This window comes from Bacillus sp. J41TS8 (assembly GCF_018333035.1).
Lineage (GTDB): Bacteria > Bacillota > Bacilli > Bacillales > Bacillaceae > Bacillus > Bacillus paralicheniformis.
The window spans coordinates 1-226,546 of record NZ_BORF01000005.1; the positions used below are offsets into that span (position 1 = coordinate 1).

The following is a 226,546-nucleotide window of genomic DNA, read 5'->3' on the forward strand; positions in this document are numbered from 1 at the left end:
TGCGCTGGACAACCCTACGGGGTAAGAAAAAATTGTCCATGCAGGCGATGCTTGTTTTCGCTGCCATGAATCTCAAAAAGCTGGCGAATTGGACCTGGAAAGGTCCTCATCGCCAGCTTTTTCGTCGGAAAAATAGAACAAAATGGACAAAAATAGGTCGGATCATAGAAATCCGACCTATTTTGTCAACGGTCTGAAAGAACGCTTGTACAAGCGTTCTTTTTTTATTGCAAAAACGCCAGCCGGCACATTCTCCGGTTTGAAAAGCGGAGAATCCGGGAAGATGGGAACGGAGCACGACCAAGCCGCTGAAAAAGGACCGCCGGCGGGAGGAAAGAACCAATATGAAAGATGAACAAAAAATATTAAATATACAATTGAATTAATTTTTATTCATGTTATAATGTTAAATAATTTCACAAAGACCAAGAAGGTGAACTTGTTTTGAAAATAGGTATTATAGGTGCTACTGGCTATGGAGGGGCAGAGATTATGAGGATTATGAAGTTGCACCCTTATGCAGATGAATGCATATTGTATTCATCGAGTGATGAGGGAGCCCGCTATGATGCCGCATACCCGCACCTTATGAAACTGACAGATCAACACCTGCAACCGATCGAAGTAAAGAAAATTTCGAACGAAATCGATTTTTTATTTATGGCTGCGCCTCCGGGGGTATCCAGCCGGCTGACGCCACAGTTTGATGCATATGACATACCGATCATTGACCTGTCCGGCGATCTCAGGCTGCAGAACCCGAGCGTCTATGAAAAATGGTATAAAAGGGAAGCCGCGCCTGAACACGTGCTTCAAAAAGCGGTATACGGACTGTCTGAGCTGAATCGGGAAGACATTAAAACGGCGCAGTACATAGCCAATCCAGGTTGTTTCCCGACAGCGGTTCTTCTCGGCTTGGCGCCGCTCGTCAAAAGCGGCAGCATCAACGAATCTTTTGTCATCATCGATGCGAAAACAGGGGTATCGGGAGCAGGCAGAAAGGCGTCGATGGGCACTCACTTTTCAGAGATCAATGACAATTTCAAAATATATAAGGTAAACGAACACCAGCATACGCCTGAAATCGAGCAGATTGTTAAACAATGGGACTCCGCATTTAAACCGATCACATTCAGCACGCATTTAGTTCCGATGACAAGGGGCATTATGGCGACCATCTACACAGAACTGAAAGACAGCATGGATGCCGAGCAGCTCCAACTTATTTTTTCAAAATTTTATAAAGATTCATACTTTGTCAGAGTGAGAGAACCCGGTTCGTTCCCTGCAACTAAAGAGGTGTACGGCAGCAATTTTTGCGATATCGGCGTTACCGTTGATGAACGGACGAACAGAGTGACAATTGTGTCAGTGATCGATAACTTGATGAAGGGAGCAGCGGGTCAGGCTGTTCAAAACTTCAACATTATGAATGGCTGGAGCGAAACCGCCGGGCTTGAATTTACGCCAATTTATCCATAAGACGGGAGAGAACAAACATATGATTCAGGTGAGTCAAGACAGCATAAAAAAAACAGACGGAAATGTCGCTTCGCCTAAAGGCTATTTGGCAAAAGGGGTTCACTGCGGCCTCCGCTATTCAAAAAAGGATCTTGGAATTATCATCAGCTCAAGACCGGCGGTGAGCGCCGCCGTTTATACGCAAAGCCACTTTCAGGCTGCGCCGATCAAGGTGACGCAGGAAAGTCTCAAAAAAAGCGCGCATCTGCAAGCCGTCATCGTCAACAGCGCAAATGCCAACGCATGTACGGGAGAGCAGGGCTTAAAAGATGCATATGAGATGCGCCGCCAAAGCGCTGATATGCTTGGGATCGAGCCGGAACTGGTGGCCGTGTCCTCAACCGGCGTCATCGGCGAATACCTCAATATGGAGAGCATTACAAAAGGCATCAGCCTTCTCGCCGAGACTGAGCCTGCCGAAGGCGATTTCGAAGAAGCGATCTTAACGACAGACACGGTGATCAAACAAACGTGCTATGAACTGACGATCGGCGGTCAAAGAGTGACGATTGGCGGAGCAGCCAAAGGGTCGGGAATGATCCACCCGAATATGGCGACGATGCTCGGCTTTGTCACAACAGATGCATGCATCGAAGAAAGCGCGCTGCAAAGGGCATTAAGGGAAATTACGGACGTTTCATTCAACCAGATCACAGTCGACGGCGACACATCGACTAACGATATGGTGCTCGTCATGGCGAACGGATGCGCCGGAAATGAGCGCCTCCATGAAGAACACGAAGATTGGCCGGTTTTCAAAAAAGGCCTGCAGCTTGCCTGCACAGACCTCGCCAAACAAATCGCGAGAGACGGGGAAGGGGCGACAAAGCTGATCGAGGTTGAAGTGAACGGTGCGAAAAGCAATCTTGAAGCGCAAATCATCGCCAAAAAAATCGTCGGCTCAAACCTTGTAAAAACCGCGGTTTACGGAACGGATGCGAACTGGGGCAGAATCATTGTCGCGATCGGAGACAGCATGGCTGCTGTGACACCGGAGAAGGTAGAAATCTACCTGGGCGGCCAATGCCTTTTTAAAAATAACGAACCGCAGCCGTTTTCAGAAGAGCTGGCCAAAACATATTTAGAAAACAGCGAAGTGAAAATCGAGGTTCGCTTGCAGGAAGGTGACGGAAAGGGTACGGCTTGGGGCTGCGATTTAACTTATGAATACGTCAAAATCAATGCAAGCTATCGGACGTAAAAAGGGGATCACAATGGATAAAACAATCGTTTTTAAATGCGGCGGAAGCGTCATCCGCGAACTATCGGACGAATTTTTTCAAAATCTGAAAGAGCTGACCGAAAGCGGCTGGAAAATCGCACTCGTCCACGGGGGCGGGCCCGATATTACAAAGATGCTGAAGAAACTCAATATTCGAAGCGAATTCGTCAACGGACAGCGCAAGACGACAAAAGCGGTTCTTGAAGTCGCTGAAATGGTCTTATCCGGTTCGATCAACAAATTTTTCGTTGCCGAGCTGACAAAGCACGGCCTTCCGGCTGTCGGAGTATCAGGAAAAGACGGGGGACTGCTCCTTGCCGACTATTTAAATGAAAAAGAATACGGTCAGGTCGGGCGCATTAAAAAAGTAAACGGCCGAATGGCCGAAGCGCTCATGGAAAAAGGCTTTATTCCGGTTATCGCCCCCCTCTCGATGACGGATGGCTGTGAGACTTTGAATGTGAACGCCGATTTGGCGGCGTCGGCTGTTGCGGCAGCCTTGCACGCTGACAAATTAATGTTTGTGACAGACGTTAAAGGGATTATGAAAAACGAAGAAATGCTGAAAGAGCTGACGCCGGCAGACATCGAAAGCCTGATTGCTGAAGGCGTGATCTCGGGAGGCATGATACCAAAAGTGCATTCTGCAAAAGAAGCCCTCACAGATGAAGTGGATGAAGTGATGATCGTGAGCGGAAAAGGATCTTTCCTCACGAAAGACGATTTCATCGGCACGAAAATCATTAAACAAAAGGAGGCCGTATCGTGAGTCATTTATTTCAGACGTACAGCCGCTGGAATATCAATATTAAAAAAGCGAAAGGCACGATCGTTCAGGATGAGAAGGGGAACGCTTATCTTGATTTCGTCCAGGGAATCGCGGTCTGCAATCTCGGGCATTGCCCCGATTCAGTGACAGCTGCTGTCAAAAAACAGCTTGATGATGTCTGGCATGTTTCCAATCTGTTTCAAAATGAGCTTCAAGAAAAGGTTGCACAGCTTCTTGCCAAAAACAGTGCAGGCGATCTCGTCTTCTTTTGCAACAGCGGGGCGGAAGCGAATGAAGGGGCGGTAAAGCTCGCCCGAAAACATACACAAAAAACAAAAATCATAACGTTTCAGCAATCGTTCCACGGACGCACGTATGCGGGAATGGCCGCAACCGGACAGGAAAAGATCAAGCTCGGATTCGGACCGATGCTTGAAGGATTCCACTACTTACCTTACAACGAGCCGAAAGCATTTGCCGAATTGCAGGATGAAAAAGATATCGCGGCAGTGATGCTCGAGCCGATTCAAGGCGAAGGCGGCGTCATCCCTGCGAGCAGGGAATTTCTGCAGAGCGTTCAAGATTTTTGCCGCGATAAGCAGGCTCTCCTTATCGTCGACGAAGTTCAAACAGGAATTGGACGCACCGGTAAAGCTTTCGGATATGAATACGAAGGGCTGTCACCTGATATCATCACCGTCGCGAAAGGACTGGGCAGCGGTTTTCCGGTCGGAGCCGTGATCGGGAAAAAAGAGCTTTCAGAAGCGTTCTCTCCGGGTTCCCACGGCTCGACATTCGGAGGGAACATGCTGGCGATGGCTGCGGCAAACGCCACGTTGGAGACCATTTTTGAAAGCAGCTTTCTTGAAGAAGTGAGCGCCAAAGGAGCTTTTTTGCATCAACAGCTGAAAGAAAAGCTTCAATTTCCGCTTGTAAAAGATATCCGCGGGAAAGGGCTGATCGCCGGAATCGAGTGCAAGGAACCTGTACAGCCGCTGATCGAAGCGCTTCAAAAGGAAGGTTTGCTCGTTCTTCCCGCGGGTCCGAACGTCATCAGACTTCTGCCGCCATTGACGGTTGCGAAAAGTGAAATCAAAGCGGCCGTGGAAAAACTGAAAGCTGTCATGGCAGATCATTCAGCTGTAAAACAGTAATTTTTTTTCGATATGTAAGTATAAAAATTCATGAATATCATTATTTATTCATCAAAGGTGGGCATAAGATGGAAGGATATTTAGTTCTTGAAGATGGTACATCCTTCAGCGGTGAACTGGACGGTCTTGACGGCTGCACCGGTGAAGTCGTCTTTTTTACGGGCATGACCGGCTATCAGGAGGTTTTGACAGACCCTTCTTATAAAGGCCAGATTATTGTCTTTACGTACCCGCTGATTGGCAACTACGGAATAAACGAAAGCGATGATGAAAGCAAACGGCCTCAGGTGAAAGGGGTTGTCGTCTATGAAGCGTGCGACAGGTTTTCCCATCATCAGGCGACAGAAAGCCTTCGGGAATACTTGGCGAAGTGGGATGTTCCGCTTTTATCGCACGTGGACACAAGAGCGGTTGTTCAGCATATCAGGGCAAAGGGGACGCTGAATGCCAGACTGACGAAACAAAAGGACGGCATTCCGGCTCCGCGCCAGCTGGAAAACTATGCGGCACAGGTTGCCGGACAAAACGAAAACGGCGCCTTTAGGGAAGGCAATACGCATATTGCGGTGATCGATTTCGGCTATAAAAAGTCGATCGCTTCATCGCTTGCAAACCGGGGCTGCAAAGTAACGGTCGTTCCCTATCAAGAGATGGACGGCATTTCAAAGCTGAATCCGGACGGGATCGTCCTTTCAAACGGGCCGGGCGATCCGAAAGCGATCCTTCCATATATGGATGCACTCCGGGATATCATCTCTTCCTATCCGACTCTCGGCATCTGTCTCGGGCACCAGCTGATCGCGCTCGCATTCGGAAGCGACACGTATAAGCTTCCGTTCGGCCACAGGGGAGCCAATCATCCGGTCATGGACAAAGAGACCGGACGCGTGTTCATGACAAGCCAAAACCACAGCTATGTCGTCGATCGGGACACCATCAGCGAAAATGAATTTTCCGTCAGATTTTATCATGTCAACGACGGTTCAGTAGAAGGGCTGATGCATAAAACACTGCCTGTCATATCCGTTCAGTTTCATCCGGAAGCCCATCCGGGACCGGCTGAAAGCGAGTGGATATTCGGCGAATATTTGCAGAAATTGAACGAAGCAAGGAGAGAGATCGCCCATGCCTAAAGATCAAACCATCAAAAGCATTCTCGTTATCGGGTCGGGGCCGATTATCATCGGGCAGGCCGCTGAATTCGACTACTCCGGAACCCAGGGCTGCATGGCGCTGAAAAGCGAAGGCTACCGGGTGATTCTTGTCAACAGCAACCCGGCGACCATCATGACCGATGAATCTTTTGCAGATGAAATCTATTTTGAGCCCTTGACAGTGGAAAGCCTCACACAAATCATCAAGCGCGAAAAACCGGACGGACTGCTCGCCAATCTGGGCGGACAGACAGCGCTGAATTTGGCCGTCGAGCTCGAAAAGGCCGGCATTCTTAAAACATACGGGGTAAAGCTGCTTGGAACATCTGTTGATACGATCGAAAAGGGCGAAGACAGGGAAAAGTTCCGCGCCTTGATGAAGGAGCTGAACGAACCTGTGCCGGATTCAGAAATTGTTGACAATCAAGATGATGCGCTTCGTTTTGCGCTCTCAATCGGTTTTCCGATTATCGTGCGGCCGGCCTATACATTGGGCGGAAAAGGAGGCGGCATCGCGGCGACGAAAGAGGAGTTCCTGCCTTTAATCGAAAGCGCCCTCCTCGCAAGCCCGATTCACCAATGTCTTGTCGAAAAAAGCATTGCCGGTTTTAAAGAAATCGAATACGAAGTCATGCGTGACAGAAACAATACATGCATTACCGTCTGCAATATGGAAAACATCGATCCGGTCGGCGTCCATACGGGGGATTCGATCGTTGTCGCCCCGTCGCAGACATTAACGGATGCGGATTATCAAATGCTTCGTTCTGCCAGCTTAAAGATCATTTCCGCGCTCGATGTCGTCGGCGGCTGCAACATTCAATTCGCCCTGGACCCGGAAAGCAAAAATTATTATGTCATCGAGGTGAATCCGAGAGTAAGCCGTTCATCGGCGCTCGCCTCAAAAGCGACCGGCTATCCGATCGCAAAAATGGCGGCTAAACTGGCTGTCGGCTACACGCTTGCCGAGCTGAAAAATCCGCTCACAGATTCGACATACGCCAGCTTCGAGCCTGCTCTTGACTATGTCGTCGTCAAATTTCCGCGCTGGCCGTTCGACAAATTCAAACAAGCCGACCGTAAGCTCGGCACGAAAATGAAAGCGACGGGAGAAGTCATGGCGATTGACCGCAATCTTGAAGCGGCCCTGCAAAAAGCGGTCGCATCCCTTGAGCTGAAAACGTCAGGAACCCATTTGCCCGAACTTGGCGGCGCATCTTCAGAAGTGTTGTGGAAGCTGCTTGAGACTCCTGATGACCGCCGTTTCTTTGCGGTCATGGAGCTGCTGAGCAGGGGGGCTTCCATCAGCGAGATACACGAGAAAACGAAAATCGATAACTATTTCCTTCATGTGTTTTCTAATATCATTCAGCTGGAAAACATGTTGATGGAACAGGGAGACGCGCTGTCCGTCAGCCTTTTGAAAAAGGTAAAAGAAAAGGGATTTACCGACTTTACGATCGCTTCCCTCACCGGAAAGACGGAAGAAGAAGTGCGCGCGTTCCGCAAGAAAATGGGCATAGCCGCATCCTTTAAAATCGTCGATACATGCGCAGCTGAATTTGATGCGAAGACAAACTATTTTTACTCGACGTATTTTGGGAAAAGCGACGGAGACATCTCTCAAAAAACGAAAAAGCGCGCCCTGATCATCGGTTCCGGCCCGATACGGATCGGCCAGGGAGTCGAGTTTGACTACAGCGCCGTGCACGGCGTCATGACGCTGAAAAACCTCGGGTTTGAAACGATCATGCTGAACAACAACCCGGAAACCGTCAGCACGGATTATGAAATGGCAGACCGCCTGTACTTTGAACCGATTACACCCGAGCATATTCTCAATGTCGCTGAAGCGGAAGATATCGATTTTGCGATTGTTCAATTCGGCGGCCAATCCGCCATCAATGTGGCTGAAGCGATTGAAAAAGCGGGCATCACCCTGCTTGGGACATCATCGGAAACCCTTGACATACTTGAAGACCGTGATCAATTTTATCAGCTTCTTGACGAGCTCGGCATTTCTCATGCTAAAGGAGAAACGGCTTCATCAAAAGCGGAAGCGGTGCAGAAAGCAAACGAAATCGGCTATCCTGTGCTGATCAGGCCGTCATATGTGATCGGCGGCATGGGCATGATGATCGTTCACTCCGAAGCAGAGCTCAGAGAGCTGCTGGGCGGAGCGTCGCAAATGCCTTACCCGATTCTGATCGATCAATACGTATCGGGAAAAGAGTTTGAAATCGACCTTGTCAGCGATGGCGACGATCTCTACATCCCGACTTATATCGAGCATATTGAAAAAGCGGGCGTGCATTCAGGTGACAGCTACGCGATTTTGCCGGGGCCTTCGGTCACTCCGGAGATGAAAAGCGCCGCGCGGGATGCTTCCGCAAAAATCGTCCGCAAGCTCGGATTTAAAGGTATTATGAACATTCAATTTATAGCGGACGCGGATGAACTGCTCATCCTTGAAGTCAATCCGAGGGCGAGCCGGACGGTTCCGGTTGTCAGCAAGGTGATGGGGGTTCCGATGATCCCGCTTGCGGCGCAGCTGTTGGCCGGTTCGTCACTCAAAGAGTTGAACCCTGCCGCCAAAAACTCACGCGGCGTTGCCGTGAAGTTTCCGGTCTTTTCATCGCACGCTATTCAGGATGTCGATTTGAAGCTTGGACCGGAAATGAAATCGACCGGAGAAGGCATGTATGTCGGCTTCAATCCGGAAAGCGCCCTGAAGAAAATCTTTGCGGGAATCTGGCAAACGAAAGGCTGCATTTACATGGAAGGGGCCGGCGAGCTTCGTTCTCTCGCAGAACAGGCGGGTTTCACCGTACAGTCGGACGATTTTCCAGGCTGGATCAAACGGAAAGACAAAGCGCTGCACATCCATTTAGCCGAATCAAAAGAGGCGAGCAAGCAGCGAATGGAAGCCGTCACCCACGGTGTGGCGGTGATGACAGAGGAAGAGACGGTGCGGGCATTTTTGACGAGCGGGCATGGAACGACTAAAGCCGTGTCGCTTAAAGATTTATATAAAAAGGAAGTGGAGACATGTCTACTGTAAACATCGGGGCGACCCGGGAAATCAATCTGACGGGTAAGGATTTTTTAAGCCTGAAAGACTTTTCAAAAGAAGAGATCGTTTATTTGCTGAAAGAGGCAGCAGCGATGAAGCAAAATAAAATTCAAGACATCTTTAAAGGAAAAACATTGGCGATGATCTTTGAAAAGTCGTCGACGAGAACGCGCGTATCGTTTGAAGCCGGAATGGCGCAGCTCGGCGGAAACGCCCTGTTTTTAAGCAGTAAAGACATGCAGCTGGGCAGAGGGGAAACGATCGCAGATACCGCGAAAGTGCTTTCGGGTTATGTCGACGCGATTATGATCCGCACATTCGAACACGAAAAAGTCGAAGAGCTTGCCAAGCACGCCGAGATTCCCGTGATCAACGGATTGACCGATCTTTTTCATCCGTGTCAGGCGCTTAGTGACCTCTTGACGATTCAAGAGACGAAAGGAACATTAAAAGGGCTGAAAGCCGTTTATGTTGGAGACGGAAACAATGTCGCGCATTCGCTGTTAATCGGCTGTGCGAAAGTGGGATGCGACATTACGGTTGCTTCGCCTGAAGGGTATGAGCCGAATCAGGAAGTGGTAAGACTGGCCGAGGGATTCGCCGAAGAGTCCGGAGCGGCCGTCACAATCACAAATGACCCCGTGTCAGCCGTTCAACAAGCGGATGTCATCTATTCTGATGTGTTTACAAGCATGGGCCAAGAGAAAGAAGCCGAAGAACGGATGAATATCTTTGCTCCTTATCAGGTCAACAGAGCGCTTGTCTCCCATGCCAAACCGGATTACGTCTTTCTGCACTGCCTTCCTGCCCACAGGGAAGAAGAGGTCACCGCAGAGATCATCGACGGCCCGAATTCAGCGGTATTCCAGCAGGCTGAAAACCGCCTGCACGTCCAAAAAGCTTTATTAAAAGCACTGTTATCTTAAATAAAAAACAGCTGATCACAATTGATCAGCTGTTTTTTTAGGCGAATATCAAAACGGCGATGCCGATGACAAAGCAGTAAATCGAGAAATAAACCAAGTTTCCTTTCGCCATAATATTCATGAACCAGCGCAATGAAAAGTATGTAGCGATAATCGATGCGATGAACGCAAACAAATAAGGAAGGAAAAGCTCCCCTAAACGCGGATCATGAAAAATATCGGTAATGCTTAAAATGGTCCCGCCAAGACTGACCGGTATGTACAGTAAAAATGAAAACCTGAGCGCGGTTTCAGATTTGAGGCCGAGCGCCATCGCAGGGACGATCGTCGCTCCCGAACGGCTGATGCCGGGAACAAGTGCAACCATTTGCGACAAGCCGATGATCACGGCGTCTCTCAGTCTGATTTCGCCGTCGTTTTTGCGGCCGCGCAAATTGCGAATGAGAAACAATGCCAGACCCGTGATCAGCAAAGTAACCGCGGTGATCCGGACGCCGTCTTTAAAGAAAGCCGAAATCTCATCATCAAATAAAACACCGATGACACCGGCAGGAATCGTGGCGATGATCAGATAGATGATAAACCTGAAGTCCGCTTTTCCTTTTTCATTTTTTGATGTGACATAAGACAGTCCGTTTACCGCCAGCCTGAAAATATCGTTTTTATAGACGAGCAATACGGCAATTAAAGAACCGGCATTCATTAAAAGCTCAAAACTGAAGCCTTCAATGTTCAAGCCTAAAAAGTGCTGTGCCAGCACCAAGTGGCCGCTTGAAGAAACAGGAATCGGCTCTGTGAGTCCCTGAAGCAACCCTAAAAGGATATACTTGATCAACATTAAAAAATCCATGATACTCCTCCGTTTCCCACAAGTTGTGACGCCCTTTTAAAAGACGGAATGAACGGGCGGTTCGTTTTAATTTTCGGAACACTTTTCTCATTAAACTATACAAAGCAAACAGATGTAAAGATAAAATCGACATGTTTTTTGGGAGAGTGGGGCAATCTAATAATAAAAGGGAGTGAAGCAAATGGGACAGCAGCGTCAATTCCGGCCGGGCCAAAAAGCGCCCAATAATGGAGTGTATGTGGAGATCGGCGAAACGGGAAGCATGGTTCAGAACCCTCAACAAATCAAATTGAGCGCCGGCGAGTTCTTCCCTGAAACCTCCAACCATAACCGGCTCTGGACATATAAAAGAAAGCCTTAAAAAAACAGCCGTCGGACGGCTGTCTGTCTAAAGCAAAAAACCCCGCTTTCAAAAGCCGGGGTTTTAATGTTGACTTGCATCCTGTTTAACAGGCATAATTTCTCCAAGAACAATAACGGCTGCGGTGATGATAAAGCCCATAATGACACTGGTTTGAAGGTCATACCCAGCACCGTTCATGGCGCCGACAATATAGCAGGCCATCTGCGTCAAAAGAAATGTCCAGAAAAAAGCGACCACAAATCGCACGTTTCCCACCTCGTCCTTCTCATTCAATTCTAAAACTTATCATACCATATACATAGCCAGCTGGAAAAGACATTTTAGTGAACAAGACAGGGCTTTCAACTCTGTTTTCAGAAATATCAGAAAGGGTATTTCATTAAAGTTTACTTTTCATCATGAAGACTGGGACTTTTCCTTATTCGTTTGCTGCACGTACGACATAAAATAATGAGCAGATTACGGCAGGAAGGAGGCAGGCAAGTGATGAAAATAACCGAACGTTTTTTTCAAATGGATTCAGAATGGAACGTGGTTCATCTTCCGTACAAGCCGAACGGTTTTCTGGTGTTCATTTTCGGCGACCGGAACCATTTTGTCGGGGAAGATTCGAGCTTCTGGCTTCAGCATTACGGAAGAAATCAGCTTCTAACGAGCCTGAGAAACAAAGGCTATACCCTGGTAAACAGCAATTTGTTCGGCAGGCACTGGGGCTCCGAAAAAGCGGTTGCATACGCCAAACAGCTGATTCATTACGTGTTCAAACAAGAGATTTTAAATGAAAAAATTCATCTATTGGCGGAAGGCACAGGGGCCCTCATTGCAGATGAGCTCCTTCGCTCGATCCCGAACCAAATACGTTCTGCAGCGATGGTTAATCCTTGCCTCGATCTTCAGGCTCATCATAAACGAGAAAAAGAAAACAAGTTTTTCTACAAACAGTTTATTAAAGAAATTGCCGAAAGCTACGGAATTACGGAGCGGGAGGCAGCCGATTATCCGTTCAAAAGCATATCCCCTTATCACAATCTCGTACCCGTTCATATTTGGCAAAGACTGAACGGCTCACCGTATCCGTATATGATCCATGCCAAAACGTTTGAGGAGCGCCAGCTTAAAGGCCGTCACAGCGTGGGGCTTACCCTGCACCTGTCCGAACATCCTCAGCGCATTCATTCAGCAATCGCGAACTTTTTCAAAACGCATGAAAAAGTCTTATAGAGAATAGAATAATAGCAGCCCGAAAATGATGAAAAGGGCTGTTTTTTGCTTGGTAAAAAAAGCTGAAACGAAAGGTGGTCCATCGAATGAAGCCGGCACTTGTATATGGAGCAGATGAGTTCTTCGGCCTTTCATTTTGTGAACATCTACTTGAAGAGGGTGTTGACATAGATGTAAAGCTGGAACAGACAAGCGACGAAAAAAAGCTGATGTATCTCGAAGAGCGGCTGATGTGGCTGGGAAGAAACGAGCATTTCCGTCTCATCGAAAAAGAGCTTGAAGCCCCGTACGAACAAGTCTTCATCCAATACACAGGCTCAGTGCCGGAAGAAGCGCTGGCTGCAGGCGTTGAAAACAAGCCTGTTATTCTGTTTGTCTACCAGGAACAATTCGAAGATGATTTACGCGCCGGCATGGAGGAAAAGGGTGTTGAACTGATCGTGCTTCCGGATCTGTTCGGTCCGTGGGACGTCAGGGCAGAGGATAAACAAAACAGGGACGGAGCGCTTTTTGTGAACGACGCGGCCGCACAAGCCGCTGCCTGTGCTGTTGAAAAAGATTTTTCAGATTTGCAGTTTGTACAGAAGACGCCATACGATAAAGCCGATGAGATCATTGAAGAATGGATCAGACAAATGTCTACATTTTTCGACAAAAAATAAGAAAGATCTTCCTAATTTACACTTGAAAGGATACAATAAAGATAGATTTGAATTGCTGTTTTTTCGAAAGGGAGTTGAACATGGCATGGTGTACAGGCTTGTCGCGATTTTTTTCATTCTCCTGGCGCTAAGCGGCTGCGGACAATCGCCGCTGAAAGGGAAAATTGAAAAAGTCGGTTTGCTTGTCCCTGATACGATAAATGACCAAGTATGGGGAACCAAAGGATATAAAGGATTATTAAGAATACAATCCGTCTACAATGTCGACGTCTATTATAAAGAGGGAATCGATAATGACGCTGCCATTAAAATGGCTGTAGAAGATTTTCACAAAAAAGGCGTCAACCTCATCTACGGGCACGGAAGCGAATATGAAAAAGCCTTTAATGAGATATGCAAAGATTATCCTGATATTCATTTTGTTTTAATGAACTCGAAAGCCGACCACCAAAATGTGACAAGCATATCGCTTGAAGGAGAAGCGATGGGGTTCTTCGGCGGAATGACGGCGGCCCATCAGTCAAAAACAAAGAAAATCGGCGTGCTCGCAACGTATAAATGGCAGCCTGAAGTAGAAGGATTTTCCGAAGGGGCTAAATACCTCGATCCGGACATTGAGGTGATGACAGAATATGTCGGCCAGTGGGACGACAGCGAAAATGCCGTCAAACTGTATGAAAAAATGAAGAAGGCAGGCGCGGATGTTGTGTATCCGGCCGGAGACGGGTATAATGTCCCTGTCATTGAACAAATCAAAAAGGACGGGCTGTACGCTATCGGCTATGTAAGCGACCAGTCGGAATTGGGTGAGAATGTCGTTTTGACAAGCACTATGCAGCATGTAGATGACGCTTATGAACTCACCGCCGACGAGTTTAATAAAGGAACGCTTAAAGGCGGCAAGCGCTCATTTGACATTCAAGACGGCGTCATCGAAATGGGAGAATTCAGCCCTGTTGTCGATCAGTCATTTCAAGAAAAGATGAATCGGCTGATTGACGAATACAAAAAAACAAACAAACTGCCAAACGAACATTGAGGTGATCAAGATGCACGAAAAATCAATGGAATTTTTGCAAATTGCCATGAAGTACGTTCCGGAAGCGAAAGCAGAGATGGAGAAAGCGGGAATCGAACTTTCCCCGGAAATGCTTGAGCCATTCATGAACTTGTTTACGAAAGTGATGGCCGAGGCTTACGAGCTCGGTAAAGCGGAAGCCGGTTCAGACGCCTGACTTAAACGCCCGCAAACGCTTAAAAAGCCACTTTTCAGAAGAAGTGGCTTTTTTATATGGAAATCTTATTTTTCAAAGCGCTGACCATTGAGCCGATTTCTTTAAACACAGGCTTCAGCTCATCGAGCGAATCCATAATTTCTCCAACCTGATTCAACACGTGCATATAATCGGCTTCTTGGGATACTTCAGCGTCTTCGGCGGTTTCCGCTTCCGCATCCGTCTCCGTCTCTTCATGCCTGCCGGGTGCGTTTGCGCCAAACATCATTTTTGTGAAAAAATCGTCGTTCGCCACTCTTCATCCCTCCTTTTTCATATATATCACTACTATATGAATGTTTTGGTCTGCTAGATTAGACGAATATATTGCCAACTAAAAAAAAATAGGGTAGGATTAGTACCAGATACTAATAATAACTCATAACATTAGTTGGAAAAAATCATGAATAAAGGAGTCTTTCCTATGAAAGCTGGAATTATTGGAATCGGCCGGTACATCCCTGAAAAGGTGCTGACCAATTTCGACTTGGAAAAAATGGTTGAAACTTCTGACGAGTGGATTCGTACAAGAACAGGCATAGAAGAAAGAAGAATCGCAGCTGAAGATGAGAAAACATCCGACATGGCTGTGGCCGCCGCTAGAAGAGCGATGGAAGACGCAAACATCGAGGCGGAAGATCTTGATATGATTCTCGTCGCCACCGTTACTCCTGACCAGGCATTCCCGACAGTGTCCTGCATGATTCAAGAAAAGCTCGGTGCATTCAATGCCTGTGCAATGGATATCAGCGCAGCGTGCGCCGGTTTTATGTACGGTTTAGTCACTGGAAAACAGTTTATCGAAGCCGGGACGTATAAGCATGTGCTTGTCATCGGAGTTGAAAAGCTTTCAGGCATTACGGACTGGGATGACCGCAATACCGCTGTTCTGTTCGGAGACGGAGCGGGCGCCGCAGTTGTCGGGCCTGTCAGCGACGATAAAGGGATTTTGTCTTTTGAGCTCGGTGCAGACGGCAGAGGCGGAAAGCACTTGTACTTGGATGAAAAAGATCATACAATCATGAATGGCAGAGAAGTGTTCAAGTTTGCGGTCCGCCAAATGGGTGAATCCAGTGTGAATGTCATTGAAAAAGCCGGATTATCCAAAGAGGATGTCGACTTTTTGGTGCCGCATCAAGCCAACATCCGGATCATGGAAGCGGCGCGCGAACGTTTGGAGCTTCCAGTCGAAAAAATGTCTAAAACGGTTCATAAATACGGAAACACATCAGCTGCTTCTATTCCGATTTCTCTTGTGGAAGAGCTTGAAGCTGGTAAAATAAAAGACGGTGACGTCATTGTGATGGTCGGCTTCGGCGGAGGTTTGACATGGGGAGCCATCGCCATGCGCTGGGGCCGCTAAAAGAAAGGTGAGGTGCAACTTATGAATAGTAAAAGAGTAGTCATTACCGGATTAGGAGCTTTATCACCTCTTGGTAATGACGTCAAAACGAGCTGGAACAACGCGGTTAACGGGGTATCCGGAATCGGCCCGATTACAAGGGTGAACGCGGACGAGTATCCAGCTAAAGTAGCTGCGGAACTGAAAGATTTTAAGATAGAAGATTACATGGATAAAAAAGACGCAAGGAAAATGGACCGCTTCACACAATATGCCGTTGTGTCGGCGAAAATGGCCGTGGAAGACGCGGGGCTCGACATTAACGAGAGCAACGCAGACCGGGTCGGCGTCTGGGTCGGTTCTGGGATCGGCGGCCTTGAAACGCTTGAACAGCAGTTCGAAACATTTTTAACAAAAGGACCGCGGCGCGTCAGCCCGTTCTTTGTACCGATGATGATTCCTGACATGGCGACCGGCCAGATTTCGATTTCTCTCGGTGCAAAAGGGGTCAACTCTTGTACGGTGACGGCTTGCGCGACGGGTACGAACTCAATCGGCGACGCCTTTAAAGTCATTCAGCGCGGCGATGCAGATGTCATGATCTCCGGCGGAACGGAAGCCCCGCTTACAAGAATGTCGTTTGCCGGCTTTTCCGCCAATAAAGCGCTCTCCACTAATCCGGATCCGAAAACGGCAAGCCGCCCGTTTGACAAAAACCGCGACGGCTTCGTCATGGGAGAAGGAGCGGGAATCGTCGTTCTTGAGGAGCTTGAGCACGCGTTAAACCGCGGAGCGACAATCTACGCGGAAGTGGTCGGCTACGGATCAACGGGAGACGCCTATCATATCACGGCTCCTGCGCCAAATGGGGAAGGCGGCGTCAGAGCCATGAAAGAAGCGATCAAAGATGCGGGTCTGTCTCCTGATAGCATTGATTATATCAATGCGCACGGAACAAGCACGCCGTACAATGATAAATTTGAAACGATCGCCATTAAAGAAGTGTTCGGAGAGCATGCCTACAAGCTTGCCGTCAGCTCGACAAAATCGATGACAGGGCACTTGCTCGGGGCTGCCGGAGGCATCGAAGCGATTTTCTCCGTCCTTGCCATTAAGGAAGGCATCATTCCTCCGACAATCAATATCGAAACGCCTGATGAAGATTGCGATCTGGACTATGTACCGGATCAAGCCCGCCGCCAGGACGTAAATGTTGTGCTCAGCAACTCGCTCGGTTTCGGCGGACACAACGCAACGCTGATTTTCAAAAAATATGAATAACCGCAATAAAAACGGCTGCCATTTTAGATGGTGGCCGTTTTTATTTTGTCATCCTCTTTCCGCAGACTTAAAAGTATTTGCAGTCTAAAAAGACTAAGATGTTTATAGTTTTTCATAATTTGAAAATATGGGCGTTCAGATAGGAACCAGGGGGCGATTTTTAACCAAGGTATCTTCAGTAAAAAATTTCAATTTACAGATATTGAGTTGAAAAAAACGACCATTTTATGTAATATATTTAATGTAAGTAAAAAAATAACATAGGAGTGATTTTATGGGAGTTGTTGCAAATAATTGCAGAACTTCAAAAGTTCCTGCAATGAAATCAAAGGCTGAGGCATTGGCAGTTAGGGCGCAAGAATCTCTGGTAGAAGTTTATCTGGGGGCAATTGAGTTTGATAGAGCAGGTGAATATTATTTTGCAGGTGACAAAGTGAAGGCCATTGCTGCAATTAAAGAAGGTTTTAAAAAATTAAAACACGCAAGATACCTTCTAGTTGATGTTCAACACAGAGAACTTGAAATGCATCCTCACAATACTAAAAAATTTGAAACAAAATATGAAGAGATCATGTATGATGAGAAAGAAATGAAGGAAATCTTTAGAATAAGAGTTCGTGGAATTCAAAATGTCATACAATGCATCGATCATTTAACATATATTAACGCAGAAGAAAAGGCTGTAGAAGCATTAGAAAACAATGATTTCAATTCACTGTATAATTCGGTTTCTAATTCGGCAAGAGAGTTAATTACAGCTGCTTTGCAACATAATATGAATGTCATTCAACAGTCTAAATATACACACGAGACGTCAGATGTCATTAAAACGCTTTTCCCCGAAGAAGCAAAATCAATAGCCAATTAAATTTACTTAAGAGTAACATCTTGTGGCCCAAGTCGGAAAACCTGTTTCAACGACAAGCTTTTTTTGGGTCTAACTTTTAGTGACTTTATCACCCTGTTCAAACAATCCTGAAATCACCATAAGTCATTATTTAAACGGCGGCTATCATTTTAGATGGTAGCCGCTTTTTGGTGTTTGCATAAAATACGTTTGAAAAGGAGTGATTATGGTGAGTATCGAAAAAACAAATGAATGGATGAAGAAGGCTTCATCAATGAAAGAGTTAGCCGAGCGCCTCCTGCACTATTTCAAAGGATCTTCCAAATCAGCAAGTAGATCATTGATCGAACACCTTCAAGCACATGGAATGTTTCGCTTTTGGCCGGATGCTCTGCAGACCATGGCGTCACTTGAAAAAAACGATATATTTCAAGCGGTAGAGCAGGAAGAAAGGATTTTGCAAATGAGATGGAATGGGCCGGATGTTCCGATTTTCATCCTGCCGGTCGATGAAAGAAACCGCAAAATCCGCGTCGAATTCGGCTCGAAATCAGGCCTTGCGTTCAGCGACAAATTATTTTTGTTTTTATCGGCCGATCTTCCCCGTTCATCGATTTCTGCGATCATGACACACGAATATAATCACGTTTGCCGGTTAGAAAATATGCCGAAAGAAGAAAAAAAGATGACGCTGCTTGATACAATCATTCTCGAAGGCATCGCGGAATATGCCGTTTTCGAACGGTTGGGGGAAGCCGAAACAGCTGCATGGACGTCATATTACTCCGAAAAACAGCTTCGTCATTTTCAGGATCGGTTCGTAAAGCCTCATTTCGAGCTGCGCCGACATGATAGCCGACTATTCTCCAATATTTTATTTGGAAAAGGGCATTACCCCGACATGCTCGGATATGCTGTCGGTTACAGTATTGTAAAAAAATATTTATCGGCTCGAAATTTGAAGGTTGCCGACATTTTATCCTTCCCGTCAGAAGACTTTATAAAGCTATCGCTTTAAAATACTAAAATTATGGGATTAAATTAATATTATTACAAAAAATAAAAAAACTCCTTGCTTTTGTAATGATTATGTAATAATATACAACTATAAAATTTTAAGATAATTCAGTCATATTAAGAAAATTCTAAAAAAGTAATATATTAGTTTTTCGTAATATTTAACTTCTGGTCTATGGAAGGGGAATCTGGATGAGCGCATTGCTGGAAGTCAATGACTTAAAAACTTATTTTTTCAGAAAAAAACAGCCGATACCCGCAGTGGACGGCGTCGATTTTTCAATCAAAAAAGGAGAAACCGTGGCGCTGGTCGGTGAATCGGGATCCGGTAAAAGCATCACGTCTCTGTCAATCATGGGACTCGTCGAGGGCTCGGGCGGAAAGATCATGAACGGTTCCATCAAGCTCGAAGGACGGGATCTCGTTACATACAAAGAACAAGATTTATGCAAGATCCGCGGAAATGAAATCTCGATGATTTTTCAGGAGCCGATGACCTCGCTCAATCCGGTTTTGACGATCGGCGAACAAATCACAGAGGTGCTGATCTATCATAAAAAGCTATCGAAAAAAGAAGCTGCCAAAAAAGCGGTAGAATTATTAAAGCTTGTCGGATTTTCGAGGGCAGGCGAGCTGATGAAAGAATATCCGCACCGCCTGTCGGGCGGCATGAGGCAGAGGGTGATGATCGCCATTGCCTTAAGCTGCAATCCGAAGCTGCTCATCGCGGATGAACCGACTACAGCGCTTGACGTCACCATTCAAGCGCAAGTGCTGGAACTGATGAAAGACCTATGCGACAAATTCGATACCTCCATACTTCTCATTACCCACGATCTCGGCGTTGTGTCCGAAATTGCGGACCGCGTGATCGTCATGTATTGCGGACAAGTTGTTGAAAATGCCACAGTAGATGAACTATTCGATGAACCCCTGCATCCCTACACAAAAGGACTGTTAAACTCCATCCCTGTTATTGAAGGCTCCATTGAAAAATTAACAGCCATTAAAGGAAATGTGCCGACGCCTGACAACCTTCCGGCCGGCTGCCGGTTTGCTCCGAGGTGTCCAAGTGCGGGCGACAAATGCTGGGGCGCGCAGCCGGACTTGAAGACGCGTCCGGACGGCCGGTCTGTCAGATGTTTTTTATATGAGGAGGGAGAATAAGGGATGACTTCATCAGCTGAACGATTACAGCCCGGACAGGAAATGAACCCGCAAGAATCCCTTCTGGAGCTGAAAGATGTCAAAAAGTACTTTCCGATCCGCTCAGGGATATTTCAGAAAAAAATCGGCGACGTCAAAGCGGTGGACGGCATCAGCTTTTCGCTTAAACGCGGCGAAACGCTCGGCATTGTCGGTGAATCGGGCTGCGGAAAGTCGACCGCCGGACGGACGATGATCCGCCTTTATAAACCGACGGCAGGACAGATCTTTTACAAAGGCCGCGACATTTCAAGTTTGTCGGAAGAAGCGTTGAGAAAGAGTGTCCGCAAAAACATCCAGATGGTTTTCCAAGATCCGTTTGCCTCACTGAACCCGAGAAAAACGCTGCGTTCCATCATCAAAGAACCCTTCAACACGCATCATATGTACAATTTCAAAGAGCGCAACGAAAAAGCCGAAGAGCTTTTGGCTAAGGTCGGGCTGCACCCGTCGTTTGCGAACCGCTATCCCCACGAATTTTCCGGAGGGCAGCGCCAGCGGATCGGAATCGCGCGGGCGCTGGCTTTAAATCCGGAGCTTATTATCGCCGATGAACCGGTATCCGCATTGGACGTGTCAATCCAGGCTCAAGTGATCAACCTGATGGAAGAGCTTCAGGAAGAATTCAATCTGACATATTTGTTCATTTCCCATGACTTGAGCGTCGTCCGCCATATCAGCGACAGGGTCGGCGTCATGTATCTCGGCAAAATGATGGAGCTGACAGACAAGCATGAGCTGTACGGCAACCCGCTTCATCCATACACGCAGGCGCTTCTGTCCGCCGTTCCCGTCACTAGGAAGAAAGGCGGAACAAAGCGGGAGCGAATCGTTTTAAAAGGCGAGCTGCCGAGTCCCGCCAACCCTCCGAAAGGCTGTGTCTTTCATACGAGGTGTCCGGCCGCAAAAGCGATTTGCGCGGAAGTCGAACCTGCTTTCAAGGAAGTGAAAACAAACCATTTCGTGGCATGTCACCTTTACGAATAAAGGGGAAGGCCGTCACATATTAAATCCTTGAGAGGGGGAATGTCTTCTTTAAAAAACGGGGGTCAATCGGGTGGAAAGAAGGACAACAGTTTAATAAGGGGGAATTCATAAAATGAATAAACGCAAAACAGGATTTTCAATTTTAAGCTTGCTGCTGATCTTATCGATTTTTCTAACGGCCTGCAACAGCGGCGAAGTCGGAGGGGATGAAAAAGAAGGCAAATCTGACGGGAAGCCGCAGCAGGGCGGAGATCTGATTGCTGGATCCACAGGTGAACCGACGCTGTTTAATTCACTGTATTCAACTGATACAGCAAGTTCAGATATTGAAAGACTGATCTACAACACTTTGTTAGACGTTAATGAGAAACTTGAAGTGGAAAACCAACTCGCTGATGAAGTAAAGGAATCGGAGGATGGGTTAACATTCGATGTGAAGCTAAAAGAAGGTGTCAAGTTTCACGACGGTGAAGAAATGACAGCCGACGATGTCGTTTTTACTTACAGCATTCCGATGAGTGATGAATACGTTGGAGAACGCGGCTCAAACTTTAAAATGATAGAGTCTGTCACGAAAAAAGGTAAATATGAAGTGCAGTTTAAATTAAAGAAGCAGGATCCGTATTTTTACAATGTTACACTTGCCAGTTACGGTATTCTGCCTAAGCACATTTTAAAAGATGTCCCAATCAGCAAACTCGGTGAACACGAATTCAATCGAAAGAATCCGATTGGAACAGGACCGTTTAAATTTAAAGAATGGAAAGAAGGACAATATGTAAAGGTTGAGGCTTTTGATGATTATTATGCCGGGCGTCCTCATTTAGATTCGATCACGTATAAAATTATTCCGGATTCAAATGCAGCGCTGTCACAGCTGCAAGCTGGAGATGTCGATTACTTGGTCGTTACACCAGGACCAGACTATAAAACGGCCGAGAAATTTAACAATGTGAAGATGGAAACCGATTTAGGTTTGAATTATACGTATATCGGCTGGAACGAAAGAAATGAGCTGTTTAAGGATAAAAAGGTTCGCCAAGCGCTGACACATGCGCTTGACCGCCAGGCGCTCGTTGACCAAGTTCTAGATGGAGATGGGGAAATCGCGAACATCCCGGAAAGCCCGCTTTCATGGAACTATCCGGATAACAAAGATAAGTTTAAAACGTTTGAATACGATCCAGAGAAAGCAAAAAAACTGCTCAAAGAAGCTGGATGGACAGACTCAGATGGTGATGGGATTTTAGATAAGGACGGCAAAAAGTTTTCTTTCGTTATTAAAACGAACCAAGGAAACAAAACACGTGAAGACCTCGCGGTTGTTGTTCAGCAACAATTAAAAGAAATTGGTATTCAAGCAAAACCGCAGATTGTTGAATGGAGTGCTTTAATTGAACAAATGAATCCGCCGAATTGGGATTTTGATGCGATGATCATGGGCTGGAGCCTTGCTACGTTCCCTGATCAGAGCAACATTTTCCATTCGAAAGAAGCTGAAAAAGGACTAAACTATGTTTGGTATCAAAATAAAAAGCTTGATAAATTGCTGGATGAAGCTAAAACGTTGAAGGATCGTGAAGAATATAAAAAGGCGTATGAAGATATTTACGAAATTCTGGCGGAAGATCAGCCATATACATTCTTGTATTATACGAACTACCATAGAGCGATGCCAAAAAATATGAAAGGTTACGTCTTCCATCCGAAAGAAGATTTCTATAAAGCCGAAGACTGGTGGCTGGATCAAAAATAACAGAATCCCTTGAGGGAAGTGTAGCTTGCAGCTTCCTTCCCTTCATTCTTAATGACTTTTAAAAAAGGGGATAAAAAATGATTACATATATCATTCGAAGGACGCTCATGTCGATTCCAATATTATTTGGCATTACGATTTTGTCATTTGCGATTATGAAAGCAGCGCCGGGAGATCCAATGGCATTGATGATGGATCCGACCATCAGCGCGGGAGACCGCGAAAAATTCATTGAAAAATACGGGTTGGATGAACCTGAACACGTTCAATATTTAAAGTGGCTCGGAAATATGGTTCAAGGCGACTTCGGTACTTCAATCGTTAGAAAAGGAACGCCAGTGACCGATTTGATTATGGCGAGACTGCCGAATACGTTATTGTTAATGCTCGTTTCAACCATTTTGGCTCTCCTCATATCGATCCCGCTTGGAGTGCTTTCAGCTAGGCGGCCATATTCTAAATTGGATTATGGCATCACATTCACATCATTTATCGGTCTTGCCGTCCCAAATTTTTGGCTTGGACTGATTCTAATCATGTTTCTTGCTGTCAATTTAGGATGGTTTCCAACCGGGGGCGTCATGACTCTGAATGCTGATTTTAGTTTATGGGATCGCATTCATCATTTAATTTTGCCTGCATTCGTCCTGGCGACCGCAGATATGGCGGGACTCACCCGCTACACGAGATCGAGCATGCTTGATGTGCTCAGGCAAGACTACATGCGGACGGCGAGGGCAAAGGGTTTTAAAGAAAATCGCGTCGTGTACAAGCACGGGCTTCGAAATGGTTTGCTTCCGGTTATTACGATCTTTGGTTTGATGATTCCTTCTTTCATCGGCGGAGCTGTCGTTACTGAACAGATTTTCAGTTGGCCAGGACTTGGAAAGCTGTTTGTCGACTCTGCTTTCCAGAGGGACTATCCTGTCATTATGGCAATGACAGTTATTTCAGCCACACTTGTTGTCATTGGGAATTTAGTTGCGGATATTCTTTATGCAATGGTCGATCCGCGGATTGAGTATTAATGAAGGAGGGAATTGATTCATGACACAGCCAAATCCATCGACACCTTCGCCGGAGATCACATTGCAGGAAAATGTCGCCCCAAAGCCCGAGACAATGACAAAAATCTTTTTTGAAAAGTTTTATAAAAACAAGCTGGCGGTAATTGGAGGAGTTTTATTATTTATTATTATCCTATCAGCGATTTTTGCTCCGGTGATCGCTCCATACCCGCCAGAACAGCAAAACCTTCTGAATAAGCTAAAACCGCCAAGTGGTGAACATCTAATGGGAACAGACAAGTTTGGCCGAGATATTTTCAGCCGTTTACTTTATGGGGCTCGGGTTTCTTTACTTGTAGGCTTTGCCTCTGTACTTGGATCGATTACGATAGGTACGGTGGTCGGCGCAATCGCCGGCTACTTTGGCGGAATAATCGACGCTATTATGATGAGGCTGGTGGATATTGTGTTATCCATACCCGACATCTTTCTGTTAATCACGCTGGTCACCATCTTCCAGCCGGGCATAGATAAACTGATTTTAATATTCGCCTTAACGAGATGGACGACGACGGCGCGCCTCGTCCGGAGCGAGTTTTTGTCCTTGAGGTCGAGGGAGTTCGTCTTGGCGGCGAAAACGATCGGCACAAGAAATTACAAAATTATTTTTTCTCACATCCTTCCGAATGCGATGGGGCCGATTATCGTTGCCGCGACGCTTTCCGTCGGTACCGTAATCCTTGCGGAATCGGCATTAAGCTATCTTGGATTCGGGGTTCAGCCGCCGATGGCAAGCTGGGGCAATATGCTTCAGGATGCACAGAACTTTACGATCATGATCCAGGCGTGGTGGTATCCGCTGTTCCCGGGCCTGATGATCCTGTTCACTGTGCTGTGCTTTAACTTCTTAGGCGACGGACTCCGCGATGCGCTTGATCCGAAGAATATTAAATGATCTGTGCAGCGTATTTTAGGGGCAATATATTAACAAAATGGAAGGTTCATAAATTTAGCTTTCAATGAATCTATGTGGTGGACATTGAACGAATGTTTCCTGTTAGTCGATAAAGAACACTTTCATAAATGAGGTACCAAAGGTAATCATCATTCGTAAATCTTTGGTATCTCACTTTGTTCAAACAGAAGCAGGTCTTCCAACTCCTGAAGATCTTTTGGAACTGTTAGATGAACAAATGGGTGCTGTAGCAAAAAAATAAATCGCTTTGTTAAATGAATAGAGGTTTTAACGATGTTAAGCGTATTGAAAAATAAAAACTTTTTATTTTTGATATTAGGGCGTTTGGTAACCAATATTGGGGACAGTATGTATACAGTTGCGGCAATGTGGCTTGTGTTTGATTTATCAAAAAGTACATTTTATTCCGGATTAGCTGGTTTTTTGACGATGTTCCCAACTGTTTTGCAATTTTTAACAGGTCCGATTGTTGATAAAGTCAGATTAAATAAAGTTTTGGTTTGGAGTCAACTCATCCAAGCTATTTTGGTGTTGATTATTCCGCTTTTTTATTTCATTGGATATTTGAACATTTGGATCATCATGATGATTATGCCTCTTATCGTATTCATTGAGCAATTTACTTATCCTGCGCAATCTGCCGCACTGCCTAAAATAATCAAAAGTCAAGATCTAGTTAAAGCAAACTCACTTATGTCATTTTCATATCAAGGTACAGATATTATATTTACTGGTATTGCAGGTATTGTGATTGCTTCGGCAGGAGCTATAAGCATATACTTAGTTGACTCTTTCACTTTTTTGTTAGCGGCGCTGTTTTTTAAGTGCGTAAAATTAGAACAAAAAAATGAGATAGAACATAAGCCCCGATTCCACTTCAAAAAAGTCATACACAATTATACAACGGATATAAAAGAGGGATTTACACTCATTCGTCATTCCCTCATTCCAAAAATCCTCTTGGGCTCGATGATTTCTAACTTCATGCTTAGTGCGACGATTGTGATTTTGCCAAGCTTCTCTTCGATTAGAGGAGGAGAAGAATACTATGGATATTATTTGGCTTCCATGTCATGCGGTTTACTGTTAGGTTCAATATTCGCAACAGTGTTTGGCCGATTCGCGATAGGATCACTTACGATATACGGATTTTTCATTTCAGGGGTTTTATGGAGTATTTCGGCGATCGCCACCTCTTCATACATATCGATTATTTTATTTGGTTTGTCTCAAATATCCATCGGCGTGACAAACGTCATTTTCATGTCCATTTTGCAAAGCATACTGCCGGAAGAGTTTATAGGGAGAGTTTTTTCTTTTATCGCAAGTTTGACAAGCATAGCAGCTCCTTTTGGATCTTTGCTGGGAGGGTTTACCGCGTCATTGATCGGCAGCGATAAGGTTTTCTTTATAGGAGGAATTGCCATGCTGTTTGTATCTGTTTATTGGGTGTTTCAGTCTTCTTTAAGATCAATTCCTTCATCAGAAAAAATAAACGCTAAAGAATACAGCTTTTTTACAAACGTGTTGAATAAATAATGTGTGAATTGCTTCATTCAGTCATCATGATTTTGCCCATTGTCTGGACTCCGCGATACGCTTGATCCGAAGAATATGAAATAAAAAGCTGAGGGATTGCCGCCCTTGGCTTTTTTTTAACGGCGATTGCCATAATCTCATCCGCTTGGAATAAATTCCTGCCCCCTTGCCTATACTGTGGACAACAGTTTTTATTAAAAGTGAGGGGTTAGAAATGTTGTTTCTTCATGATGTGTGGGTGAATTGGTTTGAGGGAGAAGAAAATGGCTACAACGTCTGCCACTTTCATGAATGGCGGAAGGAAGACAGTGTTGAATTGCTTGACCAGGTGCCTTTGTTAAGGGTGTCGTCCGTTTTGTTTCACTACATAGAAAATGATTTGTCAGAGCTTCCGGCCGAATTATTGAACGAGGTTCATCAAAAAGCGTATATTCGTAAAAATCATGAGCGGACACAGCTTGATCATTGTTTCGTCGTAACGGACGGCATTGGTATTCTCGCGGTCGATACGGCCGGTTACACAATACCGGTAAGAAAAAGCCGCCTCATTCCGAGACAGGAGCAGCTCGTTTATGAAATGGTGAAGGACGTTGAAGCGGAAACTTACGAGTTTGCACCAGAGAAGCTGCAATCTTCCAAAGAATACCACATTTTATCTTTATCACCGGAGCATGTCAGAGGATTAACGAGAAAAGAACGCCAGCTCAAACAGCTGCTGTTCATGGCGCTCGATCAGCTCAAAGGGCTCCAAAATCGGGCCGAGATCGCTTATTGGTACACCGAATGGAATCCGTATATGTATGAACAGATCAAGCGCATGACATTTGAAGAAATCTGGGACATGCTTTTCAATGAGACGATCGACGGATGGTCAGACAAACACAGGGACTTTTGTGAAAATTTGATTAAAGGACAGCCGTTTTTTGAAAAGCTTTGGGAAATTGAGAATGAGTCTAAAGTCAACTAAATTAAGAATCAAGACTGCCGGAAGTACGGCGGTCTTTTTATTTGTAAAAGCGAAAATTCTATATTGAAAAATAAAAAATATGAGCTGTCTTTCTGACAAAGCGGTCAATGAAGGACTGGAGACATGTGTTTTGAATCATTTATTATAGAAATATCGTGATCCGGAGGCAAGTGAATGCGGAGCTGCGGCTGTTCTCTATGAAAAACACCTTCCGATTATCGTACAATCGGAAGGTGTTTTTGGATCAGCGTCTTTTTCGGCCGAGTCCCATCGCGTTTTCCATTTTTTTTAGCATCTTGTTTGCTGTTTGATTTGCGCGTTCGGCGCCTTCGTCCAAAATCCGGTCCAGCTCTTCAGATTCGATCAATTCGTGGTAACGGTCTTGAATCGGTTTCAGCGCGCCGATGACGACTTCGGCAAGGTCTGATTTAAATTCGCCGTAGCCTTTGCCTTCGTATTTTGCTTCAAGCTCTTCGATTGAGGCTTGTCCGAGAATCGAATAGATCGTCAGAAGGTTGGATACACCGGGTTTGTTTTCTTTATCATATTTGACGATTCCGTCGGAATCCGTGACAGCGCTTTTGATTTTTTTCTCAAGCTGTTTTGGTTCGTCGAGCAGGGTGATGAACGCTTTTTGGTTCGGATCTGATTTGCTCATCTTTTTGAGCGGGTCGGCAAGTGACATAATGCGGGCGCCGACCTTCGGTATTTTAACCTCCGGAACCGTAAAAATGTCATTATATTTCTTATTGAAACGCTCCGCCAAGTTCCGGGTTAATTCAAGATGCTGCTTCTGATCTTCTCCGACAGGGACGACGTCTGTTCCATAAAGCAGAATGTCCGCAGCCATTAATGGAGGATATGTCAAAAGCCCGGAGACGACAGCTTCTTTTCCGGCTGATTTATCTTTGTACTGCGTCATGCGCTCAAGCTCGCCGATGTAGGCGACACACTGAAGCATCCATCCCGCCTGGGCGTGTGCAGGCACTTCCGATTGGATAAACAGCGTCGCTTTTTTCGGATCGAGGCCGATCGCCAAATACAGCGCGGCAAGGTTCCGGATGTTCTTTCTCAGCGCGAGCCGGTCCTGCGGTACTGTGATCGCGTGCTGATCGACGATGCAGAAGTAACAGTTGTAGTCATCCTGCAAGTCGACAAACTGCTTCATCGCTCCGATATAGTTGCCGAGGGTGACAGAGCCGCTCGGCTGGATACCGGAAAAAATCGTTTTTTTCATGTGAATCCCTCTTTCCATTTCAAAATAAAAAGGCCCATTCTTCCCTTAAAAGAAAAGGGACGAATGAACCGTGGTGCCACCCTGATTATTTCATTATGGTCAAAATGAAATCGCTTTAGACGTTTGTAACGGAGTCTTCTCCGGCTGAGCCTACTTATCCGTGTTCGGTCAGCTGCTCCGAAGCCCATTCCACATTCGCCATTATCCGCTCCCAGCACCGCGGACTCTCTTTAAATGGGAAGAAATGTGTACTCTTCTTCTTCATCGCATGTTATTCATAATTTTATTATATATAAATTTTAAATGAAAGTCGACAGCCTTGGGGAAAAGAAAACGAATACCGGGGTGAATAAAGTTGGCGCGGCGGCATCTGGTTCGATATAAAGAATGGTTAATGTTATACGTGTAAAACGTTTTAACCTGTAAAACATAAACTTTCCTTTTAATGTGGTTACGCTTTAAAACAGAGAAGTGTATTTGTACATTTGGCAGAAAACCTGACAATCATAAATAGTTTGAATAAAAAAATAATTGAAAATTAATATTGCAATAAATTATTCTATTAATTATAATGAATTTGTTCACCTCGGTGTTACAGGTTTCTTACATAACAAATATTCAGAAAAGACGAAACAGAGGAAAAAGTATGGCAAGTGGGCCTATTACTTTTTTATGATAAATCTGAATGTTCAGGAGTAAGGAACTAAAAAAACAAGAAATTGGGGGGGTTTCTCTTTGAAGAAGCGTTTGTCATTTATCAGTTTAATGCTCATTTTCACACTCGTCCTCAGCGCCTGCGGCTTCGGCTCAAGCTCCGGTGACGGCGGTAAAAAAGACAGCAAAGGGAAAGACACATTAAATGTCAACATTAAAACAGAACCGTTTTCACTACATCCGGGACTCGCAAACGATTCGGTGTCTGCAAACGTGCTTCGTCAGACTTTTGAAGGATTGACGACAATCGGTAAAGATGGAAAGCCGGTTGAAGCGGTAGCCGAAAAAATCGAAGTCAGCGACGACCAAAAAACATACACATTCACGCTCCGCGACGCGAAATGGTCAAATGGAGATCCTGTAACAGCAGAGGATTTTGAATACGCATGGAAATGGGCGCTCGACCCTAAAAACGAATCGCAATATGCGTATCAGCTTTACTACTTAAAAGGCGGAGAAGCAGCGAACACCGGCAAAGGGAAAATTGAAGATGTCGGCGTTAAAGCTGTTAATGATAAGACTTTGAAAGTCGAGCTTGAAAAACCGACACCGTATTTTACTGAACTGACAGCATTCTACACATATATGCCAGTCAATAAAAAGGTAGCAGAGAAGAATGCGAAATGGTACACAAACGCAGATGAGAACTACGTATCTAACGGACCTTTCAAAATGGCGAAATGGAAGCACAGCGGAAACATCGTACTGGAGAAAAACGACCAGTACTGGGATAAAGACGCTGTTAAGCTGAAGAAAATCAATATGGCGATGGTCAACGATCCGAACACTGGTCTGAACATGTACAAAAAAGGCGAGCTAGACTTTGTAGGACAGCCGCTTGACCAGATTTCAACGGATGCGATTCCAAGCCTGAAAAAAGAAGGCCTGAACATTGATCCGTTCGCAGCGGTTTATCTGTACAAATTCAACACTGAAGCAGCACCGCTGAACAATGTCAACATCCGTAAAGCCCTGACATACGCGATCAACCGCGAAGCGATCGTCAAAAATATCACGCAAGCGGAACAGCTGCCTGCGATGGGATTAGTGCCGCCGGCAGTCCACGGCTTTGAGTCCAACAAAGGCTATTTTAAAGACCATGATGTTGATAAAGCGAAAGAATACTTGGAAAAAGGCTTGAAAGAGCTCGGTTTGAAAAAAGCGTCAGACCTTCCGAAAATCACGCTTTCCTTCAACACGGATGAAGCGCACCAAAAAATCGCTCAAGCCGTTCAGGAAATGTGGAACAAGGATCTGGGCGTAGATGTGGAATTAGGCAATGAAGAATGGAACGTATACATCGATAAGCTCCATTCCGGAAACTATCAAATCGGCCGTTTAGGCTGGACTGCTGACTTTAACGACGGGATGAACTTCCTTGAAACATACCGCGACAAAGAAGGCGGAAACAATGATACGAACTGGGAAAACGCGAAGTATAAAGAGCTGTTGAAAAAATCATCAACAGAAACTGATTCAGCGAAACGCATTGAGCTGATGAAAGAAGCGGAAAGCATCATCATGGATGAGCTGCCGGTCGCGCCGATCTACTTCTACACAATGCCGTATCTTCATGATGAAAGCTTAAAAGACTTTGTTCTGACAGGTACCGGTGAGATCTATTTCAAAACCGCGCATTTTGAATAAAATTGCATGAAAGTATATGGGGCTTAGACTTTCCCCCCATATACTTTTATTTATGAAAAGAAGTTAATAGACTGAATATTCGGAGGTGTGTAAAATTGATTAAATTTTTAGGCCGTCGTCTTGTTTATATGTTAATTTCTCTCTGGGTTATCGTCACAGCTACCTTCTTCCTGATGAGAGCGATACCGGGCGGACCCTTTTCAGGCGAGAGGAAACTTCCCCCTGCAATTGAAGCCAGTCTCAATTCCTACTATGGTTTAGACCAGCCTCTTTTTAAACAATATCTCGATTATTTAGTATCGGTAGCAAAGTGGGATTTCGGGCCGTCATTTAAATATAAGGGACAAACTGTGAACGACTTGATCAGCTCAGGTTTTCCGATTTCTTTTACACTTGGATTGGAAGCGATTTGCCTTGCGCTCGCTTTCGGCGTATTGTTCGGCGTGATCGCCGCGCTGAAGCGAAACAAGTGGCAGGACTACACAGCGATGATCATTGCGGTTGTCGGGATCTCTGTTCCGAACTTCATCATGGCTGCACTTCTTCAATACGTGCTGGCAATGAAGCTGGGCATGTTCCCTGTCGCACAATGGGAGTCATGGGGACATACTGTGCTTCCTGCCATCGCAGTCGCCTCGATGCCGATGGCGTTTATTGCCCGTTTGACGCGTTCAAGCATGCTTGAAGTGCTGAGCAGCGACTATATCCGCACGGCACGTGCAAAAGGTTTGAGCACACCGGCCGTTACGTTTAAGCATGCGATACGAAATGCCATCATGCCGGTTGTTACATATATGGGGCCAATGGCGGCGTCCATTTTGACAGGAACGTTTGTCGTCGAAAAAGTATTCGGTATACCGGGACTCGGCATGCACTTTGTCACCAGCATTACGAACCGAGACTACACGGTGATCATGGGTGTTACCGTCTTCTTCGGGGCAATCTTGCTGCTTTGCGTCTTGATTGTCGATCTTTTATACGGCTTAATTGATCCGCGCATTAAACTGTTTGGCGCTAAGAAAGGGGAGTAATAGGATGCAGCAAATACCAAAAGACATGTTTGAACCTGCAGCTGTTGACCATAGCGAAGCCGAAAAGATCTCAAAGAAAAACCTTTCATTTTGGACAGACGTATTCTTGAGATTTAAAGAAAACAAGCTGGCGCTGTTTGGACTGGTGGTTCTGATCCTGATCGCTCTGATGGCTATCTTCGCGCCGGTATTCTCAAGCTTTCAATATGAAGAAACGGATTTAACGAATGTGAACCAGCCGCCGAGCGGCGAGCACTGGTTTGGGACAGATGACCTTGGAAGGGACGTATTCGTTCGTACATGGGTCGGCGCACGCATCTCGCTGACAATCGGACTGGCTGCCGCGCTGATCGACGTTTTGATCGGTGTGATATGGGGTGCGGTATCAGGCATCAGAGGCGGACGTACTGACGAAATTATGATGAGAATTGCAGATGTTTTATGGGCGATTCCTTCCTTATTAATGACGATCCTGCTGCTCGTAGTGATGGGAAAAGGCTTGATCACGATGATCGTCGCGATGGTTATTACGGGATGGATCAACATGGCGAGAATCGTCCGTGGACAAGTACTCCAGCTCAAAAATCAGGAGTTTGTGCTCGCCTCAAGAACTTTGGGAGCGAAAAACTCGCGCATCATCAGAAAGCACTTGCTGCCCAACATCATGAGCCCGATCTTGGTCACCATGACATTAACCGTGCCTACGGCTATTTTCTATGAAGCGTTTTTAAGCTACCTCGGCCTCGGGGTTCCACAGCCGCTTGCAAGCTGGGGAACGATGGCTACAGACGGTGTGCAGGGACTGGAATATTACCCATGGCGCCTGTTCTTCCCGGCTACTTTTATCTGTCTGACCATGTTTGCATTCAACGTTATCGGCGACGGACTGCGCGACGCTTTAGATCCGAAGCTGCGTAAATAAAGGAGTGAGAAAGATGAAACACTTACTTGAAGTGAAAGATTTAGCCATTTCTTTTAAAACATACGCCGGAGAAGTACAGGCGATCCGCGGCGTCAACTTTCATGTTGACAAAGGAGAGACGCTTGCGATCGTCGGAGAATCCGGATCAGGCAAAAGCGTCACTTCGCAGGCGATTATGAAACTGATTCCGATGCCGCCGGGCTATTTTAAAAACGGACAAATTTTATTTGACGGACAAGATCTGGTTCCGAAAACGGAAAAACAAATGCAGTCAATCAGGGGAAAAGAGATCGGCATGATCTTTCAGGATCCGATGACTTCTTTGAACCCGACGATGAAAGTCGGCCGTCAAATCACAGAAGTGCTGTTTAAGCATGAAAAGATCTCAAAAGAAGAGGCCAATAAGCGGGCGGTAGAGCTTCTCAGCCTGGTCGGAATTCCGATGCCTGAACGCCGCGTCAACCAGTATCCGCACGAATTCAGCGGCGGGATGCGGCAGCGCGTCGTCATCGCGATGGCGCTTGCGGCCAATCCAAAGCTTTTAATCGCGGACGAACCGACGACAGCTCTTGATGTGACGATTCAGGCGCAGATTTTAGAGCTGATGAAAGAATTGCAGAAAAAGATCGAGACATCCATCATTTTTATTACGCACGATCTCGGCGTTGTCGCGAATGTCGCAGACAGAGTCGCCGTCATGTACGCGGGACAAATTGTGGAGATCGGTACGGTCGACGAGATTTTCTACAACCCGAAGCATCCGTATACATGGGGGCTGTTGGCATCAATGCCGAGCCTTGACAACGACGGTGATGAAGAATTAATGGCGATACCGGGGTCTCCGCCTGATTTGACCAATCCGCCGAAGGGCGATGCTTTTGCATTAAGAAGCCCTTACGCAATGAAAATCGATTTTGAACAAGAACCGCCGATGTTTAAAATATCTGATACACACTATGTGAAGTCATGGCTTTTGCACCCGGACGCTCCAAAAGTTGAGCCGCCGGCGGCTGTCAAAAGCAAGATGAAGGAGTTTAAAAATCAGTATGAAAAACCGGTTGAAGTGAAAGAAGGTGAATGATGTGGCAGAAAAACTGCTCGAAATCAAGAATTTAAAACAGCACTTTTCAACGCCGAAAGGGATTGTGAAAGCTGTTGACGGAATCTCTTTTGACATTTACAAAGGAGAAACGCTCGGTCTTGTCGGTGAATCCGGCTGCGGAAAGTCGACGACCGGCCGTTCGATCATTCGTTTGTATCAAGCGACTTCCGGAGAAGTCTTGTTTAAGGGAAAGAATGTCCACGACAAAAAGTCTGCCAAGGACCTTCTTGAATTCAACCGGAAGATGCAGATGATTTTTCAGGACCCATATGCTTCCTTGAACCCGCGGATGACGGTTGCCGACATCATCGCAGAAGGAATTGACATCCACGGTTTGGCCAAAACGAAAAAAGAGCGGCTTGAGCGCGTTCATGAACTCCTCAAACTCGTCGGCTTAAATAAAGAGCACGCGAACCGCTATCCGCACGAATTTTCCGGCGGACAGCGCCAGCGGATCGGAATCGCAAGGGCGCTTGCGGTCGAGCCGGAATTCATCATTGCCGATGAACCGATCTCCGCTCTGGACGTGTCCATTCAGGCGCAAGTCGTCAATTTAATGAAGGATTTGCAAAAGGAAAGAGGGCTTACATACCTTTTCATCGCTCACGATCTGTCGATGGTCAAATATATCAGCGACAGGATCGGCGTCATGTATTTTGGGAAGCTTGTTGAATTGGCGCCGGCGGATGAACTGTATGAAAATCCGCTTCATCCGTATACACAATCATTGCTTTCCGCCATTCCGCTCCCTGATCCGGATTATGAGCGCACGCGCGTGCGGAAGACGTATGATCCAAGCGTCCACCAGCTGAAAGGCGACGAACAGATGGAGCTTCGCGAAGTAAAGCCCGGCCATTTCGTCATGTGTACAGAGGAAGAATTTAAAGCCTATCAATCCAAATAAACGAAGCAGGAAGACAGCCGTCACAAGGCTGTCTTTTTTTTATGCCGAACAACCGCCGGCAATTTTTCGAGAAAAAATTTGAAACCTTCGCGGGAGACAACCGTCTTAGTATATGTAGGTAACATGCTCAGCTTCACTGAAGCTCCTTTCTAAAAAGATTTTGTTTAAACTAAAAAGAAAGCGGGTATATCTAAAGTGTGAAATTAGAACATCCATAAGGAGCAAATCAATGAACTGGTATGAGAAGCTTAGCGAGTATTTCCCAATTGAAGAAATGAAATCAAAAGAGCACATGGAAGCATTGTTAAAGGAACAAAACGATATTTACCATAAAGAAGAAGGCCGTCATCATGTGTTGATGTACGCCGAATTCGACTCTTTTATTTTCATCGACTATTTATTCGTTTCTAAAGACGCGCGAGGACAGGGGCTTGGTTCCAAGCTGATTGAGAAGCTGAAAAAGAAAAACAAACCGATCCTCCTCGAAGTCGAGCCCGTGGATGAAGATGATGCCGATACGGCGAAACGTCTTAAATTTTATCAAAAGGAAAACTTTAAACACGCTGAGTCGATTGGTTACCGTCGCCGGTCACTCGCAACCGGCAAAGTGAACAAAATGGAGATTTTGTATTGGTCTCCAAAATCAAACACAGAGAAAGAAGTATTTGACGCGATGAAAGAAACGTACGAAAAAATCCATACATACAAAGATGAGAAGTGGTATGGAGAATCTTATGAAGATGTGGATGACGTCCTTACGATTGTTGACGATCATAAACAAAAAAACATTTTCGATGAATTGAGCTAAATGAGAATAACAGATGGCATAAAAAAGCAAAAGTCGCTGGATTGTCAAAAAATTTCTGTTACAGACTGTTCACACTTACTTTTTTATAGTATAATACTCAATAAAGATTACTTTTTTAGATTTATTTCAATTTAAGAATACGCTAATTTCATTCTACTTTTTAAGGAGTGAAGCAATATGGTTACATTATATACATCCCCAAGCTGCACGTCTTGCAGAAAGGCGCGCGCATGGTTAGAAGAACATGATATTCCGTATACGGAAAGAAATATTTTTTCAGAGCCTTTATCAATTGATGAAATAAAAGAGATTTTACGAATGACGGAGGACGGAACAGACGAAATTATTTCAACCCGTTCCAAAGTGTTCCAAAAACTGAACGTCAACCTTGAAACAATGCCGCTTCAAGAGCTGTACCAGCTCATCAATGAACATCCGGGCCTTTTGCGCCGTCCGATCATCATTGACGAAAAGCGCCTGCAGGTTGGATACAACGAAGACGAAATCCGCCGCTTCCTGCCGCGCAAAGTGCGCACATTCCAGCTTCGTGAAGCGCAGCGTCTCGCAAACTAAAAGAAGGCTGAATTTTTCAGCCTTCTTTTTTTAATGCTTTTCACTCGTCTGTTCATAATAAATACTGGCTAGAATCACAAAAATCACCGTCAGGACGGGCAGCAGCATTTCGAGGGTGCTATGCTGCGCCATAAAGGAAGACAACTCCTGCTCCCTGACGATCATTTCGCCGCCGGTATAAGCGAGCAGTCCGCTTCCCGCGTATATGAAGAGCGGAAACTTTGCAAGGGCCGCTTGAATCAGCCTGCTGCCCCAAATGATGACCGGGACGGAGACCATCAAGCCGACAACGACTAGCATCAGGCGTCCGTGAGAAGCTCCAGCGACCGCAATCACATTATCGAGCGACATGAACAAATCGGCAATCACGATGATACGGATCGCCTTAAATAAAGATGTCCCGCCTTTGACATGCTGGGCATCTTTTTTCTCAATCAAAAGCTGATATCCTAAGTACAACAGGAAGATTCCTCCGATAAATTGCAGATAAGGAACCGCGAGCAGGTACACTGCTGCCATTGTTAGCGCGATTCTCATCATGATGGCGATCAATGTGCCGATGATGATCGCTTTTTGTCTTTGCCGTGGAGGCAAATGACGGCTTGCCATTGCAATCACAACAGCGTTGTCGCCGCCAAGTATGAGATCGATTCCGATGATCACAAGGAACGACATCAGTACATCGTGTTCCATCAACTGGCACCTCGCTTTGCCTTTGCATCGGGACTTGCCTAAAAGGCACCCGCTTCTACAGCTGCTGCTTGTACAACTAATATATGAAGCAGGCCGGAAAATATGTTAGCTTGGCTTTGGAGGCGTTTTTATTTCTTTTCCGCCTTTTTTATCATAAAATAGAAAATAAAGATTGATTATGGATAAGGTTAAGAAGTGGACGTAATGGGTAAAGTGTAGTAAAGTACAATTAATTGGGAGCTTAGTTATCCCTTCAACATCTTACAAAGAAGGGAAGGTTGGCAAATGGAAATCGAAAGAATAAACGAACATACGGTTAAGTTTTATATTTCCTACGGTGATATCGAAGACCGCGGGTTTGACAGAGAAGAAATTTGGTACAATCGAGAACGCAGTGAAGAGCTTTTTTGGGAAATGATGGACGAAGTGCACGAAGAAGAAGAGTTTGCCGTTGAAGGCCCCCTTTGGATTCAAGTGCAGGCCCTTGATAAGGGATTGGAAATCATTGTGACAAGAGCTCAGCTGTCCAAAGACGGACAAAAGCTGGAACTGCCGATTCCTGAAGATAAAAAACAGCATGTAGCAGAAGAAAGCCTTGATGCTTTGCTTGACGACTTTCAAAAAGAAGAGCAGGCAGAAGAGCAGAAACTGCAGTTTGTTTTAAAGTTTGACGATTTTGAGGATTTAATCTCACTGTCAAAAATGTCTATCAGCGGCTGCAAAACGACATTGTACTCTCACGAGAACCGCTATTATTTATTCGTGGATTTCAGTGAACTGCCCGATGAAGAGGTGGAAAACCAGCTGAGCATTCTGCTGGAGTATGCCTCAGAATCAAAGACGACGATTCATATGCTGAAAGAGTATGGAACACTGATTGCAGCGGATCATGCTCTTCATACAATAAAAAAGCACTTCGCATAAAAAAGCCGGTTTCTTTTGAAGCCGGCTTTAACTTTCTGGAACAAATATAACAAAGAGCTTCAATTCTCCACAACTTCCCTCCTCCCGTTCTACATCTTTCAAACGGCTCACCACTTTCAAAAGAAAACGATCATTTCGGCCCAAACCGAATAGGGTCAATCTGATCTATACACTTCCAGTTTCATTGATTAAGATGGATTGGTGTTATGACAAATTTTGAAAGGTGAGATTGATTTGATGCGAAAAAGTTTAAAATGGATCATGGCTGTCTTTATTGGTTTAACATGTTTTTGTGCCGCTTATTCTCAAACAGCCATGGCAGCCGTACATTCCAAGACTCCGGATATTCTCGGAACAACGGGTAAAAACAATTTGAATCAGGCCTATAAAAAATACTTTGATACAAAAGGCGATGGTAAAGGCGGATCGCTGTTTCATTATATGAAGGACGGTTCAGCTTACATCGCTTCGACGACGGACGATAACCTGGGAAATGGCTACTACAGCGTCAAAACAGAGGGTATGAGTTACGGGATGATGATTACGCTGCAAATGAATGATGAGTATAAGTTCCAAAAGCTGTGGGATTTCGTCCGTAAATATATGCGCCATTCCGACAGAAGCGACAGTTTGTACGGCTACCATAGCTGGCATATGAAAACGAACGGCTCAGACGTGCAAACCATTGATCAGAATGTTGCATCTGACGGCGAGGTCTGGTTTGCGGCAGCGCTCATGATGGCATCTGGCCGCTGGGGAGATAAAAAATACCCGTACGATTACAAAGAGCGGGCTCAAGACATGCTTGACGCTTTGGCCGGTGATGGAGAATACGCCAACACAGGTAAGGAATCGCGAGTGTTTATTAAAAACAGCAAGGATCAGCGCTATGCGATGGTTCGATTCGGCCCTTATGTCAATTGGACGGACCCATCCTACCACGTTCCTGCTTTTTTCGAGTTGTTCGCTAAAAGCGCCAGAAGCAGCCAGCAGTATTTTTGGAAAGATGCAGCAAACAAATCTCGAACATACTTGTCAGAAACAACGTTTAAAAGCGTGTTAAATAACGGATCAACCGTCACCAATGCGGCCACAGGGCTGTTTCCCGATGAAGCCGGCTTTGACGGCGTAAGCGATGCGGCTCATTCCTCAACGGAAACAGACCGAAATTTCAGCTATGATGCTTGGCGGACGGTGTCTCATATCGCTATGGATCATACACTTTGGTCCTCGGCAGATAACGCATATCGCGCCAGCGAGCAAAAAGCGGTTAACAAGTTCTTGACGTTTATGAAACGGGAAAACTACGGGAGAACGGCCCATGAATATACGCTGAATGGGACGGCCGTCAAAAAAGGAAGCCCGGTTGGCCTGATCGCCGCCAATGCGGGCGGCGCGACTGCAGCAAGCGATGCATCATTAAGGACGGGATTTGCCAATGCGTTTAACAGCACATATATTCCAGAAGATTATTACGGATCATGTCTTTACATGCTGAACAGCCTTGTGGCAAACGGCAAATTTGCGATGTACCTTCCTTAAAAAATGTAATATCAAATTGAAAGACTGACCCTTCTCTGCGGAGAGGGGTTTTTAATTGGTCAGAAGTTGATCCCGTAATTATCCTTTAACAAAAATTACATCTCTATTTGAGGAAGATTTTTGTGAACTTTATGAACAAAAAGAATATTATGCAGTTAAACTGTGCACGAAAAGTCGGGGAAGCTATAATGAAAGCGATTACAATGAAGGGGGAGCACAACATGACAAAGAGGGGTAGATGTTACGGCTTTACAATTTTGCTTGTGTTTGCGCTGATTTTGGGAGGATGCGGCGGAAACACGGCTTCAAATAAAGCCGCGAACGAAAAAGACTTTAAACCTTCGAAAGCAATTGAGGTCGTTGCGCCTGCCGGAGCCGGCGGGGGATGGGATACAACGGCCAGAACGATCTCGAAAATTTTAGGTGAAGAAAAATTGATTGAAAAGATGGCTGTCGTCAATAAACCGGGCGGCGGGGGAGCGTCGGGATGGTCGTATGTCCACCGCAAAAAAGGTGATAACCATACGTTGTTTGTTACATCTCCGCCGATTTTGTTCGTGCCTTTAAACGGACAATCCCAGTACGGTCACAATGATTTTACGCCGATCGCAAGCGTGATTGCCGACTACGGAGCGTTTGTCGTTCATAAAGATTCGCCTTATCAGTCGATGACAGATCTTGTGGATGCGCTGAAAAAAGATCCGAAAAAAGCCTCTATTGTAGGGACGTCTTCTCCGGGAAGCATGGACCACATGCAATTTGTCAGCGCTGTTCAAAAGGCTGGCGTTGATGCGAAAGAGCTGAAATACATTACGGCGCAAGACGGCGCCGGGATGAGCATGCTGCTCGGTAAAAAAGCCGACGTCTACTCGACGGGTGTCGGTGAAGCGGCCGAACAGGCGCGCGCCGGAAAAGTCAGAGTGCTGGCCATCACCGCTCCCGAACGCATGAAAGGAGATACGGTCAAAGATTTTCCGACCTTAAAAGAGCAGGGAATCGATGATGAATTTACGGTCTGGAGAGGATTTATGGGACCTCCGGGAATGAGCGAGTCCGCCGTAAAATATTATGAAGAAAAAATCAAAGAGATGATGGAAAAAGACAGCTGGAAATCGATTCGGGACAGCTATGGATGGACGGATAAGTTTATGGGCCATCAAGAATTCAAAGACTATCTTGACGCTCAATATAAAGAAATGGAAGCGCTCCTTGATGATATCGGATTAGGTGGCAAATAAAATGGTCTCCGCGCGGTTGCCGGTATGGGAAAGCGACTTAAAAGCTTTGCCCGGCACAGCCGGCGACCGGCAAGCTGAAATCGAGAAAGGCTGGTGTAAACCATGAGAATCACAAACCGGGCCGTTTCTGTCATCATTTTGGCTGTGGCAGCCATTTACCTGGCGTTCAGCTTTAATTTAGACAGCTATCCGTACGCGGTGATCGATGCGGACGTGCTGCCGAAAAGTTTAGGCATATTGCTTCTCATTTTGGGTGTATTTCTGTTTTTTGAAAAAGATCAAAAAGATACAACGGTGAAAAAGCTGTTTCAGCTGAAGAAAAAAGACGTCAAGGTCATGATGCTCTGTGTTGCTTCTCTGTTGATCTACATTTCGATTTTGGAATTCATCGGATTTTTGCTTTCTACGGTAATGCTGCTGATCGTTTTGCCCGCGGTGTTGGGATATCGAAATTGGACAACGGCTGCGCTCGTTTCACTGATTTTCAGCGGCACAATTTATTTTTCATTCAACTATGTGCTCAACATCATGCTTCCGCAGGGGGTTATGCCTTTTTAATCGAACATAAGGAGGAAAGTGCATGTTAGATAGTATATTATACGGATTTCAGGTGGCGCTGACTCCGCAGAATATCATGTTCGCTTTTATCGGGGTGCTGATCGGGACGGTTATCGGGATGCTGCCCGGGCTTGGGCCGATCACTGCGATTGCCATTATGATCCCGTTAAGTTACGGAATGGACCCGGCCTCCGCGTTAATTTTGATGGCGGGTGTCTATTACGGAGCGGTCTTTGGCGGTTCGACGTCATCGATTCTGTTAAATGCCCCCGGAGTAGCGGGCACTGTCGCAACATCGTTTGACGGCTATCCGATGGCAAAGCAGGGGAAAGCGGGAAAAGCCCTTGCCATCGCTGCAATTTGCTCCTTTGCAGGCGGAACGATCACCGTAGTTGCGCTGATGCTCGTCGCACCGACAATGGCAAACATTGCGGTGACATTTGGACCGACAGAATATTTTGCATTGATGATGCTCGGCTTGGTGGCAATTTCAAGCCTTTCCGAAGGATCGACAGTCAAGGCGCTGATTTCTGCGACATTGGGCTTTATGACCGCTACCATCGGGATTGATCCGCAGACGGGGACCGAACGGTTTACATTCGGTGCGGCAAGCCTTCTGGAAGGCATCGATTTTCTGATCGTGGCTCTCGGTTTGTTTGCACTTGCTGAAGTTGCGTTCTTGATCAAGACGCGGAACAAGCCGATGACGGAAGGAGCGTCTCAGGTCGGCAGCCTGAAGGTGACGAAAAGCGAAATGAAAGAGATTTCGGGACCGATCGCAAGGCATTCGGTCATCGGATTTTTGCTCGGCATCCTGCCCGGTGCAGGGGCGACAATTGCATCATTTATTTCTTATATTACAGAGAAGAGAATCTCAAAACATCCTGAAACGTTTGGCAAGGGAAATATCAAAGGGGTCGCAGCACCTGAGACTTCGAACAATGCGGCAACGAGCGGCGCATTCGTACCCCTTCTGACACTCGGGATTCCCGGATCAGGAACAACGGCCGTCCTGCTCGGCGCCCTTTTGGTCGTCGGCGTTCAGCCGGGACCGCTCATGCTGACGGATCATCCCGACGTGTTCTGGGGCGTGATCGCAAGCATGTATATCGGCAATTTATTTCTGCTGATTTTAAATTTGCCGTTAATTCCTTTCTTGTCAAAAATTCTTCTGATTCCGAAGCAGCTTTTAATTTCGCTCATATTTGTTTTCTGCCTGATCGGCGTCTATGCTGTGACATTTAATGTCGTACATCTTTATATTCTGGTGTTCTTCGGAATCCTCGGGTATTTTATGAGAGTGCTGTCTTTTCCGGCGGCTCCGTTTATTTTAGCTTTTATTCTCGGAAGTTTGATGGAAGAATCGTTTAGACAAGCGATGACGCTGTCATCAGGAAGCCTGTCCGTGTTTTTTGAAAGTCCCGTCACAATCGGTTTATTGATTACGGCTCTTTTGTCGCTCATCGTACCGCCGATTTCCCGGGCAATGAAGAACAAAAATAAAAAGTCGATCGATTTGGAAGGCTGAGCTTTTGATGTCCGGAACGCTACGTTTCCGGACTTTCATTTTTCACAGGCTTGTAGCGGCGTTCGGGACGTCCGACGGTTCCATAGAAAAGTTCTGTTTTTACATGCTTTTCCGCAGCTAAAAATTCTAAATAGCGCCTTGCGGTCGTCCGGCTGACACCGATGGTGCGCCCGAGGTTTTCGGCGGTGATGCCATCGCTGTTTTCGCTTTTGTTTAAAACGCCGGCTACTTTTTTCAGCGTCAGGCCGTCGATTCCTTTCGGATAATCGGCTTCAGCGGTTTGTTTTTCTTTCATGATGCTTCGCCTTTTTGCCATCAAGCTGTCAACGTCTGTCTGATCGATTGAAGACATTTCATTTACCTTGAGCCGGTAGGACCGATAGTTTAACAGCGTTTCTTTCAGCCTGGAAAACATAATCGGCTTGATCAAATAATCGACGGCTCCCGCGCGAATCGCCTGTTCGACATACTCAACTTCTTTCGCCGCCGTAATCATCATGACGTCTGTATGTCTGAGCTTTTGTCTGATCAGCCAGAGAAGCTCCATGCCTGAGCCGTCCGGCAGAAAAATGTCGAGCAGGACAAGGTCGGGCTTCACGTCCGGAAGCAAATCCTTTGCATCTTGAAAATTTTCTGCGATTCCAATAACAGAAAATCCTTCAATTTTGCTGATCAGTTTTTGATGTATGTCAGCGTTCCTGATGTCATCCTCCACGATAAACACTTGTAATGCTTTCATAGGTCAGTCCCCCAGCGTTTCTCTATTTTGGTATCACGACAGTAAACAATGCTCCGCCAAGGTCGCTTTTATCCGCTTTGATTTGTCCGTTTAACGCATTGACGGCTTCTTTGACTAAAAAGAGGCCGAGACCGCGGTGATTAGCCGCTTTTGTCGAATAAAACTTTTGAAAGATCCGCTCCTGTTCCCCCTCGGGAATACCGTCTCCCGAGTCTTCGACTTCAATTAAGATGTGATCTCCCCCGTCTGACAAGAAGACAAGGATGCTGCGGTCTTTTTTGTGGGAAACGGCGTCAAAAGCATTCTCAATCAAATTTCCTAAAATCGTAATGAATTTGCCTTTGTCCATTTCGTCCGGCAAAGCGTCCAATTTTGAGCTTTCATCGATTTCCAGGTTGATGTGCAGCTCTTTTGCACGGTTGACCTTTCCCAGCAGCAACCCGGAAAGAAGCGGATCAGGAATCGAATGGATGAGAAATCGCAGCATTTCCTGATGGCTTTTGTTCTCTTTTTGGATCAATTCGAGCGCTTCAGAATAGCTTTCCAGCTGGATCAGTCCCGCGATTGTGTTCAGCTTGTTTGAATATTCGTGGGTCTGGGCTCTCAGACCTTCCGCGTATTGCGAAGTTTGCGCCAGCTTTTTGGAGAGTTCGTCAATGTCCGTCTTTCTCCTGAAGCTTGCAACGGCCCCGCGGATTTTTTCGTTTTCGAAAATCGGCACTCTGTTGACGATTAATTCTTCATTTCCGATCGTTAATTCCTGATCTTTTTGCGCCGTTTTCGTTTTCATCACTTCGGGGAGCAGCGTATCTGGAAGAAGCTCGGAAATCGGTTTGCCGAGCCACTGATCTTCGCTTTCGACGCGAAGGAGCTCACACGCTTTTCTATTCAAGAGCGTGATTTCTTCATGTTTGTTGATGGCGATCAAGGCCTCGTGCACAGATTCTGTAATCGCCTGTTTTTCAGTATATAATTGATTAATTTCATAAGGTTCAAGACCGAAAATGGACTTTTTGACATTGCGGGAAATATAGACGGCTCCCAAAACCCCCATCAGCACGACAAATCCTAATAAAAATATTAATTTTGTCTGATATTGAGAGACGATATCCTGAATATTTTCTTTTAAAAAACCGACTGAGATGATTCCGACGATTTTGCCGTTTTCATTAAGGATCGGGGCTTTGCCCCTGATGGCTGGGCCAAGCGTGCCGACGGCTTCCGAAATATATGCTTCCCCTTTTTCAAGAGCGCGCTGATTGTCTCCGCCGACCATCGGTTTGCCGATTTTTCCCGGGTCCGGATGAGCATAGCGAATCGCATCCGCCGAGCCGATCACAATGTATTGCGCACCGGACTGCTTTCTCGCGTTTTCTGCAATTGGCTGAAGGATTCGGGACGGATCGTCCGTTTCAAAGGCTTCCTGGACGGAAGGCATCTGGGCGAGCGTTTTCGCCATATCGAGCGCTCTGGCTTGAATTTGTGTTTTTAACGAATTTTCTAAAATGATTAAATAGAGGCCGCTCATAACAGAAAGCAAGATGAATAGCAGGGTGAGAATCAGCAATGTAAGCTTGGTGGTCAGCTTCCGTTTGATGTCAAAAACTCCTTTTCTAAAAATTTCGAGTTCTATAATACTACTTTATATAAAATCAGCCTGAATTTGAAGCGTTTTCAAAAAAAGGAAAGCTTCCGCGCATGTTGAATACTTGATCAAACAGGAAGGAGAGAGACAATATGTTCAGTGCAATGATCGATCAAGAAGAGATCATCTGTCTTGCCGACGGATACAAAACCGAAGATCTCAAGCGATTGAGAAAACGACATTTATTTTACTGTCCGGTTTGCCGGTGTGAACTCGACCTGAAAGTCGGTGCCGTCAAGCTCCCACACTTCGCTCATAAGCCGGGTGCAGCATGTCCGGTGCCTCATGAACCGGAGAGCTCCTATCACCTGAAAGGAAAACGGCTGTTGTACGAATGGCTCGGCAGACAAGGCTTCCGCCCGGTGCTTGAACCGTATTTGCAAGAGATCAGACAAAGGCCCGATTTGCTTCTGGAACACGAGACCCGCCAGGTTGCGGTTGAATTTCAATGTGCGAATCTAGATGCGGCAGCGTACCGAAAAAGAACGGACGGCTTTCTCAAACTGGGAATCGCGCCGTTGTGGATTCTGGGCGGTAACCGGGTAAGACGCTTGGCGAGGAGTTTTTTTCAGCTTTCAGGGTTTCACTGGCAGTTCGCTCAGAAAAGGGATAAGCCTCCTAAGCTCCTGTTTTTTTGCCCCGAACAAAAGGCTTTCATCATCCTCGAACACTTGATTCCCTTTCAAACAAACAAAACATCCGCATCCTTGCGTTTTCTCCCACTTGCTGAAGCAGGCTGGCATGATTTAACCGCATGGGAAAACTGTTCGCCTCTCCAGCTTAAAGGTTGGAAAGAAAACATCCGCAGCTTTCGAATGTCGACCGTGCGTTTTTTATCAAAAGAAGCGAAGCAGATAGCCGCGCTCTTTTATGAAAAGTTCCGGCTCCCGCTCCCGTTTTTCCCCTCAGAAGTCTTTCTCCCGGTGCCGTCAGGCTATATTTTTGCCCACCCGGTTTATGTGTGGCAAGGGCACCTTTTCTTATTTATAACGAAGCATGATACGTTTCGCCTGCAGTCTGCGGTTCATTATATGGACTGGCTCGTCAAGGGTAAAAGGCTGAAGCTGAGATGGAGCGGGCAGCAAACGGCTGCTGATGCCGTTTGTGAATACATTTGTTTTTTGCATAAAAAAGGATTTTTAGAGAGGAAAGAGGAATTTTATTATTCCGCGGGTCCTGTTGCTCCGGAGCCGCGGCTGGAGGCGCTGTTAAAAAGGGATGAACATTATTTTTCCGAATGATTATCAAGCCTTTCGTTCAACCTAAAGAAAGGAAGGTGGTGTCCGGACTGTTTCAGATCAAAAGATATGTATTTTATTTTTTAACGGCGGGATTTTGCGTCTTTTTTTTCGCATATGATTTGACAAAAGACGGTGAAAAAACAGAAGATAAACACAATACAAGTTTATTGGACAACAATGGACTTGGAGTAAAGAAAGCGAGGGGATTGACAGTGGCTGAAGAAAAAAAATCGAAGAAACTGCCTTCAAGAGAAGAGGTGAAGCAAGAAGACACGTGGAGACTTGAGGATATCTTCCCGTCAGATGATGCTTGGAGCGAGGAATTTCAAGCCGTTAAAGAACTGCTGCCCAAGCTTTCCGAATTCAAGGGCAGGCTCGGCCATTCCGCCGATGATCTATATGAAGCGCTGACTTATCAGGATAAGGTGATGGAGCGTCTCGGGAAGCTGTATACTTACGCTCACATGCGCTATGATCAGGATACTGGAAATTCTTTTTACCAAGGTCTCAATGATAAAGCGGCCAACCTCTATACCCAGGCAGCGAGCGCAACGGCCTACATGGTGCCGGAAATACTATCGATTCAGGAAGAAAAGCTTCAGCAGTTCCTGCTGGAAAAAGAGGAGTTAAAGCTTTACTCGCATGCTCTCGAAGAAATCAATAAAGAGCGTCCTCACGTACTGAGCGAGGAGGAGGAAGGAATTTTGGCCGAAGCGTCTGATGTTCTTTCATCTTCTTCCAACACGTTCGGCATGCTGAATAACGCTGATATGGAATTTCCGGAGATCACCGATGAAAATGGAGAAAAGGTACAGCTCACACACGGCAATTATGTCACCTTTTTGGAAAGCGAGAACCGCGATGTCCGCCGCGCGGCATTCAAGGCGGTTTACGAAACATACGGCCGCTTTAAAAACACGCTCGCTTCCACGCTCAGCGGAGCTGTGAAAAAAGACAACTTTTATGCGAAGGTTAAACATTATAAATCGGCGCGGGAAGCTGCTTTGTCGCGAAACAGCATTCCTGAAGAAGTCTATGACAATCTTGTCAGCACGATCAACAAGCATCTCCCGCTTCTTCACCGCTATGTTGAGCTTAGAAAAAAAGTGCTTGAGCTTGATGAGGTACACATGTATGACCTGTATACTCCGCTGGTAAAGGACTCTGGAATGAAAGTTACCTACGAGCAGGCAAAGGACTATATGCTAAAAGGTTTGACGCCTTTAGGGGAAGAATATTCATCCATTCTGAAAGAAGGCTTGAACAACCGCTGGGTCGATGTGTATGAAAACAAAGGAAAACGCAGCGGCGCTTATTCTTCAGGAACTTACGGAACCAATCCGTATATTTTGATGAACTGGCAGGACAACGTCAATAATTTGTTTACGCTCGTCCATGAATTCGGCCATTCCGTGCACAGCTACTATACGAGAAAATATCAGCCTTACCCGTACGGAAACTACAGCATTTTCGTAGCCGAAGTAGCTTCTACGACGAATGAAGCACTTTTGGGAGAATACTTGCTGAATACAATCGACGATGAAAAACAGCGGCTCTACATTTTGAATCATATGCTTGAAGGCTTCAAAGGAACGGTTTTCAGACAAACGATGTTTGCCGAATTTGAACATGAGATCCATAGCAAAGCCCAGGAAGGGGAACCGCTGACACCTGAGCTGTTAACGAGCATCTACTATGATTTGAATAAGAAATATTTCGGTGACAATATTGAGATTGATAAGGAAATCGGTCTTGAGTGGTCAAGAATACCGCATTTCTATTACAATTATTATGTGTATCAGTATGCGACAGGCTTCAGTGCAGCTCAGGCACTCAGTCAGCAGATTTTAAAAGAAGGCAAATCGGCTGTTGACCGCTATATTGAGTTCTTGAAAGCGGGTAGCTCGGATTATCCGATTGAAGTGCTGAAAAAAGCCGGTGTTGATATGACATCTTCGGAGCCGATCGAAGCTGCGTGCAAAAAGTTTGAAGAGCAGCTGAACGAAATGGAAGAACTTTTGCAAAAAGTCAATCATTCATAATAGGCGAGTATATAGAAGAGGCTGCCGGTCATACCGGCAGCCTTGTTCGCGATGAGGTCAAAAACCTTTAAATGTTTTGCGGTGGTTGAGGCGGCTGAGCGTAAAAAGGATTGATATAAATAAGAGAGGGGACGTAATATAAAGGGGAAACATATTCATCAAACCTAAAATATTCAAGACGAAAAAAAATAATATTGATGCAAGTCCTAAAATGATCTGAAGCATAAAAACCCTCCTAAGGACTGATAAAATTTCACAGGGGGAGACGAGGCGCAAAAAGGCAGCAAAACCGGGCGCCAGTTCGCATAAATCGCGGTATGGCAACGTGCGGCGGGCTCGTTTTCTTTATTACTTTGATCATATGATGGACATCTATTTTTTATGTTTTTGTGACAAAAATGTGAAAACTAATGAAATCAGTTGTCAAAACTCGACATGATTTGATATTATAAAGATGTGAAATTGATCACAAACAAACATTTACCCCTTTGTTTGACCGTGAAAAATTTCTCCCATCCCCTTTGTTGTCGTTAAGACATAATTAGAAACCGCGCTTATCCCGGCGCGGTTTCTTACTGCTTCAAAAAGGAACATAAGTTCGTTTTGGCGCGAAAAAAAACACGGGAGAAACCCGTGCTATTTTTCGCATTGATAAAGCGGTCCGGCATCATGATGTCCGTTTATATAGCGCCAGAACATGCCGTGTTTCGCTTCCACTCTTTCGACTTTGCGGGCGAACGCGAGCTTTTTCATTTCCCGTTCCACCTCTTCCAGCGTCCAGTCGTAAACGACGGCAATTTCTTTGTCGGCTACAAATTGAAAGTATTCGATAAAAAGTTCGAGCGGAGGTGTTTGTGAAGGCTTCGGCTCATCGCCGAGCATCTCAAACAATACTTCTTCGTAAATCTCGTATGAATAATTTCCGGTTACTTTTAAGCCTTCTCCTTCGCGGAGACTGTTAAAAAACGTAAGAGTCGGGACAGATGCCACTTCCATTTCGGCAGCGATTTTCAAATCGCATTGCAGGGCTTTCACGGCGCTCTGCGAATGAAGATCCCTTTTAAATTCCTCCAGATCGAGCTGTGTATGCTCTGCGATCGCCAGCAGCACCTGTTCTTCGGTGATATCCTGCCGATTGAGAAACAGGCTTTCCTGCATGCATCTCAAAAACTGCAGCCCTGCTTTTCTGCCTTGCAGTTCCGCCGCTTTTAAAGCGAGTGAAGCGAGGTATGGTGCGGAGAGCACTTTGTCATGCAGGAGCGTCCCGTCACAAGACATGCCTGATCTGCATGCGATCTTTTCCCATGCCTCTGCGAGGCGGTGCTTTTTACGTTTCTGAACGTTCAGCGCTGTGATGCTGCATGCGGCGATGATCCTTAGTGTGAAAAAACGGCCGTAGCGGATTTTCAACTTTTTGATCGCCGGCTCCAAAGCCCAGCATTCGGGAGACAAAGGGTCGACAAACATATAAATTTCCATCGGTTTTTGCGGATGTCCATGGCAATGGGAGAAAAATTGGTCACGCTGATTTAGTGTCAATGTGAACCATCCTCCATTTTAGGCTGATTTACCATATGTCTGGCTGTCAATGTCAGCCTTTCAAAAAGAAATTCCCTTATTTCGCCCTTTAAACCGACATGATCCATTGCCTCTTTCATACACGAAAGCCATGCGTCCGCCCGTTCCGGTGTGATTGGAAACGGCAGGTGCCGCGCCCTCAGCATCGGGTGTCCGTGTTCTTCTGTATAAAGCGGCGGACCGCCTAAATATTGCGTTAAAAATTGCTTCTGTTTTCTTGCCGTTTCCGTTAAGTCGTCCGGAAAAATCGGGTAGAGCAGCGGATGCCGCTTTACACGCTCATAAAAAGTATCAACAAGTTGCGATAGAAGCTCTTCTCCAATCGCTTCATAAGGTGCGTTAAACGATTGTCCCATGTTGACTACTCCTTTTAATATGGCTAATAGGAAAATATACCGATTCCTATCGCAAAAAAATATTTATCTTGTGCATCATTTATTATTTCACGATTGTATATACTTATTTTAGCAACCTCGTTCCATTTCTACAAACAAACCGACTTCTGCCTGCGGGCGAAAATCGCTGATTTTGTTTCAAATATCATATCATATTCGCTTCTTAAATGTGTATTTTTAATACCGGGAGGATCAAAGAGGAAGTAAATGCGGACAAAAAAAGCCGGAAAGCATCCTTTCCGGCTCAGCGTGTCGACAAACCCTCGCATTCGTTGTCAGGCCTGCGCGTCGGTGCTCACGAATTCCAACATTCGCTCCGCTCCGATGCTCGGCCTTCCTAGACTGCAAGGGTTTTCAATCACGCTGAAAGGATGACAAAATCCCAAAACTAAAAGTCGTTTTGGGATTTTGTCAACAATCTGAGCCGGAAAGCGTCCTTTCCGGCTTAAGCATAGTAATTTGAGGTGATTCTTTTTACATAATTTTGCGTTTCTTTAAAAGGGGGAATGCCTCCGTATTTTTGGACATTTCCCGGTCCGGCATTGTAGGCCGCTAATGCGAGGTTCACATTCCCGCTGTATTTATCGAGCATCTGCTTTAAGTATTTTGTTCCGCCTTCTATATTTTGTACGGGGTCAAAAGCGTTATTCACGCCAAGCGCTTTCGCCGTTGACGGCATGAGCTGCATCAGGCCCATGGCGCCGGCCGGGCTGACCGCTTTTTCCTGGTAGCGCGATTCCTGCTTGACGACGGCATGAATCAGCTTCTCATCGACTCCGTATTTTTCTGCGGCGTTTTTGATGATCTGGTCAATGCTCTGATTTTGGCCGCCGAAAGAGACGGGTTTCGCTGCGGCAGATGGGACGGCCGCAATTGCCGCAGGCTTTTCGGCTGTCAGCGGCGCCTGGAGCTGAGACCCTGTCGACACGGCCGGAACAACCGCGGGCTGTGAAGACTCCAAACCGCCGACATTGCTTAAATATTGGTTTAAAATCGAGCTGAAATCAAAACCAGCATCTTCGGGACCGCTGTCTGAAGCCGGATAAAACGACCGTATCGCCTGGAGTTCCAAGAGGGCGGCCAAATGGTTGACGTTCATTGTTTTCCCACCTTATTGATCTTTAAGTTTTTGTTCATAAAATCGGACGATTTTATTTTTGGTTTCACGCTCAGGGATGCCGAACGATTTCAGCAGTTCAGAGAAATCCCGTTTTCCGCGTTCATAGTCTGTCACTTCGAATTCAACTTCAAAGTCTTCTACCATTAAGTATCGGCTGTGATCCAAAACAATTAAGCCCTGCGGCAATTTTTTTTCTGCACGGCTTGTTGCAAGCGTTCCGAAAAGGATGAGCTCGTCCGGTTGAATGCCGAGGCGCTTCAGGCGATCGTATACCGGTCCATGCGGAATCGTGAACGTTTCAAATTCGGGATTCCCGGTCAGCTCCTGGTGGGTTTCCATCAGACCTACAGGTGCCGGCTCTTTTAATGTCAGTACATATCGCTGCTGTTTTTCGCGAATTCTTAAAGCCGCTCCTTTTTCTTTTAAAGAAAAGGAGGACGTATCGTAATAATGGTTTTTTTGTATAACAAATTGCTCGGAAGTAAATTGATAATATGATTTGATTTTCTCAAATTCTTTTTTTGTCAGCATATTTTTAAATTCGATTTCAAGTTCCTGGCTCATTCTTTAATTTTTTCATCCTCTCAGCTGGTAAAATTGCATTTTCCTTATTATCTCTTGAGAAGGAACGTTTATCAATATTGAAGCTGATATGATAAAATGAATCTGTACTTTTATTGTAAAGGAGAGCATTATGCAGAACAGAATTGAGATTACAGAAGCCAATCTGCGAAACGACCGGCTGGTGTTGACCAGCGAAATCAATGACGGAGCGGAGCGGAAACCGGCCGGACGCATGCTGACAGACTCCGATCATTTTGCATTTGTATACATACTTGAACAGGACGATTCCTTTGAATACGTCATTTTAAACGAAGGCATCTGGTCCGATCTTAAAGCGGCCCTCGACGCCAATCTTCCTGTGTTTTTACATATCGGAAACACGGAGCTGGAGCTTAACGGGTTCCATGATGAGCTCGGATATTTAATAGAGAATATTAAAGATAATGCAAATTATGGCGAAGAAATGGAAGAGAGAGTGAAACGGATATTCCTCTAGAAAAAAAGGCGATGAAATTGGGGGAAGGTTTATGGACGAAAAACAATGGGAGCAATTTTTAGCGCCGTACCGGCAGGCTGTTGAAGAGCTGAAAGTGAAGCTGAAAGGGATCCGGACCCTTTACGAATACGAGGAGGAACATTCGCCGATCGAATTCGTGACAGGGCGGGTGAAGCCTGTTCCGAGTATTCTTGAGAAGGCCAAGCGGAAAAACATTCCTCTGCACAACATTGAAAGCATGCAAGATATTGCCGGGCTCAGAATCATGTGCCAATTTTTTGAGGATATTCGCATTGTCGTCGATATGCTTCTGGCGAGAAAGGACTTCACGGTCGTGGATAAGCGCGACTATATCGCGGAACATAAAGAGAGCGGCTACCGCTCCTACCACCTCGTCGTGCTGTACCCTTTGCAGACAATCAACGGGGAAAAACAGATTTTGGTTGAAATTCAAATCCGGACGCTGGCGATGAATTTTTGGGCGACAATCGAACATTCTTTAAATTATAAATACAGCGGCAACATTCCGGAAAAAGTAAAATTAAGGCTTCAAAGAGCTTCTGAAGCAGCATCAAGGCTCGATATGGAAATGTCCGAGATCAGGGGCGAGATTCAGGAGGCTCACGTGGCATTTTCACGCAAGAAAAAGGATGAGGATGACGGTTAGGGGAAAGGAGATGGAATGATGAAGTTTGCGGTATCGTCCAAAGGAAATGATGTTTCCGATTCATTAAAAAGCAAAATTCAAACATATCTGCTCGACTTCGGTCTTGAATGCGATGAAGAAGAGCCGGATATCGTCATTTCCGTCGGCGGTGACGGAACGCTTTTATACGCATTTCACAAATACAGCGGCCGCCTCGACAAAACGGCCTTTGTCGGGGTTCATACAGGACATCTCGGCTTTTATGCCGACTGGGTGCCGACCGAGATTGAAAAACTCGTAATCGCGATTGCGAAAACGCCGTATCAAATTGTTGAATATCCGGTTTTGGAAGTTATCGTCCGCTACAATGACGGCAGCGATGAAGCGAGATATTTGGCGCTGAACGAATGTACGATCAAGAGCATCGAAGGGACGCTTGTGACAGATGTCGAAATTAAAGGGGAACTTTTCGAAACGTTCCGCGGCGACGGCCTTTGCTTATCGACCCCATCGGGAAGCACGGCATATAACAAGGCGCTCGGCGGTGCGATTATTCATCCGTCCATCAGAGCGGTCCAGCTGGCTGAAATGGCGTCGATCAACAACCGGGTGTTTCGCACGGTCGGATCGCCGCTCATTCTGCCTGAGCACCACACTTGTTTAATTAAACCGATTAATGATGTGACGTTTCAAGTCGCGATTGACCATTTGACATTGCTGCATAAAGACGTCAAGTCAATTCAATGCCGCGTCGCAAACGAAAATATCAGGTTTGCCCGCTTTCGGCCGTTTCCGTTTTGGAAAAGGGTCCAGGATTCCTTTATCGGAAAAGGAGAATAGGAAGGTTTGCTGTGAGCGATTTTTTGATGAAACAGATCATAACAGAAGAGGACAGCGGGGTTCTTTTGAAAGAATACGTCCAGCGACTGGGCATTTCAAAAAGGATGCTGACGGACATCAAATTCGGCGGCGGGGATCTTTTGGTAAACGGCGGGCATGTAACGGTCAGATACGTTCTTCAAAAAGGGGACGAGCTCGTCATACAGTTCCCTCCGGAAAAAATGAGCGAATCTTTGCGCCCGGAAGAAATTCCGCTTGATATTTTGTTCGAAGATGACCATGTCCTCGTATTAAATAAACAGCCATGCCTGTCGTCGATTCCCTCGCGCGAGCATCCATCAGGCAGCTTGGCGAACGGTCTGATTCATTATTACCAGCGGACGGGCGTCCGCGCGACCGTTCACCTGGTGAGCAGGCTTGACCGCGACACATCGGGTGTCATGCTTGTAGCCAAGCACCGCTTCGCCCACTCGCTTTTATCGGGACTGCAAAAAAAGGGAGCCGTCAAACGGCAATATCGGGCGGTCGTCCACGGTTTGATCGCAGAAGAGCAGGGAACGATCGATGCGCCAATCGGCAGAAAATCATCGAGCATCATCGAGCGTGCGGTGATCCCCGACGGGCAAAAAGCGGTGACGCATTTTTGGGTGAACAGGCGCTTCAGCGGTATGACGGATGTCTCCATCCGTCTGGAAACCGGGAGAACCCATCAGATCCGAGTTCACATGAGTCATATCGGATATCCTTTGTGCGGTGATACGCTGTACGGAGGAACCCGCGGCTTCATCAATCGGCAGGCGCTCCACAGTGAGACGCTGACGTTTTTTCATCCCTTCACAATGGAAGAGCTGACGTTTCAAGCGCCGGTTCCGCATGATATGAGTCAGTTGATAGAGAGCTGAATTAAGCTCTCTTTTTTTATGGCTCCATACGGAATCTTGACTCATCATAAGGCAATGAAGAGGGGACAGATTCGGTTGTCAGTTCGGGGTATCTGAAAGCGGTCAGCCTGTTGCCGAATACACAACCGGTATCGATATTGATCGTATGATGTATCATTCGCGGACGTTTGACAGGAGTGTGGCCGTACACCACCCACGGATCGCCTTTGTAATGAGCGGCCCAGTCCCGCCTGACCGGCCGTCCGTCAGGCAGCGTTTCTCCTGTAATATCTCCGTATAGCACAAACTGTTTTACTTTTCCGACAGGCTTTTTGCCGATGTCTTCCGCTTTGATGCCGGCATGTGCGACGACAAGTTCGCCGTTATGCAGGATCTCATAAAGCGGGGCGTTTTCATAAAGGCGCATGAAAAGGTCTCTGATATCCTTCTGTTTATGTTTCGGAAGGTTTCTGTATTCCGCCGCCGTCGTCTCCAGCCCGTGCTGCAGCTTCACCGGATTGCCTTTGAAAAAACGGTACAGCTTATTGCAGTGATTGCCGGGCACATATCGCACAGCTCCTTCTTCAACGGCCCGTCCTACAAATTCAACGACCTCCAGCGATTTTGGCCCTCTGTCTGTTAAATCCCCGAGAAAGACAAGTGTTCTGTTTTCCGGATGAACGGGAAACCCCGATGACAGCGAGTAACCGAGCTTTTCAATCAGCGCAATCATTTCGTCATAGCACCCGTGAATATCGCCGATTACATCATATTTCATGCGTTTTCTGCCTCCTGTCTGCGTATGTATATACATTGCCCAGTCCATATATAAATCAAGCTTCAGCGACTTTCACCGGAGAAAATCAGGCATATTACTTTTTTTTCTGAGCGAGCATTGTTAAAATCGATTTTTACACCTGTGAGAAAAGAGTTCAGACGGTTCTTTTCCCACATGAAAATGTCTAAAAAGATGTCCCTTTTATTTTTAAAAAAGGGAACGCTAATCATACCCGGAAACCGGTTTTAGAGGAGGTACCAGTTTATGGAGCACACATCTGTCTCATCTTTAGTTGTCGTACTGATTATCGCATTTTTAACGCCCATCCTGCTGCACCGTTTCAGGTTAAGCATACCGGTGGTTGTCGCTGAAATTATCATGGGTCTTATTATCGGAAAAAGCGGGTTCGATCTGGTCGCCCAGCACGATACATGGCTCGAAACTTTATCGATGCTCGGATTTATCTTTTTAATGTTTTTAAGCGGGCTTGAAATCGATTTTTCCGCATTTGAAAAAGGAAAGAAAAAGCAGCTGCTTCCAAGCGGAAAGGAAGCGCCGAATACATTTAAAACGGCTTCGGTCATCTTTATTGCCGTCTTTATTTTATCGCTCGGCCTTTCTTACAGCTTTGTCATGGCAGGATTTATTGACAACGCCTTTTTAATGACGCTGATCATTTCGACAATTTCGCTCGGGGTTGTCGTTCCGACGCTGAAAGAAGAGCGTCTCATGAAGACAAATATCGGCCAGATTATTTTGCTTGTCGCCGTCATTGCCGATCTTGTCACGATGATTCTGCTTGCAGTGTTCGCCTCAATCTACGGGGACGAAAACAGCAATATGTGGCTGCTGATGATCTTATTTGCCGCCGGCGTCGTTTTATACCTGTTCGGAAGGATATTTAAAAAGCGGCCTTTTGTCGAAGTGCTGTCAAAAGGAACGATCCAGATCGGCACAAGGGCGATATTTACGCTGATCATCGTACTTGTGGCGCTGTCCGAGTCGCTCGGTGCAGAAAACATACTTGGCGCGTTTTTGGCCGGGGTGCTTGTTTCGCTGCTTTCGCCGAACAAGGAGCTCGTTCAGCAGCTCGATTCATTCGGATACGGATTCCTCATCCCGATCTTCTTTGTGATGACAGGCGTCAAATTGGACATTTGGTCACTGTTTGGCAATCCGAAAATTTTAGTGATGATCCCGCTTCTGTTTGTGGCTCTGTTAATCAGCAAAGTCGTTCCGGTGCTGTTTTTGAAAAAGTGGTATGACATGAAAACCGTGCTGGCTTCCGGTTTTCTCCTGACTTCCACGCTTTCTTTGGTGATCGCGGCGACAACGATCGGCGAGCGCATCGGCGTGATTGACGCGCAGATGTCCGGCGCGCTGATTCTGGTCGCTGTCATTACATGCATCATCACACCGACCGGCTTTAAAAAATTAATGCCGAAAACGGAAAGCGAAAAAGAGAAAAAGACGATCACCTTTATCGGCGCAAATCAAATGACGCTGCCAGTCACGCTCGAACTTTCTCCGGAAGATTATCACGTCAGAATCCTGCATGTCCGGCAGGAAAAAAAGGAAGAAAATCTGGCGGACCCGGTGTTTGATGTTGAAGTTTTGCCTGATTATGAATACGAGACGCTTCAATCATTCGGCGTTTTCCAAACGGATATACTCGTCGTGGCCACTGGCAGCGAAGAGCGCAATACAGGGATCGCACTTTTTGCGAAGGAGCAGAAAGTCGCGAGAATTATCGCCAGCGCAGATTCTCCAGACGCCGAATCCAGACTGAAAGATAACGGAATTGATACATTCTCTATTCTGCTTTCTACAAAAACGCTGCTGCGCGCGCTTATCGAGGCGCCTGGCGTTATGAAACTCCTGACGAACCAGGATGCGTCGCTGTATCAGATCAATATGAGCAATGAGCGATTTGACGGTGTTCTGTTAAGGGAGTTTCCGTTTACGGGAGATGTTATCTTCGTCCGAATTTTCCGCGGGGTGGACAGCATCGTGCCCCACGGGGATACAAGGCTGCAATTGGGTGACAGGCTGATCGCCACCGGTTCGCGCGAATATATTGCGGAATTGAGAAAAACGCTTGGAGACTGATGCTTGACCATTTTGCAATTCGTGATAAGATAAAAGTATAAACTGAATGAACAAGAAATGTTTTCCACTAGGGGAGTCCTTGATAAGGGCTGAGATAAAAGTGTGACTTTTAGACCCTCATAACCTGAACAGGTTCAAACCTGCGTAGGGAAGTGGCACGGTATTTGAGTATGTATTTATGCAAATTCCAAACCACTTTCCTTGCGGGAAAGTGGTTTTTTTATGTTCAGAATCGAAGGAGGAGCCTCGAAATGAAGTTTTCAGAAGAATGCCGAAACAGCGCTGCAAAATGGTGGGAAGGCAGTTTTGTCCATCCGTTTATTCAAGGGATTGGAGACGGCACACTTCCGGTTGATCGATTTAAATACTATGTCATGCAGGATTCCTACTATTTGACCCACTTTGCCAAAGTCCAATCCTTTGGTGCGGCATATGCTCGCGATTTATATACGACAAGCCGGATGGCTGAACACGCGAAAGGCACATATGAAGCCGAGATGTCGCTCCATAGGAAATTCACCGATCTATTGGGAATCACAAAGGAAGAACTGGAGTCGTTTCAGCCGTCGCCGACAGCGTATGCGTACACATCGCATATGTACCGTTCTGTCGTGAGCGGCAGTTTTGCGGAAATACTGGCCGCTTTGCTTCCTTGCTATTGGCTCTATTATGACGTCGGTGAGACGTTAAAAACGTGCAGGCCTGACAGCGCGGTTTATCAGGAATGGATCGCGACATACGGAGGCGACTGGTTTAAAGAACTTGTGACAGAACAGATCAACCGCTTCGATGAGCTGGCTGAAAACGCCGATGAGAAAACGCGCGCGAAGATGAAGGAGAACTTCGTCATCTCCAGCTTCTACGAATACAGCTTCTGGGATATGGCCTACCAAAAAGAAAGCTGGTCAAAAAGCGGGGTGGATCAGCTTGCATCTGCACGCGATCACCGATGACAAGCACTCTGTGGAAGAGCTTGCTGCAAAAATCATCTCGATTCAAAATGCCGTTGACTTTATCCATATCAGGGAAAGATCAAAAAAAGTAAGTGAAATATCAAGTTTAATCGACCGCCTTGCCGAAGAAGGGGTTGATAAGCGGAAACTGATCATCAACGACAGGGTGGATATCGCTTTGTTTCATCACATTCACCGGGTTCAGCTGCCTTCACACGGCTTTTCCGTCAAAAGTGTGAGGAGCCGTTTTCCGCATTTGAAAATCGGAAAGTCCGTCCATTCGCCAGAAGAAGCGGTTCAGGCTGAAACTGAAGGTGCAGATTATGTGCTGTTCGGCCACATTTTTGAAACGGACTGTAAAAAGGGCCGGAAAGGAAGAGGAGCTCTCAGTCTGGCTGAAGTGAAGGCGGCTGTCCGCATTCCGGTCATTGCGATCGGGGGTATTACCGAACAACGACTGGCGGAAGTCAAAATGGCAGACGGCATCGCCGTGATGTCGGGGATCTTTTCTCATGACAGACCGGATGAGGCGGCCGCGCGGCTTGCCTGTCTCGCGAAGGGAGATTCATATGAGAAAGCGCTATGATACGATCGTGATCGGCGGAGGCATCATCGGGACATCCATCGCTTACCATCTTGCGAAAGCGGGGAAAAAAACGGCCGTGTTTGAAAGCGGAGAAGTCGGCAAAAAAGCGACGAGCGCGGCGGCGGGCATGCTCGGCGCCCATGCGGAATGCGATAAACCCGGTACCTTTTTCGAATTTGCCAGAGCCAGCCAAAAAGCCTATCAGCGGCTGACGGGCGAATTGAAAGACTTAAGCGGCATCGATATCAGAAAGCATGACGGAGGGATATTAAAGCTGGCATTTTCAGAAAGCGACCGCGAACACCTGATGCAAATGGCTGCACTGGATTCAGTGGAATGGCTTGAAGCCGCTGAAGTATATGAGCTGGAACCGCATGCCGGAAAAGGGATTCTCGGCGCTAATTTCATTCGGGACGACATCCATGTCGAACCGGCCGCAGTGTGCAGGGCATTTGCCAGGGGGGCCCGGATTCTCGGTGCCGAGGTCTTCGAGTTTACCCCCGTTTTATCGATCGAATCTGAAGCGGGGGCCGTCCGCGTCACTGCTGCTTCATGCACCGCGGAGGCGGAGCACGTTGTCATTGCAAGCGGTGTGTGGAGCGGTGCTTTCTTTAAACAGATCGGCATAGACAAAAGCTTTTATCCTGTCAAAGGGGAGTGCCTGTCTGTGTGGAATGACGGCATCCCTTTGACGAGGACGCTTTACCATGATCATTGCTACATCGTTCCGCGCCATAGCGGAAAGCTTGTCGTCGGCGCGACAATGAAGCCCGGGGATTGGAATGAACAGCCGGAACTTGGCGGAATCGAGGAGTTGATCCGAAAGGCCAAGTCGATGCTCCCTGACATTGAATCCATGAACATCGACCAATGCTGGGCCGGATTGCGCCCGGAAACAGGGGATGGCAATCCATATATCGGCAGACACCCTGAAAATGACCGGATATTGTTTGCTGCCGGACATTTCAGAAACGGCATCCTCCTGGCACCTGCAACCGGTGAGATGATAGCTGACATGATCCTCGGCAATCCGGTCAAAACAGAGTGGGCCGAGGCGTTTAAAGCGGAGCGAAAGGAGGCTGTGCACAGGTGAACATTCAGCTCAACGGCCGGAAAATAGAGTGGAGAGATGACGGCGGCACGATTTACGATTTGCTCGCATCCTACAGTTTGGAAAATCGTGTTGTCGTTGTTGAAAGAAACAGGCAGATTATCGGAAAAGACCAATATCAAACAGTCAAACTGGAAGAACACGATGTCATCGAAATCGTTCATTTTGTCGGAGGGGGATAAACCGTTATGTTAAAAATCGCAGATCGTCAATTCTCATCAAGATTATTGCTCGGCACAGGGAAGTATCCGTCATTTGAAATTCAAAAAGAGGCTGTCAGTGCATCTGAATCGGAGATCCTGACCTTTGCCGTCAGACGGATGAATATTTTTGAAGAGTCTCAGCCTAATTTTTTGGAGCAGCTTGATTTAAGCCGTTATACGCTTTTGCCGAATACGGCCGGAGCAAAAACGGCTGAGGAAGCCGTCCGGATCGCCAAGCTTGCTAAAGCGAGCGGTCTTTGCGACATGATCAAAGTCGAAGTGATCGGCTGTGACCGTTCGCTTCTGCCTGACCCGGTAGAAACGCTGAAGGCGTCAGAAGCCTTGCTTGAAGAAGGCTTCATTGTGCTGCCGTATACATCGGACGATGTCGTCCTTGCGAGAAAGCTTGAAGAGCTCGGCGTACACGCCATTATGCCCGGGGCCTCTCCAATCGGTTCGGGACAGGGAATCGTCAATCCGCTTAACCTGTCGTTCATCATTGAACAGGCTAAGGTTCCCGTAATCGTGGATGCCGGAATCGGTTCTCCGAAAGATGCGGCATACGCAATGGAACTCGGCGCTGACGGAGTGCTTTTGAACACGGCAGTGAGCGGGGCGAAAGATCCGGTCCAAATGGCGAAGGCTATGAAACTCGCCGTTGAAGCAGGCAGACTCGGATACCTTGCCGGACGAATTCCGGAAAAGAACTACGGCATCGCCAGCAGTCCTGAAGAAGGGAAGTTGACGATTTGACTGGCAGGTATTCAAGACAGGAGCTTTTTCACCCGATCGGACCGGACGGCCAGGAAAAATTAAGTCGCGCCCGCGTCCTGGTGATCGGTGCGGGGGCATTGGGCGCGGCCAGCGCAGAAATGCTGGTGAGGGCCGGAGTCGGTTCGCTGACGATTGCCGACAGGGATTATGTGGAATGGAGCAATCTCCAGCGCCAGCAGCTCTATACGGAACAGGATGTGGTTGATCATATGCCAAAGGCAGCCGCTGCCGAAAAAAGGCTGCGCCTGATCAACAGCTCTGTTCAAGTGACCGGCATTGTAGCAGATGTTACCGCGGAAAAAGCGCTCGAGCTTGCGGAGAAAGCGTCCCTGATCGTCGATGCGACCGATAATTTTGAAACGCGGCTGATCATGAACGATGCGGCGGTCAAGTTAGGCATCCCTTTTCTGTACGGCGCGTGTGTCGCAAGCTATGGCATCACATATACCGTCATTCCGGGGAAAACGCCGTGCCTTCACTGTCTTTTGGGGCATTTGCCCGCGAATACCATGACGTGCGACACAGCAGGGGTGATCGGTCCGGTTGTTCAGCAGGTTGCCGCTTACCAGGTAACAGATGCCCTGAAGCTGCTGACAGGGCATGAACCGTCAGGAATGCTTCGCTCATTTGATATTTGGACAAATGAGCGCTCTGAAGTCCGGGCTGACGCGCTTAAACATGGCTCGTGTCCGACGTGCGGAAAAGGCGAGTTTCCGTTTCTTTCAGCTGAAAACGAAACAAAAGCAGCCGTTCTTTGCGGCAGACAAACGGTTCAGATCAGGCCGGCCGCGGAACAGCCGCCGGAGCTGGAGCCGCTTGCCGCCAGATTAAAAAAAGCCGGTTTGGATGTGACGGGAAATCCTTATTTATTATCTTGCCGTACGGAGGATTTTAAGTTCGTGATTTTTCGGGACGGACGCGCTTTGATTCACGGAACGAACGATATCAATCGCGCGAAAACGATATATCACAGGTGGATTGGCTAAAGGCCGAAGGGAGTGCAAACATCATGAGCATATACAAAGCATTAACAATCGCCGGGTCGGATTCAGGAGGCGGCGCCGGCATTCAAGCCGACATTAAAACATTTCAGGAGCTTGGCGTCTTTGGCATGACGGCTTTGACAGCGGTCACTGCGCAAAATACAACAGGGGTTCACGGCGTCTACCCGCTATCTCCGGAAGCACTCGGCACGCAGATTGATGCAGTGGCGGAAGATTTAAAACCTGACGCCGTGAAAACAGGGATGCTGTGGAGCGCGGAGATGATTGAGGTCATTGCTGAAAAAATTGCAACATACGAGCTTAAACGTGTGATTGTCGATCCTGTCATGATCGCCAAAGGCGGCGCTTCACTATTGAATGAGGAAGCAGTTGAAACATTGAAACGGCACTTGCTTCCGCTTGCTTATGCGGTAACGCCGAACATACCCGAAGCCGAAGTGCTGACAGGGAGAAGCATTCAAACAATGGAAGACCGCAAAAAAGCGGCTCGTGAATTGCATGAAATGGGCGTCCGCAACATTATCATCAAGGGAGGGCATCAGCCCGAGGATGGCAAAGTAACCGATCTCCTCTTCGATGGAGAGGTGTTCACGGAAAAAACGAACACCTATATTAAGACGAAAAATACCCATGGAACAGGCTGCACATTTGCCGCCGCTCTTACCGCGCAAACAGCGAAAGGAAACGGCATTCAAGGAGCTTTCAGCATCGCTGAGGCTTTCGTCCACGAAGCGGTTGCACACAGCCTTGATTTCGGAGCCGGCCACGGACCGACCAACCATTTTGCATATCAAAAGATATCCAATGCAGGGTTGGAACTGTAGTCCCGCAATAAAAATGAATTAATATCGCGGCAGACATCAAAAACGGTCTCTGCCGCTTTTTATATTCTGAAATTGTCAGCCTGCTATTAATTGTGATACTATATATTATGATCAGGTACTAATAAAATGTTAATCATTAGGAGGATTTCATACATATGAATTTATCACTGGAAGGCCGGAATATCGTCGTCATGGGTGTAGCAAATAAACGAAGCATCGCTTGGGGAATCGCCCGCTCGCTTCACAATGCAGGCGCAAGACTGATTTTTACGTATGCGGGTGAGCGGCTTGAAAAATCGGTCAAGGAGCTGGCCGATTCTTTGGAGCGGAACGATTCAATCGTACTTCCTTGTGATGTCACAAATGACCAGGAAATTGAAGCGTGCTTCGCCGACATCAAAAAAGAAGTCGGGGTCATCCACGGCATTGCACACTGCATCGCTTTCGCAAACAAAGAAGACTTGGCTGGAGAATACTTAAATACCACCCGCGACGGTTTTCTGCTCGCACACAATATCAGCTCTTACTCACTGACAGCGGTCGCTAAAGCGGCGCGCGGCATTATGACTGAAGGCGGAAGCATCGTCACGCTGACATACCTTGGCGGCGAGCGCGTTGTATCCAACTACAATGTCATGGGTGTTGCGAAAGCATCACTTGATGCCAGCGTCAAATACTTGGCGAGCGATCTCGGAAAAGACGGAATCCGCGTCAACAGCATTTCCGCAGGGCCGATCCGGACATTGTCCGCAAAAGGAATCAGCGACTTCAACTCGATTTTAAAAGAAATCGAAGAACGCGCACCGCTTCGCCGCACGACGACTCCGGAAGAAGTCGGCGACACGGCTGCTTTCCTGTTCAGCGACCTTTCCCGCGGTATGACCGGCGAAAACCTGCATGTTGATTCAGGCTATCATATCATCGCGCGATAACATAACGCTAAAAAGCAATCCGTTAAAGGATTGCTTTTTCTTTTCTTCTGATTTCTCCTTTTTTGCATATAGATATACCATGAACAGATCGGAGGGATCAAGATGTCTAGCAGAAAAAACGATGCGGAGCAAAAGCCGCTCATGTATATTGTGCAGCCGGACTATGATAAGGCAGAAGCGAACATGCAGGATATTCTGATTAAAAGAAAGAAGAAAGCAAAACCCGACGCTTCCGAACAAAAAGCCCGGCGAAAGGAACAGCAGGATGAAGCCGTCCGGCCAGACGAAAAGGACGGCGCCGAAGCGGTGCTTAGCGATGAGGCGAATCGGTCCGAAAAAGGAGTCAAACCGATTAAAAAGCCGCTCAGCAAGATGACCATCGCCGAGAAAATCGACTTTTTGGCAAGCCTTCCCGGCAATATGCCGAAAACTCTTTGCCTCATTGAAGCAGACGGGAAGACATACAGAGGAACGATCGCCGGAAAGAAAGGCGGTTCCGTATTTGTCAAAACGTCGAGCAAAGGGGCTCCGGCGGAACTGCAAATCGAGAGTATTACTTCCTTGCACCCGCTTGGCTTTTAAATTACACGATAAAAAAAGTCCCGATTCAGGGACTTTTTAATTTGAACGATTGATCAGTTGCGGATTTAAGCATTCGATCGCACAGAAGCATTCCAGATCCACTTCAATGCAGAAATTTGTTTTTTCCAAGCGGAACACATCGCAAATTTTGTCTTTATCTTCTGTGAAATCGAGAACGCGGCGATTTTCATCAAAGGCAATCAACAGTCTCAATGTAGCGCAGCAGTCGTCAATCTTTTCAACTCTGAAAAACACGGTGCTGAAGCAAGGGCCTGCCTGAAGCTCTCCGACATTTCCAAAGGCTACGAACGGCTTAGACTTTGAAGTGTATAAAATAAACGGAATGGTGTCGCCTAAGTGTCTCGAAGGGGAAAGCAGGTTGCTGAAACAGCTTGTCGGGCAGCCTTCTTCCTCAATGGCGTTTTGCAGATCGTGAATGTTTTCAACGGCTTCGCACACGCAGTTTTCGGCTGAACATTTCGTCATGTTATGATCCCTCCTAGTTCAGGATTTAAAAATTCATTTTTCGGCCTGGCTTTTCTATTGGTAAAAGGAGCTGCCGAAAGCCGGCAGCTTTCGTGAAAAGACTGGCATCAAGCCGATTATAACGGCCGGCTTGATGCAGTCCGACACCTTTTAACCGTGGTGCTGATTGTGTTTTTTGTCTGCTGCGCGATCAACTAGTTCAGGTGACAGACATTGAATCGCGCAGAAACAAGTCAAGTCAACCTCGATGCAAAAGTCCGTTTTCTCAAGCCCGAAAAAGTCAGGGTCACAAGGATGGCAGACGCTTAATGTGTCGCCGTTTATGTCCACAGGCCTCAGGATTGAAAGCGTTGCACAGCAATCTTTTAGACTTTCTGCCCGGAAGAAAATCGATTCGAAGCACTGCATATCATCTGAAAATCCGCCGACATTTCCAAATGTTGAAAATAAACCGCCTTTTTTGTCGTACAAAAGGAACGGAATGGTGTCTTTACCGGAAACCGTCGGACTCAGCAGATTGCCGAAGCAGCTCGTCGGACATGTTTCTTCAACTGCATCCTGTTCTTTTATAATTTGTTCTACTGCATCGCATACACAATTTTCATGCCGGCCATGATGTTTTCCGCAGCTCATGGATTTCAGCTCCTTTTTATAGGGATATTTGACTTTAGTCTTTAACAACATATGTACCCGTGCCCTTGTTGGTGTGGGTAATCGTCTATAAAAATGAAGAAAAGCAGAGCTTGATGGCTCTGCTTTTTTGTATTAAAGGAGTCCGACGATAAGTGTTGCGATAACAACGGTAAGCGTTTGGACAGCTGTAGAGACCAAGACGGCGACATCGGTATCTTCTGTTGTAACTGTGACATCGCGTGAATTGTCGATAATTAATTTTTGACGGTTTGTTTGCTTGTTTGCTGTTACCTGCAGCAAGTCTTGTGATACAAGCTCGGCAAGATCAGCATCGTCAATGATTGCCAGAACGATTGTAACAATTGCCGTCTGCACCGCAGTCATAACAGATGCGACAACTTGAGTATCCTCTGTAGAGACTCGGATATCGCAAGAATCCTTGATGATGATTGTCTCATCTGACAGCTGTTTGTTCAGGTTGAGCTGGTCGAGCTCCTGATTGATAAATGCATCGTGTTTACCGCACTTGCAGTTGTAATCGTCACAAACGTGTTTCTTAGGGTGTCTCGGATAATACTCAGTTCCCGGATGCTCGCATTCTGGATCTAGCGCAACCCAAGAATATGGTCTAGTTTCCATTTGTTTTCCTCCTTCCATTTACTATTATTAAATGTTTGAAGGCTCGAACTTGTATATGGCAGATACCCTACTCCAAATCCCCATTTTTTTCTTCGGTTTGGGCGGTGTTCTCCTGCTGCCTTCTTTGTCTCAGCTTTTCTCTTAATTTATTTTTACCTGAACGTTCTCTTCTTCGTCTCGGGCGTTCTTCGGATTGTGATGATGATTCATTGTTCGCTTCTTTCTTCTTTTCCTGCTGCCGCTGGATGAGAGCCTCGGACTGCGCCTTTAAATCTTCGAGTATTTTTAAGATGTTTTCTTTTTCTTCCTCAGACAGCGTTCGCACATTGTCTTTTGAAACGCCGTGTTTTCTAAGGATATTTTGCACAAGCGTATTTGTCAGCGGATTTACTTCCGCTTTAAGCTTTTCGCGATCTGCCAATTGTTTTTCACCTCAATTTCTCAAAAAATATTAGAAAGAAAGGAAGGCTTAAAGTATGTCAAGCTCTGTGATAAGCGCGATCAGCACTTCGGTTAAAACTTGGACGGAAAGCAGGATCTCCAGCGAGGAAAGCGTAATGGTGACATTGCGGCTGCCGATGACTTTGATGATGACTCTTCTCCTGCTTTGCAGCCTGTGTACGGCTAAAACATGTTCTGTTACGATGTCTGCTGTATCCTCGTCTTCGATCGCAAGCTGAGCCGATAAAATCGTCAAAGAGATCACAGTGGCTTGTAAAGAGAGAGCTGCTGTTATGTTTGCCGTGTTTACAGTGACATGTTCGGAATCAATCACTTCAATGAGCTGGTCATATTCCCGGTATAATTCGTCAAATGTTTTTGCGTACAGCGCTTCGGCTTTTTCATGAAACGACATAACTTTCACTCCTTTCTTATCCACACTTTATTAAATGCAGACCGGTAACTTAGCGGAATGAGGAAAACATACATTTCAGCACCCAAATTTGCTGTTTTAGGCAAGCCGGTTCCGGCATATATTTGGAAGCAGGAAAGGGGGAGCCCTGTGATACAAAGCTGGCTTTTATATATTCTATTTTCTATCGCGGTATTTCGGCTGACACGGCTGGTCGTGTTTGATACGATCATGGCGCCGTTTAGAAGCCTGTTTCACGAAGAGGTTGAAGAAAAAAACGAAAAAACGGGAGAGACCGAGACGTATCTTGTCATGAAAGGAAAAGGCGTGAGAGCGTGGATCGGCGAGCTGTTGAGCTGTTATTGGTGCACGGGTGTGTGGTGTACCGCGTTTTTGCTTGTTCTTTACGCCTTTGTTCCGACCATTGCCGAATGGCTGATTCTTCTGCTTGCCATAGCAGGCCTTGCTGGGGTACTGGAAACGATCGTGTCCAAATGGCTCGATTGAATGGGGATTTATCATTGGCAACTTATGAAAAGAAGACTCATATAATGGCGTATAAGCATGAGAAAGGAAGGAATGCAATGAGACAAGTGAAAAGAAGGCAGCAAGGCCGATTAACGAACGCTTCCAGCAATCATCAGTCCACTTTCTCAAAAAAAGTGAAGAAAAAAGGCTGCGGATGCGGCAAAAAGAAGAGAACCTATTAATATCAAAAAAAGCCGGATACAGTCCGGTTTTTTTGTTGCCAATTTTTCTTCTGATGCATACACCATCATAAGGGGGAAAAGCGATGAATGTATTTGAACAGCTGGTTGAATCAATATGCCGCAAGCACGATCAAACGCAAGCCGGCCATGACCGGGTGATCTTTGAGCAGCAGAAGGAACTGGAGACATTTGACCGTTCTGCCGAACAGTTCGGCAGGCAGGTCGAAGCGTTTGCAGAGAATGCTGAAAAATGGCTGGGAGAGGACGTGAGTCTGCCGGGCATCTATAAATAATCCACGGAAGCCCTATGCATCAATCCAAGCGAATCCTATCAACTGTCATATCGTGTAGGGAGAAAAGGAGGTGCTTTAGATGGGCTTTTGTGGCGGAGGCTACGGCGGCGGCTACAGCGGAGGCTATGGCGGCGGCTATGGTTCAACGTTTGTATTGATCGTTGTCTTGTTTATTCTTCTCATTATTGTCGGCGCTTCTTTTAAATATTAGTTTTTGAGTTGAAGCGAAGAGGGCGACGGCATGTGTGCCGGGCCCTCTTCTTTTTGAACGGGAAAAGCACAAGGCTTTTCAAAGATGCATAAGATAGCGTATCACTCCCAAAAAGGAGGCATAGGTATGGACAATCAATTTTTCAAAAACATCGAAAAGAAAACGGGCGTCAGCATGAATGAGGTCATGCAGCTTGCGAATTCGCTGCAAAATGCCAACTTCAAGGATGAAAATACGGTCCGCAGTGTGATTAAGCGTGTCGCTAAATTGGCGAACAAACGGGTTCCGAAGGAAATGGAAGATAAGATTGTTGAATCCATTGTAAGCGGCAAGGAAAAAATGGATTTCAACACGATCGCGAAAATGATGAACAGCAAAAAATAAACACCGCGCCTTCCGATAAAAGGAGGGCACGGTGTCTTTTATTGCAGCTGGACCTGGGGATTCGGGCGTAAAACAGGCTGCAAAAACCTTGAGCGGTATGCCGTTCTGCCCCTTCTGACGGAAGGGACGCTGATATACAGACGATCCTCGGCCCGGGTCATGGCGACATACAGCAGCCTCCGCTCTTCTTCAAGAGCGGTTTCGTCGCCTTTTCTCGCTGTCTCAAGGGCAAAGTCATGCGGAATCGAGCCGTCCTGCACCCCCAGGATATAGACCGTTTTGAATTCAAGCCCTTTCGCACGGTGGATTGTTAAAAGCTGAACACCGTATCCGTCAGCTTTTTGCTTTTCCGCTGCTCTCATATGATCGACATGCTCAAGAAATTCGGGGATCGTTTTGAATTTTTTTGCCGCTGTTTTGAGATCCCGCAGATCGTCAGACCCTTTTTCGAGCTTGTTTCCTTCGTTACCGCGCTTTTTCAAGTAATCGGAAAAGCCCATTTTTTCCTCTGCGAAAGAGATTGCTTCAACCGGTTTCATCGTTTTTAAGCCTGTGAAAAAAGGAACGATTTTCTTTATTTTATCGAGTTGAAACGGTTTGATGTCGGTTAGTTTTTCAAGCGCGTGAACCATCGTGCAATCTTCGGTAATCGAGAGCGCTTTAAGCGTATTTAATGCGGACTGCTTGAGAAAGAGGGCGGGTAAAATCTGTTTGACGGCTTCCGCGTCATCCTGATTTTGGCTTAAGTAGAGATAAGCCAGCATCTGCCGGACGATTCTCCTGCTGTAAAACGACCGGACGCCTTGTTCAGCCGTGTACGGAATAGCCGACTGGTGCAGACGTTCAAAGATTGCGCGCCCGCTGCTGTTTGTTCGGTATAGAATGGCGAAGTCATCAGGCTTAGCGCCCATTTCAATTTTTTCTTGGATATCAGAGACGATCATAATCGCTTCTTCCTCTTCATCATAAGGATAAAATATAAGCGGTTTTTGGCGGTCATCTCTCGCGGCACTTAATGTTTTCGGAAAACGCTTTTTATTTTTCCTCACGACCATATCGGCGCTTGCCACAATCGGATGGCTCGATCTGTAATTCGTCGTGAGGCGGACCGTTTTCGCCTTCGGATAATCTTTTTCAAAATCGAGTATAAAAGAAGGGCTGCTGCCTCTGAACGCGTAGATTGACTGGTCATCATCCCCGACACAGGTCAGGTTGTTTTCCGGGCTCGCCAACAGCTTGATGATGGCATACTGAACAGGGTTAATGTCCTGAAATTCGTCGATCAAAATCGCGTGAAAGCGCGTCTGATATCGTTTTAAAATGTCTGGCTGTTCTTGAAACAGCTGCCAGCATGCAGATGCCATATCGTCGAAATCGAATTGGCGCCGCGCAGCTTTTTGTTCTTCATATTGACGGTACAGCCGGTGAACCCGCTTTTCCCATTCGTCTTCCAGCGGAATCTGTTCGCCCGGAAGATAAGCGTTCTTCCAGTAGCCGATCTGCTGGATCGCCTGATCAACCGGAAAATCTTTTTCATCAAGCCCTTCTTCGGCAAGGGCCATTTTGATGTATTGTTCTTTTTGCCATTCCCATTTCAGCAGGTGCTCGCCATTCCATCTTGCCGGATCATGGTGATAAAGAATTTTGTAGAAAAAGCTGTGGAAGGTGCCTGTCACGAGGCGGTTCACAGTCTGCATCGGCAATCCGTATTGCGAGGCCATCCGCTCTTTCATTTCTTTCACGGCTTTTGTCGTGAATGTGACGAGCAAAATGGCGGAAGGCGGGATATCGAGCCGGGATATCATATAAGCCGCTCGCGCGGTTAATACCCGTGTTTTTCCGCTTCCCGCGCCGGCCAGAACGAGAAGGGGTTCTTCGGGGGCCGTCACGGCGGCAAGCTGTTTCTCATTCAGCGGCACATTCGGAAAGACCGGTTCCGGGGCCGTTTCTTCTGCTGGGGAGAAAGGAGAATGGATGGAAGCTTCGCGAGGCGGCGTCCAGAAGTCCGCATCCGTCTTCTTTTCCTCTCCGATCGCTTTGCCTTTCGGGAGACGGAACACGCCGCTTTCTGTATAGTCGTTCTGTCTGGTTTGCTCTGTCTTCTCGTTTAAGCAAGCTGCTTCACATTGAGAAAAATCCCCGTTTTCCCGGTGGAAAAAATGTGGTTCTTCATGAATCGACAATTTCAGTCTGAGAGGCAAGCCGCAATGTTTACACGTGATTCTGTCTTTTCTTGCTTCATCAAAGAGGAATTGCAGGTGTTCTCTCGAATATGTATGTATATGAATGTCTCGGTTATTGAATCGGGCGCATTTCAAAAAGAGGTCCTCCAATTAATGGGTAATCGTCTAGTGTTATGAGACAACGTCTATCATATCAAATGAAAACCGTTTAAAACAGTAGATTTTTGGGAATTAAAGCTGATGAGGAGGAGATCGAATGGGATATTTGCCGCCTGTCCATCATGATCAATATACACAGTACGCCAATCGCAGCATCAGCCAAAAATCGAACTATGCGCATATACAAAAAACCGCCAATATCCCAAGCGAGCGCGCCTACCGCGAAGTCGAAAAAAGAGAGGAAAACCAGACTGCGGCTTTTAGGCGGGTCTTGGAAAAGAAGCGAAAAAAAACGCTGAACCGCCGTGTTGCGGAAAAGGCGGAAAGCGGACGCTACGTTAACGAGTCCGTTTGAAAGATGAAACAAACCCCGGCTTTTATACCGGGGTTTTCGTTATTTTTTGCGCAGTTTTTTGAGTCCGAAATACAGAATAATCATAGCGGCCGCTCCGATCATAATCGGAGTCGTGTACGTTCTCGCCACATTTTCAACATGGTCCCACCGGCTGCCGAGCTGTATGCCGAGGTAGACGAATAATATCGACCACGGTATGATGGCCAGCACGGTCAGACCCGTGAATTTTAAAATCGGCATTTTCGCAATTCCTGCCGGAATGGAGATGGCGTGCCTGACCACGGGAATGAAGCGGGCGGAAAAGACAACGCCTCCGCCGTATTTCTCAAACCATTTTTCGGCCGTTTGAATGTGATGCTTTTGGATCAATAAGTACTTTCCGTATTTGTATAAAAACGGCCTTCCGCCGTAATAGCCGATCCAGTATAAAAACAATTGAGCAATCGTTCCCCCGATGACGCCGGCGATCACGGCCCCTGTCATCGTAATGGAGCCGCTTGACACCAAGTATCCGCCGTAGGCCAGTACGATTTCACTCGGGATGATTTCGATCATTAAACCGATTGCAATGCCGAAATAGCCAAGATCGGTCAGCCACATTAAAATATCATTCACTATGCTTCCCATTTTCGTTTTTTCTCCCTGCTTTTGATTTCATCAGCCGAACGTTGGAGCAGCCGCCGGGATGTTTCCCTGCCGTCCGCGCGGGAAACAAGCGAATCTCAAAAACCGTCCGGATGCGCCCTGTGCCATTGCCACGCGCTTTGAATGATGGTTTGTAAATCGCTGTATTGCGGCTTCCATCCGGTATCTTCCATCAGTGTCCGGCTGTCCGCCACAAGCACTGGCGGATCCCCCGCTCTGCGCTCGTCCGTTTTTGCTGCAATGCTTCGCTCTGTCATGTTTTCCGCGGTTTCAATGATTTCTTTTACGGAATGTCCGGCTCCTGTCCCTACATTATAAACATTTTGCTTCAGTCTGTCTTCATATAACCTGTCAAGAGCCGCCAGGTGGGCGGAAGCCAGATCGAGGACGTGAATATAATCCCTGATGCATGTTCCGTCCGGTGTCGGGTAATCATCTCCGAAAATGGACAGCTGCTTTCGCTGTCCCAAAGCCGTCTGCAGGACGAGGGGAATGAGATGGCTTTCAGGATCGTGATCCTCGCCGATCGCTCCGTTTAAAGCGGCGCCGGCCGCGTTGAAGTAGCGGAGGGCTGCCCATTTGACACCGTGCGTTTTCCCGACCCAGTGCAAGTATTTTTCGATCATCAGCTTCGATTCCCCGTAAGGATTGACAGGGGAGAGGGGGGCTGTCTCTTTGATCGGGACGTTCTCCGGGATGCCATATACGGCGGCGGTCGACGAAAAGACGATGTTTTTGACGCCTTCCTTGATGACCGTTTCGAAGAATGCACAAGACTTGAGCGTGTTTTCCCTAAAGTAGAGCTCAGGCTTTTCGATCGATTCGGACACAAGGCTTTTGGCGGCGAAATGGATGACAGCATCGACATCATGATGTTTGATGATGGCTTTGACAAGTGCCGCATCACCGATGTCGCCTTCGTAAAAGCTGATCCCGCTGACGGCTTCCCTGTGTCCGGTAGATAAATTGTCAAGCACGACGACGGAGCGGTTTTGCTTTGTTAATTCGAGTACGGTGTGGCTGCCGATGTATCCGGCTCCTCCTGTAACGAGTACGGATGTCATTGCCATGCTCCTTTCTGCGTCTCTTTTTTTAGGACGCTTTCCAGGTAGGCGAGCAGTTTTGGCCGCATCTCGTCCCGCATAAGAGCGATTTCCGTACTCGCTTTAAAACTGCCCAGCTTGTCGCCGATATCAAAGCGGCTTCCTTCCAATTTGCGCGCATACATGCTCTGTTCCCGGCAGATTTCCCTTAGTGCGTCAGTCAGCTGAATTTCATTTCCCGCACCGCGCTTCGTTTGTTCGAGCACAGGGAAAATCGAAGGCCTCAGCACATAGCGGCCCATAACCGCGATATTTGAAGGGGCTTCTTTGACAGACGGCTTTTCCACAAGATCGTCAATTTGATATACTTTGTTCTTTTGCGCGGACGTCTGAATAATGCCGTATTTGCTCACGTCCGCCGGATCGACTGGCTGAACGCCGATTACTTCTGTCTGATATTCTTCAAATACTTCGAGCAGCTGCCGAAGCGCCGGCGTTTCTGACACCATGATGTCGTCGCCGAGAAGGACGGCAAACGGCTCATCACCGATGAAATGCTTGGCCGATAACACCGCATGTCCGAGACCGAGGGGCTCCTTTTGCCGGATATAATGAATATTCGCCATATCGGCGATGTCGCGTATCTCTTTTAACACATCATTTTTTCCTTTGGCGAACAGATTTTGCTCCAGTTCGACAGAGCGGTCAAAATGGTCTTCAATCGAACGCTTATTTCTTCCTGTAATGATAAGGATGTCTTCTATTCCTGATTGAACAGCTTCTTCCACGATATATTGTATAGCCGGTTTATCGACAATCGGCAGCATTTCTTTCGGCTGCGCTTTTGTTGCCGGCAAAAACCTTGTACCCAAACCGGCTGCTGGGATGACTGCTTTTTTTACTTTCATGGTTATTCACTCCTGGTCTTTTTTATGAATCTGTTCCGGGTTCTTGAAACACCCAAAGCCTGTTTCCGATAAAGTTGATCGCCATTCCTGCGACTGTTGCGGACATTTTGCTGACAAAAAGGGAAAGGCCGGCTTTTTGAAAAATATACAGAAGGACAAATGTAGCGCTCGCTGCTGCAAGATTGATTATGATAAACCGGACGATTTCCGCGCCATGCGCTTTTTCCTTTACTTGAAACGTCCATGTCCGATTCCAGATATAGCTGTTTGCTACGCCTGCCGAATAGGAAAACAGCTGTGCGGCCAGATAGGGTACGCGGAGGGACGTAAGGATGAAAAACACGGCGAAATCAACGAGTGTGTTTCCGGCTCCGACTATCCCGAAACGGGCGAGTGTGGTGATGTTTTTTTTGTTCATAACGGCATTCGGCTGTTTACCTCCCGTCTATTTTGTGTAGGGCTTCGTAAAAGCTTAGAAACAACTTTAATAGACAATGTTGAATAAACGATAAACAAAAGATGAACAAACTATGAAATGTTTTCTGAGGAAAAGAAAAACCGTTCCGCTTAAAAAGCGGAACGGTTACTTTTTGACCATTTTGACATGGGGGATATTCGCATCTAAAAATTCTTCAGACACGACTTTATAGCCGTGTTTTTCGTAAAAGGGAACAGCCTGTGTCTGTGCGTTCAGCATGAATTGAACCGCGCCTTGCTTGGCGGCTTCCTCTTCAAGCGCCTGAATGATCAGGTTGCCGATGCCGAGGGAGCGGTGGCTTTTCAGTACACAGATTCGTTCAAGTTTGCCATAGCCGTCGACAAGCCGTAGCCGGCCAGCGCCGATCGGCTCTTTTCCGTCATAGATGACGAGATGTGAAGATTCCTGATCGAGATGATCCATTTCTTCTTCCGGTGATACGTGCTGCTCCTTGATAAAGACTTCCTTTCTAACAAAGAAGGCGTCTTCAAGCTGTTGTTGATTCTTCACAATGACGGCTTCCACTGGCTTTCTTCACGCTCCTAAAATAAAAGTTTCATAGACGGTCCATGATCCGTTGTCCAATTGGTAAAGCAGATGAAAGCGGTCGATGACTTCTTCGTGGGACGCGTCTCTCATTTTCAGCGTGCCGAGGACGTCGGAATGCTCATCATCTGACAGCTTTTGTGCGACTGTGACATGGGGAACAAACGCATATTCGGGTTTGTCTTCCAAAACGCCGCTGTACATTTTTTCATGAAGCTGCGTCAATTCTTCTGTCGGTTCGGCTTTCATATAGATGACATTATTGACAGGGGCAAAGGAACTGAATTTTGTAATCTTCAGCGTGACCGGTTTCAGCTCTTTTGAAAGTTCCCTCAGGTGTCCTACGACGCTCGCGATCTCGTCTTCGGACACTTCAAAAGGTGTTCTTAATGTAAGGTGGGGCGGAATTAAAGCGTAATTCGGGTCATAGCGTTTTCGGTAGGAATTTGCAATGTCCTGAAGTTTTTTTGATGGAAATAGCACAATACCGTATTTCATTTTGTTCCCTCCTTAAACAATTGATATGGTTTAGTATATCAAAGATGGGCCGATATACAGAGAGCTACAGCATTTTTTTTAAAGCGGGGGTGATGAGCGGCTGCCAGTATGTCCACTTGTGATCCCCGTCGAAAGCTTTGAAATCGTAGTTTGTCTGCTTTTCTTCAAGCAATTCTTTTAATTGCTCATTTGGACCGGTGAAATCCAAAATTTGATCATCAGTCGTTTTGACGGCGGTTTCTTTCTCTCCGATTTGGTGGCAAATTGAAATAAGCTGCAGGGAATCGGACTGTTTCACTTTATCGAGAACATGGCGGTCGACATAAGGTGACTGCATAATGACGTTTCCGAACATATTCGGATAGTCAAGCGCCGTCATGAGGGAAACCGTTCCTCCGAGCGAGTCTCCGATCAGCGTCCTGCCTGATCCGACTTGGTATGTCGGGTACTCACTGTCGGCGAAAGGGACGAGTTCATTTGCCAAAAAACGTTTATACGCTTCGAATTTTGACCCTTCCGGATGGTATGTAAGCCTTCTTTCCTGTACGTTTTTGTACGGAATGCCGATGATGATGCTTCTTTCGATTTCGCCGTTCGCCAGCAGTTCTTCCACCTGTCTGCTGATGCGCCCGAGGCGGAAATAGTCATGTCCATCTTGTGCGATGATCACATGATATTTGTAAAGCGGCGAGAAGGATGACGGCAAATAGACGAGAAGCTCCATTTCCTCGCCGAGCTCTTCCGAAAAAAGCTTCTTCTCCTGAATGACTCCTGTTTTCATAGCCAAGATGAATTCCTCCAGAAATAATGTTTGTGAACGTTTCCATTCATTTTAACACGAAATTCTCTTGTGAAAGAAGCGAAAAGGGCTGCCGAACTGTTCGGCAGCCGTGATTTTTTATGTCCGTTTTTTTTCGTACCAGGGCGTTGACGGTCTATCCGGAGGGTATCCGCAGCGTTCGCGGTACATTTTTCTTTCCTCTGTGAAATCCCACCAGCTTTTAGCGCTTTCGGGATCGTTGGCGTAATGGACGATGCATCGCAGCGCATCTTCTGCACAAGGATCTTCCCAGTAGCCTTTCAGTTTTTCGAGGCGGATGATCAAATCCGCACCTGATTCATGCTTGATGTCGCCAAGGGAATAGTAGCCCAGGTCAACGGCGCACTGCGCCATTTTCGGCCCGATGGAAGGAGCGGTTTGAAACTGGGCGAGCGCCTTGATGTATGCGGCGCGCTCCAAAGACGAACCGAGCGTATGTGCAAGGACGGACAGATCCATATATGCCGTGTTTTTTATTTTTACCTTGGCTGTCCTTAAGTTTGACCGTTCTTTTTTTGTCAGAGGCAGCTTCATATGAACACCTTTTAAAGATACAGATCGAACATGTTGACGTCATAGCCGAGCTGTTTTAAATAATTAAACAGCTGGGCCCTGTGATGGAAGACGTGGGTGAGCGTTTCCGTCAGCCAGCGGCTTTGGGTCATCCCTTCATCAAGGTAAAACGGCTTTGTTTTTTTCGTCAAAAATTCCTCGTCGGAGAGGGAAGTCATATACGTTTGAAAAGCGGCGAATCCTTTCTGCATCGCTTCAGCCATTTGGTCAGCCGACTGCAATGCACTATACTTCTTTTCAATTCGGGAGATGGCGGCCTCTTCCTTTTCCTGCATGATAGCCATGTCGGCTTCTGGGATGGCCGTCAGATGGCTTGCCAGTTCTTTCAGGCTTCGCATGCGGTCGGCGGGCCGGTAAGACCAGTCAGATTCCTTCACTTTTTTCAGAAGATGACACGTGGAGCGGATGCCCGTCTCCATCTCGTGGAACAAATCGCTCCGCAGGGCTTGAACTTGATTCATTTGCTTCATCCTTTCCATTTGGCATTATTCTAAAAGTATCACCTAATCCTGACAGGCTTTGTCACGATTCTAAAAAAAAGTCAGTCGTACCTTGCTAAAATGTCAGAAGCCTTTCGTTTCAGCTGAAGCTTGATTTCCGCGGGTTCTTTGACAGTTGCCTCAGTGCCGAGGTTCCACAAAAGTTCCCCGAAATACTCAAGTTCTGGTCTGGGGAGGTTTGCATCGATCGCCCCCGTCCCGTCATCCCGCATGGTGAGGATCTTGAATAAGTCCACATCAGCCGCAGCCCGCCTGGCTCCTCTGCGTGTCAGTTCCGCTTGCAGCCGCACCGGTTCAGAGCACTCGCTCTCCGAATGTTTGATCCAGCTGAGAACCGATCGATAGGGAAGCTGGCGGGCCAGCGGGCTGGCCGCTTTTTCCGCCCGAAGGATGCGGTCGGCGCGGAACAGTCTGAACGCCTGCCTTTTAAAGCAATAGGCCGGACAGTACCAGAAGCCGTTCCAGCTGAACAAGCCGATGGGCTGGATGGATCTCTCCGCGCAATCGTCTGTTCCGTCATAAACGACCGTCAAAACGGATTGATTGATGGCTGCATCAAGAAGCGTTTCTAAATGTTCGGCGGCTTTTGGACGATGCGGATTCCAGAACACGATTCTGTCTTTCATCGCATCAATCCGCTCCTGTGTTTCCACGGGAAGGTGGCGGTAGAACTTTTTTAAAACCATCCGCGTTTCCGCATCAAAGGGAAGCGATCCGAAAAACTGCAGAGATTGATACGCGAAAAACATAGCCGCCGCCTCTGATTGTGTAAAAAAGAGCGGCGGAAGCACAGGTTCATTCAGCAAATAATAGCCTCCGTTCGCGCCTGTTTCAGAATAGATCGGGACGCCGAGCGCGCTCAGCTCGTCCAGATCGCGGAGAATCGTGCGGTAGGAAACCCCGAATTCTGCTGCGAGCTCCCCGGCCGTAAATTTTCGTTTTGTATGAACGGTCATCATCAATTCGATTAATCGCTCTGTTTTTGGCATCTGATTCCTCCGGTTCCGTCGTTTGGTTTCATCATACCATGTTCAATATGAGGAAAGATTTAAAAATGACCCTTGAAAAATGTCTTGACTTAGGTTAAAGTAAAGAACAATCAGAAAATTGAAGAGATTCTTATCACGAGAGGTGGAGGGACTGGCCCTTTGAAACCTCAGCAACCGGTCTGCACTGACGATGTCAGTGTACCAAGGTGCTAAATCCAGCAAGCAGATGCTTGGAAGATAAGAAGAAGCGCATAATCCCCCTTCTTCTTATGAAGAAGGGGTTTTTTATTTTTAAAAGGATGGTGTCATATGACTGAACATGTACAAACAACGCTGGCGCAAATCGGCAACCGCAGTGATGAAATAACGGGAACTGTCAATCCTCCCGTTTATTTCTCTTCTGCGTACAGGCACAAAGGGATCGGGGAATCCACAGGGTTTGATTACATTCGCACAAAAAATCCGACAAGACAGCTTGTTGAAGATGCAATCGCGAAACTCGAAGGGGGAACGCGCGGCTTTGCGTTCAGTTCCGGTATGGCTGCCATTCAGACGATCATGGCTCTGTTTCAAAGCGGGGATGAGCTCATCGTTTCGTCCGATTTATATGGGGGAACGTACCGCCTTTTTGAAAACGAATGGAAGAAATACGGACTTCGCTTTTTCTACGACGATTTTTCAGACGAAGACTGTATCAAGTCGAAAATCACGAACAATACAAAGGCACTGTTTGTAGAAACGCCGACAAATCCGCTCATGCAGGAAGCTGATATTCAAAAAATCGCGCAAATCGCCAAAGAGCACGACTTGCTGCTCATTGTTGACAATACGTTCTATACACCGGTTCTGCAAAAGCCGATTGAGCTCGGCGCTGATCTTGTCATTCACAGCGCGACGAAGTATTTGGGCGGTCATAACGATCTTTTGGCGGGGCTTGTCGTTGCAAAAGGCGAAGAGCTGTCTGAGGAAATGTTCCAGCACCAAAACGCCATCGGCGCGGTTTTATCGCCGTTCGATTCATGGCTCTTAATGAGAGGGATGAAGACGCTCGCTCTCAGGATGAGACAGCATCAGGAAAACGCGCGGGAACTTGCGGCCTTTTTGGAAGAGCAGGAGGAAATTGCCGATGTTCTTTATCCGGGAAAAGGCGGCATGCTGTCATTCCGCGTTCAAAAAGAAGAATGGGTTAATCCGTTGCTGAAAAATCTCAAGACGATCTGTTTCGCCGAAAGCCTCGGCGGAGTCGAAAGCTTCATCACCTATCCGGCGACACAGACCCATATGGATATCCCGGAAGACATCCGAATTGCAAACGGCGTCTGCAACAGACTTCTGCGCTTTTCAGTCGGAATCGAACACGTCTCCGATTTAAAGCAGGATCTAAAAGCTGCGCTGGAAAAAGTAAAAGGGGAGGCGGTTCCGCATGAGTCATGAAAACTGGACGCTTGAAACACGGCTTGTTCATAACCAAAATAAAACGGACGGAGCAACCGGAGCCGTCAGCGTGCCGATCCAGCACGCCTCAACCTTTCATCAAGGCTCTTTTGACAAATTCGGCGAATATGACTACAGCCGGTCAGGAACACCGACAAGAACGGCGCTTGAAGACACGATAGCCGAGCTTGAGGGAGGGACGAGGGGATTTGCTTTTTCATCCGGAATGGCCGCGATTTCCACCGCCTTTCTGCTTTTGTCAAAGGGCGATCACGTGCTTGTCACAAAAGATGTGTACGGCGGCACTTACCGGATGATTACGGAAGTGCTGAGCCGCTTCGGGATTGAACATACTTTCGTCGATATGACGGATTTAAATGAAATTGCTTTAAACATAAGGGAAAATACAAAAGTCATCTACCTTGAAACACCGTCAAATCCGACGCTCGGCATTACGGATATCAGAGGCGTCGTCAAGCTTGCCAAGGCGCACGGCTGTCTGACGTTTCTTGACAACACGTTTATGACCCCGGCGCTGCAGCGGCCGCTCGAGCTCGGCGTCGATGTTGTGCTACACAGCGCGACGAAGTTTTTAAGCGGACACAGCGACGTATTATCAGGACTTGCCGTTGTGAAAGACAAAAAGCTCGGGGAAGAACTTTATAAGCTGCAAAATTCGTTCGGCGCTGTTCTCGGCGTCCAAGACTGCTGGCTTGTGCTGAGAGGGCTGAAAACACTGCAGGTTCGGCTTGAAAAAGCATCTCGAACAGCTCAGCAGCTCGCTGAATTTTTTGAAAAGCATCCGGCCGTCAAACAAGTGTATTATCCGGGGCTGTCTTCGCATCCGGGTGCGTCAGTTCACAGGCACCAGTCATATGGCGCCGGCGCCGTCCTTTCGTTCGAGCTGGAGAATGCAGAAGCCGTGAAAAAGATTGTGGAACGCGTCTCTCTTCCGGTCTTTGCCGTCAGTCTCGGCGCTGTGGAGTCGATCCTTTCCTATCCGGCAAAAATGTCACACGCCGCTATGCCGAAAGAAGAGCGGGAAAAACGGGGGATTACCGACGGCCTTCTGCGGCTGAGCGTCGGTGTGGAACATGCCGATGATTTGCAGGCCGATTTTGCCCGTGCATTGGAAGCCGTATCCGGAGCGTTCGCCCGATCATAAAAGAAGCCGCAGACTCTTCAGGGAATCTGCGGCTTTTTTTGCGTTTAAACCAGGGTAGAAAACCATGTGCCCAAGAGGGTGCCGACATAATTGCCGATCAGATATCCGAACGTCCCGACCAGCATAACCGGAGCGACGAGGCTCTGCCAGCCTTTGGCGATCGCCATCGCCGCCGCTGTTGTCGGACCGCCGACAGATGCGTTGCAGGCCAAGAGAATTTCCTCGAGCCGAAAACGCAACAGCTTTCCTGCGGCAAGCGTTACGAGCAGGTTGGACATGGCAACCACAAACACAAATGCCAAAAGGAGCGGTGCGTTCATGAGAATGATCCGCAAGTCTGCCGGAATGCCGATCACCACAAAGAATAAGTAAATCAAATAAGTCCCGATTTCCTGTGTGCCGCGCAGCCGTTCAAAATAGCGGGGAAAGGCGATTGTCAGCAAAATTGTCAGCGTCGTCAGCAGCAGGAACTGGTCACCCAAGATAAAGGCAAGAAACTGAAACCCGCCGTCAGAAGAAAAACGCTCTTTGAAAAAGGCCGCTGTTTTTACAGACACAGCAACGATCGCGAAGGCGGTTCCGATGTTTAAAGCAATGTCCTGCAAGGACATCTCTTTTCTTTTCCAATAGGCTTCCGCCTGATTTTTGCTGCCGGCCGTCTCTTCAGGAACGCCAAAGCGCTTTTGAAACCATTTAAGCGCCGGTATCCCCATTAAAATGAAAAAAAGAAGAGCCATCATAAAATTATCCGCAACCACCGTCGATGATACATATTCACCGGGAGTTGAGAACTTCGCGGCCATCGCCGCAAAATTCACGCCTCCGCCGATATAAGAGGCACTGATCATCCCGCCGATTTGGTCAAGGTGCGGAATCTGCTGCTTAAACAGAAAAAAAGCAATCACGCTTCCGGCAGCAGTGCCCAGGGCGCTGATGCAAAAGATCATCAAAAGCCTGCCGCTTTCTTTCAGGATCTTCCGCACATTGATTTGAAAAAGCAGCAAAGGTATCGCAAGCGGAACAACATAGGACCACACCGCATCATAGACGGGCGACTCGGCCGGTAGAATCCCCGCATTCGTAAACAGCATCGATCCGCCCAGCGCCAGTACAGCCCCCGATACTGCCGCAGCCCAGCGATACCGCTGCTCCAAATAAATACTCACCGCCGCCCACACCGCAATAAACCCCCAAAGCATCCATGCATCATCCGCTGAAATGAGTGAAGAATTCATTATATTCCCCCTATTCTCATCCTATATTTTTAATTATCAGATAATTAAATAGTGTAAAACGGAATGTCCAACTGATCAATCACGAAAAATAGTCACCATGTTGACAAAATTAACGAGAAAGAGTATTGTACATTCGTCAGCATGTTGACTATATTCAAAGGAGAGAACAAATGGATACCAACAGCTTAATCAACGAATTACATTTGATGCAGCAAAGCTATGCGACATTGTTTTCAGTTGTCAATAAGGTGCAAACCCGAGGTGACGAATACATGGAAATATTAACTTCGAGGCAACACATGGCACTCATCGCCATCGCGCATTTGCCGACTGAAACTGCCACGCTTACGAATATCTCCAAAAAGCTTGGCACAACCAAACAGACCGCCAACAAGCTGATGACAGGTCTGATCAAAAAAGGTTATGTTAAATCAGTGCCAAATCAAAAAGACAAACGCTCTATTAATATTGAAATGACCGCTAAAGGAAAGAAAGTGCTGGTGGATTGTTCCGAAAGGTCCGTCTATTTCTTGGCTGACTTGTTTCAGCAGTTTACTGCCGAAGAGGTTGCGACATTTTGGCGGCTGCTGCAAAAGCTTTACCGTTTTGACGGTGAAGAACAAGACGGTTTTGAGGAGAATGCAAACATTCAGCTTGGCGTAGGAAATTCATTAGATACAGAAAAGATTCTCGGAGAATTTGAGAAACGCCGCTACGGAGGAGAAAATGATGAAAAATAATCTTTATGTAAAAGCAACAACTTTTAAAATCAAAGGAAAGGAGAAGCTCTATCATGCAAAAGATAAATTCCTGCAGACAAAGGAAACCATTCGCCGCGGCACAAAATTAGACAGGACAGGACCCTTTTTCTCAAGCTGCATTGCTCTGATCATCATTGGATATTCCTGGGGGACAAAGGCGGAATGGCTCGTCTGGTTAGGGGCGGCAAGTCTTTTGAGCAACGTTTTATTGCTGTTTGCAACATTTTTTCGCCGAAATCAAAAATCGATTTGACATTCGTTTGTGCTGGGGCTAATGAGTCGCACCGTAGATCAATGAGTGACTTGCGAAAAGGATGTTGAAACTTATTAGAATTGTAGACTAGCGATTTCAAAGACAAGAAGCAGTCTTGTCTTTTTTTAGTTGAAACCTCTTATTTCCATATGCGTATAAAGAAAGGGAGGTGGAAAAGTGAAACAGAAAAAAAGAGAACAACTTGTTAACCTGTTTAGTGTGTTAAATGAAAAAAAGCAGATCAACGCGGCGGTATTAGTCGCTGAAGACGGAGACATTCTTTTTCAAGGCGCCTTCGGTTATGCAAACTTGGCAGATAAGCGTTTATTGCAGGAGGATTCCTTATTTGAATTAGCATCGCTATCCAAGCCGTTCACTGCTTTGGGCATCCTTCAATTGGCACAGCAAGGGGTATTGAATATTGAGGATCCCGTAGAACGGTGGATAACCGGATTTCCTTATCAGGGCATAACGATTCACGATTTGTTGACACATACGTCGGGTCTGCCCGATTATATGGAGTGGTTTTTACAACATTGGGATCATAACAAGATTGCTGTTAATCAAGATATCGTTGATATGCTGATGAATCATCAGCCGCAACGCTATTTTGCCCCGGGTGAAGGTTGGCTGTACAGCAATACGGGATATGTGCTGCTTGCGGTTATCATTGAAAAGGCATCCGGTCTGAGTTTTGCCGAATATATGAAAAAAAGTATTTTTGAACCGGTGGAAATGCGGAACTCAAGGGTGTATAACAGAAGGCTTCAACCTGAAACCATTGAGAACTATGCGTATGGATATGTGTATGACGTGCATACAGAACAGTACGTTCTGCCTGATGATGTTGAAGAAACAAAATATGTCTCCTATCTTGACGGGATTCAGGGGGACGGAACCGTAAACTCAACCATTCATGACTTATATTTGTTTGACCAGGCCTTATATACAGATTGTTTGATCAATCAAGTCTCAAAAGAGCTTGCTTTTACTCCCGCGTCTCTGAAAAACGGAGAGTCTGTAGATTACGGGTGTGGATGGGTGCTTCGGGACAGTCCTGAAACAGGGCGAATTGTCGGTCACAGCGGCGGCTGGCCAGGCTATTCAACCGTAATGATCCGATATATCGATCAACGAAAAACCTTCATTTATTTGAGCAATGTGGAACAGGATGATGAATATGAACAGGCCATCTTTGAAGCCGTTGAAAATATCCTGTTTGACAAGGCCTACAAAATCCCTGATCGCCCTGCCGATAAAAAGAAAAAAGAGATCGATCCGGCCATTTACAAAAGATATGTCGGAAGTTATTCACTTCAGGATGGCACCGCCGCTGATGTGACAGTTGATAAAGAACGGCTTTATATGCAAATCACCGGACAGATCCGTTTTGAATTATTTCCAGCCTCGGAAACGCGCTTTTTCCTCAGGTCATTGTCTGTTGAAGTGGAATTTATTTTGGAGGATGGTGTGGTCACCCGCTTGATTATTTATCAAAATGGCGCAGAGGAAGAAGCGGTGCGGATAGTGGAATCAAGCAGCAAGGTATGAACGTTGTTTGTCAGGAAGAAAATTAATCGTTTCTGATGCCATCTATAAGGAGGTTCATGAGGCTGAACAAATTTAATTTTATAAAAAATAGTCATCATGAGTTTTATGAGCTAAAAGAAAACGATCTAATAAAAGCGGAAGATAGACTTGGTTTTCGATTTCCTAAAGAACTCAGAGAATTTTATTTAGAAATTGGGTACGGGTTTATAAGAGGGAATAAAAGTGCAATAAACAGATTTTTAGATCCCGCTACTATCACAGATATCACTTTAAGGGAAGATATTTACGAATTTGACCCTGATTTAGATGATATATATGAAGATGAAGACAGGCTTGTTTTTTATGAGGTAAATGAAGGTGTATATTTAACGCTTGATTTAAATGATACCGATAAGTCATCGGTATTCTTTTTTGATAAAAAAATAGCTGACTCTATAGAGGGATTTATCAAAAAAGTTGATCAAAATGATCGATACTTTGAAGATATGGAAGATTAAACATTTTTTTGGATGGAGCTCTTGCAAAGCTGGACTGCTAAAACAACAGAAAAAACCGAGCAGATATTTTTCTGCTCGGTTTAAAAGCTAATACCTCGGCCAGCCTTTGGAATCCCAGTATAAATCATTAATCAGCAGCTTAGGCGCTCCATTGTCAAGCGCATCATAACCATGTCTGACGATGATGTTGCCGTTCACGATATCTGCGCCGCCCGGGCCCTTCCATTGGTCGTTTCCGGAGTCGAGGATTGTGCCTCCGCCTTCCGTCATTTTCTTGCCGCTTTTGTCATAGTAAGGTCCCGTGATTTTTGTTGAGCGGCCGTAAGCGATTTTATACGTGCTGTTCACACCTTGACAGCATTTATCGAACGAAACGAATAAATAATAGTAGCCGTTTTTATATGTGATAGACGGCGCTTCAACCGCTCCGCCATGGCTCGGCCTTGATGCGATCGAATAAACCTTCCCTGTAGGTTTCATCGTTTTTTTATCAAGCTTTGTCAGCTTGATGCCGCTCCAAAACGAGCCGAAGGACAGCCACGGATTTCCTTCTTTATCAATGACTAACTCAGGGTCGATCGCATTATAATTGTTCGAGGTCGTCGTCCGGGTGACAAGCCCGTCGTCGCGCCAATTTCCGGAAGAGATCCGGTCTGTTGAAGCCAGTCCGATCGCCGAAGTATTGGAGCCGAACGCGGATACCGCATAATAAAGCCAATAGCGACCATTGTAATAGCTGATATCAGGCGCCCATTGGTTTTTTTCATGGTTTGGCACGAACTTTTTCCACCATGATAATGGAGTTGTAAAAATACTTGGCGCTGGGCTCCACGTTTTTCCGTCTGTCGATTTGATGACGCGGATTCCATTGCCGATACCAGTACCGAATGTATACCATGTATTTCCTTCTTTAATCATGGAAGGATCATGAATAACGTTGTCTCCTTTTGTATCCCAAAAAGCCGCTGATGTTGGCTCAGCTCCCGAAAAAATAAGCAGAAAAAATAAAATGAAACCAGAAATAATCGTCTTAGCCACAGTTGTTCTCCTTTCAAATCTCCATATCCTTTAACAATCGGTCCTCCCTTTGAGAAATATTTCCCAACAACACGCACTTTATTTTAGCAGGGGTTCGGTCTCTCTCAATCAGACAAAGGACTTGTTTTGTAGTCCTGAAATAAAGTGGAAAACCCAGAAAATATCCATATTTAAAAAACAATCAAACAAAAGTCATTTTTTCGTCTGAATGTTAAAGAGTTGGAGGTGATTAATTCGACTTACTTTGGATTATTTTGGATATTGTGAATTATGAAAAAATAATGTGGTTGTTCAAAAGCATTGGAAGAAGAAGCACGGTTTACCCTCGAATATTTTCATTTATCCCGAGAGGTGAATGACACTATTAGTTGATTTAGTGGGTTGAAATTGGTAATATGAATTTGAAGATAGACTGTCAAAATCATAAAAAGACCACAGGTGCGTCATCAACGTATCGCTCAAACGTTCAGGTGTATTTTTTTAAAAGAAATGCATAAAATAAAAAAGACCCGACTGCGCCAACAGTCGAGTCGATTGTACAAAGCGGCCCAACAAGGGCTTGGCTCAGTCATTTTAAATATAGACTTCCCTTTGAACATTACCAGGGCTCAAGGGAAGTCTATTTTTCTTTCTTCGACAACACGGCAATTAACATGCCGAAAGCAATCATTAACGAGATTGTTTCGTATGCTGTCATAAGCCTCACCCCCTTTCATAGGGGATGAGCCAACTTCCCTTGAGTGAGCCCGAACTTTGTACAAACAATATTTTACCATAACTCTTTCGATCAGCGACTGTTTTTTGTTGAATGAAGACATATAGAGTATGAGAGGTAAGAATGGAAAAAATCAAACGCAAAAACGGCAGAAAATCCGTTGAAAATCAACGTTTTCCTGCCGTTCGATTCGGTATGATTCCGACTGGGCTCGAACCAGCGACCTCTACCCTGTAAAGGTAGGCGATAGCAATCCTATAAGTCAACGGTCAGTCAGTGGTATGTAACGAAAAAAGACGCCTATTTTGGCGCCTCTATCTCGTCTTAAATCCGTTCACAAAGCTCTCTCCGTCCTTTTCTGTCGCAATAAGCTGCTGGGCGCTTTGGCTGATTCGCTGAGCGAGCGCCTGCCGCGCTTTTCCTTCGAAGCTGTAGAGAAGCGATGAATAAACGCTGTTCATTTCTTTTTGTATATCGTCTATTTTAAACTTCGGTCTTAGTGTCGTTTTAATGCCTTCAAGCTTAGTTGCGGCCGTTACTCTCATGCCCGTTTTCAGCATTTGAAGCTGATTGCGTCGTATGAGGAGCGTATCTTCTTGATCACCGTTTAAGTTGTTGAGTGAGGCGAGTTTATTGAAATTTTCCATTATGTCATCTCCTAAAGCTTAAGCCAGTTTGCCAGCATTTTATCTTTCGATTTAAAATCTTTTGCGATCTGCGCAAGGTACCCGCTGATGTCTTCTAAATCTGAAATCGTATTTTTTAATGAGGCGATGTACGCTTTTTCGGCATGAACATCGTAAAAGAGCGGATTGCCTTTTTTGTCAAACGACTGCGCCAGGTTTTTCAGCGTATTGTTTACATCTTCGAGTGTCAGCTTGTCGTATAAACCGTGGCCGACCTGACGGTAGGTATCGTGTTTCAGATCGTTGATCTCGGCGTCGTGTTCCTGATAAGCGTTTTCGGCTTCCCGTTTCATCGTCCGGAGATCGTTGATCATCGCATTTACTTTTTGCGCGAGCTGCTTAGCGACTTCGGGTGTTACTTTAATTGCGCCACTTCCGGATGCAACTTCCGGTGGAAGCATTGCTTTTAAATTTTTATCGTATACGAGCTCATCGCCCTCTATATTTTGAACATTGCCGTTTTCGTCGAAGGTAAAGTTGCCTTTGTTGAGTCCGTGTGTATCCGGCATTCCCATTGCTGTCGTAGCAATGTAGTCTACAGCGACATTAAACACTGTGCCAAATATACCGCCGTTATACTTCGGATCTAGTCGTATTTGTCGTTCCACACGCGAAGTAGAGGGGTCTTTGGTATATATTGTTCTGCCTGCGTGTCGTTCGTACTCATCCCACCAGCCGGAACCAGTCATATCATCCGGATTGACAATCGCTTTTACAGACGAGTCATATTTGCCGCTTCGGATCTCCTTTTGCTTTTCTTCAGCATGCAATTTAACGACGGAAGGATTGTTGAATGCGACTGCGCATATATCATTGTTCACAGCGCTGTATTCAGCCTCTGCGCCGCCAAGAGAGTGTCCGGTTGTTGAAATAACCGTCGAGGTGCCTTTATACTTTTGTTTAACTTCCCGTACCAGATCGTCAGCTTGCCCGATTTGGGACGTTTTCGTAATTAATTTGTATTTACCGGTGCTAAGCATCGCGTCTTGTGAGGGGGTTGCGTTGTATTTTCCTATTGTTTTTGATGTATCCTTCGCATCTTTTTCGATTATGTATTGCGATTTCTTTTTCGGATCAAGACCCATAACAACGTTACCGCCGTCAGCGTCAACAACATCTTGAAAGAATTGGCTTTTAGGATCAGTTCCTGCGAAGGCTACGACGACATTTTTAGGGTTATCTGATTTTACCCACTTACCACCTTCAGTTTTTTTGCCCTGGGAAAAAACTACGGCATCTAGTCCTGTATCATGGTCTCTCTTAATCTTTTCGACAAACCAATAGGTTTTTTGATCTGTTTGTATTGGTTTCCCTGTCTTTAACTTACTATCTAATCTATCGCGATTGTAAGATTCTTGACTTAGCGTATAATAAGTTTTATCTGTTATTTTTGGAACTTTTATCTTGTCGCTCATATACATCGCCTCTTTATTTTTGTAAAATAGGATAAGAAAGGGTTGATTTTCAAATGAAAAAGTACATAATTATCCTTATTTTAATAATTATAGCAGTTGGGGGATTTTTTATGAAGCATCAGCACGATCAAAAAGAAAAAGAGATTGCTTTATTTGAAGAAGCTCAGAATCATATGGAAAAGTTTTTAAAAACCAATTATAAAGATGTTGATAATATCCACTTTTCCGATGATTATTATATTAATCCAATGGGAGGTATAACAGTAGAGGGACATACGAACGGAGATAAAGAGTTTGAAGGTTTGTATGATCCGGGAAATAAAGAAATATTGTCATATACCGTGGATGCTGAACCTAAAGAAGAATGTAAAGATGAGTTGTGTACTCGATGATAGAATAATAGCCCGCTCACCAGAGACGGGCTTTTTTCTTTATATGCGCTTTTTCATGCCCTACCGCACTATATGGTTTACTGTTCGTCTTTAATCTCCTTAACATACTCTATAGGCACGTTTAATCCTCTACTAATAATAAATAATGTTGTGATGTCATATCTGTTATTCGTTTTAAATCTGCTTATTGTTGCCTCTGTAGTACCAACCAACTCAGCTAATTCCTTTTGACTTTGAATTCCCTTTTCTTTCATAACCTCAATCGATCGGCAGGTCATCAGCTTGGACTCGCGATTTATCTTTATGAAAAGACGAATCTGAGTGTTCGCATGACTTACATCATCCCGGGAACAAGCAACTATACCCTGAAGGGTTATGAAGATGTCATTGTATTAGAAAATAATGACCGAGACGCTCAGAAGGTTGATTTATTAGCTGCCTCTCCGCGACTTATGTTGACCAATAACGGAGAAACAGACGTGAAAATTAAAAACCTTGTGGTTACTCATTTCTTGTAAGATCACGCCGTAAAAAACGGTGTTTTTATTTTGCCTCGGAGGAGGTGAAAACGATGTGAGAACGGGAGGATTAAGGGAGATGTCGCAAACAAACGAATACGAAGTTTTTCAGAAAGAGATTAAAGAGATCAAGGCGGATCAAAAAACGCTTGAGAAACGTGTCAGCACCCTGGAAAGAACTTCTGAACGCCATGATCAGCAGATTATCTCTATCAATGAAAAGCTGAACAAGATCGAGGAAAACACAACTTGGATCAAGCGCAGTATCACCGGCGCGATCATTACAGCGGTCAGCACCGGCATCATTGGCGGCGCAATCGCTGTTTTTTATAATCTACTGCAGAAATAAGGAGGTAAACACAATATGAAAAACTTAGACAAAGGCACGGTCATCAGGACGGTGCTTCTTTTTGTTGCATTGGTAAACCAGACATTGATCATGTTTGGAAAATCAGCTTTGCCGATCAGCGAGGATCAGGTCAATACGTTGGCCGACGCTTTGTATTTGGCCGGCTCCACGATTTTTACAATCGTCACGACGTTGGTCGCTTGGTTCAAAAACAACTATGTCACAAGCAAAGGAAAGTTGCAGAAAGAGACTTTGAAACAAAAGGGATTAACGAAATGAGGTTGCCGGCTGGCAGCCTTTTTTATTTAAAACAAAATTGGAGGAGTTCAAATGGTTAAAGTCGTGAAAAACTTTGTGAAAGTCAATCAATATACTCGTCCAGGGCTGAAGTTGGCAGGAGTGAAAGGGATTGTCATGCACTATACGGCGACGCCGGGCGCTTCTGCATTGAATGAGAGGGATTACTTCAATGGCACATGTATAGCCATTAAACGCAAAGCTTCAGCTCATTATTTTGTGGACCGTAAAGAAGCGCAGCACATCATTCCTGAAAATGAAGTCGCGTACCATGCACATGATAAAAACCGCTGTTATGTGAGTTTTCTTAAACCGAACGCCAACACAAAGTCAATCAGCGTTGAAATGTGTGTCGAAAAAGACGGCATGATTCACAGTGAAACGGTTCAGAATGCCGCTGAATTGGTTGCCGACCTGTGCAAGCGTTACGGTCTTTCTACTAACAAAATCGTCCGCCATTACGATGTAACAAACAAAATTTGTCCGGCACCGTGGGTGAGCGATTCCAGCCAGCTGACGACATTCAGGAAAAAAGTCGATTCCCTGCTTGGAAATAAAACGGTGTCAAAGACAACATCATCAACGAGCCAGTCAAGCAAATCCACAGGGACCATTCTGAAAAAAGGGGCGTCCGGTTCCCAGGTCAAGGCGCTGCAGAAACGTTTGATTGCCGCTGGCTTCTCACTGCCGAAATACGGGGCTGATGGGTCTTACGAAAATGAAACGGTGCAAGCTGTCAAAGCGTTACAAAAGAAAGCGGGTATCGCGGTGGATGGAATTTACGGTCCAGCAACGGAAAAGGCCCTTGCAGCCATTGGAGCGAAAAAGAAAAAGCCTTCCTCTAACGGCAAAAAAACATCCTACCCGCTGCCGTCTGGCATCTATAAGGTGAAAAGCCCACTGATGAAAGGGACAGGCGTCCGACAGATTCAAGAGGCTCTAGCTGCCCTCTATTTCTATCCAGACAAAGGAGCGAAGAATAACGGCATAGATGGTTATTACGGACCGAAAACGGCGAACGCAGTCAAACGTTTCCAGTTAATGCACGGGTTGTCTGCAGATGGCATTTATGGATCTGACACTAAAGCAAAGCTTAAAACTTTATTAAAATAGAAATAAAAAACCCCTTCTAAAGTGGAAGGGGTTTTTAAACATGTTCGAATATTCTATATCGAGCTTTTTTAATTAATTCTTTTCGTTTGTTCTTTTGTTGATCTATCAAGTCTGCTTCTCTTTCAAGTTTTGCTAACATCAGTTCCAAATCTTCTTTTGAAATTTTATTGTCATTAAAAAGCTTGGTTATTGCTGTTTTTTGGAGTGTATATTTGCTGTTCAATTTAATCAACTCCTTAGATTAAGATTCAACATTAGCAGCAACTTCATCAACAAAATCATCGAAATCTCTGTCAAGGTTTTGGTCACCAATATCTTCATCTTGTACAAGTTCGTAATATTCACCTAAAATGCCACTTATAATAGAGCAATAAAGTTGTCCTATTTGTAACGTATTATCACTCATTTCTCTTTTTGCGTCAATGGTAACAACTCCCCATTCACTTATTGGAATACATATCAGTGAGCTATATGTATTAGAAGAATCTGATTCTTTCCAGTCAGCATCTTTGGTCACATCAACAATATTTATTGATTCTGATTTTCTAAAACATCGTCCAGCTATAGAGTGATTTATATCTAAAACTCTATTACCCGGATAATCAAGAGGAAAGCCCGAACTTCCACAAAGTAACCTAAGACCTGTGTCATCATTTATCCAAAACCCGCATCTGTGCATTTCGCCAATGTCAGTTTTAATGACAGCGGTAAGTCCCTCCAAAATTTTATTGATGGCATGTAGTACATCATCGCCAGTCGAACCTGATCGGTTTTTTTGTATTAACACTAACAATTCGACAAAGGTTTTAGCATTGGAGATAGCGACAGTTAGTTGTTCTGTAAGTAGCTTATTGTGCAGATTTTCATTTTAAGTGTTTCTCTTTCTTCTAAAAGCTTGATAACCTTATTTTCTTTATTTGCATTATCAGCAAATCGTTTTACAGCAATATATACAAAAACACCGATAATTATGAGTATAACAATTAGAATAATACTAGAAATGATAAAAAACCAAGGTGGACTCTTGTCCAAAAAAGCTGAAACAATATCTCCCATAGTTTGCATACCCTTCTTTTTCTTCATTATAACATTATTTGGACAAATTTTCGGGGAGAAATTTACTTGGTCTTATTTTAAACTTTGCGTAAATCACATTAAACAGATTCATAAAATTTGTATCCCTTTTAAATACTTCACATGCAGCAGCCTCTGTTTTACTTCATCTATATAATTAACATGTCCTGTTACTTCTTCAATAAAACCGTCTCTGTATACACTAATGATCAGAACCGAGTTGAATTCCATCGCCTCGCATATAACACGTTCCGTGTCTTTTATTTGGGCCATATCAAGAACCGGCTTTTTTCACTCTATTGTGGTAAGTTTCTAATTCTCGAAGCAAACTGACATGCTCCAGCAGCATCAATGTCATTGATTAAAGAAGTTTTTTGCCAACAATTCGCCAACAATTCAATTCATCAGGGCGTATTTAAAGTAATGCATAAAAAAACAAACCCTTGATATACAAGGGTTTGTTGGTATGATTCCGACTGGGCTCGAACCAGCGACCTCTACCCTGTCAAGGTAGCGCTCTCCCAGCTGAGCTACGGAATCATGATATGTAACACTGGGTATTTGTTTTGCTGACAAGTTCTATTATATGCAGATTAGATGGGTTCGTCAACAGTTTTTCGATTTTTTTTTTGAGAACTGGGAAAGAGTCTTGCAGTACGCCGCGCGTTATGAAAATATTGTCTTATATAGAAGTCAAAAGGGAGCAGAATTGGATGGATCTGATACTTAAAAGTGTTGATAGTATTTTAATCGTATTTTTAGCAATCTTTTTTATGTGGAAATTCGTTTATGAAATTAAACATGAGAAGCGGAAGGCTGTTATCTTGCTTTTGCTGCTCATCAATGTCTATTTTATTGTAAAAGTGTTCAATCTCGTGTTGCAATTGATGTAGCCAATATCAAAATGCAGTTAAGGAGACTAAAAAACCAATGAAAACAGAAAAGCAAAAAATGCTGGACGGAGAGCTTTATCTTGCTTCTGATCCGGTGCTGTGCCATGACAGACTCAAGGCGCGCAACATTACGAATGAATTCAACCATTCGAACGAAATCGACGACAATAAAAGGACCAAGCTGATCAAAGAGCTGTTTGGTTCAACAGGGGAAACGCTCCACATCGAACCGGTGTTTCGCTGTGATTACGGTTTTAATATACATGTCGGGGAAAATTTCTTCGCCAATTTTGACTGTGTTTTCCTCGATGTATGCGAAATCCGGATAGGCGATCATTGTATGCTCGGACCGGGCGTTCATATTTATACGGCGACCCATCCGCTTGATCCGTTCGAAAGGATAAGCGGTGCGGAGTACGGGATACCTGTCATCATCGGACGTAACGTCTGGATTGGCGGCAGAGCGGTCATCAATCCCGGCGTCAAGGTCGGCGACAATGCAGTGATAGCTTCCGGAGCCGTCGTGACAAAAGATGTCCCGGACAATGCCATCGTCGGCGGAAATCCGGCAAAGATCATCAAATACGTTGATAGCAAAAACACCAATTCTATGTGATTGGTGTTTTTATATAGACGCGGTGAATGTTGGAGCTGATCAAACATCCGCGGGAAGCAGATTTCTCCCGCGGATTTAAGTGTTATCGGGTGACCGTAATATTGTTGATGACCAGCTGTCCCAATGAATTGAGATACGAAAATGTCGCTTTGCCTGGGCTGACGGCTTTTACGTACACGCGGTCCGAGGTGACGCTGACGGTAATGGCGCTGCCGCTGTAGGACACGTTTGAAATGCCGACGTATTGATCTTCCTGTCCGACTTTCATCGGCCTGTTGATGACGATCGCCTGAGGGGCGAAGATTCCTTGTGCAGATGCGTGAGAAGAGAGACTTTCAGTTTTAGAGAGTTCCTGGGCTTGTACATGCATGGGACTTCCCGAAACAGCAAGCATACCTGCCAGTAATGATGAAGCAACTAAACTTTTACTTAACCACTTCATAACCATCATCTCTTTTCCTATGTGATAGTTCCAGGATATGGCATCTCCAGCCGGCAGTCAATCGTTTCCAGTGATGATTCACACATTGGACAAACGAAAACAAACATTTCGTGAAGCGGGCAGGAAGAACGGATCATCATTCCGAAGCTGTTCTTTGGTTCAAAGCGTTAATAAAGGTTTTTACATTTTTTTTGTCTTGCATGACGGGTGAATATATATATGAAAGCGTCCTGGTAAAGGTTTGATTTTTCAGCCGGATCACGGAAAGGTTTCCATGCTGCACGTCTCTTTCAATGACGCTTTCAGACAGGAGTGACAGGCCGATGCCTGTCATGAGCGTTTCTTTGATCCCCTGGTTGCTGCTGATCGTCAGAAACGACTTGACTTTCAAACCGTTTGAACGGATGACATGGTTTAAGTATTCGCGTGTACCTGAGCCGACTTCGCGTGTTACCCATGTTTGATTTTGCAGATCGGCCATTGTCACGTCCTGTTTGGCGGCAAGCGGGTGATTACTTGAAGCGGTGATAAACAATTCGTCCTGCATAAAGGCGTGGACAGAAAGCTCTTTTTCATTTGTCTGGCCTTCGATCAAGCCGATGTCCACTTTGTACAGGCGGACGGACTGCACGATTTCTTCCGTGTTTCCAATGACCGCCTTGAGTTCGAGCTCAGGATATTCTTTTTGAAGGTCGAACAAGAGCGATGGCAAAATGTATTCGCCGATTGTGAAGCTTGCACCGATTTTCAGCTCGCCTTTGATCGAGTTGTGGTGATCGAGAATGTCCTGCCGCGTTTGTTCATATATGGTGATCATTTGTTTGGCGCGGTCGTATAAAATTTCACCGGTCGGCGTGATTTTCAAATATTTCGGAGAGCGTTCAAATAATTTCGTCTGGAACTCTTTTTCAAGATTTTTAATGTGCATGCTCACGCTCGGCTGTGACATGAGAAGAAGCTCGGCCGTTTTTGTGAAATTTTTGACTTCTGCAAGGGTAACGAATGTCTTCAGCGCATCATAATGCACACGAATCTCTCCTTTATTAAAAATTTTAATAGCTGTGATAATTAATATATATTTTACTAATGTTGAGTATTCCAGTAAACTTTAAATTAGAATCTTTTTTAGGAATGTTTGGTTTGAAGCAGGCTGACGCCGAGCGGCAAAGGGGTTGTGGTGAGTGAGCGCTTACAATATTTCTTTGCAGCAAAGCCGTGATCGACAGATGTTTTGCGTCAATAAAACCGATTTGATTTATAGGAATAGTGGTTATATGATGAATGTAATCCTTTTCCGTTTCAAACAAGTCATAATTTTTTTATTCCTTAGTGAGGTGGATATCGTTGCAACTTCAGGTAATGAACAGTCCTTTTAACCAGGAGCAGGCAGAGCTCCTCAACCGCCTTCTGCCAACTTTGACGGCATCACAAAAAGCCTGGCTGAGCGGTTATCTGGCGGCTGTGCAAACCGCCGATGCCGCGGCGGCGCTTGAAACATTGCCGGCGGAAGCTCCGGCTGCAAGTCCGGCCCAGCCTGTTTCCAAAGAAGTGACCATTTTATTCGGGTCGCAGACAGGAAATGCACAGGGACTTGCTGAAAACGCGGCTAAGACGCTTACAGAACGGGGCTTTCAAGTTACCGTCTCTGCAATGAGCGATTTTAAGCCGAACCAATTGAAAAAATTAAAAAACCTTCTCATCGTCGTCAGCACGCACGGAGAAGGGGATCCGCCGGACAACGCGCTGTCATTCCATGAATTTCTCCATGGCAGACGGGCTCCGAAGCTCGATGATTTCCGTTATTCTGTGCTGGCTCTTGGCGACACGTCGTATGAATTTTTCTGCCAGACCGGAAAAGAGTTTGATCAGCGGCTTGGTGAGCTGGGGGGCACAAGGCTCCATCCGCGCGTCGATTGCGATCTCGATTATGATGAACCGGCTGCAGCATGGCTTGAGGGTGTCATCTCAAGCTTAAACGAAGGACAGGAACAGGGCGCAAGCTCAGCACCTGCTCAAACGGCAGCACCGCAAGCAGCAGGAGGAGAAACGGTATATTCGAGAAAAAATCCGTTCAGAGCGGAAGTGCTGGAAAATTTGAATTTAAACGGCCGCGGATCAAATAAAGAAACGCGCCACCTTGAATTATCGCTCGAAGGCTCAGGCCTGACTTATGAACCTGGCGATGCGCTCGGCATTTTTCCGGAAAATGACCCGGAACTCGTGAACATGCTGCTGGCCGAGCTGAAATGGGATCCGAATGCTACCGTCACGGTTGATCAAGGGGAAAACCTTTCCCTGAAAGAAGCGTTGACTTCTTACTATGAAATTACGGTGCTGACAAAAAAATTTATTCAGCAGGCGGCAGAACTCATTGCAAATGAAAAGCTGCGCGAGCTTGTCGCTCAGGAAAACGCGGATCAATTAAAAGCATATATCGCAGGCCGCGACCTGATTGATTTCGTTCAGGATTTCGGTCCGATCGCAGTAGCTCCGCAGGATTTTGTTTCGATTCTTCGAAAAATTCCGCCGCGTCTTTATTCGATCGCATCAAGCTTCGCTGCAAATCCGGATGAGGTGCATTTGACGATCGGCGCTGTCCGCTACAATACGCACGGCAGAGACCGAAAAGGGGTCTGCTCGGTTTTATGTGCTGAACGCCTTCAGCCTGGCGACACGCTGCCTGTTTTTATTCAGCCGAATAAAAACTTTAAGCTGCCGGAAAATCCGGAGGCTCCGATTATCATGGTCGGTCCGGGCACAGGTGTTGCGCCGTTTAGGTCATTTATGCAGGAGCGCGAAGAAACCGGAGCACCGGGGAAATCGTGGATGTTCTTCGGCGACCAGCACTTCGTCACCGATTTCTTATATCAGACAGAATGGCAAAAGTGGCTGAGTGACGGCGTGCTGACAAAAATGGATGTCGCGTTCTCGCGGGATACGGAAGAAAAAGTATATGTACAGCACCGCATGCTTGAGCACAGCAAAGAACTGTTTGAGTGGCTTGAAGAAGGAGCGACTTTCTACGTTTGCGGCGACAAGAACAACATGGCCAAAGATGTTCAGAACGCATTGCTTGAAATTATCGAAAAAGAAGGCGGCAAAAGCCGCGAGGAAGCTGAAGCCTATCTGGCAGAAATGAAAAAGCAAAAACGTTATCAGCGCGATGTATACTGATTTTGATTGAAAGGGGACTTTTTCAACATGGGGAACGAAATATTAAAAGCGCCTGAAGGCCCGCCGAGTGATGTAGAACGCATTAAGAAAGAAAGCAACTATTTGCGCGGCACCCTGAAGGAATCGATGCTTGAGCCGCTTTCAGCCGGAATTTCCGATGACGACAACCGTCTGATGAAGCATCATGGCAGCTATTTGCAGGATGACCGCGATCTCCGCAATGAGCGTCAAAAGCAAAAGCTTGAGCCGGCGTATCAGTTCATGCTGCGCGTCCGGATGCCGGGCGGTGTCGCAACGCCTGAGCAGTGGCTTGTCATGGATGAGCTTGCCCGGAAATACGGAAATGGCACATTGAAGCTGACAACCCGGGAAACCTTCCAAATGCACGGCATTTTAAAATGGAACATGAAAAAAACGATTCAATCGATCCATTCAGCCATGCTGGATACGATTGCAGCATGCGGGGATGTTAACCGGAACGTCATGTGCGCTTCCAATCCGTATCAATCAGAAATCCACAGAGAAGTGTATGAATGGTCGAAAAAGCTGAGTGATGACCTCCTGCCGCGCACACGTGCGTATCATGAAATCTGGCTTGATGAAGAAAAAGTGGCCGGCACGCCTGATGCGGAAGAAGTCGAACCGATGTACGGACCGCTGTATCTGCCGCGGAAATTCAAAATCGGCATCGCCGTTCCGCCGTCAAATGATATCGACGTATTTTCCCAGGATCTTGGGTTTATCGCGATTGTGGAGGATGACAAACTCATCGGCTTCAACGTCGCGATCGGCGGCGGCATGGGCATGACCCATGGAGACAAAGCAACGTATCCGCAGCTTGCCAAAGTCATTGGCTTCTGCAAGCCTGATCAGTTATATGATGTCGCCGAAAAAACGATTACGATTCAGCGGGACTACGGAAACCGCTCGGTTCGCAAAAATGCCCGCTTCAAGTACACAATTGACCGCCTCGGCTTGGAAACGATCAAAAACGAGCTGGAAAACCGCCTCGGCTGGAGCCTCGCTGAAGCAAAGCCGTATCATTTCGAGCATAACGGCGACCGCTACGGCTGGGTAAAGGGTGTAAACGGAAGATGGCACTTTACAATGTTTGTTGAGGGCGGCCGCGTCACTGATTATGATGATTACAAGCTGATGACCGGCTTAAGGGAGATCGCCAAAGTTCATACCGGCGATATCCGCCTCACAGCCAATCAAAACTTGATCATTGCCAATGTCACAAGCCAAAAGAAGAAAAAGATCAGCGAACTGATCGAACAGTTTGGTTTGACTGACGGCAGGCATTATACAGCGCTCCGCCGCAGCTCGATCGCATGCGTCGCACTGCCGACGTGCGGATTGGCGATGGCCGAAGCGGAACGATATTTGCCAAAGCTGATTGACAAAATTGATGAAATCATTGAAGAAAACGGCTTGAAGAATGAAGAGATTACCATCCGCATGACGGGATGCCCGAACGGCTGCGCCCGCCATGCGCTCGGCGAAATCGGCTTCATCGGAAAAGCCCCTGGCAAGTACAACATGTACCTCGGCGCCGCTTTTGACGGCAGCCGTCTAAGTAAAATGTACCGGGAAAACATCGGTGAAGAAGAAATTTTAAAAGAACTTCGCGACATTCTTCCGCGCTATGCGAAAGAACGCAATGAAGGAGAACATTTCGGAGATTTCGTCATCCGCGCCGGAATTGTTAAAGAAACGACGGACGGAACGAATTTCCATGATTGATGAGCATTTTTTAAAAAACGCCTCAGCCCTTTGATCGGTGCTGAGGCGTTTTCTGTTTACGAAAATGATCGAACCGTTTCCGACTCGATGATCATTTTCATAAACTCGGCAGCCGCCGGTGTTGCTTCTTCAAATGAGGGTGTAATCATGCCGACCTCGCGGATAATTTGAGGAGAGATGTCTTTTTTGATCAACCGATGGGATACGGAGGAAAGCGAAAAGTTAGAAATCAAGCCGATCCCCAAGTTGTTATTGACCATATTGACCAATGTTTCCGCGTTTTGCACAGTCAGATTTTCTTTTAATTCGAGGCGGTGTTTTTGAAAGATTTGAGATACCGCGACTTCGTGCCCGCCCTTGCAAAAGATCAATTCATTTTGATGTTTTTTCAGATCAATGAAAGGTGCGTCTTTTAAGTGATGATATTGCTCAGGGATGACGGCCGCCATCCGGTCTTGAAACAATACTTGACTTTCGAAACCGTCAAAGGGAGAGGCGACGATGCCTAAATCAACCAGGCGTGTTTCGACCCATTGCTTGATTTGGTCGGAGGTTCCTTCGACCAGCTCGATTTGTACGAGCGGATACTTTGACCTGAAGGAGGCGATAGCCTGCGGCAAAATATTCGCTGAGACGGCGGGGAACGAGCCAACTTTGACTTTCCCCCTGAGTAGATGATTTTCTTGATCGGCCACTTGGTATATTTTGTTTTCAATCACAATCATCTGTCTGGCCAGTACGGCGATTTCCATTCCCGCGTCAGTAAGCTTTAACTTGTTCTGTTTATCCCGAATCAACAATTTGACCCCGAGCGACGTTTCCATGGTTTTTATGGCTTTGCTCACGGCCGGCTGTGAAATATACAGCTCGTTGGCGGCTTCTGTCATATTTAGTGTCTCCGCGACTTTCACAAAGATGTGAAGGCTGTTCATGTTCATAACCAAATGGTTATACCTCCGATAATAAAAATGTATTTCAGTTATCATCCAATATAGCATATGCTGTACATGAAACAAAGAAGAAAGGTGACGGTTTATGTTTAAAGTACTGTTGGGGATCATCTCTGTAACACTTATTTGGGGGTATACCTGGGTGACGATGAAAATCGCAATCACTGACATTCCCCCTGTTTTATTTTCGGCACTGCGGCTGTTCATTGGAGCCGTTCCTTTGTTTGTAATTCTCTTGATCAAAGGAAGGAAGCGTTCAATAGGAAAGGAGAATATCAAGCATTATCTGGTGATGAGTTTATTGATGGGTTTAGGTTATATGGGGGTGTTAACTTACGGCATGCAGTTTGTCGATTCGGGAAAAACGTCTGTATTGGTGTATACCATGCCGATTTTTGTCACTGTCATCAGTCATTTTAAATTAAACGAGAAAATCAATGTGTATAAAATGCTCGGTTTATTTTCCGGGTTGATCGGTCTTTTGTTTATATTAGGAGGAGGGATTCTGCATGTTGATCAAAATGTCATATTTGGAGAGCTTTGTGTTTTAATCGCAGCGCTCAGCTGGGGCATCGCCAATGTATACAGCAAACTGAAATTTAAAGATACAGATATGATTCATATGAATGCATGGCAGCTTCTCACAGGGGCGGTGATGTTATTGATCTTCTCTTTTATACTGGAACCGTCCCGGCCGATTCACTGGTCAAATGAAGCGATCTTATCTCTTTTATTTAACGGTTTATTCTCTACGGCTTTGACGTTCGTCATTTGGTTTTGGATCCTGAATCAAATCGAAGCGTCAAAAGCATCGATGGCTTTAATGTTTGTTCCCGTATTAGGCCTTTTATTCGGCTGGCTGCAGCTGCATGAACCGGTCACAATCAGCATCCTGATCGGCGCCTTCATGATCTGCATCGGGATTTTTATGAATACTTATCAATTTAAAAAGGTGTAAAAAAAGGCAGAGGGTCTATATGGTATGATGAAATGGGAGGGAGATTTTATGAAAATCGAACACATCGCTATATGGACGAACAATTTAGAGGAAATGAAAGACTTTTATACCCGGTTTTTTCACGGAAAGGCGAATGAAAAATACGTCAATCCGAAAAAGCATTTCGAATCCTATTTCATTCAGTTTGAATCGGGAACACGGCTTGAGCTGATGAGACGTCCCGACCTTGCAAAAGGAGAGGAAAACGCTTCCGGCTATGCACATATGGCGTTTTCCTTAGGGTCGCGGCAAGAGGTTGACGAGATGACGAGCCGCTTTGAAAAGGAAGGATACCAGGTTGCCGGAAAGCCGCGCGTCACGGGTGACGGGTATTATGAAAGCGTCATCCTGGATCCTGACGGTAACATCGTTGAGCTGACCGTTTGACGGAAAAAAGCTAATGTCCGTTTTTAGACATTAGCTTTTTTCGTTTAGATGGCAGCATCGAGCTGATTGATTTTCCATTTGTTGTCTTCTTTCACAAACGTGATCTTTCTTTTCGCAGTCACTGATCCATCCAATGCCGGTACGGAAAATTCATAGGTGCGGGTATTGTTTTTTTGAGAAATCAGTTTGATTGTTGCTTTGTCCCATCCTAAGAGGTTGTCCCCATCGCCGACAGGAACGGCCATTTTTCCTTTATAAGACATAATGTTGTATTTTTCAAATCCTTTTTTAATGGCGTCTTTTGTGAAAACCGGTGCCAAGTAATCTGTTAACTTTGCTTTTGTGCTGAATTCACTGCACATATACGTATATGGAAGACCGCGGTATTCAAATGTTTTGGTTTGGCAAGTTGAGTTTTTCGCTTTTGGATTGTGGCCGCTCATCGTATTCCAAAAGTGCTCCCGTGCCTGCAAAGTCATTTGCATGACTTGTTTATTTGTTAAATTCCCTGATGTTTGGTTTTTCGCTGCGAGAGATGCTCCGGCAGGTAAGATGAGTAAAACAGCTAATAAACAAACGATTAACTTTTTCATGTTCCTCTCTCCTTAAATATATCTCTTATGTTACAAATGTTACAATAATTACAGATGGATTACAAGAGATTTGCGAGAAAAATTTTCCTCCGCTGTTTTCTAATATATGACGACATAAAAGCGACTGGGGTTATATGTTTAGGAAAATAAATTACGTCTATTGATTCGTTTTCCCGAATTTCTCTTCTCATAAACACAAAAGCTTCATGTTGAAAAAACATCTTATACTGAAAAAGAATTCCAGCTTGAACCAGCGTCAAGAGCAGGAAAGAGGACGTCTGAAACATAAAGGAATCATGTTGTTGAAAATCAGAATTTTACATAAAATCAAACTTTATCAGTAAAAAAACTGTAACGAAATTCGCATCAATCTGTCATAGCGGTGACATTTTGCTGTGTTACGATTTTCCCTGTTAGTTTCAAAAGGGCTAACAAGGGAGGATTTAACTTATGAAGAAGACAATCATGTCCTTGGCTGCAGCCGCAGCTATGTCGGCGACTGCATTCGGAGCGACTGCCTCAGCAAAAGAAATCGAAGTTCAAAAAGGAGACACGCTCTGGGGGATTTCTCAAAACTACGGAATGAACCTCAAGGACTTAAAAAAATGGAATCAGCTTTCATCAGATCTGATTTTACCGGGTCAAAAGCTGAACATTTCTTCTCAAGAAGAAAAATCTGAAGAAAAGCAGTACACCGTTCAGCCAGGGGACACGCTCTCAAAAATCGCAAAAGAGTTCGGTGTAACTGTAAGCGATCTTCAAAAACGGAACAATCTGAAGTCGGACCTGATTATTGCAGGGCAAACGATTGCGATAAATGGAGAAGCAGGAGAGGCTGCTGCTGCAGCGCCTGTGAAACAAGAGTCCGCGCAAAAACAAAACGATCAGCCTGTCAACGTGCAAAAGGAAATCACAGTGACAGCAACTGCGTATACGGCAAATGACGGGGGCATTTCAGGCATCACAAAAACGGGAGTCGACCTGAATGCGAACCGTGACGCTAAAGTCATCGCGGTTGATCCAAGCGTGATTCCGCTCGGTACGAAAGTATATGTGGAAGGCTACGGCGAAGCGACGGCTGAAGACACCGGAGGCGCCATTAAAGGCCATAAAATAGACGTATTTATTCCAGATAAAAAAGACGCTTTCAATTGGGGCGTCAAAACCGTAAAGGTCAAAATTTTAAACTAATATCAAAAAATGCAGGAGGCGCTTCATGCCTCCTGCATTTTTTTGATGGATCGATGTTTATGCTGGATGATGTTCCCCGCGACTGCTTTTCACAAAAACCGAAATCACAAGAGCAGCTGCTGCAAAGACGATAGCTACGAAATAAACCATATGAACGCCTTCTGTCATACCTTGCATGTGCAGCTCCTGACGGCTGGCTCCTGAAGAATGCGCGATAAAGCGATTCGAAACGGTCGTCAGAATTGTCGTGTACAATGCCGGACCGATGGCCCCTGACACTTGATTGACCGTATTCATAATCGCCGAGCCATGCGGGTACAGCGGTTTGGGCACCTGGTTTAAACCGAGCGTCATGATCGGAGCCATCGTTAACCCGACGCCGAGTGTGAAGCCGGCGTACAGCATCATTCCCGCCGCCATCGGCGTATCGCTTGAAATATTCGTAAACAGCGAAAGGACGGCAATCACAATGATCAACCCGGTGATCAACAGCGGTTTAAAGCCAAGCTTATCAAACAGGCGTCCTGCAACAAGAGATGTCATCGCCAGGACAAGGCCGCCCGGCAGCATAAGAATGCCTGTATAAAGCGGTGACAGCTCAAGCGCCATCTGGAAGTAAAGCGGCAAAATCAGCATCATCGAAAACTGCAGCATCATCACGATCCACATCAGGATAACCGAGACGGAAAATATTTTTGACTGAAACGGCCTCATATCAAGCATCGGCACTTTCAATTTGAGCTGGCGCATGACGAACAATATTAATCCGATGACACCGGCTGCCAGTCCGATGATCACTTTCGGACTGCTCCAGCCTGCAGCTTCCCCGGCGTTGCTGAAGCCGAAAACGATTCCGCCAAACCCGACAGTCGATAAAAGAATAGATAATATGTCAATTTTCGGATACGTCAGTTCGGTTACATTTTTCAGGCGGAACGCCGCATAAAAAATCATGAAAACCGATACTGGCAGCATCATGAAGAAAACAACGCGCCATGAATAATGCTCGACAATATAGCCTGAGATGACCGGACCGATCGCCGGGGCAAATAAAATAACGAGCGTGAGGATTCCGGTCATCGTTCCGCGTTTTTGCGGCGGAATCAAAGTCAATATCACATTCATCACAAGCGGCAGTATCAAACCTGTACCTGAGCCTTGGATGATCCGTCCGGCGAGAACGAGCGGGAAGACCGGAGCGATTCCGGCCAGAAAGGTTCCCGCTGTAAACAATGTCATCGCAGACAGAAACAACTGCCTTGTCGTAAAGCGCTGCATTAAAAACGCGGTAATCGGCACAGCGATGCCGATCATGAGCATATATCCGGTTGACAGCCACTGAGCCGTATTCGCTGAAATGCCGAAATCGTCGATGATCTTCGGCAAAGCCACATTCATAACCGTCTCATTAATCAGAGCGAGAAAATTTCCGACGATTAAAATGGCGATAATCATGAAGGAGCCTTTTTTAGCATGTTCCATTTGCATTTCCCACCCTTTATGATCGTTTTAGTAAAAAAGGAATTTGTTCGGCGGCTGCACTGAGGGGCCGACCGTTTTTTTTCGTCACTGAGAGCACATACGCACCCTCAATCATCGCCTGTATCGCGACGCTCAGCGTCTCGGCCGTTTCCGGCGCGTAGCCTGACTGGAGCAGTTTATCCTGATAGACAAGCTGCCAGTCTTGATAAACCTGTTCACAAGTTTGGCGGAGCCTTTCGCTGAACGACCACGTTTCTGCGGCGACGGATACGATTGGAATATCATCGTTTTCTTCCATGATGTATTCCTCGATTCCGTCAGCCATCATCTGGATATAAGATTGAAACGCCTTGACAGGATCAGCTTCTCGGCTGATCGCTGACAATATATACGCTTTGATTCTTTCCCCGGTTAATTGAATCGCCTCTTGCGCCAGTTCTTCTTTGCCGCCGGGAAAATAATAATAAAGCGATCCCCGCGGCGCTCCGCTTTCGGCTGTGATTTGGCTCAGACCTGTGGCATGGTAGCCTTGTTTGCGGAACAATCGTGAAGCCGCCCGCAATATTTTGTCGCGGCTGCTCATTTTTTCTGCCATCCTATCATTCCCTTATGATTTTATACTGATCGGTCTATATAATTTTAACGAAAAAAAAGACCTTTTTTGAAGGCCTATTTTAGAAAAAGGACGATTTGTCCATATTCGGTTCACCGGGAATCCGCTGAAGGCTTCAGAAAGCCGGCAAGCAGCGGCGCCACAGCGATCACTGCCAAGATCGACAAAAGGCTGTCAGATATGAGGTGAACAAAAGTGGAATTGATGGTATAGAGTGCGAGCACCGTTAAATAAACGGCCAAAAAAACGGAGCCGAAGATTTTCTTGCGGAACGGTTTTTTGAGTTGAATAAAAAGAAACAATCCGGCCATTAAAATGATAAACGTCACAGTTCTATTCTCCCTTCGCGAATGTTTCTCAATCCTCGTATGTCCGGTTTCTTTCTTTGTTGTCTTCAAATGCCAGCTGAATGACGAATAAAAACAGACAGGCGATGATTTCCACATCCAGCGGGATGGTGATGCTGTCCATCAATTCATCAGTGAGATGGATGGCAAGCCACGTAAAAAAACATTCGATCATAAAGGTCACAGCTTTATGACCGATCATAAAGCTCAAAATCTTTTCCGGGATTTCAAACAGCGCGCCGAGGCCAAAGGATAAAAGGATATACCAGAAGAGCGACCAGGGCGATTCGTATGTCACGCCGAAAATCGCGAAAAAACCGGCGACGCCGAAATAATAAGACCCGAATAAGAGCGTAAACACAGTGAGGATCAACAGAAAGATCAGAGTCACTGCGAGCATGGTACCGAGAGTTTTTTTAATCATTAAACATTCATTCCTAATCATGCAGTGTATATTCATGATATCAGAAAAATATCCGGTTGTGAGTTATTAATGAGATTTTGGGGTTAAAGTTTGTGTGGAAGGGGGGAGTGGAGAGAGCGTTCTGAAAAATTCCTTATGGGTTTTTCGAGACCTAATTAATTACCATATATCATATTTGGAGCGTTTTCATTAGGGCTGCAAAGAGGATAGGATCCCAAATAAAAAAGGCTGCCAGCCGGCAACCTTACTTTGTTAATCATATTTCGTATTTGCTTGTTCTAAAACCGACGTGTTTACTAGAAGAATTATTTTCGTGCCTTAGGTGATTTTCGATTTTGGTTCAATTGCTTTAATCTTTTAAATCTCATAAAGAGATTTTTATTTTCCTAGAGGGAACATATTTACAACCGCTGCGACTCCCGGTACACTACATAAAAACAGGACAGGCAGGTGCAAAAAATCAAGAGATGAAGCAGGCTTTAACTGACCAATACGGCAGCTTTACAGAGATGGCAGAAAATGAAATAGAAGGAACCGATTATTCGGTGGCTGCGCGGGATGCAGGGAGCGCACTGCTTGTGATGGCTCCCCACGGGGGCGGGATCGAACCGGGCATCAGTGAAATTGTCAGGGCTTTTGCAGCGGGTTCTTCGGTTTATTTATTGGAAGGATTGAAAAGGCGCGGCAATAAGAGTCTTCATGTGACAAGCGCCCATTTTGACTGCCCGCTTGCCGTGCGAATGGCTGCAGGACATCGATACATACTGGCGTTCCACGGATATGACGAGCCTTTCCGCCGGCATACGCTCATCGGGGGGACAGATCGAAGGCGCGCCTTGTTGTTTGCGGAGACATTGGAGAAGCACGGATTTTCTGCGGAGCTGGCGGCTGAAAGAGGATATCTTTCAGGTACAAACCCTGCAAGCATCAACAATCGCTGCCAAACAGGGTTAAGCGTGCAATTTGAAATCAGCACTGCCCAGCGGAAGGCGATGTTTGAGCAATTCACATTAAAGGGCAGGCGAACGTCTCAAAATGAGGTGTTTTCCCGCTATGTCAAAGCTTTGAAGGCAGGAGCCCGCATCGCATATGGGCCGAGTGCAGCCGGGAGCTGAGCCGGCTGTTTTTTATTTTCTCAGCATATACGCCGGCCGGCTTTCTGCCGCGACCATTTTGCCGACGCCGTTTGCCGTTGTGTACGGGCGGCGGGTTTCCCGGCGGTAGCGTGCAAGTTCGTCTTCTTCTTTAAGGCGAGCAGCATTCGCTGATTCGCTCTCTTGGGAAAGGCTCGCCATCCATGCCTCATGAAACTGGATCCCGGCTTGCCGTTTTTCAAAGAGCTCGATCCGTTTGACAGCGAACGATTCCGTGACTTTAAAGAGGTCGGCGATCATTTTAGCGGCTTGGCATCGCAGCTGGGGAAAATCCATTTTTAAAAGCATAAAAGTAGGGACGCAAAAATGGTACATAAATTGATTGGCCTGGAATTCCTGCAGCTCCCTGAACATCTGATTCATATAAAGCTGGTTTCCCGCGTGCTTTAATACGTGGCATAACTCATGGGCAAAATCCTCCCACTGCTTTTCCTTTGAAAGGCTGCTGTTGAGAATGATGCTGTACATGCCGTCATGCTTAATCATCATGCTGTTGACATTTTCATAGTGAATCCAAATGTTAAAATGAGCGGCTATGCGATTCATATCAATGTGGTGGGGTTCAAAAAAACCAAACTTTTGATACATATTTTTGACGTATTCTTCTAGGTGAGATAAGTAAAACTTCAATACGAGACACCCTTTCGAACAAATGTTCTGTTTTTAGCGGGAAAGAAAAGCCCGTCAAAGGGGCTGTCATGTTTTCATGCAGATCTATCATATACGATGAGCAGCCTCTTTAGCAAATCTTTCCCTTTTTTATCGTCTTAACTATTAAATCGGCGCTCATCAGGTAATGTTTAATAAAAATTCCTTTTTTATCCGTTTTGTTTATTTCCGGGCTTTCGTTTTTTCTCTTTTTCTTTTAAGTATTGAATGAACTCGATGGCCTGCTGTCTGCTTTCGGGGGAAAATTCCTGCATGTCTCGGTATGCAATTTGCAGATCCGGATCTGCGATTTCGTCTTCAATCGTTTTTTTCTTTTCCGTTCCTGTCAACAGATAGTCAATCGTCACTTTATAGTAATCGGCGAGTTTTTTTAATGTTTCATAGTCCGGCTCGCTTCTTCCGTTTTCGTAATGGGAGTAGCGGGCCCGCGATACACCGATCTGCTTTGCAACTTCTTCCTGTGTCCGTTTTCCTCTCAGGCTCTTCAGTCTGCCGCCTAACATAGAATGACCTCTCTTCCTCAATTCGGCATGTTTATCTCTATTATAGATACAAAATGTATCGAAATAAACATATGATAAAAAAAGTATCAAAAAAGTATTGATGATAAGAAGTGTATCATATATAATCAAATCATCAGATACGTATTGTATCAAAAACAGGGAGTGAGAACATGTGCGAAAACGGTTGATCGAAGAGCGTTGTAAGAGGGGATGGACCCAAAAGCAAGTGTCGGAAAGGCTTGGACTCTCCGAGGTTTATGTTCGCAAAATCGAAAGGGGAACACGCAATCCCGGCAGAGAAACGATGCTGAAATTCGAAACGCTTTACTCAGTGCCTGATCGATTGCTGTTTCCCGATCTTTTTCAGGTCTGTTTGGATACATATTGTATCAACGGAACTCTGTATGAAAGAAGGCGATGTCATGAATCTTGAACATCCGATGGTCACACACATTCGAACGCACGGCTATCCAAAGGAAGCCGACAGAGAGCAAATGCGAAGACATGGCGGACCCGCCGGATATCCACAAGGAGGCAGAATGGGTAAAATTGTGATTTCCTACAGCTCAGACCGTTTTGATCAATGGCGGCTCGGCGAAGCCGGGGGATTCATCGCTTTTACGAAAGACGGAAAGCCTGTATTCCAATTCGATCGTAAAGGCCAATACGAACGGTATCTCAGACTGAACCGCAGAAGGCAGAAGGAAGGGGGAAGATGAATGTCCCGTCCGCTCGATCAAAGCTATCCCTTTTCCGTTTACTCAGGGATTTTAACACCTGTGCACTACGAGAAAATAGGCAATGCCATTTGGCTGTTTTTATGGTGCATCAGTTCAACAACTAAGGAAATCGAACGCGATGGGATGACATGGGGCATCGTGCTCGGCAACAAACCGCTGAAAGCCGCAGAATTGGCTCTTCAATTCGGCGTCAACGAAAAAACGGTTAGAAGATGGCTCGCTCTTCTCGAACGAAACGGCTACATTGCAGTCACAAGAGCGCCTTACGGAATGATTTTGTCAGTCAGACATTCAAAGAAATTTGCCTATGCCAGCCATGTCCGGTCAGGCAGTTCTGTTCGGACAGAAGAGACTGGCCGTGCGGACATCCTTGTCCAATCCAATAAAGATATCACACAAATCAACACAAAACATAATATGACTTCCATAAAAACAATAGCAGACCGATTTGCCGCCCTTAGGTCTTTGCAGGAAGGAAAGCCTGTCCATCCCTCGTCAAAAGACTACCAGGCCATCGCCCGGATTGTCGCCCGCGGAGTGTCTATTCCGCAAACAATCAAATGGCTTGAACAATGCTTTGAAGAGTATGAGGCGCGGCGCCGAAGCCGCAATGAAACGATCAAGGTCTTCAGCTACTGTGAAAAATATATAATCGGCCGGCTGGCTGAAGCGGAAGAGAAAACAACTGTCAGGAGGGAGAACAATGTCCAAAAGAACAATCGAAGAGATCATGGACGAACTGAGAAACAGGAGCTGTCTATCACAGGGGGACAAACCGGAAGAATCCGCCGCAAAACGGTATGACTGTCCGAAATGCAAAGATGAACTCGGATTTATCGAACGGCGCGGAACGATGGAAGTATGGGTATCATGCGCCTGCCGCGAATGGTGGAAAGCGCAAAAGCTGTTGAAATCGAGCGAAATCACCGAACAATTTAAAAACTTAAATTTTGCTCAGTTCAAGACGAAAGGAAAACACCAATCTGTAAAAGAGGCGTATGAATGCGCCGTTGAATATGTACAAGCTTACCGGGACATCCGGGAAAGCCGCAAAAACAGCATCGCGCTCTTGGGACGACCCGGTTCAGGGAAGACGCATTTGCTGACGGCCGCCGCCAATGAGCTGATGAGGAAGCATTTCGTACCCGTCCTTTATTTTCCTTTTGTCGAAGGATTCAACGATTTAAAACAGGATTTCTCATTGCTTGAGGATAAGCTGAACCGGATGAAGCGAGTCGAGGTGCTGTTTCTCGATGACCTGTTTAAACCGGTGGGAGGCAGGCCGCGGGCGACGGAATGGCAGATCGAACAGACATATGCTGTCGTCAATTACAGGTATTTGAACCATAAGCCGATCATGCTGTCCAGCGAGCTAAGCGTTGAAGAAATTGTCAGCATAGACGAAGCGCTCGGAACGAGGCTGGTTGAAATGTGCCAGGACTTTCTCGTCGTCCTGAACGGGAGCTCTTTCGGCATCAATCATAGACTGGGGGGGATGGTTTGATGTGCCCGCTATGTAACGGGAGAAAATCAGTCCACCAGGACGCAAGGATCGGAACGATTTTCCGCGCTTGTCCAAACTGCCGCGCTGAAAGCGGCGATTTGACGGATGTGATCAAACATCTGGAAGCACTGATTGCAAAAATGAAAACAAGGGTGAAACAAGGTGCTTAAATGTTTAAAAGCGATGATTCTCATCATCTGGACAGCGGCAAAAAGAGATGCACAAATGAAACGATGGCACGAAGAAGACGGAAAGTGAGGAAGACAAACGTGAAGAACGAAAGTGCGACGTACAGCCCGTCACCATGGCGCGTTGTCAGAACAAATAGCGACCTGTACATTTATTCAGCTTACAGTAAAGCCGAAAAGAAACGGTTTCCTTATTCCAGCGGGCGGGTGATTGCCAAAGTCGCCGACTACAGCGCATATTCCAAGGAAAAAAATGCCCGCTTAATCGCCGCGGCTCCCGAACTTTTGACCGCAGCGAAGCTCACGCTTGCCTATTTGAAGCGAAAACGGCCCGCTCGCTCTAATTCAGTTGAGAATCAATTGATAAATATTTTAGAAAAAGTCGTCGCAAACGCGGAATTTGAAGAGGAGGAAAATAGATGAACCATCCGGCAAAGATACAAGATATCCACGATACGACGGTTGCAAGCCGCCTTAAAAAAGGAAAGGTGACAGTGATCGTTCTTGATGGAATGAACGGCACAGCTTGGCAGGCCGAGGCGCCTGAACACGGCAAAACCGTCATTGAAACGAGAAAGGGAGACCTCGCAAGGGTCGAATTTGAAATCGGCTATAAGCTATAGCTCTACAACTTGAATATTTGTCCAAGACGGAAAGCCTGCGGACGCTGATCAGATGCACATCTTACTGTGCGGCTGATTGGTGTCCTTTTTTATTTCAAAAAAACGGAGGTACAAAAAATGGAAGATTTGCTTTTCGAATATAAAAGAGCGCTGAAAAACACGAAAAAACTGTATCGGGCCTATCAGGATGAACAAGGGCTGACTGCTGAACAATTGAAAGATAAAAAACTGATCAGAAACATGATGACCGATTTGGAATATGTGATCGACTGGCTTGAAAACGGAAGGGAGCCGGGAATCAGAAGGGCGATTGACAGGCGAGACGCTTATAAACGGATGCTACTGAAAGATCCGCTGATCATCGACACGTTCTCAGAACAGATTGCATTTGAACCGGCTCAAGAAGTGTCAGCGTACGATAAAGCCCGGATTGAAACCGCGCTGTCTGCCCTTACGGCACGCGAAAAAGAAATCTTCATTTTACATAAGGTCGAACAGTTTTCCTATGAGCGGATTGCCGCCATGCTCGGCATCAAAAAGTCTACTGTTCAAACCAATGTGAAACGGGCACAGCTGAAAATCGCGAAACAAATCGAAAAGCCCCTCGATTGTATGGCATAACGATATATCTGTCTTTTGTCATACGTTTGCCACCTATAAGTGAAAAGAGAAAAAATATAATAAAACATACTGTTCTTAAATGGAAGATTCATATAGCGATGAAATATTACTGTTTCCGGGAATGAGAGGCGGTGAAGATGAACAATGCCAAGGAAAAGGGATCCAAAAAGGGATGAAGCTTTTCGTCTCTATCAACAATACGGGGGAAACATTACGAATCTCGCAATCGCAAGAGAACTCGGTGTTTCAAATCAAAAAGTCAGCGTTTGGAAAACCCGTGACCGCTGGAAAGAGGCTGTAAACGGGGAGGATACGAGCAGAGGAAAAGCAGACATCCGCAATGAAGGGCTGAATGAACGGCAGCGGCTGTTTTGCATCTATTATGTGAAAAGCTTCAATGCCACCCAAGCAGCGATAAAAGCAGGCTACTCCCCTGCCAGCGCTCATGTGACAGGCTGCCGGCTTCTGAAAAACGAAAAGGTGGCCGATGAGATCAGGCGGATCAAAAAAGAGATGGTAGGGGAGATATTCGTTGAGGCGATGGATGTTCTCCAAGTCTATGTGAAAATCGCATTTGCCGATATGACCGATTATGTGACTTTCGGCAAAAAAGAGGTACAGGCTGTCGGAAAGTCCGGACCGCTGTTTGATGAAGAAAACAATCCGGTTATGAAAGAGATCAGCTTTGTCGATGTGAAACATTCCGACCTCGTCGATGGTACAGTCATCACAGAAGCGAAACTCGGGAAAGAAGGAATCGCAATCAAGCTGGCCGATAAAATGAAGGCGCTCGAGAAGCTCTCGCAGTATTTCGATCTTTTCCCTGATTCATTTAAGCGGAAAATTGAAAATGAGAAGCTGAAGCTCGCCAAACAAAAAGCCGACAAAGATGCGGAATCAGGACCCGTTGAAGTGGTCATCACCAGAAAAGGTGATTCGGCTTGATTATAAAAGAAGTCAATCCGCATTTTGAAGATTATTTGTTTAACTGGGATCAGACGTTTCAATTTCTTGTCGGCGGATACGGTTCGTCAAAAAGCTATCATACCGCTTTAAAAGTCGTATTAAAGCTGCTGCAGGAAAAGCGCACCGCTCTCGTTGTAAGGGAAGTGTTTGAAACACACAGGGATTCGACTTTTTCTTTATTCGCAACCATTATCGATGAGCTGGGTGTTCAAACGGCGGCAGAGGCCGTTTCTTCTCCGATGCACATCAGGTTTGCAAACGGCAGCCGGATTATTTTTAAAGGGATGGACAACCCGGCGAAATTGAAATCCGTCAACAACATCTCGCTGATTTGGATCGAAGAATGTTCGGAAGTGAAGTATGAAGGCTTCAAGGAACTGATCGGCCGGCTGAGGCATCCTGATCACAGGCTGTATATGATATTGACGACAAACCCCGTCAGCCAGTCAAACTGGACGTACAGACACTTTTTCAAGGATGAGCGGAACAAGCGGTTTATTTTGGATGATGAGGTTTTGTATGAAAAGCGGGTCGCTGTCGTCGGTGATACGTTTTACCACCATTCCACAGCTGATGACAACCTGTTTTTGCCGAAAAGCTACCTCAAACAGCTTGATGATATGAAAGCATATGACCCTGACCTGTACCGGATTTCCAGAAAAGGGAGGTTCGGGGTAAACGGCATTAGGGTTTTGCCGCAATTTGAAGTGATGGAGCATGAGGAGGTCATGAGGCGGATCTCCGCCATTTCCAAGCCGCTGAAGAGAACCGGAATGGATTTCGGATTTGAGGCATCATACAATGCCGTCGTCCGGGCGGCCGTCGATCCCGACAAAAAATATCTCTATATTTATTGGGAGTACTACAAAAATAAAATGACAGATGACAAGACGGCCGAGGAGCTTAACGAATTCGCGGTTACGAAGGAGCTGATCAAAGCCGATCCGGCCGAACCGAAAAGCATCCAGTTTTTCAGGCAGAACGGCTTCAACATGACAGCAGCCCGCAAGTTCCAAGGCTCGCGCCTGCAATATACGAAAAAAATCAAGCGGTTTAAAAAAATATTCTGTTCTGACCGATGTGCCAATACGATCTACGAATTGCAGCCGCTGACCTATGCGACAGATAAAGACGGCAATCTGAAGGAGGATCAGTTTACAATTGATCCGCACACACTTTCCGCGCTATGGTACGCGCTTGATGATTATGAAGTCACCGATTTGAAGGCTGAGCAGGAAGCGAGAAAACGGCCGAACAGGAAAAGGGGGAGATAGTGTATGTCAACTCAGCAAACGGTAAGAGCAAAAGTCATGAAATCCCGTTTTCACGAGCCTGTAACAAAACAAATATATGAAGATCAATTTTCGGAGATCTACGGAGATGAGATTATCGCACCGCCGTACAATTTGAAAGAACTGAAAGCCATTGCCGAATATTCTTCAATTCTCCAGCAATGCATTGACGCCTATAAAACGAATATTGCAGGGTTCGGGCTTGATGTCGAGTACGCTTTTGATTTTAATGGTGCGGATGTGACGCCCGATAAGAAAAAGGCTGCTGAGACCGATTGGACAAGGCTTGAAGATTTTTGCCGCCATCTTCATTTCGATGAATCGGCTGAAACGATTTTAAGCCATATGATAGAGGACCGCGAAAAAACGGGGAACGGGTTTTTGGAGGTGCTCAGAAACGGCACGGGGCAGCCGGCCGGAATTGAATATCTCGATGTCAAAAATATGCGCGTATGCGGATTGACAGAACCGATCGAAGTGGAATTTGCCTACATGGAAAACGGATCGCTAAAAAACATCAAAAGGGAAAAAAGGTTCCGCAAATACGTTCAGATGATTGACGGCAGGAAGGTGTACTTTAAAGAGTACGGCGATCCGCGCGTCATGGATATGACCACCGGAGCGTTTGACAGACAGACTCCGCCTGAACGAAGTGCGAATGAAGCGATCCATTTTAAAATCGGCAGCGGCGTCTACGGCGTTCCGCGCTGGATCGGAAATATAGTCAGCCTGTACGGAGCGCGGAAAGCGGAAGAGCTGAATTATATGTACTTCAGACAAGGCCGGCACGTCCCCGCCGTTATTACGGTTGAAAACGGCATGCTCTCAGAGGCTTCGTACAGAGAGCTGCAGGAATATATGAACGACTTGGAAGGCGTTGAAAATGCCCACAAATTTTTGCTGATCGAAGCGGAGGGGATCGCACAGGAAAAAGACATTCACGGCAGCCAGGACATTACGCCGGTGAAAGTGGACATCAAATCACTCGCTGAAATTTTGCAGGAAGATGCGCTGTTTCTTGAATATGACGAGAAAACGCGGAATAAAATCCGCTCTTCCTTCAGGCTCCCGCCGCTCTACACCGGTGATGCCCATGAATATAACAGAGCGACAGCAGATACCGCCCGCAAAATCACCGAAGAACAGGTTTTTGAACCGGAGCGGAAAATATTGATCGGCAAGCTGAATACGCTGTTTCTCCGTGATTTAAACATTTTCCATGCGAGGCTCCAATTGAAAGGACCGGACTTTCGCGATCCACTTGAGATTGCAAAAGTGCTCGGTCCTTTTATTCAAGCGGGAGCGGTATCTGCAAATGATTTGCGTGACCTGGCCGGCAGAGTGCTCGGCAAGACGCTCGATGAATGGCCGGAGGAAGAATTCAGCAGGCCGCTCGGTTACCAGCAAAGCGCAAAGCGTGCTGAAGCGGAAGCCGGAGCACTGCTGCCTGAACTGCAGGAAGCCGTCGAGACATTGAAACAGATCACTGAAAGGAGGTGAACACTTCGTGCCGAGAGAGCTTAAAAATGCCAAGATCAATTTCGTCAGTTATGTCGACAAAGCGGCGAACAAAAAGAAATTCTTTATGACGAAATCGAGTGAATCGCCGACATTTGAAAAGGAAGTCAAGCTGATTGCGAAAGCCGAGGATGAAAAGAAGCTCGTCTACGGCGTGGTCTACGAGCCGGACATTCAGGATGCCCACGGCGATTTTATGTCGGCTGACGAAATCCAAAAAGCCGCCCACGGTTTTCTGAAAAATGCCCGGAAGATCGACAAGGATCACAATTTCCAGGGAGGCGTCGGAGAAGTCGTGGAGTCCTATGTTGCGCCGGCTGATTTTGAAGTGAACGGCGAAACGATTGTGAAAGGCTCTTGGGTGCTGGTGACAAAAGCCGGCGATGAGATCTGGGAACAGATTAAAAAAGGAAGCATCACCGGCTACAGCATGGCGGGCACTGCCGAAACGGTCGAACACCCGCCCCGCGCCGGCTCTAAAACCGATGAGACCGGCAGTTTCTTTCAGCTGTTTAAGCAGTTTTTTGCCGGCGACAAACAAAAAACGGGAGAGGAAGAAAAAAAGATGAAACGATCAGAAGTTCAAGGAACGATTGAAGCCGTCTTGGCTCCGCTTCTCAAACGTCTTGACGATTTGGAAGGGGATAAAGCGGCGGACGAAAAAGAGCAGCAGACAGACCAGGATGCACATGTGAAGGAAATCGTCGAGGACATGCTCGCCCCTCTGATTGCGCGCATCGAAGCACTCGAAAAGATGAGAGGTGCCTCAAAGCAGGCAGCGGCTGAAAAAGAAGGAGAAGAAGAAGTTAAAAAATCGATTTGGAGCGGATTGCTTTAATTTGGAGGAGGAAGAACATGAGAAATCAAGAGATTATTCGTAAAGCCGAGATGTCGCTTGCGACGTTGAAAAGCGGAGGATTAATGAATCCGGCGCAGGCTTCTGCATTTATTCGCATGGTGCAAAACACGCCGACAATTTTCAGCGAATCACGTGTGATTCAAATGGAAAACGACTCGCAAAAATTTTAAAAAATCGGTTTTGGCCAGCGGATTTTAAGAGCGGCTGATGAAGGGAAAGCATTGGCGAAGGACCAATTAACCGCACCGGTGACCAGCACAGTTGAACTGAATGCGAAAGAAGTCATTGCCGAAGTCAACATTACTTATGACACGCTCGAAAATAACATTGAAAAAGACGGCCTTCAACAGACGCTGATGCAAATGCTGGCGGAACGGGCCGCTGTGGATATTGAAGAACTGATCGTCAACGGCGATGTTGCGTCTTCAGATCCATACCTTGCTCAACTTGACGGGATCCGGAAGCAGTCCGTCTCTCACATCGTCGATGCAGGCGGGGAGCAAATCAGCCGACAGCTTTTCAAACAGGGGCTGAAAGCTGTTCCGGCAAAATATATGCGCGTTCCGCAGGAATTCAGATTCTACACATCGCTCGGTCAGGAGATCGAATGGAAAGACCGCGTCGCAGACCGTCAAACCACTCTCGGGGATGCGGCTGTACAGGGCGGGCTTTCAACCGCTTTTGGCGTGCCTGTTAAAGGGGTCTCAAATATTCAGCCGTATGCGTACGGAGAAGGAGATGCAGCCGCCGAAGCATCAGACATTATTTTGACGCATCCGAAAAATATTATTCTCGGTTTCTCGCGCAATATCAGAATTGAAGTCGATAAAGACATTCGCGCGCGCAAATTTATCATTGTCCTGACGGCAAAACTGGACAGCAAATTCGAAGAAGAAGACGCGGTTGCAAAAATCGTCAATGTAAAAGAGTAAATGCCTGAGTCCGAACGTTTTCACTGAAAGCATCGCCAATCGGCGGGAAACGAGTCCGAGCACAAGCGAAAGCGCCCCGGACAACAGCTAAAAGCTCTGGAAGGATGTGATGAACATGCTGATCACGCCCGACGATATCATTCAATATTCCGTTATTGAAGCCGTGAAAAACCGGCCGCAGGAATTGCTGCGGCAGGATATCCTTGAAGCCGAGCAGATCACGGGGCATCGTTTTACAGATGAAAAATATGATCCGCTGCCGGAAAAGGCAAGGCTCGCTTTGCTGCAGCTGGCACAGTACTTTGCATTGAAAAACGGTGATGAATCGCTTTTGAAAGGCTACAAATCTGAGAAATTGGGTGACTACTCCTATACGCTCTCAAGAAGCGGTGGCCTGGCGAAGCCCGACGTCTATAAACTGCTCGAAGAATTTATTCTTGATTATGAATCTGTCCGATTCAAGGTGCGGCCGCTATGAGCTACAAAAGTCTATTAAGCGACCGTTGCGATATCTATCATTTAAAGGAAGATCATGCAGAGGAAGCAAGGTACGGCATTCCCGCGCCAAACCTGCAGCCGATTCGCACATACGGGGAAACACCCGATCTTCAAAACGTTCCCTGCTATTTTACGGAAAAAAATCAGTCGATCGTCCAGCAAGATCCCGAACAGGTCATTTATCATTCATATTTGGCCCATTTTCCGGCGGATGCAGATGTGCGCCTTCACGATCTTGCGGTCTGGAACGGTGTCAGCTACACGCTCCAGCAGCCGCGCAACATCAAAGGCCATCACCTGGAAGTCTTAGCGGTCAGGGATGAAAAACTATGAAAATCAAAGGATTGAAACAGCTATCGCGGACGTTGGAAAAAGCGGGGCAGAGCGGCTTTCGAACTGAAGCTGCCAAGTGGCTTGAACAGGCGGGAACCGATTTTTTAGATCTGGTCCGCGACGAAATCGTACGCGCCGGATCGATTGATACCGGCAGCCTTATGCGCTCTTTCAAGCGAGAGGCTGAAGGGAACATATGGGAAATCGAAAAAGGCGGACTCACGCTTGAAGTCGGGACGGAGTTAGAGTACGCCTCATTCGTAAATGACGGCCATTGGACAGGCGGAAAAGAGGAAGTCAGGTGGATTCCGGGACAATGGCACAGCGGCCGATTTCAATACGATCCCGGTTCTTCGTCCGGCATGGCTTTAAAACGGCAATGGGTAAAGGGAACAGGCTATTGGGAGCATGCGCTTTACATATTTGAGCGTTTATTTGAAAAACGCCTGAATGAAAGGCTGCAAACATGGCTGAATTCCCTTTAAGGAGGTGAAGCTTTGAACGACGAAACGGGATCTGTTATGAATTTTTTTTATCAAGTCTTTCCTGTCGTCTGTTATGAAAAGGAAATACCCGACCATTTTCAAATACCGTCGCTATATTTTCCTCCCCCTTCTGTTTTTGATGAAAATGATACGGTTTCAACATTTAAAAAAGTCTTCACCCTGAATGTGAAACTGTTTCACCATGATTCACAGCAGGCCCACGATCATGCCGAGCGCATTGCAGACGCCGTAAGGGAAGCGCGGCACATCATCCCGCTCATTGACCGGTTGGGTAAAGACACAGGAGACAGCTTGAGGATCAGCCGGATCGAGACGAGGATAGGGGATTCCGGCACCGCGTCCATTATTATTCAATGGAACAGCCGCTACTGGTACAAACGGGAAAACGAACTTTCTCTGGAAACAATCGATTTTACAAACGGGGTGAAATAATTGACAGTCAGCAAAAAAACAAAGACCGAAGCAAAAAAGGCGCCTCTTGAGGAACGAGAAGCGCTGTTCTACATCGAGGATCTGAGGGAGCACGCGAAAGAGCTTTTCGGCATTAAACCGGAAGTTCTCGACGGTGCTCTTTTTCATGTGAAAGAAGAGCAGATTTCAAAGCTTGAGGCAAGTCAGCTTATTCAAACATTTTTAGCCAAGGAGGTCATGAATTAATGAACGGCGGAACATTTACACCAGGCAAAGAAAAAGATCGTGCCGGCATTTATTTTAATTTTAAAACGACAGCAGAGGAGCGGATTTCCGTCGGGGACCGCGGCACAGTTGCCCTTCCTGTCGTCATGAGCTGGGGGGAGCCGAAATCATTCGTATCGATTTCCAGCATTGAAGATTTAAATAAAAAAGTGGGATTGAACATCGATGATCCGTCTCTTCTGCTTTTCCGCGAAGCGAAGAAAAACGCACAGACCGTTTTGCTGTACCGTCTGAACACAGGAGCGCCGGCGAAAGCCCAAATCGGCGAAACGCTGAGTGTAACGGCAAAATACGGGGGCGAGAAAGGGAACGACATTTCAATCCGCATTTCCGAAAATGTGCTCGATTCTAAAAAGTTTGATGTTACAACCTTTGTCGGAACAGATGAGGCTGACCGGCAAACCGTCAAAACGGCAGAAGAGCTTACCGTAAATGCGTACGTCACGTTTCAAGGGGAAGGCGCGCTTGAGCTGACAGCGGGCACAAAGCTTTCAGGCGGTGAGAACGGAACGGCAAGTGTTGCCGATTACACCGCGTTTTTAGATGCTGCCGAAACGGAATACTTCAATACGATCGCACTTCCGGTTGCAGACAATGAACAGCTGAAAGCCACTTTTGCCGCTTTCATCAAACGCCTTCGCGACAAGCAGGGTCAGAAAGTCCAAGGCGTAGTCGCCGATTATGCCGGAGACGATGAAGGCATCATTAATGTAACGGGAGGCGTTGTGCTGGAAGACGGCACAGAAATCACGCCTGAAAAAGCGACAGCATGGGTCGCTGGAGCAAGCGCAGGCGCGACTTTTAACCAGTCACTGACATTTGTCGAATACGAAGGAGCTGTTGATGTTCTGAACCGTCTGGATGAAGATCAGGTCATCGAACATCTGAAAAAAGGCGAGTTTTTATTTACGTTTGATGCACGCGATCAATCGGTCAGTGTCGAAAAAGACATCAACTCTTTAACGAGTTTCACTGCCGACAAAAACAAAAAATTCTCGAAAAATAAAATCATCCGCGTCCTTGACGGAGTTAACAATGATTTGACCCGCGAATTAAAGGCTTTAATCAAAGCGCGAAAAGCAAGCGGCAGCGACATTCCTGCGTCCGACGATGGTTTGCAGTACGTCAAAACGCTGATCATTCAGTATATGACGGCGCTTCAGGAAGCCGGCGGCATTACCGGTTTTGATTCTGAAAGCGATATTGCCATCACACTGAATGAAGACCGCGACGGGTTTTTAATCGATTTGGCCGTCCAGCCGGTTGATGCAGCAGAAAAATTCTACTTTAATGTGGAGGTAAAATAATATGGCATTAAAAGCGCAAAACACGATTTCCGGAAAAGAAGGCCGTCTTTTTCTCGACGGACAAGAGATGGCTCATATCAAAACATTTGAGGCAAACGTCGAAAAGAATAAAGCCGAAGTCAATATTATGGGCCGCCGCATGACGGGCCACAAGACAACAGGTGCAAACGGCACGGGGACGGCGACATTTTATAAAGTCACGTCTCAATTTGTCACATTAATGATGAACTATGTAAAAAAAGGCGATGATCCGTATTTCACGCTCCAGGCCGTCCTTGACGACCAGTCATCAGGCCGCGGAACGGAACGTGTCACACTGTATGACGTGAATTTTGACTCAGCCAAAATCGCCGGCCTTGACGTCGATTCAGAAGCGCTGGAAGAAGAAGTGCCATTCACATTTGAAGATTTTGACGTTCCTGAAAAACTGAAAGATACGTTTTAAAAAAGAGCCCCGTATCCCGCTTTTTAAACTTAGATCGCAAAGGCTGGTCTTAAAGAAGGAAGCCGATTCAGTAGTCAGGACATTTAACACCAAGCACTCTCGCCAAGCCGAGGGTGCTTTTTCATTGCCAATTTAAAAATTGAATGTTAAAGGAGCAAGCAGACATGAGCGAAAAACAAGAAGAAAAAGTATATGATTTATCCTTTTTTATGCCGGGACAAACCGTTGAAGCCGAGGAAATCAAAGTGCCGATCTCAAAGCGGTTCGTCGATAAAAAGGGCAATGTCATTCCGTTTGTGTTTAAGCCGATTACAACCGAGCGCATTGACGAGCTTGAAAAAGAAAATACGACTTATAAAAACATCAAAAGCAGGGGCCGCGTCAAGGATCTCGACACCCAGCGCTTTTACGCCCGAATCGCCATTGAATCGACGATCTATCCTGATTTCCGTTCAAAGGAATTAAGAGAAGCCTATCAAACGGCCGACCCGGTCGAAGTAGCCAAACGCGTTCTGTCAGTCGGAGGGGAATATGCGAACTGGCTCAACAAAGCGATTGAAATCAACGGCTTTGAAGACGACCTTGAAGATCTGGAAGAAGAAGCAAAAAACTAATCCAGGATGGGAATAAAGAAGCGGTGTATCTCTATTTTGCGATGCACGAACTTCACTATTCTCCATCCCAGCTCCGGGAGCTGTACGAAGCCCCAAAACCGTTTAAGGCGTTTTTATACGGACTCATCAGCTACAAACTTCAAATCTTGGAAAAAGAAGCGAGGAAAGGAGGTACATAATCCATGGCAAAACTGACGGCACGTTTTGACCTTGAAGACCGGGTATCTAAGAAGCTGCGAAGGATTCAGAAGGGGTTTAAAGACCTGGAAAAAAGACGAAAAAAACTCAGCCGCCCGTTCGCAATGAAAATAAAAACGAAAACAGCAGAGAAAACATTGAAAAAACTTAATGTTTTCTTAAAAGCCAACTTGAAATCATGGCAGCTTGAAATTTCAGCAGTTGATAAAGCCGGCAAAACGATTGACAATATTTCAAATCAGCTTAAGCAAAAGCTGCCTGGCAATTATCAATTTTCAATTGTAATAAATGATCAGGCAACACCGGGCATTCAAAAGATCAGAAGCATCATGTCTGATTTGTCATCAGCTGAATACTTCTTAACTGCAGCCGTTAACGACCGAGTCACCCCGGCTGTTCAAAAAATTTCCGGCTACATGAAGGGTGTATTGCAAAAAGGATACTCTGCAACGCTCTATGTCATTGATAAAATCACCCAGACAGCCAGCAGGATTTCCTCCTATTTGAATAATCATTTAGCAAGGGAATATCAAGCCACCCTTACGATTAACGACCAGGCCACCGCGAAAATGAATGCCTTGCAAAAAAAGCTTAACAGCATCGAGGCCAAACGTATCCTTAAAATTGACGCAATTGTAAAAACGGAACAAAAAGAAGACAGCAAAGATTCGGATGGGAAAGCTGAGGCCGTATGGACTAAAATTCTAAAGTGGGGTAAAGAAAAATTTGTTGACTGGGTGAAGGGGCTGCCGGAGAAGATTTGGGACAAATCATTTGATGCCATCCTCGGTAAGCTGTTTAAAGGTGAAGAAAGTGGAGGCGGTTGTTGCTGCTGTGGTGGAGGCGGAGGTTCTATAATCAATGAACCTGCAACAAGCAGCAGGCCAGGAAGTGAAGAAACCTCCACTAATGGAGAAACAAGACCGGGAAGAAACAGATCCGGCGGCAAGTTTATGAAAGGTCTTCGAAAAGTGGGGAAAGTTGGAGGCAAAGCCCTCCCATATGCTGGAGCGCTTTTATCAGCGACTGAGTTAATGGATATGAACAAAGAAAACGCAGGCGAAAAAGTCGGTTCGGCAGGCGGAGGAATTGGCGGCGGTTTAGCTGGCGCAGCAGCAGGTGCTGCAATTGGCACAGCTATTCTCCCTGTGGGGGGGACGGCAATCGGCGGGGCCATTGGAGGTATGGTCGGAAGCTTGGGCGGCTCAAGCATCGGTGAATATTTCGGGAAGATGTTCGATGACAACGGCGGTGTCGAGAAAGCGTGGAATACGATAAAAGATAAATCGGCTGAGGCACTCGGAGCCATTCAAGAAAACTGGTCGATGATAGCAGGATGGTTTACAGATAACGTCTGGAATCCTGTTGTCGGCAAGGTGGTCGAAGTAGCGACAGGGATCTGGAATCAGCTGACCACAGCCTGGACGATAATTCAGGAAACATTCATGACAGTTGCGGGCTGGTTTGCGGAAAATGTCTGGAATCCGGTTGTCGGCAAGGTGATCGAAGTAGCGACAGGGATCTGGAATCAGCTGACAACAGCCTGGACGATGATTCAGGAAACATTCATGGTGGTCGCCGGCTGGTTCGCAGAGAATGTATGGGATCCTGTTGTCAGCAAGGTGATTGAAGTAGCGACAGGGATCTGGAATCAGCTGACAACAGCCTGGACGATGATACAAGAGACATTCACGGCGGTCGCCGGCTGGTTTGCGGAAAATGTTTGGAATCCCGTAGTTTCAAAAGTCATTGAAGTGGCAACTGGGATTTGGGATCGTTTTCAATTCACCTGGAACATGATCAAAAGAGTTTGGGGCGCGGTTTCCTCATGGTTTATAAATACGGTTTGGAATCCGATAAAAAATACGTTTTCAACCGTAAAAGAAGCCATTGGAGAAAAATTTCAAGCGGCCAAAAAAACGGTAACAGACATTTGGGAAGGCGTCGCCGGCTGGTTTGAGAAAAATATTCAAAAGCCAATTGTAAAGATTGCCGGATTGATCAGCGACGGTTTTGAGAAAGCATTCGGATGGGTAGGTAAAATATGGGATAAAGTTGGCGGCGGTATTGATGCTGTCATCAACTTCATGACAGGAGATAATCCTGATAAAAATGCAACAGGCGGCTACATCACAAAACCGACCATCTCCTGGATCGGTGAAGCCGGAAACGAATTTGTCATCCCGACGGAAAACAACCGGGGCCGCGGGAAGATGCTGCTTGCCCAGGCAGCGACCAAGCTCGGCATGCGCGTTGTTGACGATATGGGGGCCGCGGCGGGAGACGGGGGAGCTTCTTCTCCGGTTTCAAGCACCGCTTCATATTCGGCTTCTGTGTCGCCTGCTGTCGGCGTCGGGAATATAACGGCAGAGGCGCAGGCTTTCGGCCGGGAATTCACCGGCGGCTTTGACAAAGGGATCGGCTCAAACGCTCCTTCCCTTGATCAATGGAAGCAAAAAAACATCAGCAAGCCGTTTAGCAGCCTGCCGGCAGAATCGTCTAATTACGGAAAACAGGCGGTCGCCGGGTTCGCTTCCGGGCAAAATACTACCGCGACCGGAACGGGCGGTTTTCTTCAAGCAAAAGTAAATGCGCCTTATCAAACAACGGTGAAGACGTCATCTTCCTGGGGCGCAAATACAGTCAAAAACTTCGCTTCCGGGCAAAATGCAACACCGACCGGGACATCGCAGTATGTTGATAAAAATATCAACAAGCCGTTCCTTGATTCGAAACAGTCGGCTGCAGGCTGGGGATCAGGCATGGTCGGATACTTTATCAGCGGCATGAATGGAAAAGGCAGCGAAGTTTCTCAAGCTGCAAAAAACTTAGCGAAAAAAGTGGAAAAAGCGTTCCGCGAAGAGCTGGATATTCATTCTCCGTCCCGGGTCATGATGAATCTCGGGCGTTTTGCGTCGGTTGGGATTGTCAAAGGTTTAAGTTCTGTCGATGTCAAAAGTTTTGCGGAAAAACAAGCGGGCTCACTGGCAGCTGCGTTTTCCGGAATCGGAGCCGTCGGTGGAAATGTAAAGTCGTGGCTAATGCAGGCGATCATGGCTACCGGTTCACCGGCGTCGTGGCTGCAGCCGCTTTCTGTCATTGCTCAAAAGGAATCCGGCGGAAATCCGCGCGCCTCTAACGGCTGGGACATTAACGCCAAGCGGGGAGACCCGAGCAGAGGTTTGATGCAGACGATCGGCCAAACGTTTAATGCGTACAAAGGAAAAGGAATGAATGATATTTTCAATCCTGTTCACAACGCGGTAGCGGCCATCAATTACATCAAATCGCGATACGGGTCGCCATTTAACACGCCGGGGATTAAAAGCATGGCAAGAGGCGGAGCTTATAAAGGCTATGCCAACGGCGGCCTGATCACTAGCGAGCAGATCGCCCGCGTGGGTGAAGGCGGCAAGCGCGAATGGATCATTCCCGAAGAACGCGGCATCCGCGGCAGATATTTGCTTCAACGGGCTGCAGGCGCGCTCGGAATGGAAGTGCATAACCCCGCTGAAGGATCCGGTTCCATTTCAAGCGGTCAGGCGGCTGCAGCCACCGCAGGCGGGGCCCGATCCCGGCAGCCGGCTGGAAACGGCGCCAAAGAAGTCAACATCTATATTACCGGCGACAATCATTATCACAGTGAGCGCGACCAGGAAACATTGATTGCGAAAATCAAGCGCGCTCTTGTCGATGAGCTTGAACGGGATATTCATATTGGGACGAAAGGAAGCGTAGCTTATGACTAAATCCGTGTACGAATTTTGGCTGACGCAAGGAAAGGAAAAGCTGCGCCTCCCTGTGCTTCCCGAGCAGCTTGACGTCAGCAATAATCTTGCGAACGAGTCTGTAAAGGTGTCAAAGTTCGGCGAGGTTACATTTATCAATGAACCGGGAGCAAAGACGATTTCATTTTCGTCTCATTTTCCGAAAAAGTATTCTCCGCTTGCGGAATATAAAGGGTTTCTTTCGCCGGAGAACGCGATTCTCAAAATCGAGAAGTGGATGAAAGCAAAAAAAACGGTTCAATTTCTCGTCACGGGCACGAAGATCAATTTCACATGCAGCATCGAAAACTTTTCGCATCGTGAGGGTGAAAAGGATATCGGTGACCGGGATTTTGATCTCACATTAAAAGAGTATCAAACAGCATCACCTCGGAAGATCAAGCAAAAAAAGAAAACGAAGAAAAAACGGCCGTCCAAACCGGCTCCAAAAATGTACACCGTCAAAAAAGGCGATACGCTCTGGCACATCGCAGGCCGTTTTTACGGAAACAGCCAGGAATGGCGGAAAATTTGGAACGCGAACAAACAGGCGATGATCAAACGAAGCAAGCGAAACATCAAACAGCCGGGGCACTGGATTTTTCCGGGGCAAAAGCTGAAAATACCATAAAACGATGCGCCGGGTGAACCGGCGTTTTTCTGTTAAATCAAAAGCAGGGGATAGCGATGATCGAATTATTTGTCATAAAAGAAAGCGAATGGTATGAACTTGTCACCGAAAGCGTCACATTGGAAGGAGAAAGGTACCAGGCGCCTCGTTCGATCGAAGCGTCGATTGTGATCAAGCAGGGAAGCCATAAATATTACAGCGTGCAGGAAGGCGATACCGTTTTATTTAAATGGAAAGGAAAAGAACTGTTTCGCGGAATTGTGTTCAGCAGGGTGCCGAAAGAATACACGCTCACGTTTAAAGCGTACGACATGCTTCAGTACTTGGTGAAAAACCAGGATGTCTATGTATTCTCGAACAAAACGGCCGCTGACATTGTCAAACGAATTGCGAACGATTTTCAAATTCCCAAAGGCGCGATCGCAAGCACCGGACATACGATTAAATCACTCGTCTTTAAAGACAATACGAGCCTGTATGACATCATCTTAAAAGCGCTGAGGGAAACAAAAAAGCAAACCGGAAAAAACTATCAGCTGTATGCCGAAAAGGGAAAGCTGTGTTTAAGAGCATGGCCCGAGCCGGAGGATATCTGGGTTTTGGAAACAGGTGTGAACATTACGGACTACGCTTACAGTACGTCAATCGATGAAACGGCAACCCGGGTGAAGCTGAGAAAGCAGAAAGATAACAAAACCTATACCGCATCAGCCAGTGATGAAGCCGGTATGAAAAGATACGGCATTCTCCAGTATACAGAAACGGTTTCGGATGATATTAACGAGGCGCAGCTGCGCGACCGGGCGAAGAAGATACAGGCTGAAAAGAAAGGCGTCAAAAAAGAGCTGAAAAGCATACAGGCGCTCGGTATACCGGAAGTCCAAAGCGGACTGCCGGTTTATATATCGATTCCGGAAGCGGGTATTAAAGAAACCTATTGGGTTGATAAAGATAAACACGATTTTGCAGGGACAAAGCATGTGATGACGATTGATGTCGTCGCGAAAAATACAATACCTGAAGGAGCGACTTCATGAAATTAAGCGATGTGATAAAAGAGCTTGCTCTAGGAGCCGTAAACGCTGAATCGCCTGTCGATGTCATGCCGGCTGAAGTCGTGTCCGCTTCTCCGCTCAAGCTGAAGCTCCGCAATCATGATAAATTGGTGATCCCCTCCGACTTATTGGTGGTCGCCAGGCATTTGACAGAACATACGGAACAGATCCGGATTGACGGAGAAGACAAAACGATTCGCTTTTACAGCCAATTGCATGCCGGCGACCACGTGATGATTGCCGCCATGCCTGGAGGGCAGTCGTTTTTCGTGATAGACAGAGTGTAGGAGTAGGAGGTGGCTCGGATGGCTCTTTCACCGGAAGTATCTTTTGAAGATATCGAGGATGACAGCGAAGTGATTGAGACTTCAAAAACGTACAAAATTGATTTTGAAACAGGCAGGATGACGGGTGATATGATTTCAGGACTCGCAGCGATGGAACAAATGGTTTACATGGCGCTGAGAACTGAGCGCTACACATATGCCGTTTACAGCCATAATATCGGAAATGAACTGCAGGAGGTTCTTTCAGATCATGAAACGACCGACGCTTATAAAGAAATGGAGATACCGAGACTGATCGAGGAAGCCCTCATATATGACGACCGAATTTCTGCGGTAACCGATTTCGAGATTGAGCGTCAAGGCGATGCCTTCCATGTGTCTTTTTCGGTTGAAACCGATGAAGGGACATTGGAAATCGAGGAGGTGATAGGGGAAGATGTTTGAAAACCAGACATTTGAAGAGATTATGGAACGCATGCTTGAGCGGGTTTCGGATGAGATTGACAAGCGTGAAAACAGCGTTATTTGGAATGCGCTTGCCCCGGCAGCTGCCGAGCTGGCGCTTTCTTATATTTGGCTTGATCAAGTGCTGAATTTGGTTTATGCGGATACGGCTGAGGGCGAATATTTGGACAGAAGGGCGGCTGAGGCCGGTCTTGAGCGCTATCAAGCGTCCAAAGCTATTTGGTCAGCAGCCTTTACGGATGGAGTATCAGTTCCCACCGGAACCCGCTTCTTTCTGGAAGACTTATATTTTACCATGCTCGAAGACGGCAAGCTTGAATGTGAAACGGCCGGGACAAAAGGAAACGCCAATCTGTCGGGGCGGCCTTTGCTTCCGCTCGATACCATTCCAGGGCTTGAAAAGGCGGTTATGGGAAGTCTTGAAATTCCCGGCCGTGATGAGGAGACGGATGAATCGCTGTATGAAAGGTATTTGATCCGCGTCCGCCGCGAAGCGGTCAGCGCGAATCAGATGCATTACAAACAATGGGCCGAAGAAGTGGACGGCGTGGGCAAAGCGAAGGTCTTTCCGCTGTGGAATGGCGAGGGAACCGTAAAGGTTGTCATTACAAACGCGAAAATGGAACCTGCCTCTGATGCATTAATCGAAAGAGTCAAGCAATATATCGATCCCGATCCGGGAAAAGGGGAAGGTATGGCGCCGATCGGAGCTTATACTGCGGTTGAAAGTGCGGTCTGGAAAGACGTCAGCATATCTGCAAAAATCATTCCTGATTCAGGCCGGACGATCGATGAAGCCAAACAGGAAATTGCAGAAAAAATCACAGAGCTGTTTAAAGAAATGGCCTTTAAAGAAAGCGTCATCCGTCTCTCGCAAATCAACAACATGATCTATGAATCGTCCTCTGTCAGTGACTATTCGGAAGTCTTCATCAACGGGGAAGCGAAAAATCTGCAGTTGACAGAAACGGAAATTCCAAAGCTGGGGCAGGTGACCATCATTGAGCAAGATTGATGAAATGGCTTTTCATCTGCCGCCATACTTGACGGAAATCCGGGAGATCCAAGACATTTTAGCGGCCGAGGCGCCAGAATTTGAGAAGCAAAATCAAGAGATTTTCGATATAACAGACCAGCTTTTCGTCACGACGGCCACATGGGGGCTGGACAGGTGGGAAAAGATTTTGAATGTCAGACGCGAGGCTTCAGACGGCGTTAATATTCGAAGGGCACGACTGTTAACCAAGATGTCCAATATTCCGCCGATTACTGCGCGCTCGATCGAGCGCGCGGTCAATGCCTTTTTAAAACAGCCGTCCGCATCCGTCAGACTGACGGCCGGACGGTATCATTTTTTGCTGAGCGTAAACGGTGAGGATCTGCAGTTTATACCTTCGATCATTCAAACTGTCAATCATATGAAGCCCGCCCATTTGGCTTATACATTCCGGGGCGGGTTTCATTATGAATATCGGCCGCCGAAAAGCATTCATAACAGACTTGTTTTAAGAAGCAAAAACCGATTTTTCGGTACGATACCGGTTTATTTGGACGGACAGTATCTGCTTGATGATTCATTCTACTTGAACGGTTTTCGAGAAATCGACGGTCTGCCCCGCAGGTTTAAACAGCAGCTCACACTGCGCCACAAGAAGCGGCAATATATCCGGTCCGCCTTGAGCTTGACGATAAAGGCGGCCGCTGAAAACCGGCGGAAACAGCAAACAAAAGCAGGCATGAAAACCGGCATTACCAATCAAAACAAACAGATCCAGTCCTTCAAAATCAGCTGCAAATGCGAGCATGAATTTAAGCAAGCAGGCGCGCTAGAAATGAGGGAGAAGTGGTGGACGTTAAACGGCGCATTTTTGCTCGACGGAACGAAGCAGCTGGCAGCAGCGGCGCAAAAAATCGCATTGTAAAGGAGAAATCAAAATGGCACAACAATTAACAGTGACAACGCTTTATGCGAGACAGCAAATGGCAAAAGCACGGGCTGAGGGGGGCAAGCTCACCAAAATCACAAAAATGGCTTTCGGAAACGGAGGTACAAACGATAAAGGTGAACCCGTTGCTTTACAGGGCAACGAACAGGCGCTGAAAAACGAACTCTTGCAAAAGGAAATCGACGGCTTTGTCTTCATGGAACCGGCGAAAGTCCGCTATACATGCACTTTGGGAGAAAGCGAACTGGCAGGAGAGACGATCAACGAGCTTGCCCTTGTCGATGAAGCCGGAAAATTCACAGCGGTCAGAACGATGACAGACAAGCAAAAAGACGGCGACATCGAGTTCGTCTTCGAAATCGACGACATTTATTAAAGGAGCTGAAACAAGGTGGACATCCAAAAACCGAGACGCCAGGTTCCTGTTTTTTTATCCTAAATAAGAAGCAAATACACCAGAGTGGTGCCAAACCTAAAAAAATACAGCAATAGTCATCACAATTGAATGAGAGGCGAAAACAGGATGGATATAAAAAAACCAATGAGTTTTAAAACAACAGATCGTGCCCATGCTGATCTTTTTAATAAAGTTGTCGATCAGCTCAATGAAAATGATCAACTGATTGTAAACTATATTGATGAGATCGATCAAAAAACAGCAACAAAAAAAGAGCTGGATTCACATGTGAAAGACGGCACACTGCATATTACAGAACATGATCGACACAGGTGGAATGAAAGTCAACTGTTTAATATTACTCAGGAAGATGGGCAAGGGAAAATTAATATTCATGAAAATGAAGATTTTCATGTTGTCCTCCCTCAGCATACAGGACTTATTCACTTTACGGCGGAGTCAGGGGCACTAAACGGACCTGGTCCTTCTATCAGAGGAATTTGGACATGTAATTCTGAGGGAAATGAAGGACAAATCATCGCTTTTGACAGAGCAAATAAAACCTATCGAAAATCAATTTTGGGGGGTAAATGGACGGAATGGACGGAATTGGAAACAACAGCAGGGTCTCAAACAAAAGTGGATGCTCATGCGGACAACCCCGACCTTCATATTTCCGAACAAGAACGTAAAAAATGGAGTAGCGGACAATTATACAAGTTAACGAATGATCAAGGTTCAAGGACAAGATTGCAAAGTGGAGCAGATATTTTAAAACTGCCGACCGGATTTTATGTTGCATTAGGGAATGAGGTACAAAATAACCCGGTTCAAGATAGTTCCTGGTTTACCTATGATGTCATTGAGGCTGATTTAGAACGAAAAACAATATATGCATGGCGGACTTATGATAATACATTATGGCATGGATCTGTTCATACTGATGGAATTTTTAAGGGATGGAAGCGAATTATAACAGCTGCTGATTTAGAGCCTGCCTGGACCGAAGTTCCCCTTAAGAACGGAGCTTCCCATGGTGATCGAAAGGTGCGTTGTGGTTTAATAGGCGGACTTCTAATATTAGAGGGGGAAATTGTGACAAAAAGGGGTGTTGTTTTTGGGACACTTCCGGAAGCCTATCGGCCGTCAAAATTTCGAAGCAGAATTGTTCCGATTTTCGGTACCACAGGGATGACTAAGTTATATATTGAACCTGATGGAAATATGAGATTGGAAGGCCAGATTGCAGATAAACTTGAGAACATTACATCTTATGGTTTAGATGAAGTGATTCCCCTTTAAAAAGTAAGGGGTTATACATTTTGATATCATACTTTTTTGTCGGCATAATGAATGTCGAGTACATGTGTAAAGGGGGATAAGAGACGGTGCAATCAAACGATATTTTTCAGAAAGAGATTACAGAATTAAAGTCCGGGCAAAAAATACTCGAAAAACGCGTCAGCACACTCGAACGAACATCAGACCGCCACGATCAGCAAATCATCTCAATTAACGAAAAACTGAACAAAATCGAAGAGAATACAACTTGGATCAAGCGCAGCATCACAGGCGCGATCATTACAGCGGTCAGCACCGGCATCATCGGCGGAGCGATCGCTGTTTTTTATAATTTATTGCAGAAATAAGGGAGGACAAGATGATGAAACATATCGACAAAGGCACGGTCGTCAGGACGGTGCTTCTTTTTATTGCGCTGGTCAATCAGACGTTGATCATGTTTGGAAAGCCGGTTTTACCGGTCGCCGAAGATCAGATTCATACATTGGCGGATGCCCTGTATTCGGCAGGGTCTGCGGCTTTTACGATCGTTGCATCACTGGTTGCCTGGTATAAGAACAACTATGTGACGAGCAAAGGGAAAATGCAACAAGAGGTTTTACAGAAAAAAGGTTTAACGAAATGAAGCCGTCTTTGAGGCGGCTTTCTGAATTGAATGTGAAAAGGAATGATGAAGTTTGGTCAAAGTCATCAAGAACTTTGTAAAAGTCAATCAATACACCCGTCCCGGGCTGAAGCTTGCGGCAGTCAATGGAATTGTCATGCATTGGACGGCGACGCCCGGGGCTTCCGCTTTAAATGAGCGCAATTATTTCAATGGCACTTGCATTATTGACAAGCGTTATGCCTCGGCTCACTATTTTGTCGACCGCCATGAGGCACAGCATGTTATTCCCGATCAGGAAGTCGCTTATCATGCGCATGATCAAAACCGCTGCTATGTCAGCTTCCTGAAGCCGAATGCCAATACCATGGCGCTCGGGGTCGAAATGTGCGTGGAAAAAGACGGTACCATCCATGAGGAGACGATTCGCAATGCGGCAGAGCTTGTAGCTGATTTGTGCAAGACATACGGTTTGTCCACAGATCGGATTGTCCGCCATTACGATGTCACCAACAAAAGCTGTCCAACCCCGTGGGTGAAAGATGCCGGCCAATTGTCAGCTTTCCGTAAAAGAGTAGACGCCCTTTTGGGAACGAAAACCGTATCCGTGTCAGCTGCCTCCACCAGCAAAACAAGCTCATCGTCGGGCATTATACTCAAAAAAGGAATGTCAGGCGCTCATGTGAAAAAGCTGCAAACGCGCTTGATCGCGGCCGGTTTTTCGCTGCCCAAATACGGGGCGGACGGAAGCTACGGAAACGAGACGGTGCAAGCGGTTGCTTCTTTACAAAAGAAAGCGGGAATTAAAGCCGATGGCATTTACGGCCCGGCAACTGAAAAAGCCCTCACAGCCGCTGAAGCGTCAGCGGGCGGTAAGAGCAAGACATGGACTCTTCCCGCCGGCATTTATAAGGTGAAAAGCCCGCTGATGAAAGGAACGGCCGTCACACAAATTCAGACAGCCCTTGCGGCTCTTTATTATTACCCTGATAAAGGGGCCAAAAACCACGGGATCGACGGATACTACGGAGTGAAGACGGCAAACGCGGTGAAACGTTTTCAGTTGATGTACGGTTTGGGGGCGGACGGAATATACGGACCGAAGACAAAAGCGAAAATCCTTGCTCTCTTGAAATAAAGGAACTTTTAAAGTTCCTTTATATTTTTAAAATTTTCAAAAAATATATATTCACAACCATACTTGTATGGTAGTATGGCAGAGAGGAGGTGAGAGTCATGACAATGAAACAGTTAAACCCGCGGTCTGTCAGAGACCAAATCTATCAGATGCTGAAGGAAGAAATCATGAAGTTTCGGCTTGTGCCGGGTGAGCTGATATCGGAAAAAGAGATTTCAGAACGGTATGAAGTCAGCCGCACTCCGGTCAGAGAGGCTTTTTTGCAGCTGTCGAGAGAAGGGCTTCTCGAAGTCTATCCGCAGAAAGGAACCCGCGTATCGCTAATTGATCTTGATCTGGTGGAGGAAGCGAGGTTTATGCGGGAAAACCTGGAAAAGGCTGTGGCTGAACTGGCGTGTGAAGACTTTCCGGAGGAAGCTATGTTTAAGTTGGAGCAGAATGTGAAGATGCAGGAATTATCGATTGCACAGAAAAACTATGAAAGTTTGTTTGAATTGGATGAAGCTTTTCATCAGACGATTTTTGAAGGCTGCGGAAAAGCGAATGTTTGGGCTGCGATTCAGCAGATGAACGTTCCCTTCCAAAGAATCCGTTTATTAAGGCTTGCCGCCGATTTTAACTGGAATACCATTCATCAGCAGCACGGGGCATTAACAGAAGCGATTCGAACAAAACAGAAGGCGAAAGCTAAGAAAATTGCCGAGGAGCATTTGCAGCTGGTCATCGTCGATAAACAGATGCTCATTAATGAGTTTCCCGGTTATTTCAAAAGTAAGCGCTTTTAAAGGAGTGGTGATGTGAAAGCTGCGGTGATGACGAAGCCATTTTCAATTGAATTTCGCGACGTTCCGCGTCCCGAACCGGCCAGCGGCGAAGTCCTTGTCAAGGTAAAGGCCGCCGGGATTTGCGGCAGTGATGTGCATTTTTACGACGGTTCAAATCCATATGCACAGTACCCTCAGATTTTTGGTCATGAGCTCGCAGGCATCATTGAAAAAACGGGGGCCGGGGTGAGGGAGCGATCCGCGGGCGAAAGGGTCGTAATTGAACCGGCTATTCCGTGCGGAGGCTGTTACCCTTGTCGGAAAGGGAGGACAAACGCCTGTGTGAACATCGATATGATCGGATCGGTTCGCAGAGGAGGCTTCGCTGATTTTATCATTGTCCCGGAAACGCATGTCCATCCGATTCCTGAGCAAATGGATTTTGCAGCCGCAGCGTTGTGCGAGCCGTTTTCCATCGGAGCGCAGGCGGTTCGGCGGGCAGCTATTCAAACAGGCGAAACGATTGTCATATTGGGAATGGGTCCGATCGGGTTAACGATTTTGGCACAGCTTAAAAAGCGCTTTGACTCCCGTGTAATCGCTGTCGATCCCGTACGGGAAAGGCTTGAGCTTGCCGAAGCATTCGGTGCGGATGCCGTTATACAGCCTGGTGAAGAGGATGCCGAGCAAATGATTCTGAAGCTGACAGACGGAGAAGGAGCGGGGATTGTGTTCGAAGCGGCCGGGATTCCCGCGACGATTGAGCAATCCGTCCATTTGGCAGCTGCCGCCGGGCGCATTGTCATTGTCGGCTTAACGGGGGAAAATGTGACGATTCCGGGTCTTCTTCTCACAAAGAAAGATATTGAAATTTATGGAACAAAACACAGTGTCAATCAATTTCCCGACGTCATTCAATTTTTGAATGAAAACCCCGAAATAGCCCGATCTTTTGTCACTGAGATCATGCCTTTTACAGAAATAGAAGAGGCGTTGAAAAAAGCGAAAAACTGTCCCCATCAGGTCACAAAGATCATTTTATCTTATTGAATCGGTGAGGAGGAAGTGTGATGAAAATGGTTTTCAGATGGTATGGAGAAGGAAACGACTCCGTCACCCTTGAGCAGATCAGGCAAATTCCCGGTGTAGAGGGGATCGTTTGGGCGCTTCATCATCAGCCGCCAGGTGAAGAGTGGCCATTGGAAGAAATGTTAGAAGTGAAGCGGCAGTGTGAACAGCACGGTTTTCACATTGAAGTTGTTGAAAGCGTTAACATTCATGAGGATATTAAGCTCGGGCTGCCGACGAGAGATCTGTATATTGAAAAATACAAGCGAACGATTGAAAATTTGGCCAAAGCCGGCGTAAAAGTGATCTGCTACAATTTTATGCCTGTATTTGACTGGCTGCGGACCGATTTATACAAAAAGGCTCCAGACGGTTCCACCGCTCTGTTTTATGAGCACGCAAAGGTGCACACAATCGATCCTTTTGCGCTTGTCGATCAAATCGCCAAGCATCCCGAATTCACGATGCCCGGCTGGGAACCGGAGCGGCTTGAGCATCTGACAAGGCTGTTTGAAGCCTATCAAAATGTGACGGAGGAGGATCTGTGGAGCCATCTTCACTATTTTCTTGAACGCATCATTCCAACTGCCGCACGCTGCGGAATCAAAATGGCGATCCATCCCGATGATCCGCCGTGGCCGGTTTTCGGACTCCCGCGCATCATGACTTCAGGAGAAAGCATCGGGCGGCTTCTCCAGCTTGTCGATCATCCGGCGAATGGTGTGACACTGTGCAGCGGTTCATTGGGCGCAAATCCCGAAAATGATCTTACCGCCATGATCCATGCGTATGCCGACCGGATTCCATTTGCCCATATCCGAAACGTCAAAGTCTACGAAAACGGCGATTTTATCGAAACATCGCACAGAACAAAAGATGGCACAGTTGACATTTGCGGGATTGTCAAAGCCTATCATGAAACAGGTTTTTCAGGCTATGTGCGTCCGGATCACGGCCGCCACATTTGGGATGAAAAGTGCAGGCCCGGCTACGGTCTGTATGACAGGGCGCTCGGTATCATGTATTTATGGGGCATATGGGATTCGCTCAATAGAGAAAAACAGGAGGCTTCAAAATGCTTGAAATCCATGAAAATTTAGCGGGGAAAACTGCGGTCATCACAGGCGGCAGCGGGGTGCTTTGCGGTGCGATGGCGAGAGAGCTCGGCCGGCAGGGTATGAATGTTGCCATTCTTAATCGAACCGTTGAAAAAGGGGAACTCGTGGCCGAAGCTATCCGAAAAGCCGGCGGCGCAGCGATTGCCGTTGAGTGTGATGTCATCAATCAACGAAGCGTTGAACGGGCGAAGCGCGTTGTGGCCGACCGATTCGGCGGCTGTGATCTATTGGTGAACGGGGCCGGCGGCAATCACCCCAATGGCACGACATCAGATGAAACATTCAACTCCGAGCACCTCTTCCAGGACAACATCAAGACATTATTTGATCTGAACTGCGATGATGTCGGTTCTGTTTTCAATTTAAACTTCCTCGGTTCTTTCATTCCAACACAGCAATTTGCAAAAATGATGCTGAACCAAAAAGGGGCATCCGTGATCAATATTTCTTCAATGAGCGCTCAAACTCCGATGACGAAAGTGCCTGCTTACAGCGCTGCGAAAGCGGGCATCGACAATTTCACGAAATGGCTGGCCGTCTATCTGGCCGAAACGGGGATTAGGGTCAACTCCATTGCCCCGGGATTTTTCCTAACCAATCAAAATGAACGGCTTCTTCTTGATCAAAACGGCGAATTTACCGACAGGGCAAAGAAGATCATCTCTCACACCCCGATGAAGCGTTTCGGCAGCCCGGAAGATTTGCTGGGGACGCTGCTTTGGCTGGCGGATGAGAATATGTCCGGATTTGTTACCGGTATAACAGTGCCGGTGGATGGCGGGTTTACGGCTTATGCCGGTGTCTAAACGATGCGATAAAGGAGGCCGATACATGAAGCAGATTGTGTGTGAAAAGCCTTATCATTTTAAAATGACGGATGTGAAAATACCGGAACTTAAGGATGGGGAAGCATTGGTCCGCATCAAACGGATCGGAATTTGCGGGACCGATTTTCACGCTTATTGCGGAAAACAGCCGTTTTTCTCTTATCCAAGGGTGCTCGGACACGAGCTGTCCGGTGAAATTGTCAGCATCGATGATACCGACGGAACGCTTAAGCCTGGCGATCAAGTGTCAATTATTCCTTATTTGGAATGCGGAACATGCATCGCCTGCCGGCACGGCCGGCCCAACTGCTGCGTGAATCTGAACGTCCTCGGTGTTCATACAGACGGGGGCATGCGGGAATACATAAACATCCCGGCAGACCACCTGTTAAAAACAGAAGGATTAACGCTCAGCGAAGCTGCTGTCATTGAATGTTTGAGCATCGGTGCCCATGCTGCAGAAAGGGCAAATATCAAAAAAGGGGAAGCGGTGCTTGTCGTTGGAGCGGGTCCTATCGGGCTCAGCGTGATGAAATTCGCAAAATTGAAGGGGGCGAAAGTCATCGCGATGGATGTTAGAACAGAGCGCCTCACATATAGCCGTGAATGGGCTGAAGCCGATGAAGTTGTATTAGCGGGAGAACATGCGGCGGATGAGATCAAACGGTTGACGAACGGTGATTATCCGGCGGCTGTCTTTGACGCGACAGGGCACCTTGGATCGATGAACAGCGCTTATCAGTACGCCGCACACGGGGGCCGGCTGATCTATGTTGGGCTGGTTCACGGCCATCTGGTCATGTCCGATCCTGAAATCCACAAGCGGGAGCTGACCATTTTATCCAGCCGCAACGCATTAAGAAGCGATTTTGAGACGGTGATACAAGCCATCAGGGATGGCGGAGCGGATGCGAACCGGTTTGTTACCGGACAGATTGCGTTCCGCGATGTTGTTGACGGATTTCAATCAGCACTTGCTCCGAAAACCAATCCTGTGAAAGTGTTGATCCATCTGTAATACCACATAAAATGAAAGCGTTTTCTAAATTCCGGAAAGAGGGGGTTGCCCATGTTTTCAAACGGCCGCGGGTTTGTCATCGTGATGCTTTTTCTGGCGGGAGTGATTAATTATTTGGATCGTTCAGCATTGTCTGTCGCCGCTCCTTTTATTCAGGAAGATTTGAACATACGTCCGGCGCAGATGGGCATGCTGTTTAGCAGTTTTTTCATCGGATATGCCATCTTTAATTTTATCGGCGGCTGGGCATCAGATAAGTATGGAGCGAAACATACGCTGTCGGCTGCAATGGTCGTATGGTCGGTTTTCAGCGGGGCCATTGCACTGACATATAATTTCGTCTCACTGTTTATCATCCGCGTCATTTTCGGCATGGGGGAAGGTCCGCTGTCAGCTGCAACGAGCAAGTCGGTCAACAATTGGTTTCCGCAAAAAGAAAGAGCAAGGGCGCTTGGCATGACGATGTGCGGAACGCCGCTCGGCGGAGCCATTTCAGGACCGATCGTCGGATTGATCGCGATCCATTGGGGGTGGAAGGCTTCCTTTGTGTTGATCATGATCATCGGGCTTATCTGGACTTGGTTCTGGATGAAATTCATGAAAGATAAGCCGGACGACTCCCGCAGTTTGTCCCCTGAAAAAGAAGCGCGTCCGAAAAAGGATACCGGCATCCCGCTGTCTTTTTATTTGAAGCAGCCGACCGTGCTGTTTACGGCGTTCGCATTCTTTTCTTACAACTATATTTTATTCTTTTTCTTAACGTGGTTTCCGAGCTATTTAACGTCAGCCCGGGGGCTGAGCATACACGATATGAGCGTTGCAACGATGATACCGTGGGTTGTCGGATTTCTCGGTCTCGCGCTTGGGGGATTTATATCGGATTATCTGTTCAAGCTGACGGGCAAACAGATGTTTTCGAGAAAAGCCGTGCTTGTGTGCTGCCTTTTGGCTGCGGCGGTATGCATTGGATTTGCCGGGCTTGTCACGACTGCGTTTGGAGCTGTTGCCCTTGTCGCGCTATCGGTTTTCTTTTTGTATTTGACCGGCATCACATACTGGGCGATTATACAGGATATCGTTCATCCGGACAGGGTCGGGGGTGTGAGCGGATTCATGCACTTTCTTGCCAATACGTCCGGTATTATCGGTCCGACCGTTACAGGGTACATCGTCGAGTATACCGGGGCTTTCACAAGCGCTTTTTTGCTTGCGGGAGGGCTGGCGGTGGCAGGTTCTATTTGCGTCGCTTTGTTTGTGAAACCGATACGTTCTGAGAAGCTGCCTCAATCTGTTGCAGAAGGCGGACAGGGGCATCCTTTATGATGCACATACTGCTGAAGGCATAAAAAACCCCCTTCTCAGCAGGGAAGGAGGTTGAAAGTTCAGGCTTCACGGTTTGTTTTTTCTTTTGTTCAGCGTTTTAATGATTTTCTCGCTTCTTCTTCTGAGAAGAGAGGTATAGTCTGACAGGCCAAATTTTGCGAAATCGACGTGTTTGACTTGTTTTTTCAGTTTTTTCACAGCATCACCTAATTCAGCGCTTTTAGTTGATTGGTTTATTGTATGTATGAAACGGGAAAACGGAATAAGGACGGGAGAATTTTCCCGTCCTCGTTAAGCTTTTTTTCTTTTATACTCGCCGATCAGCCGTTCGTTTTGCCGGAAAATCCGTTCGGTATGGGGGCTGACTTCGTATTTCGCGATATTGGTTTTGGATTGCTTTTTAAACATTTTAAAGGCGAGGCGCTTTTTTGCGCTTTCATGGTCTTGCTGAAAAGCAGGCTCCATCAGTCGTCACCGTCCTCTTCGTTTGGTAGCAGAAGATCATAGATGCTTGTTAAAGAAGTAAACAGGAGGTAGTCAAATTCTGTGACAAGGTCTTCTGAGGTTAACTTCATGACATAGTCAAAATCGTGGATGGAAAAAGGAATGAGGACCATTTTTCCGTTTTCTTCATAATAAACGTCTTTGCGCTCAAGCTTTTCTTGAACATCGAAGCGGTTTTCCATATGCTCAAGCAAATGATCCTTGCTTTCTTCTGAATTATATTCGCAAAGTGCAGCGGATATATTCATTTTTTCGGCAAATCGTTTGATGAGCTTTTCGATCCCTTCTGCATATGCTTCTATATTTCCATAATAGATGTGGATCGGTTCGTTTTTCAATAGGTATTGAAACGTTTTCAGCCTGTTTTGATATGTGTGGAGGAGGTCGTTGTTTTCTTCGAGAAGCATTCTTGTGTCTGTCGCGAGTTCGGAGCTGCCGAGCTTTTTAAAGTAAGCGTTTAAGAAAATAAAAGCGTCTGTCAGCGTGAAAAAAACGGCAACGATCAGGTAATGAAGCGGGTTTGTGAAAATCGACTGCGGATCGTGCGTCCAATAAATCACGGCGCCGATAACATAAAGCAGGTACCACGTTTTTCGGATCGCGACCGTTTTTTCGGTGAGCTTTTTTTCAAAACGCCACACGGCAGCCACATACAGAGCCAGCGCCAATACAATGAGCCAAACAAGGAATTGATAAAATAGCAGCATAACTGGTTTCCCTCTTCCCGAGAAATAGTGCAGTTCCTATTCTATTGTTATGCCGGCTTTCTTTTAAACATGAAAACTCCCGTCCTGGATTCGGACGGGAGTGTGCTGATTAAAAGAATAAATCTAGTATGAAATAGGCAAATGCACCGATGGTTGCCGAAATGGGAAGGGTAATGACCCATGTGATCAACATCCGTTTTGCGGTGCCCCAGTTTACGCCTTTCACCCGGTGGGAAGCGCCTACGCCTAAAATGGATGAAGAAATGACGTGTGTCGTGCTGACAGGCAAATGGACGATCGTCGCACCAAAGATGATGAGGGCTCCCGTCAAATCTGCAGAGACACCGTTGACGGGACGGATCTTCATGATTTTTCCGCCGACGGTTTTGATGATTTTCCAGCCGCCGACAGATGTTCCGAGTCCCATGGCTGTGGCGCATGCAAGCTGCACCCAGAACGGGATGTCAGTTGTACTGTGCAAGTTACCCGCAATTAAAGCCATCGTAATGATACCCATCGCTTTCTGTGCATCGTTCGTGCCGTGTGTATAGGACTGTATGGCAGCTGTCGCGATTTGAACGCGCCGGAACCGCTTATTCGTTTTGGCCAGATTGCTGTTCTTAAAAATGACTTTGACGATGCTGTAGATCAAATATCCTAAAACAAACGCCAAAACGGGCGATAATATAAGTGCTTCGATAATTTTAATAAATCCGTGGTATTTAATCGCGGCGAATCCTTCCGATGCGATGACAGCTCCGGCAATCGCTCCGATGATCGCGTGGGATGAGCTGCTGGGAATGCCGAAATACCAAGTCACCAGGTTCCATGTAATGCCTGCGATAAGAGCTGCAAGGATCACGACCGATCCGTTTTCCAGTTTGAAAGGGTCGGCGATGTCGCTCGTAATGGTTTTCGCTACGCCTGTGAACGTCATGGCGCCGGCGAAGTTCATAACTGCCGCCATTATAATGGCGTGCCTTGGTTTTAACGCTTTTGTCGATACCGAGGTGGCGATCGCATTTGCCGTATCATGAAAACCGTTGATAAAGTCAAATGCCAAAGCAAAGATGACAATCAATATGGTTAATACAAATAAAAGATCCATTATAATCCCTCGTTACGCATTTTTCATTATGATGGTTTCTAAATTGTTTGCTACACTTTGGCATGAATCTGCGATTTCTTCTAGCGTCTCATAGATTTCCCTGTACTGGATCACTTTAATCGGATCGGTCTCTTTCCCGAAAAGATTCTTCAGCGATTTGCGGTGCAGGTTATCGCAGTTATGTTCGTATTCTTTAATTTTAATGGCGTGCGGCTGAATTTCTGTCAGGCGATTTTCCGCCAGCAATTCAATTGTCAACAGAATTTCTTTTGCGCATTCTCTGATATAGCCGCTGAATTTATCAATATGCTCATCTGAAGATGTGATCGAGAAGATTTCCATCATGGCTGAAAAGTGTTCGATACCGTCGAGTACATCATCGAGGCTGTTTGTAAGCTGAAGGATGTCTTCGCGTTCGATCGGCGTGATAAATGCTTTGTTCAGCTCCTTAATCATCGTATGTACATAATTATCTCCTTTTGTCTCATACTCTTTTAAGGTATCCGCGAATTCTTTAAGGGTTGTCTGATTCGTCACTTTATAGTTAACAAAATACTCAGCTGTTTCGTCTAAATTTTTTGCAATTTCCGTCAAAAGCACGGAAAACTTGTCTTTTTTTCTTTTCAACATTTGTAACCCTCCATTGTTTAAATGAGACAATGCACACATCAAAATATTATATAACTTTTTGTCGAAAAAAAACAGGTGCAGTCGAAAAAAACCATTTAATTTTTAGATATTCACATCTTTTAGGTGGGCGCAAGCACCAGCTGCCATCCGGGATTTTATGATGATAATAGGCGTTTTCTCCTTTCAGCTAATTGTGTAAAAAGTACGAATGACAGGATTTTTTTTAGGAATTTGGGAGTTTGGGTTCAAAAAAATAGAAAATTGGGAGTTTTCCTTATTTTCAGTTCACTTTCCTGTTATAGTAGTAATAAACTGGAAAGGAAGGTGATCTGATGAGACGGTTAGCTTTCTTAGTTGTTGCGATGTGCTTGGCGGTTGGTTGCTTTTTCAGTCCGGTGTCAAAAGCAGAAGGGGTTATGAGCGGCGGAGATGGTGATAAAGTCGCCGTCGGGAAAGACGGTATGGTGGCTACGGCCCATCCGCTTGCATCAAAAATCGGAGCTGAGGTGTTGAAAAAGGGCGGGAATGCCATTGATGCAGCAATTGCGATTCAGTATGCTCTGAATGTGACGGAGCCGATGATGTCGGGAATCGGCGGCGGTGGATTCATGATGGTCTACGATGGCGAGACGAAGGAAACGTCGATCGTCAACAGCAGGGAGCGTGCTCCACAGGGTGCCGAACCTGACATGTTTTTGGATGAAGACGGAAAGGTGATTCCTTTTTCAGAAAGGTCGAGACACGGAAATGCGGTCGGTGTGCCGGGAACGCTGAAAGGGCTCGAAGCAGCGCATAAAAAGTGGGGAACGAAGAAAATGGAAGACTTGATATCGCCTTCCGTTAAGCTTGCAGAAGAAGGGTTCCCGATCGATTCGGTTTTGGCCGATGCGATAAAGGACCATCAGGACAAGCTCAGCAAAACGGCCGCAAAGGATATTTTCCTTCCCGACGGTGAACCTTTGAAAGAAGGCGATATCCTCGTACAAAAGGATTTGGCCAAGACGTTTAAATTAATACGGAAAGAAGGGTCAAAAGCCTTTTATGATGGAGAAATCGGCCGGGCGATTGCAGATGTCGTGCAGGATTTCGGGGGTTCGATGACACCTGATGACCTGTCCCGCTATGAGGTCACAACAGATAAGCCGATCTGGGGCGAGTACCACGGCTATGATATCGCAAGCATGCCTCCTCCAAGTTCAGGCGGAGTGTTCATGCTGCAGATGCTGAAATTGATTGATGATTTTCATTTATCGCAATACGATCCAAAATCATTTGAAAAATATCATCTGCTCGCGGAAACGATGCACCTCGCCTATGCGGACAGGGCGGCATATGCGGGCGATCCGGAATTTGTCGATGTTCCGCTCTCAGGGCTGCTCGATCCCGATTATATTAAGGAGCGGCAGCAGCTGATCAGCCTTGATTCGATGAACCGCGATGTGAAAGCAGGCGATCCGTGGAAATACGAGGCGGGAGAGCCGAATTATGAGATCGTGCCTCAGCCTGAAGATAAGACGATCGGGGAGACGACGCATTTTACCGTCACGGACCAGTGGGGCAATGTTGTCTCTTATACGACTACGATTGAACAGCTTTTTGGAACGGGGATTTTAGTGCCCGGGTACGGACTGTTTTTAAACAATGAACTGACCGATTTTGATGCGGTTCCAGGCGGAGCGAACGAAGTTCAGCCGAATAAAAGGCCGCTTTCAAGCATGACGCCGACGATCGTTTTTAAAGACGAAAAACCGGTGCTGACTGTCGGTTCCCCGGGAGGAACGACGATCATTGCTTCCGTTTTCCAGACGATCTTGAATTATTTTGAGTACGGCATGAGCCTTCAGGATGCGATTGAAGAGCCGAGAATCTATACGAACAGCCTGACTTCTTACCGCTATGAATCGGGAATGCCGGAGGATGTCAGACTGAAGCTCAATGACTTCGGCCACAGATTCGGTGCGAATCCGGTTGATATCGGCAATGTCCAAAGTATTTTCATTGACCGGGAGAACAGAACGTTTATGGGGGTTGCCGATTCAAGCAGAAACGGGACGGCGGTCGGCGTCAACATTAAGACATCGGCTAAATAGCGGAAGCAAGGGCTTGGTCTAAGGCTTTTAGATCAAGCCTTCTTCCGTCTGTCAGCGGGGAAAAGAGGATTTTTTTCGAAAGAAGAGAAATATATTTTTTGAAAGCGTTTACTAAGTTGCGAAGGAGGGAGACCATGATTCACACGTTGGCAATTGGATTTTACCGCTTTTGCGAGTGGGTGATGCGGCTCGCCTATTTGAATCTGCTGTGGATCGGCTTCACGCTGGCGGGAGCGGTCATCTTCGGTTTAGCGCCGGCGACTGCCGCGATGTTCGCTGTGACAAGACAGTGGGCGCTGGGAAAGATGGATATCCCGGTGTTTCAGACGTTTTATCAGGCGTTTAAAAAGAAATGGGCCAAAGCAAGCGTTCTCGGTTTGATATTGGGTCTGGTCGGTTTATTGCTGATTGTTGATTTTCAAATTGCGGCCGCCTATTTTCACGATCAGCCGGTTGTCTTAAGTCTGTTCATCAGTTTGTTTATCATTTACGCCATCATCCTCTTTTACGCTTTTCCAATTGATGTCCACTACGATTTAAAACGGATTGCAGTGCTGAAATACAGCTTTATCATCGGCTTTTCCCGTCCGCTCACCTCGTTTTTCATGCTGATCAGCGCGTTTGGCATGATTCTGCTCGCTTTATTTCATGTCACATTTCTTCTATTCTTCAGCGGCAGCGCTTTAAGCTTCATTTTGACGAAGCTCTCGTTTCAGGCGTTCCGCGCAATAGACGGGCGCCGGACAGATAAACAGGCTGCCGTCACACGCTTGAAATGAAGGTGTTCGTTCGGTGAACCGGTATCAGCATTTAAAAATTAAAGATCAATTGTTTATCTTGATTTCATTGATCATGGCCGTTTCGCTCATCTTGATCTTGAGTGGCGTTCAATACGCGTTCCGTGTCTATGACCAGCAGATTTACAGGAAGTCGTCACAGGTGCTGATGTTATCATCAAAAAGCATTGAAGATGAATTGAAAAAGATTGAGGATGTGTCATATCAACTGACCACTGACGCCGCCATCCAAGCAAACCTTCTGAACGCCGGCCGCGGCCAAAACAAATACGTGACCTACCGAATGAAAAGCAAAATCTGGGATAAGCTTGCCGAATATACCGGCTCTAAGCGGTACATTAAATCGATTCATTTGTTTGATGCTTCCGGAACCGAGTATTCCGCAGGTGCGAATTTAACCGAAGCATTGCGGGAGCAAAAGAATGCGCTGATCGAAAAAGCGTCGCGCCAAAAAGGCGGCAACACGTGGGAGCCTATGCCGGGTGAAACCGGCGAGCTGTTATCCGTCCGGGAAATTCGCTCCTATGAGCGTTTAAACCTTGACCATCTGGGAACAGTGGTGATTGTCGCCGATTTAAAACGGGTGATCGGCGATCTTCCGAAAGACTGGGGGGAAGGCGCAGGCAAGATTGCGATGTCGGACGAGCAGGAGCTGTTTTTTTCTGAAATGCCTTTCAGCCAAACCGATGGACTACGTTTATCTTCTCACGCAGAAAACGGATATGACATTGTGGAGGAAAACGGCCAGCGCTTTTTCGTTTCATATGTCAAATCAGCGTATAAGAATTGGACGTATTGGAGCCTGATCCCTTTTGACGCGATGTTTTCGAAAATCTCTGCGATGAAGACGATCCTGATTTCCCTTTTTATTCTCTTCTTTCTGATTGCGGTTCTCTTTGGAAGGAAAATGGCCAGGGGCATTACGAGTCCGATTGAGAAGCTGGTGGCAGCCATGAAAAATGTCCAAACCGGCGACTTTAAACTGGCGCCGCTCACTCGTGCTCCTTCAGACCGGCAGGATGAAGTCAGCGTCTTAAACCGCAACTTTTTTACAATGGTTGAACGGATCAATGAACTGATTGCCGAGAACTACGAGAAGCAGCTGATGCTGAAAGAGACGGAATTCAGAGCGCTCCAAGCGCAAATCAACCCCCACTTTTTATACAACACGCTCGAGTCGATCAACTGGCTGGCAAAAACGAACCGTCAGCCGCAAATTTCAAAGATGACGGAATCCCTCGGGTTTTTGCTCAGGAATGCCATCAATATGAAAAACGACGTGGTGACGATCGAGGAAGAAGCTGAAATTGTGCTCCACTATTTTACCATTCAGCGTTTTCGCTTTGAGGAGCGGCTCGTTTTTGAACTCGACATTGAGCCGGCGGTGAAAAAATGCCGCGTGCCAAAGCTTGTCCTCCAGCCTTTGGCTGAAAATGCGATTACATACTGTCTCGAGCCCTTCATTGAACCTTGCCATATTCACATTAAAGCATATAAAAAAGGCGGGTTTGTATATTTAACGGTTACCGACAACGGACCGGGCATGGATGAAGACTTTTTGGAAAAAGCGAGAAAAGAGCTTGTCCGGACAAGAGGCAGAGGAATCGGACTGCAAAATATCGATGAGCGCATTCAGCTGATGTTTGGCAAAGGGTACGGCTTGACGATTTCAAGCGAAAAGAACAAGGGAACCGAAATGTTAATTAAAATACCATTTCAAAGCGGGGTGTGATGATGTATAAAGTGCTGTTGGCGGACGATGAACGGATTATTCTCGACGGCATCTCCAGCATGATCGAGTGGAGTTCGTTCGAAACGTCTTTGATCGGAGCCGCACAAAACGGGATTGACGCTTACCGCCTGATTATGGAAGAGCGGCCGGACATTGTGATCAGCGATATTAAAATGCCCGGGATGGGAGGACTCGAACTGATCGAGAAAGTGTCCCGCGACTACCCGTCAATCCGGTTTATTTTGCTGACGGGCTTCGGCCAGTTTGAATATGCAAAAAAAGCGATGTCATACGGAGTCAGACATTATTTGCTCAAACCCTGCAATGAAAACCACATTACAGATTCGCTTCAAAGCGTGATCGGCGAGCTGAAAAAAGAGGAATCGGCGCAAAAAGTAAAAAATGATCTGGAGATGATGAAGCCGCATCTTATGAAGCAAATGTTAAAAGAGCTGGTCACGGGCAGCCGTATCGAGGATGAAACGTGCCTGCGCTTTTTTTCAGAGCAAAAGGTCATCAGACTGATCCTGTTTTCCGTCCGGGACGGGGATGACAAAGACTATGCCCAAGGTGTTGAGTCCATTGCGGATGAGGTGCTGAACGGTTCTGTCATCGCTTCGGCCTGCGTTCAACAAGTGCTTGTTTGTGCAGTTGACGGAAAAGTCGCTCCTGCCGTACTTGAGGAAAAAATGAAAAGCGTCCAAGAACTTTCACGCCATCTGCTTCAATTTGAACCTGAAGCATCACTCAGCGAAAGCGGCAGTATCAGCGAAGCCTCCGCTATGTACGAAAAGGCATACGCACAGATCGTCCAACATGAAGGAGAGACATCGGTTTTAATCGGGAGGATGCTCGATCTCATCGAAAAGGAGGCCTCAAATCCGAAGCTTTCGCTGAAATGGGCAGCCCGCAACATGCTGTACATGAATCCGGATTATCTCGGCAAGCTGTTTAAACAGGAAACCGGTGAAAGGTTTTCAAGCTATGTTGCAAAGGTGCGCATCGAAAAAGCGATCGCGAAGATGAAGAAGTCTAAAAACACGGCCATCGGCGCACTGGCAGAGGAGCTGGGGTTTGGCCACAATCCGAAATACTTCAGCCTTGTTTTTAAAAAATACACAGGATTCACCCCGTCAGAATTTCGAAAAAAAGAAGAAAACACGTTTTAATGCCGCCGGTATATTCGGCGGTTTTTTGCGTATTGACGGAATCTCTGTTTTTTTAACATTCTTCTCTGTTTTTTGAGTTTCTAGGACAAAAAGTTGAATTTAAAATGAAATATAAGCACTTACAAAATAAGGAGGGGAAATGTTGATGAGAAGATTTGTGTTTTTCTCATTTTGCGTTTTGCTGACGCTCGGCCTGTTCGGATGCAGTTCAAACACTGAAGAGGCGGCCGGTGCGGAGGGCAAAAAGAAGGTTACCTTGAGGGTCGCGTGGTGGGGCGGACAGCCTCGGCATGATTATACATCAAAAATCATCGAGCTGTATGAAAAGGAACACCCGCATGTCAAAATCGAAGCGGAGTTTGCGAATTGGGACGATTATTGGAAAAAGCTTGCCCCGATGTCTGCGGCGGGTCAGCTGCCGGATGTGATTCAGATGGATATGGCGTATTTATCCCAATACGGAAAAAAAGGCCAGCTTGAAGACCTGACTCCGTACGTCAAGGACGGGACCATCAATACCGAATCGATTGATGAAAAGACGATCAAAGGCGGCAAAATCGGTGATCAGTTATACGGCTTCCCGCTCGGTGTGAATGTGCTGTCGGTGATTACAAATGATGACATGCTAAAAGAAGCGGGCGTTGAAATTGACGACGGCAGCTGGACGTGGACCGATTTTGAAAACCTGGCGCTAGAGGTCGAGGAGAAGACGGGGCAATACGGTTCAAACGGCATGCATCCGCCTGATGTCTTTTTCCCTTATTACTTGAGGACGAAGGGCGAGCGCTTTTATAAAGAGGACGGCACAGGCCTTGCTTATTCAGACGACAAGCTGTTTGTCGATTACTTCAAGCGTCAGGTGAAGCTCGTTGATGAAAAAGCATCGCCGACACCTGATGAAAGCGCGCAAGTGAAGGGAATGGAGGACGATTTTATCGTTAAAGGCCGAACGGCTGCAACATGGAATTATTCAAATCAGTTTTCGGCGTTCGCACAGCTGACCGATGCACCTCTGTCATTAAATCTGCCTCCTGAACAGGCGAAAGAAAAGGCGCTGTTTTTAAGGCCGAGCATGCTGTTTTCAATCCCGAAAAGCTCCGAGCAAAAAAAAGAAGCGGCTGCATTCATCGACTTCTTTATTAACAATGAAAAAGCCAATGCCCTGATCAAAGGAGAAAGAGGCGTGCCGGTTTCCTCCAAAATTGCGGAAACGGTGAAGAAAGAACTGAGTGAAGAGGAGAAAAAGATTTTCGAATATGTCGAACGGGCTTCGGAGTCCGCGGGGGAAGCGGAACCGCCTGAACCGATCGGCAGCGCCGAAGTTATCAAACTGCTAAAAGACACATCAGACCAGATTTTGTTTAAAAAGATCACGCCTGAAGAAGGAGCCGCGAAGTTCAGAAAAGAAGCGGACGCGATACTGAAAAGAAATCAACAATGATAAGCGGGACAAGTGGAGGAAGGCCGCTCATCAAATGCAGGAGGAAGTGAACGTGAAGCGAAAAAATAGAATTGACAATTTGGCGGGTTACGCCTTTATTTCCCCGTTTATTATCGGATTTTTATGCTTTACCGTCATTCCGATGGGAGCCTCGCTGTTTCTGTCTTTTACAAGCTACGATCTGTTCACCCCGCCCAAATGGGTCGGCCTTGACAACTATAAGGCGATGCTGACAGATGATGAAAAGTACTGGGGCTCGCTGAAAGTGACGTTTTATTACGTGCTCGCGGGTGTTCCGCTGCGCCTCGCGTTTGCGCTTTTCATTGCGGTGATTTTGAACAGAGCCGAAAAAGGTGTCGGCATTTACCGGACGCTCTTTTATCTCCCGTCCATTATCGGCGGCAGCGTGGCGGTCGCGATTATGTGGCGAAATGTATTCGGCAATGACGGTGTTATCAATGCGCTTTTGTTCTTCCTCGGATTTGACAAGAAGATTCTTTGGTATCAGGATCCGACAAGCGCATTGTGGACCTTGATTCTTTTGTCGGTGTGGCAGTTCGGCTCTTCCATGCTGATCTTTCTTGCCGGATTGAAAAATATCCCGCCGATGTATCAGGAAGCGGCAAGCGTCGACGGTGCAAACAGATTTCAGCGTTTTTTTCTCATTACGCTCCCGCTTCTCAGTCCGATCATCTTTTTTAACCTGGTGATGCAGACCATTTCAGCCTTCATGACCTTTACGCCGGCCTACATTATTTCAAAAGGGGAAGGCGGTCCGCTTGACGGGACGCTTCTATATTCTCTCTATTTGTTCCAGCGGGCCTTCAACTTTTTCCAAATGGGCTACGCATCGGCGATGGCATGGGTGATGCTCATCCTGATCGGCCTTGTCACATTCATATTGTTCAAAACTTCATCCTTATGGGTGCATTACGAATCGAAGGAGGGGTAGCTGGTGGAGCCGGTAAAAGACATTTCGGGGCGGGCGGCGCCTGCCCCGCTTCCCGCAGGAACGGGAAAGAAAAGAGCCGGGCAGCTCGTGTTCCATATCGCGACTGCCGGTCTTGCGATCATCCTTTTGTATCCCGTTATCTGGCTGATCGCAAGCTCGTTTAAAGAAAGTGCGAGCATATTCGCTACATCCCATTCGCTCATCCCGGATCCTTTGATCCTGTCCAATTACACGGAGGGCTGGAAAGGGATCGCCGGACAGCCGTTCATCACATTTATTAAAAATTCGCTTATCATCGTCGGCCTCTCGACGGTCGGTGCGGTTTTGTCCTCAGCGTTCATCGCTTATGGATTCGCGCGGATTCCGTTTAAAGGAAAGGCGTTTTGGTTTAGCTGCATGATGGTGACGATGATGCTGCCGCACGAGGTGCTGATGATTCCGCAATACATCATTTTTGCAAAATTGGATTGGCTGAATTCATTCAAGCCGATCGTTGTTCCACAATTTTTCGGGCACGCGTTTTTTATCTTTTTGATGATTCAGTTCATCAGGACGATCCCGGTAGAACTCGATGAAGCGGCAAAAATTGACGGCTGCAGCCGTCTCGGCATCTTTTTCAGAATCATTTTGCCATTGATCGCACCGGCGCTCGCGACGTCCGCCATCTTCTCGTTTTACTGGAAGTGGGAGGAGCTGATCAATCCGCTTCTTTACTTGAACAAGCCGGAGCTTTACCCGGTTTCTCTGGCACTAAAGCTGTTTTTAGATACGGAAACGGCGTCTAACTGGGGGGCGATGTTTGCGATGTCAGTCGTCTCACTCGTCCCGGTGATCCTCGTGTTTTTCGTCTTTCAAAAATCGATCGTCCAAGGAATCAGCATGAGCGGATTAAAATAAAAAGGGAGAGAAGAGTGCATGACAAAGCTTGTTTTTGATGAAGAAAAACTGAATGAAGTGATCGACAGAATCGTCAAGCGGACATTTCAGATGGATTTCGAATGGGATTGGCCGGGCGGCGTCGCGTTTTACGGCGTCGCTGAGGCGTATGAAGCAACCGAAAATGACGAATACCTCGAACTTTTGAAAAACTGGACGGATGAAAAGCTTGAAGACGGCTTGCCTAAGCTGTCGATCAACGGGGTATCCATCGGCCATACCCTTCTGTCGCTCTACCAGGCGACAGGAGATGACCGTTATCTTGACACCGCCCGGCAAATGGCGGACTATGTGCTCCGCGAAGCGCCCCGGTTCGCAGATGGGATTTTGCAGCACACCGTCAACTCAGAGAAACATGTATTCCCTGAACAGGCATGGGTCGATACGATGATGATGGCGGGCTTGTTCCTTCTCCGAATCGGCAAAACTGTCGGCAGCGAGGCATATTTTGAAGACGGGCTGCGCCAGTATCACGGCCATGAGGAATTTTTGCAAGACATGGAGACCAATCTCTATTATCACGGATGGGACCATGTGGCCAAAAACAATCTGTCAGGCATATTTTGGGGAAGGGGAAACGGATGGGCCGCTTTGACAATGGCTAAAGCGCTCCCTTTGATCGATGTTACGCATCCTTCATACATGATCATTGACGGTTCACTTCGAGACTTGTTGAGCGCGCTTGTCAGGCTTCAGCATCCTTCTGGTTTATGGCACACCGTACTGACGGATCCTGATTCATATCTTGAAGTGTCGGGATCTGCGGGGATTGCTTCCGGCCTGCTGTCCAGAGGCTCGCTATACCACAAATCCGTTCAGAAGGCGCTCACAGCCATAACAGATGCGGTCGCGCCTGACGGAAGGGTGGAACGCGTTTCAGCGGGCACAGCAGTGATGCGGGATGCACAGGGATACAAAGACGTTCCGTATAAACGGATTCAAGGCTGGGGACAGGGGCTTGCCCTGACGTTTTTGGCAGACGTCGTCCGCTCCAAGTCGCGCGCGTTCCAATAGAAATTGAAAAAGAAACATTCTTTTCATTGCAGTGGGGGGAGAGGGATGAAAAAGCTGCATCAAAGATATGTTTCACGGCGAAAAGGAAGTTTTTTTAAAAAAAGCTTTGTGCTGATTCTGCTGATTGCGTGTATTCCTGGCTTATTGACGGGTGCAGGAATCTATTTGTTTTCCGCTGCAAAAATTGAAAAAGAGCTCCAACAAATGCACGAGAACCAGGTGAAACGCCAAATCAGCCAAATCGATGACAAGCTGGAAGGGCTTGAGATCATGCTCTCCCAGCTTGCATATGATCCGCGCCTGATGAACGGTCTGGCCGATGCCGATCTGCAAACGGATTTTCAAACGACGTACAGGCTCTCAAAATCGCTGTTTGTGCTTCAGGATCAAAATCCGCTCATTCACAAGGTTGAACTGTTTATTCAAGGGAAAGAGCCGATTCTTTTAAATCCGGAATACAGCGGAATGACCGACCGGAACATCTTAAAGGCCTATCATTCGTTGCTTGAAGGCTGTCAAAACGTTTATTGGAAAGACATGAGCGCCGCTCCTTACGGAATGGCGCTTGTCCACAAAATTCCGGGAGGCATCTCAGAGCCGTTCGGCGCGCTGATTTTAACGATTGACGAAAAAGAAATGGGGCATTTGCTGGAAAGCCTTTCACCGTATTCAAAGGGAACAGCGCTTCTTTTTCATCATAATCAAAAGCCTGTTTTTTCCGGGAGCAAACGCGGCAAAGCCAATTTTGAAAGCGTTTTAAAAGGGATGCTTGAGAAACAAAAAAATCAACAGGGCTCCTTTGTGATGGATTGGGACGGAGGGGCGTATTCCGTTTCATACGGACGAATGGACAGATTAAACCAGGAATGGACCTATGTCTCGGCTTCACCGATGTCGGCGATTACGGCTCCGGTGTTGTTTTTATCGAAGCTCGTCGCGTCGGTCAGCATCGCCGGGATCGTTCTTGCTTTCATTCTGTCATGGTATGCGTCACACAAAATTTATTCACCTGTCGCAAGGCTGATCAAGCTCTGCTCAGGAGAGGGTAAGGCCGCTCATTTTCCGGATGAATTTCATTGGCTCGAGAAGCGCTGGGAAGACCTGACTGAGGAAAGCGGCAGACTGAAAAAGGAAATGCCCCAGGCTGCAAACGTTTTTTTTCAGCGCCTTCTCGGCGGATACTTTGCAGATGAATCAGAGAGGAATTTGAGAGATCGTCTGAAAAGGTGGGGCTGGGAAGCGAAAGACAATGTGTTTACCATCATCGATATCCAGCTGACGGGACTTTACGAAGGGAACGGAGCTTTTACAAAAAAGGATGAAAGTCTGACGGGTTTTTTGCTGGGCAACATTACGCGCGAACTGGCTGGTAGGACTTTCAAACATATTTATATGACCGATGTCCGTTCGTTATCGCTTGCTGTGCTGCTGATGAGCGGCAGGAAAACAGCCTTCAAGGAAGAAACCGCCCAATTTGTCCGTGAGCTGACGGATGTGATCTGCGGCATATCAAGACTCCACGTCACAGTGACGGTATCAAAAACCGCTCACATGTTAAAAGACATTCCCGGCATGTATGAAGAGGTGAAAGAAGGCAGGCATTACAGACAGTTCGAAAACGCCAGCCAGGTGATCGATTTAAGCCGGAAGGAAGACATGACTCCCGTTGAATCATACTATCCGTTCACCCTTGAAAAAGAGGTCGTTAGGGCGTTACGGCTTGAAGAAAGGGATGAAGTCGAAAGGCGGATCAGGCTGTTCATCCGGGAACTGTCCGAAAAAGGAAAGACGGAAATCCGCATCCAGCCGGGCATGATGCAGCTGTTGGCAAAGATCCAGGAAGAGATCTTTCATTCCGGCCTTCACCCTTATGAATTGTTCAGCCGAAAAAATCTGCTGCAGGAGCTTTCAGAGCTGAGGGAGCCGGAAAGGGCCGTCGGCTGGATGATGGAGCGTGTCGTAAGCCCGTATCTTAAAGAAATGGAAGGCAGGAAAAACAGACAGCAAAAACGGCTTGTCGAACAGGTGCTTGAGATGATTCATCAGCATTATATGAACGATATCTCGCTTGAAAGCTGCGCTGATCAAGCCGGGACGAATTCGTATACGCTGAGCAAAGCTTTCAAACAAGTAACCGGCATCAATTTTATCGACTATGTTACCCGTCTCAGAATCGAAAAAGCGAAAGAGCTTCTTCTTGAAACGAATAAAAAAATCCATGACGTTTCTGAAGAAGTCGGCTACAGACACAGCTATTTCAACCGGATTTTCAAGAAGCAGGTCGGCATTCCGCCGAGCCGCTACAGGCAGATTCATCAGGAATCTTCGTGAAAGGGAGAGTGTTATGAAACGAACAGACGAAAAGCCAAAAGTGTCAGTATATTTGGCCGGGGATTCGACCGTCGCAGACTGTCCTCCGCATGAAGCGCCGATGGCCGGCTGGGGACAGATGCTTCCGCTGTTTTTCTCAGATGAGGCTGTGGTCGTGAATATGGCAAAAGGCGGGGCCAGTTCGAACAGCTTCATTGATGAAGGCCGGCTCGATGACATTACGGAGCGGCTTGGGCCTGATGATTATGTGTTGATCCAGTTCGGCCACAACGATCAAAAACCGTACGGAACAGACCCGTATACAACCTATCAGGAGCATCTTGTCCGCTATGTTGAAGCGGTTCGCGAAAAACAGGCGACTCCGGTTTTGATCACTTCCGCAGAGCGCAGACGCTTTGATCAAAACGGAAAGCCTGCCGACACACTCGGAGATTTTCCGAAAGCGATGAAGGCGCTCGCTGACCGCTTCGAAGTTCCGCTCATCGATTTATGGTCCAAAACAAAAGCGCTCTATGAATCTCTCGGAACGGAAGACTCAAAACGGCTGTTCGTCCACTTTCAGCCGCATGAACATCCTCATTATCCAAATGGAATTGAAGACAATACCCATTTTTCCGAGGCGGGGGCCCGTCAAGTCGCCTGGCTGGTAACAGAAGGAATCAGAGAGCTCGGCCTGCCTCTAGCGGCTTATCTTCATTGTGAAAGGAGCGACTTCCGTGCCGAAGTGTAATGCAAGAGAAGGAAGCCTGATTTATCAAAACCCTTTATCGTCTCCTGAAGATCTCCGCGGCTGGGTGATGGAAGGAAAAGGAATCGTTCGTTTTCCGAACGGCCGCCTGCATATGGAGAATGAACTCGATGCTGAGCAATATGGAGACGATGCCCATTTTGTTTACTGGTGTCCAGAGACATTCCCTGATGGAATAGTTGTGAAGTGGGATTTCTATCCTGTGCGGGAGCCCGGCTTATGCATGATATTTTTTGCAGCCACCGGGATCAATGGGGAAGATTTATTTGACGGGCGGCTGGCGGAGAGAACAGGGAAATATCCGCAATATCATTCAGGGGACATCAACACATTGCACCTGTCGTATTTCAGACATAAGCATGCTGATGAAAGAGCATTCCGAACATGCAACCTCAGGAAAAGCCGCGGTTTTCACCTCGTCTGTGAGGGAGCCGACCCGCTTCCGCCCGCTAATGACGCTTTGCCTCCCTATCGGATGAAGCTCATAAAAGACGGGGCATCCGTTCATTTTTCAATCAACGGGCTGCCCATTTTGGAATGGGAGGATGACGGCAGGCGTTTCGGCCCGGTTTACGGAGGAGGAAAAATCGGCTTCAGGCAAATGGCTCCGCTGAAAGCAGCCTACGCCAACTTTGAAGTGCGCAGGCTGCTGCGCGACTGAAAGGGGGATCGGACATGCGGGAAAAAGGCGTGATGGCGATGATGTACGGCGCTTGTGAAGCGATCATGAAAATCGCCTGGCTGAACGCGCTCTGGGTTTTATTCACGCTGGGAGGAGGCGTTGTTTTCGGCTGGGCTCCGAGCACGGCCGCGATGTTCACGGTCGTGCGCAAGTGGCTGCTCGGCCGGACGGACGCACCGGTATTCAAAACGTTTTATCAAACGTATAAAAAAGAGTTTTTCAAAACAAACGGACTTGGCCTCATCCTCCTCGCCGCCGGCACAATTTTATTAGTAAACTATCAATTTTTCCGCCTCCGTGAGGATTTATTTTCAATCATCATCAGCTATGCCACACTGATGGCCGGACTCATGTATGTCGTAGTTTTCGTGTATATTTTTCCGCTTTACGTTCACGTTCAGCTGCCGTTTGCCCGCTATTTTTCACAGGCTGCACTGATCGGTCTCGTTCGTCCTTTGACGACGGCCGGAATGGCTGCTGCTGGAGGTTTTGTCGTTTATGTGCTGTTGACGGTTCCGGGACTGATCCCATTTTATGGTGTCAGTTTGTTTGCTCTTGTATTAATGTTCATTGCACATCGCTGTTTTTTGCGTCTGGAAGGCTAGCTGAACCGTGCAAAAATGAGAAAAGTGAGCAAAAAAGTATCAATTGAAAAAGGAGAACCGCTTTAAATCGGACTTGAACACATCTTTTCCCTTCGGCAAAAAAGTGCAATTGAATAAAAATGGAAGCCATAATAGAATCCCTTTTAAGTAAGCGCTTACAAAAAAGGCGAAGGGAGAAGATGATGAAAAAAGGAAAGAAAAGGTGGAAGAAACTGTTGGCCGCGTCATCTCTTTTATTCATTACGCTTGTGACCGGCTTCTCGGAACAAGCGGAAGCAGACGGGCGGACGGCTGCGCAGGCAAGGCAAATGGAGTCGCTGAACCGGGGGCTTGTCGCTGTTAAAACGGGGAACGGTGTCTTTGTGAGCTGGCGGCTGCTCGGAACCGAGCCCGCTTCTGTTTCATTTAATGTGTATCGAAACGGAGAGAAGCTGAACGGTTCCCCGATTACATCGAGTACAAATTATCAGGATGCAGGCGGGGATTCGAATGCCGTTTACCAGGTGCGCGCCGTTTTGAACGGCGTGGAGCAGGCTCCTTCTGAAACCGCCGGAGTTTGGAATAAACCATACAAATCTGTTCCGCTGCAAAAACCGGCCGGGGGAAAAACGCCTGATGGGGTGTCATTCACATACAGCGCCAATGATGCGAGCGTCGGCGATCTTGATGGAGACGGCGAATATGAAATCATTCTCAAGTGGGATCCTTCCAATTCAAAGGATAATTCACAGGACGGATACACGGGAGACGTGCTGATTGACGCATACAAGCTTGACGGGACCATGATGTGGAGAATCAACCTTGGCAAAAACATTCGCGCCGGCGCCCATTATACACAGTTTCTCGTCTATGACTTTGACGGCGACGGAAAAGCGGAAATCGCCATGAAGACAGCCGACGGGACGAAAGACGGCAAGGGAAAGGTGATCGGAAATGCAAACGCCGATTATCGCAATGCCCAAGGCCGAATTTTGTCAGGGCCTGAGTATTTGACGGTTTTTAAAGGCGATACAGGCGCTGAGCTTACAACGGTCAACTACGAACCTGCCCGGGGAAATGTAGCCGATTGGGGAGACAGCTACGGCAACAGGGTTGACCGCTTTCTGGCCGGTGTCGCATACCTTGACGGGGAGCGGCCGAGTTTTGTCATGGCACGCGGTTATTACACGAGAACAGTGCTTGTCGCTTACAACTTTAGAGGCGGAAAGCTGACCAAACTGTGGACGTTCGATTCGGACGCTCCCGGAAATGGCGCCTATGCCGGTCAAGGCAACCACAGTTTGAGCGTCGCTGATGTTGACGGAGATGGAAAGGACGAAATCATATACGGAGCGATGGCTGTCGATCATGACGGTAAAGGCCTTTATTCAACCGGATGGGGACATGGGGATGCCATGCATACAGGAAACCTGGACCCCTCAAGACCGGGACTCGAAGTCTTTCAAGTGCATGAAAACAGCAATTCTCCCTATGGATTGTCTTTCCGGGACGCGAAAACGGGAAAGATCATCTGGGGAGTGCACGCAGGCAAGGATGTCGGACGCGGGATGGCTGCTGATATCGATCCGCGCTACGAAGGAGCGGAAGTATGGGCGAACGGCGGTCTTTATACGGCAAAAGGCGTAAAAATCGGGAGCACATTGCCTTCATCAACGAACTTCGGCATCTGGTGGGACGGCGATCTCCAAAGAGAGCTTCTGGACAGCAACAGAATTGATAAATGGGATTATCGAAATTCGCGAACCGTTAACTTGCTGACAGCATCTGGAGCTTCGGCAAATAACGGAACAAAAGCGACGCCGTCCCTGCAGGCTGACATTCTCGGAGACTGGCGCGAAGAAGTGATCTGGCGAGCAGATGACAGCAGCGAACTGCGCATCTACACGACGACAGATATGACGGAACACCGCTTGTATACGCTGATGCATGATGCCGTCTATCGCCTCGGAATCGCCTGGCAGAATGTCGGCTACAACCAGCCGCCGCACACCGGCTTTTATTTAGGCGAAGGCATGCAGACACCTGAGAAGCCGAACATTTATACACGCTGATGGAAAAGGGGAGCTGCATAATGAAGCGATATGTTCGTTGCGTATGGGCCATCCTTCTCCTTTTCTTCTTCAGCACGGGGATTGAGGGACCTGCGCAGCCGAAAGCCGCTGCCGCACATCACAGTCAGGATCTTTTTCTGTTCGATTTTGGAAAAGGTCCCGCTGAGAAGGATTATGTGAAAGTGAACGAGGCCTCCGCGTATCAAAATGGTAAAGGCTACGGGTTTTCACGGGCAGGGAACGCTGTGTGCAAAAAGACGCAAAAAAAAGAAGCGCTCAAGAAAGACTATTGTGTCGTGAACCGGACGGCTTTTCTGGCGGTTCTTTCTCCTGGCGAATACCGCGTAACCGTATTTGCCTCATCCCGCGGTGAATTGAAGCTTTATGCCGAAGGAGAGGAAATGGGAACGATCCCGGCCGGAGCAAAGGGAAGTTCAGCCGAAAAAGCGTTCACCGTTACGGTGGAAGACGGGCGTCTCGATTTGGAGTGGAAAGGACCTCAGCCAAAAGTGTATGCCGTCGAAATTTCGAAGGTGTATCGGTTTGATTTCGGTGACGGGCCTCTTGCTTCGGGCTTTATTCCGATAGACGCGCAATCGGCTTATACCCCTTTAAAAGGCTACGGATTTGACGACACAACAAAGGTGACTTGTACGGACCGCGGTATCGCCGATCCGCTTCGTTCAGACTTTTGCATACCGGATGGAACGGCGTTTACGGTCGATTTGCCTGACGGTCAATATCATGTCCGGCTGATAACCGGAGATGCCCGAGCAAAAACGAACATGGACGTACGGGCAAATGGCATGATTCAGCTCTATTCATTTGGAGCGGAAGCGGGCGGATACAACGAAAAAACGTTTCCGATTCATATTTCCGGCGGCCGCCTTTCCATTCAAGCCTTAGCAGCGAGAACAGCGCCGCGCCTCAATGCGCTGGTCTTGACGAAGACGGCTTATCATGTAACGGATGACAAGACGACGGTTTTTCTGGCGGGAGATTCCACGGTTTCCGATTATGAACCAGGTTATGCGCCGATGGCAGGCTGGGGGCAATTTTTAGGCGGCTATTTCTCGGATGAAATTGTCATCGACAACCAGGCGAAACGCGCGAGAAGCGCGAAAAGTTTTGTGGATGAACGGTCGCTGGATACGATTTTAAACCGGATGAAACGGGGCGATTATTTGTTGATTCAGTTCGGCATCAATGACGCCGGGCAAGATCCGGCCCGTCATACAGATCCGTATACGACATTTCAGGAATACTTGAGAACCTACATTAACAAAGCCCGCGAAAAAGGAGGACGGCCTGTGCTCGTCACTTCTCAAAGTAAACGAACCTATGATGAAAAGGGCGTTTTTTACAACAGCATCGGAGAATATCCGAACGCAATGAGACAGCTCGGACGGGAAATGAACGTTCCGGTGCTCGATTTAAATAAAAAGAGCATTGATTATTACAACGAGATCGGCGTTGAAGCGACTAAAAACGTATTTATGTTTTTAGAGCCGGGAGAAAGCCCGAATTATCCAGACGGAATCCAGGACAGGGTGCATGTTCACGAGTTCGGCGCCAACCAATTGGCAAGGCTCGTAACAGAAGAAATCGCCGATATGAACATGTATCCGCTGAAACATTCGCTCAAGAAATAAGGTGTCGGGAGAGCCGGTCTCCGGTTCTCCCGTTCGCCATTCCATACCGTAAAGGGGAGAGAGGACGATGGGAGAAAAAGACGTACATGCAGCAGCTGAACGCGTTCGGCCGGTGAAATCGACGGCAAAACCGAGGCAAATGGAACGCTTGAACCGCGGACTTGTGGCCGTAAAAACAAAAAAAGGGGTTTTTCTCAGCTGGCGGCTCTTAGGAACAGATCCGGAAGAAACGGCTTTCAACCTATATCGCAACGGTCACAGAATCAACTCAACACCCGTTTCATCATCGACCAACTTTCTTGATAAACACGGAAACGGAGAATCTGTCTATTATGTGACAAAGGTTCTCGGAGATCAGGAAGTCGAGCAGTCGCACAAAACAGCTGTCTGGCAGAAGCCGTACTTGGATGTTCCGTTAAACAAGCCTGACGGCGGGACAACTCCTGACGGCGTACAGTATACGTACAGCGCCAATGACGCGAGCATCGGAGATCTCGACGGCGACGGAGAATACGAAATTGTGCTCAAATGGGACCCGTCCAATTCGAAAGATAATGCACACAACGGCTATACCGGAGAAGTCATCATCGATGCATATAAGCTTGATGGGACATTCATGTGGAGGATTCATCTCGGGAAAAACATCCGCGCGGGCGCCCATTATACGCAATTGATGGTCTATGATCTTGACGGCGACGGGAAAGCGGAAATCGCCATGAAGACAGCTGACGGAACGGTTGACGGAACCGGTCGGGTGATTGGCGATCCTGCTGCCGATTACAGAAATGAAAATGGACGAATTTTGGACGGGCCTGAATATTTGTCGATTTTTCACGGGGAAACGGGAAGGGAATTGGCAACCGTGGATTACGATCCGCCGCGGGGCAGGCTTGAGGATTGGGGAGACAGATACGGCAACCGCATGGATCGATTTTTGGCAGGCATCGCCTATTTGGACGGTGAAAGGCCGAGTCTTGTTATGGCGCGCGGCTATTACACAAGAACGGTGCTTGCCGCTTACAACTTCCGGGACGGCAAGCTGACCAAGCTATGGACATTTGACAGCGACAAGCCCGGAAACGAAGGTTATGCAGGGCAGGGAAACCATAGTCTGAGCGTCGCGGATGTCGACGATGACGGGAAAGATGAGATCGTCTACGGTGCGATGGCCGTGGATCATGATGGAACAGGGCTTTATACGACAGGGCTTGGGCACGGTGACGCCATGCATGTGAGCGATCTTGACCCGGATCGACCCGGGCTGGAAGTCTTCCAAGTGCATGAAGACCCGCGCCTTCCGTACGGTCTCTCATTTCGCGATGCGGGTACAGGGGAGATCCTCTGGGGAGTGCCGGCCGATACAGATGTTGGGCGGGGAATGGCCGCGCATATCGATCCCCGCTATAAAGGCTCGCTTGTCTGGGCGATCGATCCCCCGGGTAATGAAGGGAAATCATACGGCCTCTATACGAGTAAGGGAGAAAAGCTCAGCGACGCCGCTCCGGCTTCGGCCAATTTTGCGATTTGGTGGGACGGCGATCTTCTCCGCGAGCTGCTTGACCACGATTGGAAAGAACCCGCCGGCATCCCGAAAATTGATAAATGGGACTATCACAGCGGCAGGCTGGTCAATCTGCTCACTGCTGACGGAACGCTGTCTAACAATTGGACGAAAGGGACGCCCGTGCTTCAGGCCAATCTATTCGGCGATTGGCGCGAAGATGTCGTATTCCGCACCACGCGAAGCGATGCTCTGCGAATATACACAACGACCGAGCTGACTGAACATCGTTTCTATACGTTCATGCACGATCCCGTCTACCGCTTGGGGGTAGCCTGGCAAAATGTCGCTTACAATCAGCCGCCTCACCCCGGATTTTATTTGGGAACCGGAATGGACAAGCCGCCCCGGCCGAATATTTATACCGCTCCCTGTAAGAGACATGAAGAGTGACAGAGATCGCCGGTTCATTCAGGTTTATTAAATATACAAAAAAGTATGATTGTAATCTCACAGCCTGTTCCCATAAAATGAATGGTAAGCGATTTCATTCCAAAATGAAAAGAGGGATTCATATGGAGTATCAGGCGAGTGATACACGCTATGAAAATATGAAATACAACCGCTGCGGGCATTCAGGTTTAAAACTGCCTGCTTTGTCTTTAGGGCTTTGGCATCATTTCGGAGAAGCCAATTCGTTTCAAAATGCCAAAGCACTGTTAAGAAAAGCATTCGATCTGGGAATCACCCACTTTGACTTGGCGAATAATTATGGTCCGCCCCCCGGTTCTGCCGAAGAAACTTTCGGAAAAGCGCTGAAAACCGATTTTGCCCGCTACCGTGATGAAATGGTCATCAGCACGAAAGCCGGCTATACGATGTGGCCCGGACCATACGGCGATTGGGGGTCAAAAAAGTACCTCGTCGCAAGCCTTGATCAAAGTTTAAAACGAATGGGCATAGATTATGTCGATATATTTTATTCGCACCGCCCTGATCCCCATACACCGCTGGAAGAGACGATGGGAGCGCTCGCCCATATCATCAGGCAAGGAAAAGCTTTATATGTCGGTCTGTCGAACTACAGCGCCGAACAGACCGAAAAGGCGGCCGATATTTTGCAAGAATACGGGGTTCCGCTCCTCATCCATCAGCCCAAATATTCAATGTTCCACAGAGAACCGGAAAACGGCCTGCTGCAAGTGCTGCAGAAAAAAGGAGCCGGGGCGATCGCGTTTACACCTCTTGCTCAAGGGCTTTTATCAACGAAATATTTGACTGGGATTCCCGCCGGGTCAAGAGCCGCAGATGTGAACAGTCCGTTTTTGCAGGCCGAGAGCATCACAGAAGACGTGCTCGGCAAAGTCCGCAAGCTGAATCAAGTGGCGGCCGAACGCGGCCAATCCCTGCCGCAAATGGCGATAGCCTGGCTTTTAAAAAATCCGCGCGTCACCTCGGTGCTGATCGGTGCAAGCAAAACCGAACAGATCGAAGAAAATGCCGCTGCTCTTAAGTCCGCTCGATTCTCAGCTGAAGAGCTCGACACAATTGATAAAATTCTTTCATAAAAAGGAGTGGTCGTGATGACAATCAGCATCTATCTGGCCGGCGATTCGACCGTGCAAAATTATAAGGCGGATTCGCCTCAAGGAGGCTGGGGCGAATTTCTCCAGTCTTATGTATCCGGAAATGTACAGGTGATCAACCGGGCCATCGGGGGCCGAAGTTCAAAAACGTTCGTTGAAGAAGGAAGGCTTGCATCGATTTTAGATGTAATCAAACAGAACGATTGGCTGTTCGTTCAGATGGGGCACAATGACGCGTCGAAAGACAAACCAGAACGCTATACTGAGCCGTATACAACGTATAAACAATACTTGAAAATGTACGTCGACGGCGCGCGTCAAAAAGGAGCTTCGCCGCTTCTCATCACGCCTGTCGCAAGGCTCCATTACAAGGACGGCGTCTTTTTGAACGATTTCCCGGACTACTGCATCGCGATGAAGCAGGTGGCAAGTGAAGAAAACGTCCGCTTGATCGATTTAATGGACAAAAGCCTGCAGCATTTTGCAGAAAAAGGGTACAGCGAGGTATTTAAATATTTTATGATCTCGGAAAATGTCAACGACTACACACATTTTACGAAAAAAGGGGCCCGGGAAATGGCGAAGCTTGTCTCTATCGGCATTCGAGAGCTCGGTCTGCCGTTTGTTAAAGAGACGGTATGAAGATGAACGGAAAACTGTACCACGGCGCTTGCTTTTATCCCGAATTATGGGATGAGGACGTGCTGGATGAAGATATCTGGATGATGAAGCGAGCAGGGATTAATGTCGTCAGAATCGGGGAGTTTGCCTGGTCAAGGATGGAGCCGGAAGAAGGAAGGATCGATGTCGGATTTTTTGCCGGCGTCATCCGAAAGCTCCACGATAACAAAATTGAAACGGTCATGTGCACACCGACTGCGACACCGCCGATCTGGCTGACCCACGGGCATCCGGAAAGAATGCATGTGAATGAAAAAGGAGAGACGATGGGACACGGTTCGAGGCAGCATGCCTGCACAAACCATCCGTATTTTAGAGAGCGGGCCCGCCTGATCATCAAACATATCGCCAAAGAGCTCGGAGAACTGCCGGGATTGATCGGGTGGCAGCTTGACAATGAATTCAAATGCCATGTCGCAGAATGCATGTGTGAAACGTGCAACACATTATGGCACAAATGGCTGGAAGACCGCTATCAGACGATTGACCGTCTGAATGAGGCTTGGGGTACAGGCGTATGGAGCGAAACGTATCAGCGCTTCGAGCAAGTTCCGCAGCCCGGACCGACCCCGTTTTTGCACAATTCTTCTTTAAGGACGATGTATCAGCTGTTTTCGATGGACAAGATTTCTGAATTTGCGCGTGAGCAGGCTGAGGTGATCAGAACATATTCCAACGCCCCGATCACCCATAACAGCAGCGTCATGTTCGGCGTTGATCATGAAGATCTTTTCAAGAGCCTTGATTTCGCCTCGTTTGATACGTACGCCAGCCAGGAAAACAGTGACGCCTTTTTGTTTAATTGTGATTTATGGAGAAACATTAAAAAAGGACGGCCGTTCTGGATAATGGAAACGAGCCCTTCCTACAGCGCTTCGCTTGAAAGCTATGCCGTGCCTCATCAAAACGGCTATTTGAAGGCTGAAGCGGTCTCTTCTTATGCTCTTGGCGGAGCCGCGTTCTGCTATTGGCTGTGGCGTCAGCAGAGAGCCGGATCTGAACAGCCGCATGGATCAGTGATCAGCGCATGGGGGGAGCCTGATGTGGGATATGATCATGTGCTCGAAGTCGAGCAGGCGAGACGGGAGGTTGAGCACATCATGCTGGCGACGGACCCTTTGCAGGCTGAAACAGCCGTCGTCTATTCGGATCGTGCAAAGGTGTTTTTGAAAACGGAGCCACATCGGGGTCTTCACTACAGAACACTGATCACCGAGTTTTATAACCGATTGTTAAAGATGGGCATTCACAGAGATGTCATTCTTGAAGGGAGCTCGCTTGACGGCTATAAACTGCTGTTTACGCCGTTTATTCACTATCTTCCGCCTGCGTTTATCAAAAAAGCCGAAGCCTTTGCACAAAGTGGCGGCATTTGGATTGCGGGTCCGCTGACGGGCGGAAGAACAGAAAATCATACGGTTCACACTGATTGCGGATTAGGGGAGTTGGAAAAAAGTTCCGGAGTCAAAACGCTTTATACATTTCCGATGGATGAGCGGAACTCGAGTGGAGCGGCGTTTGGCGTAAAGGCGCCGCTGAGTCTGTGGAGCGCTGTTTTTAAAGCCGGCGGCACCGAGGCTGTCGGGATAATTGAAAAAGGCCCGGCGTCAGGAAAAGCGTTCATCACAGAGCATAAATGCGGAAAAGGAAAAATCGTCATGCTCGGGTCGATGCCGGCAGGCGAAGCGGGTGACATCATGATGAAAAAGCTGATCAGTCATTACGCAGAAGAAGCGGGTGTTACACAGAAAACCGATGCCACTCCCGGAACAGTCGTCGCGCCCCGGAAAGGAGCAGACGGTCTTGTCTGGGTCGTGATCAATATGGACGGCAAAGGAGGCGCAGTGACACTTGACGGAAACGGAACCGATTTATTGTCCGACAGGCCCGTATCCGGACGCGTGACACTCGGCCCGCACGAATACCGCGTGGTTTTGTTTTCAGAGAATAAATGAATCGCCGCAGGCGCTTGCCCGCGGCTTTTTTGTTTCGTTTTGCTAAAAAAGGGATGATGCCTGCAAAAAAAGGAGCAGACACCTCTCCAATATAAGCAAAAAAGGAATATTGACGGTCAAAAGGCTAAACAGGAAAATATTCACTGACCAATCGGTTAAACAGAAAGGAGGAACACTTATGAAAGCACAGACTGAACTAAAATGGCTGAATAGGGCGCCTGCCGCGTTCGGCGGGGTGACCTGGGGAGTTCCTTGGGCAAAAGGAGTGCTGCAAAAAGGAGAGACGGTCGCCATTGCTTCGAAAAACGCCCCGTGTTTGCAAACATGGCCGCTCGCGTATTGGCCTGACGGCTCGCTTAAATGGACGGGGCATGCCGCAGTCTTCCCTAAAGAAAGCGGTAGCCGATTTACATTGAAAAAAGGGGGGGCCGGCGTCCCTAAAACCGTCATGAATGTCAGTGAGCAGAAAGATGAAATCACGGTGAATACGGGCGCGATAGTCTGCAGGCTTGGAAAATCGGGGACGGAACTCATCCGTTCGATTTCCATTTCCGGGGAAATGATGGCGAAAGAAGGGCGGCTCATCGCTTTAAAAGAAAAAAGAAGCGGCTCAGATTCACAATGCATGTATCATATTGAACGGTTTGAGAGCATGATCAAACGTACGGCAATCGAACAAAACGGTCCGGTTAAGACAGTCGTCAAGATTGAAGGCGTCCACCTCGGCGGAGGCATCGATGTTTGGCTCCCTTTTACCGTCAGGCTGTCTTTCTATGCCGGTGATCCGTCCATCCGGATCGTGCACACGATCTTCATCGACTGTGAAGCAGAAACAGAATGGATCAAAGGACTCGGTTTCGAGATGAGCGCGGTTTTGAGCGGAGCGCCGAGAAACAGGCATATCCGCTATGCGGCCGACGGAGGGATTTACGGAGAGGCTTCTCAGCTGCTTGTGACGAGAAGATTCAATGAAACAAACGGACTCTATGAACGACAGATTGCGGGACAGCCTGTACCGGAAAAGTCGGCAGTCGTGCGCGATGCTGAGAGAAACGCCGTCTGGAACGATTTCAAGCTCATCCAGGATTCCCCTGTTCACTGGCGCTTAAAAAAGCGAACCGGCAAAGGCTGCGCCTGGGTGGACGCGATTCATGGGGAGAGAGCGAAAGGGCTGATGTATGCAGGCGGGGAAAACGGCGGCATCGCACTCGGGCTCAGGAACTTCTTTGAAAAATATCCGTCATCGCTTGAAGCGAAAGGTCTTGCCGGCGGGGAAACGAAATTGGCGGTATGGTTTTGGCCTCCTGAAGCTGAAGCGATGGATTTCCGTCATTATTCAAAAGACACTCATGTTGAAAGCGCATATGAAGGGTTTGCCGAAATGAGGTCAACGGCCGTCGGCATTGCCAATACGAGCGAAGTCAGCCTCGCCTGTTTTGCAAATCCGCCGATCGATGAAGAGCTGAATAGAGCGGCGGACGAATGGCAAAATCCCCCGCTGCTTATTTGTGAGCCTGACTATTATTATCACACCCGCGTGCTGGGCGTTTGGAGCCTGAAAGATAAACGGCGCCCGCTCTCGGCTGTGCTTGAAGATCAGCTTGACGAGGCTCTCAAGTTTTACATGAACGAAGTCGATCAGCGGAGCTGGTACGGCTATTGGCATTACGGTGATGTGATGCATACGTACGATGCCATCCGGCATGTATGGCGGTACGACCTTGGCGGCTATGCATGGCAAAATACGGAACTCGTTCCGAACCTCTGGCTTTGGCAGTCTTTTTTCAGATCCGGTAGGGAAGACATCTTCAGAATGGCGGAAGCGATGACCCGTCACACTAGCGAAGTCGACTGCTATCATTTCGGGGAGTATAAAGGCCTCGGTTCAAGGCACAATGTCCTCCATTGGGGCTGCGGGTGCAAGGAAGCGAGAATCAGCATGGCCGGCCTTCATAAGCCTTATTACTTTTTGACGGCGGACGAGAGAACGGGAGACGTGTTATCTGAAGTAAAAGATGCCGATCGAGCGCTTGAGACGCTTGATCCGATGAGAGCTTATTATCCAGAAAAAGAGTTTCCCGCCCACGCAAGAGTAGGCCCCGACTGGGCGGCGTTCTGTTCCAACTGGCTGACGGAATGGGAGCGGACAGGCGATGAAGCGTACCTTGATAAAATCAAACGGGGGATCGGCCGGCTTAAAGCGCTGCCGCTTCGTCTGTTGTCCGGACCGACTTTCGGATACGATCCTGAAGCTTCAGATCTGCTTCATATGGGGGACGGGAATCATGGCGGCTATCATATGGTCATCGCCTTCGGCGCTCCGCAAACATGGATGGAGCTTGCAGAACTGCTTGAGGATGTGGAATGGAAGGAGATGCTAGGGGAATTCGGCGAATTTTATTTGCTGACTGATGAAGAAAAGCGCAAAAGGAGCGGCGGGAAGCTTCACGATGATTTATTTCACTGGCCGATGTTCTCCGCTGCCATGGCCGCTTACGCTGCCCGGCTCCGCCAAGACCGGAAGCTCGCCGAACAAGTGTGGCGCCTGTTGCTCGATGAAAAACAAAGCCATACACCGCTGCCGATCACTCCAAAACAAATCCATGCCTGGAAAACGATCACGGAAATTCCCTGGGTTACAACAAACTGCGTCTCACAATGGTGCCTAAACTTGATAGCCGTGCTCGAGCTGCTTAAAGATATGCCGCCCGATCTGGACATGCAAGAAAAGATCATCAAGGCAATGAAAGAACATCCCGCTCGCACATGAAGGCAAAAAATGAAGGTTGTCGGAAAAATGTAAGCGCTTTAAATTTAAGTGGAACAATTGAGACGATCAAAAGGGGGAATTGTACAATGGCAAGACTGAAGCTGAAGGGAAACAAATGGCTCGCTGCACCCGCTGTTTTTTTGCTCTTGATGGGGTGCAGCGCAAATGAGACGGCCAATCAAGACGGGAAAGGAAAAGAAAAGGATGCCATTCATATTATGGCTCCGCTCCTGTCGCCGGAAAGTCCGGGAGAAAACAGCCCGTCTTTAAAAGCGCTCGAAACATACACGAAAAAACAAATCAAAGTGACATGGGTTCCGAACTCTTCCTATAATGATAAATTCAACATCGTCATGGCCTCGGGAGATTTGCCGCAAGCCATCGTCGTCACGGACAAGTCCCCGGGGTTTATCAAGTCTGTCAAATCAGGTGCGTTTTGGGAGCTTTCACCTTATTTAAAAGACTACCCGAACCTCGGAAAGGCCGATAAAAAAGTGATGAAGAACAGTTCCATCAACGGCGAGATTTACGGTATTTACAGGGCGAGGGACCTGATCCGCGCTTCGATCATCATCAGAACGGACTGGCTCGAAAATGTCGGTCTGGAGATGCCGAAAACAATCGACGAATTTTACGACGTGCTGAAAGCGTTTAAAGAAAAAGACCCCGATGGAAACGGGAAAGACGATACGTACGGCATGGTGGTGCCGAAATGGATGGGGCTTGGCAACGGGAGCCCGTGGGATATTATGCAGACGTGGTTCGGCGCACCAAACCGCTACGGAATAGACGAAAAAGGTGAACTCATTCCGGACTTCACGACAGAAGAGTATATGGAAGCGCTGCGGTTTTTCAAAAAGCTGTATGATGAGGGACTGATCAATAAAGACTTCGCCGTCATGGATTCAGCGAAGTGGAACGATCCAATCGTCAAAGGAAAAGCGGGTGTCATCGTCGATACAGGTTCGCGGGCCTCACAAATTCAAAGCGCAATGGAAGAAGCAGATCCCGCTAACAAGGATGTGATCGACGTCACCGGAACGGTCAAAGGCCCGAAAGGAACGTATACATTCCCGACATCGGGATACGCCGGAATGATTGCCATTCCGAAAGCGAGCGTCAAAACGGAAAAAGAATTGAAAGAAGTGCTCAGCTTCCTGGATAAAATGAACGATGAAGAGGCACAAATTATTGCCAACAACGGTATAAAAGGGCGCAACTATAAGCTTGAGAACGGAACGTACACGTCCCTTGAAAAAAATAATAAAAAACTGCTTTATGAGCACGAAGGTCTTGCGCAGTTCAGCATGGGCATTCCCGAACAAAGATACCATGTGGAAAAACAAGAATCAAAGCTGTTCAAACACCGTGAACAGATTCTCAAAGAAGGGGAAAAAATCGCCGTATTCAATCCGGCTGAATCGCTCGTTTCAGATGTTTACACCCAAAAAGGGGCACAGCTTGACAATATCATTCTCGATGCCAAAACACAGTTTATCATCGGCGACATCGATGAAAAAGGCTTTCAAGATGCCGTGAAGCTTTGGTATAAAAGCGGTGGTGAAGATTTGATGAAAGAACTGAACAAACGCTACAAGGAGACGAAATAGCTCAGATCTTCAACCAGTATACGAAAGGGGGGATGCAGCACGTGGAAATCACCGCTAAAACAGGGAAAACCGCTGTTGAGACAGAAAAGAAACCGACTGGGCTGCAAGCTGTAAAACGGGATAAATGGCTTTATCTTCTGCTTGTTCCCGGTGTTTTATATTTTCTCATATTTAAATATTGGCCGATGTGGGGCGTGTTCATTGCTTTTAAAGATTATTCGCCTTATCTCGGATTTTGGCAGAGCGAATGGGTCGGGTTCGAGTATTTTAAAGATTTCTTTATGAACCCTGACTTTTTCCGCCTGCTCCGCAACACGCTCATGCTCGCCGCTCTCGATTTGATTTTTGCATTTCCGGCTCCGCTGATTGTCGCACTCATGCTGAATGAACTGCGACATGCCATCTATAAACGGTGCATTCAGACGTTTATATATGTTCCGCATTTCGTCTCATGGACGATCGTCGTCAGCATGACATTTGTCTTTTTTACAGTTGATACGGGCGTGATGAATAAAATGCTGCAAAGCATAACGGGCAAAGAGATTGCATTTCTCTCGGATCCCGAATGGTTCAGGCCGATGATTGTGCTGCAAAGCATATGGAAGGAGACGGGCTGGGGAACGATCCTGTTTCTGGCGGCGCTCGCTTCGGTTGACCAGGAGCAGTATGAAGCGGCAGTGATGGACGGGGCAGGCAGATTAAGGAGAATGTGGCACATTACCCTTCCGGCCATCAGAAGCACGATCGTCGTGCTTCTCATCTTAAGAATCGGCAGTTTTTTAAACATCGGCTTTGAACAGATTTTTTTAATGACCAACTCTTTAAACCGGAGCGTGGCTGAAATTTTTGACACGTATGTCTATGTTGTCGGAATTACGCAAGGCGCATACAGCTATAGTACGGCAGTCGGGCTTTTTAAATCGGTTGTCGGAATCATTCTGATATTCGGCGCCAATTATATCGCGAAAAAGTTTGACCAGGACGGTCTGTTTTAATGAATGGAGGTGAAAAGGATGTCCGGTGCGGAAACGATCCATAACACAAAAGCGGGGCGGGTATTCGATTGGTTTAATGTACTCTTTCTCGGCTGCTGCGGGCTGATAACCGTCTTGCCTTTTCTGTATATTATCGCGGGATCTTTTGCAACGGAGGCCGAGCTGGCGGAAAAGAGCTTCTTTATCTTTCCTGAGACATTCTCGCTTGACGCGTACCGCTATATTTTTTCAACGCCGACATTTATCAGGAGCATGGGGGTGTCTGTGTTCATTACGGTTGTGGGAACGATTGTCCAGCTCTTTTTTACATTTACGATGGCCTATCCTCTTGCGAAACGGCACATTAAGGGAAGAAACCTGCTTTTGAATCTCGTTATTTTTGCGATGCTTTTCAGCGGGGGAATGATTCCGACGTATATTGTCGTCAAATCACTGGGACTGCTCGATTCGTACTGGGCGCTAATATTGCCGATGGCGATTAATCCGTTCAATCTTATTATTATTAAAAACTTTTTTCAGCAGCTTCCGAAAGAACTTGAGGAGTCGGCAAAGATTGACGGCTGTTCAGAAATCGGCGTGTTCTTAAGGATCGCGCTGCCGCTGTCAAAGCCGATTATTGCAACTTTTGCGCTGTTTTATGCGGTCGGGATTTGGAACGACTTTTTCCATGCTTTGCTGTACATCAATGACAGCGCGAAATGGCCGCTGCAAATGGTGCTGCGCCAAGTGACGATTCTTTCGGATCTGACAGGGACGACGAATGATATGATGGAAACGGTGCCGCCTGAACAATCGATTAAACTGGCCGTTATCGTCATTGCGACGCTGCCGATTTTAGCCGTGTACCCGTTTTTGCAGAAGCATTTTGCCAAAGGCATTCTGATCGGGTCTGTGAAGGGATAAAAAAACCGCCTGGCTCATGAGCCGGCGGCTTACGGCTCAGGCGGCTGAGCCGTTTTTATTTCTTTTTTTCATCCAAAAATAAACCGGGAGACCGACGAGGCCGATCAAAATTGACCACAGGCAGCTGTAAAAGTCAGTGATAAGCGTGCTGACAAGAACAAACAATGACCCGAGAATAGCCGCAACAGGCAGGTAAGGGTAGAGCGGCACGCTGTAAGCTCTCCCTTGGCCGTTCTTCCGTCTCCGCAAAATAAACACCGCGAAAAACGCCATGACATAGAAGATGTAAATCATAAAAATCGAAACCTCTGACAGCTTTTCCGGATTGCTGATGATCATTAAGATGACAGCGAACATCATCTGGACGATGACCGCGATCCAAGGCGTATGGAATGCCGGATGAACATGCGAGATCCAGCGGGAGAACGGAAGCTGTTTTTTCTCAGCCATCGCAAAGATCACGCGCGGAAAAGACAGAACTTTTCCGTTTAAGCAGCCGAAGATGCTGACGATAATTCCGATGGAGATCAGCTTGCCGCCGATCGGTCCGAACAGCATTGTAGCGGCTGTGCTTGTCGCATTTTCGCCAAGCTTGACAATCTGATCGGCAGGAAGAATGTGAAGCAGCGCCAAGTTAATGAACAGGTAGCAGGCTGTGACGATCAGTATCCCGCCTGTCATCGCTTTCGGGAGCACTTTTTCCGGGTTCTTCATTTCTCCGCCGAGTGCCGCAAGAAGGATCCAGCCGTCATACGCGAAGAGCGTCGCCAATACCGCCGCTCCGAAGTTTTGGCTGGCGATGCTCTCCGTAACTGTACTGAAAATATGTTCATTGCCCTGCCATAGACCGAACACAATGATACATACAATGGGAATCAGCTTTCCGATCGTTGTGACCGTCTGTACCGCTCCGCCGTATTTTGTTCCGACGATGTTGACGATGCATAAAAAGGCGACGGTGATAATGCCGATGAGTGCAGTCCATGATTTATCCCAGGAAAACAAGTTGGCCACTAGCGAGCCGAAATATAATCCGAGTGCGCCGATGATGGCCGGTCCGTAGATGATAATCTGCACCCAGCCGCATAAGAACCCCCAGAACTCGCCGTAAATTTCTTCAAGATATGTGTAAAGCCCGCCCGTTTTCGGAATTTGAGCGCCCAGTTCGGCGATTGTCAGCCCGCCTGCTAGCGTCAAAATTCCGCCAAGGAGCCAGGCGAAAAGAGCAATTTGTGCGTTTCCGGAATAGGAAAGCACGCTGCCGGGCTTCATAAACACGCCGGAACCGATGATCGTTCCAATCACAAGAGATAGCGCAAATAACAAGCCTATCTCTTTTTTTAGTCCGTTTGCTTCTGCATTCATTGCGATGCCTCCCATTGATGTAATCTCTTTTATAGAAAACTATTTTTATATTGTAATACCTTTTTTAAAAAAGAAAAATTAAATAAATTTTCAGATTTTCGCATTTTTTGTGTATGTTAAACATTTTAAGGTCGTAAAACCCGAAGGGGGCAGGAATAACCGAACCTTTTTAAGTCATTTCGGAGTTATTGTTAGTTTTTAGGAGCAGACAGGAAAGAAGGTCCTGTAAAACGGTTTGGTTGACTTTTCAAATCAAATCGCCTATTTTTGAGAAAGAAGAAATCTCGAATTCGAGATATTTAATGAGGAGATGATAGAATGAACGTAAATGGCATCCACCACGTATCTGCTTTAACTGCCAACGCTCAACATAATCTGGATTTCTATGTCAAAGGGCTTGGCATGAAACTGATAAAAAAATCAGTCAATCAGGATGAGCCGACGATGTATCATTTGTTTTACGGTGATGAAGTCGCGTCGCCTGGTTCAGATTTGACATTTTTCGAGATTCCGATGCTTGCCCGGAGGCGGGAAGGGACGAACTGCATTTCGTCCGTATCACTTCGGGTTCCCGGTGAACAAGCACTCGAATTTTGGAAGAAGCGGCTTTATGAGCTCGGCGCAGAGACTTACGGCATCGAGACGCGTGCGGGGCGGAGTGTTCTCCGCTTTTTAGACCATGAAGGACAGAACATGATGCTTGTGGCTGATGAAAAGGGAAAAGATCATGGAGTGCCTGTGAAAAACGGCGTCATTCCTGAGGAGGTCGCGATCAGGGGGCTCGGCCCGGTCGAATTGACTGTCAAGGACGCCGGTCCGACAGCTGCGGTGCTGACCGATATTCTCGGCTTTCATAAAATCGGTGAGGAACAGGCTGAGGAAACCGGCCGTACGCTTCACATTTTTGAATCGGGTGAAGGAGGAGCAGGCGCGGAGGTGCATGTGAAAGAGTCAGATGACGGCAGAAGAGAGCGTCCCGGGAGAGGAAGCGTCCATCATGTCGCTTTCCGCGTCAAAGATGAAGAAGAACTTAAGCGGTGGCATGAGATAATCAGTGAGAACGGCTTTTCGAATTCAGGGATTGTGGAGCGCTATTATTTTAAGGCGCTGTATTTCAGAGAACCGAACGGCATACTTTTTGAACTGTCGACTGACGGGCCTGGCTTTGCCGTTGATGAATCGATCGATGAGCTCGGCCAAAGCCTTGCCCTTCCGCCGTATCTCGAGCATCGGCGGAAAGAGATTGAAGCGCGGCTGAAACCGATTCAATAGAAAACGAGGTCCTGAAAAGGACCTCGTTTTTTTATATAAAAGGCATCCGGCGCAGCCGACAGCCTAAAAGGGGGGCATGCTGTTAAGATGATGCGGATTCTTTTTGGTCAAGCGTCATTTGTTTTGTCATTGTTTTGCCATTTCGAATGAGGGTAACCTTTACCGTATCCCCGATTTTTGCATCGTTGTAAAGAAGGTTGCGCAGCGCGCTTCCCGTATCGGTTTCTTTTCCGTTAAAGCTGACGATGACATCGTTCTCTTTAAGGCCCGCTTTATCAGCAGGGGAGCCTGAAGCGACCTGGCGGATGTAGACGCCTTTGTTTAACTGGCTGCCGCTTAATCCGAGGGTGCCTGTTTGATAGTTTTCCGGCACCTGCTCAAGATCCATCATGCCGATTCCGATAAACGGACGCTCAATTTTTCCTTTAGACATCAGCTCTTCTGCAATCGGTTTGACATCATTGCTTGGAATCGCAAATCCGATGCCTTCCACTCCGCTTTCACTGATTTTCATACTGTTGATGCCGATCACTTCGCCCTTTGTATTCAAAAGGGCGCCTCCGCTGTTGCCGGGATTGATGGCCGCGTCTGTTTGAATGACGTTCATCTCGGTTTGGCCTGCGGACGTATCAACGGAAACGGTCCGATCAACACCGCTGATGATGCCTTGCGTCACCGTGCGGGACAGATCTTTGCCGAGCGGATTTCCGATTGCAATGACCGATTCACCCGCTTTCAAGCTTGAAGAATCGCCGAAAGATGCGACTTTTTCGACGTGTTCAGCGGAAATTTCAACAACGGCAAGGTCTGTCAAGGAATCGCTGCCCAGCAATTTTCCTTCCACTTCTTTGCCGTTTGACAGGGAAACCGTCAATTTAGATGCGCCTTCGACAACGTGGTTATTTGTAATAATGTATGCTTTGCCGTTTGCTTTTTTATAAATGACACCTGAGCCTGTGCCTGTTTCTTGTTCGCTTGAACTGCTGTTGTTGCTGTTGCTTTCAAACCCAAACATACCGCTCTCCGTTTGTTTTTGATAGTTTGAAATACCGACGATGGCGGGAGATACATTTTCCACCATTGTTGAAATGTCAGACGAATTCGTGCTGGACAATTTTTCGGTATTCGCTTTATTGGAAGAAGCCGATGAGTTCGCAGTCTCATTAGTTTGTGTTTGGACAGATGTATTGGCCGTTTCGTCTTTGCTATGCTGGTATGTCGTGACACCGAGAACGAGGCTTCCCCCGATGATGCCGCTGAGGATTGGCGTCATCCATGAGAGTCTCCGCTTTTGCTGTTCTGCTTTTTTTATCGCCTGGTCGGGCTTTTGATCGGAGACGATGAGTTCGTTTTTCGTTTCAAGCTGATCTTCTCTATTATATTCCATCATTTTCACGCTCCTATTGTTATCATATCCTTTGATGCCTCAATCATAATCAAAGACTGTGGGATAAACATGAAAACATTGTGGGAAATTGTCAAAGAAAAAGGATAGAATAAATAGGGTGCTATTTATAATATGACATGTCAGAGGTGTTCTAAACGTTGAAAAAGATTGGATTTATCGGATACGGAAGCATGGCGCAGATGATTGCGGTGAAACTGCTTGATCAGGAGAAAATCAGCGATGACATGGTGGTCGTCAGCTCAAGGAATGATGGGAAAACAGGGGAGCTGAGAAAACTTTACCCGAATGTCGCCTGTCAATCAGCCGAAGAGCTCGCCAAACAGTGCGGCCTGATCTTCATCTGTGTACCGCCGATGGCGGTCAAGGAAACGCTTGAGAACATACAGCCGTTTCTTCAGGAGGATGTCCACATTGTTTCGATTGCCGCGGGGGTCGAGCTTGACCGACTTCACGACTGGACAAGCGGACAGGTGACGAGATACATTCCGACCCTCACATCTGAAGCCGGGATCGGTGTTTCGCTTGTTGTCCACGGCGAGCGGGTTGCTGAGGCGGACAAAAGCCGGCTGGAAGAATATCTTTCCGTTTTCAGCACAGTCAAACAGATACATGAGAGAGATATTGACGCTGCGAGTAATTTAACAAGCTCTTCACCAGGGTTCATCGCTTCGATCTTTGAAGAATTTGCTCAAGCTGCCGTCAGAAACAGCAGTCTTACGAAAGAAGACGCGTTTCAATTTCTGATTCATTCATTGCTGGGAACGGGCAAGCTGTTAATGGAAAAAGACATGACGTTTACACAAACACTTGATCGGGTGGCGACAAAAGGCGGCATAACCGGAGAAGGGGCGAAGGTCATTCAAAATGCCATGCCGGAAGTCTTTGACGAGCTGTTTGCCAGAACGATGAAGAAGTATGAAGACATTAAAGACGCTGTCCGCCGGCAGTGAGCTGCGGCATTTATCGACATATCCGGACATCCCAAAGCTGCCTGATCAGGCAGCTTTTTTATTTGCATTCGACAACATTCATCAAAATTCCAATTTTATATTAAATTTCTAAAATTACCAATGGTTATTGCATTTCTATTAAAATTCTAATATAATTTGTTAGAATATTCCCAAAATAATAAAAAATTTGAGACGTTTTTCATAAGGGGTGGTTTTTTGTGAAGCTGTATATGTCTGTTGATATGGAGGGGATTTCCGGACTTCCGGATGATACGTTCGTCGATTCAAGCAAGCTGAACTATGAGAGAGGCCGGAAGATCATGACGGACGAGGCCAATCATGTGATTGACGAAGCGTTCAAAAGCGGATGCAGAGAGGTGCTTGTCAATGACAGCCACTCTAAAATGAACAATCTGTTAATTGAGCGGCTCCATCCTGAAGCGCTGCTCATTTCGGGAGATGTCAAACCGTTTTCGATGGTCCAGGGACTTGACGATACATGCGATGGTGCCGTGTTCGTCGGCTACCATGCGAGAGCATCGATGAGAGGCGTGATGTCTCACAGCATGATTTTCGGCGTCAGACATTTTTACATAAACGATCAGGCGGTGGGCGAGCTGGGGTTCAACGCTTATGTTGCCGGTTATTACGGCGTCCCGGTTATCATGGTTGCCGGTGACAGCGAGGCGGCAGCTGAGGCGGAGGAACTGATTCCGAACGTAACGACAGCGGCCGTCAAGGAAACGATATCCCGTTCGGCGGTCAAATGCCTGACGCCGGAGAAAGCGGGGCAGCTATTAAGAGAGCGGACGGCATATGCGATTCAAAACCGCGATCAAGTCAAGCCGCTCACGCCTCCGGACAGGCCGGTGCTGCGGATTGAGTTTGCCAATTACGGGCAAGCCGAGTGGGCGAGTCTGATGCCGGGTGCTGAAATCGAACCGCAAACGACGACTGTCCGCTATCAAGCGAAAGACATTCTTGAAGCCTATCAAGCGATGCTTGTCATGACCGAGCTTGCGATGAGAACAACATTCTCCTAGGAAGGTGGGATGAAAATGGCGGGTTACATCATGAAGCGGCTTCTGTCGATGCTGGCGACCATTTTGGTGATCACGACATTGACCTTTGTGATGATGAAAGTGATTCCGGGCTCTCCCTTCAATGAAGAAAGAAACACGAATGAAGCGGTTCAGCGCAACCTTGAGGCTTACTATCAGCTTGATGAGCCTCTCTTTGTTCAATATTTGTATTATGTCAAGTCGATCGTTACCTTTGATTTCGGGCCATCGATCAAGCAGCCTTCACAAAGCGTGAACGATTTGCTGTCAAGAGGGTTCCCTGTTTCATTTGAGCTGGGGATGACGGCGCTGATTATGGCGGTCATTTCCGGGATCGTACTCGGAATCTTTGCCGCGCTGCGGCAAAACGGCGTCATCGACTATATAGCAATGACCATTGCCGTTCTCGGCATTTCGGTTCCCAACTTTATTATGGCGACTTTGCTGATACAGCAATTCGCCGTCAATTGGAACATATTCCCTCCATCGACATGGACGAGCCCGCTTCATATGGTGCTTCCGACTGCAGCTTTGGCAATGGGGCCGCTGGCGATTATCGCCAGGCTGACCCGTTCCAGCATGATTGAAGTGCTGACACAGGATTATATCCGAACGGCCCGGGCTAAAGGGCTTTCCCCTTTTAAAATTGTTATGAAGCACGCCCTGAAAAACGCCCTTATGCCAGTCGTAACGATTCTCGGGACGCTTACCGCTTCGATTTTAACGGGCAGCTTCGTCATCGAAAAAATCTTTGCGATTCCGGGCATGGGAAAATATTTTGTTGAAAGCATCAACTCCCGCGATTACCCCGTGATTATGGGCACCACCGTTTTTTACAGCATCATCCTCATCATCATGTTGTTTCTTGTCGACATGGCCTACGGAATCCTGGATCCGCGTATTAAACTGCATAAGAAAGGGTGAGCATATGAGCCTTCCAGTCCGCACAGAAAACGAAGCGTCTTCAGCCAGTGATATCCCTGTTGAATGGTTTGCCCCGCTGAAACAAAAGCAGGATGAGCGTGAATCCGTTGCAAGGCCGAGCCTGTCATACTGGCAGAACGCCTGGCGGATTTTAAGAAAAAACAAGCTGGCGATGGCGGGATTGGGCGTGTTAATCTTCCTGTTCATCATGGCTGTACTCGGACCGGTTCTTTCTCCGCACAGCGTCACCCAGCAGACGCTTTCCGAGCAAAACCTGCCTCCGTCGATGGAGCATTGGTTCGGAACCGATGAGCTCGGCCGCGATGTGTTTACAAGAACGTGGTATGGAGCGAGGATTTCACTGTTTGTCGGCGTGATGGCGGCTTTAATCGATTTTGCAATCGGCGTCATCTATGGCGGTATCTCCGGCTATAAGGGCGGCAAAACAGACCATGTCATGATGCGGGTCATCGAAGTGCTGCATGGACTGCCTTATTTATTGGTCGTCATTCTTCTCATGGTCATGATGGGGCCTGGACTCGGGACGATCATCGTTGCGCTGACTGTCACCGGCTGGGTCGGCATGGCGCGGATCGTCAGGGGTCAGGTTTTGAAGGTGAAGCATGATGAGCATGTTCTCGCATCCAAAACCTTCGGAGCGAAAACGGTAAGGATCATCAGGCGGAATCTCCTTCCGAACATGATGGGAGCGATCATCGTCCAGATGACCTTGACGGTGCCGTCGGCCATTTTTGCCGAAGCGTTTCTCAGTTTCCTCGGTTTGGGCATTCAAGCCCCGTTTGCGAGCTGGGGTGTCATGGCGAACGACGGCCTTCCGGTGATCTTATCGGGACACTGGTGGCGGCTGTTTTTTCCTGCTTTCTTTATTTCATTAACAATGTTCGCTTTTAATGTCGTTGGAGACGGACTGCAGGATGCGTTAGATCCGAAGCTGAGGAGGTAATGTATTTTTGCGGAAAAAAGTATTGGAAGTCGAGAATCTGCATGTTTCATTTACGACATACGGCGGCACGGTCAAAGCCGTCCGCGGCGTGAGCTTTGAGTTATATGAGGGGGAGACGTTTGCGATTGTCGGTGAGTCGGGATGCGGAAAAAGCGTGACATCGCAAAGCATCATGCAGCTTTTGCCGAAGTTTTCGGCAACGATCACAGACGGTGCGGTCCGCTTTAAGGGAAAAGACTTGCGCCATCTGTCCGAAAAAGAGATGAGAAAGATCAGAGGGGCCGAAATCTCAATGATCTTCCAGGATCCGATGACAGCCCTGAATCCGACCTTGACCGTCGGAGACCAGTTGACAGAAGCGCTTTTGGAACATCGGCCCGTGTCTAAAACAGACGCTCGAAAAGCGGTCATTTCGATGCTTGAGCTCGTCGGGATTCCGAATCCGAAAGAGCGTTTGAGGCAGTATCCGCATCAATTCAGCGGCGGGATGAGGCAGCGGATCGTGATCGCCATGGCGCTCATCTGTGAACCGGAGATTCTGATTGCGGATGAACCGACGACCGCGCTCGATGTTACCATTCAGGCGCAAATTCTTGAGCTGTTTAAAGACATTCAGCGGAAAACCGGTGTATCCATCATTTTAATCACCCATGATTTAGGCGTAGTCGCACAGACGGCGGACAGAATCGCCGTGATGTACGCCGGGAAAATAGCGGAAACGGGAGCGAGGAGGGATATTTTTTACCGTCCGCAGCATCCGTATACAAAAGGCTTGCTGCATTCCGTTCCGAGGCTTGACCTTGAAGGTGGAGACCTCGTTCCGATTGACGGGACGCCGCCAGATTTGTTTTCTCCGCCTGAAGGGTGTCCGTTTACGGCGCGCTGTTCCCATGCAATGGAAGTATGCGGCAAGGTTTATCCTGCCGTTGCAGAAGTCTCGGCGGGGCATCGTGTGTGCTGCTGGCTTCAGGATGAAAGGGCGAAACGGGCTCTGCTGACAACATAATCATGAAATCGATTTTCAATGGGGGGATTTGATGAAAAGGCTAGCGAGCGTATTGGCTGCCGCAGTTGCGGTCATTCTGCTGTTCGGATGTACGGCAAATGAACAGGCTGGGCAGGAAACGAAGAAGAAAGCGAAAGAAACGGCTGGAGAACAAGTCCTGAGGCTGAACAATGAAAATGAACCGACATCTTTCGATCCGCCGATCGGCTTTAATAATGTCTCATGGCAGGCGCTGAACAATCTGATGGAAGGTTTGACTAGGCTTGGCGCAGACCATGAACCGGAAGCGGCGTCCGCCGAAAAGTGGAACATTTCCGACGATGGGAAGACATATACTTTTACAATCCGTGATGATGCCAAATGGTCGAACGGAGACCCTTTAACCGCTGGGGATTTTGAATATGCGTGGAAGCGTCTGCTCGATCCGAAAACGGGCTCTTCCGCCGCGTTTTTAGGCTACTTTATCGAAGGCGGCGAGGCCTTTAACAGCGGAAAAGGGGCGAAGGATGATGTCAAAGTCAAAGCGGAGGATGAAAAAACGCTTAAGGTGACACTCGAAAGTCCGCAGCAGTCGTTTTTAAGCATTGTAGCCAATCCGGCTTTTTTCCCGGTTCCTCAGAAAATCGCCGAAAAAAATCCGAAATGGCATGAAGAAGCTGCTACATTTGTCGGCAACGGTCCGTTTAAACTGACAGAATGGAAGCATGATGAAAGCTTTACGATGGTAAAGAGCGATACGTATTGGGACCGGGATACTGTGAAGCTTGATAAAGTGACATGGGCGATGGTCGATGACAGAAATACCGACTACCAAATGTTCGAGTCGAATGAGCTCGATACGGCTTATGTCCCGGCTGAAATGAGCGAGAAGCTGATAGGTTCTGACGAGGTGAAGGTGTTCGATCAGGCAGGTCTTTACTATTACAGATTCAATGTCAATAAAGAACCGTTCCAGAATGAAAAGATCAGAAAAGCGTTTGCGATGGCCGTCGATCAGCAGGAAATCGTCGATTATGTCACAAAAAATGGTGAAAAACCGGCCCGCGGGTTTGTGTCTTCGGGAATCAAAGGGCCGAACGGCAAGGATTTTCGCGAGGAAGGCGGCGATTTGCTCAAATATGACGCCGATGAAGCGAAACAGCTGCTCGAAAAAGGCATGAAGGAAGAAAACTACGAAAAGCTGCCCGCCGTTACGCTGACATACAGCACAAAACCGGAGCATAAAAAAATGGCGGAAGCGATTCAGCAGAAGCTGAAAAGTACGCTCGGCGTCGATGTGAAGCTCGCCAATATGGAATGGAATACATTCCTTGAAGAACAGAAGGCGCTCAAATTTCAATTTTCCCAAAGCTCTTTTCTGGCTGATTATGCGGATCCGATCAACTTCCTGGAAAGCTTTCAAACGGGTAACGCAATGAACAGAACCGGCTGGAGCAATTCAGAGTATGACGAACTGATCAAGGCGGCGAAAAATGAAGCTGATGAAGAAAAACGCACAGAGCTGCTGCATCAGGCTGAAGAACTGCTGTTTGAAGGGATGCCGATCATACCGATCCACTTCTATAATCAAGTCCATTTGGAAAAGGAGAATGTGAAAGGCATCGTCCGTCATCCGGTCGGCTACATTGAACTGAAATGGGCCGAAAAAACGTCATGATCAAACTTGTCCGTCTGCCACTTTCTTTGTGCACGCCACCGCACAGAGGCGGGCGGACTTTTCATAAAGGGGGATGTCTCAGTTGAATATTGCGCCTCAAAGATTAATGCAGGGAGATACAGTCGGTGTGATTGCGCCGGCCAGTCCGCCCGTCCCCGAAAAGCTTGACCGCGCCGTCCGGTTTTTAAAAGAACTCGGGCTTGAAGTCAAAGTGGGACGTTCAGCCATTGAAAGACACGGCTATTTGGCGGGGAACGATGAAGAGCGCTTGGAGGATCTGCACGACATGTTTGAAGACCGTTCGGTCAAAGCTGTCATCTGTGCCTGCGGAGGTTACGGCACGGCGAGGATTGCCGAGAACATTGACTACCGACTCATCAAAAGCCGCCCGAAAATTTTTTGGGGCTATTCAGACATCACTTTTTTACATACAGCGATCAGGCAAAACACCGGACTTATTACATTTCACGGTCCGATGCTCAGTTCGGATATCGGCAATAAAGACGTGCATCCGCTCACCCGGCGCTCTTTCCGGCAGCTGTTTCAAAAAATGACGCTCACCTATACAGAGGAGCTGTCGCCTTTGGAAACGCTCGGAAACGGTGCGGCGAAAGGGGAGCTTGTCGGCGGAAACCTCGCTCTTCTGGTGACGACGCTCGGTACGCCTTATGAAATTGATACGAAAGGAAAGCTTTTGTTTATCGAGGATGTCGATGAAGAGCCTTACCGAATTGACCGGATGCTGAATCAATTGAAAATGGCCGGGAAATTATCGGACGCCGTCGGCATCCTGCTGTGCGATTTTCATAACTGCTCCCCGAAAAAACGCGGTGAGTCACTTACATTAAAAGAAGTTTTCCAAGATTATATCGCCGCTGCAGGAAAACCGGCGCTGTCAGGCTTTAACATCGGCCATTGTTCACCGAATATCGCCGTTCCGGTGGGGGCGCAAGCCGTCCTTGACGCCGACAAAAAACAGCTTACGATCGATCCGGGAATTTCTTGATGGAAAAAGGAGGCTGCTATGAAGATTGCCGAAATGACGACAAACCGTATCGCCGTACCGCTGAAAAAACCGTTTAAAACAGCGCTTCGAACTGTCCGCACAGCGGAAGCCATCATTGTCAAATTAACGGCTGAAAACGGGATGACAGGCTGGGGCGAAGCGCCTCCGACTGCCGTTATTACCGGTGAGACGCTTGACAGTATTGAGGGGGCAGTCAACACGATATTCGCACCGGCGCTCTCCGGGCGCAACTTGCGAATGGCGGAGGCGATATTTCATGACATCGACAAGCTGATTGTTGGAAATACAAGCGCAAAGGCCGCTGTAGAAACAGCCGTCTACGATTGCTTGGCGCAGCTTTGCGGTCTTCCCCTGTATCAATTGCTGGGCGGATACAGGCGGGAGATCGAGACGGATTTTACTGTCAGCGTCAATGACCCGGAAGAAATGGGGAAAGACGCGCCCCGTTATGTAAAAGATGGGTTTCGTACGCTCAAAATTAAAGTAGGAAAAAACGATATGGCAACAGACCTCGAACGGATCAGGGAAATCCGCAAACAAGCGGGGGGCGCTGTCCGGATCCGCGTGGACGCCAATCAAGGCTGGACGGCGAAACAGGCTGTCAAAGCCATTCGGAAAATGGAGGATGAGGGGCTTTCGATCGAGCTTGTCGAACAGCCGGTTCACCGATGCGATCTCGAAGGCTTGAAACAGGTGACAGATGCCGTCGATACGCCGATTATGGCGGACGAAAGCGTGTTTACCCCAAGGGATGCTTTTCACGTGCTGAAAACGAGAAGCGCCGATCTCATCAATATTAAACTGATGAAAGCGGGCGGCATCCGCCAGGCGTTGAAAATCAACGCCATGGCTGAAGCGTGCGGAGTGGAATGCATGGCCGGAAGCATGATCGAAACAAGGGTCGGCATCACAGCAGCCGTCCACTTCGCAGCAAGCCAGAAAAATGTGACAAAATTCGATTTTGATGCGCCGCTCATGCTGAAGAAGGATATTGTTGAAGGCGGCATCCGCTATCATGGAGGAACGATCACGATACCGGATGCTCCCGGACTCGGTATCACGAAAGTCAACCATTGAGAGGGGGAAGACGAATGAGCCTTTATACGACAACCGTCTCGGTCGCCAACGTCTGGACCAGTCCGGAAGCACCGCGCCGCATTGACCGGTTGATGCTGGCAAATCCCGTACATGTAAGAAGCTGGCTTGACGCAATGTCCTTCGATGAGCGTCTTGAGCTGTGTACGGCAAACCTTGTTCAAACACAGGTGCTTTTCGGAGAAGATGTGCAGCTTATAAAAGAGCGGGAAGGCTGGGCTTTCGTCATCATTCCCGGGCAGCCGTCTGCAAAAGACGAACGTGGCTACCCGGGCTGGATACCAAAGGAATGCCTGGCCGAAAAAAGCCCGGCGAAGTCTGAGACAAACGCCGTCATTCAAAAACCGACGGCTTTTCTATATGATGACAAGAAAATGAAAGTTCTTGAACTGAGCTTTCTCACTAAGCTGCCCGTTTTGTCTTCGGACGGTATTTGGTTTGAGGTTGATACACCGCTCGGACGCAGATGGCTGAAAAAAGAAGATGCGGATATCGAAACACCTGTAAAAGGCAGTGGAGACGACATCGTTCAAACCGGTGAGGCGTTTTTGAACCTGCCCTATCTTTGGGGAGGAATGAGCGGTTTTGGCTACGATTGCTCAGGATTTGTCTTCAATATGCTGAAGGCGAACGGCTGCTCAGCGCCGCGCGATGCCGGCGATCAGGCGAACAGCGGAAAAGAGGTGTCCTTCAGCAGCCCGAAGCGGGGCGATCTACTGTTTTTCGCATATGAAGAAGGCAAAGGGCGGGTTCACCATGTCGGCATTTACTGCGGAAACGGAGAGATGCTGCACTCTCCAAAAACGGGAAAATCGATTGAGGTCATACCTCTTAAAGGCACAATTTATGAAAAAGAGCTGTGTGCCATCAGGCGCTATTTTTAATTAAAACGGGGGGATTGGCATGCAAACCGGCGCTTTATTGAAAGTCAGCCGTCTCAAAATGCACTTTGACGCCGGAAGGGGCAAAACGGTCAAAGCGGTCGACGGCATTTCATTTGATATTAAAGAAGGAGAGACGTTCGGACTCGTCGGAGAATCGGGCTGCGGCAAGTCGACTTCCGGAAGGGTGCTAATGCGCCTTTATCAGCCGACAGAGGGCGAGGTTACATATCGGGGAAAAAACATCCACAATTTGAGCGATGATGAATCATTCCAGTACAACCGCAAAATTCAAATGATTTTTCAAGACCCCTATGCTTCACTAAATCCGAGGCTAACGGTCAGGGAGATTATGACAGAGCCCATGGAAATCCACGGCCTGTACGGAGGGAAAAAGGCGCGTCTTGAAAAAGCGGACGAGCTTCTGGAAGCAGTCGGCCTGCACAAAAGCTTTGCCAATCGCTATCCCCATGAGTTCAGCGGCGGACAGAGGCAAAGAATCGGCATCGCCAGGGCGCTTGCGCTTGAGCCTGAATTTATCGTCGCTGATGAGCCGATATCCGCACTTGATGTCTCCGTCCAGGCGCAAGTCGTCAACCTTTTGAAAAAGCTGCAAAAGGAAAAAGGGCTCACGTTTTTATTTATCGCCCACGATCTTTCCATGGTGAAGCACATCAGCGACCGGATCGGCGTCATGTATCTCGGGCACATGGTCGAGATCACCGACAGCAGCCGGCTTTATCAAGAACCGCTGCATCCTTACACCCAGGCGCTTTTATCGGCTATCCCGATTCCCGATCCGGATGTGGAAGATAAGCGGAAACGAATCATACTGAAAGGCGAGCTGCCAAGTCCGATCGATCCGCCGAGCGGCTGCGTTTTCAGAACGAGATGTCCCGCCGCGACGGACATTTGCACCGCCAAAAAACCGCTCTTAAAAGAAGCCGATGACGGTCATTTTGTCGCCTGCCATCTGTATGACAGCGACGCGAGAAATGAGGAGGACGGCCTGAAGGTGACGCTGCAGGCGAGGTGAATATAGAAAGAAGGAGCCCTTGTTACAGGGCTCCTCAGTTTGCCGGCGACTTTTCAGAATCGCTCAGCCGCTCATGCCAAATGAAACAAGGATCAGGCGCCGCCTTGGTGACATCCGGTAGAAGTACGCTCAATCGGCAATGTACAGCATCTGAAAGACCCGCCGGATTTTATGATCTCGGATAAGTCGATTTCGATGACCGTATAGCCCCTTTTTCTGAGCTCCTGATTCACGTGGCGGTTAACAGGCAGGCTGATCACGGTTTTATTGCCGATGGACAGAACGTTTGTACCGAGTTGGAACTGTTCATCATCCGTAATTTCGATCATCTCATAGCGTTTTTTCAAGACGTCGTATTCTCTTTCTCCTAAGGCTTTTGGATAGACAAGCGCTTCTGTCGGCGAAAGAATGTTGAAGACGCAATCCAGATGAAGGAACGTTTCTTCAAACGGAACCGGTATGACTTCATAAGAGGGAAGCCTGCGCTTCAGTTCTTGGACGGCCGAGAACGTCGTTCTGTGGCTGATACCGGCATATATGGTATTTTGGTCGACGAGGATGTCGCCGCCTTCGATTTGATAGCCTTCATTAAATGTGGCCCAGGAGATCTGTTCTTTTGCCAGCCATTCCTGCAGGACGTTTTCTTCGCCCTGGCGGATGTCGGCTGATAGCTGCGCGGAAAACACAGTGTCTCCGATCGTAAACCCGATATCGCGCGTGAAAACCTGTTCCGGAAATTGGCTTAAAGCAGGCAGAATCACGACTTCAATACCCCGGCTCTCCAATTCTTTTATCAATGTATGATGCTGGCGGACGGCCAGCGTTTTATCGATATTATCTTTTTGAAAATACTTTTGTGTTTCATTGATCACTTCTGCAATCTCCATATATTCCGGTCTGCATAACACCACTTTTTTTAAGACGTCGTATTCGCTTGTACAGCCCGCCCCGCGGTTTTTTTTCGATAATGCTGAGTCCATTTTGATTCCCCCGTCCTCTCTTTAGTCATTTCATTATTCCCTTCCCGCAGCGAGAAATAAACCTTTTAGCCAGAAAATCTGACAGTCAGCCGGATAAAAAAGTTTAGACAAATGAATTCTAATAGTGTTTAATATAGAAAAAATCCACTTTACAAACGCATCTTAGTAGACATCAAAGGAGTAATGGATGATGAATGGACCTGAAAAGAGATACTGCAAAGAATCAAAAGTTGTCAAAACAAGCAGGGTATTTCCGCTTGATACGAACAATCACAACACCTTGTTCGGCGGCAAGCTGATGAGCTATATCGACGATATCGCTTCGATTTCGGCAGCGAGACACTCGAGGTGTGAAACCGTGACAGCTTCCATGGATTCCGTCGATTTTCTCGAACCGATCCGCCAGGAGGATTCAGTCTGCCTTGAATCTTATGTGACATGGGTCGGCAGAACGTCAATGGAGGTATTCGTCAAAGTCATTAAAGAGCATTTGCTGACAGGCGAACGAAAGCTTGCGGCGACATCCTTTTTAACCTTCGTGGCGCTTGATCAGGACGGCAATCCTCAGGCCGTTCCCCAAGTTGTACCGCAGTCTGAAGAAGAAATCATGCTGCACCAGACCGCCCGGCAGCGCGCCGAAGAACGGAAAAACCATCGCAAACACAGCAAAGCACTGGCTCAGGCGCTGGCTGTTGACAAACCTTGGTAAACATACGAACAAAACCCCGGCTCAGCATCAGTTTGCCGGGGTTTTGCTGTGCAATGAATACACAACCCAATATTTGTTCAAAATAAATGACAAAAAACGGAAAGAAGTTTTGGGTGAAATGCTTGAATTTGTATGGACTTTTTTAGCCAAACCTGCTTTAGTGTTCTCTATAGCTTATATTCTTTTTCGAATCGCAGGGAAGAAAGCAGTTTCGCAAATGACGAACTTCGATCTTTTGCTGACATTTGCGATCGGAACGATCATCAGCGAACCGATTCTTACTTCTAAAATCTCAATGTCCATTTATTATGCCCTTTCCTTTCTGATCTTCTATTTGTTGATTGAAAAGCTGTCATTACACAATAAATGGCGCTGGTTTCTTGTCGTCAGCCCGACTGTGCTGATTCGAAACGGCAATATTGATGAAGGGGGATTAAAAAGAGAGCGGCTGACCGTCAATGAACTGCTCGGCAAATTGCGCGAAAAAGGCTATGCCGATCCGAAAGATATCGACATCGCCCTGATTGAAGAATCGGGCCAGATCAGCGTGATTCCCAAATCGGAAGCGAGGCCTGTACAGCCGCGGGACCTCAGCTTGGAGACGAAGCGGAATTTCGTGCCGATTCCGCTTATTTTAGACGGCGAAATCATCGAACACAATTTAAAATACTTGAAAAAAACGAAAGAATGGCTGTTTCAAAAATTAGAGGATCAAGGGATTAAGCAAGCGATGCTGCCAACCATTACGCTCGGCACCCTGAACGAAAAAAATGAGATTATGATTGATAGGGAAGATCCCGGCAGCCCGTTAACTGATGATCCATATCTTTATAAACCGGGGCAAGACCATTAATTTTCGCCGAATAGGCGATTTTTTTATTTTGTGTTATTTCAGAAAAATATTAAGAGTCTGTTCTTTGCTACATCTGTAAAATGAAACGGGTCATATGTCATGAAAGTTGAAAATGGTGTCACAAAAAATAGGAGGAAAATATGTTGTTTTCTGTATTTTTATAGCATATATTAGTTTTTGTGAAAAAATTTTGATGGTAGGTGCAATTGATGAAAAGGTTTTTTAGTGTAATAATTTTGGGCGCCCTGCTGCTGCTCGGCACTTCTGTGCCAATCGAAGCGGCAGACTACGGACGCGACGTCCTCGGCTCAAAAGACGGCTGGGGCGCTTATGGAAAAGGAACGACCGGAGGCGCTGACGCTTCTTCTGATCAGGTATATACGGTCAAAAACCGCAAGCAGCTTGTTGAGGCATTAGGGGGAGACAATAAAAAGAACAGCGAAAATGATACGCCGAAGATCATCTATGTGAAGGGAACAATCAATCTTAGTGTTGATGATGACAACAATCCTTTAGGCTATGAAGATTATAAAGACCCTGAATATTCGATCGAAGCGTATCTCAAAGCTTATGATCCGAAGAAATGGGGGAAAAAGGAGCCGTCAGGAAAGCTTGAAGAGGCAAGGCTCCGCTCCAAAGACAATCAGAGGGAGCGTGTCTTGATCAGAGTCGGTTCAAACACGACGATAATCGGGCTCGGAGATGATGCGAAAATCGTCGGCGGAGGCCTTTATGTCAAAAACGCGGAAAACATCATTATCCGCAATATCGAATTCGAAAACGCGTACGATTTCTTCCCTGGCTGGGATCCGACGGATGGGAGCAGCGGAAACTGGAATTCAGAATATGACAACCTGCTGATTGAAATGTCCAAAAATATTTGGATCGACCACTGCTCATTCAATGACGGAGATCAGCCTGATGAGCTGAACGAAACGTATTTCGGGCGTGAATTCCAGCATCACGACGGACTGCTGGATATCAAAAAGCAGTCGGATTTTATTACGGTATCCTACAGCATATTTTCAGGACATTCTAAAAACACGATTATCGGATCAAGCGACAGCTACAAAGCAGACAACGGTCATTTAAGGGTGACATTCCACCACAATCTCTACGAAAATATAAAAGAGCGGGCACCGCGCGTCCGCTACGGAAAAGTGCACATTTACAACAACTATTTTAAAAGCACGAAAGACAGCTACAATTATTCATGGGGTGTAGGCTATTCTTCAAAAATTTATGCTGAGGACAACTACTTCGACCTGCCGGAAGGAACGAAGCCTCAAAAATTGATGAAGGTCTTTAAAGGTGACGCTTTATATGAAAAAGATACGGTCGTAAACAACCAAAAAAGCGTCGCAAAAATCGATGTTGTCAGCACATACAACCAAGCAAACCATGCGTCTGTCAAAAAATCGGCCGGCTGGAAGCCGACGCTGTTTGAAAAAATCGACGACGCAGAAGATGTGCCGACAATCGTTGAAGCGCAGGCAGGCGCAGGAAAACTGAAGTAATATACGCAAAGCGGACATGGTGTCCGCTTTTTTTGTTCGGGTATCTTGCAATACAAAATACCATATGTTATGATTTATCTATCTTGTATTGCAAGATACATAAAAGAGGTGGCTTATGAGTTCAACGCAAATGCTGAAAGGGATTTTAGAAGGATGTCTGCTTGCTGTCATATCCGAAGGGGAGATATACGGCTATGAAATGACAAAGGTGCTTGCAGGATACGGTTTTTCGGATATCAGCGAAGGAAGCATTTATCCGATTCTCCTGCGCATGCAAAAGGAAAAATGGGTGGAGACCGAACTAAAACGGTCGGCGAGCGGCCCGAAGAGAAAATATTACAGACTGACACCCCTTGGCGAAGCGGAGCTTCGATCGTTCATCGGGCGTTGGAAGGCATTATCCGGGAACGTCAATGCGCTGCTCGAAAAAAAACTGAAGGAGAAGTGAAATCGTGCTATCAAAAGACATGCAAAACGTATTGGACGACATGAGATTGTATTTAATGTCTGTAGGAAAAAGCGACAAAGAAATCGAAGGGATCATGAATGAGCTGACAGTTCATGCCTTGGAAGGGGAAAAGGAAGGAAAAACCGTCCGGCAAATTTTTGGGGATTCTCCCAAGTCATATGTTCAAGCGCTGTCAAAAGAGCTTTCATCAAGGCCTGGGGAGATCGCCAAGTTGTTCTTTGCCATTTTGATCGGCGCGATATCCTATTTTATATTCAGTGACGCCGTGAACGACAGCCTCAATTATTCGGTCTATGTACTGGCAGGCTATCCGCTTTATATTTTGCTGGCAGCGGCTATGTTACCGCTGTTGGGCCGCGTTTCAGCGTTTAAAGGGAAGAAAACGGCCTTCATGTATACGGTGATGTACACCGCTTTGACGTTTTTTCCGATTTTGGCGATTATTTTTATTGATCGGCAATTCGGGACACCTATTCTTTCGTTTGACGGGGGAAGCCGCTGGCTGATTATGGCTCTGTCGTTTCTCGTGATCGTACTTTTGTCTTTCAGGTTGAAAGCTGCAGCCTTGTCCATATTGCCGCTGCTTTTAGCCGGAACGCATTTTTTGTTTCAGTATATGAAGTGGGATTCAGCCGGAGCCATGCTGGCAGAAACTTATATTCCCTATATCGGGCTGTTGCTCGTCATGTTCATTGAGACAAAGCGTGCCAAAAATACGGCTCAATATGAATGAAATACGGAAGAGCATGATATTTTTTAAGGTAAAGACTCTTGCCTTTTGGCGATCACAATGTTTATGATCAGAGCATGAAAGGTGGCCGATATATGGATATGATGTGGGGCTATGTACTCGTCTTTATTTTGGCTGCGATTCCGTGGTTTGAAGTGATCGGTGTCGTGCCGCTAGCGATCGTTGCCGGGCTTAAACCGGTTCCGTCCGCTATTATCGCACTATTCGGAAATCTGTTAACTGTACTGCTGCTTATTTTTTTAATTGACAAAGTGAAGGCGTGGCTTGAAAGAAAACGCGGGGAGCGGGGAACGGAGACCGATAAGCTCTCAAAAAGGAAAAGCAGAGCGAAAAAAATATGGCTGACCTACGGCATCCCTGGCCTTTCTTTCGTCGGACCTTTCTTTATCGGCTCCCACTTAACCGCGTTTATGTGCATGGGCTTCGGGGCCAAGCACAGGAAAACGGCGCTCTGGATGACGGGGAGTCTCACGGTATGGACAGCGGTGTCGGCTGTCGCTGCCTACTACGGTTTCAGTTTCCTCGCTCCTGAAAATGAAGGGCTGCTGAAAAATATCTTTAAACAAGAGGAGTGAAGTTATGCCGTTTTTAAAGGATTTATCTCCAGTTGAAGAGATGGCGCCGACAGTCGGGGTGCTTTTTTCGGCGGTCAATGAAAACATCGAACGGCTGAAATCAATCGTCTCCGGCATCAGCCGGGAGGAGCTGGAATATAAAGGGGAGCATGGCGACAAAAACAGCATCGCCCAGCTGATCTATCATTTAATCAATGTCGATATTCGCTGGGTATACAGGCTGAAGGGAAGCGAATTTCCCAGAGAGCTGGAAGAGAAATACGGGCCGATGACAGATGAAAACGGACGTTTGCCTGAGGTAAAAGGCTTACCCTTATCCGTGTTAATCGAGTGGTATGACGAGGTGCTGGAGATGTTGAAGTGCACCGTTAAAGGCTTCTCGGAAACAGACTTGTTGAAGAAGGTTCCGTATGAGGGAGGGTTTTCGACCATCCGCTGGGGAATCTGGCATATGTCTGATCATAACCGCTATCACCAAGCGCATATCCAGGCCTGCTTAGGGGAGTACCGCAAGCAAAACAGTTGATTTTTTCGAATGATTTGGTATGATGCTAATTAGCAAACTTCATAGCGTTAAAGTTTTCTAGGGTTCCGCACATTCGGATGTGGTCTGGTCCGAGAGAAAACACATATGATTTGTTCATATGCACACGGAGGGATAAAAGCCCGGGAGTATCGTTTTCATCGATAACCCGGGTTTTTTCTTTTGTTGAAAATGAATTGGAGGGATTTTGATGAGATGGGGCAGTGTCATACTTGCAGCCTTGTTTGAAATTGGCTGGGTCATGGGGCTGAAACACGCTGATTCGGCTCTTGAATGGATCGGCACGGCGACGGCCGTCGTGATGAGCTTTTATATACTGGTGAAGGCGGGAGAGAAGCTGCCGGTCGGAACCGTGTATGCCGTATTTACCGGTCTCGGCACAGCGGGAACGGTCGTCTGCGAAATCGTCTTGTTTCATGAGCCGGCAAATATCGCCAAGCTTGCTCTGATCGGTGTTTTGCTATGCGGCGTGATCGGCTTGAAGCTTGTAACAAATGAAGAGAAAGGGGAGGCGTCATAATGGAATGGATCTGCCTCATCGCCGCCGGTATACTGGAAATGCTCGGCGTGACGATGATGAACCAGTTTCATAAAGACAAGCGGCTGAGATGGATCTTATTGTTGATCATCGGTTTTGCCGCTTCGTTTTTCTTGCTATCCCTTGCGATGGAGACGCTGCCGATGGGAACGGCGTATGCAGTTTGGACAGGGATCGGCACGGTTGGAGGTGCGCTTGTCGGCATCCTGTTTTACGGAGAGCCGAAAGACGGAAAACGCATCTTTTTCATCGCGCTCATTTTGGGATCAGCCGTCGGACTGAAACTGATAAGCTAGAGTCCGGCCCGTGCACTTCATGGCAAATGGGCGTCCGTAAATTGATTTTTCAATAAACTCCAGTATAATGAAAAGATAGTTTACGAATTACAAGCAAAGAGGGTTTTACGAAAATGAATGCATATATGAAACAGCAGTTATCGCAATATCAGGAAATCAATAACGATAAGGCCCGCCTTCTGGTCAGCTGTCCGGATCAGCCTGGAATCGTCGCCGCCGTTTCTTCCTTTTTATTTGAAAATGGCGCGAATATTATTGAATCGAGCCAGTATACGACAGACCCTGAAGGAGGCCGGTTCTTTCTGCGGATTGAGTTTGAAGCCGAAGGCATCCGCAAAAAGATCGAACAGATGAAAGCGACATTCGCCACTGTGGCGGAGTCCTTCCAAATGACGTGGAGCATGAATTTGGCGAGCGAACTGAAACGCGTCGCTATCTTCGTTTCAAAAGAGCTTCACTGCCTGCATGAACTGCTATGGGAATGGCAGAGCGGCAATTTGATGGCGGAGATTGCAGCGGTTATCAGCAATCATGAAGATGCAAGAGAAACTGTTGAATCCCTGAATATTCCGTTCCTTTACATGAAAGCGAACAAAGACATTCGTCAGGAAGTGGAAAAACAGCAGCTGAAATGGCTTGAAGAGTATCGTGCGGATGTCATCGTTCTCGCCCGATATATGCAGATTTTAACGCCTGATTTTGTCTCGGCTCATCCGAACAAAATCATAAATATTCACCACTCCTTCCTGCCGGCTTTTATCGGGGCGAATCCGTATAAACGGGCATATGAAAGAGGCGTTAAACTGATCGGAGCAACATCGCATTATGTGACAAACGAATTGGATGAAGGGCCGATCATCGAACAGGATATCGAACGGGTCGACCACAGAGACAATGTGGAAGCATTGAAAAACATCGGCCGCACGATTGAGAGAAGCGTTTTGGCAAGAGCGGTCAAATGGCACTTGGAAGACCGGATTATCGTGCATGGAAACAAGACGATCGTCTTTAATTAAATTGTTTGATCTGCCTCTTGACAGAGGCGTTTTTCCTAGGCATAATAATAAAAAATCACGAGCGTTGAAGAGGGCCAGTAAGCAGTTCTTTCTGTGAAAGAGAGTGAAATGGCATGCTGAAACATTTCACCACATGAAACCTGCCGAACCTGCCTCGGAGTCCCAGGGGGAAAACCTGGGCGCATACCCTGGCGTTAAAGGGGAAAGAGGAGTGCGCTTTATTTTCTCGCGCATTCAATGAAGGTGGTACCGCGGAAAGCTCTTTTCGTCCTTTTTTACTTGGACGAAAAGGGCTTTTTTTATTGGCCTTCTGCCAGATCATCTCGGAGGGAAAAAACGTGAAAAAACAACGGATTGTCATTAAAATCGGAAGCAGTTCATTAACCAACTCGAAGGGCAGCATCGATGAGGAGAAGATCAATGACCATGTTCGGGCGATAGCTGCTCTGAAAAAAGAAGGCCATGAAGTCATCTTCATTTCGTCGGGGGCTGTCGCTGCGGGATTTTTACAGCTCGGCTATCCCGCAAGGCCTGTGACGCTAAAGGGAAAACAGGCTGCAGCGGCCGTCGGCCAGAGCTTGTTAATGCAAACATACATCGAGCATTTTGCAGACCACGATATCAAGCCTGCGCAGATCTTATTGACGAGAAACGATTTTGCCAAACGGGAGCGCTATCGAAATGCATATGCGACCATTATGGAACTGATTGAACGGGGGCTTGTCCCGATTATTAATGAAAATGATTCGGTATCTGTTGAAGAATTGACGTTTGGGGACAACGACATGCTTTCCGCCCTTGTAAGCGGACTGATTCATGCCGACAAACTCATCATTTTAACGGATATTAACGGCCTCTATGACTCGAATCCGGCTGAACATCCCGATGCCCGCCGTTTTGATTACATTCCCGAAATTACGGACGAACTTTTGGGCTGCGCCGCTTCCGCCGGATCAAAAGTCGGGACGGGCGGGATGAAGTCGAAGCTTTTGGCGGCAAAAACCGCTCTTTCACTCGGCGTCAATGTTTTCATAGGCGCCGGAGAGGGAGATGATAAGCTGATCCAGATTTTAAAAGGAAACGGGGACGGCACCTATATCGGCCAATCCGACCTGTCTTCCGTCAACAATCATAGGCAGTGGATCGCCTTTCATTCACCTGTTTCAGGGAAGATTACCGTTGATGAAGGGGCTGAGCTGGCGATTACCGAAAACGGCGGGAGCCTGCTGCCGGCCGGCGTAACAGCGATATCCGGAGATTTTCCGAAAGGGGCGGTTGTCGAAGTTTACGGACCGAACGGCTTGGCCGGGAAAGGCCAAACGCTGTACTCCGCCGCAGAGCTTGAAGAGGTAAAAGGGAAGCGAAGCGATGAGTTCCATCATGAAGAAGGGATAGAAGTCATCCATCGAAATGATTGGGTAAGCATTAAAGAATAAGGGGATGAAAGAATGAGCGAAGTGATTGAAAAAGCAAAAAAGGCCAAAGTCGCAAAGGAAGAACTGGTTCATCAGCCGACTGAAAGGAAAAATGAGGCGCTTTCCTTTATCGCCGAGGCCATCCGCTTTAAGCAGGATGAGATATTGGCAGAAAACGAGAAAGATATCGTCCGCGGCAAAGAAAAAGGCTTTTCGCCTGCGCTGCTTGACCGCCTTGCCTTAACGCCGGAGAGGCTGAATGATATAGCAGACGCCGTCATGCTGCTCACAAAGCTTGAAGACCCTGTGGGGGAAACGCTTGAAACGATCCGCAAAGACAACGGGCTTTTCATTGAAAATGTCAGGGTCCCGCTCGGAGTCGTCGGAATGATCTATGAGGCTCGTCCGAATGTAACGGTCGACGCCGCAACCCTTTGTTTGAAAACGGGAAATGCCGTCATCCTGCGGGGCAGTTCGTCAGCCATCAACAGCAATAAAGCGCTCGTCCGCGTGATCAGGGAAGCGCTCGAACGCTCGGCGCTTCCAGAGGATGCCGTTCAGCTCATTGAAGATACAAGCAAAGAAACGGCAAAACAGCTGTTCACTTTAAACGACGGCTTGGATGTGCTCATCCCGAGAGGAGGGAAAAACCTCATCGATATGGTGGTGCGGGAATCCACAGTGCCTGTGCTTGAAACAGGCGCGGGGAACTGCCACATATTCATTGATGAATCGGCTCAGCCAGACATGGCTGAGCAGGTTGTAATCAATGCCAAAACGCAGCGCCCTTCTGTCTGCAATGCGATTGAAACGGTGCTCATCCATAAAGGCTGGGCGGAAGAGCATACGAAAGCGCTTCTTCAAAAGCTTGAAGAAGCGGGCGTTGAAATCAGGGGAGACGAAGCCGTATGCACGATGCTGCCTTCTGCGGTTCCAGCTCGCGAGACCGACTGGGGAACCGAGTTTCTTGCGCCGGTTGTCAGCATCAAAACCGTTGCCGGAATCGATGAAGCCATCCGGCACATCAGACAGTACGGCACACGTCATTCGGAAGCGATTCTGACTGAAAATCAGGAAAACGCCCGGTATTTCTTAACGTCTGTTGACGCTGCAGCTGTTTACCACAATGCTTCAACACGTTTTACAGACGGCTTTGAATTCGGCTACGGCGCCGAAATCGGCATCAGCACGCAAAAGCTTCACGCACGGGGGCCGATGGGCCTTAAAGCGCTGACTTCTTCTAAATATATCATTAAAGGAAACGGACAAATCCGGATATGAAAGTGTGGCATCCTGTCTCGAATGAAGACAGGATGTTTTTTGTTGTGTTATCACTTTTAATTTTATAAAATTAAATTGTTCACAATATAAATTAAAGGAGACGATAAATCATGAAACCGCTATTTACCTCGCAAGCCACTGCCAATGGTGGCAGAGACGGACAAGTCACCTCATCTGACCGCGTCCTTGAGCTGGAGCTGGCCATGCCGGGAACGCCAAAAGCCAAGGAAAACGAAAATGCCACCAACCCGGAGCAGCTGTTTGCCGCCGGATACGCGGCATGCTTTGACAGCGCATTGCAATTGACCGCCCAAAAGGCGCGTCTTCGAATGGAGACAGAGGTGACGGCGAACGTCAGCCTTCTGAAAGATGAAGCAGATGGAGGCTATAAGCTCAGTGTCACACTGCAAGTAAAAGGAACCGGCGTTGAACAGAGGGAGCTCGAAAAACTCGTCCATCAAGCTCATACCGTTTGCCCGTATTCAAAAGCAATTTCCGGAAATGTTGATGTCAACCTTGAAGTGATGTCTTAAAAAAGAGGCGCCTTCGATATGAAGGCGCCTTTTTGCTGTCTTTACAGCACATCTGTTTTTTTCGTCAATGAAGCAAGAAGGGATTCAAGCGTTTGCTTCAAGTTTTTCAGTTCGCCAGCCGACAGATCGGTCTGGGCGATCATGTGCTGCGGAATGCTGCTTGCTTTTTCTTGGAGTGCCTGGCCGCCTGCTGTCAGTCTGACAATTACAGACCGTTCATCTTCAGGTGACCGCTCTCTTGTTAAAAGCCCGTGCTGCTCCATTCTCTTCAGCATCGGCGTCAGTGTGCCGGAATCGAGATAAAGGAGCTTGCCCATTGTTTTGACGCTTAATTCCCCGTGTTCCCATAATAAAAGGAGCGCGAGGTACTGCGGATACGTAATATTGAGTTCATCAAGCAGAGGCTTGTAAAGCTTCGTCATTTCACGCGAGCTTGCATAAAGGAGAAAGCAAAGCTGTCTGTCAAGCCTCATATGTTCAAATTCGTTTGCCATCGTTTCACCAACTCTTTTTTATGTTCCTTTTTATTGTATAAGATTTTGCGTTCTTTTCCCATTGATCGGCTGAAAACCCGAAAAAACAAAAACGGATGTTTAAAAAACTCATTTTGTGAAATATAAAGAGTAGAGGAAAAAACGTAAGGAGGAATCAGGATGACTGCATTGTTTACAGCAAAAGTCACGGCAAAAGGCGGAAGATCCGGACATGTCAAATCAGATGACGGGGTTTTGGACCATAACATTGTCATGCCAAATGAAAAAAAAGAAGGCGAATCAGGGACAAATCCTGAACAGCTCTTTGCGGCGGGATACGCGGCGTGCTTCGGCGGCGCATTGGAACATGTCGCAAAACAAAAAGGCATTGACATCGATTCTGAGGTCGAAGGCCATGTGAGCTTGCTGAAGGATGAGAGTGACGGCGGTTTTAAAATCGGCGTCAAGCTAATCGTCACAGCAGGCGGGGTAGAAAAAGAAAAAGCGAAAGAGCTGGTCGAAGCCGCTCATGACTTTTGCCCTTATTCAAAAGCGACGAGAGGAAATATCGACGTCAATCTTGAAGTAAAATAAATAAACGGGAAAGATGAAAACGAGAAAGCAAACAAAGCTTGTTTGCTTTCTTTTTTAGAAAGGAGCAGCATATGGCATATCTTAAAAAAGCGCTTGTGTTCTCCGTGCTTTCTCTCGCTATTGTCCTTGCAGGATGCGGAACCGGAGCGGCGGAGAAGAACAACGGCAATCAATCCCCGGCTGATACGGCCAAGCAGAAAGCACCTGATTTGAAAACATATTCCCTTGACAAAAATATCCGGTCTGAAGAAGATTTTGATTTGATAGGCAAGTATGTTCATGCTGAAGATGACCAAATCACGCTCGAAATAAAGGATAAGGAACTGATTGTTCCGAAAAGCAGCCGCTTTCACAGCGAAGAAGACCATGATGACTTAATCGGGAAGCTTGTGAAGGTAGAGGTGGATGGAAAAACGCAAGAAGCGGAAGAAGCCGAGCTTATGCCGCAGTCAAAAGCCGACCAAAATGGCGTATATGAGGAGGAGAAAGACGGCAGCCGAAAAATCATCGCCACGTTTGTCAGCGAGTCGGAGCAAAACATTACAATCAAAACAAAAGCAGGGGAAAAAACTTATCAGAAAACAGCCGATTTTGAGAGGGATGTCGCCGAAGCACCTGAAAAACTGAAAGGGAAAATTGTCAGGCTTGAAATTGAAAAGGATGGAAAAGCAGAAAGCCTTGATTTGGAATCGGAAGATCAAAAGCTTGAATGGTATGAGCCGTCTGCTTCAAAATAAAAAAAGCTTCCTGATGAAGGAAGCTTTTTTTAATATTCCACTTTTTGATCGGTCTTTTCCCATGTGAGAAAAGGTTCAAGCTTTGCTTGAAGGTCCATTTTATAAAAAGGAATTTTCCGTTCGCTTTTCGTTTTGGTGATTTCTTCATAAATAAAAGAGTCGTCAAAACCGGCCGATGCGGCATCCGAATGCTGAGCGGCGAAGTAAACTTCCTTCGGTCTCGCCCAGTAGATGGCTCCCAGGCACATGGGGCACGGTTCACAGCTTGTATAAAGAATGCAGTCGTTCAGCTGATAATCGCCAAGTGCTTCACAGGCGAGCCGAATAGCCGTTACTTCCGCGTGCGCGGTTGGATCATTGCTTGTTGTGACATTGTTTTTTCCCTCGGCGATAATTTGGCCGTCTTTGACTATCACAGCGCCAAAAGGTCCGCCTGTGCCGCTTTTCACGCTCTCCACCGCAAGGTCGATGGCGCGCTGCAAAAATGCTTCATGATTCATTTCTGTATCCTCCTTGGTTGTCTTGCCTTCTTATTATAGCTGATGGACCCGGCAAAATAAACACATGTCAGAATATTCAGCATATTTGATTTCAAACCGCACATCGCATACAATGAATGCTAGAATAATGAACGGGGGATGATGTTTTGCTTACATTGTATATTGCAAGACACGGTCAGACGGAATGGAATATTGAAAAAAGAATGCAAGGCTGGGAAGACTCCAATTTAACGGCTTTGGGACTGGCAAACGCAAATGCCCTCGGCGAACGGCTGAAAGATGTTCAATTCCAAGCCGCATATTCCAGTCCAAGCGGCCGGGCCGTTGATTCTGCGCGGGCTATGCTGCAGAACCGCAGCATTCCCTTTATAACAGACGACAGATTAAAAGAAATCTCGATCGGCCGCTGGGAAGGGAAAACGTATGATGAGATCAAACAAAGTGATCCTGACTTGCTGGAAGCGTATTTTAATACGCCTGAAACATATATGCCCGATGAAAGCGAGAGCTTTTACGATTTTGAAAGGCGGGTCAGTCAGGCGTATCAATTCATTCTCCGCCGCCATCGGGAAGGCAATGTCCTCATTGTCAGCCATTCCGTGTTTATATTGATGCTCTTGAATCTTATAAAAAAGAGGCCGGTCGGTGAACTATGGAACTCAAGCTATGTTCATGACACAGCTCTTGCGGTTGTAACGGTTTCCGAGGATGGAAGCGCCGCGATTGAAAGAGAAGGAGACGGTGAACATAGAGTAGAAGCAAAGAATGCCACCTGGTAGGCATGCCAAAAAGCCTGATGTTGGAATCAGGCTCCGAGGCTCCTAGCCGGAATATATTTTGGCACTGAAGCTGTGAAGCGTGTCGGCGGTAATTGTTTTGTTTTTTGAAAGACAAACGGTTTTGACATCTGCCGCATCTGCTTCCGCTTTTTTTCCGAAAAGTAAGACTGTAAGAGAAAGCGGGCCTTTTGCGATTTGCTGATATGCCAGAATGCAAAGGTTGTCGGCGATTGTGCGGCTGATCATGCGGCGCGCCGACCACAGCTGCTGCTGTCCCTCTTCATCAAACTGAATATATGCTGCGGCTCGTTTTTTTGTAATGAGTCCTGACAGACCGTTTTGTTTGATCTGCTTCATGAGAGCGAGCGGTTCAGACAGCGGCGGTGCGGTCAGTTTATAGCTGCCAGGGGAACATTTGGCTGCAGCCAAAGAAGACATGATCGGCAGGTAGCCGGCCAAATGCCCGCCGCTGTGAAAGAGCTTCTCCGCAAGCATCTGATCGGTCTTTTTCATGCGGATTTCTGTAAAGTGCAGGAGATGCTGCAAATCATCGAGCGTGTGTAAAAATCCTTTGAGTTCATGTTCCATTTCGGATTGCGCCTGATCGATGCCGCATGTTCTTGCTGTTTTCACGCTGGAGAAAAGAACATGAAAATGACGGTTCAAAAGGCGTATTAAATCGCTGATTCGCTGGTGGGAATAGCGAAATTGGCGGGCGAGGGCGTGCAGATCATTGATGTTCAGCCGGATCGTCATATCAGCTCCTCGGCTTTCAGCTGAAGCCGTTCAATTTCTTCGTCCGCCTGCTCTTTAATGGTCCTCAGCTTGTCATACACGCGCGATTCCGCCCGGTCGAGATCGTCCAAAAGCGCGTCATACATTTCGCGCGCCTGTCCGCGCCATCCGTTGATATACGTTTGGTGTGCTTTTAAAATAGAAGAACTTTCCTGCCTCAGCTCATCAATGGCGGCATTCACATCTTTTACGTATAGCTGAAGAGAGTGAATGTCTTCCTGATATATTTTTCGCTTGATTTTTCGTTCTAACGCTATTCCATCGTCAATCACTACATATTTTCCTTCCCTTCCATCATCTACTACAAATATGTTAAAAGAAAAGGATACGGAAGGAAATCGTACGAATGAATCAAAAGTCTTAATGTTTTTTGGGCGGACATACCTTGTATAACGGTTCTTTTGGCCTAAAAAGGGCTGGAGCCATGAAAAGAGCCGCCCGTGTGAACAGGCGGCGTTTGTAGTGGATTTTTTGTGAAATTAAACAGTCTGAGCCAGTTTGCCTCTTGCTTGTTTGGCTGCTTCAACCATATTCTTAAGCGCTGCGATCGTTTCCTCTGGCTGTCTCGTTTTTAAACCGCAGTCAGGGTTTACCCAGAAGCGATCAGCCGGGCAGACTTTCAGCGCGTCTTCTATGATCGTGAGCATTTCATCGCTGGAAGGGACGCGAGGGCTGTGAATATCATATACGCCAAGACCAAGCCCTTTCAGGTAAGGGTGCTGTTCCAGATAATCAAGAAATCCGCCGTGGCTTCTGCTGTGCTCGATCGTAATGACGTCTGCGTCAAGATCTTCGATCGCGTCTACGATATCTTCAAAGTTGCTGTAGCACATATGCGTATGGATTTGCGTCGTATCTTCCACAGATGAAGTGGACAGTCTGAACGCTTCTGCAGCCCATTTGAGATACTCGTCCCAATCCCGTTCTTTAAGCGGCAGGCCTTCTCTCAAGGCGGGTTCATCGACCTGGATGATTTGAATGCCTGCTTTTTCGAGCGCTTCAACCTCTTTGCGGAGAGCTTGGGCGATTTGGAAGGCAATCTCTTTTCTCGGCAGATCATAGCGGGCAAAGGACCAGTTTAAAATGGTAACAGGACCTGTCAGCATGCCCTTGACTTTCTTCGAGGTCAAGGATTGGGCGTAAACTGTTTCTTTTACCGTCATCGGCTCTTTAAACTCGACATCTCCGTAGATGACCGGCGGACGGACGCAGCGGGAACCGTATGACTGAACCCAGGCGTATTTGGTAAAGGCGAATCCTCCGAGCTTTTCACCGAAATATTCAACCATGTCTGTCCGTTCGAATTCTCCGTGAACGAGAACGTCAAGTCCGAGGTCTTCCTGAATGTCAATCCATTTCTTTGTTTCTTTCTGAATAAATACTTCATACTGCTCGTCAGACCATTCTTTTTTCCGCCATTTTTGCCGCGCGCTCCGCACTTCCGCTGTCTGCGGGAAGCTGCCGATCGTCGTTGTCGGCAATAGAGGAAGTCCGAGAGATTCATTTTGGATCCGCAGTCTTTCTTCAAAAGCTGTCGGGCGTTTAAAGTCTTCCTCGGTCAGCTTGTCTATTTCTTCGGCAAAGGCCGAATTTGTCGCTGCACCGTATTGTTTGAGAGCTTGAAGGTGCCCGTGAGCTTCATCGATTTCCGTTTGGATGGCCGCTTTTCCGGAAACAAGTCCGTTCTTCAGCAGTGTAAGCTCCAGAAGCTTTTCTTTTGCAAAAGATAAACCGTTCAAGAGATCATCGGCAAGCTGCTCGTCCGGGTGTTTTGCGACAGGGACGTGAAGCAGGCTGTTTGAAGACTGAATCCAGACTTCGTCAACACCCGCACTCTGGATCAGCTCAAGCGTCAGGTCCAGGCGTTCTTCGAGATTGGCTTTCCAAATGTTGCGCCCGTCTAAAATACCGGCGGCAAGGACTTTGCCTTTAGGAAAACCGTGCGCTTTTAAATGCTCGAAGTTTTTCCCTTTATCATGAACAAAATCAAGACCAATCCCGGCGACAGGAAACGATATCAGCTCTTCATAAGCGTCAACCGAATCAAAGTAGGTTTGCAGAAGGATATTCACTCCAGGGACTTCCTCTGTAATCGTCTGATAGATTTCTTTGACTGCAGCCGCTTCTTCATGTGAAGCCGTCACTAGAGCAGGCTCGTCGATTTGCACCCATTTGCCGCCTTCCTGCTCAAGCTCTTTCAGAACTTGGATGTAAAGAGGCGTCATTTGGCTATAAATATCTTTGATATCTTGTTGTTCATAGCCTTTTGCAAGGGCTACGAAAGTGTAAAGGCCGAGTATGACGGGCTTCGTTTCTGTTCCCAATGCTGCTTTTGCTCTTTTATAATCTTCAAGCGGTTTGTTTCTCGTCACGCGGTATTGTGCGCCTTTTTCAAATTCAGGCACAATATAATGGTAGTTTGTGTTAAACCATTTTGTCATTTCACACGATACAGCATCTTTCGTGCCTCTCGCCATTGCGAAATAAGTATCTAACGGATCATGTACATCCTTGAATCTTTTTGGAATCCAGTTGAACATCACCGCCGTGTCAAGAACGTGGTCGTACAGGGTAAAGTCGGAAACCGGTATGATATCGATTTGCTGATCAAGCTGGGTCTGGAGGGCTGCTAAAAATTGTTCGTCCATTTCTTTTAAAAAGGTCTCACGGTCTGTGTTTCCTTTCCAATAAGCCTCAAGCGATTTTTTCCATTCTCTGTTCAAGCCGATTCTTGGAAATCCCAAGCTACTCGTTTTTACATTTGTCATTCTGGTCTCCTCCTTTAGTGTTCAATAAAAAAAGACACTCACACTTCGGACAATGAGAAGGTGAGTGCCTGAAAACAGCATTTTGCGAACGAGAAATAAACGTAGCGATTGTTACGTCAACTCGAACACCTCCTATCGACCGTAGGTTGATGGTGCGTCAGAACAGGCAGGTCTCCTGGCTCATGAATCGACGGTTATTTCCCCCTTCCCGTATAGAAACAGTGGGTTTTATGAAATAACCTCCTCATTCACAGTGGCGGGACCGCGTCGGATTTTCACCAAACTTCCCTTTTAAAATCTAACCTCGTTAGATTACCATGTTCCCGGCGATGAAATTGTTTAGTAGATTATATACCGTCACGATCTTTTAGTCAAAATAATTTTTGAATTCTTGCAATTAAAAAGATTCGGCCTTATCGATAGCCATGAAAAAGGCCGCCGACATTGTCGGCAGCCTCCTTAGGCTGTTAAAGGGAAAGAAGTTTTGCTTCGCCGGCTTTTTCCGCCAGTACCTCCGGCGCCGACAAATATAAGAATCCATTGCCGATCAGCGCTTTTGAGTAATCAAGAGGAAGCGTGCGGCGGATTAACTGAGCATACAGTTCCGGTTCTGTCAGCTTCCGTTTAAACGCCTCTTCTTCAGCTGACTTGATGAGAGCGAGCGCGCCGCTGACGTGCGGTGTGGCCATCGATGTTCCCGTCAGCTTTCCGTATTGATGATCGGGCAATGTAGAGAGGATTTCTTCTCCTGGTGCAACGAGGTCAATTTCTTTGTTCGCATTTGAGAATTCGGAAGACTCCCGCGTCAATGACACAGACCCGACAGCGATGACTTCGTTGTATGCAGCAGGGTATGAGTACTCCTCTGTACGGTCATTGCCGTCGCCTTCGTTTCCGGCGGCGCAGACGACGAGCACTCCGTTTTTCACGGCGTTTGTCACCGCTTCTTTCAATTCCGGAACGTCGGCAGGTCCGCCGAGCGACATTGAAATGATATCGGCTTTTTGTTCGACGGCGTAGTTGATCCCGTTGATGATCCATTCATAATCGCCGCTGCCGTCTTCACCGCCGAGCACCTTGACGATTAATAGGTTCGCTTCAGGTGCCACGCCGGAGATGCCGCCGTTTTGATCGTTTGCGGCAATCGTACCCGCCACATGGGTGCCATGTCCATTATAATCATGAAATTGATCTTCTTTTCCATTGTCATCATCAGTAAAGTTTCTGCCTCCGATGATTCGGTCTGCCAAATCGGGATGGGTTGCGTCACAGCCTGTATCAAGCACTGCGACAGTGATATCTTTTCCTTTAAAACCTTGTGACCACAGCTCCGGTGCCTTAATCGCATCGATTCCTTCCGGCAATTCGTTCACGTCCATCAGCTTTGTGTCAGTGACATAAGGAATTAATCGCATTTGCATTTCAAAGCCCTCCCTGTTATATGCTGCTTTAGATGGGTTACAAGGTGCGTGATTTTATTGTAAAACATTCACTTTGTTAAAAAAAGGTTCATTTGTATGAATTTTATGAAAAGTTAAAAAATATAGATAATAGAGGAGAAAAGTCGAATAACTGCGAACAATGCTGGAATTGTAAGCGAAAAGACCTGTGAAATCGGCGAAAGGGCGAGAGAATCACTATATATATGAGATTTCGCTTCATCATATTATCCCGGCAAAAGGATATCCTATTATAAAAAGGAGTTGATACAGGGTGAAAGAACAAGAAAACGAAAAAAGAGACGAATTGTCAATCGAGCAGGCGGAGTTTGTGCCGCATCCAAAATATGAAGGAGAATACGCGCTTTTGCTGCACGAAAACTATCACCTGCTGTCAAAGGACGACCTTGAACAGGATAGCGAAAAGTAAGAACGGAGCTCGGCATCTCGGCGAAAGAGCTGGTTTAATTTTGACGAAAAAGGGAATCAACCATAATAGAGAGCATTAAGTTTGCTTTTCTTATTGACAGTTATCCTTTTTTTCTGTAATCTCATTGTGTCCGGTAAATACAGCTCTTCGTTAGGTGAGGCTCCTGTATGGAGATACGCTGCTGCCCAAAAATGTCCAAAGACGCCAATGGGTCAACAGAAATCATCGATCTAAGGTGATTTTTAATGCAGCTGGCATGCTGCCTATGCCATACAGTGCTAAAGCTCTACGATGGAAGGCGTTAGGGTTTTATTTTGTATGGCTTTTAACACCTTCATTTCAATGAAATAGGTGTTTTTTTATTTTTTGAGGAAAGTGAACTTTCCGTATTAAACAAGGAGGTGGAAGTATGGATTCTCCCCATTCGAGGCGGTTTAATCATACGAGAAATATTTTACAGCATCACACATTGATTGATGAGGAGATCCTTATACTTCACCCCTTTTGCTATGGTGATATAAGGATCTCCTGAAAAGGGAGGTACAGATTGCCATGGTAAAAAACATGACATATGATGAACTGATTTTACGCATTATTATTTTACTGAGAGACGGAAAACGAAAAGAGTTTCAAAACGTTTTAGAGGAACTGCAGCCTTATGATATGGCGATTCTGTTTAAGGAAATGCCCGAAAAGCACCGCGGCCGGTATCTGTCTTTTTTAACGGTTGAAGACATTACCGATCTCATGGGCGAACTGGACAGAGAAGAGCAGCTTGTCGTTCTGAACAAGGTCGGCAAGGAAAAGGCGATCCATGTGATGAATAAAATGGACAACGACGACCTTGCCGCGCTCTTCGAGGAAATGGACTCAGAGCTGAAAGACCAGCTTCTTTCCAGTATGGAAGCGGAAGAATCTGAAGCGGTCCGCGTTCTGATGAACTACCCACCTGAAACAGCGGGAAGAATCATGACAAACCGCTATGTCTGGATTCCGCAGCATTACACGGTAAAAGAAGCGGTTGTCAAGCTGAAAAGCTTTGCGGAAATCGCGGAGTCGATCAACTATTTATACGTTATCAATGAACAAAAGCAGCTTGTCGGGGTTATCTCATACCGGGATCTCATTTTGGCAGAACCCGATGAGAAGGTTCAGGAATTAATGTTTACAAGGGTCATCTCGGCGGACGCTCTTCAAGATCAGGAAGAAGTCGCAAGGCTCATTGAGCGGTACGACTTTCTGGCGATTCCCGTTGTAGAAAAAAACCATGAGCTTGTCGGGATCGTAACGGTCGATGACATTATTGACATCGTCATCCAAGAAGCGAATGAAGACTACGAAAAATTTGCTGCATCAGGTAAAGCAATCACGTTTGATACAAAATCGTATGTCGCTGCATATCGACGTTTGCCGTGGCTGATCTTGCTTCTGTTCATCGGTTTGATCTCAGGCAGCATCATGAGCTATTTTGAAGACACACTGCAGCAGGTTGTCGCATTGGCCTTTTTTATGCCGATGATTGCAGGAATGACGGGTAACACCGGAACGCAGTCTCTCGCTGTCGTCATCAGAGGGCTGTCAAAAGAAGAACTCAATAAAAAAACGATTTTCCGCTTGATTTTCCGGGAGCTCAAGGCCGGCATTATTATCGGCGTTGTTTGTGCGGTCGTGATTACAGGAATCGCGATTGTATGGCAGGGGAATCTGCTGCTCGGATTTGTGGTAGGGACTTCGCTCTTTGCCACACTGATCATCGGAACGATGGCGGGAACGATCGTCCCGATCATCCTTCACAAGTGCAACGTCGACCCTGCGATTGCATCGGGTCCGCTGATCACAACTTTAAATGACATTTTGTCACTGCTGATCTACTTCGGTATTGCAACTGCATTCATTCATTCACTGTAAGACAGCAGCCCTCCTTTTTAGGAGGGTTTTTTGCTTGCCAGAATCCGTAAAAGCCTATATATTTTAGGCAGAGATCAGGGGGGATTGGTATGAGAAGATTTGCAGCTGTGCTGATTTGTTTAGCCGTTGCAATGGTTGCTGCCGGCTGTCAGAATGAAGATGAAGGAAAAGACAGGCGGCTCGTCGCAGTCGAGGGTATGCTTGAGGCGATATTGAACGATGATGTGTCAAAGATGAAGCGGTTGTACGTGGAGGGCGCAACCCCCTCTCCGGAAACAATCCTGGAAAACAAACAGAAATGGGGAATTTCCGGGCTTCGTGCTGATGATTTTCAAATTTCTGAAGCGAGCATCCATGTGTTTCATGCCGCTTACAAGATGGAAAATACCGGTCAGCCCGGAACGATCGCGTTTCGGATACGCAATGATCCAGATAAAGGCGTTATGATTGATTTCATCGGATACATAAAGGAAACGAAACAGCAGGAAAACAGGTGACGAATCATCCGGAGGGTATGATTCGTTTTTTTAGCGGTTTTTGTATTTAAAATGAGCGTTAAGCTGTCCTTCGAGCATTTTCTTTCTGAGCTGCTGGTCGTTTTTCAGTCTCTGTTCTTTTTTGCGCATATCTTTGAGGATTTCTGCCGTCTGAACACCGTCTTCCCGCTTGTTTGCGATTTCCATCAGCCGTTCGACGTCAGCAAAGGAATACTTGCGCGTGCCTCTTGAAGAGCGCTGCGGATAGATCAGCTTGCGTTCTTCGTAATAGCGGATCTGCCTGACCGACAAACCCGTCAGCTCGCTGACAATGCCAATAGAAATCACTTTTTTATCTTTATAAGAAAGATCTTCGACTGTCATTTTCCCACCCCTAAGATGACTTTTTTTGTATTATATAAGAAAACGCGCGAAAAAACCTGACGTTTGTTAGAAAATCTAACATTGTTGAAAAACTTTTAAAAAAATCGCGGAAGAAAAGTTTACAGGAACCATGCGAGGGGTAAAAGTGTTTTGTATACTGTAGGTACAGACTGATGAGGAGGAATCGTTGGATGAAGGAACACAAAGCCGTCACGCTCGCCAAAGAAATCGTTGCTTTAGACATTAAGAGAGACGAATTGCTCGAGACATTCATGAAGCTTGCCGGAAAGGATGCGTTTCCGCTGCTGAGGGCGGTGCAGAACGGCTTTTATCAAAAGTCCTCTTAAATCCGGAAGCGGGCGTGAAAGCAAACTTTACACAGCCTTAAAGCCTGGTTAATAAATAAGGTCTATTCTTATATTACAACACACGAAAATGAAAGGAGAAAATCATGAGCAGATTGTTAAAAAACGCTTTGGAAAAGGAAAGAAACCACTATTTAAAAAAACTGAACTCACTCGGTGAGTATAATCAGGATGTTTTGCAGAGGATGACGATTACGGAGCTCAGAAATGAATATTTTTATTTTTTCCGGAAAAATAAAGCCCGTTTTCAAAATCGGCCATTTTGAAAAAAACGGGCTTCTTTTTAATATCTTAAAAAAAATAAGCAGGAGTTTTCTTTCGGATAACGAAAATATATACATATAGAATATGGGAAAAGCATGACCCTTTCTTTTTCTATATTTGTAAGGGTTTTCATTTCCCGGGTGCATTTTAAGAAAATAGTATAAGAGGTAGATGATATGAGACTTTCGTTTAATGAGGAAGAAGTACACCGTGCTATGTCGCTGTACAAGGTTTTTGCCAGGGCTTTTAAAAGCGTTTCAGAACATAGTATTCGGGACAGCAAGGAACACGGCTTTAATCCTACAGAATTTGCTGTATTGGAGCTTTTGTATACGAGGGGAGCCCAAAAGCTGCAGCAAATCGGCTCGAGGCTGCTCCTTGTAAGCGGAAACGTAACCTATGTGATCGACAAATTGGAAAAAAACGGTTTCATCAAACGAGAGCAGGACCCGAAAGATAAACGGTCTGTCTATGCGAATTTGACAGAGAAGGGAAAGGCATATCTCGATGAGATTTATCCGATCCACTCCCTGAGAATTGCGCGGGCTTTTTCAGGCTTAACAAAAGAGGAACAGGAGCAGCTGATGGCCCTTCTGAAAAAAGCCGGAATCCACAGCCAGCACCTATTGTTTCGCTGAAAAAGTCAGTTTTCCGTACGGTCATTTTCTTTTAAGTGATCGAGAATAGCTTTGATCTGTTTGTCTTGGGGCTGTCTGAAGAAGCTTTCGAAAGGGCATCCGAGTTCCTTTGTGCGTTTGATGACAGCCTCCATCGTAAAATTTGAGGGTGCCAAGTCTGAATGGACTTCATCCCAAAACAGCGGTGCGGCCACTGTGCCAAGCTCATTGCCTCTTGTGGAATACGGGCAGATAATCGTTTTTCCCGGAGCGTGCTGCACATAGTCAATATAGAGTTTTCCGCCCCTGTTTTTAATCAGGCGTTCGGTTGTGAACAGATCGGGAAAAAGCGAGACACAATAAGAAGCCGCAAAGCTTGTGAAAAGGCGGGTTTCTTCATAAGTAAAGGCGTTTTTTGAAATCGGAATATAGATTTGTATCCCTTTATTTCCCGACAGCTTTGGAAAAGATAAGAGGCCGAGCTGATCAAATAAACGGTGAAGCTCTTTCGCGGCTCTGACGGCCAGCGGAAACGCCGACCTTGAAGGCGGATCGAGATCGAAAACGATTTCGGTCGGACGGGTCGTATCCGCTGTTTGAAAAGGGATATGGAACTCCAGCGCAAGCTGATTGGCAAGCCACAGCAGAACCGAATAATCGCTGCAGATGATATGCTCGTGCTCGTCATCCCGAATCGACGTGATAAATTCGGGTGCGTAGTCGGGCTTGTTTTTTTGAAAAAAAGATTCTCCGCCGGAACCGTGCGGATAACGGATAACGGTAAGCGCCCGATTGTCGAGAAACGGAAGCAGAAAATCGCCGATTTCATTCAGGTATCCGATGTAATCCGCTTTTGTTTTATTGCTTTTAGGAAAGATGACTTTATCAAGGCTTGTCAGCTGCAAATCGGGGTGGACGTTTCTTGAATGAAGCAGCAGGCGCTTGTAAGTACAATCTTCCCAAGCCATGTCAAATTCAAAAGAAACAAACGACACCTCGCGCAATGTCCCGTCATGAATCGTTAAATAATGGACCGTCATGCAAATCGACGGATCTATGGTATATTCGCCGGGCTTTGTTTCGGTTCCGTACTGCTTGACGATTGAAAGAATGGCGTTTCTTTCCTGTTCTCCAAGTCCGTGGGAAACCGAACCGACTTCTTTGATTTGACCGCGGTCATAGACGGCGATGGTCAAATAACGGTTTGCCATGTTGTAGCCTGTCATAAATACAGCTGCTTTTTTGTAGTTTTTGAGCTTGAGCCATTCGGCTGTTTTTTTACTTTCAGCCCAGCGGCTGTCTTTTTTCTTCGCGACAATTCCCTCGCCGTCAAACCTTTTAACAGCATGCCAAAGAGCATGGAAATCTGAAGTGTCAGGGATGTATTGAATTCGTGCGTAAGCCATCGGATCGGGAGCCATCGGCAAGCCGAGTTCTTTCATCAGGTCGGAAAGCATGCGTTTTCGTTCGGTATAGGGGAGCGGGGTTACACTTTCTCCTTTAAAGACCAGTAAATCAAAAGCGAGGTACTGACACGGTTTCTTCGCGGCAGCTTGTTCAATCGACTCGGTCTTTTTGCTTAACCCTCTTTTTTGGACGTATTCAAACCGGGAACGAAAACGGTTTGTCAACGACACAATTTCCCCGTCAATTGTGATCGGCAAGTGTTCTTTGAGATTTTCGATCATGCTTTTTGCAAACTCCGTAATTTCCGGAAATGTGTTTTCGAGCGGCTGCGCGTTTCTGCTGATGAGCGAAACGTCGCCGGCCGCGGAAATTTTTAAAAGCCCCCGATACCCGTCATACTTGGCTTCATATCGCCAATTGCCGCCTGAAGGAGCGGATGTGGTCAATACGGGCTGCATCGTGATTCCCATTTTTTATTTTGCCTCTGAAGCTTTTTTGCGCGACGTTTTTTTCTTTTTTTCCCCGGTTCCTTTTGCAACAGGCGCTTTTGCCGCTTCCCGGTCAGGCGCTTTTGTTCGTTCGATGCTGGCTTGGAGAGCGCTCACGAGATCGATGACATCTTCGCGCGGAGCGGCGGCCCCGGCATTTGGCGTGACACCCTCATGATGATCGATTTTCTCTTTGATTTTATCCATCAGCGCAAGTCTGTACGTATCTTCATATTGTTCAGGCGCAAATGTCGTCGTCAGCTCGTCTATTAGTGAAATCGCGGTTTGCAGCTCTTTTTCGTTGACCGCGGTTTCCTCCGGAACACCGGGTACGTGGGCCGCGTTTCGGACTTCATCAGGGTAGTGGATGGACTCCATTAAAATACAGTTTTCGTAGACGCGAAGAATGGCGAGCTGTTTTTTTGAGCGGATGGTCATATGGGCGATCCCGATCTTTTCTGTTTTTCTGAGCGCTTCGCGCAAAAGGGAGTACGCTTTTACACCGTTATCTCCCGGTCCGACGAAATATGAACGGTTGAAATAGATGGGGTCGATTTCCTTTAGCTGGACAAAATCAACAATTTCGACAGCTTTGTCTTCCTGCTCTTCTTTGAGCTGTTTCAGCTCATCGTCCGATAAGACGACGTATTTGCCTTTAACATATTCGTAGCCTTTGACGATGTCGTCGGGCGCGATTTCCTGGTGGCAGTTTGTGCACTTTTTCTCATACTGAATCGGGGCGCGGCATCCTTTATGAAGCGACCTTAATTTAATATCCTTATCCTCTGTCGCTGCGAACAGTTTAATGGGGATATTGACAAGGCCGAAGCTGATTGAGCCTTTCCACATCGTATGCATCGGTTCGGTTCAACTCCTTTTCTTTTATTGATGCCTCTCTGCAGATTGTTTCATGAATAGCAACTTATGGATAACAGCGCGAAAAAAAGCATCCAGGCTTCGGCCCGGATGCTTGCGGCGATACAGTGATTTGCTTGGGGAAAGCGCTTAGTTCGGCTCGGGTTCCTCCTGCAAAGACGGCCTGTTCTTTCTGGCGAGAGAAGAAGAAAAATATTGATATCTGCTTTTGCTTTTGTGCTTCGCGGCGTACATGGCCATGTCGGCTTTTCTCATCAGCTCATCACCGTCTGTTCCATCGGCCGGGGAAACGGCGATTCCGATGCTGACGGATGTTTTGAGACGGTGCTCTTTAATGTGAAAAGGCGTTTCAAACTGACTGATCAATTGCCTGGTCAGCTGATCGGTTCCATGTAAAGGGGCGACAATGATAAATTCGTCACCGCCTAACCGGGCGATGAAGCCTTCATCAGGCACACAATGCGCCAAACGCTGTGCTGCTGCCACCAGCAGCAGATCTCCGACGTCGTGGCCAAGGGCGTCATTAAACACTTTGAAACGGTTTAAATCCAAAAACAATACGGCCGTCCCCGTCTTCTGCCGCTCCAGAGCATTTGCGAGATGGTCGACTGCATACCGTCTGTTTGGCAAATCTGTCAACGCGTCATAGTGAGCCATTCTATGGATTTTGCGTTCTGCTTCACGCTGGTTTGTCATATCTTTACAAATGACATAAATGCTGTCAAGCTGCTTTCTGACGTACACCGGTATCAGCGTCACATTTACATCAAAACGCTTTTCAGCTATTTCGATTTCCGTGTCGCGGTTGAGGGCCTGTTTTTCATTTTGGACCTGAAGAAACCAGTTGAGCAGTCTGTCATGATCCTCCTGTCGAAAAAACGAAGACAGGCGCTCAGGCTCAACTCCCATTTTTTCAAGAAGGCTGTATCCCGATGAATTGGCGGAAAGCATTTTGCCTTCAAGTGAAAACACGTAGATCGGATCAATGTTGTGGTTAATTAAGGACTGGAACCGTTCCTCATTATCTTTGATTTTCTCGATATGAAACAGCAGACGCTTGTCAGTGAAGGCGCCGAAAATCAAGAAGCATTGAAGCATCAGGCTGACAAGTACGATCATAATGCCCAGTTCAATTGCATCGATTCCTTCGCGGCCTGTATCACGGCCGTCAGTCATGAAAAGAGTAGCTGCTGCCATTCCTGTATAGTGCATGCCGGAAATGGCACCGCCCATTAAAAGCGCGCTTCCGATTTTAATGAACAAGATCCGAAAGGAGCCGGTTTTTTTGGCGAATACCACCGACAGTTTTAAGGCAGCGAAGGAGGCGAAAATGGCGATTGCAAAAGAGGCGGCATAAAGAACGGGATGATAGACGATTGTCATATTCTCCATCGCCTCCATCCCGAGAAAATGCATGGATGCGATCGCACTTCCCATTGCAAGGGAGCCCGCCGCCAGTCTTGCATTCGTCGGTTCTTTTCCATTCACAACATAAAATGAAATGAGCGAGCCTGCGAAAGCGGCAACAATCGAAAGCAAGACGAATCTCAAATCGTATTTCATTTCTTCGGCTGTCTGAAATGACAGCATCCCGATAAAGTGCATAGACCAGATACCAAGCCCCATCGTGAGGGATCCGGCCAAAAGCCATCCGATATTTTTCCTGCCCTTTGTATGGACGACCCGTTCCGATAAATCAAGGGCTGTGTATGCTGCCAAAACCGCAGTGATATAGGATAAAAGAACGAACCATCCATTATATTCACCAAAAACTTCTGTCACTTTCTTCTCCGCCTTTTTGTACTATGATGAAAAATCTGAATTTCTATACTGTATTATGAAAGGCCAGACTGCCGTACTCTTAACCGTTGACATAAAAAAAGCGGCAATAGCGCTACATCCGGTATAATTCGTGAATTATACTATATATAATGAAATTCGCCAATAAAAAATGATATCCTTCTGCTCTTTCTAAGGAGGACTTCCCATTTTGCTCTTCAATTTTCCTGAATTGTGTTAAAATCGTTTTTGTACGTTCTTTGGAACTTGAAATTATCAATCGTCAAAGGTTGTGGTCGATATCGAGGAGTTTATTTTATCATTGGCTGAGGCGTTTAAGAGCCTCTCGTATTTAGGGATTTTTCTGGCGCTGTGCATCGAATTCGTGCCGGCTGAAATCGTTCTGCCGCTTGCCGGCTACTGGGTGTATCAAGGCGATATGTTGCTGATCGGGGTCGTTGCCGCAGGTTCACTGGGAGGTGTCGCAGGTCCGCTGACGCTTTACTGGCTCGGGAGGTACGGGGGGCGGCCGTTTTTGGAGCGCTACGGCAAATACTTCTTCATTAAGCCTGAAGCGCTCGAAAAATCGGACAGGTTTTTTGAAAAGCACGGGGGGTTTGTCGCATTCAGCGGCCGGTTTATACCGGGCATCAGAACGCTGATTTCCATTCCGTGCGGACTCGCTAGAATGAACGTGTGGGTGTTTTGTATTTATACATTCCTTGCGATCACGCCGATTACGTTCGTCTATGTCTATTTAGGCTTTTACCTCGGCGAAAACTGGAGCAAGGTCGGCAGCCTATTGGACGGATACCTTCTTCCGGTCGGCATCGGATTCATCGTTTTGTTCGTTCTTTACCTTTGGGTGAAAGGCAGGCGGAAGAAAGTCAAATCGCAAAGCGTTTCAACTTTTTTAAATAAAAATAAGGATTGACAGCCGGGCGCATATGAGGTTAATATTATCTTATAATTCAATATTTTCTTTTATCCCAAAGGGGAGTAGCGTCCGGATGTTAAAACCGGAAACAAAGTCGTCAGTTCATGGATGTTCATCCATCGGCTTTGTTGGCATGATTTAATCAATGATAACCATGTCTAGCAAGACCTTTGCCTAATGTTGGCAGAGGTCTTTTTTGTTTTCTGAAAATACCCTGCTGCATTAGCGGGAATAAGAGAAAGAGACAATCACTTAGGAGGAATTATAAAATGGATGCAGCATTATTACTTGAATATTGTTGGGTTCTTCTCATCCTAGTCGGGCTGGAAGGTATTTTGGCCGCGGACAATGCCCTCGTCATGGCGGTCATGGTTAAACACTTGCCTGAAAAAGACAGAAAAAAAGCGCTCTTCTACGGGTTGGCCGGCGCGTTTGTGATGAGGTTCGGCGCTTTGTTTGCGATCTCTTTTCTTGTCAACGTCTGGCAGGTGCAGGCGATCGGCGCCGTCTATCTGCTTTACATCTCCATTCACCATATTTTGAAAACCCATGTTTTCAAAAAGGACGAAAAGGTGAAAGAGTCGAAGCAAAGCGGTTTTTGGCCGACGGTTATCAAAGTTGAGCTGGCGGACATCGCGTTTGCCGTCGACTCGATTTTGGCGGCGGTTGCGCTGGCTGTCACACTTCCGGCAACGAACCTGCCGCAAATCGGCGGACTTGACGGCGGACAGTTCATGGTGATTTTAGCCGGTGGGATTATCGGACTGATTATTATGCGTTTTGCTGCAAGTCAATTTGTGAACTTGTTAAAGAAACGTCCGAGCCTGGAAACGGCTGCTTTTCTGATTGTCGGCTGGGTTGGTGTGAAACTGACGCTCTATACGCTCGCACACCCGCAAATCAACATCGTCTCTGAACATTTTATTCATTCAGGTACTTGGAAGTTCATCTTCTGGGCGGTGCTGATCGCTATTGCGCTCGGGGGATGGTTTATGACAAATCCGAACAAACACGAGAATAAAGCTGCAGAGGAGTAAACAGCTTTCGCCAGACTGCCGGTCTTTCACCGGCGGTCTTTTTTGTTTGCCCGCACTGGGAAGCACTAGGGATGATTGCCCTAGTCCAACCGAAATAAGATTTCATTTTATTAACAGGCGTGTTACAAAAACGGCGGGAAAACCCCCTTAATCGTCAAACAGATCACGAATTGTTCTAGGAGATCAAACAAATCATTGTCACAATTGAAAAATTAGAAATGAATACCGCGTTTTCTCCTTTGCGAATCCCTATCAAATTAGCTATCATTAATGAGTAGTATAGGGAGGAACTGAGGTGAAACCAGTGCTTAGCCTTTTGTTTAAGACAGGAAAAAAGAAACAACAATCATTAGAAGAGTCTGTAATAAGCATACAAAAAGGAAATCAGCAGTTGCAAAACGAGCTTATCCATCAGTATAAGCCTTTTGTGGCTAAAACGGTTTCATCCGTGTGCAAACGATATATAGATGAAAAAGATGATGAATTCAGCATCGGCTTGATTGCATTCAATGAAGCCATTGAAAAATATTCTTCAGATAAAGGAAATTCTCTGCTGGCATTTGCAGAGCTGATCATTAAGCGCAAAGTCATTGATTATATCAGAAAAGAAGCGAGAAATGCCCAGAATATCAATATGGACATGCAAGAAGGAGAAGAACAGGAATCCTCTCAAAGCATGATTGAAGCGGAGCTTTCCATTCATGAATTCAACCGCATGCTCGAACAGGAGCAGAGGCGGGAGGAGATTTTCCATTTTAAAGAAAGGCTTAAAAGTTTTGGCCTGTCTTTTTCCGATTTGCTGGAGCATTCGCCGAAACATACGGATGCAAGGCAAAACGCCATCAAAGTGGCATATACGCTAGTCGAACATGAAGAGTTAAAAAAGGTCTTGTTTGAAAAAAAGCAGCTTCCCGTCAAACAGCTTGAAAAGCTGGTGGCTGTCAGCAGAAAAACCGTAGAGAGAAACCGCAAATATATCATTGCTATGGCGATCATTATAACGGGCGATTATGTTTACCTTAAAGATTATCTAAAAGGGGTGCTCAATTCATGAGAAGAGGAATTATTGTAGAAAAAAATAAAAAATTCGTCACATTGCTAACCCCTGACGGACAATTTTTAAAAGCAAAGAGCACAGAGGAAGATTATGAAATCGGTCAGGAAATTGCTTTTCCCGCGGAGACGAGAATGTCGAGGAAGCGTGCGGGCTTTTTTGATCTGCTTTCGCTCCGTCCGCTGAAAGCAGGCGTTTTTTCAATCGCGGCGATCATGCTGCTCGCTTTCATGATCATCCCTGATGTTTTAAACAATAAAGCATATGCCTATATGACGATCGATATCAATCCAAGCTTTGAATTGACACTCAACAAAAACTGTGAAGTGATCGATTTGGTGCCGCTGAACGAGGATGGGAAGGACTTAATGAGCAGTATAGAAAATTGGGAAAAGTCTGACTTTAAAGAAGTGATCAGTGAAATTGTCGAAGACAGCGATAAGAGCGGTTATGTCACCGAATCAAAAGAAGTGCTTATCGCCACCGTATATGAAAACAATAAAGATGACACATATAAGGCGACGGTAAAAAGCGAAATCGATCATGTAGCGAAAAAATACGAGCAGCAGAACTATAAGATGGAAGCGGTGGAATCAGACCTTGATACGCGTGCAAAAGCACAAAAAGAAGGCATCTCAACAGGCCGTTATATCCGTTCCCACAAAGATGAATTAGAAGACAAAAACAAAGATGATGACAATGAAGATAACAAAGATGATCAAAATCAGGGAGAAGATACAGGAGAAAAAGAGAAAGCTGTGAAAGAAGAAGATCAGCCGGAACAACATACGGATGATGAAGAATCAGATACGGAAGATCATCCGGACGGCGAAAAACCTTCAGATCAAGATCACTCTCAATCTGATCAAGAAATGGAAAAAGAAAAGGAGTCAAAATCCCCTAATACCGAAAACCCTCAAGAACATAACCATAATGACAAAGACGGTCAGCAGTCGGAGGAAGGAACGCAGAGAAGCGGTTCCGGCACAAATCAAGAGAGCCCTAAAACTCCTTATCAAAAGGAGAAAAAACCTTCTGACCAAACAAATCAACAAGAATATCCGCCGAGCGGGCCCGGCGAATAAACCATAGAGTATTTATTTGTCAGTATGCCCATTCATTTGAGCTTGTGCCTGCTGTACAAGTCGTTTTGTCATTTCCCCGCCTACAGACCCGTTTGAGCGAGCGACCGAGTCCGAGCCGAGCTGGACGCCGAACTCCTGGGCGATTTCATATTTGAACTGGTCTAAAACCTGCTCCGCTCCGGGAACGACGAGTTTATTCGTTCTTGCCATGATTCTCAACTCCTTTTTCAATTGGTACTGCTTGTTTAGTTTGAAATGGACTGAGGCTTTTTATGCTGGCAATTGTTGAAGGTGTAAAAAACGCCTGGCTCAATAGCCAGGCGCACCGGTCAGCGGCGATTACTTCATACCATATTTTAAGAAGACGCTGTCAATCATGGAATGGGCGGTTGCCTGTATGTGCGAAGCGATAACGGATAGCACAGTGACAGCGGTGATATCTCTCGCTTTGTTCCATTCGGGATCGGCCAGATCTTGATAAAAACCGCGGAGCTGTCCAGTCTGCTCGATGACGATTTTTTCGAGCGCCGATTCATTCAGCGTATAGTCTTTGATCCGGTACACATAATCGAGAACCCGCGCATACCCTTCATAAAAGCGCAGCGGACTCACCACATCATCTGAGCGGTCTGTAATCGTATTAAAAACCGTTGTTAAGATTGGACGGATCGTTTCGAAGTCATAAACCGATTTTAAGTCTCGTACAATGAGAAGGATGACGGCTTGGTCGATGGAATATTTTTTGCCCAGTTCCGGATGTCCCATCAAATCTTTTATATCGCGTTTGATCCAGTTTTGGATGGCTGTCGATTTTAAGGATGTCAGTTCGCACAAATTCCCAAGTTCAACAATTTCATTTGTGGAAAGCCCGTGTTCCGTTTTTGGTTTTTTTCGTTCGTACCGGACAATGAATTCGGGGATGTCCAAATTGTCTTCCGGCTTATCGGGCGCCAAATCGGCCGATCTCAAAAGAATCGCAAGCGGACTGACATCCAGCTGCCCTTTTAAAGCGTACATCAGTTTGGCCATTTCCAGGCGAGTCAGTTTAAAAGGTTTCATCATTCCACCTCATTATGTATTAAAATGAAATAGCAAACAATATAAACATTATCTTACGTCTTATCACTTGCATTTTCAATTCTATGCCGTATAATTTTATTATACGAGTTCATTTGATCTTATTATAACATGGAGGTAATCATGGGAAAAAGAATCTTTCTCTTTCTTTTATCGAACATTTTAGTTATTACGACGATCGGTATTGTGCTGTCCATTATCGGTTCGCTGACAGGCGTAGGCACGTATTTCACGGCTGGCGGCGGCATCAATATTGTTGCGCTTCTCGTATTCAGTGCGGTTGTCGGCTTTGTCGGCTCCTTTATGTCGCTTTTGATGTCAAGATGGATGGCGAAAATGGCGATGGGCGTTCAGGTGCTGAATCCTGATAAGCAAACGCTCAGCTACGAAGAGCAGCAGCTCGTTGACCGGGTATATAAGCTGTCCCGCGCTGCCGGACTGACAAAGATGCCTGAAGTCGGCATCTACAATTCACGCGAAGTGAATGCCTTTGCGACAGGGCCGTCCAAAAACCGCTCGCTTGTCGCTGTATCGACGGGTCTTCTTCAGGAAATGGATGACGACGCAGTGGAAGGCGTTCTTGCTCACGAAGTCGCGCATATCGCAAACGGCGATATGGTGACAATGACGCTCCTTCAGGGAATCGTCAACACGTTTGTTGTTTTCTTCGCCCGGATTGCGGCATGGGCTGTTTCACGCGTTGTCCGTGAAGAGCTGGCGCCGATCGTTCACTTTATCGCGGTCATCGTATTCCAAATCGTGTTTTCCATTCTCGGAAGCCTTGTCGTGTTTGCGTACTCCCGCCACCGCGAATATCATGCGGATAGAGGAGGAGCGGACCTTGCAGGCAAGGATAAGATGATTCACGCGCTCCGCTCGCTTGAGCAGTACACTTCAAGAGTCAAAGAAGAGCAGGCATCTGTTGCCACTTTGAAAATCAACGGGAAAAAGCACACATCGCTTTTCTCAACACACCCTGATTTAAGCGACAGAATCCGCCGTCTGGAAGCAAAATAATCAATATGCAAACCCCCTTTTTCAAGGGGGTTTACTTTTTAAATTTAAAAATCGAAAATCGGCTGTACATAAGAGCATGTTTCCTTTAAAATGGAACACGTTATACACAAGAAGCGCAACTTTTGAATATTGAAAAGAAGGAACGATTATGAAGGTTTTATTGAAAAAACTACTGCGCGTGCTGTCTCCTGTACAGCTGATCGCGCTCTATTATTTTTTGGCGGTGACGGTTTCCGTTATATTATTAAGTCTGCCCGTTGCACACAAGAATGATGTGGAATGGTCATTTATCGATGCCCTTTTTACTGCGGTGAGCGCAGTGAGCGTAACCGGTTTGACGGTTGTTGATACAGCTGATACATTCAGCACAGCCGGAATATGGATTTTGGCGTTTGTTTTGCAGTTTGGCGGGATCGGTGTGATGGCGCTCGGAACATTCGTCTGGCTGATTTTCGGCAAGCGGATCGGTTTGAAAGAGCGCCGGCTGATTATGACCGATCAAAATCAATCCAACTTATCGGGCCTTGTCAAGCTGATGAAGCACGTGCTCGGCTTGATCCTGCTGATCGAGCTGTTTGGCGGGCTGATTCTCGGCACTTACTTTTTAAAGTATTTTGATACACCTGGGGAAGCCTTTATACACGGGTTTTTTACGAGTATCAGCGCAACGACCAATGCCGGTTTTGATATTACCGGCAACTCGCTGATTCCGTTTCAGCACGATTATTTTGTCCAGTTTATCGTCATCATGCTGTTGATTTTGGGTGCGATCGGCTTCCCGGTGCTGATTGAGGTAAAGGATTTTCTGCTCAGCAAAGAGCGCAAATTCACTTTCAGCCTGTTTACCAAACTGACATCAGTCACTTTTTTCCTTTTAGTGATTGGAGGCGCGATCGGCATATTCGCCACGGAAGCGCGCTTTGCCTTTTCAGGAAAATCGTGGCACGAAGTCATATTCTATTCGTTGTTCCAGTCGACGACGACCAGGAGCGGCGGACTCGCGACGATCGACATCAGCCAATTCACGCATACGACCATTTTGTTTATGTGCATGCTCATGTTCATCGGCGCTTCGCCAAGCTCTGTCGGCGGGGGCATCCGGACAACGACCTTTGCCTTAAACCTGTTGGCGCTGTATCACTTCGCGCGGGGAAATAAATCGGTGAAGATTTTCAAACGTGAACTGCACCAGGCGGACTTAATGAAGTCATTGATTGTGACGCTGATGGCGGTTATTCTCGTTTTCGGCTCGACACTCATTTTGACAATGACGGAAAAACATTCTTTGCTTGAACTGCTGTTTGAAGTGTGTTCTGCCTTCGGTACGACCGGCTTGTCGATGGGCATTACTTCAGATTTGAGCACGATCGGCAAAAGTGTCATCATCCTTCTGATGTTCATCGGCCGAATCGGCATTGTCACGCTGCTTTATTTATTCGGCAGAAAAGAAATCGAAGCGAACTACCATTATCCAAAGGAAAGAATAATTATCGGATAAGAAAGACAGTTTAGTTAAACTGTCTTTTTTTATGATCATAAAGTCGGTCGCTGTATTTATTTGTATGATATAATGCTTAAATGGCGGATTGAAAAAAAGGGGGAAGCAACGATGAAAATGAGAGTCATCCATTTGTTTATAGCCGCCGGATTTCTATTGCTCGCCGGAGCCTGTTCTAACGAGCCGACAGCAAAAGAAAGCATGGATCAATATGTAAACAAATGGAACGATCAAAAATTTGAAGAAATGTATGAACAGCTGTCGGCTGAAGCGCAAAAATCGATTTCAAAAGACGATTTCATCAAGCGCAATCAATCCATTTATGAACAGATCGGAGTTTCCGATTTGAAGGTTTCAGCCGTCGATAACGATGAAGATGAAAAAAATAAAGAGAAAAAAGATGCAGTGACAATACCGTATAAAGTCAGCATGAATACATTGGCCGGCCCCGTTTCTTTTGAAGGGAAGGCAAAGCTTGTCAAAGAAAAAAAAGACGGTGACACGTCATGGAAAGTCAACTGGAACCCATCCTTTATTTTTTCACAGCTGAAGGAAGGGGAGACCATCCGGATTACCGCCAAGGAACCAGCGAGAGGCATCATTTATGACAGAAACGGAAAGAAACTCGCTACGAATGCGACAGTGCCTGAAATCGGCGTCGTTCCGGGGCAGCTCGGAGATGATAAAGATGGTGTCATCAAAAAGCTCGCGAACATGCTTGACATGGAAAAAGAAGACATCGAAAAACAGCTGTCCGCAAGCTGGGTGACGGACGAATCATTCGTTCCCTTGAAAAAAGTGAAGCCTGGTAGCACAGAGCTTCTTAAAAAAGCGACCTCTCTTCCCGGGGTTTTGAAACAAGACACGCAATCAAGATACTATCCTTACGGTGAAAAAGCCGCACATCTTACCGGTTACATACGGCCGATTACCGAAGAGGAATTAAAGCAGAATAAAGAAGGCTACAGCGAGCATTCACTGCTCGGAATCGTCGGTCTCGAACACATTTATGAAAAAGAACTCAGAGGAGAAATCGGCTGGACGATTTCGATTCCTGAATCAAACGCGACAGTTGCCTCAAAGGATGCAAAAGACGGAAAAGACATCCATACCACGATCGATATCAACAAACAGGAAGAACTGTACAACCAGTTAAAAGATGACTCCGGTGCTGCCGTTGCGTTAGAGCCGCAGACTGGAGAAACGTTGGCGCTTGTCAGCGCGCCTTCATACGATCCGAACGGGTTTTTGTTCGGCTGGAAAAAAGGAGAATGGGAAAAACTCAACAAAGATGCGTCTGCGCCATTCACCTCTAAATTTAATAAAACCTATGCTCCGGGTTCAACGATCAAACCGATCACGGCTTCAATCGGTCTGAAAAATGACGCGATCAAAGCGGATGAACCTAAGAAGATCGAAGGGAAGGAATGGCAGAAAGATTCGTCATGGGGCGGATATAAAGTCACACGGGTTTCCGATCGATTAAGCGATGTCAACCTGGAAAACGCGCTGATCACTTCCGACAACATTTATTTCGCGCAGACCGCCCTTGACACAGGGAAGGATCAATTTGTCGAAGGCCTGAAATCATTCGGCTTCGAGGAAAAACTTGATTATGAATTCCCGACGAAGTCTTCCTCCATATCAAACGAAGGAATCGACTCGGATATTCTCCTTGCCGATTCAGGATACGGACAGGGGCAAATGCTGATGTCGCCGATACACCTCGCGGCAAGCTATACGCCTTTCTTGAACGATGGTAATCTGATCAAGCCGCACC

General features: G+C 46.9%; 245 protein-coding genes, 1 tRNA gene, 5 pseudogenes, 5 riboswitches and 2 other annotated features (1 of these 258 cut by a window edge). Of the genes and pseudogenes, 181 read left to right on the forward strand and 70 right to left on the reverse strand.

Going from position 1 to position 226,546, the window contains the following annotated elements; all coding sequences use genetic code 11:
- The 8 genes and pseudogenes from KI350_RS08580 to argF form a co-directional block, all read left to right on the forward strand.
- Positions 1-197: pseudogene (locus KI350_RS08580) on the forward strand (IS5/IS1182 family transposase); the annotation flags it as partial.
- A 247-nt stretch (positions 198-444) separates the two neighbouring features.
- Positions 445-1,482 carry an N-acetyl-gamma-glutamyl-phosphate reductase gene (gene argC / locus KI350_RS08585; RefSeq protein WP_103749048.1) on the forward strand — a complete coding sequence of 346 codons (1,038 nt, stop codon included), beginning with the start codon at positions 445-447 and terminating at the stop codon, positions 1,480-1,482.
- A 19-nt stretch (positions 1,483-1,501) separates the two neighbouring features.
- Complete coding sequence (gene argJ, locus KI350_RS08590; RefSeq protein WP_050820921.1) at positions 1,502-2,722, forward strand: bifunctional ornithine acetyltransferase/N-acetylglutamate synthase; 1,221 nt, start codon at positions 1,502-1,504, stop codon at positions 2,720-2,722.
- Positions 2,723-2,735: 13 nt separating this feature from the next.
- Entirely contained in the window at positions 2,736-3,512 is a 777-nt protein-coding gene (gene argB / locus KI350_RS08595) for an acetylglutamate kinase (RefSeq protein WP_020450920.1), read from the forward strand.
- Complete coding sequence (locus tag KI350_RS08600; RefSeq protein ID WP_020450921.1) at positions 3,509-4,666, forward strand: acetylornithine transaminase; 1,158 nt, start codon at positions 3,509-3,511, stop codon at positions 4,664-4,666. Before argB ends, KI350_RS08600 begins: the two co-directional genes overlap by 4 nt.
- Positions 4,667-4,734: 68 nt before the next feature.
- The gene (locus tag KI350_RS08605) at positions 4,735-5,799 is read left to right on the forward strand and encodes a carbamoyl phosphate synthase small subunit (RefSeq protein ID WP_020450922.1); all 1,065 of its coding nucleotides are present in this window, start codon (positions 4,735-4,737) and stop codon (positions 5,797-5,799) included.
- On the forward strand, positions 5,792-8,881 hold the full coding sequence (locus tag KI350_RS08610) for a carbamoyl-phosphate synthase (glutamine-hydrolyzing) large subunit (RefSeq protein WP_106070964.1): 3,090 nt from the start codon (positions 5,792-5,794) through the stop codon (positions 8,879-8,881). The genes KI350_RS08605 and KI350_RS08610 overlap by 8 nt, the downstream gene beginning before the upstream one ends.
- Positions 8,869-9,819: an ornithine carbamoyltransferase gene (gene argF, locus KI350_RS08615; protein WP_020450924.1), complete on the forward strand. Its 951-nt coding sequence runs from the start codon at positions 8,869-8,871 to the stop codon at positions 9,817-9,819. Before KI350_RS08610 ends, argF begins: the two co-directional genes overlap by 13 nt.
- A gap of 37 nt (positions 9,820-9,856) precedes the next feature.
- On the opposite strand, the gene KI350_RS08620 is transcribed toward argF, so the two are convergent.
- The gene (locus KI350_RS08620; protein WP_020450925.1) at positions 9,857-10,669 is read right to left on the reverse strand and encodes an undecaprenyl-diphosphate phosphatase; all 813 of its coding nucleotides are present in this window, start codon (positions 10,667-10,669) and stop codon (positions 9,857-9,859) included.
- 181 nt (positions 10,670-10,850) lie between these two features.
- Between KI350_RS08620 and KI350_RS08625 the strand changes: the two genes are divergently transcribed.
- Complete coding sequence (locus KI350_RS08625) at positions 10,851-11,030, forward strand: YjzC family protein (protein ID WP_003180573.1); 180 nt, start codon at positions 10,851-10,853, stop codon at positions 11,028-11,030.
- A 63-nt stretch (positions 11,031-11,093) separates the two neighbouring features.
- Here KI350_RS08625 and KI350_RS08630 read toward each other — a convergent pair whose 3' ends face one another.
- Positions 11,094-11,288, reverse strand: coding sequence for a YjzD family protein (locus tag KI350_RS08630; RefSeq protein WP_009328851.1), 195 nt, complete (start codon positions 11,286-11,288; stop codon positions 11,094-11,096).
- A gap of 231 nt (positions 11,289-11,519) precedes the next feature.
- Here KI350_RS08630 and KI350_RS08635 point away from each other — a divergent pair, with 231 nt between their 5' ends.
- From KI350_RS08635 to KI350_RS08650, 4 genes are all read left to right on the forward strand, one after another.
- Positions 11,520-12,254, forward strand: a complete 735-nt coding sequence (locus KI350_RS08635) for a hypothetical protein (RefSeq protein WP_035338967.1) — start codon at positions 11,520-11,522, stop codon at positions 12,252-12,254.
- 86 nt (positions 12,255-12,340) lie between these two features.
- Entirely contained in the window at positions 12,341-12,916 is a 576-nt protein-coding gene (locus KI350_RS08640; protein ID WP_035338965.1) for a hypothetical protein, read from the forward strand.
- Between the two features lie 85 nt (positions 12,917-13,001).
- A complete protein-coding gene (locus KI350_RS08645; RefSeq protein WP_035338963.1) occupies positions 13,002-13,955 on the forward strand; it encodes a BMP family ABC transporter substrate-binding protein in 954 nt (317 codons plus the stop codon).
- Positions 13,956-13,965: 10 nt separating this feature from the next.
- Positions 13,966-14,151, forward strand: a complete 186-nt coding sequence (locus KI350_RS08650) for a ComZ family protein (protein WP_011197761.1) — start codon at positions 13,966-13,968, stop codon at positions 14,149-14,151.
- A 52-nt stretch (positions 14,152-14,203) separates the two neighbouring features.
- Here the strand turns inward: KI350_RS08650 and KI350_RS08655 are convergent, their stop codons facing one another.
- Positions 14,204-14,446 (reverse strand): hypothetical protein, encoded by a 243-nt coding sequence (locus tag KI350_RS08655; RefSeq protein ID WP_003180586.1) that lies wholly within the window; start codon positions 14,444-14,446, stop codon positions 14,204-14,206.
- A 168-nt stretch (positions 14,447-14,614) separates the two neighbouring features.
- On the opposite strand from KI350_RS08655, the gene KI350_RS08660 reads away from it, so the two are divergent.
- From KI350_RS08660 to KI350_RS08710, 11 genes are all read left to right on the forward strand, one after another.
- Entirely contained in the window at positions 14,615-15,553 is a 939-nt protein-coding gene (locus KI350_RS08660; protein WP_003180588.1) for a beta-ketoacyl-ACP synthase III, read from the forward strand.
- A 21-nt stretch (positions 15,554-15,574) separates the two neighbouring features.
- On the forward strand, positions 15,575-16,813 hold the full coding sequence (fabF, locus tag KI350_RS08665) for a beta-ketoacyl-ACP synthase II (protein WP_003180590.1): 1,239 nt from the start codon (positions 15,575-15,577) through the stop codon (positions 16,811-16,813).
- A gap of 274 nt (positions 16,814-17,087) precedes the next feature.
- Positions 17,088-17,681, forward strand: a complete 594-nt coding sequence (locus KI350_RS22985) for a hypothetical protein (protein WP_223254838.1) — start codon at positions 17,088-17,090, stop codon at positions 17,679-17,681.
- Between the two features lie 208 nt (positions 17,682-17,889).
- Positions 17,890-18,678 (forward strand): DUF2268 domain-containing putative Zn-dependent protease, encoded by a 789-nt coding sequence (locus tag KI350_RS08675; RefSeq protein WP_025808298.1) that lies wholly within the window; start codon positions 17,890-17,892, stop codon positions 18,676-18,678.
- Positions 18,679-18,869: 191 nt separating this feature from the next.
- Positions 18,870-19,844 (forward strand): ABC transporter ATP-binding protein, encoded by a 975-nt coding sequence (locus KI350_RS08680; protein ID WP_003180594.1) that lies wholly within the window; start codon positions 18,870-18,872, stop codon positions 19,842-19,844.
- Positions 19,845-19,886: 42 nt separating this feature from the next.
- Positions 19,887-20,870, forward strand: coding sequence for an ABC transporter ATP-binding protein (locus KI350_RS08685; RefSeq protein WP_029326546.1), 984 nt, complete (start codon positions 19,887-19,889; stop codon positions 20,868-20,870).
- Positions 20,871-20,982: 112 nt separating this feature from the next.
- Complete coding sequence (locus KI350_RS08690) at positions 20,983-22,626, forward strand: peptide-binding protein (RefSeq protein ID WP_106070968.1); 1,644 nt, start codon at positions 20,983-20,985, stop codon at positions 22,624-22,626.
- A 77-nt stretch (positions 22,627-22,703) separates the two neighbouring features.
- Positions 22,704-23,654 (forward strand): ABC transporter permease, encoded by a 951-nt coding sequence (locus tag KI350_RS08695; protein ID WP_011197765.1) that lies wholly within the window; start codon positions 22,704-22,706, stop codon positions 23,652-23,654.
- A 19-nt stretch (positions 23,655-23,673) separates the two neighbouring features.
- The gene (opp4C, locus tag KI350_RS08700; protein ID WP_043054288.1) at positions 23,674-24,588 is read left to right on the forward strand and encodes an oligopeptide ABC transporter permease; all 915 of its coding nucleotides are present in this window, start codon (positions 23,674-23,676) and stop codon (positions 24,586-24,588) included.
- Positions 24,589-24,882: 294 nt separating this feature from the next.
- The gene (locus KI350_RS08705) at positions 24,883-26,148 is read left to right on the forward strand and encodes an MFS transporter (RefSeq protein ID WP_011197766.1); all 1,266 of its coding nucleotides are present in this window, start codon (positions 24,883-24,885) and stop codon (positions 26,146-26,148) included.
- Positions 26,149-26,362: 214 nt separating this feature from the next.
- Positions 26,363-27,115 carry a YjbA family protein gene (locus KI350_RS08710; RefSeq protein ID WP_003180605.1) on the forward strand — a complete coding sequence of 251 codons (753 nt, stop codon included), beginning with the start codon at positions 26,363-26,365 and terminating at the stop codon, positions 27,113-27,115.
- 244 nt (positions 27,116-27,359) lie between these two features.
- On the opposite strand, the gene trpS is transcribed toward KI350_RS08710, so the two are convergent.
- Positions 27,360-28,352 (reverse strand): tryptophan--tRNA ligase, encoded by a 993-nt coding sequence (gene trpS, locus KI350_RS08715; RefSeq protein WP_011197767.1) that lies wholly within the window; start codon positions 28,350-28,352, stop codon positions 27,360-27,362.
- A 52-nt stretch (positions 28,353-28,404) separates the two neighbouring features.
- Positions 28,405-28,626, reverse strand: a binding site (T-box leader).
- Between the two features lie 461 nt (positions 28,627-29,087).
- Between trpS and KI350_RS08720 the strand changes: the two genes are divergently transcribed.
- The 7 genes from KI350_RS08720 to spxA all read left to right on the forward strand — a co-directional run bounded on the left by KI350_RS08720 (position 29,088) and on the right by spxA (position 36,053).
- On the forward strand, positions 29,088-30,713 hold the full coding sequence (locus KI350_RS08720; RefSeq protein ID WP_106070970.1) for a peptide ABC transporter substrate-binding protein: 1,626 nt from the start codon (positions 29,088-29,090) through the stop codon (positions 30,711-30,713).
- A 95-nt stretch (positions 30,714-30,808) separates the two neighbouring features.
- On the forward strand, positions 30,809-31,744 hold the full coding sequence (locus KI350_RS08725) for an ABC transporter permease (RefSeq protein WP_020450932.1): 936 nt from the start codon (positions 30,809-30,811) through the stop codon (positions 31,742-31,744).
- A 4-nt stretch (positions 31,745-31,748) separates the two neighbouring features.
- Positions 31,749-32,666 carry an ABC transporter permease gene (locus tag KI350_RS08730; protein WP_106070971.1) on the forward strand — a complete coding sequence of 306 codons (918 nt, stop codon included), beginning with the start codon at positions 31,749-31,751 and terminating at the stop codon, positions 32,664-32,666.
- Between the two features lie 13 nt (positions 32,667-32,679).
- The gene (locus KI350_RS08735) at positions 32,680-33,747 is read left to right on the forward strand and encodes an ABC transporter ATP-binding protein (protein ID WP_020450934.1); all 1,068 of its coding nucleotides are present in this window, start codon (positions 32,680-32,682) and stop codon (positions 33,745-33,747) included.
- Between the two features lies 1 nt (position 33,748).
- A complete protein-coding gene (locus KI350_RS08740) occupies positions 33,749-34,672 on the forward strand; it encodes an ABC transporter ATP-binding protein (RefSeq protein WP_026579902.1) in 924 nt (307 codons plus the stop codon).
- Between the two features lie 229 nt (positions 34,673-34,901).
- Entirely contained in the window at positions 34,902-35,480 is a 579-nt protein-coding gene (locus KI350_RS08745; RefSeq protein WP_003180619.1) for a GNAT family N-acetyltransferase, read from the forward strand.
- 177 nt (positions 35,481-35,657) lie between these two features.
- The gene (spxA, locus tag KI350_RS08750) at positions 35,658-36,053 is read left to right on the forward strand and encodes a transcriptional regulator SpxA (protein ID WP_003180621.1); all 396 of its coding nucleotides are present in this window, start codon (positions 35,658-35,660) and stop codon (positions 36,051-36,053) included.
- Positions 36,054-36,083: 30 nt separating this feature from the next.
- Here the strand turns inward: spxA and KI350_RS08755 are convergent, their stop codons facing one another.
- Entirely contained in the window at positions 36,084-36,746 is a 663-nt protein-coding gene (locus tag KI350_RS08755) for a TerC family protein (protein ID WP_020450936.1), read from the reverse strand.
- Between the two features lie 178 nt (positions 36,747-36,924).
- Here KI350_RS08755 and KI350_RS08760 point away from each other — a divergent pair.
- The 6 genes and pseudogenes from KI350_RS08760 (at position 36,925) to KI350_RS08785 (ending at position 42,536) form a co-directional block, all read left to right on the forward strand.
- A pseudogene (locus tag KI350_RS08760) lies at positions 36,925-37,050 on the forward strand (hypothetical protein).
- Entirely contained in the window at positions 37,032-37,670 is a 639-nt protein-coding gene (gene mecA / locus KI350_RS08765; protein WP_106070972.1) for an adaptor protein MecA, read from the forward strand. The pseudogene KI350_RS08760 and the gene mecA overlap by 19 nt, the downstream one beginning before the upstream one ends.
- A 237-nt stretch (positions 37,671-37,907) precedes the next feature.
- On the forward strand, positions 37,908-39,212 hold the full coding sequence (locus tag KI350_RS08770) for a family 8 glycosyl hydrolase (RefSeq protein ID WP_095290031.1): 1,305 nt from the start codon (positions 37,908-37,910) through the stop codon (positions 39,210-39,212).
- A gap of 221 nt (positions 39,213-39,433) precedes the next feature.
- Positions 39,434-40,450 carry a tripartite tricarboxylate transporter substrate binding protein gene (locus KI350_RS08775; RefSeq protein WP_223254839.1) on the forward strand — a complete coding sequence of 339 codons (1,017 nt, stop codon included), beginning with the start codon at positions 39,434-39,436 and terminating at the stop codon, positions 40,448-40,450.
- 102 nt (positions 40,451-40,552) lie between these two features.
- On the forward strand, positions 40,553-41,008 hold the full coding sequence (locus tag KI350_RS08780) for a tripartite tricarboxylate transporter TctB family protein (protein WP_025811638.1): 456 nt from the start codon (positions 40,553-40,555) through the stop codon (positions 41,006-41,008).
- Between the two features lie 22 nt (positions 41,009-41,030).
- The gene (locus tag KI350_RS08785; protein WP_003180636.1) at positions 41,031-42,536 is read left to right on the forward strand and encodes a tripartite tricarboxylate transporter permease; all 1,506 of its coding nucleotides are present in this window, start codon (positions 41,031-41,033) and stop codon (positions 42,534-42,536) included.
- A 19-nt stretch (positions 42,537-42,555) separates the two neighbouring features.
- Here the strand turns inward: KI350_RS08785 and KI350_RS08790 are convergent, their stop codons facing one another.
- The gene (locus KI350_RS08790) at positions 42,556-43,275 is read right to left on the reverse strand and encodes a response regulator (RefSeq protein ID WP_020450941.1); all 720 of its coding nucleotides are present in this window, start codon (positions 43,273-43,275) and stop codon (positions 42,556-42,558) included.
- A gap of 22 nt (positions 43,276-43,297) precedes the next feature.
- The gene (locus KI350_RS08795; protein ID WP_025811637.1) at positions 43,298-44,842 is read right to left on the reverse strand and encodes an ATP-binding protein; all 1,545 of its coding nucleotides are present in this window, start codon (positions 44,840-44,842) and stop codon (positions 43,298-43,300) included.
- 170 nt (positions 44,843-45,012) lie between these two features.
- On the opposite strand from KI350_RS08795, the gene KI350_RS08800 reads away from it, so the two are divergent.
- Positions 45,013-46,161, forward strand: a complete 1,149-nt coding sequence (locus KI350_RS08800; protein WP_025811636.1) for a competence protein CoiA family protein — start codon at positions 45,013-45,015, stop codon at positions 46,159-46,161.
- 212 nt (positions 46,162-46,373) lie between these two features.
- Positions 46,374-48,203, forward strand: a complete 1,830-nt coding sequence (pepF, locus tag KI350_RS08805; protein ID WP_023856662.1) for an oligoendopeptidase F — start codon at positions 46,374-46,376, stop codon at positions 48,201-48,203.
- A 57-nt stretch (positions 48,204-48,260) separates the two neighbouring features.
- Here the strand turns inward: pepF and KI350_RS22990 are convergent, their stop codons facing one another.
- From KI350_RS22990 to KI350_RS08815, 3 genes are all read right to left on the reverse strand, one after another.
- Positions 48,261-48,428, reverse strand: a complete 168-nt coding sequence (locus KI350_RS22990) for a hypothetical protein (protein ID WP_023856663.1) — start codon at positions 48,426-48,428, stop codon at positions 48,261-48,263.
- Positions 48,429-48,839: 411 nt separating this feature from the next.
- Positions 48,840-49,742: a protease adaptor protein SpxH gene (gene spxH / locus KI350_RS08810; protein WP_025811635.1), complete on the reverse strand. Its 903-nt coding sequence runs from the start codon at positions 49,740-49,742 to the stop codon at positions 48,840-48,842.
- Positions 49,739-50,137: a globin domain-containing protein gene (locus KI350_RS08815; RefSeq protein ID WP_003180652.1), complete on the reverse strand. Its 399-nt coding sequence runs from the start codon at positions 50,135-50,137 to the stop codon at positions 49,739-49,741. The genes spxH and KI350_RS08815 overlap by 4 nt, the downstream gene beginning before the upstream one ends.
- A 246-nt stretch (positions 50,138-50,383) precedes the next feature.
- On the opposite strand from KI350_RS08815, the gene KI350_RS08820 reads away from it, so the two are divergent.
- Positions 50,384-50,551 carry a hypothetical protein gene (locus KI350_RS08820; RefSeq protein ID WP_155273793.1) on the forward strand — a complete coding sequence of 56 codons (168 nt, stop codon included), beginning with the start codon at positions 50,384-50,386 and terminating at the stop codon, positions 50,549-50,551.
- Positions 50,552-50,621: 70 nt separating this feature from the next.
- On the opposite strand, the gene KI350_RS08825 is transcribed toward KI350_RS08820, so the two are convergent.
- Positions 50,622-51,275 carry a lytic transglycosylase domain-containing protein gene (locus KI350_RS08825; protein WP_020450947.1) on the reverse strand — a complete coding sequence of 218 codons (654 nt, stop codon included), beginning with the start codon at positions 51,273-51,275 and terminating at the stop codon, positions 50,622-50,624.
- A 12-nt stretch (positions 51,276-51,287) separates the two neighbouring features.
- Entirely contained in the window at positions 51,288-51,860 is a 573-nt protein-coding gene (locus KI350_RS08830; RefSeq protein WP_020450948.1) for a CYTH domain-containing protein, read from the reverse strand.
- A 130-nt stretch (positions 51,861-51,990) separates the two neighbouring features.
- Here KI350_RS08830 and KI350_RS08835 point away from each other — a divergent pair, with 130 nt between their 5' ends.
- Genes KI350_RS08835 through KI350_RS08850 form a run of 4 tightly spaced genes read left to right on the forward strand, consistent with a single transcriptional unit; the run spans position 51,991 to position 54,744 of the window.
- Complete coding sequence (locus KI350_RS08835) at positions 51,991-52,356, forward strand: UPF0738 family protein (protein WP_003180659.1); 366 nt, start codon at positions 51,991-51,993, stop codon at positions 52,354-52,356.
- Positions 52,357-52,387: 31 nt separating this feature from the next.
- The gene (gene yjbM, locus KI350_RS08840) at positions 52,388-53,023 is read left to right on the forward strand and encodes a GTP diphosphokinase (protein ID WP_003180661.1); all 636 of its coding nucleotides are present in this window, start codon (positions 52,388-52,390) and stop codon (positions 53,021-53,023) included.
- Positions 53,024-53,041: 18 nt separating this feature from the next.
- A complete protein-coding gene (locus KI350_RS08845; protein ID WP_023856668.1) occupies positions 53,042-53,842 on the forward strand; it encodes an NAD kinase in 801 nt (266 codons plus the stop codon).
- Positions 53,843-53,868: 26 nt separating this feature from the next.
- Positions 53,869-54,744: an RluA family pseudouridine synthase gene (locus KI350_RS08850; protein WP_020450950.1), complete on the forward strand. Its 876-nt coding sequence runs from the start codon at positions 53,869-53,871 to the stop codon at positions 54,742-54,744.
- A gap of 16 nt (positions 54,745-54,760) precedes the next feature.
- On the opposite strand, the gene prpE is transcribed toward KI350_RS08850, so the two are convergent.
- A complete protein-coding gene (gene prpE / locus KI350_RS08855) occupies positions 54,761-55,501 on the reverse strand; it encodes a bis(5'-nucleosyl)-tetraphosphatase PrpE (protein ID WP_020450951.1) in 741 nt (246 codons plus the stop codon).
- Between the two features lie 264 nt (positions 55,502-55,765).
- On the opposite strand from prpE, the gene KI350_RS08860 reads away from it, so the two are divergent.
- From KI350_RS08860 to KI350_RS08905, 10 genes are all read left to right on the forward strand, one after another.
- The gene (locus tag KI350_RS08860; protein ID WP_020450952.1) at positions 55,766-57,610 is read left to right on the forward strand and encodes a monovalent cation:proton antiporter family protein; all 1,845 of its coding nucleotides are present in this window, start codon (positions 55,766-55,768) and stop codon (positions 57,608-57,610) included.
- Positions 57,611-57,669: 59 nt separating this feature from the next.
- Positions 57,670-57,778: riboswitch (TPP riboswitch) on the forward strand.
- A gap of 83 nt (positions 57,779-57,861) precedes the next feature.
- Positions 57,862-58,563: a thiaminase II gene (tenA, locus tag KI350_RS08865; protein WP_023856671.1), complete on the forward strand. Its 702-nt coding sequence runs from the start codon at positions 57,862-57,864 to the stop codon at positions 58,561-58,563.
- Positions 58,538-59,149, forward strand: a complete 612-nt coding sequence (tenI, locus tag KI350_RS08870; RefSeq protein WP_023856672.1) for a thiazole tautomerase TenI — start codon at positions 58,538-58,540, stop codon at positions 59,147-59,149. The genes tenA and tenI overlap by 26 nt, the downstream gene beginning before the upstream one ends.
- Entirely contained in the window at positions 59,133-60,242 is a 1,110-nt protein-coding gene (gene thiO / locus KI350_RS08875; RefSeq protein ID WP_020450955.1) for a glycine oxidase ThiO, read from the forward strand. The genes tenI and thiO overlap by 17 nt, the downstream gene beginning before the upstream one ends.
- Positions 60,239-60,442, forward strand: coding sequence for a sulfur carrier protein ThiS (gene thiS / locus KI350_RS08880; protein ID WP_020450956.1), 204 nt, complete (start codon positions 60,239-60,241; stop codon positions 60,440-60,442). The genes thiO and thiS overlap by 4 nt, the downstream gene beginning before the upstream one ends.
- A 6-nt stretch (positions 60,443-60,448) precedes the next feature.
- On the forward strand, positions 60,449-61,216 hold the full coding sequence (locus tag KI350_RS08885) for a thiazole synthase (protein ID WP_020450957.1): 768 nt from the start codon (positions 60,449-60,451) through the stop codon (positions 61,214-61,216).
- Positions 61,213-62,223 (forward strand): thiazole biosynthesis adenylyltransferase ThiF, encoded by a 1,011-nt coding sequence (locus KI350_RS08890; RefSeq protein WP_020450958.1) that lies wholly within the window; start codon positions 61,213-61,215, stop codon positions 62,221-62,223. Before KI350_RS08885 ends, KI350_RS08890 begins: the two co-directional genes overlap by 4 nt.
- A 23-nt stretch (positions 62,224-62,246) precedes the next feature.
- Entirely contained in the window at positions 62,247-63,065 is an 819-nt protein-coding gene (gene thiD / locus KI350_RS08895; protein WP_020450959.1) for a bifunctional hydroxymethylpyrimidine kinase/phosphomethylpyrimidine kinase, read from the forward strand.
- A gap of 155 nt (positions 63,066-63,220) precedes the next feature.
- Entirely contained in the window at positions 63,221-63,997 is a 777-nt protein-coding gene (gene fabI / locus KI350_RS08900) for an enoyl-ACP reductase FabI (RefSeq protein ID WP_003180687.1), read from the forward strand.
- Positions 63,998-64,099: 102 nt separating this feature from the next.
- On the forward strand, positions 64,100-64,579 hold the full coding sequence (locus KI350_RS08905) for a CotO family spore coat protein (protein WP_003180690.1): 480 nt from the start codon (positions 64,100-64,102) through the stop codon (positions 64,577-64,579).
- A 36-nt stretch (positions 64,580-64,615) separates the two neighbouring features.
- On the opposite strand, the gene KI350_RS08910 is transcribed toward KI350_RS08905, so the two are convergent.
- The 5 genes from KI350_RS08910 to KI350_RS08930 all read right to left on the reverse strand — a co-directional run bounded on the left by KI350_RS08910 (position 64,616) and on the right by KI350_RS08930 (position 67,193).
- On the reverse strand, positions 64,616-65,065 hold the full coding sequence (locus KI350_RS08910) for a CotY/CotZ family spore coat protein (RefSeq protein WP_023856676.1): 450 nt from the start codon (positions 65,063-65,065) through the stop codon (positions 64,616-64,618).
- Between the two features lie 150 nt (positions 65,066-65,215).
- Positions 65,216-65,698, reverse strand: a complete 483-nt coding sequence (locus tag KI350_RS08915; protein ID WP_003180694.1) for a CotY/CotZ family spore coat protein — start codon at positions 65,696-65,698, stop codon at positions 65,216-65,218.
- 132 nt (positions 65,699-65,830) lie between these two features.
- Positions 65,831-66,337 carry a spore coat protein gene (locus KI350_RS08920; protein ID WP_003180696.1) on the reverse strand — a complete coding sequence of 169 codons (507 nt, stop codon included), beginning with the start codon at positions 66,335-66,337 and terminating at the stop codon, positions 65,831-65,833.
- Between the two features lie 67 nt (positions 66,338-66,404).
- Positions 66,405-66,758: a hypothetical protein gene (locus KI350_RS08925; protein WP_003180698.1), complete on the reverse strand. Its 354-nt coding sequence runs from the start codon at positions 66,756-66,758 to the stop codon at positions 66,405-66,407.
- Between the two features lie 48 nt (positions 66,759-66,806).
- Positions 66,807-67,193, reverse strand: a complete 387-nt coding sequence (locus KI350_RS08930; RefSeq protein WP_020450962.1) for a spore coat protein — start codon at positions 67,191-67,193, stop codon at positions 66,807-66,809.
- Positions 67,194-67,340: 147 nt separating this feature from the next.
- Between KI350_RS08930 and KI350_RS08935 the strand changes: the two genes are divergently transcribed.
- The 5 genes from KI350_RS08935 to spoVIF all read left to right on the forward strand — a co-directional run bounded on the left by KI350_RS08935 (position 67,341) and on the right by spoVIF (position 68,788).
- Positions 67,341-67,697, forward strand: a complete 357-nt coding sequence (locus tag KI350_RS08935) for a DUF1360 domain-containing protein (protein WP_003180704.1) — start codon at positions 67,341-67,343, stop codon at positions 67,695-67,697.
- Positions 67,698-67,774: 77 nt separating this feature from the next.
- Positions 67,775-67,900, forward strand: a complete 126-nt coding sequence (locus KI350_RS23205; RefSeq protein ID WP_254926386.1) for a hypothetical protein — start codon at positions 67,775-67,777, stop codon at positions 67,898-67,900.
- Positions 67,901-67,983: 83 nt separating this feature from the next.
- A complete protein-coding gene (locus KI350_RS08940) occupies positions 67,984-68,193 on the forward strand; it encodes a hypothetical protein (protein WP_020450964.1) in 210 nt (69 codons plus the stop codon).
- Between the two features lie 79 nt (positions 68,194-68,272).
- Positions 68,273-68,404, forward strand: a complete 132-nt coding sequence (locus KI350_RS08945; RefSeq protein WP_020450965.1) for a YjcZ family sporulation protein — start codon at positions 68,273-68,275, stop codon at positions 68,402-68,404.
- A gap of 126 nt (positions 68,405-68,530) precedes the next feature.
- Positions 68,531-68,788: a sporulation-specific transcription regulator SpoVIF gene (gene spoVIF / locus KI350_RS08950; RefSeq protein WP_020450966.1), complete on the forward strand. Its 258-nt coding sequence runs from the start codon at positions 68,531-68,533 to the stop codon at positions 68,786-68,788.
- A gap of 38 nt (positions 68,789-68,826) precedes the next feature.
- Here the strand turns inward: spoVIF and KI350_RS08955 are convergent, their stop codons facing one another.
- Positions 68,827-71,106, reverse strand: coding sequence for an ATP-dependent helicase (locus tag KI350_RS08955; RefSeq protein ID WP_025811628.1), 2,280 nt, complete (start codon positions 71,104-71,106; stop codon positions 68,827-68,829).
- Between the two features lie 121 nt (positions 71,107-71,227).
- On the opposite strand from KI350_RS08955, the gene KI350_RS08960 reads away from it, so the two are divergent.
- Positions 71,228-71,485, forward strand: a complete 258-nt coding sequence (locus KI350_RS08960; protein WP_003180714.1) for a hypothetical protein — start codon at positions 71,228-71,230, stop codon at positions 71,483-71,485.
- 39 nt (positions 71,486-71,524) lie between these two features.
- Here the strand turns inward: KI350_RS08960 and uptA are convergent, their stop codons facing one another.
- The 10 genes from uptA to KI350_RS09010 form a co-directional block, all read right to left on the reverse strand.
- Positions 71,525-72,112, reverse strand: coding sequence for an undecaprenyl phosphate transporter UptA (gene uptA, locus KI350_RS08965; RefSeq protein WP_020450968.1), 588 nt, complete (start codon positions 72,110-72,112; stop codon positions 71,525-71,527).
- 95 nt (positions 72,113-72,207) lie between these two features.
- Positions 72,208-73,194 (reverse strand): UDP-glucose 4-epimerase GalE, encoded by a 987-nt coding sequence (gene galE / locus KI350_RS08970; RefSeq protein WP_023856677.1) that lies wholly within the window; start codon positions 73,192-73,194, stop codon positions 72,208-72,210.
- Positions 73,191-74,087 (reverse strand): UTP--glucose-1-phosphate uridylyltransferase GalU, encoded by an 897-nt coding sequence (gene galU, locus KI350_RS08975; RefSeq protein ID WP_161513298.1) that lies wholly within the window; start codon positions 74,085-74,087, stop codon positions 73,191-73,193. The genes galE and galU overlap by 4 nt, the downstream gene beginning before the upstream one ends.
- A gap of 16 nt (positions 74,088-74,103) precedes the next feature.
- Complete coding sequence (locus KI350_RS08980; RefSeq protein ID WP_212930467.1) at positions 74,104-74,499, reverse strand: GtrA family protein; 396 nt, start codon at positions 74,497-74,499, stop codon at positions 74,104-74,106.
- Between the two features lie 165 nt (positions 74,500-74,664).
- The gene (locus KI350_RS08985) at positions 74,665-75,084 is read right to left on the reverse strand and encodes a GNAT family N-acetyltransferase (RefSeq protein ID WP_003180726.1); all 420 of its coding nucleotides are present in this window, start codon (positions 75,082-75,084) and stop codon (positions 74,665-74,667) included.
- 9 nt (positions 75,085-75,093) lie between these two features.
- Entirely contained in the window at positions 75,094-75,603 is a 510-nt protein-coding gene (locus KI350_RS08990; protein ID WP_003180728.1) for a YjcG family protein, read from the reverse strand.
- A gap of 64 nt (positions 75,604-75,667) precedes the next feature.
- The gene (locus KI350_RS08995; RefSeq protein WP_003180731.1) at positions 75,668-76,390 is read right to left on the reverse strand and encodes an esterase family protein; all 723 of its coding nucleotides are present in this window, start codon (positions 76,388-76,390) and stop codon (positions 75,668-75,670) included.
- 111 nt (positions 76,391-76,501) lie between these two features.
- Positions 76,502-76,957: a helix-hairpin-helix domain-containing protein gene (locus tag KI350_RS09000; protein WP_003180732.1), complete on the reverse strand. Its 456-nt coding sequence runs from the start codon at positions 76,955-76,957 to the stop codon at positions 76,502-76,504.
- A gap of 11 nt (positions 76,958-76,968) precedes the next feature.
- On the reverse strand, positions 76,969-77,457 hold the full coding sequence (locus KI350_RS09005; protein WP_020450972.1) for a DinB family protein: 489 nt from the start codon (positions 77,455-77,457) through the stop codon (positions 76,969-76,971).
- Between the two features lie 80 nt (positions 77,458-77,537).
- The gene (locus KI350_RS09010; protein WP_020450973.1) at positions 77,538-78,485 is read right to left on the reverse strand and encodes a helix-turn-helix transcriptional regulator; all 948 of its coding nucleotides are present in this window, start codon (positions 78,483-78,485) and stop codon (positions 77,538-77,540) included.
- Positions 78,486-78,612: 127 nt separating this feature from the next.
- Positions 78,613-78,729, forward strand: a riboswitch (SAM riboswitch).
- A 65-nt stretch (positions 78,730-78,794) separates the two neighbouring features.
- Here KI350_RS09010 and KI350_RS09015 point away from each other — a divergent pair.
- Both KI350_RS09015 and metC read left to right on the forward strand, forming a co-directional pair.
- Positions 78,795-79,919 (forward strand): methionine biosynthesis PLP-dependent protein, encoded by a 1,125-nt coding sequence (locus KI350_RS09015; protein ID WP_003180736.1) that lies wholly within the window; start codon positions 78,795-78,797, stop codon positions 79,917-79,919.
- Positions 79,909-81,084 carry a cystathionine beta-lyase gene (metC, locus tag KI350_RS09020; RefSeq protein WP_020450974.1) on the forward strand — a complete coding sequence of 392 codons (1,176 nt, stop codon included), beginning with the start codon at positions 79,909-79,911 and terminating at the stop codon, positions 81,082-81,084. Before KI350_RS09015 ends, metC begins: the two co-directional genes overlap by 11 nt.
- Before the next feature lie 44 nt (positions 81,085-81,128).
- Here the strand turns inward: metC and KI350_RS09025 are convergent, their stop codons facing one another.
- Complete coding sequence (locus tag KI350_RS09025) at positions 81,129-82,319, reverse strand: DUF819 family protein (protein ID WP_035338952.1); 1,191 nt, start codon at positions 82,317-82,319, stop codon at positions 81,129-81,131.
- Positions 82,320-82,489: 170 nt separating this feature from the next.
- Here KI350_RS09025 and KI350_RS09030 point away from each other — a divergent pair, with 170 nt between their 5' ends.
- The 4 genes from KI350_RS09030 to KI350_RS09045 all read left to right on the forward strand — a co-directional run bounded on the left by KI350_RS09030 (position 82,490) and on the right by KI350_RS09045 (position 85,381).
- Entirely contained in the window at positions 82,490-83,059 is a 570-nt protein-coding gene (locus KI350_RS09030; RefSeq protein ID WP_212930468.1) for a MarR family winged helix-turn-helix transcriptional regulator, read from the forward strand.
- Positions 83,046-83,333, forward strand: coding sequence for a hypothetical protein (locus KI350_RS09035; RefSeq protein WP_224066935.1), 288 nt, complete (start codon positions 83,046-83,048; stop codon positions 83,331-83,333). The genes KI350_RS09030 and KI350_RS09035 overlap by 14 nt, the downstream gene beginning before the upstream one ends.
- A gap of 177 nt (positions 83,334-83,510) precedes the next feature.
- On the forward strand, positions 83,511-84,884 hold the full coding sequence (locus tag KI350_RS09040; protein WP_212930469.1) for a serine hydrolase: 1,374 nt from the start codon (positions 83,511-83,513) through the stop codon (positions 84,882-84,884).
- Between the two features lie 62 nt (positions 84,885-84,946).
- The gene (locus KI350_RS09045; RefSeq protein ID WP_026579886.1) at positions 84,947-85,381 is read left to right on the forward strand and encodes an SMI1/KNR4 family protein; all 435 of its coding nucleotides are present in this window, start codon (positions 84,947-84,949) and stop codon (positions 85,379-85,381) included.
- An 87-nt stretch (positions 85,382-85,468) separates the two neighbouring features.
- On the opposite strand, the gene abnA is transcribed toward KI350_RS09045, so the two are convergent.
- The 4 genes from abnA to KI350_RS09060 all read right to left on the reverse strand — a co-directional run bounded on the left by abnA (position 85,469) and on the right by KI350_RS09060 (position 89,235).
- Positions 85,469-86,419, reverse strand: coding sequence for an arabinan endo-1,5-alpha-L-arabinosidase AbnA (gene abnA, locus KI350_RS09050; RefSeq protein ID WP_020450979.1), 951 nt, complete (start codon positions 86,417-86,419; stop codon positions 85,469-85,471).
- Between the two features lie 619 nt (positions 86,420-87,038).
- Entirely contained in the window at positions 87,039-87,116 is a 78-nt protein-coding gene (locus tag KI350_RS22995; RefSeq protein WP_023856690.1) for a putative holin-like toxin, read from the reverse strand.
- Between the two features lie 332 nt (positions 87,117-87,448).
- Positions 87,449-87,781 carry a hypothetical protein gene (locus tag KI350_RS09055; RefSeq protein ID WP_020450980.1) on the reverse strand — a complete coding sequence of 111 codons (333 nt, stop codon included), beginning with the start codon at positions 87,779-87,781 and terminating at the stop codon, positions 87,449-87,451.
- A gap of 11 nt (positions 87,782-87,792) precedes the next feature.
- Positions 87,793-89,235: a lipase family protein gene (locus KI350_RS09060; RefSeq protein ID WP_020450981.1), complete on the reverse strand. Its 1,443-nt coding sequence runs from the start codon at positions 89,233-89,235 to the stop codon at positions 87,793-87,795.
- A gap of 53 nt (positions 89,236-89,288) precedes the next feature.
- On the opposite strand from KI350_RS09060, the gene KI350_RS09065 reads away from it, so the two are divergent.
- Complete coding sequence (locus tag KI350_RS09065) at positions 89,289-89,627, forward strand: DUF1433 domain-containing protein (RefSeq protein ID WP_020450982.1); 339 nt, start codon at positions 89,289-89,291, stop codon at positions 89,625-89,627.
- A 77-nt stretch (positions 89,628-89,704) separates the two neighbouring features.
- Here the strand turns inward: KI350_RS09065 and KI350_RS09070 are convergent, their stop codons facing one another.
- Positions 89,705-89,905 carry a helix-turn-helix domain-containing protein gene (locus KI350_RS09070; RefSeq protein ID WP_020450983.1) on the reverse strand — a complete coding sequence of 67 codons (201 nt, stop codon included), beginning with the start codon at positions 89,903-89,905 and terminating at the stop codon, positions 89,705-89,707.
- Positions 89,906-90,224: 319 nt separating this feature from the next.
- Here KI350_RS09070 and KI350_RS09075 point away from each other — a divergent pair, with 319 nt between their 5' ends.
- From KI350_RS09075 to KI350_RS23005, 4 genes and pseudogenes are all read left to right on the forward strand, one after another.
- The gene (locus KI350_RS09075; protein WP_020450984.1) at positions 90,225-90,494 is read left to right on the forward strand and encodes a hemolysin XhlA family protein; all 270 of its coding nucleotides are present in this window, start codon (positions 90,225-90,227) and stop codon (positions 90,492-90,494) included.
- A 15-nt stretch (positions 90,495-90,509) separates the two neighbouring features.
- On the forward strand, positions 90,510-90,773 hold the full coding sequence (locus tag KI350_RS09080) for a phage holin (RefSeq protein ID WP_020450985.1): 264 nt from the start codon (positions 90,510-90,512) through the stop codon (positions 90,771-90,773).
- Positions 90,774-90,824: 51 nt separating this feature from the next.
- Positions 90,825-91,586: pseudogene (locus KI350_RS23000) on the forward strand (peptidoglycan recognition protein family protein); the annotation flags it as partial.
- A 63-nt stretch (positions 91,587-91,649) separates the two neighbouring features.
- Positions 91,650-91,904: pseudogene (locus KI350_RS23005) on the forward strand (peptidoglycan-binding domain-containing protein); the annotation flags it as partial.
- 34 nt (positions 91,905-91,938) lie between these two features.
- Here the strand turns inward: KI350_RS23005 and KI350_RS09090 are convergent.
- The 5 genes from KI350_RS09090 to KI350_RS09110 all read right to left on the reverse strand — a co-directional run bounded on the left by KI350_RS09090 (position 91,939) and on the right by KI350_RS09110 (position 93,518).
- Entirely contained in the window at positions 91,939-92,127 is a 189-nt protein-coding gene (locus tag KI350_RS09090; protein ID WP_026579880.1) for a hypothetical protein, read from the reverse strand.
- Positions 92,128-92,145: 18 nt separating this feature from the next.
- Positions 92,146-92,691, reverse strand: coding sequence for a GAF domain-containing protein (locus tag KI350_RS09095; RefSeq protein ID WP_161517291.1), 546 nt, complete (start codon positions 92,689-92,691; stop codon positions 92,146-92,148).
- Between the two features lie 41 nt (positions 92,692-92,732).
- Positions 92,733-92,960, reverse strand: a complete 228-nt coding sequence (locus KI350_RS09100) for a hypothetical protein (RefSeq protein ID WP_143261167.1) — start codon at positions 92,958-92,960, stop codon at positions 92,733-92,735.
- Between the two features lie 108 nt (positions 92,961-93,068).
- Positions 93,069-93,251, reverse strand: a complete 183-nt coding sequence (locus tag KI350_RS09105; RefSeq protein ID WP_020450988.1) for a YolD-like family protein — start codon at positions 93,249-93,251, stop codon at positions 93,069-93,071.
- A gap of 194 nt (positions 93,252-93,445) precedes the next feature.
- Positions 93,446-93,518, reverse strand: a tRNA-Val gene (locus KI350_RS09110).
- A 173-nt stretch (positions 93,519-93,691) separates the two neighbouring features.
- Between KI350_RS09110 and KI350_RS09115 the strand changes: the two genes are divergently transcribed.
- Complete coding sequence (locus KI350_RS09115; protein WP_011197793.1) at positions 93,692-93,871, forward strand: hypothetical protein; 180 nt, start codon at positions 93,692-93,694, stop codon at positions 93,869-93,871.
- 37 nt (positions 93,872-93,908) lie between these two features.
- The gene (locus KI350_RS09120; RefSeq protein ID WP_023856696.1) at positions 93,909-94,487 is read left to right on the forward strand and encodes a maltose acetyltransferase domain-containing protein; all 579 of its coding nucleotides are present in this window, start codon (positions 93,909-93,911) and stop codon (positions 94,485-94,487) included.
- Positions 94,488-94,569: 82 nt separating this feature from the next.
- Here KI350_RS09120 and KI350_RS09125 read toward each other — a convergent pair whose 3' ends face one another.
- Both KI350_RS09125 and KI350_RS09130 read right to left on the reverse strand, forming a co-directional pair.
- Positions 94,570-94,929, reverse strand: a complete 360-nt coding sequence (locus KI350_RS09125) for a hypothetical protein (protein ID WP_023856697.1) — start codon at positions 94,927-94,929, stop codon at positions 94,570-94,572.
- 136 nt (positions 94,930-95,065) lie between these two features.
- Positions 95,066-95,956: a LysR family transcriptional regulator gene (locus KI350_RS09130; protein WP_020450991.1), complete on the reverse strand. Its 891-nt coding sequence runs from the start codon at positions 95,954-95,956 to the stop codon at positions 95,066-95,068.
- Between the two features lie 317 nt (positions 95,957-96,273).
- Here KI350_RS09130 and KI350_RS09135 point away from each other — a divergent pair, with 317 nt between their 5' ends.
- Both KI350_RS09135 and cysI read left to right on the forward strand, forming a co-directional pair.
- Positions 96,274-98,103: an assimilatory sulfite reductase (NADPH) flavoprotein subunit gene (locus KI350_RS09135; protein ID WP_020450992.1), complete on the forward strand. Its 1,830-nt coding sequence runs from the start codon at positions 96,274-96,276 to the stop codon at positions 98,101-98,103.
- Positions 98,104-98,130: 27 nt separating this feature from the next.
- Positions 98,131-99,849, forward strand: coding sequence for an assimilatory sulfite reductase (NADPH) hemoprotein subunit (gene cysI / locus KI350_RS09140; protein WP_065643280.1), 1,719 nt, complete (start codon positions 98,131-98,133; stop codon positions 99,847-99,849).
- 56 nt (positions 99,850-99,905) lie between these two features.
- Here the strand turns inward: cysI and KI350_RS09145 are convergent, their stop codons facing one another.
- Positions 99,906-100,793, reverse strand: coding sequence for a LysR family transcriptional regulator (locus tag KI350_RS09145; RefSeq protein ID WP_023856699.1), 888 nt, complete (start codon positions 100,791-100,793; stop codon positions 99,906-99,908).
- 91 nt (positions 100,794-100,884) lie between these two features.
- Between KI350_RS09145 and KI350_RS09150 the strand changes: the two genes are divergently transcribed.
- Together KI350_RS09150 and KI350_RS09155 are read left to right on the forward strand one after the other, a co-directional pair.
- Positions 100,885-101,757: a DMT family transporter gene (locus KI350_RS09150; protein WP_023856700.1), complete on the forward strand. Its 873-nt coding sequence runs from the start codon at positions 100,885-100,887 to the stop codon at positions 101,755-101,757.
- Between the two features lie 48 nt (positions 101,758-101,805).
- Positions 101,806-102,183 carry a VOC family protein gene (locus tag KI350_RS09155; RefSeq protein WP_023856701.1) on the forward strand — a complete coding sequence of 126 codons (378 nt, stop codon included), beginning with the start codon at positions 101,806-101,808 and terminating at the stop codon, positions 102,181-102,183.
- A 44-nt stretch (positions 102,184-102,227) separates the two neighbouring features.
- On the opposite strand, the gene KI350_RS09160 is transcribed toward KI350_RS09155, so the two are convergent.
- Positions 102,228-102,776, reverse strand: a complete 549-nt coding sequence (locus KI350_RS09160; protein WP_023856702.1) for an IseA DL-endopeptidase inhibitor family protein — start codon at positions 102,774-102,776, stop codon at positions 102,228-102,230.
- Between the two features lie 450 nt (positions 102,777-103,226).
- Between KI350_RS09160 and KI350_RS09165 the strand changes: the two genes are divergently transcribed.
- Entirely contained in the window at positions 103,227-103,967 is a 741-nt protein-coding gene (locus KI350_RS09165; RefSeq protein WP_026579876.1) for a 3D domain-containing protein, read from the forward strand.
- A 57-nt stretch (positions 103,968-104,024) separates the two neighbouring features.
- On the opposite strand, the gene KI350_RS09170 is transcribed toward KI350_RS09165, so the two are convergent.
- From KI350_RS09170 to KI350_RS09185, 4 genes are all read right to left on the reverse strand, one after another.
- Positions 104,025-105,449: a DHA2 family efflux MFS transporter permease subunit gene (locus tag KI350_RS09170; protein ID WP_026579875.1), complete on the reverse strand. Its 1,425-nt coding sequence runs from the start codon at positions 105,447-105,449 to the stop codon at positions 104,025-104,027.
- 16 nt (positions 105,450-105,465) lie between these two features.
- Positions 105,466-106,044 carry a TetR/AcrR family transcriptional regulator gene (locus KI350_RS09175; RefSeq protein ID WP_026579874.1) on the reverse strand — a complete coding sequence of 193 codons (579 nt, stop codon included), beginning with the start codon at positions 106,042-106,044 and terminating at the stop codon, positions 105,466-105,468.
- A 110-nt stretch (positions 106,045-106,154) separates the two neighbouring features.
- Positions 106,155-106,391 (reverse strand): hypothetical protein, encoded by a 237-nt coding sequence (locus KI350_RS09180; RefSeq protein ID WP_026579873.1) that lies wholly within the window; start codon positions 106,389-106,391, stop codon positions 106,155-106,157.
- A gap of 28 nt (positions 106,392-106,419) precedes the next feature.
- The gene (locus KI350_RS09185) at positions 106,420-106,833 is read right to left on the reverse strand and encodes a regulatory YrvL family protein (protein WP_065643281.1); all 414 of its coding nucleotides are present in this window, start codon (positions 106,831-106,833) and stop codon (positions 106,420-106,422) included.
- 467 nt (positions 106,834-107,300) lie between these two features.
- On the opposite strand from KI350_RS09185, the gene KI350_RS09190 reads away from it, so the two are divergent.
- Complete coding sequence (locus KI350_RS09190) at positions 107,301-107,948, forward strand: poly-gamma-glutamate hydrolase family protein (RefSeq protein WP_020451003.1); 648 nt, start codon at positions 107,301-107,303, stop codon at positions 107,946-107,948.
- A 12-nt stretch (positions 107,949-107,960) separates the two neighbouring features.
- Here KI350_RS09190 and KI350_RS09195 read toward each other — a convergent pair whose 3' ends face one another.
- Both KI350_RS09195 and xre read right to left on the reverse strand, forming a co-directional pair.
- The gene (locus KI350_RS09195) at positions 107,961-108,617 is read right to left on the reverse strand and encodes an ImmA/IrrE family metallo-endopeptidase (RefSeq protein ID WP_020451004.1); all 657 of its coding nucleotides are present in this window, start codon (positions 108,615-108,617) and stop codon (positions 107,961-107,963) included.
- A gap of 188 nt (positions 108,618-108,805) precedes the next feature.
- Complete coding sequence (gene xre, locus KI350_RS09200) at positions 108,806-109,159, reverse strand: HTH-type transcriptional regulator Xre (protein ID WP_026579872.1); 354 nt, start codon at positions 109,157-109,159, stop codon at positions 108,806-108,808.
- Positions 109,160-109,331: 172 nt separating this feature from the next.
- Between xre and KI350_RS09205 the strand changes: the two genes are divergently transcribed.
- The 40 genes and pseudogenes from KI350_RS09205 to KI350_RS09400 all read left to right on the forward strand — a co-directional run bounded on the left by KI350_RS09205 (position 109,332) and on the right by KI350_RS09400 (position 140,709).
- Complete coding sequence (locus KI350_RS09205) at positions 109,332-109,592, forward strand: helix-turn-helix transcriptional regulator (RefSeq protein WP_026579871.1); 261 nt, start codon at positions 109,332-109,334, stop codon at positions 109,590-109,592.
- Positions 109,582-109,878, forward strand: a complete 297-nt coding sequence (locus KI350_RS09210) for a hypothetical protein (RefSeq protein WP_033155144.1) — start codon at positions 109,582-109,584, stop codon at positions 109,876-109,878. The genes KI350_RS09205 and KI350_RS09210 overlap by 11 nt, the downstream gene beginning before the upstream one ends.
- Positions 109,879-110,703, forward strand: coding sequence for a helix-turn-helix domain-containing protein (locus tag KI350_RS09215; protein ID WP_065643282.1), 825 nt, complete (start codon positions 109,879-109,881; stop codon positions 110,701-110,703).
- Positions 110,603-111,403, forward strand: a complete 801-nt coding sequence (locus KI350_RS09220) for an ATP-binding protein (RefSeq protein ID WP_065643283.1) — start codon at positions 110,603-110,605, stop codon at positions 111,401-111,403. Before KI350_RS09215 ends, KI350_RS09220 begins: the two co-directional genes overlap by 101 nt.
- A complete protein-coding gene (locus KI350_RS09225; protein WP_165395376.1) occupies positions 111,403-111,573 on the forward strand; it encodes a hypothetical protein in 171 nt (56 codons plus the stop codon). Before KI350_RS09220 ends, KI350_RS09225 begins: the two co-directional genes overlap by 1 nt.
- 99 nt (positions 111,574-111,672) lie before the next feature.
- Complete coding sequence (locus KI350_RS09230; protein WP_026579867.1) at positions 111,673-112,014, forward strand: hypothetical protein; 342 nt, start codon at positions 111,673-111,675, stop codon at positions 112,012-112,014.
- Complete coding sequence (locus KI350_RS09235; protein ID WP_020451011.1) at positions 112,011-112,214, forward strand: XtrA/YqaO family protein; 204 nt, start codon at positions 112,011-112,013, stop codon at positions 112,212-112,214. The genes KI350_RS09230 and KI350_RS09235 overlap by 4 nt, the downstream gene beginning before the upstream one ends.
- Positions 112,215-112,331: 117 nt before the next feature.
- Positions 112,332-112,835 carry a sigma-70 family RNA polymerase sigma factor gene (locus KI350_RS09240; RefSeq protein ID WP_020451012.1) on the forward strand — a complete coding sequence of 168 codons (504 nt, stop codon included), beginning with the start codon at positions 112,332-112,334 and terminating at the stop codon, positions 112,833-112,835.
- 144 nt (positions 112,836-112,979) lie between these two features.
- Positions 112,980-113,780 carry a terminase small subunit gene (locus KI350_RS09245; RefSeq protein WP_026579866.1) on the forward strand — a complete coding sequence of 267 codons (801 nt, stop codon included), beginning with the start codon at positions 112,980-112,982 and terminating at the stop codon, positions 113,778-113,780.
- The gene (locus KI350_RS09250; protein WP_065643284.1) at positions 113,777-115,075 is read left to right on the forward strand and encodes a PBSX family phage terminase large subunit; all 1,299 of its coding nucleotides are present in this window, start codon (positions 113,777-113,779) and stop codon (positions 115,073-115,075) included. The genes KI350_RS09245 and KI350_RS09250 overlap by 4 nt, the downstream gene beginning before the upstream one ends.
- Positions 115,076-115,078: 3 nt before the next feature.
- The gene (locus KI350_RS09255) at positions 115,079-116,593 is read left to right on the forward strand and encodes a phage portal protein (RefSeq protein ID WP_065643285.1); all 1,515 of its coding nucleotides are present in this window, start codon (positions 115,079-115,081) and stop codon (positions 116,591-116,593) included.
- 7 nt (positions 116,594-116,600) lie between these two features.
- The gene (locus KI350_RS09260; RefSeq protein WP_020451016.1) at positions 116,601-117,449 is read left to right on the forward strand and encodes an XkdF-like putative serine protease domain-containing protein; all 849 of its coding nucleotides are present in this window, start codon (positions 116,601-116,603) and stop codon (positions 117,447-117,449) included.
- 17 nt (positions 117,450-117,466) lie between these two features.
- Positions 117,467-118,402: pseudogene (locus tag KI350_RS09265) on the forward strand (phage major capsid protein).
- A 115-nt stretch (positions 118,403-118,517) separates the two neighbouring features.
- On the forward strand, positions 118,518-118,880 hold the full coding sequence (yqbG, locus tag KI350_RS09270; protein WP_212930474.1) for a protein YqbG: 363 nt from the start codon (positions 118,518-118,520) through the stop codon (positions 118,878-118,880).
- Complete coding sequence (locus KI350_RS09275; protein WP_026579862.1) at positions 118,877-119,233, forward strand: YqbH/XkdH family protein; 357 nt, start codon at positions 118,877-118,879, stop codon at positions 119,231-119,233. The genes yqbG and KI350_RS09275 overlap by 4 nt, the downstream gene beginning before the upstream one ends.
- Positions 119,230-119,718, forward strand: a complete 489-nt coding sequence (locus tag KI350_RS09280) for an HK97 gp10 family phage protein (RefSeq protein WP_065643286.1) — start codon at positions 119,230-119,232, stop codon at positions 119,716-119,718. Before KI350_RS09275 ends, KI350_RS09280 begins: the two co-directional genes overlap by 4 nt.
- A 12-nt stretch (positions 119,719-119,730) precedes the next feature.
- A complete protein-coding gene (locus tag KI350_RS09285; protein ID WP_065643287.1) occupies positions 119,731-120,171 on the forward strand; it encodes a phage portal protein in 441 nt (146 codons plus the stop codon).
- A complete protein-coding gene (locus KI350_RS09290) occupies positions 120,172-120,396 on the forward strand; it encodes a YqzN/YkzM domain-containing protein (RefSeq protein ID WP_020451022.1) in 225 nt (74 codons plus the stop codon).
- The gene (locus tag KI350_RS09295) at positions 120,396-121,742 is read left to right on the forward strand and encodes a phage tail sheath family protein (protein WP_065643288.1); all 1,347 of its coding nucleotides are present in this window, start codon (positions 120,396-120,398) and stop codon (positions 121,740-121,742) included. The genes KI350_RS09290 and KI350_RS09295 overlap by 1 nt, the downstream gene beginning before the upstream one ends.
- Position 121,743: 1 nt before the next feature.
- Complete coding sequence (locus KI350_RS09300) at positions 121,744-122,187, forward strand: phage tail tube protein (protein WP_003180830.1); 444 nt, start codon at positions 121,744-121,746, stop codon at positions 122,185-122,187.
- 164 nt (positions 122,188-122,351) lie between these two features.
- Positions 122,352-122,801 carry a phage tail assembly chaperone gene (locus KI350_RS09305; RefSeq protein ID WP_065643289.1) on the forward strand — a complete coding sequence of 150 codons (450 nt, stop codon included), beginning with the start codon at positions 122,352-122,354 and terminating at the stop codon, positions 122,799-122,801.
- Between the two features lie 41 nt (positions 122,802-122,842).
- Entirely contained in the window at positions 122,843-122,980 is a 138-nt protein-coding gene (locus tag KI350_RS09310; protein ID WP_095290311.1) for a hypothetical protein, read from the forward strand.
- A gap of 3 nt (positions 122,981-122,983) precedes the next feature.
- Complete coding sequence (locus KI350_RS09315) at positions 122,984-126,748, forward strand: transglycosylase SLT domain-containing protein (protein WP_065643290.1); 3,765 nt, start codon at positions 122,984-122,986, stop codon at positions 126,746-126,748.
- On the forward strand, positions 126,741-127,397 hold the full coding sequence (locus KI350_RS09320; protein WP_026579858.1) for a LysM peptidoglycan-binding domain-containing protein: 657 nt from the start codon (positions 126,741-126,743) through the stop codon (positions 127,395-127,397). Before KI350_RS09315 ends, KI350_RS09320 begins: the two co-directional genes overlap by 8 nt.
- A 56-nt stretch (positions 127,398-127,453) precedes the next feature.
- Entirely contained in the window at positions 127,454-128,434 is a 981-nt protein-coding gene (locus KI350_RS09325) for an XkdQ/YqbQ family protein (protein ID WP_026579857.1), read from the forward strand.
- On the forward strand, positions 128,431-128,739 hold the full coding sequence (locus KI350_RS09330; protein WP_026579856.1) for a DUF2577 domain-containing protein: 309 nt from the start codon (positions 128,431-128,433) through the stop codon (positions 128,737-128,739). The genes KI350_RS09325 and KI350_RS09330 overlap by 4 nt, the downstream gene beginning before the upstream one ends.
- An 18-nt stretch (positions 128,740-128,757) precedes the next feature.
- The gene (locus tag KI350_RS09335) at positions 128,758-129,183 is read left to right on the forward strand and encodes a DUF2634 domain-containing protein (RefSeq protein ID WP_026579855.1); all 426 of its coding nucleotides are present in this window, start codon (positions 128,758-128,760) and stop codon (positions 129,181-129,183) included.
- On the forward strand, positions 129,176-130,219 hold the full coding sequence (locus tag KI350_RS09340; RefSeq protein ID WP_026579854.1) for a baseplate J/gp47 family protein: 1,044 nt from the start codon (positions 129,176-129,178) through the stop codon (positions 130,217-130,219). Before KI350_RS09335 ends, KI350_RS09340 begins: the two co-directional genes overlap by 8 nt.
- Complete coding sequence (locus KI350_RS23375) at positions 130,206-131,126, forward strand: YmfQ family protein (RefSeq protein ID WP_065643291.1); 921 nt, start codon at positions 130,206-130,208, stop codon at positions 131,124-131,126. The genes KI350_RS09340 and KI350_RS23375 overlap by 14 nt, the downstream gene beginning before the upstream one ends.
- A gap of 13 nt (positions 131,127-131,139) precedes the next feature.
- On the forward strand, positions 131,140-131,526 hold the full coding sequence (locus KI350_RS09350) for a phage tail-collar fiber domain-containing protein (protein ID WP_020451034.1): 387 nt from the start codon (positions 131,140-131,142) through the stop codon (positions 131,524-131,526).
- Between the two features lie 147 nt (positions 131,527-131,673).
- Positions 131,674-132,849 (forward strand): hypothetical protein, encoded by a 1,176-nt coding sequence (locus KI350_RS09355; RefSeq protein WP_025811599.1) that lies wholly within the window; start codon positions 131,674-131,676, stop codon positions 132,847-132,849.
- Positions 132,850-132,935: 86 nt separating this feature from the next.
- Entirely contained in the window at positions 132,936-133,196 is a 261-nt protein-coding gene (locus KI350_RS09360; protein ID WP_023856725.1) for a hemolysin XhlA family protein, read from the forward strand.
- Positions 133,197-133,210: 14 nt separating this feature from the next.
- Positions 133,211-133,474 carry a phage holin gene (locus KI350_RS09365; RefSeq protein WP_026579849.1) on the forward strand — a complete coding sequence of 88 codons (264 nt, stop codon included), beginning with the start codon at positions 133,211-133,213 and terminating at the stop codon, positions 133,472-133,474.
- Positions 133,475-133,526: 52 nt separating this feature from the next.
- Positions 133,527-134,591: a peptidoglycan recognition protein family protein gene (locus KI350_RS09370; RefSeq protein WP_035338923.1), complete on the forward strand. Its 1,065-nt coding sequence runs from the start codon at positions 133,527-133,529 to the stop codon at positions 134,589-134,591.
- A 98-nt stretch (positions 134,592-134,689) separates the two neighbouring features.
- A complete protein-coding gene (locus tag KI350_RS09375; protein ID WP_065643292.1) occupies positions 134,690-135,376 on the forward strand; it encodes a GntR family transcriptional regulator in 687 nt (228 codons plus the stop codon).
- A gap of 12 nt (positions 135,377-135,388) precedes the next feature.
- On the forward strand, positions 135,389-136,405 hold the full coding sequence (locus KI350_RS09380; protein ID WP_023856729.1) for a zinc-binding alcohol dehydrogenase family protein: 1,017 nt from the start codon (positions 135,389-135,391) through the stop codon (positions 136,403-136,405).
- Between the two features lie 20 nt (positions 136,406-136,425).
- Positions 136,426-137,523: a mannonate dehydratase gene (gene uxuA / locus KI350_RS09385; RefSeq protein ID WP_025811596.1), complete on the forward strand. Its 1,098-nt coding sequence runs from the start codon at positions 136,426-136,428 to the stop codon at positions 137,521-137,523.
- Positions 137,499-138,347 carry an SDR family oxidoreductase gene (locus tag KI350_RS09390; protein WP_023856787.1) on the forward strand — a complete coding sequence of 283 codons (849 nt, stop codon included), beginning with the start codon at positions 137,499-137,501 and terminating at the stop codon, positions 138,345-138,347. Before uxuA ends, KI350_RS09390 begins: the two co-directional genes overlap by 25 nt.
- A 25-nt stretch (positions 138,348-138,372) precedes the next feature.
- Positions 138,373-139,386 (forward strand): zinc-binding alcohol dehydrogenase family protein, encoded by a 1,014-nt coding sequence (locus KI350_RS09395; protein ID WP_065643293.1) that lies wholly within the window; start codon positions 138,373-138,375, stop codon positions 139,384-139,386.
- A 51-nt stretch (positions 139,387-139,437) separates the two neighbouring features.
- On the forward strand, positions 139,438-140,709 hold the full coding sequence (locus tag KI350_RS09400; protein WP_026579844.1) for an MFS transporter: 1,272 nt from the start codon (positions 139,438-139,440) through the stop codon (positions 140,707-140,709).
- 66 nt (positions 140,710-140,775) lie between these two features.
- On the opposite strand, the gene KI350_RS23010 is transcribed toward KI350_RS09400, so the two are convergent.
- The 5 genes from KI350_RS23010 to KI350_RS09420 form a co-directional block, all read right to left on the reverse strand.
- Positions 140,776-140,907, reverse strand: coding sequence for a hypothetical protein (locus KI350_RS23010; RefSeq protein WP_023856733.1), 132 nt, complete (start codon positions 140,905-140,907; stop codon positions 140,776-140,778).
- A gap of 93 nt (positions 140,908-141,000) precedes the next feature.
- Positions 141,001-141,174 carry a type II toxin-antitoxin system SpoIISB family antitoxin gene (locus KI350_RS09405; RefSeq protein ID WP_023856734.1) on the reverse strand — a complete coding sequence of 58 codons (174 nt, stop codon included), beginning with the start codon at positions 141,172-141,174 and terminating at the stop codon, positions 141,001-141,003.
- Entirely contained in the window at positions 141,174-141,920 is a 747-nt protein-coding gene (locus KI350_RS09410; RefSeq protein ID WP_023856735.1) for a type II toxin-antitoxin system SpoIISA family toxin, read from the reverse strand. The genes KI350_RS09405 and KI350_RS09410 overlap by 1 nt, the downstream gene beginning before the upstream one ends.
- A 109-nt stretch (positions 141,921-142,029) precedes the next feature.
- A complete protein-coding gene (locus KI350_RS09415; RefSeq protein WP_023856736.1) occupies positions 142,030-143,028 on the reverse strand; it encodes an inorganic phosphate transporter in 999 nt (332 codons plus the stop codon).
- 12 nt (positions 143,029-143,040) lie between these two features.
- Positions 143,041-143,658 carry a DUF47 domain-containing protein gene (locus tag KI350_RS09420; protein ID WP_023856737.1) on the reverse strand — a complete coding sequence of 206 codons (618 nt, stop codon included), beginning with the start codon at positions 143,656-143,658 and terminating at the stop codon, positions 143,041-143,043.
- 332 nt (positions 143,659-143,990) lie between these two features.
- Between KI350_RS09420 and ggt the strand changes: the two genes are divergently transcribed.
- From ggt to KI350_RS09535, 22 genes are all read left to right on the forward strand, one after another.
- Complete coding sequence (ggt, locus tag KI350_RS09425) at positions 143,991-145,748, forward strand: gamma-glutamyltransferase (protein ID WP_025811589.1); 1,758 nt, start codon at positions 143,991-143,993, stop codon at positions 145,746-145,748.
- Between the two features lie 134 nt (positions 145,749-145,882).
- Positions 145,883-146,527 carry a YesL family protein gene (locus KI350_RS09430; RefSeq protein WP_065643294.1) on the forward strand — a complete coding sequence of 215 codons (645 nt, stop codon included), beginning with the start codon at positions 145,883-145,885 and terminating at the stop codon, positions 146,525-146,527.
- Positions 146,528-146,540: 13 nt separating this feature from the next.
- The gene (locus KI350_RS09435) at positions 146,541-148,277 is read left to right on the forward strand and encodes a sensor histidine kinase (protein WP_065643295.1); all 1,737 of its coding nucleotides are present in this window, start codon (positions 146,541-146,543) and stop codon (positions 148,275-148,277) included.
- Positions 148,277-149,446 carry a response regulator transcription factor gene (locus tag KI350_RS09440; protein WP_081303452.1) on the forward strand — a complete coding sequence of 390 codons (1,170 nt, stop codon included), beginning with the start codon at positions 148,277-148,279 and terminating at the stop codon, positions 149,444-149,446. The genes KI350_RS09435 and KI350_RS09440 overlap by 1 nt, the downstream gene beginning before the upstream one ends.
- Positions 149,447-149,591: 145 nt before the next feature.
- Entirely contained in the window at positions 149,592-150,887 is a 1,296-nt protein-coding gene (locus KI350_RS09445; RefSeq protein ID WP_374706236.1) for an ABC transporter substrate-binding protein, read from the forward strand.
- A gap of 34 nt (positions 150,888-150,921) precedes the next feature.
- Complete coding sequence (locus KI350_RS09450; RefSeq protein WP_031305097.1) at positions 150,922-151,839, forward strand: carbohydrate ABC transporter permease; 918 nt, start codon at positions 150,922-150,924, stop codon at positions 151,837-151,839.
- Positions 151,840-151,926: 87 nt separating this feature from the next.
- Positions 151,927-152,736: a carbohydrate ABC transporter permease gene (locus KI350_RS09455; protein WP_243941130.1), complete on the forward strand. Its 810-nt coding sequence runs from the start codon at positions 151,927-151,929 to the stop codon at positions 152,734-152,736.
- Between the two features lie 18 nt (positions 152,737-152,754).
- Complete coding sequence (locus tag KI350_RS09460) at positions 152,755-153,789, forward strand: glycoside hydrolase family 88/105 protein (protein WP_023856745.1); 1,035 nt, start codon at positions 152,755-152,757, stop codon at positions 153,787-153,789.
- Positions 153,790-153,834: 45 nt separating this feature from the next.
- Positions 153,835-156,120, forward strand: coding sequence for an AraC family transcriptional regulator (locus KI350_RS09465; RefSeq protein ID WP_065643298.1), 2,286 nt, complete (start codon positions 153,835-153,837; stop codon positions 156,118-156,120).
- A gap of 13 nt (positions 156,121-156,133) precedes the next feature.
- A complete protein-coding gene (locus KI350_RS09470; RefSeq protein ID WP_065643299.1) occupies positions 156,134-156,850 on the forward strand; it encodes a rhamnogalacturonan acetylesterase in 717 nt (238 codons plus the stop codon).
- Positions 156,837-157,529 carry a YesU family protein gene (locus tag KI350_RS09475; protein WP_035338906.1) on the forward strand — a complete coding sequence of 231 codons (693 nt, stop codon included), beginning with the start codon at positions 156,837-156,839 and terminating at the stop codon, positions 157,527-157,529. Before KI350_RS09470 ends, KI350_RS09475 begins: the two co-directional genes overlap by 14 nt.
- 14 nt (positions 157,530-157,543) lie before the next feature.
- Positions 157,544-158,155 carry a YesL family protein gene (locus tag KI350_RS09480; RefSeq protein WP_035338904.1) on the forward strand — a complete coding sequence of 204 codons (612 nt, stop codon included), beginning with the start codon at positions 157,544-157,546 and terminating at the stop codon, positions 158,153-158,155.
- A gap of 182 nt (positions 158,156-158,337) precedes the next feature.
- Positions 158,338-160,206 carry a rhamnogalacturonan lyase gene (locus KI350_RS09485; protein ID WP_035338902.1) on the forward strand — a complete coding sequence of 623 codons (1,869 nt, stop codon included), beginning with the start codon at positions 158,338-158,340 and terminating at the stop codon, positions 160,204-160,206.
- A gap of 20 nt (positions 160,207-160,226) precedes the next feature.
- On the forward strand, positions 160,227-161,858 hold the full coding sequence (locus KI350_RS23015) for a rhamnogalacturonan acetylesterase (protein WP_230368371.1): 1,632 nt from the start codon (positions 160,227-160,229) through the stop codon (positions 161,856-161,858).
- 67 nt (positions 161,859-161,925) lie between these two features.
- A complete protein-coding gene (locus KI350_RS09500; RefSeq protein ID WP_033155142.1) occupies positions 161,926-163,812 on the forward strand; it encodes a rhamnogalacturonan lyase in 1,887 nt (628 codons plus the stop codon).
- A gap of 122 nt (positions 163,813-163,934) precedes the next feature.
- Positions 163,935-164,927, forward strand: coding sequence for an L-glyceraldehyde 3-phosphate reductase (gene mgrA, locus KI350_RS09505; protein ID WP_020451066.1), 993 nt, complete (start codon positions 163,935-163,937; stop codon positions 164,925-164,927).
- Between the two features lie 15 nt (positions 164,928-164,942).
- The gene (locus tag KI350_RS09510; RefSeq protein ID WP_023856752.1) at positions 164,943-165,587 is read left to right on the forward strand and encodes a rhamnogalacturonan acetylesterase; all 645 of its coding nucleotides are present in this window, start codon (positions 164,943-164,945) and stop codon (positions 165,585-165,587) included.
- Positions 165,584-167,581, forward strand: coding sequence for a beta-galactosidase (locus KI350_RS09515; protein WP_033155141.1), 1,998 nt, complete (start codon positions 165,584-165,586; stop codon positions 167,579-167,581). The genes KI350_RS09510 and KI350_RS09515 overlap by 4 nt, the downstream gene beginning before the upstream one ends.
- A gap of 178 nt (positions 167,582-167,759) precedes the next feature.
- On the forward strand, positions 167,760-170,351 hold the full coding sequence (locus tag KI350_RS09520; protein WP_057957830.1) for an exo-rhamnogalacturonan lyase family protein: 2,592 nt from the start codon (positions 167,760-167,762) through the stop codon (positions 170,349-170,351).
- Positions 170,352-170,437: 86 nt separating this feature from the next.
- Positions 170,438-171,961, forward strand: a complete 1,524-nt coding sequence (locus KI350_RS09525) for an extracellular solute-binding protein (protein WP_033155140.1) — start codon at positions 170,438-170,440, stop codon at positions 171,959-171,961.
- Positions 171,962-172,002: 41 nt separating this feature from the next.
- Positions 172,003-172,956 carry an ABC transporter permease gene (locus tag KI350_RS09530; protein ID WP_020451071.1) on the forward strand — a complete coding sequence of 318 codons (954 nt, stop codon included), beginning with the start codon at positions 172,003-172,005 and terminating at the stop codon, positions 172,954-172,956.
- Positions 172,957-172,974: 18 nt separating this feature from the next.
- Positions 172,975-173,859 (forward strand): carbohydrate ABC transporter permease, encoded by an 885-nt coding sequence (locus KI350_RS09535; protein ID WP_020451072.1) that lies wholly within the window; start codon positions 172,975-172,977, stop codon positions 173,857-173,859.
- 36 nt (positions 173,860-173,895) lie between these two features.
- Here KI350_RS09535 and KI350_RS09540 read toward each other — a convergent pair whose 3' ends face one another.
- The gene (locus KI350_RS09540; RefSeq protein ID WP_023856758.1) at positions 173,896-175,224 is read right to left on the reverse strand and encodes an APC family permease; all 1,329 of its coding nucleotides are present in this window, start codon (positions 175,222-175,224) and stop codon (positions 173,896-173,898) included.
- 318 nt (positions 175,225-175,542) lie between these two features.
- Here KI350_RS09540 and KI350_RS09545 point away from each other — a divergent pair, with 318 nt between their 5' ends.
- A complete protein-coding gene (locus KI350_RS09545) occupies positions 175,543-176,496 on the forward strand; it encodes a ring-cleaving dioxygenase (RefSeq protein WP_039072680.1) in 954 nt (317 codons plus the stop codon).
- Between the two features lie 82 nt (positions 176,497-176,578).
- On the opposite strand, the gene KI350_RS09550 is transcribed toward KI350_RS09545, so the two are convergent.
- Positions 176,579-177,883 carry a S1C family serine protease gene (locus KI350_RS09550; RefSeq protein ID WP_031305103.1) on the reverse strand — a complete coding sequence of 435 codons (1,305 nt, stop codon included), beginning with the start codon at positions 177,881-177,883 and terminating at the stop codon, positions 176,579-176,581.
- A 158-nt stretch (positions 177,884-178,041) separates the two neighbouring features.
- Here KI350_RS09550 and proG point away from each other — a divergent pair, with 158 nt between their 5' ends.
- The 10 genes from proG to KI350_RS09600 all read left to right on the forward strand — a co-directional run bounded on the left by proG (position 178,042) and on the right by KI350_RS09600 (position 188,505).
- Positions 178,042-178,854: a pyrroline-5-carboxylate reductase ProG gene (gene proG, locus KI350_RS09555; RefSeq protein WP_023856761.1), complete on the forward strand. Its 813-nt coding sequence runs from the start codon at positions 178,042-178,044 to the stop codon at positions 178,852-178,854.
- A gap of 218 nt (positions 178,855-179,072) precedes the next feature.
- Positions 179,073-179,897, forward strand: a complete 825-nt coding sequence (locus KI350_RS09560; RefSeq protein ID WP_023856762.1) for a M55 family metallopeptidase — start codon at positions 179,073-179,075, stop codon at positions 179,895-179,897.
- A gap of 15 nt (positions 179,898-179,912) precedes the next feature.
- A complete protein-coding gene (locus KI350_RS09565; RefSeq protein WP_023856763.1) occupies positions 179,913-180,839 on the forward strand; it encodes an ABC transporter permease in 927 nt (308 codons plus the stop codon).
- Positions 180,840-180,843: 4 nt separating this feature from the next.
- Positions 180,844-181,803: an ABC transporter permease gene (locus KI350_RS09570; protein ID WP_023856764.1), complete on the forward strand. Its 960-nt coding sequence runs from the start codon at positions 180,844-180,846 to the stop codon at positions 181,801-181,803.
- Positions 181,804-181,810: 7 nt separating this feature from the next.
- Positions 181,811-182,809 (forward strand): ABC transporter ATP-binding protein, encoded by a 999-nt coding sequence (locus KI350_RS09575; RefSeq protein WP_146874155.1) that lies wholly within the window; start codon positions 181,811-181,813, stop codon positions 182,807-182,809.
- A 31-nt stretch (positions 182,810-182,840) separates the two neighbouring features.
- Positions 182,841-184,466, forward strand: coding sequence for a peptide ABC transporter substrate-binding protein (locus KI350_RS09580; protein ID WP_023856766.1), 1,626 nt, complete (start codon positions 182,841-182,843; stop codon positions 184,464-184,466).
- Positions 184,467-184,539: 73 nt separating this feature from the next.
- A complete protein-coding gene (locus tag KI350_RS09585) occupies positions 184,540-185,472 on the forward strand; it encodes a S66 peptidase family protein (RefSeq protein ID WP_223254842.1) in 933 nt (310 codons plus the stop codon).
- An 18-nt stretch (positions 185,473-185,490) separates the two neighbouring features.
- Entirely contained in the window at positions 185,491-186,570 is a 1,080-nt protein-coding gene (locus KI350_RS09590) for a mandelate racemase/muconate lactonizing enzyme family protein (protein WP_212930470.1), read from the forward strand.
- Positions 186,571-186,584: 14 nt separating this feature from the next.
- Positions 186,585-187,472 carry a C40 family peptidase gene (locus tag KI350_RS09595; protein WP_003180957.1) on the forward strand — a complete coding sequence of 296 codons (888 nt, stop codon included), beginning with the start codon at positions 186,585-186,587 and terminating at the stop codon, positions 187,470-187,472.
- A 19-nt stretch (positions 187,473-187,491) separates the two neighbouring features.
- Positions 187,492-188,505, forward strand: coding sequence for an ABC transporter ATP-binding protein (locus tag KI350_RS09600; protein WP_023856767.1), 1,014 nt, complete (start codon positions 187,492-187,494; stop codon positions 188,503-188,505).
- A 92-nt stretch (positions 188,506-188,597) separates the two neighbouring features.
- Here KI350_RS09600 and KI350_RS09605 read toward each other — a convergent pair whose 3' ends face one another.
- Complete coding sequence (locus KI350_RS09605) at positions 188,598-189,485, reverse strand: dimethylarginine dimethylaminohydrolase family protein (protein WP_003180960.1); 888 nt, start codon at positions 189,483-189,485, stop codon at positions 188,598-188,600.
- Positions 189,486-189,675: 190 nt separating this feature from the next.
- Here KI350_RS09605 and KI350_RS09610 point away from each other — a divergent pair, with 190 nt between their 5' ends.
- From KI350_RS09610 to KI350_RS09670, 13 genes are all read left to right on the forward strand, one after another.
- A complete protein-coding gene (locus KI350_RS09610) occupies positions 189,676-190,194 on the forward strand; it encodes an acyl-CoA thioesterase (RefSeq protein WP_023856769.1) in 519 nt (172 codons plus the stop codon).
- A gap of 118 nt (positions 190,195-190,312) precedes the next feature.
- Positions 190,313-191,047 carry a DUF421 domain-containing protein gene (locus tag KI350_RS09615; RefSeq protein ID WP_026579830.1) on the forward strand — a complete coding sequence of 245 codons (735 nt, stop codon included), beginning with the start codon at positions 190,313-190,315 and terminating at the stop codon, positions 191,045-191,047.
- Positions 191,048-191,256: 209 nt separating this feature from the next.
- Complete coding sequence (locus KI350_RS09620) at positions 191,257-192,564, forward strand: pectate lyase family protein (protein WP_025812029.1); 1,308 nt, start codon at positions 191,257-191,259, stop codon at positions 192,562-192,564.
- Between the two features lie 115 nt (positions 192,565-192,679).
- Positions 192,680-193,012 (forward strand): PadR family transcriptional regulator, encoded by a 333-nt coding sequence (locus KI350_RS09625; protein WP_020451091.1) that lies wholly within the window; start codon positions 192,680-192,682, stop codon positions 193,010-193,012.
- 4 nt (positions 193,013-193,016) lie between these two features.
- Positions 193,017-193,766, forward strand: a complete 750-nt coding sequence (locus KI350_RS09630; protein WP_020451092.1) for a DUF1129 domain-containing protein — start codon at positions 193,017-193,019, stop codon at positions 193,764-193,766.
- 92 nt (positions 193,767-193,858) lie between these two features.
- Entirely contained in the window at positions 193,859-194,359 is a 501-nt protein-coding gene (locus tag KI350_RS09635) for a small multi-drug export protein (protein WP_025812026.1), read from the forward strand.
- A 4-nt stretch (positions 194,360-194,363) separates the two neighbouring features.
- The gene (locus KI350_RS09640; RefSeq protein WP_143261171.1) at positions 194,364-194,885 is read left to right on the forward strand and encodes a DinB family protein; all 522 of its coding nucleotides are present in this window, start codon (positions 194,364-194,366) and stop codon (positions 194,883-194,885) included.
- 46 nt (positions 194,886-194,931) lie between these two features.
- A riboswitch (guanidine-I (ykkC/yxkD leader) is annotated at positions 194,932-195,034 on the forward strand.
- Positions 195,035-195,093: 59 nt separating this feature from the next.
- Positions 195,094-195,423, forward strand: a complete 330-nt coding sequence (locus KI350_RS09645; RefSeq protein WP_143261172.1) for a DMT family transporter — start codon at positions 195,094-195,096, stop codon at positions 195,421-195,423.
- Positions 195,423-195,737 (forward strand): DMT family transporter, encoded by a 315-nt coding sequence (locus tag KI350_RS09650; RefSeq protein WP_020451096.1) that lies wholly within the window; start codon positions 195,423-195,425, stop codon positions 195,735-195,737. Before KI350_RS09645 ends, KI350_RS09650 begins: the two co-directional genes overlap by 1 nt.
- A gap of 113 nt (positions 195,738-195,850) precedes the next feature.
- On the forward strand, positions 195,851-196,753 hold the full coding sequence (gene purU, locus KI350_RS09655) for a formyltetrahydrofolate deformylase (RefSeq protein ID WP_212930471.1): 903 nt from the start codon (positions 195,851-195,853) through the stop codon (positions 196,751-196,753).
- 55 nt (positions 196,754-196,808) lie between these two features.
- Positions 196,809-197,029 (forward strand) — a binding site (T-box leader).
- A gap of 62 nt (positions 197,030-197,091) precedes the next feature.
- Positions 197,092-198,189: a glutamate 5-kinase gene (gene proB / locus KI350_RS09660; protein ID WP_044790099.1), complete on the forward strand. Its 1,098-nt coding sequence runs from the start codon at positions 197,092-197,094 to the stop codon at positions 198,187-198,189.
- A 12-nt stretch (positions 198,190-198,201) separates the two neighbouring features.
- Positions 198,202-199,449, forward strand: a complete 1,248-nt coding sequence (locus KI350_RS09665; protein ID WP_003180990.1) for a glutamate-5-semialdehyde dehydrogenase — start codon at positions 198,202-198,204, stop codon at positions 199,447-199,449.
- Positions 199,450-199,559: 110 nt separating this feature from the next.
- Entirely contained in the window at positions 199,560-199,982 is a 423-nt protein-coding gene (locus KI350_RS09670) for an organic hydroperoxide resistance protein (protein ID WP_081106686.1), read from the forward strand.
- Positions 199,983-200,023: 41 nt separating this feature from the next.
- Here the strand turns inward: KI350_RS09670 and KI350_RS09675 are convergent, their stop codons facing one another.
- A complete protein-coding gene (locus tag KI350_RS09675; RefSeq protein WP_003180993.1) occupies positions 200,024-200,476 on the reverse strand; it encodes a MarR family winged helix-turn-helix transcriptional regulator in 453 nt (150 codons plus the stop codon).
- Positions 200,477-200,635: 159 nt separating this feature from the next.
- Here KI350_RS09675 and ohrB point away from each other — a divergent pair, with 159 nt between their 5' ends.
- Together ohrB and KI350_RS09685 are read left to right on the forward strand one after the other, a co-directional pair.
- Positions 200,636-201,049: an organic hydroperoxide resistance protein OhrB gene (gene ohrB, locus KI350_RS09680; RefSeq protein ID WP_003180995.1), complete on the forward strand. Its 414-nt coding sequence runs from the start codon at positions 200,636-200,638 to the stop codon at positions 201,047-201,049.
- A 71-nt stretch (positions 201,050-201,120) separates the two neighbouring features.
- Positions 201,121-201,786: a hypothetical protein gene (locus tag KI350_RS09685; protein ID WP_003180997.1), complete on the forward strand. Its 666-nt coding sequence runs from the start codon at positions 201,121-201,123 to the stop codon at positions 201,784-201,786.
- Positions 201,787-201,815: 29 nt separating this feature from the next.
- Here KI350_RS09685 and guaD read toward each other — a convergent pair whose 3' ends face one another.
- The gene (gene guaD, locus KI350_RS09690; protein WP_003181000.1) at positions 201,816-202,286 is read right to left on the reverse strand and encodes a guanine deaminase; all 471 of its coding nucleotides are present in this window, start codon (positions 202,284-202,286) and stop codon (positions 201,816-201,818) included.
- Between the two features lie 146 nt (positions 202,287-202,432).
- Between guaD and KI350_RS09695 the strand changes: the two genes are divergently transcribed.
- Positions 202,433-203,065, forward strand: coding sequence for a histidine phosphatase family protein (locus KI350_RS09695; RefSeq protein WP_003181002.1), 633 nt, complete (start codon positions 202,433-202,435; stop codon positions 203,063-203,065).
- Positions 203,066-203,107: 42 nt separating this feature from the next.
- Here KI350_RS09695 and KI350_RS09700 read toward each other — a convergent pair whose 3' ends face one another.
- The 4 genes from KI350_RS09700 to KI350_RS09715 form a co-directional block, all read right to left on the reverse strand.
- A complete protein-coding gene (locus tag KI350_RS09700) occupies positions 203,108-203,821 on the reverse strand; it encodes a hypothetical protein (RefSeq protein WP_003181005.1) in 714 nt (237 codons plus the stop codon).
- Positions 203,818-204,132, reverse strand: coding sequence for a WXG100 family type VII secretion target (locus tag KI350_RS09705; RefSeq protein ID WP_003181007.1), 315 nt, complete (start codon positions 204,130-204,132; stop codon positions 203,818-203,820). The genes KI350_RS09700 and KI350_RS09705 overlap by 4 nt, the downstream gene beginning before the upstream one ends.
- Before the next feature lie 207 nt (positions 204,133-204,339).
- A complete protein-coding gene (gene metE / locus KI350_RS09710) occupies positions 204,340-206,628 on the reverse strand; it encodes a 5-methyltetrahydropteroyltriglutamate--homocysteine S-methyltransferase (RefSeq protein ID WP_212930472.1) in 2,289 nt (762 codons plus the stop codon).
- A 148-nt stretch (positions 206,629-206,776) separates the two neighbouring features.
- A riboswitch (cobalamin riboswitch) is annotated at positions 206,777-206,965 on the reverse strand.
- Between the two features lie 130 nt (positions 206,966-207,095).
- Positions 207,096-208,049: a S8 family peptidase gene (locus KI350_RS09715; RefSeq protein WP_023856779.1), complete on the reverse strand. Its 954-nt coding sequence runs from the start codon at positions 208,047-208,049 to the stop codon at positions 207,096-207,098.
- A gap of 292 nt (positions 208,050-208,341) precedes the next feature.
- Between KI350_RS09715 and KI350_RS09720 the strand changes: the two genes are divergently transcribed.
- The 3 genes from KI350_RS09720 (at position 208,342) to KI350_RS09730 (ending at position 210,902) form a co-directional block, all read left to right on the forward strand.
- Positions 208,342-208,497 carry a transcriptional regulator SplA domain-containing protein gene (locus KI350_RS09720; RefSeq protein WP_020451111.1) on the forward strand — a complete coding sequence of 52 codons (156 nt, stop codon included), beginning with the start codon at positions 208,342-208,344 and terminating at the stop codon, positions 208,495-208,497.
- Positions 208,498-208,636: 139 nt separating this feature from the next.
- A riboswitch (M-box (ykoK) riboswitch) is annotated at positions 208,637-208,801 on the forward strand.
- Between the two features lie 248 nt (positions 208,802-209,049).
- Positions 209,050-210,405 (forward strand): magnesium transporter, encoded by a 1,356-nt coding sequence (mgtE, locus tag KI350_RS09725; RefSeq protein WP_020451112.1) that lies wholly within the window; start codon positions 209,050-209,052, stop codon positions 210,403-210,405.
- Between the two features lie 89 nt (positions 210,406-210,494).
- Positions 210,495-210,902, forward strand: coding sequence for a hypothetical protein (locus KI350_RS09730; protein ID WP_020451113.1), 408 nt, complete (start codon positions 210,495-210,497; stop codon positions 210,900-210,902).
- Positions 210,903-210,932: 30 nt separating this feature from the next.
- Here KI350_RS09730 and KI350_RS09735 read toward each other — a convergent pair whose 3' ends face one another.
- On the reverse strand, positions 210,933-211,265 hold the full coding sequence (locus KI350_RS09735) for a MerR family transcriptional regulator (RefSeq protein WP_020451114.1): 333 nt from the start codon (positions 211,263-211,265) through the stop codon (positions 210,933-210,935).
- A gap of 191 nt (positions 211,266-211,456) precedes the next feature.
- On the opposite strand from KI350_RS09735, the gene KI350_RS09740 reads away from it, so the two are divergent.
- The 3 genes from KI350_RS09740 to KI350_RS09750 all read left to right on the forward strand — a co-directional run bounded on the left by KI350_RS09740 (position 211,457) and on the right by KI350_RS09750 (position 212,532).
- The gene (locus KI350_RS09740; protein ID WP_095323572.1) at positions 211,457-211,612 is read left to right on the forward strand and encodes a hypothetical protein; all 156 of its coding nucleotides are present in this window, start codon (positions 211,457-211,459) and stop codon (positions 211,610-211,612) included.
- A 104-nt stretch (positions 211,613-211,716) separates the two neighbouring features.
- Entirely contained in the window at positions 211,717-211,896 is a 180-nt protein-coding gene (locus KI350_RS09745) for a hypothetical protein (protein WP_025812004.1), read from the forward strand.
- A 174-nt stretch (positions 211,897-212,070) separates the two neighbouring features.
- A complete protein-coding gene (locus KI350_RS09750; RefSeq protein WP_020451117.1) occupies positions 212,071-212,532 on the forward strand; it encodes a MarR family winged helix-turn-helix transcriptional regulator in 462 nt (153 codons plus the stop codon).
- A 5-nt stretch (positions 212,533-212,537) separates the two neighbouring features.
- On the opposite strand, the gene KI350_RS09755 is transcribed toward KI350_RS09750, so the two are convergent.
- From KI350_RS09755 to KI350_RS09765, 3 genes are all read right to left on the reverse strand, one after another.
- Positions 212,538-214,388 (reverse strand): DNA ligase D, encoded by a 1,851-nt coding sequence (locus KI350_RS09755; RefSeq protein WP_025812000.1) that lies wholly within the window; start codon positions 214,386-214,388, stop codon positions 212,538-212,540.
- Between the two features lie 3 nt (positions 214,389-214,391).
- Positions 214,392-215,264 carry a non-homologous end joining protein Ku gene (ku, locus tag KI350_RS09760; protein WP_212930473.1) on the reverse strand — a complete coding sequence of 291 codons (873 nt, stop codon included), beginning with the start codon at positions 215,262-215,264 and terminating at the stop codon, positions 214,392-214,394.
- Between the two features lie 147 nt (positions 215,265-215,411).
- The gene (locus KI350_RS09765) at positions 215,412-217,064 is read right to left on the reverse strand and encodes a diguanylate cyclase domain-containing protein (protein WP_023856782.1); all 1,653 of its coding nucleotides are present in this window, start codon (positions 217,062-217,064) and stop codon (positions 215,412-215,414) included.
- Between the two features lie 289 nt (positions 217,065-217,353).
- Here KI350_RS09765 and KI350_RS09770 point away from each other — a divergent pair, with 289 nt between their 5' ends.
- The 4 genes from KI350_RS09770 to KI350_RS09785 all read left to right on the forward strand — a co-directional run bounded on the left by KI350_RS09770 (position 217,354) and on the right by KI350_RS09785 (position 221,174).
- The gene (locus KI350_RS09770) at positions 217,354-217,995 is read left to right on the forward strand and encodes a DedA family protein (RefSeq protein WP_026579816.1); all 642 of its coding nucleotides are present in this window, start codon (positions 217,354-217,356) and stop codon (positions 217,993-217,995) included.
- Between the two features lie 272 nt (positions 217,996-218,267).
- Entirely contained in the window at positions 218,268-219,035 is a 768-nt protein-coding gene (locus KI350_RS09775) for a TerC family protein (RefSeq protein ID WP_039072683.1), read from the forward strand.
- A gap of 295 nt (positions 219,036-219,330) precedes the next feature.
- Complete coding sequence (gene sigI / locus KI350_RS09780) at positions 219,331-220,089, forward strand: RNA polymerase sigma factor SigI (protein ID WP_039072684.1); 759 nt, start codon at positions 219,331-219,333, stop codon at positions 220,087-220,089.
- Complete coding sequence (locus KI350_RS09785) at positions 220,086-221,174, forward strand: anti-sigma factor domain-containing protein (RefSeq protein ID WP_039072685.1); 1,089 nt, start codon at positions 220,086-220,088, stop codon at positions 221,172-221,174. Before sigI ends, KI350_RS09785 begins: the two co-directional genes overlap by 4 nt.
- Positions 221,175-221,186: 12 nt before the next feature.
- Here the strand turns inward: KI350_RS09785 and KI350_RS09790 are convergent, their stop codons facing one another.
- Together KI350_RS09790 and KI350_RS09795 are read right to left on the reverse strand one after the other, a co-directional pair.
- Positions 221,187-221,384 carry an alpha/beta-type small acid-soluble spore protein gene (locus KI350_RS09790; protein ID WP_020451125.1) on the reverse strand — a complete coding sequence of 66 codons (198 nt, stop codon included), beginning with the start codon at positions 221,382-221,384 and terminating at the stop codon, positions 221,187-221,189.
- 129 nt (positions 221,385-221,513) lie between these two features.
- Entirely contained in the window at positions 221,514-222,233 is a 720-nt protein-coding gene (locus KI350_RS09795; RefSeq protein ID WP_059231541.1) for a DUF1836 domain-containing protein, read from the reverse strand.
- Positions 222,234-222,374: 141 nt separating this feature from the next.
- On the opposite strand from KI350_RS09795, the gene htpX reads away from it, so the two are divergent.
- The 3 genes from htpX to KI350_RS09810 form a co-directional block, all read left to right on the forward strand.
- A complete protein-coding gene (htpX, locus tag KI350_RS09800; protein ID WP_025811991.1) occupies positions 222,375-223,268 on the forward strand; it encodes a protease HtpX in 894 nt (297 codons plus the stop codon).
- Between the two features lie 148 nt (positions 223,269-223,416).
- Positions 223,417-224,766, forward strand: coding sequence for a TrkH family potassium uptake protein (locus KI350_RS09805; RefSeq protein WP_025811989.1), 1,350 nt, complete (start codon positions 223,417-223,419; stop codon positions 224,764-224,766).
- Between the two features lie 111 nt (positions 224,767-224,877).
- Positions 224,878-226,546 carry the 5' portion of a penicillin-binding transpeptidase domain-containing protein gene (locus KI350_RS09810; protein ID WP_020451129.1) on the forward strand. Its footprint extends 332 nt past the window's final position, so only the first 1,669 of its 2,001 coding nucleotides appear in the window; it begins with the start codon at positions 224,878-224,880; the stop codon falls past the right edge of the window.

What these genes read in the sequence shown, in the direction of transcription:
- yjbM (WP_003180661.1), top strand. Translation starts at nt 52,388, where the DNA reads ATGGACGAAAAACAATGGGAGCAATTTTTAGCGCCGTACCGGCAGGCT.
- KI350_RS09620 (WP_025812029.1), top strand. Translation starts at nt 191,257, where the DNA reads ATGAAAAGGTTTTTTAGTGTAATAATTTTGGGCGCCCTGCTGCTGCTC.
- KI350_RS09605 (WP_003180960.1), bottom strand. Translation starts at nt 189,485, where the DNA reads ATGGACTCAGCATTATCGAAAAAAAACCGCGGGGCGGGCTGTACAAGC.
- KI350_RS09545 (WP_039072680.1), top strand. Translation starts at nt 175,543, where the DNA reads ATGAACGTAAATGGCATCCACCACGTATCTGCTTTAACTGCCAACGCT.
- KI350_RS09700 (WP_003181005.1), bottom strand. Translation starts at nt 203,821, where the DNA reads ATGACGATCCGGCTGAACATCAATGATCTGCACGCCCTCGCCCGCCAA.
- KI350_RS09460 (WP_023856745.1), top strand. Translation starts at nt 152,755, where the DNA reads ATGACAAAGCTTGTTTTTGATGAAGAAAAACTGAATGAAGTGATCGAC.
- thiD (WP_020450959.1), top strand. Translation starts at nt 62,247, where the DNA reads ATGAGCATATACAAAGCATTAACAATCGCCGGGTCGGATTCAGGAGGC.
- KI350_RS08640 (WP_035338965.1), top strand. Translation starts at nt 12,341, where the DNA reads ATGAAGCCGGCACTTGTATATGGAGCAGATGAGTTCTTCGGCCTTTCA.
- KI350_RS09060 (WP_020450981.1), bottom strand. Translation starts at nt 89,235, where the DNA reads ATGAGCGACAAGATAAAAGTTCCAAAAATAACAGATAAAACTTATTAT.
- KI350_RS09785 (WP_039072685.1), top strand. Translation starts at nt 220,086, where the DNA reads ATGAGAAGAGGAATTATTGTAGAAAAAAATAAAAAATTCGTCACATTG.
- KI350_RS08770 (WP_095290031.1), top strand. Translation starts at nt 37,908, where the DNA reads ATGCGAAAAAGTTTAAAATGGATCATGGCTGTCTTTATTGGTTTAACA.
- KI350_RS09355 (WP_025811599.1), top strand. Translation starts at nt 131,674, where the DNA reads ATGGATATAAAAAAACCAATGAGTTTTAAAACAACAGATCGTGCCCAT.
- KI350_RS09155 (WP_023856701.1), top strand. Translation starts at nt 101,806, where the DNA reads ATGAAAATCGAACACATCGCTATATGGACGAACAATTTAGAGGAAATG.
- KI350_RS09235 (WP_020451011.1), top strand. Translation starts at nt 112,011, where the DNA reads ATGAACCATCCGGCAAAGATACAAGATATCCACGATACGACGGTTGCA.
- KI350_RS08705 (WP_011197766.1), top strand. Translation starts at nt 24,883, where the DNA reads ATGTTAAGCGTATTGAAAAATAAAAACTTTTTATTTTTGATATTAGGG.
- fabI (WP_003180687.1), top strand. Translation starts at nt 63,221, where the DNA reads ATGAATTTATCACTGGAAGGCCGGAATATCGTCGTCATGGGTGTAGCA.
- KI350_RS09440 (WP_081303452.1), top strand. Translation starts at nt 148,277, where the DNA reads ATGATGTATAAAGTGCTGTTGGCGGACGATGAACGGATTATTCTCGAC.
- KI350_RS09420 (WP_023856737.1), bottom strand. Translation starts at nt 143,658, where the DNA reads ATGTTGAAAAGAAAAAAAGACAAGTTTTCCGTGCTTTTGACGGAAATT.
- trpS (WP_011197767.1), bottom strand. Translation starts at nt 28,352, where the DNA reads ATGAAAAAAACGATTTTTTCCGGTATCCAGCCGAGCGGCTCTGTCACC.
- KI350_RS09150 (WP_023856700.1), top strand. Translation starts at nt 100,885, where the DNA reads ATGTTTAAAGTACTGTTGGGGATCATCTCTGTAACACTTATTTGGGGG.
- KI350_RS08980 (WP_212930467.1), bottom strand. Translation starts at nt 74,499, where the DNA reads ATGAACAAAAAAAACATCACCACACTCGCCCGTTTCGGGATAGTCGGA.
- KI350_RS09320 (WP_026579858.1), top strand. Translation starts at nt 126,741, where the DNA reads ATGACTAAATCCGTGTACGAATTTTGGCTGACGCAAGGAAAGGAAAAG.
- KI350_RS08690 (WP_106070968.1), top strand. Translation starts at nt 20,983, where the DNA reads ATGAATAAACGCAAAACAGGATTTTCAATTTTAAGCTTGCTGCTGATC.
- KI350_RS09465 (WP_065643298.1), top strand. Translation starts at nt 153,835, where the DNA reads ATGAAAAAGCTGCATCAAAGATATGTTTCACGGCGAAAAGGAAGTTTT.
- KI350_RS09220 (WP_065643283.1), top strand. Translation starts at nt 110,603, where the DNA reads ATGTCCAAAAGAACAATCGAAGAGATCATGGACGAACTGAGAAACAGG.
- KI350_RS08800 (WP_025811636.1), top strand. Translation starts at nt 45,013, where the DNA reads ATGTTCAGTGCAATGATCGATCAAGAAGAGATCATCTGTCTTGCCGAC.
- spxA (WP_003180621.1), top strand. Translation starts at nt 35,658, where the DNA reads ATGGTTACATTATATACATCCCCAAGCTGCACGTCTTGCAGAAAGGCG.
- KI350_RS08745 (WP_003180619.1), top strand. Translation starts at nt 34,902, where the DNA reads ATGAACTGGTATGAGAAGCTTAGCGAGTATTTCCCAATTGAAGAAATG.
- KI350_RS09670 (WP_081106686.1), top strand. Translation starts at nt 199,560, where the DNA reads ATGAAACCGCTATTTACCTCGCAAGCCACTGCCAATGGTGGCAGAGAC.
- KI350_RS09030 (WP_212930468.1), top strand. Translation starts at nt 82,490, where the DNA reads ATGGATACCAACAGCTTAATCAACGAATTACATTTGATGCAGCAAAGC.
- KI350_RS09305 (WP_065643289.1), top strand. Translation starts at nt 122,352, where the DNA reads ATGAGCGAAAAACAAGAAGAAAAAGTATATGATTTATCCTTTTTTATG.
- thiO (WP_020450955.1), top strand. Translation starts at nt 59,133, where the DNA reads ATGAGAAAGCGCTATGATACGATCGTGATCGGCGGAGGCATCATCGGG.
- KI350_RS08960 (WP_003180714.1), top strand. Translation starts at nt 71,228, where the DNA reads ATGGGATATTTGCCGCCTGTCCATCATGATCAATATACACAGTACGCC.
- ggt (WP_025811589.1), top strand. Translation starts at nt 143,991, where the DNA reads ATGAGACGGTTAGCTTTCTTAGTTGTTGCGATGTGCTTGGCGGTTGGT.
- KI350_RS09115 (WP_011197793.1), top strand. Translation starts at nt 93,692, where the DNA reads ATGGATCTGATACTTAAAAGTGTTGATAGTATTTTAATCGTATTTTTA.
- KI350_RS09405 (WP_023856734.1), bottom strand. Translation starts at nt 141,174, where the DNA reads ATGGAGCCTGCTTTTCAGCAAGACCATGAAAGCGCAAAAAAGCGCCTC.
- KI350_RS09025 (WP_035338952.1), bottom strand. Translation starts at nt 82,319, where the DNA reads ATGAATTCTTCACTCATTTCAGCGGATGATGCATGGATGCTTTGGGGG.
- KI350_RS09315 (WP_065643290.1), top strand. Translation starts at nt 122,984, where the DNA reads ATGGCAAAACTGACGGCACGTTTTGACCTTGAAGACCGGGTATCTAAG.
- KI350_RS09750 (WP_020451117.1), top strand. Translation starts at nt 212,071, where the DNA reads ATGAGACTTTCGTTTAATGAGGAAGAAGTACACCGTGCTATGTCGCTG.
- KI350_RS09450 (WP_031305097.1), top strand. Translation starts at nt 150,922, where the DNA reads ATGCAGGAGGAAGTGAACGTGAAGCGAAAAAATAGAATTGACAATTTG.
- KI350_RS08660 (WP_003180588.1), top strand. Translation starts at nt 14,615, where the DNA reads ATGAAAGCTGGAATTATTGGAATCGGCCGGTACATCCCTGAAAAGGTG.
- KI350_RS09625 (WP_020451091.1), top strand. Translation starts at nt 192,680, where the DNA reads ATGAGTTCAACGCAAATGCTGAAAGGGATTTTAGAAGGATGTCTGCTT.
- KI350_RS08680 (WP_003180594.1), top strand. Translation starts at nt 18,870, where the DNA reads ATGAGCGCATTGCTGGAAGTCAATGACTTAAAAACTTATTTTTTCAGA.
- cysI (WP_065643280.1), top strand. Translation starts at nt 98,131, where the DNA reads ATGGGGAACGAAATATTAAAAGCGCCTGAAGGCCCGCCGAGTGATGTA.
- mgrA (WP_020451066.1), top strand. Translation starts at nt 163,935, where the DNA reads ATGGAGTATCAGGCGAGTGATACACGCTATGAAAATATGAAATACAAC.
- KI350_RS08650 (WP_011197761.1), top strand. Translation starts at nt 13,966, where the DNA reads ATGCACGAAAAATCAATGGAATTTTTGCAAATTGCCATGAAGTACGTT.
- prpE (WP_020450951.1), bottom strand. Translation starts at nt 55,501, where the DNA reads ATGAAATATGATGTAATCGGCGATATTCACGGGTGCTATGACGAAATG.
- KI350_RS23205 (WP_254926386.1), top strand. Translation starts at nt 67,775, where the DNA reads ATGAGACAAGTGAAAAGAAGGCAGCAAGGCCGATTAACGAACGCTTCC.
- htpX (WP_025811991.1), top strand. Translation starts at nt 222,375, where the DNA reads ATGGGAAAAAGAATCTTTCTCTTTCTTTTATCGAACATTTTAGTTATT.
- KI350_RS09585 (WP_223254842.1), top strand. Translation starts at nt 184,540, where the DNA reads ATGTCTCAGTTGAATATTGCGCCTCAAAGATTAATGCAGGGAGATACA.
- KI350_RS09400 (WP_026579844.1), top strand. Translation starts at nt 139,438, where the DNA reads ATGTTTTCAAACGGCCGCGGGTTTGTCATCGTGATGCTTTTTCTGGCG.
- KI350_RS08990 (WP_003180728.1), bottom strand. Translation starts at nt 75,603, where the DNA reads ATGAAATACGGTATTGTGCTATTTCCATCAAAAAAACTTCAGGACATT.
- KI350_RS08710 (WP_003180605.1), top strand. Translation starts at nt 26,363, where the DNA reads ATGTTGTTTCTTCATGATGTGTGGGTGAATTGGTTTGAGGGAGAAGAA.
- yqbG (WP_212930474.1), top strand. Translation starts at nt 118,518, where the DNA reads ATGCTGATCACGCCCGACGATATCATTCAATATTCCGTTATTGAAGCC.
- KI350_RS09240 (WP_020451012.1), top strand. Translation starts at nt 112,332, where the DNA reads ATGGAAGATTTGCTTTTCGAATATAAAAGAGCGCTGAAAAACACGAAA.
- tenA (WP_023856671.1), top strand. Translation starts at nt 57,862, where the DNA reads ATGAAGTTTTCAGAAGAATGCCGAAACAGCGCTGCAAAATGGTGGGAA.
- KI350_RS09635 (WP_025812026.1), top strand. Translation starts at nt 193,859, where the DNA reads ATGGATATGATGTGGGGCTATGTACTCGTCTTTATTTTGGCTGCGATT.
- KI350_RS09365 (WP_026579849.1), top strand. Translation starts at nt 133,211, where the DNA reads ATGAAACATATCGACAAAGGCACGGTCGTCAGGACGGTGCTTCTTTTT.
- KI350_RS09540 (WP_023856758.1), bottom strand. Translation starts at nt 175,224, where the DNA reads ATGAATGCAGAAGCAAACGGACTAAAAAAAGAGATAGGCTTGTTATTT.
- KI350_RS22995 (WP_023856690.1), bottom strand. Translation starts at nt 87,116, where the DNA reads ATGACAGCATACGAAACAATCTCGTTAATGATTGCTTTCGGCATGTTA.
- KI350_RS09375 (WP_065643292.1), top strand. Translation starts at nt 134,690, where the DNA reads ATGACAATGAAACAGTTAAACCCGCGGTCTGTCAGAGACCAAATCTAT.
- KI350_RS09160 (WP_023856702.1), bottom strand. Translation starts at nt 102,776, where the DNA reads ATGAAAAAGTTAATCGTTTGTTTATTAGCTGTTTTACTCATCTTACCT.
- KI350_RS09035 (WP_224066935.1), top strand. Translation starts at nt 83,046, where the DNA reads ATGATGAAAAATAATCTTTATGTAAAAGCAACAACTTTTAAAATCAAA.
- KI350_RS09485 (WP_035338902.1), top strand. Translation starts at nt 158,338, where the DNA reads ATGAAAAAAGGAAAGAAAAGGTGGAAGAAACTGTTGGCCGCGTCATCT.
- KI350_RS09645 (WP_143261172.1), top strand. Translation starts at nt 195,094, where the DNA reads ATGAGATGGGGCAGTGTCATACTTGCAGCCTTGTTTGAAATTGGCTGG.
- opp4C (WP_043054288.1), top strand. Translation starts at nt 23,674, where the DNA reads ATGACACAGCCAAATCCATCGACACCTTCGCCGGAGATCACATTGCAG.
- KI350_RS09665 (WP_003180990.1), top strand. Translation starts at nt 198,202, where the DNA reads ATGAGCGAAGTGATTGAAAAAGCAAAAAAGGCCAAAGTCGCAAAGGAA.
- KI350_RS09055 (WP_020450980.1), bottom strand. Translation starts at nt 87,781, where the DNA reads ATGGAAAATTTCAATAAACTCGCCTCACTCAACAACTTAAACGGTGAT.
- KI350_RS09350 (WP_020451034.1), top strand. Translation starts at nt 131,140, where the DNA reads ATGGCACAACAATTAACAGTGACAACGCTTTATGCGAGACAGCAAATG.
- purU (WP_212930471.1), top strand. Translation starts at nt 195,851, where the DNA reads ATGAATGCATATATGAAACAGCAGTTATCGCAATATCAGGAAATCAAT.
- KI350_RS09280 (WP_065643286.1), top strand. Translation starts at nt 119,230, where the DNA reads ATGAAAATCAAAGGATTGAAACAGCTATCGCGGACGTTGGAAAAAGCG.
- KI350_RS09565 (WP_023856763.1), top strand. Translation starts at nt 179,913, where the DNA reads ATGGCGGGTTACATCATGAAGCGGCTTCTGTCGATGCTGGCGACCATT.
- galE (WP_023856677.1), bottom strand. Translation starts at nt 73,194, where the DNA reads ATGACATCCGTACTCGTTACAGGAGGAGCCGGATACATCGGCAGCCAC.
- KI350_RS08915 (WP_003180694.1), bottom strand. Translation starts at nt 65,698, where the DNA reads ATGAGCTGCGGAAAACATCATGGCCGGCATGAAAATTGTGTATGCGAT.
- KI350_RS09215 (WP_065643282.1), top strand. Translation starts at nt 109,879, where the DNA reads ATGTCCCGTCCGCTCGATCAAAGCTATCCCTTTTCCGTTTACTCAGGG.
- KI350_RS09010 (WP_020450973.1), bottom strand. Translation starts at nt 78,485, where the DNA reads ATGCCAAAAACAGAGCGATTAATCGAATTGATGATGACCGTTCATACA.
- KI350_RS08625 (WP_003180573.1), top strand. Translation starts at nt 10,851, where the DNA reads ATGGGACAGCAGCGTCAATTCCGGCCGGGCCAAAAAGCGCCCAATAAT.
- KI350_RS09390 (WP_023856787.1), top strand. Translation starts at nt 137,499, where the DNA reads ATGCTTGAAATCCATGAAAATTTAGCGGGGAAAACTGCGGTCATCACA.
- KI350_RS09395 (WP_065643293.1), top strand. Translation starts at nt 138,373, where the DNA reads ATGAAGCAGATTGTGTGTGAAAAGCCTTATCATTTTAAAATGACGGAT.
- KI350_RS09805 (WP_025811989.1), top strand. Translation starts at nt 223,417, where the DNA reads ATGAAGGTTTTATTGAAAAAACTACTGCGCGTGCTGTCTCCTGTACAG.
- KI350_RS09335 (WP_026579855.1), top strand. Translation starts at nt 128,758, where the DNA reads ATGGCTCTTTCACCGGAAGTATCTTTTGAAGATATCGAGGATGACAGC.
- KI350_RS09175 (WP_026579874.1), bottom strand. Translation starts at nt 106,044, where the DNA reads ATGGCAGAAAAAATGAGCAGCCGCGACAAAATATTGCGGGCGGCTTCA.
- KI350_RS09015 (WP_003180736.1), top strand. Translation starts at nt 78,795, where the DNA reads ATGACTGAACATGTACAAACAACGCTGGCGCAAATCGGCAACCGCAGT.
- KI350_RS09675 (WP_003180993.1), bottom strand. Translation starts at nt 200,476, where the DNA reads ATGGCAAACGAATTTGAACATATGAGGCTTGACAGACAGCTTTGCTTT.
- KI350_RS09595 (WP_003180957.1), top strand. Translation starts at nt 186,585, where the DNA reads ATGAGCCTTTATACGACAACCGTCTCGGTCGCCAACGTCTGGACCAGT.
- KI350_RS09535 (WP_020451072.1), top strand. Translation starts at nt 172,975, where the DNA reads ATGTCCGGTGCGGAAACGATCCATAACACAAAAGCGGGGCGGGTATTC.
- KI350_RS09125 (WP_023856697.1), bottom strand. Translation starts at nt 94,929, where the DNA reads ATGAAGTGGTTAAGTAAAAGTTTAGTTGCTTCATCATTACTGGCAGGT.
- KI350_RS08605 (WP_020450922.1), top strand. Translation starts at nt 4,735, where the DNA reads ATGGAAGGATATTTAGTTCTTGAAGATGGTACATCCTTCAGCGGTGAA.
- KI350_RS09340 (WP_026579854.1), top strand. Translation starts at nt 129,176, where the DNA reads ATGTTTGAAAACCAGACATTTGAAGAGATTATGGAACGCATGCTTGAG.
- KI350_RS08910 (WP_023856676.1), bottom strand. Translation starts at nt 65,065, where the DNA reads ATGACGAAATGTTCAGCCGAAAACTGCGTGTGCGAAGCCGTTGAAAAC.
- KI350_RS08695 (WP_011197765.1), top strand. Translation starts at nt 22,704, where the DNA reads ATGATTACATATATCATTCGAAGGACGCTCATGTCGATTCCAATATTA.
- KI350_RS08685 (WP_029326546.1), top strand. Translation starts at nt 19,887, where the DNA reads ATGAACCCGCAAGAATCCCTTCTGGAGCTGAAAGATGTCAAAAAGTAC.
- KI350_RS09275 (WP_026579862.1), top strand. Translation starts at nt 118,877, where the DNA reads ATGAGCTACAAAAGTCTATTAAGCGACCGTTGCGATATCTATCATTTA.
- argB (WP_020450920.1), top strand. Translation starts at nt 2,736, where the DNA reads ATGGATAAAACAATCGTTTTTAAATGCGGCGGAAGCGTCATCCGCGAA.
- fabF (WP_003180590.1), top strand. Translation starts at nt 15,575, where the DNA reads ATGAATAGTAAAAGAGTAGTCATTACCGGATTAGGAGCTTTATCACCT.
- KI350_RS09065 (WP_020450982.1), top strand. Translation starts at nt 89,289, where the DNA reads ATGAAAAAGTACATAATTATCCTTATTTTAATAATTATAGCAGTTGGG.
- xre (WP_026579872.1), bottom strand. Translation starts at nt 109,159, where the DNA reads ATGTTAGGCGGCAGACTGAAGAGCCTGAGAGGAAAACGGACACAGGAA.
- KI350_RS09255 (WP_065643285.1), top strand. Translation starts at nt 115,079, where the DNA reads ATGTCAACTCAGCAAACGGTAAGAGCAAAAGTCATGAAATCCCGTTTT.
- KI350_RS08940 (WP_020450964.1), top strand. Translation starts at nt 67,984, where the DNA reads ATGAATGTATTTGAACAGCTGGTTGAATCAATATGCCGCAAGCACGAT.
- KI350_RS09590 (WP_212930470.1), top strand. Translation starts at nt 185,491, where the DNA reads ATGAAGATTGCCGAAATGACGACAAACCGTATCGCCGTACCGCTGAAA.
- KI350_RS09190 (WP_020451003.1), top strand. Translation starts at nt 107,301, where the DNA reads ATGAAGCAGGCTTTAACTGACCAATACGGCAGCTTTACAGAGATGGCA.
- KI350_RS09000 (WP_003180732.1), bottom strand. Translation starts at nt 76,957, where the DNA reads ATGAAGCTGCCTCTGACAAAAAAAGAACGGTCAAACTTAAGGACAGCC.
- KI350_RS08790 (WP_020450941.1), bottom strand. Translation starts at nt 43,275, where the DNA reads ATGAAAGCATTACAAGTGTTTATCGTGGAGGATGACATCAGGAACGCT.
- KI350_RS09070 (WP_020450983.1), bottom strand. Translation starts at nt 89,905, where the DNA reads ATGACCTGCCGATCGATTGAGGTTATGAAAGAAAAGGGAATTCAAAGT.
- KI350_RS08635 (WP_035338967.1), top strand. Translation starts at nt 11,520, where the DNA reads ATGAAAATAACCGAACGTTTTTTTCAAATGGATTCAGAATGGAACGTG.
- KI350_RS08860 (WP_020450952.1), top strand. Translation starts at nt 55,766, where the DNA reads ATGGAGCACACATCTGTCTCATCTTTAGTTGTCGTACTGATTATCGCA.
- KI350_RS09775 (WP_039072683.1), top strand. Translation starts at nt 218,268, where the DNA reads ATGGATGCAGCATTATTACTTGAATATTGTTGGGTTCTTCTCATCCTA.
- KI350_RS09410 (WP_023856735.1), bottom strand. Translation starts at nt 141,920, where the DNA reads ATGCTGCTATTTTATCAATTCCTTGTTTGGCTCATTGTATTGGCGCTG.
- KI350_RS08775 (WP_223254839.1), top strand. Translation starts at nt 39,434, where the DNA reads ATGACAAAGAGGGGTAGATGTTACGGCTTTACAATTTTGCTTGTGTTT.
- KI350_RS08735 (WP_020450934.1), top strand. Translation starts at nt 32,680, where the DNA reads ATGAAACACTTACTTGAAGTGAAAGATTTAGCCATTTCTTTTAAAACA.
- KI350_RS09310 (WP_095290311.1), top strand. Translation starts at nt 122,843, where the DNA reads ATGCACGAACTTCACTATTCTCCATCCCAGCTCCGGGAGCTGTACGAA.
- KI350_RS08825 (WP_020450947.1), bottom strand. Translation starts at nt 51,275, where the DNA reads ATGAACGTCAACCATTTGGCCGCCCTCTTGGAACTCCAGGCGATACGG.
- KI350_RS08785 (WP_003180636.1), top strand. Translation starts at nt 41,031, where the DNA reads ATGTTAGATAGTATATTATACGGATTTCAGGTGGCGCTGACTCCGCAG.
- KI350_RS09735 (WP_020451114.1), bottom strand. Translation starts at nt 211,265, where the DNA reads ATGACAGTCGAAGATCTTTCTTATAAAGATAAAAAAGTGATTTCTATT.
- KI350_RS09210 (WP_033155144.1), top strand. Translation starts at nt 109,582, where the DNA reads ATGAATCTTGAACATCCGATGGTCACACACATTCGAACGCACGGCTAT.
- KI350_RS09330 (WP_026579856.1), top strand. Translation starts at nt 128,431, where the DNA reads ATGAAATTAAGCGATGTGATAAAAGAGCTTGCTCTAGGAGCCGTAAAC.
- metC (WP_020450974.1), top strand. Translation starts at nt 79,909, where the DNA reads ATGAGTCATGAAAACTGGACGCTTGAAACACGGCTTGTTCATAACCAA.
- ohrB (WP_003180995.1), top strand. Translation starts at nt 200,636, where the DNA reads ATGACTGCATTGTTTACAGCAAAAGTCACGGCAAAAGGCGGAAGATCC.
- KI350_RS09650 (WP_020451096.1), top strand. Translation starts at nt 195,423, where the DNA reads ATGGAATGGATCTGCCTCATCGCCGCCGGTATACTGGAAATGCTCGGC.
- KI350_RS09615 (WP_026579830.1), top strand. Translation starts at nt 190,313, where the DNA reads ATGCTTGAATTTGTATGGACTTTTTTAGCCAAACCTGCTTTAGTGTTC.
- uptA (WP_020450968.1), bottom strand. Translation starts at nt 72,112, where the DNA reads ATGGGAAGCATAGTGAATGATATTTTAATGTGGCTGACCGATCTTGGC.
- KI350_RS09640 (WP_143261171.1), top strand. Translation starts at nt 194,364, where the DNA reads ATGCCGTTTTTAAAGGATTTATCTCCAGTTGAAGAGATGGCGCCGACA.
- KI350_RS09120 (WP_023856696.1), top strand. Translation starts at nt 93,909, where the DNA reads ATGAAAACAGAAAAGCAAAAAATGCTGGACGGAGAGCTTTATCTTGCT.
- KI350_RS08830 (WP_020450948.1), bottom strand. Translation starts at nt 51,860, where the DNA reads ATGAGCCAGGAACTTGAAATCGAATTTAAAAATATGCTGACAAAAAAA.
- KI350_RS09075 (WP_020450984.1), top strand. Translation starts at nt 90,225, where the DNA reads ATGTCGCAAACAAACGAATACGAAGTTTTTCAGAAAGAGATTAAAGAG.
- KI350_RS09445 (WP_374706236.1), top strand. Translation starts at nt 149,592, where the DNA reads ATGAGAAGATTTGTGTTTTTCTCATTTTGCGTTTTGCTGACGCTCGGC.
- metE (WP_212930472.1), bottom strand. Translation starts at nt 206,628, where the DNA reads ATGACAAATGTAAAAACGAGTAGCTTGGGATTTCCAAGAATCGGCTTG.
- KI350_RS23015 (WP_230368371.1), top strand. Translation starts at nt 160,227, where the DNA reads ATGAAGCGATATGTTCGTTGCGTATGGGCCATCCTTCTCCTTTTCTTC.
- KI350_RS08620 (WP_020450925.1), bottom strand. Translation starts at nt 10,669, where the DNA reads ATGGATTTTTTAATGTTGATCAAGTATATCCTTTTAGGGTTGCTTCAG.
- KI350_RS08610 (WP_106070964.1), top strand. Translation starts at nt 5,792, where the DNA reads ATGCCTAAAGATCAAACCATCAAAAGCATTCTCGTTATCGGGTCGGGG.
- mgtE (WP_020451112.1), top strand. Translation starts at nt 209,050, where the DNA reads ATGGTAAAAAACATGACATATGATGAACTGATTTTACGCATTATTATT.
- KI350_RS09325 (WP_026579857.1), top strand. Translation starts at nt 127,454, where the DNA reads ATGATCGAATTATTTGTCATAAAAGAAAGCGAATGGTATGAACTTGTC.
- uxuA (WP_025811596.1), top strand. Translation starts at nt 136,426, where the DNA reads ATGAAAATGGTTTTCAGATGGTATGGAGAAGGAAACGACTCCGTCACC.
- KI350_RS08920 (WP_003180696.1), bottom strand. Translation starts at nt 66,337, where the DNA reads ATGGAAACTAGACCATATTCTTGGGTTGCGCTAGATCCAGAATGCGAG.
- KI350_RS22990 (WP_023856663.1), bottom strand. Translation starts at nt 48,428, where the DNA reads ATGCTTCAGATCATTTTAGGACTTGCATCAATATTATTTTTTTTCGTC.
- argF (WP_020450924.1), top strand. Translation starts at nt 8,869, where the DNA reads ATGTCTACTGTAAACATCGGGGCGACCCGGGAAATCAATCTGACGGGT.
- KI350_RS09730 (WP_020451113.1), top strand. Translation starts at nt 210,495, where the DNA reads ATGAGAAGATTTGCAGCTGTGCTGATTTGTTTAGCCGTTGCAATGGTT.
- KI350_RS09300 (WP_003180830.1), top strand. Translation starts at nt 121,744, where the DNA reads ATGGCATTAAAAGCGCAAAACACGATTTCCGGAAAAGAAGGCCGTCTT.
- KI350_RS09570 (WP_023856764.1), top strand. Translation starts at nt 180,844, where the DNA reads ATGAGCCTTCCAGTCCGCACAGAAAACGAAGCGTCTTCAGCCAGTGAT.
- KI350_RS09610 (WP_023856769.1), top strand. Translation starts at nt 189,676, where the DNA reads ATGAATGGACCTGAAAAGAGATACTGCAAAGAATCAAAAGTTGTCAAA.
- KI350_RS08850 (WP_020450950.1), top strand. Translation starts at nt 53,869, where the DNA reads ATGAAACAGATCATAACAGAAGAGGACAGCGGGGTTCTTTTGAAAGAA.
- mecA (WP_106070972.1), top strand. Translation starts at nt 37,032, where the DNA reads ATGGAAATCGAAAGAATAAACGAACATACGGTTAAGTTTTATATTTCC.
- KI350_RS09170 (WP_026579875.1), bottom strand. Translation starts at nt 105,449, where the DNA reads ATGGAACATGCTAAAAAAGGCTCCTTCATGATTATCGCCATTTTAATC.
- KI350_RS09005 (WP_020450972.1), bottom strand. Translation starts at nt 77,457, where the DNA reads ATGAATCAAGTTCAAGCCCTGCGGAGCGATTTGTTCCACGAGATGGAG.
- KI350_RS09480 (WP_035338904.1), top strand. Translation starts at nt 157,544, where the DNA reads ATGCGGGAAAAAGGCGTGATGGCGATGATGTACGGCGCTTGTGAAGCG.
- KI350_RS08780 (WP_025811638.1), top strand. Translation starts at nt 40,553, where the DNA reads ATGAGAATCACAAACCGGGCCGTTTCTGTCATCATTTTGGCTGTGGCA.
- KI350_RS09550 (WP_031305103.1), bottom strand. Translation starts at nt 177,883, where the DNA reads ATGGAATATAATAGAGAAGATCAGCTTGAAACGAAAAACGAACTCATC.
- KI350_RS08645 (WP_035338963.1), top strand. Translation starts at nt 13,002, where the DNA reads ATGGTGTACAGGCTTGTCGCGATTTTTTTCATTCTCCTGGCGCTAAGC.
- KI350_RS08885 (WP_020450957.1), top strand. Translation starts at nt 60,449, where the DNA reads ATGTTAAAAATCGCAGATCGTCAATTCTCATCAAGATTATTGCTCGGC.
- argJ (WP_050820921.1), top strand. Translation starts at nt 1,502, where the DNA reads ATGATTCAGGTGAGTCAAGACAGCATAAAAAAAACAGACGGAAATGTC.
- KI350_RS09295 (WP_065643288.1), top strand. Translation starts at nt 120,396, where the DNA reads ATGAACGGCGGAACATTTACACCAGGCAAAGAAAAAGATCGTGCCGGC.
- KI350_RS08905 (WP_003180690.1), top strand. Translation starts at nt 64,100, where the DNA reads ATGTCTAGCAGAAAAAACGATGCGGAGCAAAAGCCGCTCATGTATATT.
- KI350_RS09740 (WP_095323572.1), top strand. Translation starts at nt 211,457, where the DNA reads ATGAAGGAACACAAAGCCGTCACGCTCGCCAAAGAAATCGTTGCTTTA.
- KI350_RS09525 (WP_033155140.1), top strand. Translation starts at nt 170,438, where the DNA reads ATGGCAAGACTGAAGCTGAAGGGAAACAAATGGCTCGCTGCACCCGCT.
- KI350_RS09080 (WP_020450985.1), top strand. Translation starts at nt 90,510, where the DNA reads ATGAAAAACTTAGACAAAGGCACGGTCATCAGGACGGTGCTTCTTTTT.
- KI350_RS09520 (WP_057957830.1), top strand. Translation starts at nt 167,760, where the DNA reads ATGAAAGCACAGACTGAACTAAAATGGCTGAATAGGGCGCCTGCCGCG.
- KI350_RS09795 (WP_059231541.1), bottom strand. Translation starts at nt 222,233, where the DNA reads ATGAAACCTTTTAAACTGACTCGCCTGGAAATGGCCAAACTGATGTAC.
- KI350_RS09510 (WP_023856752.1), top strand. Translation starts at nt 164,943, where the DNA reads ATGACAATCAGCATCTATCTGGCCGGCGATTCGACCGTGCAAAATTAT.
- KI350_RS09745 (WP_025812004.1), top strand. Translation starts at nt 211,717, where the DNA reads ATGAGCAGATTGTTAAAAAACGCTTTGGAAAAGGAAAGAAACCACTAT.
- KI350_RS08755 (WP_020450936.1), bottom strand. Translation starts at nt 36,746, where the DNA reads ATGGAACACGATGTACTGATGTCGTTCCTTGTGATCATCGGAATCGAT.
- KI350_RS08730 (WP_106070971.1), top strand. Translation starts at nt 31,749, where the DNA reads ATGCAGCAAATACCAAAAGACATGTTTGAACCTGCAGCTGTTGACCAT.
- KI350_RS08930 (WP_020450962.1), bottom strand. Translation starts at nt 67,193, where the DNA reads ATGTCGTTTCATGAAAAAGCCGAAGCGCTGTACGCAAAAACATTTGAC.
- KI350_RS09580 (WP_023856766.1), top strand. Translation starts at nt 182,841, where the DNA reads ATGAAAAGGCTAGCGAGCGTATTGGCTGCCGCAGTTGCGGTCATTCTG.
- KI350_RS09685 (WP_003180997.1), top strand. Translation starts at nt 201,121, where the DNA reads ATGGCATATCTTAAAAAAGCGCTTGTGTTCTCCGTGCTTTCTCTCGCT.
- KI350_RS09415 (WP_023856736.1), bottom strand. Translation starts at nt 143,028, where the DNA reads ATGGATCTTTTATTTGTATTAACCATATTGATTGTCATCTTTGCTTTG.
- KI350_RS09225 (WP_165395376.1), top strand. Translation starts at nt 111,403, where the DNA reads ATGTGCCCGCTATGTAACGGGAGAAAATCAGTCCACCAGGACGCAAGG.
- KI350_RS09715 (WP_023856779.1), bottom strand. Translation starts at nt 208,049, where the DNA reads ATGCAAATGCGATTAATTCCTTATGTCACTGACACAAAGCTGATGGAC.
- KI350_RS08945 (WP_020450965.1), top strand. Translation starts at nt 68,273, where the DNA reads ATGGGCTTTTGTGGCGGAGGCTACGGCGGCGGCTACAGCGGAGGCTAT.
- KI350_RS09165 (WP_026579876.1), top strand. Translation starts at nt 103,227, where the DNA reads ATGAAGAAGACAATCATGTCCTTGGCTGCAGCCGCAGCTATGTCGGCG.
- KI350_RS08845 (WP_023856668.1), top strand. Translation starts at nt 53,042, where the DNA reads ATGAAGTTTGCGGTATCGTCCAAAGGAAATGATGTTTCCGATTCATTA.
- KI350_RS09430 (WP_065643294.1), top strand. Translation starts at nt 145,883, where the DNA reads ATGATTCACACGTTGGCAATTGGATTTTACCGCTTTTGCGAGTGGGTG.
- KI350_RS08820 (WP_155273793.1), top strand. Translation starts at nt 50,384, where the DNA reads ATGCGGACAAAAAAAGCCGGAAAGCATCCTTTCCGGCTCAGCGTGTCG.
- KI350_RS09755 (WP_025812000.1), bottom strand. Translation starts at nt 214,388, where the DNA reads ATGGGAATCACGATGCAGCCCGTATTGACCACATCCGCTCCTTCAGGC.
- KI350_RS08835 (WP_003180659.1), top strand. Translation starts at nt 51,991, where the DNA reads ATGCAGAACAGAATTGAGATTACAGAAGCCAATCTGCGAAACGACCGG.
- ku (WP_212930473.1), bottom strand. Translation starts at nt 215,264, where the DNA reads ATGCATACGATGTGGAAAGGCTCAATCAGCTTCGGCCTTGTCAATATC.
- KI350_RS09100 (WP_143261167.1), bottom strand. Translation starts at nt 92,960, where the DNA reads ATGGGAGATATTGTTTCAGCTTTTTTGGACAAGAGTCCACCTTGGTTT.
- guaD (WP_003181000.1), bottom strand. Translation starts at nt 202,286, where the DNA reads ATGAATCATGAAGCATTTTTGCAGCGCGCCATCGACCTTGCGGTGGAG.
- spoVIF (WP_020450966.1), top strand. Translation starts at nt 68,531, where the DNA reads ATGGACAATCAATTTTTCAAAAACATCGAAAAGAAAACGGGCGTCAGC.
- KI350_RS22985 (WP_223254838.1), top strand. Translation starts at nt 17,088, where the DNA reads ATGGGAGTTGTTGCAAATAATTGCAGAACTTCAAAAGTTCCTGCAATG.
- KI350_RS09470 (WP_065643299.1), top strand. Translation starts at nt 156,134, where the DNA reads ATGAAACGAACAGACGAAAAGCCAAAAGTGTCAGTATATTTGGCCGGG.
- KI350_RS09245 (WP_026579866.1), top strand. Translation starts at nt 112,980, where the DNA reads ATGCCAAGGAAAAGGGATCCAAAAAGGGATGAAGCTTTTCGTCTCTAT.
- KI350_RS08815 (WP_003180652.1), bottom strand. Translation starts at nt 50,137, where the DNA reads ATGGGACAATCGTTTAACGCACCTTATGAAGCGATTGGAGAAGAGCTT.
- KI350_RS09600 (WP_023856767.1), top strand. Translation starts at nt 187,492, where the DNA reads ATGCAAACCGGCGCTTTATTGAAAGTCAGCCGTCTCAAAATGCACTTT.
- KI350_RS09185 (WP_065643281.1), bottom strand. Translation starts at nt 106,833, where the DNA reads ATGATTAAAAAAACTCTCGGTACCATGCTCGCAGTGACTCTGATCTTT.
- KI350_RS09790 (WP_020451125.1), bottom strand. Translation starts at nt 221,384, where the DNA reads ATGGCAAGAACGAATAAACTCGTCGTTCCCGGAGCGGAGCAGGTTTTA.
- KI350_RS09515 (WP_033155141.1), top strand. Translation starts at nt 165,584, where the DNA reads ATGAAGATGAACGGAAAACTGTACCACGGCGCTTGCTTTTATCCCGAA.
- KI350_RS09500 (WP_033155142.1), top strand. Translation starts at nt 161,926, where the DNA reads ATGGGAGAAAAAGACGTACATGCAGCAGCTGAACGCGTTCGGCCGGTG.
- KI350_RS09105 (WP_020450988.1), bottom strand. Translation starts at nt 93,251, where the DNA reads ATGGCCCAAATAAAAGACACGGAACGTGTTATATGCGAGGCGATGGAA.